Origin of the sequence: Nostoc sp., assembly GCF_036918245.1 — a bacterium.
Lineage (GTDB): Bacteria > Cyanobacteriota > Cyanobacteriia > Cyanobacteriales > Nostocaceae > Nostoc.
In genome coordinates this window covers 1-217013 of the sequence record NZ_JBALEF010000101.1, presented here as the reverse complement: position 1 = coordinate 217013, position 217013 = coordinate 1, and the positions used below count along the sequence as shown (strand labels likewise).

Annotated in this window: 170 protein-coding genes, 1 tRNA gene and 5 pseudogenes; 83 read left to right on the top strand and 93 right to left on the bottom strand. The window is 41.6% G+C overall.

The features are described from left to right. Positions 1-176 precede the first annotated feature (176 nt). From glyQ to V7L12_RS29790, 4 genes and pseudogenes are all read left to right on the top strand, one after another. The gene (gene glyQ, locus V7L12_RS29805; protein WP_442947928.1) at positions 177-1229 is read left to right on the top strand and encodes a glycine--tRNA ligase subunit alpha; all 1053 of its coding nucleotides are present in this window, start codon (positions 177-179) and stop codon (positions 1227-1229) included. Between the two features lie 518 nt (positions 1230-1747). After that, positions 1748-4102 (top strand): ComEC/Rec2 family competence protein, encoded by a 2355-nt coding sequence (locus V7L12_RS29800; protein WP_335089898.1) that lies wholly within the window; start codon positions 1748-1750, stop codon positions 4100-4102. A gap of 40 nt (positions 4103-4142) precedes the next feature. Continuing rightward, on the top strand, positions 4143-4613 hold the full coding sequence (locus tag V7L12_RS29795) for an NADAR family protein (protein WP_335089897.1): 471 nt from the start codon (positions 4143-4145) through the stop codon (positions 4611-4613). Positions 4614-4885: 272 nt separating this feature from the next. Further along, positions 4886-5987 (top strand): annotated as a pseudogene (locus tag V7L12_RS29790) (tetratricopeptide repeat protein). A 45-nt stretch (positions 5988-6032) separates the two neighbouring features. Here the strand turns inward: V7L12_RS29790 and V7L12_RS29785 are convergent. Continuing rightward, positions 6033-6713, bottom strand: a complete 681-nt coding sequence (locus V7L12_RS29785) for a phosphoribosyltransferase (protein ID WP_335089893.1) — start codon at positions 6711-6713, stop codon at positions 6033-6035. Between the two features lie 191 nt (positions 6714-6904). Here V7L12_RS29785 and V7L12_RS29780 point away from each other — a divergent pair, with 191 nt between their 5' ends. Further along, positions 6905-7585 carry a uracil-DNA glycosylase gene (locus tag V7L12_RS29780; protein ID WP_335089891.1) on the top strand — a complete coding sequence of 227 codons (681 nt, stop codon included), beginning with the start codon at positions 6905-6907 and terminating at the stop codon, positions 7583-7585. Positions 7586-7941: 356 nt separating this feature from the next. On the opposite strand, the gene V7L12_RS29775 is transcribed toward V7L12_RS29780, so the two are convergent. The 5 genes from V7L12_RS29775 to rpsT all read right to left on the bottom strand — a co-directional run bounded on the left by V7L12_RS29775 (position 7942) and on the right by rpsT (position 19554). Continuing rightward, positions 7942-11988, bottom strand: a complete 4047-nt coding sequence (locus V7L12_RS29775) for a DNA-directed RNA polymerase subunit beta'' (protein WP_335089889.1) — start codon at positions 11986-11988, stop codon at positions 7942-7944. A 169-nt stretch (positions 11989-12157) separates the two neighbouring features. Further along, a complete protein-coding gene (locus V7L12_RS29770) occupies positions 12158-14035 on the bottom strand; it encodes a DNA-directed RNA polymerase subunit gamma (RefSeq protein WP_334817026.1) in 1878 nt (625 codons plus the stop codon). A 137-nt stretch (positions 14036-14172) separates the two neighbouring features. Continuing rightward, the gene (rpoB, locus tag V7L12_RS29765) at positions 14173-17472 is read right to left on the bottom strand and encodes a DNA-directed RNA polymerase subunit beta (protein WP_292775694.1); all 3300 of its coding nucleotides are present in this window, start codon (positions 17470-17472) and stop codon (positions 14173-14175) included. Between the two features lie 903 nt (positions 17473-18375). Next, entirely contained in the window at positions 18376-19173 is a 798-nt protein-coding gene (locus V7L12_RS29760; protein ID WP_335089887.1) for a TatD family hydrolase, read from the bottom strand. Positions 19174-19257: 84 nt separating this feature from the next. Next, complete coding sequence (rpsT, locus tag V7L12_RS29755) at positions 19258-19554, bottom strand: 30S ribosomal protein S20 (protein WP_335089885.1); 297 nt, start codon at positions 19552-19554, stop codon at positions 19258-19260. A gap of 743 nt (positions 19555-20297) precedes the next feature. On the opposite strand from rpsT, the gene hisD reads away from it, so the two are divergent. The 3 genes from hisD (at position 20298) to V7L12_RS29740 (ending at position 22537) form a co-directional block, all read left to right on the top strand. After that, positions 20298-21596, top strand: coding sequence for a histidinol dehydrogenase (gene hisD / locus V7L12_RS29750; protein ID WP_334817032.1), 1299 nt, complete (start codon positions 20298-20300; stop codon positions 21594-21596). Between the two features lie 364 nt (positions 21597-21960). Beyond that, entirely contained in the window at positions 21961-22386 is a 426-nt protein-coding gene (locus tag V7L12_RS29745) for a universal stress protein (protein WP_334926377.1), read from the top strand. Positions 22387-22405: 19 nt separating this feature from the next. Continuing rightward, entirely contained in the window at positions 22406-22537 is a 132-nt protein-coding gene (locus tag V7L12_RS29740; protein ID WP_335089883.1) for a hypothetical protein, read from the top strand. Positions 22538-22761: 224 nt separating this feature from the next. Here the strand turns inward: V7L12_RS29740 and V7L12_RS29735 are convergent, their stop codons facing one another. Continuing rightward, positions 22762-23148: a hypothetical protein gene (locus V7L12_RS29735; RefSeq protein WP_335089881.1), complete on the bottom strand. Its 387-nt coding sequence runs from the start codon at positions 23146-23148 to the stop codon at positions 22762-22764. 140 nt (positions 23149-23288) lie between these two features. Between V7L12_RS29735 and hslO the strand changes: the two genes are divergently transcribed. Both hslO and V7L12_RS29725 read left to right on the top strand, forming a co-directional pair. Next, positions 23289-24188, top strand: coding sequence for an Hsp33 family molecular chaperone HslO (hslO, locus tag V7L12_RS29730; RefSeq protein WP_335089879.1), 900 nt, complete (start codon positions 23289-23291; stop codon positions 24186-24188). A gap of 160 nt (positions 24189-24348) precedes the next feature. Continuing rightward, a complete protein-coding gene (locus tag V7L12_RS29725; RefSeq protein WP_335089877.1) occupies positions 24349-26424 on the top strand; it encodes a chromosome segregation ATPase in 2076 nt (691 codons plus the stop codon). 362 nt (positions 26425-26786) lie between these two features. Here the strand turns inward: V7L12_RS29725 and V7L12_RS29720 are convergent, their stop codons facing one another. The 9 genes from V7L12_RS29720 to V7L12_RS29680 form a co-directional block, all read right to left on the bottom strand. Then, positions 26787-28298 carry a hypothetical protein gene (locus V7L12_RS29720; protein ID WP_335089875.1) on the bottom strand — a complete coding sequence of 504 codons (1512 nt, stop codon included), beginning with the start codon at positions 28296-28298 and terminating at the stop codon, positions 26787-26789. 509 nt (positions 28299-28807) lie between these two features. Next, positions 28808-29686: an NAD(P)-dependent oxidoreductase gene (locus tag V7L12_RS29715; RefSeq protein ID WP_335089873.1), complete on the bottom strand. Its 879-nt coding sequence runs from the start codon at positions 29684-29686 to the stop codon at positions 28808-28810. A 371-nt stretch (positions 29687-30057) separates the two neighbouring features. Next, positions 30058-31236: a class I SAM-dependent methyltransferase gene (locus V7L12_RS29710; RefSeq protein WP_335089871.1), complete on the bottom strand. Its 1179-nt coding sequence runs from the start codon at positions 31234-31236 to the stop codon at positions 30058-30060. A 218-nt stretch (positions 31237-31454) separates the two neighbouring features. After that, positions 31455-33197: a Dyp-type peroxidase gene (locus tag V7L12_RS29705; RefSeq protein ID WP_335089869.1), complete on the bottom strand. Its 1743-nt coding sequence runs from the start codon at positions 33195-33197 to the stop codon at positions 31455-31457. 657 nt (positions 33198-33854) lie between these two features. Beyond that, a complete protein-coding gene (locus V7L12_RS29700) occupies positions 33855-34244 on the bottom strand; it encodes a VOC family protein (RefSeq protein ID WP_335089867.1) in 390 nt (129 codons plus the stop codon). An 82-nt stretch (positions 34245-34326) separates the two neighbouring features. After that, complete coding sequence (locus V7L12_RS29695; RefSeq protein WP_335089865.1) at positions 34327-34863, bottom strand: GAF domain-containing protein; 537 nt, start codon at positions 34861-34863, stop codon at positions 34327-34329. Between the two features lie 373 nt (positions 34864-35236). Next, a complete protein-coding gene (locus V7L12_RS29690) occupies positions 35237-37294 on the bottom strand; it encodes an Eco57I restriction-modification methylase domain-containing protein (protein WP_442947930.1) in 2058 nt (685 codons plus the stop codon). Positions 37295-38052: 758 nt separating this feature from the next. Beyond that, positions 38053-41484 carry a helicase-related protein gene (locus tag V7L12_RS29685; RefSeq protein ID WP_335089861.1) on the bottom strand — a complete coding sequence of 1144 codons (3432 nt, stop codon included), beginning with the start codon at positions 41482-41484 and terminating at the stop codon, positions 38053-38055. Between the two features lie 530 nt (positions 41485-42014). Beyond that, positions 42015-43199, bottom strand: coding sequence for an NAD(P)H-quinone oxidoreductase subunit H (locus V7L12_RS29680; protein ID WP_334817067.1), 1185 nt, complete (start codon positions 43197-43199; stop codon positions 42015-42017). Positions 43200-43453: 254 nt separating this feature from the next. Here V7L12_RS29680 and rsmH point away from each other — a divergent pair, with 254 nt between their 5' ends. Then, positions 43454-44341 (top strand): 16S rRNA (cytosine(1402)-N(4))-methyltransferase RsmH, encoded by an 888-nt coding sequence (rsmH, locus tag V7L12_RS29675; protein WP_335089859.1) that lies wholly within the window; start codon positions 43454-43456, stop codon positions 44339-44341. A gap of 13 nt (positions 44342-44354) precedes the next feature. Here the strand turns inward: rsmH and V7L12_RS29670 are convergent, their stop codons facing one another. Next, on the bottom strand, positions 44355-44579 hold the full coding sequence (locus tag V7L12_RS29670; RefSeq protein WP_335089857.1) for a DUF6887 family protein: 225 nt from the start codon (positions 44577-44579) through the stop codon (positions 44355-44357). Then, entirely contained in the window at positions 44576-44728 is a 153-nt protein-coding gene (locus V7L12_RS33405; RefSeq protein ID WP_442947929.1) for a DUF6888 family protein, read from the bottom strand. The genes V7L12_RS29670 and V7L12_RS33405 overlap by 4 nt, the downstream gene beginning before the upstream one ends. 163 nt (positions 44729-44891) lie before the next feature. Between V7L12_RS33405 and V7L12_RS29665 the strand changes: the two genes are divergently transcribed. Next, positions 44892-45098: a glycogen debranching protein gene (locus tag V7L12_RS29665; protein WP_335089855.1), complete on the top strand. Its 207-nt coding sequence runs from the start codon at positions 44892-44894 to the stop codon at positions 45096-45098. Here the strand turns inward: V7L12_RS29665 and V7L12_RS29660 are convergent. Beyond that, complete coding sequence (locus V7L12_RS29660) at positions 45091-45402, bottom strand: hypothetical protein (protein WP_335089853.1); 312 nt, start codon at positions 45400-45402, stop codon at positions 45091-45093. The genes V7L12_RS29665 and V7L12_RS29660 overlap by 8 nt on opposite strands. 170 nt (positions 45403-45572) lie before the next feature. Between V7L12_RS29660 and V7L12_RS29655 the strand changes: the two genes are divergently transcribed. Next, complete coding sequence (locus V7L12_RS29655; RefSeq protein WP_335089851.1) at positions 45573-46130, top strand: methylmalonic aciduria and homocystinuria type D protein; 558 nt, start codon at positions 45573-45575, stop codon at positions 46128-46130. Positions 46131-46628: 498 nt separating this feature from the next. Here V7L12_RS29655 and V7L12_RS29650 read toward each other — a convergent pair whose 3' ends face one another. Both V7L12_RS29650 and V7L12_RS29645 read right to left on the bottom strand, forming a co-directional pair. Next, entirely contained in the window at positions 46629-46901 is a 273-nt protein-coding gene (locus tag V7L12_RS29650; protein ID WP_292775752.1) for a DUF3143 domain-containing protein, read from the bottom strand. Between the two features lie 31 nt (positions 46902-46932). Next, complete coding sequence (locus tag V7L12_RS29645; protein WP_335089912.1) at positions 46933-47457, bottom strand: J domain-containing protein; 525 nt, start codon at positions 47455-47457, stop codon at positions 46933-46935. A gap of 139 nt (positions 47458-47596) precedes the next feature. On the opposite strand from V7L12_RS29645, the gene V7L12_RS29640 reads away from it, so the two are divergent. Genes V7L12_RS29640 through V7L12_RS29630 form a run of 3 tightly spaced genes read left to right on the top strand, consistent with a single transcriptional unit; the run spans position 47597 to position 48254 of the window. Next, positions 47597-47956, top strand: a complete 360-nt coding sequence (locus tag V7L12_RS29640) for a type II toxin-antitoxin system Phd/YefM family antitoxin (RefSeq protein ID WP_335089849.1) — start codon at positions 47597-47599, stop codon at positions 47954-47956. Then, a complete protein-coding gene (locus tag V7L12_RS29635) occupies positions 47953-48147 on the top strand; it encodes a type II toxin-antitoxin system RelE/ParE family toxin (protein WP_335089847.1) in 195 nt (64 codons plus the stop codon). The genes V7L12_RS29640 and V7L12_RS29635 overlap by 4 nt, the downstream gene beginning before the upstream one ends. Then, a complete protein-coding gene (locus V7L12_RS29630) occupies positions 48144-48254 on the top strand; it encodes a type II toxin-antitoxin system RelE/ParE family toxin (protein WP_335089845.1) in 111 nt (36 codons plus the stop codon). The genes V7L12_RS29635 and V7L12_RS29630 overlap by 4 nt, the downstream gene beginning before the upstream one ends. A 55-nt stretch (positions 48255-48309) precedes the next feature. Here V7L12_RS29630 and V7L12_RS29625 read toward each other — a convergent pair whose 3' ends face one another. Then, entirely contained in the window at positions 48310-49305 is a 996-nt protein-coding gene (locus V7L12_RS29625; protein ID WP_335089843.1) for a J domain-containing protein, read from the bottom strand. Between the two features lie 125 nt (positions 49306-49430). Continuing rightward, positions 49431-51512, bottom strand: coding sequence for a molecular chaperone DnaK (gene dnaK / locus V7L12_RS29620; protein ID WP_335089841.1), 2082 nt, complete (start codon positions 51510-51512; stop codon positions 49431-49433). A 326-nt stretch (positions 51513-51838) separates the two neighbouring features. Between dnaK and V7L12_RS29615 the strand changes: the two genes are divergently transcribed. From V7L12_RS29615 to V7L12_RS29605, 3 genes are all read left to right on the top strand, one after another. Further along, the gene (locus V7L12_RS29615; protein WP_335089839.1) at positions 51839-52687 is read left to right on the top strand and encodes a M28 family peptidase; all 849 of its coding nucleotides are present in this window, start codon (positions 51839-51841) and stop codon (positions 52685-52687) included. Between the two features lie 390 nt (positions 52688-53077). Then, complete coding sequence (locus tag V7L12_RS29610; RefSeq protein WP_335089838.1) at positions 53078-54259, top strand: site-specific DNA-methyltransferase; 1182 nt, start codon at positions 53078-53080, stop codon at positions 54257-54259. Beyond that, on the top strand, positions 54256-55308 hold the full coding sequence (locus tag V7L12_RS29605) for an XcyI family restriction endonuclease (protein WP_335089836.1): 1053 nt from the start codon (positions 54256-54258) through the stop codon (positions 55306-55308). Before V7L12_RS29610 ends, V7L12_RS29605 begins: the two co-directional genes overlap by 4 nt. A gap of 19 nt (positions 55309-55327) precedes the next feature. Here V7L12_RS29605 and V7L12_RS29600 read toward each other — a convergent pair whose 3' ends face one another. Both V7L12_RS29600 and V7L12_RS29595 read right to left on the bottom strand, forming a co-directional pair. Then, positions 55328-56233, bottom strand: a complete 906-nt coding sequence (locus V7L12_RS29600) for a bestrophin family protein (protein WP_335089834.1) — start codon at positions 56231-56233, stop codon at positions 55328-55330. 467 nt (positions 56234-56700) lie between these two features. Next, complete coding sequence (locus V7L12_RS29595) at positions 56701-57108, bottom strand: VOC family protein (RefSeq protein WP_335089832.1); 408 nt, start codon at positions 57106-57108, stop codon at positions 56701-56703. 586 nt (positions 57109-57694) lie between these two features. Between V7L12_RS29595 and V7L12_RS29590 the strand changes: the two genes are divergently transcribed. After that, positions 57695-57913, top strand: a complete 219-nt coding sequence (locus tag V7L12_RS29590) for a hypothetical protein (protein WP_335089830.1) — start codon at positions 57695-57697, stop codon at positions 57911-57913. Between the two features lie 84 nt (positions 57914-57997). On the opposite strand, the gene V7L12_RS29585 is transcribed toward V7L12_RS29590, so the two are convergent. From V7L12_RS29585 to V7L12_RS29570, 4 genes are all read right to left on the bottom strand, one after another. Continuing rightward, positions 57998-58519 (bottom strand): lecithin retinol acyltransferase family protein, encoded by a 522-nt coding sequence (locus V7L12_RS29585; protein ID WP_335089828.1) that lies wholly within the window; start codon positions 58517-58519, stop codon positions 57998-58000. Between the two features lie 333 nt (positions 58520-58852). Next, positions 58853-59653, bottom strand: a complete 801-nt coding sequence (locus V7L12_RS29580) for an SIMPL domain-containing protein (RefSeq protein WP_335089827.1) — start codon at positions 59651-59653, stop codon at positions 58853-58855. 197 nt (positions 59654-59850) lie between these two features. Then, complete coding sequence (locus V7L12_RS29575) at positions 59851-60228, bottom strand: hypothetical protein (protein WP_335089825.1); 378 nt, start codon at positions 60226-60228, stop codon at positions 59851-59853. 507 nt (positions 60229-60735) lie between these two features. After that, positions 60736-61851, bottom strand: a complete 1116-nt coding sequence (locus V7L12_RS29570; RefSeq protein WP_335089823.1) for an NAD(P)/FAD-dependent oxidoreductase — start codon at positions 61849-61851, stop codon at positions 60736-60738. 134 nt (positions 61852-61985) lie between these two features. Between V7L12_RS29570 and V7L12_RS29565 the strand changes: the two genes are divergently transcribed. The 7 genes from V7L12_RS29565 to V7L12_RS29535 all read left to right on the top strand — a co-directional run bounded on the left by V7L12_RS29565 (position 61986) and on the right by V7L12_RS29535 (position 71183). Beyond that, positions 61986-62828, top strand: a complete 843-nt coding sequence (locus tag V7L12_RS29565; RefSeq protein WP_335089822.1) for a YaaW family protein — start codon at positions 61986-61988, stop codon at positions 62826-62828. After that, a complete protein-coding gene (locus V7L12_RS29560; RefSeq protein WP_335089821.1) occupies positions 62810-64198 on the top strand; it encodes an O-antigen ligase family protein in 1389 nt (462 codons plus the stop codon). Before V7L12_RS29565 ends, V7L12_RS29560 begins: the two co-directional genes overlap by 19 nt. 628 nt (positions 64199-64826) lie before the next feature. Continuing rightward, entirely contained in the window at positions 64827-65348 is a 522-nt protein-coding gene (locus tag V7L12_RS29555; protein ID WP_335089819.1) for a Ycf51 family protein, read from the top strand. Positions 65349-65654: 306 nt separating this feature from the next. Then, entirely contained in the window at positions 65655-67226 is a 1572-nt protein-coding gene (locus V7L12_RS29550; RefSeq protein ID WP_335089818.1) for a GMC family oxidoreductase, read from the top strand. 1008 nt (positions 67227-68234) lie between these two features. Beyond that, positions 68235-69425 carry an iron-containing alcohol dehydrogenase family protein gene (locus V7L12_RS29545; RefSeq protein WP_335089911.1) on the top strand — a complete coding sequence of 397 codons (1191 nt, stop codon included), beginning with the start codon at positions 68235-68237 and terminating at the stop codon, positions 69423-69425. Then, positions 69422-70654, top strand: a complete 1233-nt coding sequence (locus V7L12_RS29540) for an aspartate aminotransferase (protein WP_334817114.1) — start codon at positions 69422-69424, stop codon at positions 70652-70654. The genes V7L12_RS29545 and V7L12_RS29540 overlap by 4 nt, the downstream gene beginning before the upstream one ends. Positions 70655-71045: 391 nt before the next feature. Further along, on the top strand, positions 71046-71183 hold the full coding sequence (locus V7L12_RS29535) for a hypothetical protein (protein WP_335089816.1): 138 nt from the start codon (positions 71046-71048) through the stop codon (positions 71181-71183). A 223-nt stretch (positions 71184-71406) separates the two neighbouring features. Here the strand turns inward: V7L12_RS29535 and V7L12_RS29530 are convergent, their stop codons facing one another. Beyond that, a complete protein-coding gene (locus V7L12_RS29530; protein ID WP_335089814.1) occupies positions 71407-71811 on the bottom strand; it encodes a hypothetical protein in 405 nt (134 codons plus the stop codon). A gap of 192 nt (positions 71812-72003) precedes the next feature. On the opposite strand from V7L12_RS29530, the gene ppsA reads away from it, so the two are divergent. The 9 genes and pseudogenes from ppsA (at position 72004) to V7L12_RS29485 (ending at position 84159) form a co-directional block, all read left to right on the top strand. Next, the gene (gene ppsA, locus V7L12_RS29525) at positions 72004-74505 is read left to right on the top strand and encodes a phosphoenolpyruvate synthase (RefSeq protein WP_335089812.1); all 2502 of its coding nucleotides are present in this window, start codon (positions 72004-72006) and stop codon (positions 74503-74505) included. Positions 74506-74610: 105 nt separating this feature from the next. Then, on the top strand, positions 74611-74925 hold the full coding sequence (locus V7L12_RS29520; protein WP_335089810.1) for a XisH family protein: 315 nt from the start codon (positions 74611-74613) through the stop codon (positions 74923-74925). 90 nt (positions 74926-75015) lie between these two features. Further along, the gene (locus V7L12_RS29515; protein ID WP_335089808.1) at positions 75016-75375 is read left to right on the top strand and encodes a XisI protein; all 360 of its coding nucleotides are present in this window, start codon (positions 75016-75018) and stop codon (positions 75373-75375) included. A 192-nt stretch (positions 75376-75567) separates the two neighbouring features. Further along, the gene (locus V7L12_RS29510) at positions 75568-77148 is read left to right on the top strand and encodes a dolichyl-phosphate-mannose--protein mannosyltransferase (protein ID WP_335089806.1); all 1581 of its coding nucleotides are present in this window, start codon (positions 75568-75570) and stop codon (positions 77146-77148) included. Between the two features lie 81 nt (positions 77149-77229). Continuing rightward, positions 77230-77337: pseudogene (locus V7L12_RS29505) on the top strand (ATP-binding protein); the annotation flags it as partial. A gap of 450 nt (positions 77338-77787) precedes the next feature. Continuing rightward, positions 77788-78513 carry a helix-turn-helix domain-containing protein gene (locus V7L12_RS29500; protein WP_335089804.1) on the top strand — a complete coding sequence of 242 codons (726 nt, stop codon included), beginning with the start codon at positions 77788-77790 and terminating at the stop codon, positions 78511-78513. Then, entirely contained in the window at positions 78407-81136 is a 2730-nt protein-coding gene (locus tag V7L12_RS29495) for a peptidase domain-containing ABC transporter (RefSeq protein ID WP_335089802.1), read from the top strand. The genes V7L12_RS29500 and V7L12_RS29495 overlap by 107 nt, the downstream gene beginning before the upstream one ends. Positions 81137-81769: 633 nt before the next feature. After that, positions 81770-83293 (top strand): HlyD family efflux transporter periplasmic adaptor subunit, encoded by a 1524-nt coding sequence (locus V7L12_RS29490; protein ID WP_335089800.1) that lies wholly within the window; start codon positions 81770-81772, stop codon positions 83291-83293. Between the two features lie 119 nt (positions 83294-83412). Continuing rightward, positions 83413-84159 (top strand): peptidylprolyl isomerase, encoded by a 747-nt coding sequence (locus tag V7L12_RS29485; RefSeq protein WP_335089797.1) that lies wholly within the window; start codon positions 83413-83415, stop codon positions 84157-84159. Between the two features lie 120 nt (positions 84160-84279). On the opposite strand, the gene V7L12_RS29480 is transcribed toward V7L12_RS29485, so the two are convergent. The 8 genes from V7L12_RS29480 to trmB all read right to left on the bottom strand — a co-directional run bounded on the left by V7L12_RS29480 (position 84280) and on the right by trmB (position 90865). Further along, complete coding sequence (locus V7L12_RS29480) at positions 84280-84459, bottom strand: hypothetical protein (protein WP_335089795.1); 180 nt, start codon at positions 84457-84459, stop codon at positions 84280-84282. A 565-nt stretch (positions 84460-85024) separates the two neighbouring features. Beyond that, positions 85025-86281, bottom strand: coding sequence for a ScyD/ScyE family protein (locus tag V7L12_RS29475; protein WP_335089793.1), 1257 nt, complete (start codon positions 86279-86281; stop codon positions 85025-85027). Positions 86282-86309: 28 nt separating this feature from the next. Further along, positions 86310-87425: a T3SS effector HopA1 family protein gene (locus tag V7L12_RS29470; RefSeq protein ID WP_335089792.1), complete on the bottom strand. Its 1116-nt coding sequence runs from the start codon at positions 87423-87425 to the stop codon at positions 86310-86312. A gap of 26 nt (positions 87426-87451) precedes the next feature. Beyond that, positions 87452-88609: a phosphotransferase family protein gene (locus V7L12_RS29465; RefSeq protein ID WP_335089790.1), complete on the bottom strand. Its 1158-nt coding sequence runs from the start codon at positions 88607-88609 to the stop codon at positions 87452-87454. A gap of 94 nt (positions 88610-88703) precedes the next feature. Further along, positions 88704-88916, bottom strand: a complete 213-nt coding sequence (locus V7L12_RS29460) for a hypothetical protein (RefSeq protein WP_335089788.1) — start codon at positions 88914-88916, stop codon at positions 88704-88706. Positions 88917-88958: 42 nt separating this feature from the next. Then, entirely contained in the window at positions 88959-89396 is a 438-nt protein-coding gene (locus V7L12_RS29455; RefSeq protein WP_335089786.1) for a nitrogen fixation protein, read from the bottom strand. 132 nt (positions 89397-89528) lie between these two features. Then, on the bottom strand, positions 89529-89780 hold the full coding sequence (locus V7L12_RS29450; protein ID WP_335089785.1) for a hypothetical protein: 252 nt from the start codon (positions 89778-89780) through the stop codon (positions 89529-89531). 437 nt (positions 89781-90217) lie between these two features. Further along, positions 90218-90865 (bottom strand): tRNA (guanosine(46)-N7)-methyltransferase TrmB, encoded by a 648-nt coding sequence (gene trmB, locus V7L12_RS29445; protein WP_335089783.1) that lies wholly within the window; start codon positions 90863-90865, stop codon positions 90218-90220. Positions 90866-91261: 396 nt separating this feature from the next. Here trmB and V7L12_RS29440 point away from each other — a divergent pair, with 396 nt between their 5' ends. The 3 genes from V7L12_RS29440 (at position 91262) to V7L12_RS29430 (ending at position 93430) form a co-directional block, all read left to right on the top strand. After that, positions 91262-91990 (top strand): MotA/TolQ/ExbB proton channel family protein, encoded by a 729-nt coding sequence (locus tag V7L12_RS29440; RefSeq protein WP_335089781.1) that lies wholly within the window; start codon positions 91262-91264, stop codon positions 91988-91990. A 42-nt stretch (positions 91991-92032) separates the two neighbouring features. Beyond that, positions 92033-92725 (top strand): ExbD/TolR family protein, encoded by a 693-nt coding sequence (locus V7L12_RS29435; protein ID WP_335089779.1) that lies wholly within the window; start codon positions 92033-92035, stop codon positions 92723-92725. Between the two features lie 342 nt (positions 92726-93067). Beyond that, positions 93068-93430, top strand: coding sequence for a phage holin family protein (locus tag V7L12_RS29430; RefSeq protein WP_335089777.1), 363 nt, complete (start codon positions 93068-93070; stop codon positions 93428-93430). A 125-nt stretch (positions 93431-93555) separates the two neighbouring features. Here the strand turns inward: V7L12_RS29430 and psb29 are convergent, their stop codons facing one another. Continuing rightward, a complete protein-coding gene (psb29, locus tag V7L12_RS29425; protein ID WP_335089774.1) occupies positions 93556-94263 on the bottom strand; it encodes a photosystem II biogenesis protein Psp29 in 708 nt (235 codons plus the stop codon). Between the two features lie 209 nt (positions 94264-94472). Here psb29 and V7L12_RS29420 point away from each other — a divergent pair, with 209 nt between their 5' ends. Continuing rightward, positions 94473-95078, top strand: a complete 606-nt coding sequence (locus V7L12_RS29420; RefSeq protein WP_335089772.1) for a chromophore lyase CpcT/CpeT — start codon at positions 94473-94475, stop codon at positions 95076-95078. 63 nt (positions 95079-95141) lie between these two features. Here the strand turns inward: V7L12_RS29420 and V7L12_RS29415 are convergent, their stop codons facing one another. Next, a complete protein-coding gene (locus V7L12_RS29415) occupies positions 95142-95510 on the bottom strand; it encodes an STAS domain-containing protein (protein ID WP_094351701.1) in 369 nt (122 codons plus the stop codon). 274 nt (positions 95511-95784) lie between these two features. Further along, positions 95785-96825 carry an oxygen-dependent coproporphyrinogen oxidase gene (hemF, locus tag V7L12_RS29410; RefSeq protein WP_335089770.1) on the bottom strand — a complete coding sequence of 347 codons (1041 nt, stop codon included), beginning with the start codon at positions 96823-96825 and terminating at the stop codon, positions 95785-95787. 449 nt (positions 96826-97274) lie between these two features. Here hemF and V7L12_RS29405 point away from each other — a divergent pair, with 449 nt between their 5' ends. The 8 genes from V7L12_RS29405 to V7L12_RS29370 all read left to right on the top strand — a co-directional run bounded on the left by V7L12_RS29405 (position 97275) and on the right by V7L12_RS29370 (position 106956). Continuing rightward, positions 97275-97799, top strand: a complete 525-nt coding sequence (locus V7L12_RS29405) for an SRPBCC family protein (RefSeq protein WP_322673260.1) — start codon at positions 97275-97277, stop codon at positions 97797-97799. 276 nt (positions 97800-98075) lie between these two features. Further along, the gene (locus V7L12_RS29400; protein WP_335089768.1) at positions 98076-99146 is read left to right on the top strand and encodes an Mrp/NBP35 family ATP-binding protein; all 1071 of its coding nucleotides are present in this window, start codon (positions 98076-98078) and stop codon (positions 99144-99146) included. A 160-nt stretch (positions 99147-99306) separates the two neighbouring features. Continuing rightward, positions 99307-100620, top strand: coding sequence for a rod shape-determining protein RodA (gene rodA, locus V7L12_RS29395; protein WP_335089766.1), 1314 nt, complete (start codon positions 99307-99309; stop codon positions 100618-100620). Between the two features lie 102 nt (positions 100621-100722). Further along, the gene (locus V7L12_RS29390) at positions 100723-100920 is read left to right on the top strand and encodes an NAD(P)H dehydrogenase subunit NdhS (RefSeq protein ID WP_100898602.1); all 198 of its coding nucleotides are present in this window, start codon (positions 100723-100725) and stop codon (positions 100918-100920) included. Positions 100921-101054: 134 nt separating this feature from the next. Then, positions 101055-101711: an HAS-barrel domain-containing protein gene (locus V7L12_RS29385; RefSeq protein WP_335089764.1), complete on the top strand. Its 657-nt coding sequence runs from the start codon at positions 101055-101057 to the stop codon at positions 101709-101711. Positions 101712-101856: 145 nt separating this feature from the next. Continuing rightward, a complete protein-coding gene (locus tag V7L12_RS29380) occupies positions 101857-103995 on the top strand; it encodes a cation:proton antiporter domain-containing protein (protein ID WP_335089762.1) in 2139 nt (712 codons plus the stop codon). 469 nt (positions 103996-104464) lie between these two features. Further along, positions 104465-105415 carry a UDP-glucuronic acid decarboxylase family protein gene (locus tag V7L12_RS29375; protein WP_334923219.1) on the top strand — a complete coding sequence of 317 codons (951 nt, stop codon included), beginning with the start codon at positions 104465-104467 and terminating at the stop codon, positions 105413-105415. Between the two features lie 149 nt (positions 105416-105564). Further along, the gene (locus V7L12_RS29370; protein ID WP_335089760.1) at positions 105565-106956 is read left to right on the top strand and encodes a UDP-glucose dehydrogenase family protein; all 1392 of its coding nucleotides are present in this window, start codon (positions 105565-105567) and stop codon (positions 106954-106956) included. Between the two features lie 142 nt (positions 106957-107098). On the opposite strand, the gene V7L12_RS29365 is transcribed toward V7L12_RS29370, so the two are convergent. Further along, positions 107099-107893: an LmeA family phospholipid-binding protein gene (locus V7L12_RS29365; protein ID WP_335089758.1), complete on the bottom strand. Its 795-nt coding sequence runs from the start codon at positions 107891-107893 to the stop codon at positions 107099-107101. A gap of 444 nt (positions 107894-108337) precedes the next feature. Here V7L12_RS29365 and V7L12_RS29355 point away from each other — a divergent pair. From V7L12_RS29355 to V7L12_RS29340, 4 genes and pseudogenes are all read left to right on the top strand, one after another. After that, positions 108338-109402, top strand: a pseudogene (locus V7L12_RS29355) (DUF262 domain-containing protein). Between the two features lie 75 nt (positions 109403-109477). After that, the gene (locus V7L12_RS29350) at positions 109478-110023 is read left to right on the top strand and encodes an HNH endonuclease family protein (protein ID WP_335089753.1); all 546 of its coding nucleotides are present in this window, start codon (positions 109478-109480) and stop codon (positions 110021-110023) included. Positions 110024-110131: 108 nt separating this feature from the next. Continuing rightward, a complete protein-coding gene (locus V7L12_RS29345) occupies positions 110132-110542 on the top strand; it encodes a DUF6883 domain-containing protein (protein ID WP_335089751.1) in 411 nt (136 codons plus the stop codon). After that, the gene (locus V7L12_RS29340) at positions 110532-110786 is read left to right on the top strand and encodes a hypothetical protein (protein ID WP_335089748.1); all 255 of its coding nucleotides are present in this window, start codon (positions 110532-110534) and stop codon (positions 110784-110786) included. The genes V7L12_RS29345 and V7L12_RS29340 overlap by 11 nt, the downstream gene beginning before the upstream one ends. A gap of 64 nt (positions 110787-110850) precedes the next feature. On the opposite strand, the gene V7L12_RS29335 is transcribed toward V7L12_RS29340, so the two are convergent. From V7L12_RS29335 to V7L12_RS29310, 6 genes are all read right to left on the bottom strand, one after another. Continuing rightward, a complete protein-coding gene (locus V7L12_RS29335; protein ID WP_335089746.1) occupies positions 110851-112101 on the bottom strand; it encodes a competence/damage-inducible protein A in 1251 nt (416 codons plus the stop codon). A 171-nt stretch (positions 112102-112272) separates the two neighbouring features. Continuing rightward, positions 112273-113556 (bottom strand): serine hydroxymethyltransferase, encoded by a 1284-nt coding sequence (gene glyA / locus V7L12_RS29330; RefSeq protein WP_335089744.1) that lies wholly within the window; start codon positions 113554-113556, stop codon positions 112273-112275. 380 nt (positions 113557-113936) lie between these two features. After that, positions 113937-114188 (bottom strand): hypothetical protein, encoded by a 252-nt coding sequence (locus V7L12_RS29325; RefSeq protein WP_335089742.1) that lies wholly within the window; start codon positions 114186-114188, stop codon positions 113937-113939. Positions 114189-114190: 2 nt separating this feature from the next. Continuing rightward, positions 114191-115066 (bottom strand): hypothetical protein, encoded by an 876-nt coding sequence (locus tag V7L12_RS29320; RefSeq protein WP_335089740.1) that lies wholly within the window; start codon positions 115064-115066, stop codon positions 114191-114193. A gap of 166 nt (positions 115067-115232) precedes the next feature. After that, a complete protein-coding gene (locus tag V7L12_RS29315; protein WP_335089738.1) occupies positions 115233-116009 on the bottom strand; it encodes an RNA polymerase sigma factor SigF in 777 nt (258 codons plus the stop codon). Positions 116010-116760: 751 nt separating this feature from the next. Further along, on the bottom strand, positions 116761-117594 hold the full coding sequence (locus V7L12_RS29310; protein ID WP_104905653.1) for a photosystem II manganese-stabilizing polypeptide: 834 nt from the start codon (positions 117592-117594) through the stop codon (positions 116761-116763). A gap of 786 nt (positions 117595-118380) precedes the next feature. On the opposite strand from V7L12_RS29310, the gene V7L12_RS29305 reads away from it, so the two are divergent. Further along, positions 118381-118728 carry a hypothetical protein gene (locus V7L12_RS29305; protein ID WP_335089736.1) on the top strand — a complete coding sequence of 116 codons (348 nt, stop codon included), beginning with the start codon at positions 118381-118383 and terminating at the stop codon, positions 118726-118728. Between the two features lie 103 nt (positions 118729-118831). On the opposite strand, the gene V7L12_RS29300 is transcribed toward V7L12_RS29305, so the two are convergent. Together V7L12_RS29300 and V7L12_RS29295 are read right to left on the bottom strand one after the other, a co-directional pair. Then, positions 118832-123880 carry an nSTAND1 domain-containing NTPase gene (locus V7L12_RS29300; RefSeq protein ID WP_335089734.1) on the bottom strand — a complete coding sequence of 1683 codons (5049 nt, stop codon included), beginning with the start codon at positions 123878-123880 and terminating at the stop codon, positions 118832-118834. Between the two features lie 103 nt (positions 123881-123983). After that, the gene (locus tag V7L12_RS29295; RefSeq protein WP_335089732.1) at positions 123984-125315 is read right to left on the bottom strand and encodes a P-loop NTPase fold protein; all 1332 of its coding nucleotides are present in this window, start codon (positions 125313-125315) and stop codon (positions 123984-123986) included. Positions 125316-126197: 882 nt separating this feature from the next. Between V7L12_RS29295 and V7L12_RS29290 the strand changes: the two genes are divergently transcribed. The 3 genes from V7L12_RS29290 (at position 126198) to ftsZ (ending at position 129425) form a co-directional block, all read left to right on the top strand. Continuing rightward, positions 126198-127031, top strand: a complete 834-nt coding sequence (locus V7L12_RS29290; protein WP_335089731.1) for a cell division protein FtsQ/DivIB — start codon at positions 126198-126200, stop codon at positions 127029-127031. 729 nt (positions 127032-127760) lie between these two features. Continuing rightward, the gene (locus V7L12_RS29285) at positions 127761-128048 is read left to right on the top strand and encodes a hypothetical protein (protein ID WP_335089729.1); all 288 of its coding nucleotides are present in this window, start codon (positions 127761-127763) and stop codon (positions 128046-128048) included. 60 nt (positions 128049-128108) lie between these two features. Next, positions 128109-129425, top strand: a complete 1317-nt coding sequence (gene ftsZ, locus V7L12_RS29280; protein ID WP_292862675.1) for a cell division protein FtsZ — start codon at positions 128109-128111, stop codon at positions 129423-129425. Positions 129426-129938: 513 nt separating this feature from the next. On the opposite strand, the gene gshB is transcribed toward ftsZ, so the two are convergent. From gshB to V7L12_RS29265, 3 genes and pseudogenes are all read right to left on the bottom strand, one after another. After that, complete coding sequence (gene gshB / locus V7L12_RS29275; protein ID WP_335089727.1) at positions 129939-130913, bottom strand: glutathione synthase; 975 nt, start codon at positions 130911-130913, stop codon at positions 129939-129941. 240 nt (positions 130914-131153) lie between these two features. After that, on the bottom strand, positions 131154-131426 hold the full coding sequence (grxC, locus tag V7L12_RS29270) for a glutaredoxin 3 (RefSeq protein WP_335089726.1): 273 nt from the start codon (positions 131424-131426) through the stop codon (positions 131154-131156). Between the two features lie 519 nt (positions 131427-131945). Further along, positions 131946-132011 (bottom strand): annotated as a pseudogene (locus tag V7L12_RS29265) (hypothetical protein); the annotation flags it as partial. A 2-nt stretch (positions 132012-132013) separates the two neighbouring features. Here V7L12_RS29265 and V7L12_RS29260 point away from each other — a divergent pair. Together V7L12_RS29260 and V7L12_RS29255 are read left to right on the top strand one after the other, a co-directional pair. Next, positions 132014-132499 carry a hypothetical protein gene (locus V7L12_RS29260; RefSeq protein ID WP_335089914.1) on the top strand — a complete coding sequence of 162 codons (486 nt, stop codon included), beginning with the start codon at positions 132014-132016 and terminating at the stop codon, positions 132497-132499. A 395-nt stretch (positions 132500-132894) separates the two neighbouring features. Then, positions 132895-133065 (top strand): hypothetical protein, encoded by a 171-nt coding sequence (locus tag V7L12_RS29255; RefSeq protein WP_334817275.1) that lies wholly within the window; start codon positions 132895-132897, stop codon positions 133063-133065. A gap of 488 nt (positions 133066-133553) precedes the next feature. Here V7L12_RS29255 and V7L12_RS29250 read toward each other — a convergent pair whose 3' ends face one another. The 18 genes and pseudogenes from V7L12_RS29250 to V7L12_RS29165 form a co-directional block, all read right to left on the bottom strand. Continuing rightward, entirely contained in the window at positions 133554-134435 is an 882-nt protein-coding gene (locus tag V7L12_RS29250; protein WP_334817212.1) for a 2OG-Fe(II) oxygenase, read from the bottom strand. 440 nt (positions 134436-134875) lie between these two features. After that, positions 134876-136621, bottom strand: coding sequence for a GTPase HflX (gene hflX, locus V7L12_RS29245; protein ID WP_335089909.1), 1746 nt, complete (start codon positions 136619-136621; stop codon positions 134876-134878). Between the two features lie 218 nt (positions 136622-136839). After that, complete coding sequence (locus V7L12_RS29240) at positions 136840-137094, bottom strand: UPF0175 family protein (RefSeq protein WP_335089907.1); 255 nt, start codon at positions 137092-137094, stop codon at positions 136840-136842. Positions 137095-137121: 27 nt separating this feature from the next. Beyond that, the gene (locus V7L12_RS29235; protein WP_335089724.1) at positions 137122-137400 is read right to left on the bottom strand and encodes a hypothetical protein; all 279 of its coding nucleotides are present in this window, start codon (positions 137398-137400) and stop codon (positions 137122-137124) included. 77 nt (positions 137401-137477) lie between these two features. Further along, entirely contained in the window at positions 137478-139052 is a 1575-nt protein-coding gene (locus V7L12_RS29230; protein ID WP_335089905.1) for a tetratricopeptide repeat protein, read from the bottom strand. Between the two features lie 179 nt (positions 139053-139231). Next, positions 139232-139999, bottom strand: a pseudogene (locus V7L12_RS29225) (ATP-binding protein); the annotation flags it as partial. 505 nt (positions 140000-140504) lie between these two features. Beyond that, entirely contained in the window at positions 140505-141485 is a 981-nt protein-coding gene (gene cofG, locus V7L12_RS29220) for a 7,8-didemethyl-8-hydroxy-5-deazariboflavin synthase subunit CofG (protein WP_335089722.1), read from the bottom strand. A gap of 113 nt (positions 141486-141598) precedes the next feature. After that, the gene (gene crtW / locus V7L12_RS29215; protein WP_335089720.1) at positions 141599-142360 is read right to left on the bottom strand and encodes a beta-carotene ketolase CrtW; all 762 of its coding nucleotides are present in this window, start codon (positions 142358-142360) and stop codon (positions 141599-141601) included. 635 nt (positions 142361-142995) lie between these two features. After that, the gene (locus V7L12_RS29210) at positions 142996-143439 is read right to left on the bottom strand and encodes an SRPBCC family protein (RefSeq protein ID WP_335089718.1); all 444 of its coding nucleotides are present in this window, start codon (positions 143437-143439) and stop codon (positions 142996-142998) included. A 19-nt stretch (positions 143440-143458) separates the two neighbouring features. Continuing rightward, a complete protein-coding gene (locus V7L12_RS29205; RefSeq protein WP_012411100.1) occupies positions 143459-143647 on the bottom strand; it encodes a CPXCG motif-containing cysteine-rich protein in 189 nt (62 codons plus the stop codon). Between the two features lie 11 nt (positions 143648-143658). Continuing rightward, positions 143659-145305 (bottom strand): B12-binding domain-containing radical SAM protein, encoded by a 1647-nt coding sequence (locus V7L12_RS29200; RefSeq protein ID WP_335089716.1) that lies wholly within the window; start codon positions 145303-145305, stop codon positions 143659-143661. A 21-nt stretch (positions 145306-145326) separates the two neighbouring features. After that, complete coding sequence (locus tag V7L12_RS29195; RefSeq protein WP_335089714.1) at positions 145327-145581, bottom strand: SemiSWEET transporter; 255 nt, start codon at positions 145579-145581, stop codon at positions 145327-145329. A 94-nt stretch (positions 145582-145675) separates the two neighbouring features. Further along, a complete protein-coding gene (locus V7L12_RS29190; protein WP_335089712.1) occupies positions 145676-147538 on the bottom strand; it encodes a hypothetical protein in 1863 nt (620 codons plus the stop codon). Positions 147539-147666: 128 nt separating this feature from the next. Next, positions 147667-148755: a chorismate synthase gene (aroC, locus tag V7L12_RS29185; protein WP_335089710.1), complete on the bottom strand. Its 1089-nt coding sequence runs from the start codon at positions 148753-148755 to the stop codon at positions 147667-147669. Positions 148756-148926: 171 nt separating this feature from the next. Next, complete coding sequence (gene psbA, locus V7L12_RS29180) at positions 148927-150009, bottom strand: photosystem II q(b) protein (protein WP_104905973.1); 1083 nt, start codon at positions 150007-150009, stop codon at positions 148927-148929. A gap of 245 nt (positions 150010-150254) precedes the next feature. Next, positions 150255-150929: a DUF2834 domain-containing protein gene (locus V7L12_RS29175; protein ID WP_335089708.1), complete on the bottom strand. Its 675-nt coding sequence runs from the start codon at positions 150927-150929 to the stop codon at positions 150255-150257. A gap of 122 nt (positions 150930-151051) precedes the next feature. Continuing rightward, positions 151052-152224, bottom strand: a complete 1173-nt coding sequence (locus tag V7L12_RS29170) for an HrcA family transcriptional regulator (protein ID WP_335089706.1) — start codon at positions 152222-152224, stop codon at positions 151052-151054. A gap of 472 nt (positions 152225-152696) precedes the next feature. Next, entirely contained in the window at positions 152697-153029 is a 333-nt protein-coding gene (locus V7L12_RS29165) for a rhodanese-like domain-containing protein (protein WP_335089704.1), read from the bottom strand. A 158-nt stretch (positions 153030-153187) separates the two neighbouring features. Here V7L12_RS29165 and V7L12_RS29160 point away from each other — a divergent pair, with 158 nt between their 5' ends. The 3 genes from V7L12_RS29160 to cysE all read left to right on the top strand — a co-directional run bounded on the left by V7L12_RS29160 (position 153188) and on the right by cysE (position 156596). Beyond that, the gene (locus tag V7L12_RS29160) at positions 153188-154849 is read left to right on the top strand and encodes a DUF3352 domain-containing protein (RefSeq protein WP_335089702.1); all 1662 of its coding nucleotides are present in this window, start codon (positions 153188-153190) and stop codon (positions 154847-154849) included. 328 nt (positions 154850-155177) lie between these two features. Further along, the gene (locus V7L12_RS29155) at positions 155178-155669 is read left to right on the top strand and encodes a hypothetical protein (protein ID WP_335089700.1); all 492 of its coding nucleotides are present in this window, start codon (positions 155178-155180) and stop codon (positions 155667-155669) included. Positions 155670-155831: 162 nt separating this feature from the next. Next, the gene (cysE, locus tag V7L12_RS29150; RefSeq protein ID WP_335089698.1) at positions 155832-156596 is read left to right on the top strand and encodes a serine O-acetyltransferase; all 765 of its coding nucleotides are present in this window, start codon (positions 155832-155834) and stop codon (positions 156594-156596) included. A gap of 44 nt (positions 156597-156640) precedes the next feature. Here the strand turns inward: cysE and V7L12_RS29145 are convergent, their stop codons facing one another. Then, positions 156641-157225 carry an Npun_F5749 family FMN-dependent PPOX-type flavoprotein gene (locus tag V7L12_RS29145; RefSeq protein ID WP_335089696.1) on the bottom strand — a complete coding sequence of 195 codons (585 nt, stop codon included), beginning with the start codon at positions 157223-157225 and terminating at the stop codon, positions 156641-156643. Positions 157226-157433: 208 nt separating this feature from the next. Here V7L12_RS29145 and V7L12_RS29140 point away from each other — a divergent pair, with 208 nt between their 5' ends. Beyond that, the gene (locus V7L12_RS29140) at positions 157434-157760 is read left to right on the top strand and encodes a hypothetical protein (protein ID WP_335089903.1); all 327 of its coding nucleotides are present in this window, start codon (positions 157434-157436) and stop codon (positions 157758-157760) included. Position 157761: 1 nt separating this feature from the next. Further along, positions 157762-161469, top strand: a complete 3708-nt coding sequence (locus V7L12_RS29135; protein ID WP_335089695.1) for a tetratricopeptide repeat protein — start codon at positions 157762-157764, stop codon at positions 161467-161469. A 525-nt stretch (positions 161470-161994) separates the two neighbouring features. On the opposite strand, the gene V7L12_RS29130 is transcribed toward V7L12_RS29135, so the two are convergent. The 6 genes from V7L12_RS29130 to V7L12_RS29105 all read right to left on the bottom strand — a co-directional run bounded on the left by V7L12_RS29130 (position 161995) and on the right by V7L12_RS29105 (position 167883). Then, positions 161995-162801, bottom strand: a complete 807-nt coding sequence (locus V7L12_RS29130) for a Uma2 family endonuclease (RefSeq protein ID WP_335089693.1) — start codon at positions 162799-162801, stop codon at positions 161995-161997. A 150-nt stretch (positions 162802-162951) separates the two neighbouring features. Further along, positions 162952-163260 (bottom strand): KGK domain-containing protein, encoded by a 309-nt coding sequence (locus V7L12_RS29125; RefSeq protein ID WP_335089692.1) that lies wholly within the window; start codon positions 163258-163260, stop codon positions 162952-162954. 222 nt (positions 163261-163482) lie between these two features. Beyond that, complete coding sequence (gene ccsB, locus V7L12_RS29120; RefSeq protein ID WP_335089690.1) at positions 163483-164544, bottom strand: c-type cytochrome biogenesis protein CcsB; 1062 nt, start codon at positions 164542-164544, stop codon at positions 163483-163485. Between the two features lie 173 nt (positions 164545-164717). Next, positions 164718-166487 carry a DUF3352 domain-containing protein gene (locus tag V7L12_RS29115; RefSeq protein WP_335089688.1) on the bottom strand — a complete coding sequence of 590 codons (1770 nt, stop codon included), beginning with the start codon at positions 166485-166487 and terminating at the stop codon, positions 164718-164720. 488 nt (positions 166488-166975) lie between these two features. Next, the gene (locus V7L12_RS29110; RefSeq protein WP_335089686.1) at positions 166976-167605 is read right to left on the bottom strand and encodes a chorismate lyase; all 630 of its coding nucleotides are present in this window, start codon (positions 167603-167605) and stop codon (positions 166976-166978) included. Positions 167606-167802: 197 nt separating this feature from the next. Next, a tRNA-Leu gene (locus V7L12_RS29105) sits at positions 167803-167883 on the bottom strand. A gap of 677 nt (positions 167884-168560) precedes the next feature. Here V7L12_RS29105 and accC point away from each other — a divergent pair. Beyond that, positions 168561-169904, top strand: a complete 1344-nt coding sequence (gene accC, locus V7L12_RS29100) for an acetyl-CoA carboxylase biotin carboxylase subunit (protein WP_335089684.1) — start codon at positions 168561-168563, stop codon at positions 169902-169904. Between the two features lie 129 nt (positions 169905-170033). Here the strand turns inward: accC and V7L12_RS29095 are convergent, their stop codons facing one another. After that, the gene (locus tag V7L12_RS29095) at positions 170034-170327 is read right to left on the bottom strand and encodes a YggT family protein (protein WP_094350101.1); all 294 of its coding nucleotides are present in this window, start codon (positions 170325-170327) and stop codon (positions 170034-170036) included. A 305-nt stretch (positions 170328-170632) separates the two neighbouring features. Here V7L12_RS29095 and psbX point away from each other — a divergent pair, with 305 nt between their 5' ends. The 4 genes from psbX to V7L12_RS29075 all read left to right on the top strand — a co-directional run bounded on the left by psbX (position 170633) and on the right by V7L12_RS29075 (position 173111). Beyond that, positions 170633-170752: a photosystem II reaction center X protein gene (gene psbX, locus V7L12_RS29090; RefSeq protein WP_099100805.1), complete on the top strand. Its 120-nt coding sequence runs from the start codon at positions 170633-170635 to the stop codon at positions 170750-170752. A 247-nt stretch (positions 170753-170999) separates the two neighbouring features. Beyond that, positions 171000-171917, top strand: a complete 918-nt coding sequence (locus V7L12_RS29085) for a Ycf66 family protein (RefSeq protein WP_335089682.1) — start codon at positions 171000-171002, stop codon at positions 171915-171917. Between the two features lie 47 nt (positions 171918-171964). Further along, the gene (locus V7L12_RS29080; RefSeq protein WP_292862294.1) at positions 171965-172525 is read left to right on the top strand and encodes a TolB family protein; all 561 of its coding nucleotides are present in this window, start codon (positions 171965-171967) and stop codon (positions 172523-172525) included. 61 nt (positions 172526-172586) lie between these two features. Further along, complete coding sequence (locus V7L12_RS29075) at positions 172587-173111, top strand: TolB family protein (RefSeq protein WP_335089680.1); 525 nt, start codon at positions 172587-172589, stop codon at positions 173109-173111. A gap of 65 nt (positions 173112-173176) precedes the next feature. Here the strand turns inward: V7L12_RS29075 and V7L12_RS29070 are convergent, their stop codons facing one another. Next, a complete protein-coding gene (locus tag V7L12_RS29070; protein WP_335089901.1) occupies positions 173177-174181 on the bottom strand; it encodes a succinate dehydrogenase/fumarate reductase iron-sulfur subunit in 1005 nt (334 codons plus the stop codon). Between the two features lie 1471 nt (positions 174182-175652). Here V7L12_RS29070 and V7L12_RS29065 point away from each other — a divergent pair. Together V7L12_RS29065 and V7L12_RS29060 are read left to right on the top strand one after the other, a co-directional pair. Next, entirely contained in the window at positions 175653-176090 is a 438-nt protein-coding gene (locus tag V7L12_RS29065; protein ID WP_094350106.1) for an AbrB family transcriptional regulator, read from the top strand. A 164-nt stretch (positions 176091-176254) separates the two neighbouring features. Then, positions 176255-177115, top strand: coding sequence for a CPBP family intramembrane glutamic endopeptidase (locus tag V7L12_RS29060; RefSeq protein WP_335089678.1), 861 nt, complete (start codon positions 176255-176257; stop codon positions 177113-177115). A 130-nt stretch (positions 177116-177245) separates the two neighbouring features. Here the strand turns inward: V7L12_RS29060 and V7L12_RS29055 are convergent, their stop codons facing one another. Beyond that, positions 177246-178208, bottom strand: coding sequence for a M48 family metallopeptidase (locus V7L12_RS29055; protein ID WP_335089677.1), 963 nt, complete (start codon positions 178206-178208; stop codon positions 177246-177248). A gap of 138 nt (positions 178209-178346) precedes the next feature. Between V7L12_RS29055 and V7L12_RS29050 the strand changes: the two genes are divergently transcribed. The 3 genes from V7L12_RS29050 (at position 178347) to V7L12_RS29040 (ending at position 181722) form a co-directional block, all read left to right on the top strand. Continuing rightward, the gene (locus V7L12_RS29050; protein ID WP_335089675.1) at positions 178347-179912 is read left to right on the top strand and encodes an ATP-dependent DNA helicase; all 1566 of its coding nucleotides are present in this window, start codon (positions 178347-178349) and stop codon (positions 179910-179912) included. Between the two features lie 218 nt (positions 179913-180130). Continuing rightward, positions 180131-180346, top strand: coding sequence for a DUF2839 domain-containing protein (locus tag V7L12_RS29045; RefSeq protein WP_099101660.1), 216 nt, complete (start codon positions 180131-180133; stop codon positions 180344-180346). A gap of 1031 nt (positions 180347-181377) precedes the next feature. Next, the gene (locus V7L12_RS29040; protein WP_335089673.1) at positions 181378-181722 is read left to right on the top strand and encodes a DUF1815 family protein; all 345 of its coding nucleotides are present in this window, start codon (positions 181378-181380) and stop codon (positions 181720-181722) included. A 68-nt stretch (positions 181723-181790) separates the two neighbouring features. On the opposite strand, the gene V7L12_RS29035 is transcribed toward V7L12_RS29040, so the two are convergent. Beyond that, positions 181791-181967, bottom strand: a complete 177-nt coding sequence (locus V7L12_RS29035) for a hypothetical protein (RefSeq protein WP_335089671.1) — start codon at positions 181965-181967, stop codon at positions 181791-181793. Positions 181968-182189: 222 nt separating this feature from the next. Continuing rightward, complete coding sequence (locus V7L12_RS29030) at positions 182190-184259, bottom strand: CHAT domain-containing protein (RefSeq protein WP_335089669.1); 2070 nt, start codon at positions 184257-184259, stop codon at positions 182190-182192. Positions 184260-184375: 116 nt separating this feature from the next. Here V7L12_RS29030 and V7L12_RS29025 point away from each other — a divergent pair, with 116 nt between their 5' ends. Then, entirely contained in the window at positions 184376-184876 is a 501-nt protein-coding gene (locus V7L12_RS29025; RefSeq protein ID WP_334823602.1) for an acyl-CoA thioesterase, read from the top strand. Positions 184877-185093: 217 nt separating this feature from the next. On the opposite strand, the gene V7L12_RS29020 is transcribed toward V7L12_RS29025, so the two are convergent. Next, positions 185094-185291, bottom strand: coding sequence for a hypothetical protein (locus V7L12_RS29020; RefSeq protein ID WP_335089668.1), 198 nt, complete (start codon positions 185289-185291; stop codon positions 185094-185096). A 501-nt stretch (positions 185292-185792) separates the two neighbouring features. On the opposite strand from V7L12_RS29020, the gene V7L12_RS29015 reads away from it, so the two are divergent. Then, positions 185793-187347 (top strand): ISKra4 family transposase gene (locus V7L12_RS29015; protein ID WP_335089666.1). Its coding sequence is split into 2 segments (ribosomal slippage): positions 185793-187280 and positions 187282-187347, totalling 1554 coding nucleotides; the frame shifts between segments, so codons are not numbered across the junction. 130 nt (positions 187348-187477) lie between these two features. Here V7L12_RS29015 and dxr read toward each other — a convergent pair. Further along, positions 187478-188674: a 1-deoxy-D-xylulose-5-phosphate reductoisomerase gene (dxr, locus tag V7L12_RS29010; protein ID WP_335089664.1), complete on the bottom strand. Its 1197-nt coding sequence runs from the start codon at positions 188672-188674 to the stop codon at positions 187478-187480. 577 nt (positions 188675-189251) lie between these two features. After that, positions 189252-190160, bottom strand: coding sequence for a beta-1,6-N-acetylglucosaminyltransferase (locus tag V7L12_RS29005; protein ID WP_335089662.1), 909 nt, complete (start codon positions 190158-190160; stop codon positions 189252-189254). Between the two features lie 542 nt (positions 190161-190702). Here V7L12_RS29005 and V7L12_RS29000 point away from each other — a divergent pair. The 4 genes from V7L12_RS29000 (at position 190703) to V7L12_RS28985 (ending at position 196816) form a co-directional block, all read left to right on the top strand. After that, positions 190703-191527: a hypothetical protein gene (locus V7L12_RS29000; RefSeq protein WP_335089660.1), complete on the top strand. Its 825-nt coding sequence runs from the start codon at positions 190703-190705 to the stop codon at positions 191525-191527. A gap of 564 nt (positions 191528-192091) precedes the next feature. Continuing rightward, positions 192092-193399 carry a mannosyltransferase family protein gene (locus tag V7L12_RS28995; protein ID WP_335089658.1) on the top strand — a complete coding sequence of 436 codons (1308 nt, stop codon included), beginning with the start codon at positions 192092-192094 and terminating at the stop codon, positions 193397-193399. A 45-nt stretch (positions 193400-193444) separates the two neighbouring features. Continuing rightward, positions 193445-195427: a DMT family transporter gene (locus V7L12_RS28990; RefSeq protein ID WP_335089657.1), complete on the top strand. Its 1983-nt coding sequence runs from the start codon at positions 193445-193447 to the stop codon at positions 195425-195427. A gap of 189 nt (positions 195428-195616) precedes the next feature. Next, positions 195617-196816 carry a hypothetical protein gene (locus tag V7L12_RS28985; RefSeq protein ID WP_335089655.1) on the top strand — a complete coding sequence of 400 codons (1200 nt, stop codon included), beginning with the start codon at positions 195617-195619 and terminating at the stop codon, positions 196814-196816. 42 nt (positions 196817-196858) lie between these two features. Here V7L12_RS28985 and V7L12_RS28980 read toward each other — a convergent pair whose 3' ends face one another. Beyond that, positions 196859-198400, bottom strand: coding sequence for an ArnT family glycosyltransferase (locus V7L12_RS28980; RefSeq protein ID WP_335089900.1), 1542 nt, complete (start codon positions 198398-198400; stop codon positions 196859-196861). Positions 198401-198583: 183 nt separating this feature from the next. On the opposite strand from V7L12_RS28980, the gene V7L12_RS28975 reads away from it, so the two are divergent. Next, positions 198584-199792 (top strand): hypothetical protein, encoded by a 1209-nt coding sequence (locus V7L12_RS28975; protein WP_335089653.1) that lies wholly within the window; start codon positions 198584-198586, stop codon positions 199790-199792. A gap of 41 nt (positions 199793-199833) precedes the next feature. Beyond that, positions 199834-201216, top strand: a complete 1383-nt coding sequence (locus V7L12_RS28970) for a DUF2079 domain-containing protein (RefSeq protein ID WP_335089651.1) — start codon at positions 199834-199836, stop codon at positions 201214-201216. A gap of 11 nt (positions 201217-201227) precedes the next feature. On the opposite strand, the gene V7L12_RS28965 is transcribed toward V7L12_RS28970, so the two are convergent. The 6 genes from V7L12_RS28965 to V7L12_RS28940 all read right to left on the bottom strand — a co-directional run bounded on the left by V7L12_RS28965 (position 201228) and on the right by V7L12_RS28940 (position 212722). Next, positions 201228-201866 (bottom strand): Uma2 family endonuclease, encoded by a 639-nt coding sequence (locus V7L12_RS28965; protein ID WP_335089649.1) that lies wholly within the window; start codon positions 201864-201866, stop codon positions 201228-201230. Between the two features lie 489 nt (positions 201867-202355). After that, positions 202356-206132 (bottom strand): CHAT domain-containing protein, encoded by a 3777-nt coding sequence (locus V7L12_RS28960; RefSeq protein WP_335089648.1) that lies wholly within the window; start codon positions 206130-206132, stop codon positions 202356-202358. Between the two features lie 970 nt (positions 206133-207102). Further along, positions 207103-207576 (bottom strand): hypothetical protein, encoded by a 474-nt coding sequence (locus tag V7L12_RS28955; RefSeq protein ID WP_334823578.1) that lies wholly within the window; start codon positions 207574-207576, stop codon positions 207103-207105. A 180-nt stretch (positions 207577-207756) separates the two neighbouring features. Further along, positions 207757-210045 (bottom strand): PhoD-like phosphatase, encoded by a 2289-nt coding sequence (locus tag V7L12_RS28950; protein ID WP_335089647.1) that lies wholly within the window; start codon positions 210043-210045, stop codon positions 207757-207759. 304 nt (positions 210046-210349) lie between these two features. Further along, complete coding sequence (locus V7L12_RS28945) at positions 210350-211741, bottom strand: malic enzyme-like NAD(P)-binding protein (protein WP_334823574.1); 1392 nt, start codon at positions 211739-211741, stop codon at positions 210350-210352. 297 nt (positions 211742-212038) lie between these two features. Then, positions 212039-212722, bottom strand: coding sequence for a Uma2 family endonuclease (locus V7L12_RS28940; RefSeq protein WP_335089646.1), 684 nt, complete (start codon positions 212720-212722; stop codon positions 212039-212041). A 100-nt stretch (positions 212723-212822) separates the two neighbouring features. Between V7L12_RS28940 and V7L12_RS28935 the strand changes: the two genes are divergently transcribed. Next, positions 212823-213869 (top strand): helix-turn-helix transcriptional regulator, encoded by a 1047-nt coding sequence (locus tag V7L12_RS28935; RefSeq protein ID WP_335089644.1) that lies wholly within the window; start codon positions 212823-212825, stop codon positions 213867-213869. Positions 213870-214150: 281 nt separating this feature from the next. Then, entirely contained in the window at positions 214151-216721 is a 2571-nt protein-coding gene (locus V7L12_RS28930; RefSeq protein WP_335089642.1) for a TonB-dependent siderophore receptor, read from the top strand. Positions 216722-217013 lie beyond the last annotated feature (292 nt).

The following is a 217013-nucleotide window of genomic DNA, read 5'->3' as shown; positions in this document are numbered from 1 at the left end:
TCGCTTTTTCGCGCTCCGCTTCCAGCACTTATTCAATATAGCGAACCCAACTACTCATGTCAACTATTTTCTCCAAAATAATTTGGGAGGGTTTCTGATTCTTCTGAAACTGCCCACAGTGCCGGGTTCTAGGCAACAATGGTTTATGCACTGTGTTGACTAAGGATGGAACGAGCGTGAATTTTCAGTCGGTAATAAGTTTATTGCATCATTTCTGGCGCGATCGCGGTTGTCTTATTGCCCAGCCCTACGATATTGAAAAGGGGGCTGGTACTAAGAATCCCCAGACTTTTTTAAGAGCATTGGGTCCGGAACCTTGGGCTGTTGCTTATGTTGAACCTTGTCGTCGCCCTACTGATGGACGCTACGGCGAGAATCCCAACCGCTTCCAACACTATTATCAGTACCAAGTTTTGATCAAGCCTTCACCAGATAATATCCAGGAGATTTATCTTGATTCATTGAGGGCTTTAGGCATTCGTCCTGAAGACCACGATATTCGGTTTGTAGAGGATAACTGGGAAGATGCAACGGTGGGAGCTTGGGGTACTGGGTGGGAAGTATGGTTAGATGGGATGGAAGTTACTCAATTTACCTACTTCCAACAGTGTGGAGGAATTGATTGCCGTCCGGTGTCGATTGAAATTACATACGGGTTAGAGCGGCTGACAATGTATCTCCAGCAAGTAGAAGCATTTACAAAGATACTGTGGACAGACAACATTACTTATGGAGATGTTTTCCTGCAAAGTGAGATTGAGCAGTGTACATACAACTTTGAAGCATCAAATCCTGAGTTGCTACTGACATTATTTAATTTGTATGAGCAGGAAGCTACCCAATTGACGGAACGAGGATTGGTATTGCCTAGCTTAGATTATGTAATGAAGTGTTCGCACACATTCAATCTGCTGGATGCTAGAGGTGTGATTTCGGTGACGGAGAGAACTCGCTATATTGCCAGGATTCGGCATTTGGCTAGGAAAGTAGCTCATTTATATGTTGAGCAAAGGGAGAAGTTGGGTTTTCCGTTGCTCAAAGATTTAAAACCAGTCATACAGCCACCTGTTTTACAGCCAGTTGTGCAGCAACTTGTTTCACAGTCAGTCTTATCACAAGCTGTTTCAGAGTCTACAGTTAAATCTCGTTACCAATATATTATTGATTGGCTGTTTTTGATTCCAATTATCTCTTATGTCTTTTGGCTAATACTTTCATTGTTTCGGTAGAAGAGTTTATGTATCAAACAATATAGACCATCCAAATACTTTTTACCTAGCTTCAGTAAGAGGATGTTTATAAAGTCTAATTTATAACTTACCTACGCGAGTACAAGTCGCGGCTACACAAACAAAACCTGCCTCCGCAGGTTAGCAAACCCTTGATTTTGCATTCTCTAAGCTAGGTATATCTTGATGATGTGGCTATTGTTAAAGGTTAGAAATACCGTTAAATCTTGAGTCTAGAACATTAAAGCTACAACGATAAGGCCCGCCTGTGCGGGCTTTGTTTGTATAAACTTGATGGACTATATTTCACTACAAGGATAAAAATTTTTCGCTGTTGCTGATTATAGAGATAAAAAACTCACGCATAGGCACTCCAAGCGCAGATAATAAGAGTTTGGAATATTTTATTTTTGAATTTCATAGCCAAATTCAGCAATGCCGATTTTTCTTTATTGCTGCCCTAGTTATTTTTAAGTCAGCTGCAAATTCGGATTGTCAGGTGCTTTTACAAAAATCTTATGATTCAAACCAGTGGTGTAATTATTTGTCTTGGCTACATTTTTGGGTTGTTGTTTACAGCAGTTCCTTGGGGTGGTGTGGGAATTTTGGTTCTGGGGATAGTGGGAGCAATTATTTTTAGAAGACGCACCACACTACAGCAATTTGCTCAGAAACCAGAAAATACTGGAAGCAAAAATAAGGCAGTGCCTAATATTTGGCAAACTATTCCCCATCCTCGAATATGGCTAGCTGCTGGCTTGGTGGGATTATTGGCAACTCTATATTTTCAATGGCGAATGCCACAACCGGGTGCAAAAGATATTAGTCAGTTTGTCCCGCCTGGAAATAGCAGCAATCAAGAACAACTTGTGATTGTACGCGGCGAAGTGGCGAGTAATCCCCGCTTAACTCGCAGTCAGCGAGGACAATTTTGGCTGGAAACGACTCAGTTAGATGAAGTTAAAAATAATAAAGGTTCAGCAGGTGTCCCACAAGGGGTTACAGGCAAATTGTATGTGACAGTCCCTATACTTCAGGCTACTGGGTTATACCCTAGTCAACAAATTGCTGTGACTGGGATTTTGTACAAACCAAAGGCGGCTTCCAATCCTGGTGGTTTCGATTTTCAGAAGTTTCTCAAGCAGGAAGGAACGTTTGCTGGTTTGATTGGGCGACAAATAAATGTTTTGGAGCCGGAACGTAAATGGGGATGGTGGCAAATTCGGGAGCGAATTGTGCGATCGCAAGTTCGTTGGTTGGGTATTCCTGAAGGGCCTCTTGTCAGTGCAATGGTTTTAGGCAGCAAAGCTGTTGATTTACCCTACGATATCCGCGACTTATTTGTACAAGCTGGATTAGCTCATGCTTTAGCGGCTTCTGGGTTCCAAACTTCTTTGATTTTGAGTGTAATTTTACAGTTAACGAGGCGGGCAAGAAAAGGAACGCAATTTACCCTTGGCTTTTTGGCTTTAATTATTTTTCTGAGTTTAACAGGGTTTCAACCTGCGGTTCTCAGAGCCGTGATTATGGGTTTTGCGGCATTAGTTGGTCTGCTATTAAAAAGGAAGGTAAAACAGTTCGGCTCGTTACTATTAGCAGCAACTCTGCTATTAGTGTTTAATCCTCTATGGATTTGGGATTTAGGTTTTCAATTGAGTTTTTTAGCAACACTAGGATTAGTTGTAACAGTACCCGCATTAGTCAGTCGCCTAGCATGGCTACCACCTGCGATCGCTGCTTTGATTGCCGTTCCCCTAGCTGCCACTATTTGGACTTTACCTGTGCAGCTTTTTGTCTTTGGAGTTGTACCATCTTATAGTCTGTTGTTGAATGTGGTTAGTACTCCATTAATTTCGATCATTAGTATAGGTGGAATCATCAGTGCGTTAGTAGGTTTAGTTTGGACTGAAGCAGGAAGCTTCCTAGCCGGGGTGTTACATTATCCTACTAATTGGCTAATTAAACTAGTGGAATTTTTTAGCAAGTTGCCCGGAAATTCTGTTGCGGTGGGCAGCATATCTACTTGGCAGCTTTTGGCGATTTATATACTAATTCTATTGGTCTGGCTAGTGCATTGGTGGCAAAGGCGATGGTGGTTTGCTAATATGATTGCGATTGGTTTAGTATTCATCCCCCTTTGGCATTATAAAAATACATTGTTTAGGATAACAGTCTTAGAATCTGGTACGGAACCAATTGTAGTTGTTCAAGATCGAGGTACTGTAACTGTAATTAATAGTGGTCATGAAGGTACAGGACGTTTTACAATTCTACCGTTTTTACAACAACAGGGTATAAATCAAATAAATTGGGCGATCGCAACTGATTTCCAAGGTAATCAAAGTAATGCTTGGTTTGAATTAATGCAACGTTTACCAATCAATAATTTTTATGAATATTCACCCCAAACAGATAATTCCATTACAAATCGGGCAATTCAACAGGAACTACAAAAACATCAAGGAATATATCAACCTTTGGCAGTTGGTCAAGCTGTGAAAGCTGGTTCGATAGTTGCGCAATTAATCAATGACCAATTACCGATTTTACAATTACAAATTTTAGACCAGAATTGGTTATTAGTAGGTAATGTTAAGTCTAAAGAGGTACAACAATTAGTTAAAAATGGAAGTTTGACTCGCCCGCAAGTGCTTTGGTGTGCCCCGGAATCATTGAAAGATTTAGTTATTGCTTTGCAACCACAAGTAGCGATCGCTTCTTCTGCCAACTTTGATCCAAAAACTTTATCTGAACTGAATCAAAGCCAAACTAAACTGTTCTTTACGGGACGAGATGGGGCTATTCAATGGACTCCTAATGGTCAGTTTGAGGCGTTTATTGAATCAACAGAAAATAAATCATCTGTTTTATAAAAAACTTAAAAAGTCGGTGAATTCAAATTGTATTAAATTTATGACAATCTACTTTTATAGCACTCGTGAAGAATATGGCTGTTTCTCTAACTTTTCACCCCACGGTTTTGAATTAGATGGATTATACTGGTCAACTAGCGAACACTACTTTCAAGCACAAAAGTTTGTAGGTACACCTCATATAGAACAAATACGCCTAGTTAAAACACCTAAAGATGCGGCAAGAATGGGGCGTGACAGAAGCCGTCCCCTACGTCAAGATTGGGAACAAGTTAAAGACGACATCATGCGGCAAGCTGTGCTATGTAAATTTCAAACTCATACAGATATTAGAGATATCTTACTTTCCACAGGAAATGCAGAAATTGTTGAGAACTCGCTTATCGATTTTTACTGGGGTTGCGGAGCCGATGGCAGTGGGAAAAATATGCTAGGAAAAATTTTAATGGAGGTGCGGGATATCCTGCACCATACATACAAAGCAGATATTAATAATAAAAGTGTAAAATAATCTTGTAGAAAATAGTTTTTTAATCGAACTACTCTAGACGTAGAGAACACGAGGAGATAAGAAATAAAGACGATCGCAAACGCTCTAAAACTTCTATAGAGTTATTATTCTTCATGAGTGGTAATCTAAAAATCTCGATTAAAATTCAATAGCGATCGCTGTATAAACTCTCACCTCTTCTAAACTTATGCTGTGGTAAACCAGACTGCTGAAAGATGCATCCTGGTTTTGGGAACACTAGATTTAGCACCAGACTTCACAGGAAGGAGTTGATATCTAAAGGCGAATGGAATAACCAGATCGAAAAATACAGCTCCCTTGCAATTACCCATAACATACCTAAAACCAGTGAAGCGTAATACCATTACCCATGAATTTGATTCTAGTTCGCAAGCAGAAATAATACCTCCAAAAGAAAGTGATGACCATTTGTCAGAAGCGTCCAACCTACTGCAGCAAGGAATTCAACAGCAGCAAGCTGGTGAATTAATAACGGCTATGAAGTCTTTACAGCAATCCTTGGAGCTATTTCAGGCAGTTGGCGATTTGCAAAAACAAGCACAGGCACTTTCTTTTTTAGGATTGGTAACTTACAGTTCTGGAGACTACAAAGGTGCTATCTCTTACTCCCAACAGTGTTTGTCTTTGCTCAATAACACCTCAGATTTAGCATTGCAGATGCAAGCTCTTTCCCATTTAGGCAATGCATACCGCCACCTAAATGACCATAATAAGGCTATTGAGTTTCTAGAAAAATGTTTGAAAATAACCCAACAAGTGCAAGACAAGCGCAGTCAAGTGGCAGCACTGAATAATTTGGGATTGGTATATAAAGCTTTAGGAAATTTTACACAAGCCATTGAATATCAGCAGCAAAGTCTAGAGATTGTGCGGGAACTCAAAGATAATTGGGGCGAAGAACAGGTACTCAAGAATTTGGGTAATGCTTGGTATGCTTTGAACAATTATCCAAAAGCGATCGCCTATTATGAGCAGTGCGTAGTACTATCACGCTCCTTAAAAAATGTTCGCAGTGCTTCTCAGGTGCTAAAGAATCTGGGCAATGCTTGTTATGCTTTAAATGATTATACTAAAGCCATTAAGTATTATGAAGATCGGTTGCAATTAGCCAAAGAAATTCAAGACAAGCGTAGTGAGGAACAGTCTTTAAATAGTTTAGGAGTTGCTTGTGAAGCTTTGGGTGACTATAACAAAGCAATTACATATTATGAAGAACGTTTGTTGTTAGCTATAAATATCAAAGATCGTCGCAGTGAAGAACAAGCTCTTGCCAGTCTGAAAGTCGCTTGCTACGCCTTGGGTGATTATGCCAAAGCTATGCAATATCAGCAGGGAACATCTTCAAATAGTTAAAAAGTAAGATTGGAAAACAATTCAAAATTACTCGCACAGATCAATTCATCCCATTGTCTTTTGTTGTTGGAGATATACAAGAACTTCTAATGTATCTACTTGGGGAAATTCTGCGTAAAAATTACTCACACTCCAGAAGGGTTCGGGTGTTTCCAAGACTATTGTGCGATCGCCCCATTGTTCTAACCAAGGTAGCAATTTTCGTGGCGCTACTGGAGTACATAACCAAACTGCTGCTGGAGAAAGCGCTCTCATGGCAGTTGCTGCTACCGCTATTGTCATACCTGTAGCAATGCCATCATCAACTAAGATCAGCGTAGCATTTTCTGCATTAAACTGCGGACAAGGAGGAATTAATTGAGCTTCAAGAGACTTAGCTTGCTTGATCGCTTTATTTAAAGCCGCTTCTCGCCACCGCGCATCATGTTTAGGGCGAAATAGCTTTTGATCAGTCCAAAGAACATTTCCCGAAGTAGTCACTGCACCAATTGCTAACTCTGGGTTTTCTGGATGGCTAATCTTTTTTGCCACAATAATTGTCAACGGACAATCTAAAAGACGTGCTATTGGTGCTGCTACTGGTACACCCCCTCTTGGCAAAGCATAAATAATTGGTACAGGCTTTATCCCAGAATCAATAGTTTGCTGAAGCAAAACATGATGAATTACTCGCGCCAATAACTCACCTGCATGGGTACGATCGCCGAAAAGTGGGGTATGTGACATGGTTTCCCCCAGCATCTTAGGACGGCACTGCTTTTATCATGACTGAATTTTGTCTCAAATTAACTGATACAATAAGATTTGTATAAATAATTAAGTATTCAGCAAAAGTTTATTGTTCTGACCAATATCCAGCCACAGGGCTATTTAACTCAGATATAACAGCTGGCGCTGATGCCAAAATCCTGATTTTCATGAGCAGCGAAACCCAACTCAGCCTCTTCGACGACTCAACTTTTAACCAACGAGAACTGATTCCTACAGACGCGAAAATTCCGATCGCTCCCGGAACTTATTCTGACATAACCGAGTTGACACAGCATTGCGATCGCTGTCACCGTTGTGCGTTGGGAGACACTCGTACTCATGCTGTTGTCGGACGTGGCAATCTCAAAGCACCAATTATGGTTGTGGGAGAAGCGCCAGGTCAAAATGAAGATGAAACGGGTTTACCATTTGTAGGCAGATCGGGGCAATTGCTGGAGAAAATTTTGGCATCAGTGAATCTAACTACTGATCGTGATGTATATATTGCCAATATCAATAAATGTCGCCCACCAGATAATAGAGTTCCCACTCCTGTAGAAGTGGCAGCTTGTCTACCCTACCTACTAGAACAAATTCGCTTAGTTGATCCCAAAATAATTCTGTTAACGGGTGCGACTGCTGTCAAAGGTATCACTGGCGATAAGCGGGGAATTACGAAAATTCGCGGACAGTGGCTAGAGTGGGAAAGGCGTTTATGTATGCCAATTTTTCATCCTTCCTACTTGCTGCGTAACCCTTCTAAGGAAAGAGGTGCGCCGAAATGGTTGATGTGGCAGGATATCCAGGCAGTGCGTGCCAAGTTAGACGAAATCCAAAATAACAGCTAATGCTTAATTCCGTCTTTTTTAAAGCTTGTCACTACCAACATTTTTTCAATTACTCATTTCATTGCTCTCCCGGTTGGGAATAAATTCTAAAGCTAATAGCTAAAATCTTCTCAAAAGGACTAAATATAAGATTTTAAGCGATTTAGATGACTAGACTCTGTGAAAGAGAAAATTTCACTTTACTGATTGCGATCGCTTATTTTAATTGAATATGACCACTTCCTCGCTAGGGGTAAAACGGAAGCTAGCGTGCTCCTTGGCAAAGGGCACGCTAGCACAGGTAAGGTACTTTGGTTATTGGTAATTGAGCAGACTCGATATTACCTTTTACCTTTTAGACGCGAAATTTCAAGTCTCTATTCGTCGTCAAAATCATCTTCGTCGTCTTCCTCTTCTTCCTCGTAATCGTCGTCGTCTACTACTTCGTCAGCAATTAATTCATCTTCTTCATCTAGAATTGACCTTTCTGCACGTCTGCTGCCAAAGCCAGATTCCCCAAGAGTAGGAGAATCTAAATTATAGGTGCGAGCTGTGCGATCGTCTAAGACCATATCTAGGGGATCATCAACTTCATCTAACACACTACTGGTAATTTCAGCAGCATAGTCATCGATCGCTCCTGGTTCTTCATAGGTATTGTATCCAGTACCAGCCGGAATCAATCGCCCGATAATTACGTTTTCCTTTAATCCGCGCAGCCAGTCAGATTTGCCTTCGATAGCGGCTTCGGTGAGTACCCGTGTTGTCTCTTGGAAGGAGGCGGCGGAAATAAAGCTATCGGTGTTCAACGATGCTTTGGTGATCCCTAACAATACCGGGGTATACTGTGCCCTCGCACCGCCTGTAATTGCCATAGCTTCGTTTACCTGCTCAACTTGGCGCAGTTCCACCAATTCGCCGGGAAGCATTGTGGTATCACCACCATCATCAATCCTGACTTTGTTGGTCATTTGGCGAACAATCACTTCAATGTGCTTATCGGAAATATCAATCCCTTGAGACTGATACACCATTTGCACTTCATTCACCAAGAATGTCTGTACCTTCTGTAAAGCAAGGCTAGCACAAGCATAGATTCCATCTTCGGAACCCAGGCTAAAGAAGATTTCCAAAATTTCGTGGGGATTAGATGGGCCATCAGTTAACGGTTGTCCCGCTAATACCATTGAGCCATCTGGCACAATCAAGTTTTGTCCTGGTCCCAAAGGATAATCTGTCACCACGCCATTTGATTCTACGACCTTAATAGCGATCGCTTCATCACCATCACCGTAAACTACCTTAACTTCTCCACCCCGCCGACATAAGATGCACGCTTCTTTGGGTTTACGAGCTTCAAGTAGTTCCTCAATGCGGGGCAAACCTTGAATGATATCTCCGGTTTTGGCGCGTTCAAACACCAGCAACACCAAGTTATCACCCCGTTGCACCAAATCGCCGTCTTCTATCTGCAAAACAGCACCAGGGCTGACTCGATAAGGGCGACCGATACGGGTAGTAATAACGAAGTTTTTAGTACTCAAAGCTGATTCCCCACCAGATGCAGCAGTGGCACTTTTAACATCCACTACCTGTCCTGATTCTGGGGCAAAAACTCCAGGAGCAACTTCTGTACCTTCTACTAGTAAGTCACCCACTTTTACCTTGGGTTGGGTACTAGTATTAATGGTGAGCCTGTCAACCTCACGCAACACCAAACAGCGACGCACGTTTTCGGTTCCTTTTTGGACACCCCGCACTTCCCCCCCTTCTTTACACAAGATTTGGGTACGTGCGACTACAGAACCTGGGGCGATGGTTAGCCCATCGTGTACCTCAAGTGTCGTCTGGGTGCTACCTTGGGTGGCATCGGCGGTAATGTCTCGACGAATTACCAAGGATTCCAAAATTACCAGTTGTAAACGTTGAACTTCTGGGTCTTCAGTATCCTCTACTAATTCAATATCTGCTGCAAGGGGTGAAGCATTATGGTCTTGTTCCCCTTCTTGCTCAATTTCCAGCACTAGCTGGGTTCGCAGCAGTTCCACACCTTCAACAGATTTGACGCGTTCTGAATCTTTATAAGGTAGTCGCTGTACCGCTCTTAATTGAATCGATCGCCCGGTTTGTTGACTTACCGATGTCGTTGATGGCACATCTGGATTATCTGGTACGGCAAACTCAACTACTGGACGACTCAACAGGGCTGGCCCTTCTGGTGTCTCGACATACTGGATATAACGCAATTCCGTGGCGGCGTTGCCTTGGAATTCCTCACCTGGTTGGATGAAGGTGTTATCTCGCCCGATAACTGATTCGGGATCGTCCACCATCAGCAGTTCCCCTGGCTTCACGACCACTTCCCGTAGGATGTCGTTTTTCTGCGTCACTTCTACCACACCACTGTTTTGGCAGAAGATATCTTTCACGACTTCGGTGCCAGCTTCGACAAACTGACCGTCTTCCACCAACAGTAAGGAGATATCTTTATTAACTTCGTGGCTTTCTTCAGGAATCCACAATAAGGTACCGCCCTGCACGACTTCATAACCCAGCTTGGCTTTACCTTTTTTCTGAACTTCGACACCCGCAAATTTCAGGAATCCACCAGTGGTTGTGCGATAGCGGTCATCAATTAACTCAGCTACTACTTGACCATTTTGCACTTTTGTGCCTGGTGTAGCCCGAAGGTTAAATACCTGGTTGTTGCCCGTGGAAACTAAGTAGTTATTACGACCTTGGGAACTTTGAACTGTCACCGTTGCCTGGTCTAAGACCACAGAAGCGGTGATAATCTCAATTTCCCTGGTACTCTTACCTGGGGTAGCTTCTGGCAAGCGCACCACACCGCCGTGCAAACTGGCTAACTTGGTTTCTGCTAAAACTCCATTAGAAGCGATCGCATCACCATTTTTCACCACCAATTCTGCACCGGGCGGTAAGTTGTAAACTTCCCCAGACAAAATCCAAATCAAGCCACCGCGTGCGGCTGTGGTTGTGGTATTACCCTGACGGTCGGTTTTTTGTTCTGGAACTACTTCGGCAAATTGCACTTCCCCTGCCAAGTCAGAAGCAACATCTTTAACGGCTTTTTCTGTATTAGTCCGAGTTGTGCGTCCACCGAGGGCAACCTCTGCCAACAACTGACCTTGTTTTACCTTATTTCCATCAAATACATATAGTGTTGAACCTTGGGTAAGATGAACCTCTTGGTTCTCTGGAGTAACATCACCTACTTTTGTTGGCTCCAAAAGCATGATGCCATTAGCCTCAACATAGAGGGCATCTTCCCCATGGCGGGTACGATATGTTCTGGTTTTCAGTTTCCGGGGAAGTTTGACAGTCCCATCAATTTTAGAACGAACTTGTTGCGCCACTTCCCCAGTAAACACCCCACCCGTGTGGAATGTCCGCATGGTTAACTGAGTACCAGGTTCGCCGATACTTTGAGCAGCAATAATCCCCACAGCTTCGCCCAAATCTACCATCTTGGCGTGGGCCAAACTCCAGCCGTAGCAGTGTTGACAGACAGAACGTGCAGCTTCACAAGTTAATGGCGATCGCACCACAACTTGTCCCACCCCAGATTTTTCAATTTTCTTCGCCAAATCCTCAGAAATTGGGGAATTGCGTGCTGCAATCACTTCTTTTGTCACCGGATGCACCACATCTTCACCAATTACCCGTCCCATCAAGCGGGTTGCTAGAGGAATCAAGGTTTTGGCCCCTTCTGTCATTGGTTGAATGTTAAGACCCCTAGTGGTGCCGCAGTCAAATTCCCGAATAATTACATCCTGGGATACGTCCACCAAACGGCGGGTGAGATAACCAGAGTCAGCCGTTCGCAACGCAGTATCCACCAATCCTTTTCTGGCACCGTAAGACGAAATAATGTATTCCGTCACTGTCAGTCCTTCACGGAAGTTGGTTTTGATGGGCAAATCGATAATTTCCCCTTGAGGATCTGCCATCAGTCCCCGCATCCCCACCAATTGCCGCACTTGAGAGATGTTACCCCGTGCACCGGAGAATGCCATCATATATACGGAGTTTAGGGGATTAGTCTTCTTGAAGTGAACGACTACTTCATCTTTCAAAGCTTCACTGGTACCGTTCCAGGTATCGATTACCTTTTGAAAGCGTTCTACTTCCGTGATTTCTCCCCGTTGATAACGGGTTTCAGTGGCGCGAATTTCTTCTTCGGCTGCTTCTAAGAGCAATCGCTTAGTTGGTGGCACCATCAAGTCATCTACACTGATGGAAACCCCTGCTTTGGTAGCGTAGCGAAATCCTAAATCTTTCAGTTTGTCCGCCATTACTGCGGTTCGCGCCGTACCATAATATGTAAAGGCCCAAGAGATTAAATTTCTCAGCTGACCTTTATCAACCACCCGATTGCGAAAAATCATTTTTTCGTTAGTCATTAGTCATTAGTCCTGAGTCATCAATAATTAATAATTCGTAATTCGTAATTCGTAATTAATTCTTCAATTACGAATTACGTTAGCGCAGCGTTAGCGAGTCCGTGTACTCTTTCAGAGAAGCAAGCTACGCTTTTAGCGTCTCGTCGAGAGCGTCATTAGAAATTACGAATTAACTTGCTAGTGCTTCCTGAATAGCATTATTGTAAATAACGCGACCGGGAGTGGTATATATATACTGAGAAAGTACATTGCCTTTAGCGTCTTGTCTGACTCGACGGAACTTATAAAGTAGTGTGCGGGTACCATCCTCGTTTTCTGTCACTTTCACGGGTTCTGTATCCGGTTGGTCTGATTCTATTTCACCGTCAAACCGCACATAGATATAGGCGTGCAAGTCAATTTGCTCTTGCTGGAAAGCCATAATTACGTCCTCTAGCGAAGAAAAGTACTTTCCTGCGCCTTTTGTTGCACCGGGATTTTCTGCTGTTAAGTAATACGCCCCCAACACCATGTCTTGGCTAGGCGTAATAATGGGTTTACCTGTGGCTGGTGACAAAATATTGTTAGAAGCCAACATCAATAACCGCGCTTCAGCCTGACTTTCTAACGACAGCGGGACGTGTACCGCCATTTGGTCGCCGTCAAAGTCGGCGTTAAACGCTGGACACACGAGAGGATGAAGTTGAATCGCTCGACCTTCTACTAAAATTGGTTCAAAAGACTGAATCCCCAAGCGGTGCAATGTTGGCGCCCTGTTTAGCATCACTGGGTGTCCTTCAATCACCTCTTCCAGCACATCCCAAACACTGGGATCATTACGTGATATCAGCTTTTTCGCAGCTTTGATATTATTTACCATGCCGCTACGAATCAGGCGGTTAATCACAAATGGTTGAAATAGCTCAATTGCCATTTCTCTAGGCAAACCGCACTGGTGAATTTTCAGCTTTGGCCCGACAACAATTACCGAACGTCCAGAGTAGTCAACCCGTTTACCTAACAAGTTTTGTCGGAAACGTCCTTGCTTACCCTCAATAATGTCGGACAAAGATTTCAGTGGTCGGTTATTTGCCCCTACCACAGTGCGTCCCCGACGACCATTGTCAATCAAAGCATCCACTGCTTCTTGCAGCATCCGCTTTTCGTTCCGCACAATAATCTCTGGTGCCAAAATTTCTTGCAAGCGTGCCAAACGATTGTTGCGGTTAATTACCCGCCGATACAAATCATTTAAATCACTGGTGGCAAACCGTCCGCCATCTAGCTGAACCATTGGGCGCAAGTCGGGGGGAATCACAGGAATAACTGCCATTACCATCCACTCTGGTTTGGAACCAGTGGCGATAAAGTTGTCAATCACCCGCAGTCGCTTAATTAGCTTGGCCCGCTTTTGCCCCTTGGCGTTGCCAATTTCTTCCCGTAGGCTTTCCGCTTCTTGTTCTAAATTAATATCGGCAAGCAAGCGCAACAGTGCTTCGGCACCAATACCTACCTCTACACCTTGCAGCTGAGAATCTTCGCTATAAATTTGGTCTTCTATTTCCAACCACTGGTCTTCACTCAGTAGCTGTTTGTAAGTTAAAGTTTCGGCATTACCTGGACTCAGGACAACATAAGAGTTGAAATAAACAATCTGCTCGACATCCCGCAAGGGCATATCCAACAGAATGGAAATATAGCTAGGAATGCCTTTGAGATACCAAACGTGAGCTACTGGTGCGGCGAGTTTGATATAGCCCATACGGTGGCGACGCACCCGTGACTCAGTGACTTCTACCCCACAGCGCTCACAGACAATACCTCTATGACGGACTCTTTTATACTTGCCACAATGGCATTCCCAATCTTTTGCAGGACCAAAGATCCGCTCACAAAATAAGCCATCCATCTCTGGCTTGAGAGTTCGGTAGTTAATCGTCTCTGGCTTGGTAACTTCACCGACTACCTGACCATTGGGCAATGTTCTCTCGCCCCACTGACGAATGCGTTCAGGGGAAGCCAAGCCGATTTTTACGTAGTCAAACTGATTAGTTTGGGCAGGTCTCATACTTAAGTGCTGAGTTCCGAGTTTTGAGTTTTGAGTATATTTAGTTTTAAAGTTTGAATTAAGAGATATCTAAATGCTAAATGCAAATTTCTGGTTTTTTCAAGACTCAGTATTTAGCATTTAGCACTCAGCACTCCTTACTCGTCATCTTCCAGCGATTCGCGAGAAAGAGATTCGTATGTAGGTCGAGGAGGTGTGCGACGGGCTGATTGGTCTGCCATCAAATCGACTTCCACATCTAGGGAACTGCCGTCTGCTTGGGTTTCTACCTTGTGTACGGCAATATCTAACCCCAATGATTGCAACTCGCGCATTAGGACTTTAAAGGATTCTGGCGTTCCAGGTCGAGGAATTGCCTTACCTTTAACGATCGCATTTAACGCTTCATTCCGTCCTTGCATATCGTCAGATTTAACTGTGAGCAATTCCTGTAAGGTGTAAGCGGCACCAAAGGCTTCCAATGCCCACACTTCCATTTCCCCAAACCGCTGACCACCTTGTTGTGCTTTACCACCCAAGGGTTGCTGAGTCACTAGGGAGTATGGGCCTGTAGAACGGGCGTGGATCTTATCATCCACCAAATGCACCAGTTTCAGCATGTAAGCCACACCGATAGTAATTGCTCGGTCAAAGGGTTCACCTGTACGACCGTCATACACCATGATTTTGCCTGGATTATCTGGGTTATATACCCAGTCTTTCCCTGTTTCGTCCCGTGCTTCTTGCAATTTGCCATGCACGATTCGGCGAGATGACTCTTCACCGTACATTTCATCAAAGGGAGTAATCTTAAATCGTACTCCCAAGGTTTGACCAGCCCAACCCAAGAGACATTCAAATACTTGTCCGACGTTCATCCGACTGGGTACACCCAAGGGGTTAAGTACAATGTCCACTGGTGAACCATCGGGCAAATAAGGCATATCTTCTGCTGGTAATATCCGAGAAATAATCCCTTTATTACCGTGGCGTCCTGCCATTTTGTCACCAACTTGGATTTTGCGTTTTTGAGCAACATATACACGGACTACCATATTGGCTCCTGGCGGTAGTTCATCGCCTTGTTCACGAGTAAACAAGCGCACATCAACTACCCGACCTTTTTCACCATTTGGTACTCGCAGGGAATTATCCCGCACATCCCGCGCTTTCTCACCAAATATGGCCCGCAACAGTTTTTCTTCTGGCGGTTGGTCCGATTCACCTTTTGGTGTGACTTTTCCTACCAAGATATCACCAGCTTCTACCCACGCCCCAATGCGAATGATTCCTTGTTCATCCAACTGACGCAATGCATCTTCCCCGACGTTGGGAATTTCTCTGGTGATTTCTTCTGGCCCCAGTTTGGTTTGTCTGGCTTCAATTTCATATTTTTCAATGTGAATTGAGGTGTAGACATCATCCTGCACCAGTCTTTCAGAGATTAAAATCGCGTCTTCGTAGTTGTAGCCTTCCCAAGGCATATAGGCAACAACGATATTTTGTCCTAGCGCCAATTCACCGCCTTCGGTGGATGAGCCATCAGCCAATACCTGACCAGCAACAACCCGTTCACCAATGCGGACGAGAGGTTTCTGATTTAAACAGGTGTCTTGGTTTGAGCGTTGGTACTTGGAAAGGGTGTACTTAATTTCTGGGGTGTTAGGTTTAGGACGAACACGAATTTCTGTGGCATCCACATAGGTGACATCACCATCGGTGCGCGATACAACCACCATCCCGGAGTCTCTTGCTCCTTGTGCTTCCAAACCAGTACCCACCAGAGGACGCTCTGGCTTGAGCAAGGGTACTGCTTGGCGTTGCATGTTCGACCCCATCAGCGCTCGGTTAGCGTCATCATGCTCCAAGAAGGGAATCATGCTGGTTGCTACCGACACAATCTGTACGGGAGATACTGCTACGTAGTCAACCTGTTCTGGTGTTGTGGTAGAAAATTCTTGGCGATAGCGGACTGGCACTTGTGGTCCAATAATGTGCCCTGTTTCATCTACAGGAATATCTCCAGGGGCAACCCGCAGGTCATCTTCTTCATCGGCTGTCATATAGGCTGGAGGCAGATCAAATCTTACTCGCCCATTTTCCACAGGTCTAAATGGTGTTTCTAAGAACCCATACAGGTTTACCCGTGCATGGGTTGCTAAGGAGCCAATCAATCCGGCGTTGGGGCCTTCTGGTGTCTCTATCGGGCAAATGCGTCCATAGTGACTAGGATGAATATCCCGCACAGCAAATCCAGCGCGTTCACGGGTTAAACCACCAGGACCAAGGGCACTCAGACGGCGTTTGTGGGTTAGTTCTGCTAGGGGATTGGTTTGATCCATGAACTGACTTAACTGGCTGGAACCAAAGAATTCTTTAATTGCTGCTACCAATGGTTTGGGGTTCACCAAGGAAGCAGGAGTCAATACTTCAGCATCAGATACAGTCATCCGTTCCCGAATGATTCTCTCTAGGCGGTTTAAGCCCACCCGCACTTGGTTTTGCAGCAATTCACCGACGCTTCTCACCCGTCGATTACCCAAATGGTCGATGTCATCGATGTTACCGATGTCATATTCTAGGTTGATCAGGTAATCCACGGCTGCCAAGATATCCCCAGCAGTCAACACGCGCATTGTGTCTGGGACAGAAAGGCGCAATTTCTTGTTGAGTTTGTACCGTCCGACGCGACCAAGGTCATAACGTTTCGGGTCAAAGAATCGGGAGTCTAAGAGCTGTTGTCCACCTAAGACTGTAGGAGGTTCACCAGGACGCAGTTTCCGATATAACTCCATTAGGGCTTCTTCTTCAGAAAACTGCCCTTCTTTTTCGATGGTTTTTTGGAAATATTCTGGATGGCGTAAGGCGTCAAAGATTTCGTTGTCTGATAACCCTAAAGCCTTTAGTAGTACCTGCGCTGATAGTTTGCGGGTTTTGTCGATACGTACCCACACCAAATCGTTACGGTCTGTTTCAAATTTCAGCCATGCTCCCCGGTTGGGAATTAAGCTAGCCGAATAAGTACGTCGCCCGTTTTTGTCGATTTCTGATTTGTAATAGACCCCTGGCGATCGCACTATTTGGTTGACAATTACCCGCTCGGCTCCGTTAATAATAAACGTGCCGCGATCGGTCATCAAAGGCAAATCCCCAATGAATACCTCTTGCTCTTTGATTTCCCCGGTTTCTTTATTAATTAGACGTGTGGGAACATACATTTGGACAGCATAAGTACTATCCCGCCGTTTGGCTTCTTCGACGCTGTACTTTGGCTCCTTGAGTTTGTAGTTATGACCCAAAAAGTGCAGTTCTAATTTACCCGTATAATCTGTAATAGGACTAAAGGAGTTCAGTTCTTCTATCAGCCCTTCTTCTAAAAACCAGCGAAAGCTTGACCGCTGGATTTCAATCAAGTCGGGTAACAGAAAGGCGGGTTCCATATATGTTTCTTTAGTCATGGCTTTACCTTTGTCAACCTGGTTAAATTTTCCCTTGGACACTGCTGTTTGACGCTTCCCACTGCTAGCCAGTGCCCTTGGCTGTTTGGGAACTTTTTCTTACAAACTTGTTGTGATTTACATCTGTAGGCAAACGCAGCGATTAAATCTGGCTGGAATGAGCAATTTTCATAAGGAAAATTGCCCTTAATAGGGACTAAGGAATGGGTACTGGGTACTGGGCACTAGGGCAGCATGGGAAAAGTTGCTGAAAGTCTTTCCCCTCACTCTGCATCTCATGCCCAATGGAGCCATTGGCTTTTCCTGTCAAACACGCTATGCGTAGCTTGCTTAAGAGTAAGGGTAAAAGTCGGCAAAGCCGCCTAACACACTGGCTCCCCAATGCCCATTTCAAATAGAATATCCAGTTAAAATATTCCTGAATTTGATTTACTTTTTTCACTTCCCCTCCAAAAAGCGCGTTAATTCGCTGACGCAGCTCCACACAGTGTGTTTTAAATCTACCCCGCTGTTGATACTCTCAGTGATATTTTAGATATTCTAAGACTGAGGGAATGATCCGCACCTTGTCGATTTTGAATCAGAATCACTTCATTTTGCTGGATTGTACTCACAAGGCAATTTTTGTTTAACGATTTTGAATAGGTTCAATACACACTAAGCCGATGTTGTGCAAAAGTCTAGCTCAATTTAGGTTGGCACAATTAGTCATGTGTGGAGAGCATCCGCTTGTAGAGATTTTGAGGATGGTTGAAGCCATAACAGCATGGAAAATCAGGATGAGAAGTTTTATGTTCCTTCCATTATCATTATGGCGCAAGCAAAATGTTTTTGAGGGAATAATATTAGCATATTTTTGTCCCCCTATAGGTTTATTTTTTTTACACAACTTAACAAAAGATACTAGAATACACTTGATATTGACAAACCGAATAATTCACAGGCATTTTGGGTGGTTTGATGGGCGATCGCCTCTACCGTTTCATGACGCAGTTTAGCTACTTGCTCGGCTACATAAAGTACGTAGGCAGGCTCGTTGCGCCTCTCACCCCGTTTTGGTACTGGAGCGAGAAATGGGCAGTCTGTTTCAATCAGTAGGCGATCGCGACTTACCATTGCAGCTGAGGATTGGATTGCTTTGGCATTTTTGAACGTTACCGTACCGCTAAAGCTTATATAAAAGCCTAAATCGAGAAACCATTGAGTTTCTTCAGGTGTTCCTCCCCAGCAATGCATCACACCCCGTACTCTTTCTCCTTTGAGTTGCCGCCATTTTTGCAACACTTCTCTGGTTGCCACGGCAGCATCACGGCAGTGGATAATCACTGGTAAGTTTAGTTCAGATGCGAGCGCCAACTGGGACTCGAACACCATATACTGTTGCTCATAGTTCTCAGCTTTGTAAAAATCCAGCCCCATTTCCCCAATTGCTACCACATTTGAGTCAGAACTCGCTAAAGTTTTGATTTTATCAACTGTCTCGCTATTCCATTTATCAGCATCTAAAGGATGTAATCCTACAGCAAAACTAATTTCGGGAAACTCTTGGGCTATGGATTGAATACTGGAAAACTCCTCCGGGTGAACACAGGAATGCACTAAACGCACTACACCTGCTTCTTGCCACCGCGATCGCACTATTGCTAAATCCGGCTGGAAACTATCAAAGTTAAGATGTACATGCGTGTCTATCAGTTGCATCTTTTGCCCTTTGTTGTTTGTCCTTCATCATTTGTCGTTTGTTTTGTTCCCAATAACTAATGACTAAGGACAAATGACCAATGACTACTCAGCTATTTGTGTGAGGGGTTTTAGTCTGTGAGCCAATCTTGATTTTTTCCTTGCCCCATTGTTTGGGTGAAGAACACCTCGTTTGATCGCCTTATCAATTTTGCCGTAAGCCTCGGATAACCTAGCCTGCGCTTCTTGTTTTAATTCTGGGGTAGGATTACCTGTATAAGCAGCTACAGCATTTAGGTATTTTTTCATCAGCGTCTTGACTGCTGATTTGTAAGATTTATTACGCAGTCGGTTACGTTCTGCGATTTGGGCACGCTTGAGAGCAGACTTTGTATTCGCCACAGTCAATTCCAAAAATACGATGATTAATTATGTACACACACTACTAGACTTACTAATATAGCATCCAAATTGCCAATGTTATAATTTCCTAAAAAAATTATGGGATTAGGTATTGGGCATGAATGAATATCAATCAATATTAGTTAGTATTAGTTCCATAGTGTCTACTCGCCAATTGAGTATTTCGTCAATTGAGGAAATGCGTTAAAATAAAATGCATCTAAAATAACTGTCACCCTAACTCATCACAACCTGATTAAGCAATGTGATTGTCAATAAATATAATTTGTCCGTAAAGCAAATGTATTATTTAGAGGCAGAAACTGTAAAGAGCTAAATCTCAGGAGTTCTCAAGTATAGAACCGATATATCGTGTCTGTACACACATTAACTAGTAAAAGTTAGGGAAATAAGTAAAAATTATACTCAGACCCTACCCCCTGTAAATTCAGGGGATTGGATGTGTAAACATACCATCTGCACCCCACAAGGATTGAGGGAAAGGGTGTAAGGATAGCGGGAAATGGCACACCTGCTTCCTGCGGCTAGCCAGTCAAGGCTTGTCGGATTGAGCAATTAAGTCGCCTTCTCAAGCAAACTATACGCTGGTAGCCTTGAGAGTATCAAAAAAATCCGGGTTAAGCTAGAGAAGAGAATTAGAGTCAGCTTGCACACCCCAGTGGGTCAAGAGCAATACTAAATCTCAGGTGGCAATATTATAATTTTGGCATTGTCCTTACTCCATGCTGCGAATTATTACTCAGCAGGCAGACGTTAGAGCAGAACTACAACGGATCTGCGATCGCACCCATGACGAACAGGTACTTCACAAAGAAGCAACGGTGCGGGAAATTTTGCAAGCAGTGAAGCGCCAAGGCGACAAAGCTGTATTGCATTACACGGCCGAATTTGACAAACAAACCCTGAAAGCAGAAGAACTCCGAGTTACAGGCTCGGAACTGGATGCAGCCTATCAGCAGGTATCAAAGGAGTTATTGGGTGCGGTTCGGCTAGCTTGCCGCCAAATTGAAGCGTTTCATCGTCAGCGAGTACCAAAAAGCTGGGTACACTTTGGTGACGATGAAGTAGTACTGGGCAAACGCTACACCCCTGTAGACCGAGCCGGGTTATATGTACCTGGTGGCCGTGCCGCCTATCCCAGTACGGTGCTAATGAATGCAATCCCGGCTCATGTTGCTGCTGTACCCCACGTGTTGATGGTAACACCACCAGGCCCAGGGGGTGCTATTAACCCAGCAGTCTTGGTAGCTGCCCAAGAAGCAGGGGTGCAAGAAATTTATCGCATTGGGGGTGCACAAGCGATCGCTGCTTTAGCTTATGGTACAGAGACAATTCCGAAAGTGAATGTGATTACTGGACCTGGTAACATTTATGTCACCCTAGCAAAAAAACTTGTCTACGGCACTGTTGGTATTGATTCTTTGGCAGGACCCAGCGAAGTGCTGGTGATTGCTGATGAAACCGCAAATCCAGTGCATGTAGCTGCTGACTTGCTAGCCCAAGCCGAACACGATCCAATGGCGGCAGCGATTTTGCTGACCACAGATGCTGCTTTGGCGAAAAACGTACAATTAGCCTTGGAAAGACAGCTAGTGGATCACCCACGGCGAATAGACACAGAAAAAGCGATCGCTCACTACGGCTTGATTATCGTTGTGGAATCGCTCCAAGCCGCAGCAGAACTCTCAAATGAATTTGCCCCCGAACACCTGGAATTAGAAGTCAAAGACCCTTGGGCACTACTACCACAGATTCGCCACGCTGGGGCAATCTTTTTGGGTTACTCAACACCAGAAGCTGTAGGAGACTATTTGGCAGGCCCTAATCATACCTTGCCAACTTCTGGTGCTGCCCGCTATGCTTCGGCATTGGGTGTTGAAACTTTCCTTAAACACTCCAGTATTATTCAATACTCCCAAACCGCACTGCAAAATGTGGCAGGTGCCATAGATGTGCTAGCAACAGCAGAAGGTTTACCTTCCCATGCTGATTCAGTCCGACGCCGAATTCAGCAAGAATAGTGATTTGGAATGCTTAATTTTTTCTGATAACTCAAAGTTTGGATAGCGATACCTACGGTAAGCTACGTTAAAGTATGCCATTTGCTATCCTACTTCAGTCACCTTTTAAGCGTCCACGAGTCGGGCATTGCTGACAGTAGTTTCAGGGAGAGGAAAACCCTCTCCCTGAAACTCGTGAAAAGCTTCTCCAGAAAAGTTGCTACAACCCGTTCGCATGAAAGTGGCGTAAAACTAGCTGACCTATGGCGTAGCCTCAAATATATAAACTAAGTTGTCAGATAAAAAATTAGTTTAGTGTCACTGCCGACTAATTTTGCTAGATACTTATGTATGTAAGAGGTCTACTCTTTAGGAGACGAGAGCAGTGCTAAATAGTGTTTTGGTAGCTCTGGACGGTTCGGATATTTCAGAACGAGTAATTCAAGCTTTAGATAATTTGGTGTTTTCAAAAGACGCCAAGGTTATTCTGTGTCATGTGTTTCTCACACCAGAGTCAGAAATGGAACTACCTGCTGATCGCCCTCAGCCAGAGTCCCCAACGTTTTCTTATTTTCATATTGAAAAGCAACTGCAATTATATCAGGAAAAGTTATCAGTCAGAAGTGAGTTAGAGTTAGTAACTGGCGATCCCGCTGAAGAGATTATTCGTCTTGCCAATATTTATAAAACTGACTTGATCGTAATTGGCAGTAGGGGCTTGATGGGGATGAAACGAATTGTTCAGGGTTCTGTTAGCAGTCAAGTTGTAGAAGAGGCTAATTGTTCAGTGTTGGTCGTAAAACCAAGGTAAAGATTTACAAGGGGAAGCAATGGCTATAACCACCCCAAAACTAGCCTTTGAAGAATACCTGAAATATGATGATGGCACTGATACCCGCTATAAATTGGTCAAGGGAAAACTAATTCCCATGAGTCTAGAAAGTGGACAACATGGTGCATAAAAGTTTAAGAATTTTAACCTATGCAATTCTGTGTTCTCTGGGTCTAGAGTCGTTAGATAAATTACTTTTAAACCGCAGAGCCACAGAGGAGGACACTTGCATGAGCGGGTTTCCCTACTTGAGCAAAGTGTCCGTGGCGCAGAGACAAAAAAGAGATTTTTCGAGTTACCTTGCAAGGGCTAGCCATAGAGACAAGGAAAATCCCTTTTCTACGTTCAGTCAATTCAACGTTCTTGAGTTGCTAAAAACTGACGCAAGCTCAACAAGCTGAGTGTTTGACCCAAATTCAAAGGCAAAATTGAAACTCCTTCCAAGCGGGACTGTACCCAACCTTCTCCCCAGTACCATTCGTGGAACCCGTCAATGCCTCCGCTGAGTACTAAACGAAGGCAGTTGGATTTGACAACATTTACTTGATGATGAATGGCGACTGGCCCAGTCCAGGTTGTAAACTGGAATCCGGGAAACAGTTCTTCTGGCATTCCTGGGGCAAAACGTTGCCCTAAAAGCCATTTTTTTAATTGCACGGGATGCAGCATACTGTCACGAATTGCATCTGTTGATGCTTCGATTTCAATCCGCAGTTGGCTTTGTTGAAAATTACCCAGCATTTTTCTCGGATTACCTAAAGATAAGACATCGCTATTTCTAATATTGCAAATACAATCACTGATTATGACTAGGTGACTTTTCTCGCAGCAGAGAACTTAGAATAGAAAAAGTGAACTTGTTAAGAAATGTAAGGTTATTCATGGCGGATCAGTTAATTCGTGCAACAGCAGCCGAAGGTGGAATTCGTGCCGTAGGTGCGATCACCACACGTTTAACAGAAGAAGCACGGGGGCGCCACAAGCTTTCTTATGTGGCAACGGCAGCACTGGGTCGGACTATGGCGGCGGGCTTGTTAATGGCTTCTAGTATGAAGCGAACTGGATCGAGGGTGAATGTCCGCGTTAAGGGCGATGGTCCTTTGGGTGGCATATTAGTAGATGCAGGCTTAGATGGTACGGTACGCGGATATGTTGGGAATTCATCTGTAGAATTGCCTCCCAACCCCAAAGGTAAATTAGATGTTGGTGGTGCTGTGGGTGGCGGCTACCTCTACGTTGTGCGAGATATCGGTCATGGTTATCCTTACTCTAGTACTGTAGAACTAGTTTCTGGCGAAATTGGTGATGATGTAGCTCATTATCTGGTGAATTCCGAACAAACACCTTCGGCTTTAGTTTTAGGTGTGTTCGTGGGAGCAGGAGGAGTAACTGCTGCTGGAGGGTTACTGGTACAAGTATTGCCCAAAGCCGCCAGAGACGAAGCCTTAGTAGAAACGTTGGAATCACGGGTTGCTGGTCTAGCAGGATTTACGCCATTGTTGCAAGCTGGGAAGACGTTACCTGAAATCTTTGGTGACTTATTGGGAGACATGGGGTTGGAAATCTTTTCCGAACGCCAAATGTTGCGCTTCCATTGTGGTTGCTCTTTTGATCGCGTTTTGGGGGCACTGAAGATTTTGGGAGAAGCTGAACTGCAAGATATGATTATTAAGGATGATGGTGCTGAAGCGACTTGCGACTTTTGCGGCAACGTCTACCAGGCAAGTAGCGATCAGTTAGCTCAACTAATTTCCGATTTGCAAGCCGAATCTGCTGTTTGAGGATAAAGTATAAAATATTACTGATTTTTGAGATTGATAATGGTACTCTGTGGAGAGAGATAATCAAAAAAGTAGCTTTTTAATGACGAGAAAGTTACTATGTCAACAATGGAATTATCAACCTAAAACAGAGCGCTATTCAATTATTTTGGTGTGAGAGATGACAGAGCGGGATATTCCAGACAGTTGGTCTTCAGCCAGTGGAAGAAAGCCAGATCAAAGCAAAAGATTATCCCGAACAGAACAATTCGGTGAAACTCAGCCATTTGATGTCCCAGCTACTGGTTCTACCTCCAAGTCAGTGAAGCGGCGAAAAAAAAACCATAGGGAAGGATTAACTATAAATAGTCATTCAGAAGAAACTGCCCAACTCAGTAGTACTTCTGGGAAATGGCCACGCTGGATGAAAAGCTGGACATTGTGGCTAGTACTACTAATGTTGATTCCCGGCAGTGTAGGATTCTTGGCAATGGCAATGCTGCTAAAGTTGCCAACTGCCCCTAATTGCCCATCGATTTTCTGGCCGCTAGCTAGTGCTTCTGTACGGCTACACTGTGCCCAGTTGGCGGCTTCTAAGCAAACAGTGAACGACCTATTACAAGCGATCGCTCTGGTGAAGCAACTACCACAAAATCACCCGTTGCATGGAGAAATTGATCGTTTCATCGAAGAATGGTCGCGGGATATTTTGAAGCTAGCCGATCAAAGTTTCCAAACTGGGAATTTAGAGGAAGCGATCGCTACTGCTCAGAAAATACCCGAAGATGTAGCAGCTTATAAATTAGTAAATGAGCAAATTGGCAAATGGCAGTCGATTTGGTCAAAGGCTGAAGCCACATACAACGGTGCGATCGCCGAAGTAAAAGAACGGCGCTGGCAATCGGCGTTCATGTTATCCGCTAAAATGCTACGTGTAGACAATCAATACTGGGCGGGTACTAAATACGACCAATTGAATCGTCTAATTGCCACAGCGCGAGAAGATGGCGATAAGTTAGGAAAAGCCGAAAGTTTAGCAAACAGCAAAGTAGTCGATAATTTATTAGAAGCGATCAAGTTAGCCGAGTCGATTGGGCAGGAAAGTTACATTTACCAAAAAGCTCAGGAAGCGATTCCGGCATTTGGACGCAAAATGCTGAAATTGGCACAGGCGAAACTAGACAAGCAGGATGCGGATGAAGCCCTGAATATTGCTAGGCAAATACCGGAAAGTACGAAACTACAGGGCGAAACTGATGACTTTATTGCCATAGCTGACGCGAAAAGGAGTGCTTGGATCGGTAATGTTTCTGGTTTAGAGGCAGCGATCGCTCAAGCACAACAAATCGATCCCTCCAGACCAGTGTATAACGAAGCACAGCAACTAATAGCTCGTTGGCAGTTGGAAATTGAAGATGTTGCCCATCTGGAAAAAGCAAGAATATTGGCTAGCCAGGGAACAGTCCCTAATTTAACAGCAGCGATCGCTCAAGTACAGCTTATTCCTGCTAGTAACCCTAGAGGCACAGAAGCTAGACAAGAGATAGGTCGCTGGAATTCCCAAGTGGAGACAATTGAAGACCAACCTTACTTAGACCGTGCCGAACAGATAGCAATATTCGACGATATTAACTCCTTGCAAGCTGCGATCGCCCAGGCCAGCGAAATTCGTAGAGGTCGTGCATTATATCCAGAAGCACGGAAAAAAATTCGTACTTGGGTAGGAAAGATTGAGCGAATTCAAGACCAACCTTACTTAGATCAAGCACAAGAACTGGCCCAGAGTGGAAATCTCACCGCCGCCATTAGCACAGCTCAACAAATTGCTTCATCGGGAAGGGCGCTTTCACAAGAAGCACAAGCTGCGATCAATGACTGGGAAGGGCAAATCCGCACTAGAGAAAACTGGAAAAAAGCCCAGGAAGTGGGGGCAGCTGGCACTCCAGAAGCCTTGGTTGAGGCAATACGACTGGCGGATCGAGTTTCAAACAATAGCATCTTACGTATGGATGCGAATCAGGCTATTGACCAATGGAGTCAGCAATTGTTAGAAATAGCACGCACTCAAGGTCAGTCTGATATTGCTAGAGGCATTGACATTGCCAAATCGGTTCCACGCGGTAGTGCTGCTTACAGTGCAGCACAAGAGCAAATTAAGACTTGGCAGGAATTTCTCAATCCTCAACCTGAACCTCAGCCTTCGTCTGTGCCGGAATCTCTACCATTTCCCCGATCAACTACTATTAATGGTCAGTGATCGTCTATTAGAGCAATTTTCAAGTACAATAGACCACAGTGTGGCTACTCACTAAGCATCTCAATATCGCCGATAGTGAGCAGTATTACTAATCTTTATCTTCAGTAAGAGGTTGTTTGAAAAGTTGTAAAGTATATATACTCAAAATCTCTCTCCCAGCCTCTCCCCGAAAGGTCGAGAGGGTTTCAAACTCCATTTCCTACAATAGAATTGGGGCGAGGAAGGGTTAGGTTTTCGAGGCTTAGATGTTACAAAAATACTTTTCAAACATTCTTTTAAGACGTTAACTTTTCTTACTGAAATAAGCACGAAGCTATGACCAGAGACAATCTAGGATTAAGCTCCTTAGCTTAACCAAGTCTTCAATTCTTAGTTGGGTTTCTGGCAAGCGGATTTCTGCCAAATAGCTTGATGATGGTTTCAGCAAATTCTTTATTATCGTAAAACTCATGCATCAAAGTAATAGGTTGGGAATAAAGTTGATCGCTGGAAAAGATCGACTTCCAATCTAGTTGAGTGTTATTAACAACTCCAACATCTTTCATCTTTTTCAGGAATTCATAAGCAATCAACCCTTGACCAATGGCAGATGGATGAATCCCATCTAAACTAAATAGTCCACCTTGTCGTAGTCGTCCAGTTGTGTCTGCGTGGTAGTATTTTGTATTGACCTGGGGATAGGCAAACTTGAATTCTTCTGGGAATTCATACTGCACTTGTCCAGCATTTCGCTTGAAGGCGATTTGTTGTAAAGCATTGGCAAGATCGACAATATGATAGCGTGGTTGCGGATACTGACTGTTCTTACTCTTGACCAGTTCTTTGATTACTTTGTTGTATGTGCGAATACAGTCATCTATGTAGAGGGCATCTTGTAGCGTCAGGTATAAGGTTCCGGTCTTTCTAACCGTATCCTCTTCAAAGGGGAAATAAGTGTAGTATTTGTAGTAAAGTGAAGGTTTATCCTCTCCTGGCACATCAATTTCAGTAGTTGAACCTACACCTTTTGCCAATGGCGCAATAGTTATAAGCGGTACTGTCCCAATGAAGACATTCCAATTAGGGTTGGTGTTATTTTGCATGATTCTATCAACCCGATTGAGCAATTCTCGATATTCAGCCTCGAAATCATTGGGATGCCACAGGTTCCATTGTTCTCTTACCTCACGGAATGATTTGGGATCTTGGCTTGGGTTGTTAAGAGTCTGATTTTGGTCATTGGGAGTTTGCTTAATTTCTAAACCAATCACAGTTCCAAGCGCATTGTTTGCTCCTAACCAGAGAATTAAATTCTCAACTCCCCCTGGAGCGGTTGCATGATGGTTCAACCAATCAAGTTGGCTATAGTCGTTAAAAAGGGGATTTAAAGACGGGTTGAGAACTTTAAGTGCAGTTCGATAGAAGGCAGCATTGGGCAGAGTCAAGAAACCAGGCTTGCCATCTCCTTTGTCGTTGCTAAGTTTAATTTGATACTTGCAAACATTGGGTGTTATCATCCAAGAATCAGCAATATCAAAGCCCTGAATTGCTACATTGTGAAAGAATTCAATTCCTCCTGGATAAGGGTGTTCAGCACTACCTGCTCCCCGTTCAAAGAAATCTTCAGTTTCATCAAGTACACCTTCAAGAGTTGGCAATATGGTCAGCCAATCTAGGGCGTTGATATCTGAGCCATATCTTTTCTCCAAACGTCGTAGAATCTTCTCAATATTGGCTGGTAGTCCGCCCACTAACCATTCAGGATAGAGATATTGAGTACCAACTGCTTGCCCCATTGACCTAGCAATCAAAGTTGAAAAACAAAGGTCTGTCCGGGCTGCTGCCAAAGACATAAAGCCTTGAGAAACACTGTCACCAATTGTAAAAAGCCTCATTTAATACCTTATAATTTTTTTTTTGCGTGTAAATACTAGAAAAAAAGTCTCAATCCCAAAAGTATATTCGGAATTTGACTATATTTTAATTTTAAAAAGTTTTAATTTACAGCGTTTTTCAGGTAAATGAGGTACACACGTAGGGGTACAACAATGTTGTGCCCTTACAATAATCTGTACCTCACCTTGGCGTAGCCTCTCGTAGAGAAGTTGCAATCTGCTGTATCTTTTTCGAGCATCGTATAAGGCGATGCGCTTAGGTTAAGAAAAATTGCACTTACTGTCTTGAGTGTTAGCGAAGCCCAACATCACCCTATACGCTTGGGTTAAAAAGAATACTAGGTTGGATTGAGCGTAAGCGTTACTCAACAAAGCCTTAATAATGTTGGGTTTCACTCCTCAACCCAACCTGCGCCAGTTTTAGTTTTTAGCCTTTAACTGAACCGTATTGCAACATGACCAAGGTATTTGTTGAGTTTTCTTCAGGCGTGAGATGAAGCTTAAACTCTTTATTCCCCGATCGCTTCTCCCCATTCCTTAATGACTGAAAATAGTGATGAGTAATCATCATCAGCAAATGACATTTTCACAGCTGTTTGCAAGATTTGCCGCACTCCTTTAATACTGCTAAGATCCAAACTCCGAGATTTCGCTTCCGAGATAAATAATTCCGTATCTTTAAGCAAGTGTTTTGTGGGGAAATTGGGATCGGCATAATTGCCATTTAACATTCGTTGTAGCTTTTTGTCAAAGGTAGGTGCGTAGAGTGGACTGTCGCGCAAGATTTGCATAAACACATCCACATCGACACCTTGACGCTGGACAAAAGCTAGACTCAGCGCAAAGCTAGTCGTTAGAGAAGCTATTAGTTGATTTAGTGCCAATTTAAGCGCCGCCGCAGATCCCACTGGCCCGATAAGTAAAGGTTCTGTCCCAAAATTTTGGAGTAACTTCAAGTGGCGTTCGTATTGTTCTGGCTCGGCCCCTACCATAACACTCAACTTGCCAGCTTTTGCTTCTGGGATACTCCCTAATACGGGCGCTTCTAAGTACTCACCACCACCCCCAACAACTGCATCTCTAATTTCCTGGCTTTCTGTGGGCGTAATTGTTCCCATTTGGATGATCGTGCGTCCTTCCAAAGTTTGCCAAGCAGTATCTGAAAGCAACACATTATAAATGGCTGGGGCATTAGTCAGCATGAGAATTACGCACTCAGCAGCACGAATGGCGTGGCGGGGATGTGTAGCAATTTCAGCCCCAGCTGCTTGTAGTGGTGCTAATTTTTCTGGGGTACGATTGTAGGCAACTAGCTGTATATCTGCGGCTAATAACCTTTGAGCCATTGGTAGTCCCATCAGTCCAGTTCCCAGAAATGCCACCTTCATTTTTCACGTTCCTTTAATACAGCATCACCGATCGCGAGTCTTTGAGGATCGCAGCTCATCGGACATCGCGTTTGCATTGTTTGATTCAAATGAGCTGGGAAGTAGTTATTTGAGATTTAAGATACAATTCTAAATCCCAGTTTTCCTACTCCCTAACTCTGGCAATCAACCACCGGCAGCAAAAGTTAACATAATTATCACTGAAAGTAATATACCAGGGGTAAGTAGTGTTGCTAGCATTAACAGGTCATGAGTGGACATAATTATTACTTTGGTAGTGTGTTTAACTTTACAGTAATCACTGTTATGCTAATTCAAATAAGACTGATACTGCATTCTTAAATAGAGTTTTAACTTTTCTTTCTTTACGCTTACTCTGGCAGGGTCAATCCTTTTAATGGTTGAGAGATTTCTGTATTGTCCAGACCTTTGCTCTGAATTAAGACTCCAAAGCCGCCGAGTCCTGTGGGATCTAGAAGTTGATGTAATGCGTCCCGATGCTGTAGTAACTGCGAGAGAGGTTGCTTTTGATAAGAAAGGGCTGCAATACGATCGCCTAACCCCAACGCCATCAAAAATAATCCCTGCTGGATAAAACCAACATTCTTTAAGTTACACTTCTCACCCCAACGTTCCAAAGCTGTAAAGTCAACATGGGCAGTGATATCTTGTCGCCCAATATTAATATAGGGGTTGTCATGGAAACGATGATGGTAATAACACTGTAGTGTTCCCTGCGATCGCCTGGGATTATAGTAACGATTGGCGGGGTAGCCATAATCAATTGTTAACACATAGCCGCGCTGCAAGCGGTCTGCTACTATACTCAACCAGTCTAGAGCAGCTAAATTAATTTCACTACGGTAGCCATCAGGATATGCACTTTGGGTGAAGTCGATTCCCAGTGAATCCAAATGTTCAGCTAGTTGGGGCGTTGAAGGTTCCCCTGTGACTTCCACAAATGATAAGCAGGTTTCTTTCTCATTCTTATCTGTGGTTACAAAAATTTCTCGCAATTGTCCCGTTTCTAGGATGAATTGATGCACGGGGAACGCATCTACTAACTCGTTAGAAAAAAAGCAGCCTGCGATCGCATTTGATGGTATATCCTCAAATTTGCACCAACGCACGGGGAAATCTTGCAAGCGTTGCTGCTGTTCTTGTCTTAAAGTTGGAGACTTTTCAATAATGATGTACTCCAGCGCGGTAAAAAAATCTGGGTAATGTAGCTGATGATATTTAAGGATATGCAAAGCTAGCAATCCTTGGCCTGCTCCCATTTCTACCAGAGAAAAGGGTACAGGTTTCCCTAGAATCTCCCACATTTGCAAAAATTGTTCTGCTAGTAACTCGCCAAAGTCAGAGCAGAGGTTGGGAGAAGTGAAAAAATCACCACCTTTAAAGCCAATTTTGAGTGCATCCCTGGAATAGTAGCCGTATTCAGGGTGGTATAATACCATATCCATGAATTCGGCGAAAGTAATTCGTTGCTGGGGAGTAGTGGTAATGTGATTGGCGATCGCAGCACACAATGCTGGATTTGAATCCATAAAATTTGAGGTTTGAGATTGGGGAATAGAGAAAAATAAATGAATTATGCATGATGCAAAACAAAATTCATAATTCATTATTTCCCTAATGGTCTACAAACCCCATGATATCGACCACTGTGGCATAAGCGCTGGCATTTATTGACAGACAAAACTGGGGAAGTTTGCAGTTCGGTGCGATCGCCACTAAATGGTTCTACCCTATTTACCTAAAATCCTTATTTTGTCAATACTTCCTTCAAAGCAGAAATCGAGGGTGCAAAGAAGTAGCCGCCACCAGTAGGGATTACCCAGTCTTCAGGTGCAGTCAACTCCTTAGTTTGAGGTTGATTTTGGTCATCCTCAAGGTGGATAAAGAACTTGCGTGTGCGATCGCCACCTGGTTTGTTATTTTCACTTTGACCAATAATTGGATCGTGACCAAGAGTTAATTTACCTTCAAACTCGTGACCTTTAGCCGCCTCCTCACTAAAGTTTGGCTCGTTAGCCCAGAACCTAGTGACAAACTCAAACTGGTCTACAATCGAAGTCTGATAAGCCAAAAAGTGGAGACCGCGATCGACAAAGTTAGGGTCTTGTAGCGGATTGTTTGGCGTGGAAGGAGACACCGGGCCATAAGGAATGCCGCGACGGAGCAAGCGATGTGTTTGAGTGGTCACTTCACTGCGATCAATATCAATCTCGTCAGAATTAGAGACTCTTCCTCCTGGTGTTTTATCATTGCGTGGATAAGTCTTGCGGGTATGGGCAATAAACGGGCAGCGCAGACCCGTTGCATCTTTGGAAGGTGGAACTACGTCATTTTTAAAGAATTTTCCATCTGGTGCATCATCACCGTTGAATTCAAAATCATTGTTGGCATTGTCATCATTACCCAAACTTGGGGCATCTTCTTCCGGCGTGCGGACAGTGGGAGCGCCACTAGGCCAGCGACCAATCAGCTTTGCACTCACCTTTCGAGCGTCGGTGTCTAGGTCAGCAGCAATATCGTTTAAGAACTTGTGGAACTTATACACATCTTGACGCAATCGCCGGAATACAAGGTAAGAGCCATCATTCGCCCAGTGTAGTCCTGCCGACACAACCTCACCTTTGCTATGTTCCAACTTTTCAGCATCATCCTTCTGACCCTCATAGCCAAAAACAAACTCTCCTGGCCAGAGAAGATCCTGTCCTGGTTTGCCCTGATTTTTATTCTCTGGATTCTGCCGAGGAGTGAGAAGGTCTTTAGAATTATCAGCAACCCGGCCACGAATACCAGGTTGTGATATTCCATCTAGGTTGCCGAAATGCTCATGTCCAGTCAGGGGTGCAGGTAAATTTGCTCCCTCTTCCAAGAAGGTAATTCTGGCTCCGCTACTCTTAGCGTTGCCTTTGCCATCTGTAAATGTCACAATACTTTCTAAAATCCGCGAGACTTCTACTAACAAGTCTGCGCGTTCGTCGCTGGCAATGATGAAAACCACATCAACTTTGCCATTATCTGGCCCACCTACAACCCAGCCAATAGGTTTGCCATCCTTGTCTACGGGGTCGTTCAGTTTAGCAGCGCGTGCTGCTAGCCCAGCTTTAAAGGCTTCATCCGTAAATGAGTCGGCATCATTGGTTAGTTTCTTTAGCCCCTCAAAGGAGAAAGCTACATTCACCCAGGTTGCCTTAACAGTACCTTCGCGGCCTCGTCGTTGTCTGGCAGATTTAAATAAGCGGTTGAAGGCAATCACTTCTGAGGCGGTGGCAATGAAATTGATCTGTGACTTCAGCCAATTCTTGAAAGCATTTGGATTTTCAATTTCAAGGAATAAGAGGGCTTGGTAGTCTTTATTGAATCCACCTAAAATGTTGCCTTGAATATTGTTGACATTGAGAATAGGCTCATTAGGTGCGGGGACATAAAATGCGTTTGCCTGTTGACCTTCTAACGGTTCAGGAGCAGGCGCTTCACGAATTATTTGTTGTGTCATGATCAAAGTCCTGTTGATTGTAAAGTCTATTGACTATTCCAGAATGGAAATATCAAATCAGGTATCTCTAATGGGAACCTGTGTTAACTTATCGGACTTAGGTAAGAAATTTATGCAGCAATTTTACCCATATTTCATCGTTTGGGAGATTGCGTTGTGTAAATAAACTATACATATTTTAAATAGGATTGTAAATTCTAGTAGGAGCAAGATATAGCAATAGTTTTGTATTTTTGCCTCAACTCTGTTCAACGCAAAATTAAAGAAAAATAATTTTAATTCTAATAGTAAGTTCAATAATATAACGATTATTAATTGCCAGTAATCGGCTTCCACTTGTGAATTTAGTGATTTTTTATTACGTGATTTTACTTTTGTATAAAATAAATGTGCTGTTTTTCTGGCTATCTTGACTCTCAATAATTTCAAATAAACCAGACTCCTTCAAAGCACCTTTTATATTTCGTCCTATTTTTTTATGTCACGAAAAACATAATTAAAGTGCCTAATACACCGCTATAAAAAACGGTGCGTTAGGCTCAAGCCGTAACACACCCTACTGAAGATTTATTTTATAAATAGTATTTTAGGTGTTGATTTTTTCTCTTATGATCGCAATCCACAGCCCAATTAATCGCGTCCAAGGCAATTTGCTACCTAGCCACTCACCAACGACACCAGCACACCATTGGGATCGCGGACACAAGCAATTGTTTGTCCCCCAGGCTGGCTTTTAGGGGCATGTAGTGTTTTTGCGCCTGCTCCCATCGCTCTCATGTAAGCGCTGCCAACATCAGGAGTAATAAATGATATCTGAATTAATGGCGGTGGTTGTGTGGGATCGTTGGCATGGAAGCCACCAGGAAATAACTTTTGTGCTTCGCTACTAGAAGAGAAAGCCAATGTGGTGTTTCCGGTTTCGATTTCGGCCCAGATAGATTGTCCTTTATCCTGGAGAGTGCGACGAACTAGACCAAAAGCTTTTTCGTAAAACTCAACTGTTTTAACTACATCGTCTACCCAAATGACCGTGTAACCAAATTTCACAGTTTTTTCTCCTTATCTAGAAAAATCAGTGCTGGCGAGGATTTCTGCTACTTAACTGTATGCCATTTGAATACACTGTGACTTAACTCTCCAGAATGTTACGATCTGTTGCTAGAGTTTGTGCCCCTGTTTGCATCATTTTTATATCTGATGGCGACCAATTATGAGGCCCTTGACAGTGGTGTGCTACTAGTAATCCCCATAATCCTCTAGGTATGACAATTGGTGCAACCAAGTTGGCACGAACCTGTATATTGCGGAGAAAATCTCGGTGACAAGGCTGGATTGGCTCTAATTCAATATCAGCGATCGCCTTTACCCGTCCTGCTAAGTATAAAGCAGCATACTCATTGTTAAAACAATCATCTGGACCGGTGGAACCAAGTATTGAGAATTCTTTAGAACTCAAAGATTCAAAAGTCACCTGTCCTTCCCACTGCCCGTAAAAATAATACAACACCACCCGATCAACCTGAAGCGATTCTCTGAGTTGATTGGTTGTTTGCCGGACTAACTCATCGCGCTGCATTGTTCTGACAAGGCGATCGAGTAATTTTTGCAAACCCTGTTTACTGCGATCGCGGCTCTGGTTAAATTCGGAGTGAGGATGAATTTGCACGGTTATAAAATTACGACTAAGTAAATGCTGCCGGATTTATATAGTAATTTATTAGACCTTATTTAAATACATTCTTGTATTTATAGCAGCAATTCAATTTTAACGGAACGTCATACTAGTCAACCTCTTCGGTGAATTTAAAAAAATTATTAAGAAATTAATTTTTCTACTTTGTACCAGAGAAAATTCAACATTATAAATTTAAAGTTAAGAATTTTGGAAATTTACAAATAATATGTTCAGCTTTTCTATAACTTGAGGCAATAAATATACTTTAAACTGTAATGTAATAAGTCAGTTTGTATTCATCGTTACAGATATTTATCATATTGTTAGTATTCCTTGTTTCCATGTTACGTATGGGAACGAGAGACTAAGGAAAGACTAATTCTGAGTTTCTAAACATTGGGACAAAGGTACGGTAAGCTTCTAATGCTGCTTCTTTTACGGCTGCATTCACAATCGGAAAGGTAGTGAGGATGTAGCTAAATTCATCTTCGGTTAAGCCGTAAAGGTGTGCTACTATTCCATCGAGTTCGGCGCGGAGTTTGGCGCGTTCTGCTTCATCGGTAACGCCTTGTTGATGGGAACCTAGACCGACTTCTTGCGCGAGTTCATCAAATTCTGGTGTGGTGCAGATGAGTTTGGCGGCGCGTTGTACAATATCGTTGAAGTTGCGATCGTTTTTTGTTAAACGTGGGACGGGTAGTTGGTTGATGTAAAAAATATTTATGTTCGTCGTTACCTTTTGTCTAAGTAACCAGTCTACGACAAAAGAGCTTAGTAAAGTAACGCAAAATAATTGAGACTTACTAGCTAAAGATTCAGAGATATTTATAGAATTGCCCGTGAAGCAAGGTGGAATAATAGTACATATTAAACTTCTTTCATTTGTATTAGAAGCAACAGCACGATAAGCCAATCGATATTTTTGATAACCTAATACCTGCCCAATATCTTTTTGTTTTTTTAATACTGCTTTTCTCCCTGCATTTTCTTCTACCCAATAACGCGGTTCTGATAAAGTATGACTAAAATGATGAATCATTTTTCCTTCATACAATGGTAATCGACCTTGAAAATTTGATTTAAATAAGTCTTTATCATCAGTCATGTGAAATTCACGGCTTAAAGATAGATTCCACTTATCTTTTATTTTCTCACCCAGCAATGGGAACTTGATCATCTTTTCAGAAATACGGAAGTCTATTTCATTTTTAAACTCCACTACTGAAAGTGAATCAGGTGATAAGCGACGTATAAGATCAAGACTTATTGATATACTGTCTTTACTTGGAAATCTTTGTAATTCTAAAACATTGTGACGCATAAAAGCGGCAGGAAATTTTTCAGTTTTACCGCCTTTTTCAAAAGTAAGAACAACAAATTTAAAACTACGATGAACTCCTTCAAAAATTGTTTTGCGGTTTTCAAAACAGAATAGTCCAGTAATTTTACTTTGGCTAAACAACATTTCACGTAATTGTTTAGCTCCTAAGTCATTATAAAAACTGCTAGGAATAACAATGCCACATTCACTACCAGCTTTTAATAAGTTAAAACATTGCTCTAAAAAAAGTTTGTACAAGTTAATATCTGTTGTCTTTGACTTCTTACCATTAACAACAGAAATTTGGTTTTGATATTGCCTAGAAGAACGATAATAAAGATTTACATAAGGAAACTTACTTTTGTATTCCAACCATGCTGTTACAATTTCTTTGTCTTGCAACAGTTTGTCCTTAGCATCCTCAAAAGTATGTATATCCATTTTTTTCTTCGTCACCAAATCATTATATTGAGTGAAGAACTCTTTTTCATCTGGTTTAAAAGCTTCCCAAGGTGGATTAGTGATAATTACATCAAAACCGCCGCGTTCTAAAACCTTATCAAAATGATAACCCCAGTGAAACGGCTTCAAGGCTGCAATATCCTCAACCTTTAAAACACGCTTCTGTGATTTTCCAGTTAACTGAACTTCCTCATATTTAATACCCAGCTTTTGACTAAATTCATCCAACAATAAAAGATTTAACTTTTTTTGTGATTCTTTATTAAGGTTGTCAATAGATTTACGTAAATTCAATAACCTTGCATCTTGATGCGTTCCCAGTTCTCCACCAGGAAGTTTTTCATCACCAGGAATAAAAGCGTGTTTTTTGTAAAGTTCAATAGATTTATTCTTTTCTTCTAAAATAGCCTTGTAATTATCTGCTGTGAGACGCTGTAATAGATTACCTTGTTTAGTATTTCCTACTGTATCAAAAGCGGTGTCATCTACCTTAATCAATCCAATCAAGGAATTACCCGCCATAATATTAAAGTCAATATTAGGCAATGGCTCTAGTTCTTCAACATCGTGAGCAGAAGAAACCAACGCTAAGAAAAGACGCAGTTTCGCAATTTCTGTTGCTTCCTCCATGATGTCTATACCATAGAGGTTATCCCTAAGAATGCGCTTCCTAATAAAATATTCTATGGAAAGATGCTCAGTTTTTTCAATTTTTTTATACGGAAAAGTTATTAATTTTTCTAAGCGTTGGGTTTATTTGTGCAGCCGTCATTTTTAATTGTCAAGTATATTTGCTGATTACTTTATCAAAATAGCTAATTGCTTTATAAAAATGCCCGTTTGCTTTCTCAAAATACTGAAATACTTTCTCAAAATGAGCTTTGACTTACTCAAAAGAAGCTTTTGCTTTCTCATTTTGGTGTTTTCCGCAAGTCAAATCAGCTTTTACTTATTCAAACCCCAGTTTGCTTTCTCATTTTGGTGTTTTCCGCAAGTCAAATCAGCTTTTGCTTTCTCAAACCCCAGTTTGCTTTCTCATTTTGGTGTTTTCCGCAAGTCAAATCAGCTTTTACTTATTCAAACCCCAGTTTGCTTTCTTATTTCAGTATTTTACGTAAGGCGTAGGTTGGATTGAGAAACGAAACCCAATCTACTATAGGGCTTCTGAGTTGAGTGCAATACAGACCTAACCTCGGGCCCCTTCCCTAGTAGGGCTACGGTGTATATACAAGTCAAATTACCCCCCTTAATCCCCCCTTAGAAAGGGGGGAAACAGGAATCTAGTTCCCTCCCCTTTCCAAGGGGAGGGTTAGGGTGGGGTAAAACTGACGCGTCTCTACAAAAGACTGATTATTGTGAAGACGGCGATTTCTTGCCTCTCTTGCCTTAATTACAAATTACGAATTAGAAAATAATCCTAAAGAACAAATAATCTGAGGTTCTCGCTTCTCCAGTTCTTCTGTCACAATACACAAACGGTCATCCATGCGTAACGCCACTACTAACTCAGCCAACTGCTGATTATTAATACCACTTCTCAGTTGACGATTAAGACTATCAATAGCTGACTGTCGCAAAGGATAACGGTAAATCTCATCAATTGCTTTTAAAAGTTCTTCACTAACAAATAGTGTGCCTTTCATTTCTTGAACATAACTTTTCAGTCGTTCATAACTGCGAAACCTTGCACCTGATGGTCGCCCTAATTGACCACCTGCATTTTTCTCTTCTTCAGCAATCAGTTCAGCACCCTTTTGTACTAACTCGTGATGCTGTTTATCTCTCGGTATCGCTGGGGTAGATTCTTGACACGCCGCTACCCGAAGCACCGCTAATTGTGATTGAGTAACGCTATTTCCATTCCGGTCAACATAAATTAAAGAATCATTTCCCTCGGTGGTTTTCATATAAAGCAATATTCCCTCTGGTTGCACTGGTTGCGGAGTATGGGCGCGGGTAGAATAAACCACATTTTGCATTTCCTCAATGGTTTTTTTCAAGCCCGGATTACCATCTGTGGCTTTTTTCCAAATTTGAAACGCTTCTGAGGTCAAGTCAACTTCCGTATCTTCTTCGCCATCTAAAATTCCAGATTTCTCGTTGTATAGGTCAAGAATTACTCGTGCATCATCATCTTCAAAAAATGCTTCATCGGTTCCCACCACTTCTGCATTTTCTTGCAGTCGTTTGCGGAGTCGTCCCCGCAAATTAATAATGCGTTCTACTCCCTCGGCTGGTAAAAAAGAATAACAAAGAATTCTATCAGCATTTTGTCCAATGCGGTCTACCCTTCCTGCACGTTGAATTAAACGAATAATCGCCCAAGGTAAATCCCAATTGACGATAATTGCACAGTCTTGCAAATTATGACCTTCACTTAAAACATCGGTGGCGATTAAAATACGCAACTCATCTGATGATGAAATTTGCTCCCGTTTTCCATTACTCACAGGGCTAAATCTTCCCGTCATTACTGTCGGGTCTTTAGATTGACCTGTCACTCCAGCAACATTAGTAATATGACTCGACTGCAAGTTGTCTGTAAGATAGCGGACTGTATCAGCAAATTGGGTGAAAATTAGTACTTTATCTTTTGGGTGAGTTTTTGTTAGCAGTTTGATTAAAGCAGCAAGTTTTTCATCTTTTTGAGGATTCCACTCGCCACACTGTTGCAGTACATTAATCAGTGCTTTGGCATCTTCTAATAAATCCCGTTTCAGTTTTTTAATATCAAAAAGTGTAGAACGCAACCACTTAAATCGCCGTTGATATCGAGTTGTATATTCTTGATAAATTGATTCTGCCCTTTGACGAAAAACCTTTTCTGTTTTAAATGCTTTCTCATCCTCGTTAAAAAAAGCAGTTACTTCTCCTTCTGTTTCTACTTGCAGCGAAGTAATAGAATCATCTTCTTCTGTTTCTGTATCAAACAAAGTTGCTACCACAGAATCGGCATCTTCATCATTATTACTTGTATCCAATAACTCAGCTTCCTGAGTTCCAATTGGAATATCAAGCCCCTGCTCTAGTGCATATAAATAAATGAAGTTCCGTAAAATATGGCGTTCAATTGATTGAATAAAAGCAACACCACTACTTTCTAAACGCTTAAATAAATTAGTGCGAGAAAAACCCATTAACCTCCTACCGCCACGGAATAAGCTATTAATAAAGCGTTGCTCTGTGTCTGTAGGCGGCTGTTTGTGTTTAGCAACAACGTAATTTCCTAGCCCATAACGAGGTAAATTAAGTTGATTAATTACTTCTACTACTAACTCAGAGTAAAGGCGAGAATAAAAGTCAGTGTTAGAACCTTCTAGAGGAAACTTAAGACTACGAGGTAGACGCTGGGGAAAATAAGAACGTCTCCCATCAGCAAATTCTAAATATTTCCGCCCTGTTTCATCTGTGTGGGCATAATTATCTTTAATAAACGAGCGAGTGCGTCGTACCATGTAACGCTTCATCAATTCTCGCCAGTCATCAGGGTGTTCACTTTTCTCAAAGGCAGCTAAAGAACGCACAAAACACTGATGCTTTCTATTAAACTCTAATTCTCCTACAGAACTACCACCCAGTTCATTAATTAAAGCTTCTGGTCTTAATCCCAAATCTTCGTCTTCTGGTACAAATAGCCGAAGTTGAGCGGAAAGGTCAAGATAACTTTTATTGTAAGGAGTAGCAGATAATAAAATACATTTACTTTCGTTAGCAGCAATATATTCTGTAATTGCTCGATAACGTTTGCCTTCACGGTTCCGTAAATTATGACTTTCATCAATTAACACAACTCGATAACGGCGGAGTTTTGGTAACTTATTTTGTACTTGACTAATTGGCATAACTTCGGCAAGTAACCGATAGTTGTTTACATATTCTTGCCACATTGGCACTAAGTTTTTTGGGCAAATAATCAGTGTTTCTAAAAAACAATCTTCTTGTAATATCTTGGCTAAGGCGGTTCCAACTAAAGTTTTGCCCAAACCGACCACATCGCCCACTAACACGCCACCACGCCTAGTTACATGACGGGCTGCTAGCTGTACGGCGGCTTTTTGAAAATCAAATAAATTGTTAAATTCGCGGGGGATGCGGAATTCAGAAAGTCCGGCGATCGCTTCATGGGATAAGTGGTAAGCTATCTTCAAGTAGATGTAGTACGGTGAGACTAACTCATCTCTAGCCCAACTCTGATCGATAATTTCAGCCAATTCTGGGGAAATATCTACACAACCGTAATCTTGCCAGCGATCGCTAAACCACTTTTGCAGTTTATTACAAGCATCGTGGTCTAAAATATCAACATTCAACTCCCCTTGTTTCGCCAGTCCGGGAAGGGTTAAATTACTGCTACCCAAGAATCCTACTGTGGGAGTGTTAGCGTCATGGCGATGCACAAGATATAACTTGGCGTGGAGAGAATGACGGAGAAACAGTTTAATAATTACTTTCTCAGTTTTTAGCTGATGACTTAACCGCCGCAACCCCGCTTCATCCTGATTAGTCGGCGCACCGATAGTCAACTGCTGGCGAAATTCTGCCGCCATGCGTTTTTTAAACCGCACAATGCTACTATTGTCAATCCGCCCATCACTACTACTAAGAGAAAATGCCGCATGAACTTCATCACTAGGCAAGCTTTGCATCCCAATTAGCAAACGGCAACAAGCATTTTCACTACCAACATACTGTTCAATTAAATCATCAATTCTTCGCCAACCTCTAAGGTTGAAATAGCCAACGCAAAAATCTGCCCGATAAGAGATTTTGAGGGTTTCTCGTAAAATCGGTAGCAATTGTAAATCAATGTTGTCAAAAATGCGGGGCATTATTTAAAACGTTTAAAAAGAGATCATTTATGTTATATGAGGAAAAAATTTTTCCAGCCAGAAAACCGTGGTTCATTAGTGAAAGATGCGATCGCCACGTACTAGACTTGATATATAGTGCTTCTGGGTTGAGTTCAATATAGACCTAACCCCTCAGCCCCTTCCCTTGCAGGGAAAGGGAGTAAGATTCAAAGCCTTTCTTCTTTTAAAAGCGTGTACACACAAGTCGAATTACCCCCCTTAATCCCCCCTTGGAAAGGGGGGAAAAAAGAAATCTTGTCCCCTCCCCTTTACAAGGGGAGGGCTAGGGTGGGGTAAAACTTATGTTTTTCAACTATTTTCAGACTTGTGTGTACACGTAGCCTTTTAAGAGAAAGGTTTGGAAGTGAGGTAATAGTATATTGTATACAAACGAGCGTAGACGCAAAGCGGCTTGTCCTAAGACATCGCTATAATCGGCAATTTTAAAAAAATAGAGCAGTTGCACTGTAATACAACTGCTCTAAAAAATACCTAGATAGATATTTACTCTACCTATCCACAGACCCCATAATTACATCAACACTGCCGAGAATGACCACAATATCTGCAACCTTCATTCCGCGCAGTAAATGTGGAACAATTTGGAGGTTGTTGAAATCTGCTGCGCGAATCTTCCAACGTGCAGGAAAGACGTTATCATCGCCAACCAAATAAATTCCCAATTCACCTTTGCCACTTTCTACACGAGCGTAGATTTCACCCTTAGGCATCTTGAAAGTGGGAGAAACTTTTTTACCGATGAATTGGTAATCAAATGCATCCCACTCAGATTTTTTACCTGCGGCTAAACGTTTTGCTTCCAGATTTTCGTAAGGGCCGCCAGGAAGTCCTTTAATTGCTTGGCGAAGAATTTTCACAGATTCGCGCATTTCCCGCATCCGCACCACATAACGGGCAAAGCAATCACCGGCAGTTTCCCACTGCACATCCCAGTCGAAATCGTCGTAGCATTCGTAATGGTCAACTTTCCGCAAATCCCATTGCACGCCAGATGCGCGTAACATTGGGCCAGAAAGTCCCCAGTTAATTGCTTCTTCACGGGTGATAGTACCAAGACCCTCAACACGTCGCCGGAAGATGGGGTTATCGGTTACTAAGCGTTCGTACTCATCAACTTTGGGTATTAAGTGGTCGCAGAATTCCAGACACTTATCTACCCAACCGTAAGGCAAATCGGCTGCTACTCCACCAACGCGGAAGTAGTTGTTATTCACCATCCGATAACCTGTGGCAGCTTCCCACAAATCATAAATCATCTCCCGTTCCCGGAACTGGTAGAAGAAGGGAGTTTGAGCGCCTACGTCAGCAAGGAAGGGGCCAAACCATAGCAAGTGGTTAGCGATGCGGTTCAACTCCAGCATGATGACGCGGATGTAGCTAGCACGTTTGGGGACAGCGACACCTGCAAGCTTTTCTGGGGCGTTAACAGTGACGGCTTCGTTGAACATTCCCGCAGCGTAGTCCCACCGACTAACGTAAGGGACGTACATGACATTAGTGCGGTTCTCGGCAATTTTTTCCATTCCTCGGTGCAGGTAGCCGATGACCGGTTCACAGTCAACGACATCCTCACCATCCAGAGTCATGATTAACCGCAGAACCCCGTGCATTGAGGGGTGGTGTGGCCCCATATTTAGCACCATCGGTTCAGTGCGGGTTTCTAGTCTGGTCATAGATTTCGTGTTCTCCTGTTGTGTTGCTGTAGCGTGCCGAAGGCAAAATTTTGAATTGAACCGCCAAGATGCCAACCAGACCCGATTTATCTAGTCTGCCAAGCCAAAGTTAAGCTTGCAGGAGCAATACTTTTAGGAAAACTGCCCTTAAGGCGTTTATAATGTATTGCCCATACAGGGGTATGTTGCAGAGGAAGTGACAGAGGAGGGATTTTACTTGATGTTTTATTTTGTTGCACTTCTTCAACTATTATATGGAAGCTCGATATCAGGGACTTGAGGTGCAAGATTTTTCTCACATTCCCGTTTTGGGTCGGGAAGTAATTGAGGGTTTGGCAGTGCGTCCCGGCGGACGTTATTTAGATGTGACGGTAGGCGGCGGTGGTCACAGTAGCCTGATCTTAGAAGCTGCTGCGGATGTACGAGTAACTGCTGTTGACCAAGATGAAGATGCTTTAGCAGCAGCGCAGAAGAATTTAGCTGAATATGGCGATCGCATACAATTTATTCATCGCAATTTTGCTGACTACGAATTTCCCCCTAATACTTTCGATGGTATTTTAGCCGATTTGGGGGTGAGTTCTTACCATTTAGACCAAGCAGAACGGGGTTTTAGCTTTCGCCAAGCTGCGAATTTGGATATGCGAATGGATCGAGGGCGATCGCTAACTGCTGCTGATGTGATTAATAATTGGGATGAAGCAGAATTAGCAGATATTTTCTTTAAGTACGGTGAGGAGAGATTATCGCGGCGCATTGCTAGACGTATTGTCGAACGCCGGCCATTGCACACGACTACAGAATTGGCTGATGCGATCGCTTCTTCTGTTCCCCCTAAATACCGTTATGGGAGAATTCATCCCGCTACCCGTGTTTTTCAAGCTCTGCGAATTGTCGTCAACGATGAGTTAAAATCCCTAGAAACCTTTTTGGATAAAGCACCAAATGCGCTTGTCCCTGGTGGCAGAATTGCGATTATCAGTTTTCACAGTTTGGAAGACCGTCCGGTGAAGCATGGTTTAAGAAATTCACCTTTGTTAAAAGTCTTGACAAAAAAGCCGATTATTGCACAAGAAGAGGAAATTGCTAAGAATCCGCGATCGCGATCGGCCAAACTGAGGATAGCCCAAAAGTTGCTGTAACTACAATGCAGCCTTAAACTGCTTCATCTCGTGGCTCAGAACTGCTGCGAATACGCTCAATGAAATGAGGATAATTTTCTAAATCCTGTTCTGACTGTAACGGTGGCATTTCAATCCAATTACCTTCGAGATGCAGCTTATCCACATAAGCATAGAAGGCTTCCCGATCTTCCCGATGAGCAAGAACGTAATCATGTAACTCTTTCTGACTCATTGCATGAAAATTAGGCTTGCTCATCCTATGTATCTCCATTTGCCGTTAGAGTATATCTCTATAATATTTTCCTCACCTGCCAAGAAGAATAGATTTTTTGTCCGTTCATCTATACGAACGATATTAATAGGCAAGTAAAGCTTAGTAAACCGACGAAAAAGGAGATAAATCATATCTGCCGAATAAGTGAAGCGGAACTGGGTAATTGTCAATTAGTAATCGGTAGTTAGGATTAGTTCATTATTTGTTACCGATTTTGCTCTAAAACTTTTGACTCTAATAGTATTCTAAAATGACGAATAGCTTTGTTCGCTACAGTTATTGAGGAAATATTCCATGACTATTTGGGTAAATGAGCAAATTGATCCGTCTGGGATGATTCATGCCTGTATTGCCACTTGTAATGAATCTCAAGCCAAAGATTGTCATGATTCCTTTCAGAATAATTTGACCGAAAAGCAAAAGGCAGCAGGTTGGGTAGCGCAATTGCGGACAGTCGATTCTTGGGATGAAGTGCCGGTGAATTCTTTAAAACTCAATTAATTGGGTGCATGGAAAGTATGCTGCATAGCTTCAGCATCTCCAAAGAAACACGATTACCTTTGTTTTTTCTGCTTGCCTTTGGTGAAACTCCAATGTGCTTTGCTTCACCAGACGGCTGTTTAATCCAGCTTTGCTGACAGTTAGAGATTTTGGTTTTGACTGCAAATCGTCTGAGATAGAGGTCATTTTTGGGGATTTTGAGCGAACAGATTTCAGGAGCGTAGGCATAGCCCGCCATAGGCATCGCTTGTCTACCACACGCTGCACTTATGCTAATGCCTACAGCGATCGCAGCAAATTCCATGAGAACAGGTTAATAAAGGATAAAATTCGGATTAAATTTTTCAAATTATTATTAACTGCTTCCAAAAAAAGTAACATTTTATAGAAAAATGATGATTTTTATTAACTTTTAAGAGCTATCATCTATACCGTAGATTAAATTAAAAAATTTGTATAAGCCGAATCAATTTAGTGAACTATCCCAAAGTTTACACTTCGGAGCAAGCCTGTCCCATTAATTTAGTTGGCGAAACAGGACAAGCGGTTCAAATTTCAATTCATGCTCCCAGTCAATATATCTGTGCCAACTGCGAACGGATATTACCAGATTGGAAACGGCAGCCATTTTTACGAGTAGTGATTGTATTACAGCAATCGCGTTATCAATTAGTCGAAAAGACAGCAGAAGTAGAGTCAGAGAAAGAACGCTTACGAGAAAAGTTTATGAGATTTGGCTGTGATTTAGCATTTAATTTGCGCGATCGTGGCTATTTAACTGACCTGATTGACCCTCGTACAGGTTATCCCTTACTGTCCCATCCCGGAGCAATTCCTCACGACGACACAGCAGTTGTTAAAGCTTTGCTCAAGTATCCAGTGATTAAAAATCAATGCCGTGTGTTAGTTCATCCCGATTGGGGTGCAGCAGTTTATCCTAGTATTTTGATATCAGAAGCTCCCCCAATTGTGATCGAATGGGTTACAAAAGGCATAGCATTCATGCATGGGTGGAAAGAAATTAATTATTAGTCATTGGTCATTGGTCATTAGTCATTGGTCATTGGCTATATAAAGACGTATATCAGCACTTGTGTCTCCAAACAAATTCTTCCAAGAAGCTAGGATAGTCGAAGCGATAGTGCGGCTTGTTACTTCTCTCATGAGTAGACGCTACGAAGTCAAACCGGGGTTTTCAGTCCAGCCAATACGTTGCAGAAAAGTTTTCAGCTGCGCGTGCTGTGGCTCGACTGCTGGAAATTTGTAGTCAACTTACTCCTAAAGCATTGGTAACAAAATCTGATACATAATTCTTGTTATAGGGCAGCAACCTGTAACGGAGTTATTGGAAGCTCTACCAGCTAAAATCCCTGCTTTTAGGTTTAATCTAATATTAAGACTTACGCACACTCTACGATTCTTCTCTACGAGACGCTACGCGTTGGCGAAAGCATATTGCAGATTAGGCGGTTCGATAAATTAAGCTTTTTGGGGATTGTTGCGTAAGTCCCATAATACATTAGCACTTCCTTATGGCCCAGAAAAGACAGCTTGTTCTACATCATCCCGACTAAGAGAATACTTGAATGAGCGTTGGATATCTTGTCCATTTTCCCCAGATTGAACATATCGCACTACAATTTGCTCAACATCGAGCCATAATTCAGCTTGCCAATTAGGTCGTTGTACACGCCAGCAATGCCTTTGTGTTTCGTCTTGTTGACAGCCTTGGTCTTTTAGCCACTGCTCAATTTGTGGCAGGGGATGATTATATAGGGGAGTATCAGAGGGAAGAAGAGGCATAGGAATTTTATATTTTGGATTAGGGAATTGTTTAATTCTTAATTATCGGATGGGCAATTAGTTGCGACAGATAGGTAATCTGCTGTTGTACAGATGCAGCTGATTGCAGCTTATGGGAATGGATCGCAGCCTCGCCATGAGTTAAGCCAATGGCAACTGCCAATAACAGACAACCTACAAATGTTAGCACCAGCATAAATAAAGCAAATATTTCGCCAGATGATAAGGGGCGATCGCTCGCATCAAGGTAAGCTGATTTTGACCAGTCATGAGAATGCGAGACGGGATGATTCAAATCAGGGGGTGGTTGAATCACTCCAAACCGGGAATAGCCAATTTTTAAATCGTAGCCGAAGCGCCGTTCTGGATGGCTAAGGGTGGCGTAGGCTTCGTTGATTTGCTGAAATTTGGGAATGGCGATCGCAGTCGGCAAGTCTGTAGTATCAGGATGATAAAGCTTGCTCAGTTGCCGATAAGCGCGACGAATGTCAATTACCGATGCCCAGGGATGCAGTCCTAGCAGGGAGTAATAAGTTGGTTCGCTGCTTTGTGGCATTGCCCCGTTTTGATTCACATCTGTTTGAGTCACTTTGCTCAAAGATATTTTTTATATTTTAAATCCTTTATCAATTGGAGAAGACACAGCAGGCCTAGCATCTGATAAGATATTTTAATAAAGCATTTAATTAGATGCGATGCAGATCAAAATTAATCTCGAAAATATTCAAACTCTTACCGATTTCAAGCGCAATGCCAAAGATTATGTAGAGCGGATCAAGGCAACAAAGTCCCCGCTTGTACTAACGGTGAATGGGAAAGCTGAAGTTGTAGTGCATGAAGCACAAGCGTTTCAACAGATGATAGATGAACTCCAGCGCCTTGAAGAAGAACTGCAAAAACTCAAGTTAGAGGCGTTACGCAGTCAGATTGACATTGGTATTAAGCAACTTGATAGTGGACAATATACTGAATATAACGACGAGTCACTTCTAGCTTTTTTTGCAAATATTCAAGCACGAGGACAGCAAAATTTGGCTAACAGCGATTCTCTATGAGTCGATTTCGGATTTCGACTCAAGCAGCGCGAGATATTGAGGATATATGGAAATATCTTGCCTCAAATAACTTAAAAGCTGCTGACACACTTTTTGATACTCTGCGAGAAAGCTTTCCAAAACTGGCCAAATTCCCCAAAATGGGCAGACTACGAGATGAATTGGCTCTTTTTTGCGAAGTTTCCCGGTGAAAAATTATTTAATTTTTTATCGTCCGATAGACGAAGGCATAGAAATTGTACGTATCTTGCACGGCTCACAAGATATAGAAACTATTTTTCAAGATGACGAAGACTAATTACAAATTAGTCATTGTTCTGGTCAATAGCTTCATTAAGATTGATATCTTATCCCTAACGGATTAAATCAGCACGGGGTTTAAAGGTTTCAATTTGCCGTAACTTTTCGTAAAGTTCCTGTTCTTCTTGACTAATATTTTTCGGTGTAACTATTTGAATTTCTACTAGTTGATCGCCACGTTTGCCGTCATCACTGGGATAGCCTTTATTTCCTAGTCGAAATTTTTGACCAGACCTAACTCCAGGAGGGGTAGTCATTTTTACAGGACCATCAAGAGTAGGTGCTTCTACCTGTCCTCCTAAAACTGCCTCGCTGGGAGTAACAGGTACTTGGCAGACGATATTTAAACCTTCTAGCTTAAATAATCGATGAGGTTCAACGGTAATTTTTAAGTATAGATCGCCACCACCAACGCCTTGGTTCCGCAAACGGATGGTTTGACCTGTTACCATCCCTGGAGGCATACTAACTTCTAGCGATCGCCCATCTTCCAAACGAATTCGTTCATTACCACCTTGATAAGCTTTTTCTAGTGGAAGCGTTAATCTGGCTTCTATATCTCGACGGGTTGTGCGAGGTGGAGTGTTAACGGTGTAGGCAACTTTTGTTCTGGGGGTACGAAACGGATCGCTAGTATTGCCATTACTGGAGTTATTTGCCGCACTCTTATTTTTAACGCCGATAACTTGATTAATAAAGCTTTCAAAGTCGGAGAATTGGCTGGGATCTACGTCCTGATTCCCGTTGCGATCGCTAGCACTACTCTGCCAAGTTTTAGCCTTTGGTGTTTGTTTGTTACCTGCAAAGCCTTTTTGCTTCCAGTAACGGCTAAACTGGTCGTACTGCGATCGCTTGGCTGGATCGGAAAGAACTTCATAAGCCTCGCCAATATCCTTAAATTTTTCCTCAGATTCTTTGTTACCCGGATTAAGATCGGGGTGATATTGCCTTGCTAACCGCCGATAAACCTTTTTAATTTCCTCACCAGAGGCATCTTTAGATACTCCTAAAATCTCGTAGTAATCGCGAAAGTTCGGCAAATTTTGCATAGTTCAGTTATTTAAATTTTAGATTTTAGATTTTGGATTAATTATGAGTTAGGAGTTAGGAGTTATGAGTTGAAAGATTTAATTTTTAACTCCTCACTTCTCACTCCTAACTTTTTTTAAAAGTACTACAACCAATCATTGTCTTCTTCATCATCCCAGTTATCTTGGTAGCTGGGGCGGGATTTGCGTGGAGGACGGCTTTCATAAGAGGAAGAACGATTATCGCGGCTATAATCTCTGCCATAGTCTTTACCGTAATCTTTGCCATAGTCTTTACTGTATGAGTCGCGTTCTCGATATGTATCTCTGGGAGATTCGCGTTCTCGTTCTTTATCACCGCCAGTAAAGATGTCACGGATAGTCCCAAACAAATCGTCATCTTCATCTTCAGCATAAGTCTGGCGGACTTCCCGATTTAGCTCATAGAGAGCATCTTGCAAGTCGGCGTAGGCTTGATCGATACCGCGATCGCTATTTTCCTGAAGACTTTCCTTTAGTTGTCGGCAAATATTATCAATTCTTTGGCGGCGGCTGCGGGCAAACTGCATACCAAATTCCAGCGCAACTTCCCTCAGTTGTCGTTCTGCTTGGAAAATCAACGCCTCAGAACGAGTCCGCTTTTCTATCCTCTCTTTACGTTCGCGATCGACATCAGCGTATTTTTGAGCGTCTTGAATCATCCGATTCACTTCCGACTCGTTCAAGGTGGAAGCGCCTTGAATGGTGATACTCTGCTCTCGCCCAGTGGTTCTATCTAGAGCTGTTACCTGTAAAATACCATTAGCATCAATATCAAATGACACTTGAACTTGAGGAATTCCTCGTGGCGCTGGTGGGATGCCATAGAGCTTGAACCGTCCTAAAGACTTGTTGTTTGCTGCCATTTCCCGTTCGCCCTGGACTACGTGAATTTCCACAGTGTTTTGGTTATTTTCAGACGTGGAAAAAATATCAGAACGGCGTACTGGAATCGTCGTGTTGCGAGGAATAAGTTTTTTCATCACGCCGCCGATGGTTTCCAATCCCATAGAAAGGGGTGTGACATCCAAAAGCAGCACATCTTTGAGTTCGCCTGCAAGAATTCCTGCTTGAATTGCTGCACCCACTCCCACGACTTCATCAGGGTTAACGTTTTCGTTAGGTTCTGTGCCAATCAAGTCCCGCACAAGCTGCTTCACCATTGGCATTCGTGTAGAACCGCCAACTAACACAACTTCTTCAATGTCTCTAGGTGAAAGTCCGGCATCTTTGAGGGCGCGTTTTACTGGTGTCCGCAATCTTCCCACCAAATCACTACACAAGCCTTCAAATTGGGAACGTGTTAAACGAGTTTCGAGATGTTTGGGGCCATCTTCAGTGGCGGTGATGAAGGGTAAATTAATATCGGTGACGCTGACAGCAGAAAGCTCAATTTTGGCTTTTTCCGCCGCTTCCATAAGACGTTGCAAAGCTTGGCGATCGCGTCTTAAATCTACTTCTTCTGTTTCCAGAAATTGCTCTGCTAACCAATCTACTATTATTTTGTCAAAGTCGTTACCACCAAGTTGCGTATCGCCACTGGTAGCCTTGACTTCAAATATCCCATCGCCTACTTCTAAAATAGACACGTCAAAAGTGCCACCACCCAAGTCAAAGACTAAGATAGTTTCCGTGTCACCCCGATCCAGTCCATAAGCCAAAGATGCCGCAGTCGGTTCATTGAGAATCCGCAGCACCTCTAAACCAGCAATTCTGCCAGCATCACGGGTTGCCTGCCGTTGAGAATCATTAAAATAGGCGGGTACTGTAATCACTGCCCCTGTAACTGGTTCACCCAAATAGCGACTAGCATCGTCTGCCAATTTCTTCAGCACCATTGCCGAAATTTCTTCTGGGGCAAAATCTTTATTCAGACGAGGACAGGCAATTTTAATATTACCTACTTCGTCCTTGCGGATGGTGTAGGGCACACGCTTAGAATCTGCATTAAGTTCACCATACTTCCGCCCAATGAAGCGTTTAACTGCAAAAAAGGTATTTTGGGGATTGAGAACGGTTTGTCGCCGTGCCATTTGCCCAACCACCCTTTCACCTTCTTTGCTGAAGCCAACTACGGAGGGGGTTGTTCGCATTCCTTCTGCATTGGCAATCACCACCGGCTTGCCACCCTCCATAACGGCGACTACTGAGTTGGTTGTACCCAAGTCGATGCCGACTACCTTGCCCATGCGTTACTCTTCTCCTAAAGTGTCTTATATATTTATTATGATTGGGCGGAACTACCTCTAGCTTTGTGCTACAAGATAAAAACACCTCAATGTATAATACTCAAATACTCATCATTAAGGCAGTAAGCTAAAAAGTGCAGCTAGAGGAGATAGTTGCAAGACTAGGATAGCATTGAGATGGTTGGTGTGCCCAAGCAGCCTCAATTCTTGATATCCGCCTACTTCTGTTTAAGGTATCTGCAAATTGGTAAGTTCACCTTAATGATGGTTGCTCTGCTTTTTTGAGTACCTGAAAATTCTAATATTATTGCTACTACTTTAAAGATTTGAATTTAACAGAGCGATTACAGACTTCCCTGAGTGAGATAGCGCGAGAACGCGATCCTTACATGGCAACGGCTGGACATTTTTTTGTCCAAGAATACATCCGCCAGGAATTTTCCCAATGGGGGAGTGTGGAAATCCACACCTTTGATGTCAGAGGTAAAGCCTGTAATAACTTGATCTTAAATTTACCATCCCAAGCTAAAGGGCAAAAAAAGGATTTACTGCCAATTTTAATTGGCGCTCATTATGATGGCGTTCCAGGAACAGTTGCAGCTGATGATAATGCTACAGGTGTGGCGGTGTTACTGGAATTGGCGAGAAAGTTTGCTGCCGAACCTGTCAGATATCCCTTAAGACTGGTTGCTTTCGATATGGAAGAATACGGCTTACTGGGTAGTGCTGATTATGCAGCCCTATTGCATCAACAAAAGCAACAGCTACGCTTAATGATCTCCTTAGAAATGCTCGGTTATAAGGATTCTACACCTGGCTCCCAAAATTACCCCCCTCCTCTGGAACGCTTCTACCCAGATACAGGTGATTTTATCGCTTTAATTGGCAACTTGCGGACATTACCTGACCTAATTGGGATGAGTAGTAATATTCGCAAAGCTGGCGTATCTAGTCAATGGCTACCCGTGCCGAATCGAGGTTTAATAGTTCCCCAAACCAGACTTAGCGATCATGCACCATTCTGGGATTTAGGTTATCCGGCAATGATGGTGACAGATACGGCATTCTTGCGAAATCCACATTATCACAAAGCTAGTGATGCGATCGCTACTTTGGATTTAGATTTTCTTACTCGTGTATGTGAAGGGTTAGAGATGGCAATTCGGAGTCTATAAAAAAGTTAATAGAATGATGAACTGAGAAATAATAATTATATTTCTTGAGGATAAATAAAAACTATAAAACAGCTAACAAATATTAATATATTTATCAATAAAAGTTTAATATCTAAGTAATTTGATGCAACTTATATCCTCTTCAAATCAAAGAAACGAGCTTTACGAAAAATTTAAATTAAAGATTATTCATAATTCTTGTTTAGATAGAACCTTAGTGAGTTACCAGGGTAATAAACAAACTCCATTTTCTTCCTGGTTCAAATATAGAGAAGGATTTTCAGAACGTCTAGTTACCTATCTTCTTCAAGAATTTAAACCAGAACCAGGTGTACTGATAGATCCATTTTCAGGAGTTGGCTCATCTTTGTTTGCTGCAAGTGCGTTAGGGTGCAAACTACGGGAATTGAACTGTTACCTGTTGGGCTTTTTGCTACACAAGCTCGAATTATCGCTCAGAAAATAGATGTAGAGTTATTAAATTTAGAAATTACAAAGTTCAAACAAATCAATTTTCAGGACTATTATGATCAATTTTTCATATTTAATCATTTAGCAATAACCCGTGGAGCATTTTCTTCGATAAATGAAGAACAACTAATTGCTTACATATCTTATTGTAATAATATTATTCCAAATAAAGATATCAGTACTATATTTATATATGCTGCATTTTGTATTTTGGAGGATATTAGCTACACTAGAAAAGATGGACAATATCTGCGCTGGGATAGTCGTTCAGGTCGCTCAAAGGGAAATAGTAAATTTAATAAAGGAGAAATTTTATCTTTTGAAAATGCAATTAATCGAAAACTAAAGCAAATTATATCAGATTTAAATATTAGTCTTGTCCAACTAAATTTATTTAATGAGAATTTACTATTAGAATTGGCAACGACTAAATCTAGTATTGTCGAAAAGACAGAACCTAAACTTTATGAAGGTTCTTGTTTAGAAATTCTTCCAACTATCCAAGAGAATAGTATTGATTTTGTCATTACATCTCCACCCTATGTTAATAGATATGATTACACTCACACGTATGCTCTTGAACTTGCATTTTTGGGATGTAGTGAAGAAAAAGTAAAGTATTTACGTCAGCAAATGCTATCATGCACTGTAGAAAACCGTGGCAAATGTAATTATTTAGAAAAATTTTATACTGCTAAAAACAGACATCAGGATTTCTTAAAAATAGATTCTACCTTTAAAAATCAGGCTGCTTTACAAGAAGTACTAATAATACTAGAAAATTATAAAAAACAAGATAAATTAAATAATGATAATATTGTCAGAATGGTAGGTAACTACTTTTACGAAATGTGCTTTGTAATTTATGAATTAGCTCGTATTCTTAAACCTGGTGGTATAGTCGCAATGGTAAATGATAACGTCAGGTATGCTGGAGAAGAAGTTCCTGTAGACCTAATTTTATCAGATATAGCAGAGTCTTTTGGACTGAAAACGCGATATATTTGGACATTAGGAAGAGGTAAAGGAAATAGTAGCCAGCAAATGGGAAATCATGGGCGCACAGAACTACGTAAATGTGTTTATATTTGGGAAAAGTGAGTACTGTACCATTAGATGAAACAAATCTCTTAACTGAGGCGCATCGTATAAACTATCGCTTGCGTTCAACCTTCTTTTATCGCAAGCTTAAAGAATACAAAACGCTCTCTTTGCCAACTAAAATTAATGCATTGTTACCAGTTAATGATTTATATAGTTGGGATAATTGGGCAGAATGGGGTATTGGAGAAGAAGCATTTACCTACATCGATCAACATCCTAACTTGCAACTAATTCAGGTATTTTGCCATCCCAGGTTAATTAGAGAACACTCTTCAGTGTTAGCTTACTATCGTAATATTGCAGCACTTTCTCAGAAAGCCGTTAAGTATTTAGCAGCAATTGATGTAAAGAGAATTGAACTTGATCAAGAAAATAAATATCCTCTAGGAGAAGATAAAGCCTTAACGCTTTCTCGACTTTTTAATGAACATATATCGCTGATAATTGATAGTTCTATAGAAAGTTTGACTGAGGAAGAACTATATGGAATACTACTAGCCTCAACAGGAACACAAATAGACGGTTCTTGGCGTAATGCTATTGGGGAAGAAGCAGAAAAAGTTGTACAGCGACTTCTTATCAAAGAGGTTAAGGAACGCAATCTTCTTGCTGCTTTTATTCCCCGTCAGGGTACAGGAGTTGAAGTATATAATCCTAGCAGACTTGAAGAACAACTAGGAAATATTGAGGGCTATCGGGGCGTAATGTTGGCTAATCAAACCTCTATACTTTTTTCTAGTGAACCAGATATTTCACTTTTAAACAATCAGGGTACAACAGTCGGTGTAATTGAGATAAAAGGAGGAACTGATCCTCCGGGAGCACTAGAACGTTATGGTGCTGCTAAAAAATCCTTTGAAGAAGTTTTTCGTAGGAACCCAAAGGTAAAATCTATTTTAATTGCCAGTTGTATCACCACTGAGGTACATACTCGTATTCAGAATTATCCAATAATATCTACCTATTTCAACTTGACAGAAGTATTGAGTGAAGACTCAAGACTATATGACCAGTTTGTTAAAGAAGTATTTTCAATACTACAATAATTTGTAATGTCTATTTTAATCAGATATTTTCTGTGTGCGATCGCGTATTGGGAGTCAAAGTAATTAAATCATCGATATTGCGCTTCATTGTCTCGCAAATTGCATCTAATGGTAAATCATTAGCGTCATAACCAAAGGGGTTTTCTATCTCTAAGCCAATGGCTTCAATGCCAAACACAGTGAACCCAACCAAAGCAGAAATTAAACCTGTCCACCAACCGAGTTGTTCTACTATTTGAAATGGTAGCAGAAAGCAATATAGTATCAGCAATTGCTTTAAATGAATAGCATAAGCAAGCGGCATAGGTGTTTTTAAAATACGTTCGCAAGCACCTAAATTATCCACAAGATTATTCAATAATTCTTGCATAGATGTTAGTTGGTAGCTATTAAGGCAATTACGATTATACTGTTCCTGTAAATAATCTCCTATCCAAAAGGCAACTTCTATGGGAGGATTATTCATAATCTTCAGTTTTATATACTTAGTAGATGGCATTAAGTCTTCTAACTCGCTATTGACAGTTTCTCCTCGTAAATGTAATTTAGTTGTTACAGCAAAAGCTGCTAATAAGTTTAATGCTGTAATTTTCTTGTTTTTATCTTCTGGTGAAATTTCATCAACTGATACCCAAATTTGCCGCGCTAGATTTCGGACGTTATTTACTATAGATCCCCAGCATTTTCTCCCTTCCCAAAATCGCTCATAAGCAGTATTTGTACGAAAGACAAGTAACAAACCTAAAACAATACTAGGAATAACACTTCCTAAAATAGGTTGGGATACAGGTTTGTCAAAATAATAAAGCAGAGAAATCAAAAATCCGAAAGCTCCACACCATAAAATATGTTTGAAAATTGCTTTCGTCACTGAACCTTTAAATTGTAGTGCTGTGCGTAACAATTTTATTTTTTCGGCTATCATGTAGTCACCCTAATAAAATATTTATTGAACCGATACATTCAGCATTTGTTAGCTTAAAAATAATCATTATAAAAGTAGCACAATTAGCAAAGAGATACTTACAAAACTATTCTTGCTAAGAACATGATATCCTGACGGTTATGTATTGTATTCTAGTTTCTGTTATACAATTTAAAGCCCGCTTAAATACTTATTATTAGTACTGACACAAAGAGTTTTTTGATCGTCAATTAGGTAAATATTATATAAAAGTCAAAAGCGATACCTGCATAGCAATTGTAAATAAATGTAAAGATTTTTTCGTGGCTGCATAAACTCCACATTTCATCCCGATAAATCTATAGAAGAAAAGGTATATTCCTATCGATAATGTTCATACAGCATTAATCGGTATCATGTACCCCAGTAAATCAAAAAGTTCTAGCCTGTAAAAATCCTGCCCTGTAAATTAAACGTCTAGACATAACTTATTTGGTTATGTCTTTTTTCTTGTCGTTAGTCTCAAAACGTTGAATTTCAATCAAATAACCATCAGGATCGCGGAAAAAGCAATGGTAAATGTTGTACTTTTCATTTAGTGTCGGTGGCTTTTCAAATTCGATGCCACGTTCTTTGAGATATTCAAACCATTCATCCACCTGCTGTGTTACCAGGGTAAAAATGACACTTGATTGCTTGTCGGTTGGAGGACTTGATTTTTCGCTTGCTTGACACAATCCTAAGTATCCAGAGCCCCTAACAGTATAAATTCGACAGGTTCCTTGGTCAAGCCATAGCTCCAAACCTAGTTTTTGTTCGTAGAATTCTACAGATGCATTGAGGTTATAGGTAGAAAAGAAGGTAATTTGCTGGTCTATTTGCGGACGAGTAGACATAAAACACATTTGAGTATATACCCTAACGACATTGGGTGATCGCAGATGTAAAAATTGATTGATGTTAGAAACCTGTTACTGCTCCAGAATGCCTTAAGTGCATCTGGAGTTTCTTTTTGGAAAAAGCCATAAAAATTTTCCCAATCATCCTGATATGCCAAAACATGGCTGAATAAGGATGCATACTGAATTATCTATATTTAACACGGGCATCACTTATTGATGTACCCTTCCTGCCAAACAACTCTCGCAAAACAGCCTCAGCTTATCTGGGGCTGTTTTGCGTTAATTCCAACAGAGAAGGAATGTAAACGAGAATCCTCAAACACTTTTATCTACATTTGAGTGTATACCCTGATGACGTAGGATTTTCTCAGGGTGAAAATTTGGTATAGGTAAATGCGTATCTTTCCTGGCTCCAGATTTGTCACAAACATTTCTGGAGTTTTTTCATTATTGGAGCTTTAAATCAGCAATCTAGTCTATATTCAAGTGAATATTTGATTTTTATTATGAACACGCATGTTATAGCTGTGCAGTAAAATAAATATAAATTAGGAATTGTTATAAAAATTACTGAGAAAGTATGGAAATCTCAAATTCTACTCCTCAGAGAGACATGCCACAGCCACAAGCTTCGGAAACACTTGTACAAGCTAAGAGTATCAGCCGTCGGGAGTTTATGAAATTGTCATTAGAAGAACGGCGATGCATATTAGCGGCACAGGCTGAGTTAATGTTATTACATTACGAGCAAGATAGAGAATGGCAGGAGTTACAGACAGGAAACTTGATTGATTATTAGCTATTTTAGTTATAAAGACGGTTATCTTACTTGCTGATTTTGATCCGACAGTGTGATCATAAATAACAAAAATCTGCCCTGTTTTTAAAGTAAGTTTAAAAAACTATTATCATTGTCATCATCATCTTTCTTTCTCCAAAAATTTAATGTATCCTCTATACTTTTATGTATATAGTTTTTACTTGATTCAACCGAATTAATCACATTTATTAGATTCTTAGACAAACCATCAGCGACAGCAATACCATTATCTCCTATGATTTCTTTAGCCTTATCCACTTGAAGACTAATTGGTTTACCTGTCTTACAATAATGTGCAAAATGCTCACAGTTATTATAAAAAACATTGTAATTTTTCTCTCCTAATCTTCGTTTTGCTCTCATGAAGACAACTATTGGAGGATCGCATTTATCATATTTCTTAATATAAATTTTCCTGTGTTTAGCAAACTCAGTCATGGGAACCCAGAGGATTATTCCATCCTTTCCGTGTTTATAATTATTTTGATAATGAATAATAGTGTCATTACCACAATCAATACCATGATGATAGGGAAATTTACTATTATTATAAATACTACAGTATATGTGATCTCCTTGTGCCATTATTGATACCCAGATATAACTATATATTTTTAAATATTTAGGTACATTTTATTAAACGTATTATTTATTTGTCAGTAGTAAAAACCGTAAAAATTTTCGATAAAGTTAGAACCAAATATTTAAGTAGAAAGTTTTAAATACTAGAATTTTCTCTAAGTAAATACTGAGTGATATCAAGAGATAAACATGAGAATTTATATAAATAGCTTTAGAAAATATGAAGTAAATAATAAGTGCACCTATCCTTATTGATTCGACTCAGCAGAAAATAGTTAAGCGATCGCACTCTCAATTTTGACTAAATCAAAGTGCAATCGCACTAAATATAAATGTTTATTTCGTTGTGTATGTCACAAAAATATCCTTTTTCATTTCAACTTCCGCCGGTGCATCTGGATTATAAACTGGTGATAATAAAAAACTAGCAAACGACGGTAAAGGAACTCCAGTTTTAGAACTACATGAGGGATAAAATAATGTGTAAAATGGCTCGGCTACAGAAGGAGTACTAAGTTTAACTTCCATCGCAGTTGCTAAAGCCTGAGCGCGGCTTTGAGCATCTTTCATAGCTGATTGATAAACTGAACTCTGCAAAGCTTGACAGTCATTAACTGCATACTCAACGCCCACACTTTTGACAGAAAGGTTTTCAATTTGGCTCGTGGATTTGTTTGCTGTAGCAACAATTTCCTGAACGCGATCGCGTGTTGGTTTTTCTAGTCTCACCAATATCTTGGCGTTATTTTCACTGGAATTAGGGTTAATTTGCACTTGAATTTTATCAGCCCTAATGCCTTTAGCAATTAAGCTATCCACTACAGGCTGAAGAGTTGCTTTAGTTGGGGATTTTTTGTTTGGTAAAGGTTCTGCTGCTGTTTTGTAATTTAAAAGTAGAGTTGGTGAGGATATGCGGCGGGTTTCGGGTAGAGATGACGGTTGCGTTTGTAACTCATCATTGCTACCTCCACTACTGAATACCAACTCAATATCCGCTGTATCCGCTGGCACTCTCACTATCCCTTGACCGATTACCATTAATGAATGGCGATCGCTTGCTGGTGGGTAAAACAATTGGGCATTAGTGACTTTGGGTGTTAATGCTTCCACCCCGATACTCACGGAAATACTTAGCATTAGAGCAGTTATTTTTCTCATGTCCTGGGAATATCCTTTGAACTTAGTAATTGTCAAAGTTTACACCTCAAGAGGAATCTACTTAAAAAAATATTGAGCTAATCCCACAGCCTTTAGTCGTGGGATTAGCTCAAAAATTCAAAATTCACTGCGGAGGTTATGATATCTTAGCAGAGAGCCAAATCTTGTTAGAACTATTAACCAAACCAGTGAGAGGGTTCACAAGCTGGTTGAACTGTTTCACAAACACGATGGCTAATCCAATCTGACTTTTCTTGAACGATTAAACAAATACCTTGGTGAATCAAATTCTGTAAATGTAGCTGCTGCTCTAAGGGTTTACGAGGCAATTTGTAATAAGCCAAGCTTCCTTGTTCAGCCTCCGCTAGCGGAATCTGTTCGTCAGACATGACGCTGTAAAAGGAGGGAATGCGATTAAGGACGAAAGTAATTAGCTCTTGGCGTAAATCAGGAATCGCAAAAGCTTGCTGATATGGATGGGCTGGGTATGTATTCAAAACACTTTCAATTTCTCCCACTATTGATTGTTGTGTTAAATTAACTACCGTTTTCATGATTTTTAAACTCCTTTTTTAATCAAGTCAATGCTTGGTGAAGAGAATAACTTTTTTAGATGGCAACGTCGTGATGACAATCAGTTAAAATTAATTCAAATTACAGATGCAATCAACCCCGAAACTAGCCTCTTATCTTGGTACAATCTCAGACATTTGGCTTTGCTTATTTTAGTTAAAGTTTATACTGTCTCACAGCATGACTTATTAAAACAGCGTCCAATAAGCTGGTAAATTACTGACATTTTATATTTATAATCCTAATTATTTCAAATTTCTGCCAAGAAAGCCGAAATCTACATAAAACGCAGCATTAAGGCTAGGGGATCAAGATTAACAGCAATCAAACAACTTGAATTAGGAACAAGTTTTTCATGAAGTTAAGCTTTTTGGGTAATTGACATCACTTTTTGGTTTGCGACAAAATTTGCTATTTTATCTAAAAAACTTATTTGTTGCACTTTGATTTAGTAAGTTATAAAAATACCGACTCACTATTGTGCAAAATCAGTCTAGCGACAGATGAAATGATTTTGTAAAAACGTTTAAAAAGTTCACATTATCGAAAGGGAGATGACGCAACTGATTATTAATTTCATCAGCCGCAGCTAATCCAGAAAGCATCGCACCTTCTACAAGATTGCCCCCACACCAATCACCACAACAAACTAAAGGTAAGGGAGTTCCGGCAGACAAAAAAGCTTCGTGCCAAGGACGGCTAGGAAAGGCATAACGCCAACGATGTACTTGCATCCATTCGGGAGTATTCAGCCAAGGAAGGGACAGAGATTCAGCTGCTCGTTGCAACATATATTGTCCGGCAGGTTGTAAATCCTGTGATTCTAGATAACGTTGGGCAAAATCAGCGCTACTTTGCACCACAAAATGTGGTTGTTGAGGGTTAGGACGCTTGCTACTGTCTAAACCAATCCATGCTAAATCAGCATCATCCACAAAAGTTAGGGCTTTCCATTGAGGGAGGGGTTGAGATGTAGAAGGATATCCAGCGATCGCACTAATCGAAGGATAAAATTCTACAGAACGCAAGTTATCAAGAAAGACTGCATCTAATACACTCTCACCCAAAGGTGACAACAGCATCACAGCTTGGGGTGCAGGAATGGCGACGACTATAGCTTTTGCAGTTAATTCTTCGTTACTAGATTCGAGAGTCAAACGCCAGCTATTTTCAGGAGTTGGGGTAATAGCAATGACACGCTGATTCAGTAATATTTCTAGACCTGAAGCGAGGGATTTAGCGATCGCACTCATTCCCCCAGGTGCAACATAACGCGGACTGCGGTTATTGGGTTCAGATAAAGGAACACCTGTTGTGAGTTCGTAAACCTCATCTGTCCAAACTTCGAGGATATGGCGCGTAGACGCGGAGCGGCTTGTCGTCAGACATCGCAATATCTCCACAAAACGTCTAAATAATTCACCCTTTGGCTTCAGGTAACAAGCCCCATGATCCGCCAAAGTTCCATGTAAGCGGCGTGTAGCTAGTCTTCCTCCCAAACCACGCGACTTTTCCACCACTACCACCGAATATCCAGCTTGACTTAACTGCTGGGCACAGACTAAACCGGCAATTCCGGCACCAATCACTGCAATATCAGTCATGAGTCAATAGTCCTTAGTTAGTTATTGGTCATTAGTTATTGGTTATTATCAAAGGACAAAATTACTACTAATGACTGCTGAAAGCTAGTAGTAGAATAAGGTACAGAAAGCTGCACGGAAGGGAGGAAGGGAAATTGGATGAAATGAGGGTGGCGCTAGAGTTAGCGACCGAAGAAGAATTGCAAGACTTAACGGCAATTCTATTTAGTCGTAAGTTCAATCCCTTAGACTATGTACACACACCCGAACCCATCGAAGTGCAAAGCCAAGACCGCAAAGCTTGGTTAGACGCACTAGAGGGCCGCTTTCGTTTTTTGGCGGCAGATGGAATGACAGTATTACGGGGACGCACAGGGCAGGTAACTTACCGACAAGCGCTAGTTCAAGTATGTAAGTATTTAAAAATTCCCTTTTCTCATCATCTGGCAACTATTGATTTAGAAGCAGAAGTATTTTTGCATCTGCTAGGACAAGTGTGGAAAAAATTGCCGGAACAGGAAAAGCAAAAATTGACTGTACAGGTGCAGCGTCAGCTGCTCAAATCAGAACTAAAACAACCCCTACCACTTTTATTACAACGTGACCCCTTGGGGTTGCTTTTCAAAGGCGGTAGTGCGCTAGCGGTTACTTCTCTTCTCCAACCACTTGTACTTAAGCAAATTGCTCGTCAATTTGCCATCCACTTTGCTACTTATGAAGTAGCCAAACAAGCCGCAATTACAGGCTCAGAAGCAGCTGCAACCCAATTTCAAAGTTATGTAACGATGCAAATGGCGCAACGGGGTATGACAGTGAGTGCAGCTCGTTATGGGGCAGCCCGGACGATGTTTGCCGTGATTGGGCCGATGATGTGGACTTGGTTTATTGCGGATTTAGGCTGGAGAGCGATCGCTACTAACTATGGTCGAATCATCCCCACCATCTTCGCCTTAGCTCAAATTCGCCTCACTCGTGAGGAATGTTGGGAGCCAGCTTGAACAAGGTTTTTGACTATTTCAAATCTCGTTGGCAATCTTCTTGGAACTACTCTCTATGGGCACTATTAATCTTCCCATTGAGTCCTTTAGTGGGGGCTGTGACTGTAGGTTTTGTCTCATTAATAACTTGGCTGAAACAATCCCGCAAAATTAATCGCCGCCCCCTCAACTGGGGATTTGCCCTATTGAGTTTTTTGCTGATCGTGAGTGCTGGCTTTGCCCAAGACAAAACAGCAGCTTTCCTCGGCTTATTTAATTTATTACCATTCTTTTTACTTTTCGCTGCCCATAGCGCTCTGATTCAAACATTTACCCAATTGCGGCAAATGGCTTGGGTTTTGGTGATTGGTTCCATGCCAGTAGCAATTATGGGCTTGGGACAATTATTTTTAGGCTGGAGTTTCAAGTTCCAGTTTGTGTGGGTTGTGTTTAGTTGGACAATCAGACCAGGCGGAAACCCACCAGGTCGTATCGCCTCACTTTTCTTGCACGCTAACACCTTCGCAGCTTATCTAGTAATAGTTTTCATCCTTGGTCTAGGGTTGTGGATTGAACAATGGCGATTGGCGATTGGGTATTGGGGATTGAACATAAAAGGCAGAGGGGCAGACAGGCAGAGGGACAGAGGGGAAAGACTTACTGCGCCCCACTCCCCAGTTCCCTTTCTCTTCCTAACAGTGGCGGTGATTACAAATTTCATTGCCTTAATTTTCACCAACTCGCGTAATGGGTGGGCGATCACTATTTTTGCCTGTTTAGCTTATGCACTCTACCAAGGTTGGCGCATTCTTGTAGGTAGCGTTGCTGCGATCGTCTCTAGTATTCTTTTAGCGGCTTTTGCTCCCTCACCAGTCGCTCACATTTTTCGCTTGGTAGTTCCTGCCTTCTTTTGGGCAAGGTTAAATGACGATATGTATCCAGATAGACCAGTCGCTTTAATGCGAAAAACTCAGTGGGAGTTCGCCTGGTCTTTAGCTCAACAACATCCTTGGAGTGGTTGGGGATTACGCAGTTTTAGTACACTTTACAAAGCAAAGATGCAGATTCCCTTGGGTCATCCTCATAACTTATTTTTGATGTTATCTGCTGAAACTGGTTTTCCCAGTGCTTTTTTATTTTGTGGCTTACTAGCTTGGATTTTGATTATAAGTGTCCAATTACTGCAAAAGTCAAAATATATAAATACAGGAGACAAATTGATATTTTTCAGTTATCTTCTGTCCTTTGTTGGGTGGATTTTATTGAATACAGTAGATGTAACTCTCTTCGATTTTCGTTTGAATGCGCTTTCATGGCTAATTTTGGCTGCCATTGCTGGAGTAGTACATCGTTATCACGAAAAAGACAGGCTTGCATCTCATCAAAATTAGCTATTAGTTTTTTCAGTGTATGCACTGGGGACATTGAGAGTTTTAAGTTAATAAGATTGTTATATTCACGTCTGTGAGTGTGACTAATACCTAATTAGTCACTGTTGCTGATTGTTGGGAAGGTGTAGGGACATCCCTTTGGGGTTTTCCTGCATAACGGGCATCTCTTGTAGATGCCCTTTTGTATATTTATTATTTCTCTTTAGTTAAACACTATCTTAAAAAGATTTAATTTGACGCAATCTCTGAAAAATTTTTATCTTTCATAAAGGAACATAAAACATGATTGCTGAAATTAAACTAGGTCTTTGTAACCCACCAGAACCTATTTATTTGCATGTGAAAAGTGGAGAATTAAACGGGGAATCCTACTTGTGGTACAACTACGATATCAATAACGATCAAACTATTCCTGTTCACAAAACAATACATTCGCGTTAGCCAAGTCAAGACTCTGTATAACTGTTTCAATTGTTCTGAGGTTGGCTCCATTCACCGCTAAACTTAGGCTAAACACAAGCTGAAACTTTATTATGACCGATAACCCTTACAGATAATCGGTGTAAGCTCTCGGTAAAATGGGTGTGTCGGTAACGAAAAAAAGACGCCTCCATAACCAACCAACCTTATGCTCACAACAGCTAACTTTCTTCAGTACACCCAATGGGCAGGTATAGCTACATTGATATTTGCTGCCTTGACATTTTTGGCTTTTATTCTCAAATGGGGCATCCGCTTTCGGCTGGTGGGTACGACTGGCTTTATGCTGGTGCTGACTGGTGGTTTATTTGCACTCTCAATAGTCCCCTTGAGTCGGACTGTGATTCCAGGAGCAGCCCGGTACACTCTAGTTTATGACAATGGCTCAACACAAGCGGTGATTGCTACATCACCCCAAATTACACCCACACAATTAGAAGCAACTTTACGTCAAGCAGCTAGTAATCTCTTTTCTTATGGTCGCTCAGGTACACAGGAAGACGAAAATTTGACAGTTCGCGCCCGTACCATTATCCACCAGGAAACAGGGATTTCTGTCCCAGTTTACTTGGGTGAGGTCAAGCGATCGCTCGTTTCTCATCAAAATTCCCCGGTAACAGTCAAAATTTACACAGACAATTTCGCCCAATTGCCAAAACCCACCGCTTAAGAGGCAGGGAGCAGGGAGCAGGGAGCAGGGAGAGCGGAGGAGAAGAATAATTAATGCCCCATGCCCGAATGGCACTAAGAAAAGCTATAAGGTTTACGGAATAAGGACTACAGCTTTAATTCCCTCTCCCGTAGTAATGACATGATTGAGGCGATCACACCAGTGCTGGCGATTGCCGTGACTTTTAATTGGTTATTACATCAGAGGTTGAGCAATACACGCTCTCAAAGCTGCTCTTGAAAGTCGGGAGTAATTGTGGTATTGGGTAAATGATATTACACAGCAAAACGTTCTTGGTTCAGGGGAATGGTAATTAAAAACCAATATGACTATATTGTGATTGGTGCAGGTTCGGCAGGCTGCGTTGTCGCTAACCGTCTGACAGAAGAACCTGAAACCACTGTGTTGTTACTCGAAGCAGGCAAAGAGGATACAAAACCGGAGATTCAAATCCCGTCGGAATGTACAAACCTACCAGGCTCCGAGGTGGACTGGGGCTATTTCTCTGAACCAGAACCCTACCTCAATAACCGTAAAATCTTTTGTCCCCGTGGCAAAGTCTTGGGCGGCAGCAGTTCGATTAATTTCATGACTTATATTCGAGGCAATTATCACGATTATAACCACTGGAGGGAATTGGGGAATCCCGGTTGGAGTTACCAGGATATATTGCCCTATTTCAAAAAATCTGAGAACCAACAACGAGGTATTTCCGAATACCACGGTGTAGATGGCGAGTTGAGCGTGACTGATGTCATTTCCCCATCTGCAATATCCCAACGATTTGTAGATGCATGTGTGACAATGGGTTATGACGAAAATCCTGATTTCAACGCCATGCAGCAGTCAGGTGCGGGACCTTTTCAGGTGACTATCAAGGATGGTAAACGACACAGTACTGCTGCTGCATTCCTTCTGCCAATTCTCAAGCGTCCCAATTTGACAACAATGACTGGAGCGTTAGTGACTCGGTTGCTTTTTGAGGGAACTTGCACTGTTGGGGTGGAATATCTGCACGAGAGTATACTGCACCAGGTCAGGGTCAACAAAGAGGTGATTTTAAGTGCTGGCGCGTTCGATTCGCCCAAACTGCTGATGCTTTCCGGCATTGGTGATGCAGAGTACCTGCAAGCAATGGGAATTCCGGTCGTTGTTGATTTACCAGGTGTCGGACAAAACCTCCAAGACCACGTTTGCGTGACTGTGCCATACGAGGCAACTCAGGATTTACACAGTAATGGCATCAGTGAAACTGGATTATTTTTGCATAGCGAGGGTCATCTAGACGCTGCGCCAGATTTAGAGTTGATCTTCGCTTCCACTTTGAGGGTACCTCCTGAGTATCCGAACTCTGGCTTAGGTTTCACGGGTATAATCGTTTTGAATCATCCCCAAAACATTGGCAGTATCAGTTTGCGTTCATCTGATCCCAAAGATACACCAATGATTCGGCTGAACTATCTGCAAAGTCAATCCGATGTGCAAAAGCTAGTTGACGGAATTAAATTAATACGCAAATTGTTTCATACTAGTGCCTTTGATGAGTTTCGAGGCAGAGAGGTTGCGCCTGGTGCCGATGTGACTAGCGATGAAGCACTCGTTGGATACATCCGAGAAGTTTGCAGTACTGTGTATCATCCTATCGGCACCTGCAAAATGGGAACTGACCCAATGGCGGTTGTAGATCCCGAACTACGGGTACATGGGGTTAAGTGGTTGCGTGTCGTCGATGCCTCAATTATGCCAACTTTAATCACGGGACATACGAACGCGCCAACAATTATGATCGGCGAAAAAGCAGCCGATTTAATTAAAGCCGCTCTTCGCGTTTCACAGCAAGTAACTTTCAAGAAACACATTGCGTGGGGTGAGAAATAGGAATCTGACTTTTCACGGGATATGGAAAAGACAAAGTGGTTCGCGAATATTGGGACTTTGTTGGCGAATTCTTTGAACCCAGAGATGAATTAAATTTATTTTTGAGAATTTGTACTCGTAGTGTCACAGTAGTAATTATCCTATTCGCTTGCACGTCTCAAAAAAAGTAAAGTATGGAATGAACGAGAAAAGTATGGAATGAACGAGTAAGCTTTTTCTACCTTCAACAATTTTTTAGATAACTGTACATTATTCCTCCATCGGCGTTCGTCGTTCGCGTTAGCGTCTCCGAAGGAGAAGGCATCGTCTGACTTATGCCATTATTACTGCGAGAGTGGGCATTAAAGCTGTAACCCATACTCCACATAGCTTAGAGCTTTTCTTAGTGCCATTCCCCCATGCCCCATGCCCCATGCTCAGAGAAAAAAAGTAATTTACCAGTTATCAGGATGACAAAAATTATTTTGTATTTACTGATACAGAAATGATTATTTTTAGATTAAGATATTCACACTTTAGTGGTTATACTGTGGGAAAAAGTTAATCAGCGTGGGGTAATGGGTACTAAGAGTTGTAATTTGTCAGTTGTTGTCCTAATTGCCCCTGTTGCTATTTTCAAAAATATTTGCAGCAAATCAAGGAGTTGTAAAGGCATATATTTCTATACTTTACATATATATCTGTAGCTAAATAGCACGATCCCCTATACATTATCAATTCTCGATTGCTTTTCTTGAGAATCTGACAATGGTAATGTTAATTAATTATACGGTTATTCAAAACTTTGATAGTTCGGAATTTCAGGTCAATGGGTATTTATAGATTCAAGCAATGTCGTCAAACTACTCAATCAGTCGGCAACAGGACTTGTCTATTTAATTGCTTGGCTAAAATGCAGATAAGCCGGGTGTCAGGTTGGAGCCATCCAAAAACCAGCTTGGCAACAAGTATCCTCGATCGCCAGTCTATTTGATTAAGAAATATCAAGGTTTTGACAAACGAGATTATATGCCCAATAATTTTTCTACTCAACTTTCTTTGTCTACTCAAACCTCTAGTTCATTATTTACGCTCACAGTTTCCCCCACAAAAGTAATCCGTGGTTCTGGGGTGTTGCAAACAGCCGCAGCAGAGATTGCCTGTTTGGGAAGTCGTCCCTTAATTGTGGCAGGTAAGTCTACTCTGGCCATTAGCCAACAAAATTTACAACTAGTTTTAGAAGCGCAGCAGTTACATACTGTCCAAGCTTCTTATGGTGCAGATTGCTGCGAAGCTAGTCTGAAATCTTTACAGAAAAAGGCAAAAGAACATAAAGCTGATGTAATTATCGGTGTTGGTGGTGGCAAAGCCCTGGATACAGCGAAATTAGTCGCGCAGCAGTTACATCTACCAGTGGTGACAATTCCTACTTCCGGGGCTACTTGTGCAGCTTGGAGTGCCTTATCGAATGTTTATTCGGAAGATGGGGCTTTTGTCTACGATGTGGGGCTATCTCGTTGTCCCGATTTATTGATACTCGATTATGACTTGATTAAAACTGCACCACAAGGTACCTTAGTAGCTGGAATTGGTGATGCGATCGCTAAGTGGTACGAAGCCTCAGTTAGCAGTGGACACTTGCAAGACACTTTAATTATTGCTGCGGTGCAACAAGCACGAGTTTTGCGAGATATCCTGTTGCAAAAGTCAGCCGCCGCCCTCGAAGAACCAGGTAGTCAGGTTTGGCGAGAAGTCGTAGATGCCACTGTTTTATTAGCTGGGGTAGTTGGGGGACTTGGAGGGGCACAGTGTCGCACTGTTGCCGCCCATGCCGTGCATAACGGTTTAACTCATATTTCAGGACATGGCAGTATTCATGGGGAAAAGGTTGCTTTTGGGATTTTAGTGCAACTGCGTTTAGAAGAAATGCTACAAGGCAATCAACTAGCAGCATCGGCACGGCAACAGTTGTTAAAGTTCTACACAGAAATTGGACTACCCCAAAAATTAAGTGATTTGGGATTGGGGAATATTAGATTAGGCGAATTGCAAATAGCCGCCGAAATGGCTCTAGTTCCTAATTCTGACATCCATCGACTACCGTTTAAAGTCGCCCCAGAACAGTTGATGGCAGCAATGGTTTCTACCACTGCACCTATAGATAGTAGAGATACTACAAATCGAGTTTCGCCCAAGGGAATGAGTGACGAGGTTTTATGAGTTTAAATTGGATTGTCCCAGCAGAACGCATACAAAAACTACCACCTTATGTATTTGCTCGTTTAGATGAACTGAAAGCTAAAGCACGAGAACAAGGGTTAGATTTAATTGACTTGGGTATGGGAAACCCCGATGGTGCAACGCCAGCACCAGTTGTTGAAGCGGCGATCGCCGCTTTAAAAGATCCTGCCAATCACGGTTATCCACCCTTTGAGGGCACAGCTAGTTTTCGCCGTGCCATCACTAACTGGTATCATCGCCGTTATGGTGTGGTTCTCGATCCTGATAGCGAAGCCTTGCCATTGCTGGGTTCTAAAGAAGGATTAACCCATTTAGCACTCGCCTACGTTAACCCTGGTGATTTAGTTCTGGTTCCTTCCCCGGCTTATCCGGCACATTTTCGCGGCCCGGCGATCGCAGGCGGCAAAATTCACAGTTTGATTCTCAAACCCGAAAATGACTGGTTAATTGATTTAGCTGCTATTCCTGACGAGGTTGCCAAACAAGCTAAAATTCTCTATTTTAACTATCCTAGCAATCCTACTGCCGCCACCGCCCCCCGCGAATTTTTTGAAGAAATTGTCGCCTTCGCCCGCAAATATGAAATTTTGCTGGTACATGATTTGTGTTACGCCGAGTTAGCTTTTGATGGTTATCAACCCACTAGCTTGTTAGAAATTCCCGGTGCGAAAGATATTGGTGTGGAATTTCACACCTTATCTAAAACCTACAATATGGCTGGTTGGCGCGTCGGGTTTGTCGTGGGGAACCGCCATGTAATTCAAGGTTTGCGGACGCTGAAAACTAACTTGGATTACGGCATTTTTGCAGCATTGCAAACAGCAGCTGAAACAGCTTTGCAACTGCCAGATGTGTATTTGCACGAGGTACAACAACGTTACCGTACCCGCCGCGATTTCCTCATTCACGGGTTAGGAGAGTTGGGTTGGGATATCCCCAAAAGCAAGGCGACGATGTATCTTTGGGTAAAGTGTCCCGTTGGTGTTGGTTCCACAGATTTTGCCCTGAACGTGTTGCAACAAACAGGCGTTGTGGTTACTCCAGGTAATGCCTTTGGGGTTGCAGGTGAGGGTTATGTCAGGATCAGTTTGATTGCAGACTGCGATCGCTTGGGTGAAGTTTTACATCGCTTCAAGCAAGCTGGCATCCGCTATCAGCCTGAAGCTGTAGTCCCTGCTTCAGAGGCGATCGCCGATCTCGTTAGTTGATTAAAGAAAAGAAAACCAACATTACATGACTAAAATTTTTGCTGATGATCTTTGAGATCATGTAAAAAAGTAGAAAGAGTTAACAATGATTGGTACTAATATTTACATCAGTCAAGAAACTCAAGAATCTTGAATTACAGCTGCTGCTTTAAAAGAAGTATCTGTTGAAGAACTAGCTTCTTCTCTTTTAAGGGAAAGTATTCAAAAAAATTTTGGGCAAATTCGCTATTTTAGTTGCAAAAGATACTACAACTAGAGGATTTACTGAAAGAAAAGGCTAGGTAGTATTAGTTGAAAAGTAAGAGGTCAAGAGCCAATAACTTTGACTTGCCGAATTACCAGCTTACACAAGGTGGGGAAACACTACAGACGATCTGACGAAGTACACCAGATGCGAATATACGAAGCGACAGATATTGCAAGTGAACTCTCTAACGTGGACTTCCAGGTTGAGACAACCCGTAGCTATGTTCAATATCTGCTGTCAAAAGGTAATGTAGCATTCATTGCCCGCAAACCAGAATATTGAATGAAGACGGAAGGCAGTTCGAGCTTACGGAAGACTGCCTTCTGCTTTCTGTCTTTTTTAATAAATACCTAATCTTAAATCCAATATCTAATTTTTTTGCTATGGTAATTCTAAAGGAATTGTTAAGTGCTTACGAGATGTAAATTAAGTGATTAATTACTTGTTGAGTATATTATAATACAAATATATGTAAATAATTTATCTATAAAATACATTTTTATTGTTACTTAGTGGGTTGAGTAATACGCTTTTCAATATCTTCCAATGTTTGTAACAATAAACGATTTGCCTGCAATTTCCAACCCCATTTCTGAATTCTGTAAGCTAATACAGTTCCAACTACAGATGCTAACAAGCCTATGGGTTGATTTAAAGAAATTCCTAGTAACAAACCCAATCCAGCAATTCCCCAAAATGGTAAGGCTACTGCTTGTCTTTGTTCTTCCAGAACTTGGGTAATTATATTAGATTTCATCGTAGCAAGTAATGCCTCTTTGACTTGCTGCTGTTCTGTTAGCGATACTGTTAAACCTATTTTACGGCGTAGTTTTTCTATTTTGCGGGCATCAGTGCTGTATTCAGTTAGTTCATCTTCTGCCATTTTCAGGAGTCGTTCTAGCTGCGCCATAATTTATTACATCTGGTATTTTGAGCAAGTTATTAAACTGAATAATTGTTAATTTTTATTGATGATAATTTTGCATTTGATCGCCAAATAGCAAACTACGCGACAGAACCAAAAATCTAAAGTTGAATATGGAAAAAATATAGTAGCAGTTATGCACTTACAAGTTGAATATAAACTTAAAAGGTAATATTTATGACTACAGTATCTAAAAGCACTTTGTCTCTATCTGCCCAAGAGCGATCGCTCATTTTCTGGTTTGATGAAATTGGTATTGCTGATATAGCAGTAGTTGGTGGTAAAAATGCTTCACTAGGGGAAATGATTCAACAGCTAACACCCAAAGGCATTAACGTTCCCACCGGGTTCGCCACTACTGCTTACGCTTATCGTCATTTCATTCAATCAGCGGGGTTAGAAGCAAAGCTACGCAAACTTTTTGCTGACTTGGATGTTGAAGATGTCAAAAATTTACGAGAACGCGGCAAAAAAGCGCGAGCGCTATTAATCCACACCCCATTTCCTGTAGAATTGCGCGAGGCGATCGCCACAGCATACCATAGTCTCTGTGAACGATACCATACAGACACAGATGTGGCAGTCCGTTCCAGTGCCACTGCTGAAGACCTTCCTGATGCTAGTTTTGCTGGACAGCAGGAAACTTACCTCAACGTTGTCGGTGTCGAAGGAGTTTTAGCAGCTTGTCACAAATGCTTTGCGTCTCTATTTACAGACCGCGCCATTTCTTATCGCCACACCAAGGGATTTGACCACTTTAGCATTGCTCTAGCTGTGGGTGTGCAAAAAATGGTGCGCTCTGACTTAGCAACCTCTGGGGTGATGTTCTCCATTGATACAGAAACGGGCTTTAAGGATGCAGCACTAATTACAGCCGCCTACGGTTTAGGGGAAAATGTTGTCCAAGGGTCTGTAAATCCCGATGAATATTATGTTTTTAAACCAACTTTAAAAGCTGGTTTTCGCCCAATTATCGATAAAAAATTGGGCAGCAAAGAACTGAAAATGATTTATGATGACGGCTCCAAATTTACGAAAAATGTTTCGGTTTCGGCTAGCGAAAGAGGTCAATTTGCTCTGAATGATCAAGAGATTTTACAACTAGCAAGTTGGGCATGTTTAATTGAAGACCATTATTCCCAAGTCCACGGCATTTTCACTCCAATGGATATCGAGTGGGCAAAAGATGGGATTACTAACCAACTTTTTATTGTGCAAGCGCGTCCTGAAACCGTCCAGTCGCAGAAGAAGGAAAATGTGTTGCGGAGTTATCGGTTGGTATTGGGGAATAAAGAATGGGGAATAGGGAATGGGGAAAAATCTTCCCACTCTTCACTCCCTGATTCTCAATCCCCAATCCCTCTGATTAGGGGAAGTGCGATTGGGGAAGCGATTAGTCAAGGAAAAGTACGCCTAATTTTAGATGTTCAGAAACTCGACCAGTTCCAAGTTGGGGAAGTTTTGGTGACAGAGAGAACCGATCCCGATTGGGAACCAATTATGAAACGCGCCAGTGCAATTGTCAGCAATTCTGGAGGCCGCACGTGTCATGCAGCAATTATCGCGCGAGAATTAGGTGTACCTGCGATCGTGGGATGCGGCAATGCTACAGAAATATTGAAACCTGGTCAAGAGGTAACAATTTCTTGCGCTGAAGGGGAAGAGGGAAAAGTTTATGCAGGCTTATTACCTTTTGAAGTTGAAGAAGTTCCTTTAGAAAACTTACCGCGCACCCGCACTCAAATTTTAATGAATGTTGGTAATCCCCAAGAAGCATTGAGTTTATCCGCAATTCCCAACGATGGCGTAGGTTTAGCGCGGACAGAATTTATCATCGCTAACCAAATCCAAATTCATCCAATGGCGTTGATTCACTATAAATTATTAAAAGATGAATTTGTCAAAGCTAAAATTGCTAACATTACCTCACTTTACGACGATAAACCACAGTATTTTGTAGATAAATTAGCCCAAGGTATAGGGAGAATTGCGGCGGCATTTTATCCCAAACCCGTGATAGTCCGAATGTCAGATTTCAAAAGTAATGAATATGCCAATTTATTAGGTGGGCGACAGTTTGAACCTAATGAAGAAAACCCCATGTTAGGTTGGCGAGGAGCGGCGCGTTACTATGATGAAGGCTACAGAGAAGCTTTTGCCCTAGAATGTCATGCCATCAAGCGGGTACGGGAAGAAATGGGTTTGACGAATGTTATCCCGATGATTCCTTTTTGTCGTACTCCCGATGAGGGACGTTTAGTTTTGGCAGAGATGGCAAAAAATGGTTTAAAGCAGGGTGTTAACGACTTGCAGATTTATGTGATGTGTGAGTTGCCCAGTAATGTTATTCTGGCTGAGGACTTTGCTGAGGTCTTTGATGGCTTCTCGATTGGTTCTAATGATTTAACTCAGCTAACACTGGGGATAGACAGGGATTCGGCGTTGGTAGCGAGATTGTTTGATGAACGCAGTCCAGCTGTTAAGCAGATGGTGAAAATGGCTATAAAGGCTGCAAAAAAATATAATCGCAAAATCGGCATTTGTGGGCAAGCACCCAGCGATTATCCAGAATTTGCTCAGTTTTTGGTGGAACAGGGAATTGACTCGATTAGTTTGAATCCAGACTCGGTTTTAAAGACGATGCTGGAAGTGGCAAAAGTCGAGGGTAATAATTCGTAATGACGCTCGTTCGCCCTTGGCGTCTCCCCTTGGGAGAAGACTCGCTAACGTAATTCGTAATTAAGACCCAAATAGAAGTTTTACTGGAAGTAGATTGAGTAATTTATGCCAGTTAGAGACCGTTACCACGAGAACGTCAAAAATGCCCTAATCAAAGATGGCTGGACGATTACCGACGATCCCTTTCATTTGAAGTGGGGAAAAAGGGATATGTATGTTGATTTGGGTGCAGAGAAATTGATTGCTGCTGAAAAGGAAGGACAGCAGATAGCCGTTGAGATTAAAACGTTTCGCAGCGTATCGGACATGACCGCTCTCGAACACGCATTGGGACAGTACCTTGCATACCGCTCTGTGATGACTAGAACCAATCCCGATCGCGTCCTCTATCTCGCGGTTCGGGACGTAAGTATACGCTGATATCTTTGATGAGCCAATTGCTAAACTTTTGCTGGAAGATTACAAAGTTCATATTGTTCTATTTCACCTAGAGCAAGAGGTTATTTTTAAATGGATACCTTGGAGCAATACAGGCAGTTGATTCGGAATATTCTGATTGAACATACAAAAATCCCCTTTAGCGCTGGCGATATTCAATTTGAGACGGTTTTCGACAGCGAACAAGACCGCTACCTATTGATGATTTTGGGAAGAGAACCAGCTTATGATTTATCTCCTATTGTGACTCGTCGCGTTCACGGTTGTATGATTCATATTGATATCATTGATGGCAAAATTTGGATTCAACGTGATGGCACTGAAGAGGGGGTAGCAACGGAATTAGTGAGGGCAGGTGTACCAAAAAATCGGATTGTGTTAGGATTCCGGTCTGAGGAACTGAGGAAAGATTCAGAATTTGCGATCGCATAACCAACAGTAGTTGAACTTCTGGATCACTGCCTGTAATATTGCGATCACAATATTTTGTTTGTGTAATTGTCTACAAAACTTTTGACTGCTCAACCATAAGTATCATAGAGGAGGAGTAAAGAGTAGGGAATAACCAATGCCCAATGCCCAATGCCCAATGCCCAATGCCCAATGACTAATGACTAATGACTAATGACTAAAAAATGGTTCCGAATTGGGATGGTGAGTGTATTTATTCTCTCAGTTGCCTTACGGTTTTGGGGACTGGAGCGATTCAACACTCTGGTATTTGATGAAGTTTACTTTGCCAAATTTGGTAATGATTATCTCACCCGTACACCATTTTTTAATGCTCATCCGCCCCTAAGTCAATATATGATTGGCATTGGTATTTGGATTGGCAGTCACATTCCTTTTTGGCACGATACGGTAAATGGGTTGACAGGTTCATTGCGATCGCCTTGGACTTATCGTTGGTTCAATGCCCTTACTGGCTCATTTATTCCTGTAGTTGTGGCTGCGATCGCTTATCAGTTAAGTTATCGTCGTACCTTTGCAATACTTGCAGGATTATTCACAGCTTGTGATGGTATTTTTCTAGTTGAGTCCAGGTATGCTTTAAGTAATATTTATATTGTCATTTTTGGTTTGTTAGGGCACTGGTTTTTATTATTGGCATTAGATAATCAAAATCGGCGACGTTCTTTTTGGTTAGTCTTTGCTAGCATTGGTTTTGGTGCCTCAGTCGGTACTAAGTGGAATGGTTTATGGTTTCTATCAGGTGCTTATCTCATTTGGGTAGCAGCTTGGGTAATTCATTTGATACATTCTTTTCCTAACTCCAAATTCTTTTTTAGATCCCCCTCATTAGAGCAGGAGGCAGGAGGCAGGAGGCAGGATAGCGCAGTAGTAGCGAGTCTGCGAGCGTCGGCAGGAGGCGGAAGTCAGGAGTCAGGGGTTAGTACTTATTCTCCCTCATCTTCCTTATCCCCCTCATCTCAGACACCACTACAAAATTTGACTCAGCTAAATATTTTTCAGATGCTGTTTTATCTAGGAATTATCCCAGCTTTTATCTACAGTATCATTTGGATTCCCCACCTTCAACTAGATAAAACTTATGGATTTATTGCAGTACATCAGCAAATTTTGAAGTTTCACTTACATTTAGGGGGAAATAGTCCTAACGTACATCCTTACTGTGCTGCCTGGTATAAATGGCCATTGATGACTAGGCCAATGGCATATTATTATCAAACGGCTGAAAGTATCACCGAACCGTTACCTGTGATGGGTCCGCCTTTACCTGCCGGTGCTGGACAAGTTATTTATGATGTCCATGCAATGGGCAATCCATTTTTATGGTGGTTTGGTGTCGCCGCCATGTTGTTTTTAGTAGGGATGCTGGTGTTAAAAGTGGTAATTCCTTGGGTGAAAGAAAAGCGTTTTTCTATGCCTGCAACCCTGAGTGTTGATACTTGGATTGCCTTATATTTAGTTATAAATTATGCTGCAAACTTATTACCTTGGGTGAAAGTGACAAGGTGCGTTTTTATCTACCACTATATGTGTGCAGTGGTGTTTGTATTTTTAGCGATCGCTTGGTTTGTCGATCGGTGTCTTTGCAGTTATTATCAACAACTCCGGGCGCTAGGTGTCACCATTACTTTTATTATTCTGGCTGCTTTTATTTTCTGGATGCCCATTTATTTGGGTTTACCCCTCTCTCCTGATGGTTATAAGCTGCGAATGTGGTTCAACTCTTGGATTTGATTAAAGAAGAATTCAAGAGTCAGAATTCAGGAGCAAAGCCGGAGACTCGGAAAGCTCCAGTCAGAATTAAGATGCTCTAGTGCAATCGCCAAAAAATGTGTCGATGCACACGGGGGCGAAATTGTAGTTAATAGTCAAGTTGGAGTCGGTACAACCTTTACCGTCACCCTCCCTTTACTCGAAGTTTAGGCATATATTTCTCAATGCTTGCAATAGATCCTTGATCCCCCTTAGCTAGCCTAAAAAAGGGGGAACTTAATCCTGGGCTTTAAGCTCCTCTTTTAACGGAGATTTAAAGGATCTCTGTATGTGCAGCATTTTCATTTGAGATTGATATTAGCTATATATATCCTTTTGAGTTACAAAAATATTTTTACTTGTAAATAAAATGTACAGTGATAATACTACATTGTCGTATTTAGCCTAACCTTTTATAAAACTTTAACGATTAATTTACGGAATTTACATATATGATTTGTAGCTTGATATATACCTGACATACAATACATGTAATACATAAAACAATGTGCGCTATTAGGGGAATCAATAGCCCTTAAATAGATTTGTTTGTAAGTGCTTGATAAATTCTACGTCAAGCACAGGTATTTATGCGTCTATAAAATTCGCAATTCTACGTTTATGTCCGACTGCCAAGCAAAACCGGAAACTAACTACTCAAGTGGATCTACTGGTAAGTATTTAACAGCGTTTCAGCGGAAATTGCTACTACAAAATTTGCACAAAAGTTTACTTGAATCCTACCGCCAACGAATTGAAATCATGTTGTTGGCAGATGAGGGGAAAACTCAAACGGAGATTTGTCAAAGCTTAGGATGTTGTGCAGCAACAGCACGACATTGGACACATATAGCCAGGACGGGGATGGCGCATCAATGGCAAGATTGCCCCATTGGTCGCCCGAAGGCAGTAAATGATCAGTATTTAGAGCGTTTGAAGGAATTAATTAACAGTAGTCCCCGCGATCATGGCTATGCTTTTCGCCGTTGGACAGCTAACTGGCTTGGGAAACATCTAGCAAAAGAATTTGAGATTGAGGTGAGCGATCGCCACATCAAGCGACTGCTCAAACAGATGGGATTATCCACACTACCAAAACCTAACAATGCTGAACAAAACAGCACTGAACAGGCTCAAGGTTCCAAAATTTTGATTGCTGACCTCAAATCGGCAGCTATTCCAGATAATACCGAATTTTTACCTATTAACTTTCCAAAATTAGGAAAAGATTTAGACATTCATGGCGCAAGATATATCCGCTCAGTTAGTAACTCTGCAACAGTTCAACAATACTCTGGGTTATTCTCTTTCGACAGAGGAATTTCAACACTGTCTTCAACAAGTTAAATTTATCAACCCGAAAGTCGGCAAATTCTGGCAAGGAACTGATGTTGAATCGGGTATATATATTGCGATCGCTGGTAAGGTCAGGTTGCTCTCTAGCGCTGATGAGTTCATCACCACTTTAGAGGCGGGAGACTCATTTGGAGAATTTACCTTGTTTAAGGAGGGTGACTTTAAACCTTACGCTGCAAGGGCTTCAGTAAACTTGCAACTGTGCTTTATTCCGGGTGAGGTTTTGTGGCCATTGATGGCTAAATATCCCCAAATTCGTGAGCATTTGTGGGCTAAGGCGCTATCTCGTAATCCCCAACAAGTGGACTCAGATAACCCGCCAGTACTGCCATCTGACTCAAAACGGTTCCATGAAACTAAGATTTTGTCAACGCCAGCAGTAGAGCCACGCCAGAAAAAGATTAGCAAAGCCTATTTTCCCAACTCCACGCAGCGAGTGGGGCATTTATTACAGCGAGTGATTCGGCGCTATCCGTTTTTTGCCCAACAGAGTGGATCGGATTGTGGTGCAGCTTGTTTAGTGATGGTGTCTCGCTATTGGGGGAAAAACTTTAGTGTAAATCGCCTGCGGGATATCGCCAATGTTGACCGCAATGGCTCGTCGCTGCGGGGGTTATCGGTGGCGGCGGAAAGTATTGGGTTTGCCACGCGACCTGTAAAAGCGAGTCTTGACCAATTAGCGAAGCAAAAATTACCTGCGATCGCCCACTGGGAGGGAAAGCACTACATAGTTGTCTACGAAATTATCCCCAAACATGTAATTGTCGCCGACCCCGCTATTGGGCAACGCACCCTCAGCCACGCCGAATTTAAAGCCAACTGGACTGGTTACACATTGCTGCTGCAACCGACAGCAATGCTCAAAGATACTAAAGAGACTTCTACCCCCTTTTGGCAATTCTTTGAATTAATGAAGCCTCACTCTTTAGTGATGCTGGAAGTCTTTGTCGCTTCCTTATTTATCCAGATATTTGGGCTTGTTACTCCCTTATTTACCCAGTTAATTTTAGACCGCGTAGTGGTGCAGCGTTCTGAACTAACCTTAACAGCAGTGGGGTTAGGGTTACTTATTTTTAGTTTATTCCGTGTAGCGATGACAGGGTTGCGGCAATATCTGTTAGATCACACAGCGAATAAGCTCGATTTAGCACTAATTGTCGGATTTATTCGCCATACCCTGCGGCTACCCTTGAGTTACTTTGAGTCCCGTTATGTCGGGGATATTATCTCTCGTGTACAGGAAAACCGCAAAATTCAACGCTTCCTCTCCGGTGAGGCGTTGTCCATCCTGCTGGATTTAGTCACTGTCTTTATCTATTTAGGATTGATGTTTTGGTACAGCTGGAAAATGGCGTTACTGGTGTTGGTGATTATACCGCCTTTTTTCCTGCTAGCATTGATTGCCACACCTTTTTTACAAAAGATTTCGAGGGAAATCTTTAATGCTGTTGCTAATGAAAGTAGCTATCTGATTGAAGCCCTTTCTGGTGTGCGAACGGTTAAATCCACAGCAGTGGAACAGACGGTGCGTTGGCATTGGGAAGAGTTATTAAGTAAGGAAATAAAAACCAACTTTTCCGGACAAATTATCAGCAATCGCCTGCAAATATTCAGCAACACAATTGAAGCAGTGGTAACTACCGTCTTGCTGTGGTTTGGGGCGTACCAAGTGATTCACAACCAGCTAACCATTGGGCAATTGGTAGCATTTAATATGTTGCTGGGAAATATTATTAGACCCTTCCAACGATTAACAGTTTTGTGGAATCAATTGCAAGAAGTGGTGATTGCCGTGGAACGCATCAATGATGTGTTGGATGCGGAACCAGAAGAGGATTTGCAGCACCAAGCACGGCAATCTTTACCACCTATTCAAGGTAACATTCGCTTTGACAACGTGACGTTTCGCTATCACCCTGAAAGCGATATCAATGTTTTAGAAAATCTCAGTTTTGAAGTACAAAGTGGGCAAATGGTTGCCTTGGTGGGACGGAGTGGTTCGGGGAAAACCACGATTTCTAAGCTGGTTTTGGGGTTATATCCCCCCACAGATGGCAAAGTGTTGATTGATGGACAGGATATTACCAGTGTTTCGTTGCGTTCTCTACGCGAACAGGTTGGGGTAGTTGACCAAGATACCTTTTTGTTTGGCGGAACGATTCGGGAAAATATTAGCTTGGCACATCCAGGGGCAACTTTGGCAGATATTATTGAGGCGGCGCGATTGGCGGGTGCTGATGAGTTTATTAAAAAGTTGCCTATGGGTTATGAAAGCCAGATTGGTGAAGGAGGGGGGATGTTGTCTGGAGGACAGCGACAAAGAATTGCGATCGCTAAGGCGTTGTTAGGCAATCCCAAGCTGTTGATTTTGGATGAGGCAACTTCCCATCTGGATGCAGAGTCAGAAAGGATTATTCAGACGAATTTAAACACAATTCTTAAAGACAGAACCACCTTAGTAATCGCCCATCGCCTTTCAACTGTGCGTCATGCAGATTTGATTTTGGTGCTGGATCGCGGCGTGTTGATTGAGAGTGGCACTCACCAAGAGTTGATGGCAAAGCGGGGACATTATTTTTATCTCAATCATCAGCAGATGGATGTTGCGGGGTGAAACAAGAGGATAAGCAGGAAGCTTTTTTTGTCTCCCCACTCCTAATACGGTTCGGATAAGACTTGATCCCCCCCGAAGTTCTGATGCCTGCGGCGGGCTGCGCCAACGGCGGAAGCCGCCGCTCAGACTTCTCTCCGCCTGTGGCGACCCCTTTAAAAAACAGGTAAATAGGAGACTAAGCCCCCCTTTTTTAAGGCTACGGTGTATACACAAGTCTGAAGTTGTTCAAGAATCTGGGTTTTACCCCACCCTAACCACTGCTTGAATTCAATGAACGATACCTCCAATTCAATAAACGACCACCCGAATTCAATAAATGACCACCCGAATTCAATAAATGACCACCCGAATTTAATAAACGACCATCCGAAATCAATATATTTATTGCATAAATTCTCAAAACCTCACCCCAAACCTGATTTACTAAGGTTTTAGCTTTAGTTTTACCCCACCCTAACCATCACTGCGATTAAGTAGGTAATCTTTGGGATTTAAGAAGAAATTCGACTTGTGTGTACACGGTAGCTTTTTTAAGGGGGGTTGGGGGGGATCTCCGAGAGCCAAACATATTAACCGAACTGTATTGTCCCCACTCCCAAAATCCAAAATCCAAAATTGATATCAGGAAAAATCATGCCAAACACATTAAATGGAAGGGTTGAAACCCAAATCTATCAGGTAGAACAGCACAAGGAAATTTTAAGAGAGCAAACACCAGTTAGATCAACTGATGATTGGGCTGACGCGACCAAGGATTTACTTGATAGCTTGCCCCAGGTTTGGACAAGGGGATTGCTGTATTTTTTGGTGGTGTTTGTGTCGATCATTTTACCTTGGGCGATGCTGTCTAAGGTGGATGAAACGGGTACAGCAACAGGGCGACTGGAGCCAAAGGGAAAGACAGTTAGGCTAGATGCTGCTGTGGCAGGTACTGTTGCCGAAATTCGGGTAAAGGAAGGTGATTCAGTTAAAGTTGGGCAGACTTTGTTGGTGTTGGAATCGGAATTAGTTAAAGCGGAATTGCGGCAGGTACAGGATAAATTGGAGGGACAATTAAATAGATTTTCTCAGTTAAATTCATCTAAAAGTCAGTTAGTTGTATCTTTGACAACTCAACAGCAACAGAATCAATCTCAACAGTTAGAAAAGCAAGCTCAAATTGATCAAGCGCGACAGAATATGAATGCTCTGAGGAATTCTTATGATTTACAAAAAGACGAAAAATTAGCTCAAGTCAATCAGGCACGGCAAACTCTTGAGCATAGTCAAACAGCTAATAAGTTAGTAAATAGTAGTTTAGCGAGTACCGAGCGGGAAGTTGAACGCTATCGTAGTCTTTGGCAGTCAGGGGTTGTTCCAGAAATTAATGTTGTGGACAAGCAAGATATAGCTAAAGACAAGCAACAGTTATACGAACAAAATAAGTCAGATATTCAGCAGGCTAAACTACGTTTGGTAGAACAACAGAGTAGTTATGAGCGGACTATTCGGCAAGCAAATGCAGATATTGAGCAGGCACAATTGCGACTGAAAGAACAGGAAAGAAGTTATCAGACCTTAACTCGTTCCAGTAAGTTAGCTTTGCTAAAAATCGACGAACAACAGAAGGATTTGGAGACAGAAATTACTACGCTTCAGGCAGAAATTGCTCAAAGTAAGAGTCAGATTGTCTCGTTAAAATTTCAGTTAGGACAACGAGAGTTAAGAGCCACCGTGAATGGTAGAGTGTTTCAGTTACCGATACAACGGGCTGGGTCTGTGGTGCAACCTGGAGCAATGATTGCGGAGATTGCACCCCAAGGTTCACCTTTAATAATTCGGGCGCAAATGGCGACAACTGAGAGTGGTTCTTTGCGAAAAGGATTGCCAGTCAAGTTAAAGTTTGATGCTTATCCGTTTCAGGATTATGGCGTGCTGGAAGGAGAATTGTTAGAGATTTCTCCTACTACCATAGAGGTGGATACACCTAATGGGAAGGTAGCAGCTTATGACTTAGAAATTGCCCTAAAAGAAAATTGTATTCCCTCGGCTAATAAGTGTATTACCTTGCATCCTGGGGATACGGCGACAGCTGAGGTAATTGTGCGCCAGCGTCGGATTATTGATTTTCTACTAGATCCGTTTAATAAATTGCAGCAGGGTGGGGTGAAATTGTAAAAGTTTCACTATACCTATGTATTTCTAGACTTCAGCTACTAACCCATTTACTTTGAAGGCAAAGCGCAAAGGTTAGTATGTCACTTTTAAGTCCACTTAACTAATTTAAGAGCAACATCATGTCACAATCTATTAGCATTACCAATGAAGATATTCTTCAGCAAGTCAAGCTATCCTGCAAAATTCCTGAGATAATTGAGCAGATTGTTAACCGCAAAGTGATTACATCTGCTGCTGAAGAAGCTGGCATAAAAGTAGAGACAGAAGAATTACAAAAAGCAGCAGACTTATTCCGCTTAATGAATAAACTTACCAGTGCTGAAGAGACATGGACTTGGCTGGAAAAACATAGTTTGTCTTTAGATGATTTTGAAGAAATTGTTTACAGTGGTGTCGTTTTCGGAAAGTTAAGTCAACATTTGTTTACAGATAAAATCGAACTATACTTCTTAGAACATCAGCTAGACTACGCTGGTGTGGTGATGTATGAGATTGTATTGGATGATGAAGACTTGGCAATAGAACTTTTCTATGCTGTTAAGGAAGGTGAGATGAGTTTCTATGATGTTGCTCATAAATATATCCAGGATACTGGGCTACGCCGAAAAGGGGGATATTTGGGGATAGTACGCCGCCAAGATTTAAAGCCGGAGATTTCTGCTGCTGTCTTTGCTGTTACACCGCCTCAAGTTCTCAAACCAATAGTGACTTCTAAGGGATTACATCTAATTTTTGTGGAGGAGATTATCCAGCCAGAATTGGATAACAAACTGCATCAGCAAATTATCGCTGATTTGTTTGATGAGTGGATTAAACAACAAATTGAGACAGTTAAATTTGTGAAAGATTTTGAGTTATGTAGTTAGACAGATTGATTTACAAGTTGATGTCAAAGGTCAGCTTGACTGCTTGAATTCCCTCTTTTAGTGTCATTAAAAACCCCTCAGCCTAGTTGAGGGGTTTGCTAGCCTAGTTTGTATCTTCCTTTAACCTATTAAAGCTGGAGTTGCAAGTATAATCAGAATAGTAGGAGTAGGCAATGTCCCGCCTTTAATGCTGAGAGCATCGTTTTCTGACAATTCTGTCAACTGATCCAAATAGCTTTCGGAATCAGAAAAAAATTGGCTTCCAGTGACGGATAGATTATCAATTTTGATTGTAGCCATTGGTTTATCTCCTTTGAGATATTCTATTATTGTGTTCAAGCAAGTATTAGGTTATGTTTACCCAATTCCTGTAATTATATGTTTGCATTTAAAAGTTGTTATAACAACTAGATATAGTTGCTTTTTGAGGACACAATTGTTTCAGTATTGCTCTAATAATAGAAATACAAAAAAATCATTGAATAAAGTTCAGGGTTCACTGCGAATTTCAGCTACTTTACAATAGGAAAACTAAACTTATTATTCTAATTATATTTTTGGTGTTAATTTTAGATTTAATATTTTTATTGGTATTGTTAGATTGGGTTTTGGTAAGGATTAGTTTATATATCTGCTAATCCCTAAATTGCATATTTTCATTTAAAAAAGTTTTATAGCAATTAGAGCAAATTATTTTGGAAGGACATAATTATTTCATTTTTGACCTTATTAAACAATACAAAAAATCCCTCAACTTGATTGGGGGATTTGCTGTTAGCCTAAACTGATGCTTCCAAACAATAAGCAATTTGGCACTTCTGTCAAAATAACTAAATTTGTTTGTGTCAAAGGATGTTTATAACAATCACTCAATACAGCTTTTGAGATTACTGCTTGATTTTTGTTTACGTAACAAGCGCGAACCTGTAATGAAAATACCAAAAGCTAACATACTTGCTGTATAACTAGGTTCAGGGACGGAAATACGAATAACCTCACCTTGTCCTGAAAGATAACCTTTGTTTGAAACATAGATGTCTCCGTCAGAACCAAGTGCTAAAGCAGTAGGGAACAATAACCCATCACTGGCGATAGTTTTACGAGTACCATCAGGAGCTACATAGATCAAAGCACCAGAAGGAATAGCATCTGGAGAGTTTAATGAAATAGAGGCAAATTCTAAGACATATAGCCCACCCTGATTATCGAAAGCAAGATCAGCTATTTGTGTGAAACCATCAGCGTAAACTACTGGCTGATTATTGGGGCCAATTTTAAAGATCCGCGCTGCATTATCTGGATTAGGATACCCCGTGTATTCTCCTACATATAAAGCATCATCAGGGCCAGTTGCGATCGCAGTAGGTACTGATTGCATTCCAATAGTTTCACCTGTAGCTGGGTCGGTCACAGCCCGCTCAGGAAACACAGACACCGCCGCCAAATTACTCCCATCAGTTTTAACTTTGAAAAGGTCGTTTGCGGCTGCATCAACTATATAAGCAGTGTCTCCTTTAATCAGGAAAGAATAGGGGTTGCTATCAATGCTATTTTGATCGGGATTATATAAATTTGAACCTGTATTGTCAGGATTGTATAAGCCCTCATAAGCTGCTAGGTCAGCCAGCCTTGTCCACGAAGACCCACCGTTAAGCTGATCAATTTTAATGAGTTGTCCAAAGTCAGGAATTTTCAGAACATTATCGCGTTGCTCTGGAGTTGAACCTAAACCAACAACCACATAAGCCTTGCCAGCTGAATCAAATTGTATATCATGAGGGCCAGTGGCATCAAAACTAACAGGTAATTGTGGAATAGATATTGCTAGAGATGGTAGACCTGTAACCACACGCTCTTGTGTGCCATTCTGAATCCGTGTCACAGCACCAGTCGTGCCATAACACATTGTTAATCCGCTGCCTCCAGGTGCTGGAATGCAGGCTCCTGTACCTCCTGTACCCGCCTCCGTAACGTAGAGAGATCCGTCAGGAGCAAAGGTCAGCCCCCGTGGGCCATCAAGACCACTGGCTATGACACTTAAGCTTGCTGCATATGAAGCTTCTCCAACTCCAAGAGTAATAAATGCTGCTCCTGTAGCAGCTATCAACAACTTTTTCAGCATTTTTTGAGTCTCCTTTGGAATGAAAATTTTAGAAATCTAGCATTGTATAAATATCTTCAGAGTTGGCATTAAGATACGAACGCTGCAATTCGATTCCCAAAGAAGAAAATTGTTCACGGATAGCCTGTATTCGCCCTTCAGTTGAGTTATCTTCTTGATACCAAGCTGTTAACAACCCATTTGCTACAATCTGACAGCGATTCATACCAAAACTTTCTTGAACAGCAAATTTTTGGTCTGGTTCTTCTGCCAACCCCAACCCTAATGCTAGTTGTTTGGTAAATAAAGGAATTTCTGACTTAAAATGCAATTGGTGTTCTTGATAAACAGTTTTTAAAACTTGCTTAACAACTTCATAGTCTCTCTTGTCAAAGTAAAGCACCCCTGAATCGTAGCGTTTGTATTCCTTGGGGTTATACAAAACCTTGAAACTGAAAGGAATTGCTAACTCATTCAGTGCTTGTGTTAAACTCCCCATCACCGCCACAGAACCTTCAGGAGTTACATTGATATAAATTCGTACAGTTACAGGCTGAATTTTCACATCTTCAATACGACTGAAGCCTGCATTGCCAATGGCCATGTAAAAGCCATTTTGTACTCGATTCTTAGGCATCCGAATAGCCACAGAATCACCTACTACAGCCGCTTGTTCAACAGCTTGAAGATGCTTATTCCGTTCAATATGCAGTCTCAAACCGCCTTTAGTCACGGCTAAACTGCCATCACGTTCTTCTCTTAAAACAGACCAACCATCGTCAAAATAGCCCTCTCCAAAATTACTTTCATGCAATCGCTTATAAAACCCCACATCTACCCCTAAAAGAGTATTATTCTCCAAATCTAGGGGCAAACCATTTCCCTCCCCATCTAGTGCCAACGTACTTTGCATAGAACCGTTGTAATAGATACCGTAAAGAAAACTCCGCAATTGCAGACTGAGATATTTCTGTTGCATCTGGGTTGGCATCTTCTGAAAACGTTCAACTGCCTCAGATGGTAATTCCAAAGGTTTGTAATCTGGATGATGGATGGAGAAATCAGATTTTATCTCAATTTTCCGAACAATATCTTGCAGAACATCCAGTAATTGCCCAGTTAAACCAGTCTCTAGCTGAGTTTGAGGAGAACTTAATAATTGCATAACTACTTTAGTAATAACAAAATGATTTAAACAGCAGAACTACTCAGGTGAGTTAATTCAACAGCAGCACCAAAAATTGTTGGCATCGATTGTACAGGACGACTTAATAACGTCTTAGCAACCTGAAGCATAGCAATCCCCATATTGCCAAAAGATTTTTGATATTGAATCATCGCCTGAATCTGTTGAATCAAAGCAAAACCGGTAAATTGCACCACCCGCTGCAAGAAATCAGGGCGGTGTTCTAGAATTTCTGGAAAAGTGTTTAAATAAGCTTGGGTTAATGTAGCAATTGAAGGCTGAAGTAGTTCTAAAGGTGTTATTGCCAAGCGTAGAGACTCTTCAATACTCAAAGAATTACTGATAACCAAGCTACCGAGCCAGATTTGTACATAGCTGCCAAGAAGTGTTCCCAAATCAAAAGCTGGATCTCCCCAAGTCGAGCGTTCCCAATCAATTAGCCGGACAATATTATTACTGGAATCCTGCCAATCTTTGTACAGGAGAATATTATTTAGTTTCAAATCATTGTGTGTGAGACAAGAGGGGGTTACAGCATTACCCAATTGGGCGATCGCCTGCCCCAAGCTATCATAACGTTGATATAGAGCAAAAAACTTTAACCCATCCCCAGGAACTAGACCAAAAATTTCTGGTTCAACCCGTTCCAATCTCCGAACTAAATGTGATACTTGATCAGCCATTAAATTATCTGAATTTTTAGAAAAGAATTCCTGATATTCTTGGCGGTTGTAAGTATCACGATGGATAGTCCCTAAAATATTACCAATTGCCCTAGCGATTTCTGTAGGAAAGCTATTTTCCTTGGTGTAGAAATCCATTAAATCCCGATAATCATCCAAATATCTAAAGACAATAATCGAATTATCGGCATCAAAATGCAGTACCTCTGGTAAAAATGAGCGGTAGTTGTCAAGGTTTGGAAATCTTTGTAAAAACTCTTGAATTCGCCACTCACTTAAAAATTCACCAGCCGCTTTCCCTTCTTGATTGTGTCGTTCTTGTTTAACAAGAAGCTTGCGATCGCCTGGTAAAGTAACTAATAAATTAAAGTTTTTAGCTACAACGGGTTCTACCTTAATTGGTGGTTGTTCTGACTGATTACATAACCCCTGTTCAACTAAATAATCGACAACATTATGAGAGTTTAAGAGAAATGTCATAAGTTTTAAATGTATCAACAAATTTTGATATAGAGAAAACTGTGGTAGTTTAATTAGTACCACAAGCTGTTTATCTTGGATTCTGCAAGGCTAATCAAAACTCGATCACTAAGTCCAAACCCAAGCCGCCGATCACAATTCTTTGCCCACCCATAATGCCTTTCTCGTCATCTTCAGACAATTCTGACAGCGAGTCTTGCTCTAAAGCTTGGTTTCGTCTCGCAGATGCATTCACAACAGCTTCTTCAATCAAGTTCCTAATTTCAATTTGACTTGTAAAATGTTTCTGATGAATGTTTATTGACATGATATACTCCTTGAATTGCTTAAATAAACTTTGTAGCTTCGTTTAACCAACAGTTGGTGTCGCCACTTTAACTAATAATTCAGTGGGATTGTAGTTATCTGTAATAACTTGTGGACAACGCATACAAGCTGCCTTGCCTTCTTGCTCCCACCATCGGCAATCTCGGCGTATGGAACAAGGTGGTAGATCCTCTACTACCGTTGGCAAATTTTCTACAACTCGCATTGCCAGACGACAATCTTTGCCATCAAAATGTTGACAACCCTTAGTTGCACAGGGTGCAGCCGTCCGAAAAATTTCAGTGGGTGTTACTGGACTAGCTTTTGCTATCAGTTCATCTGTGACAGCTTGTGGCTGCTTGAGATAAGCAACGCGGGGTTCTGTGACTGTGCCACCAACGACGCCGAAAACAACACTGTCCTGCCATTCTGGTCTTGCACTAGGGCAAAGTGTAGTCTTTTCAGTAGCGATGTCTTCCATAAATTGAACCTATAGTGAATTGTATTTTTAAGCTGATGGAGATTTACAGCTAGTTTTAGGTCGGACTGCTCTCCATCAACCTAAATAGGCAAATTAAATGTCCAAGAGTTTAATACTGACTATTAACTTAAATCAGATCAACTCTGGTAGGGGAATTGGAGTCAATCCTCCACAAATAATCGGTTCTCTGATAGGAAAAGCACCTGCAACTGCAATGTTTGTTAAACCACCTGTAACCATTGCCATTTCTTCATCAGACAGAGTTAGCAAAGCATCTTCTGAATCCTCAATTGGGTTCCGTCGTGCTATTGCATTGTTAATAGCATTATCAATTAGATTGCTAATGTCCAATTGAATATCTGAATTCTTTTTATTCCTTTCCATCTTGCTTTTCCTCAGAATCTATAACTAGATATAGGCTTAATCAGTAAGTACTATAATTACCTCATCTATCTACATTCTAGATATGAGTAAAATAATTAACTATGTTTTACAAATTTTTACTAGACATAAAGAAAACTTTTATGTCACAAAATAATAAATAGAACCTTTCAATTAAAACTATTTATTTATCAAGTTTATATATCTATCAATCCCTCTAGGTAGGAACAAATTTTTGCACCAATTCTCTAGATAGTATTTCACTAAAATTTTAACCTTTAATAAAACATTTATGTCCCAAAAACTTTTCCAAATGATGGGCAATATCTAACGACAAGATAACAAGTAAGACTTAAGTCTAGATTACTAAATAGTCTTAAGGCTAATCAATAAAACTTGCAATTCGGAATTGTGAGACAGAATTAATATTACTAACATCTCTAGTCAGTACTTTTCACCCTTTTAAACAAAGCTCGATAAACAGCTTCACCTTTTTTTTGTGTGCCTATTTCCCGTTCTGTGGCGACTGGTAGGGGGTTTTCAGCCAACCATTCTTCTGTACCAACTTTCTGAAAAGCTGAATTAGCTGCAAAGCGATCGCGCATTTCTACAGCAACAAATTCCATATCTGATTGCAGAAATACCAATCCTCCAATCGCGACATAATTAGCTAAGTCTGCTACTAGTTCTGGTTGGACTACACGACGTTTAGCGTGGCGGGTTTTAAACCAAGGATCGGGAAATTGAATAGTAACGCGTTGTAAACTTCCTGGAGGCAGGGAAGATAAAAGCGAGTGCAGTGAGTTATTCACATTGCAAAATAAATAGTGCAGGTTTGTTAAACCTAATTCAGAACGTAACTTATTCGCCTCCACCACCAGCAGTTCCCGAATTTCCAAGCCGAGAAAATTCCAGTTAGGTTCTATCTTGGACATATTCAACAAAAACAGCCCCTTAGCACAGCCAATATCTAAATGTAGTGGTTGATTTGGCTTTGCATAAATTTTTTCCAAGTCTTGGGGACTTGCTGGTGTTTGATACTTTTTACCAAGTGGATTAACATGCTGGCGGACTCGGACTGCTGCCAAAATTTGTTCTCCTTTACGTGAAAATATCCTGTGGTGAAACTTTAGGTTATATCAATTCAAAAAATTTTTGCAGACACCCCACCCTCACTGACGCGCACCTTCCCTGAAGCCTTGGGGAGGGTTGGGTGGGGTCTTATCTATGTATTGCATTCTTATTTTCAAATTGGTATTACAAGGAAGTTTAGCAAAAGTATGCCAAAAATTATCGGTTTATCATTCAATTGCTTACCCAGCAGCAAGTTTGTACAGCAGTCTCAGTCAAATACGTCATCCTTGCACTGTTTTTTTAGGTTTTCGAGAAATTTATATTTTGGAAGTCCCTCATTTTGCATTAATCTCTAGAATTAAAATGCCTTAACACATTTGCTTTAGTCGTGGAGGGAGGAAACTTAAACAGTGGATATTTTAGATTTGTTTTATAAGGGTGGGCCAGCGATGTGGCCTTTGCTAATTCTGTCGATTCTGGCTTTGAGTGTGATTTTCGAGCGTTTGTGGTTCTGGCTGCGAATTTTGACTCAAGAAAAGCAAATAGTCGATCGCATCCTGGATGCTGCCCAGGATAATTGGGAAGTAGCTGCGGACATCGCAAGACAAGCAAGCCATCAGCCTGTCGGGCGTTTTCTCTACGCCCCTCTACGTTTTGCCAAAAGTGATGCGGAAACCTTTCGACTAGCACTGGAGGCTACGGCAGAAGACGAATTAGCTGGGATGCGAAGGGGTGAAAAACTTTTAGAAGCCGTAATTGCCCTAGCGCCGTTGCTAGGATTGTTGGGCACGGTTTTGGGTTTAATACACTCTCTGCGCTCAATTCGGCTTGGCGATTTAGGAACTGAATCTACTGCTGGGGTGACTACTGGTATTGGTGAATCCTTAATTAGTACAGCAAGTGGGCTAATAGTTGCCATTATTAGTTTGGTATTTTACCGCCTATTTCAAAGTTTTGTAGTCAATCAAGTCAAAGTTTTTCGGAAGGCAGGGAATGAGATGGAATTGCTCTATCGCCAGTCTCCTCCTGACTTTAGCAATAGGACATCAGCAATTGTGCCAGAAAACTTCACTCCACCCCGCAAGCCAGGAAAGATTAGAGTTTCTGAACCTCCCGAACCCCCAAATACACCTAATTAATAATCAATAATTCAACCCCTGAACCAGGCTTGAGAATGAGACATGAAAGTTAATCTACATACTCCAATTGAAGAAGTCCAAATTCAAATCATCCCTTTAATTGATGTCGTTTTTTGTATCCTGACATTTTTTTTATTAGCAGCTTTACAATTTACACGGCAACAGGCAATAAATGTTGATTTGCCTAAAGCCAGCCCCAGTACAGTCTCTGGAATCAGATCACAGGGTGGAAGTCTGATTGTAACTATCGATGCCGTTGGCAACACTTACATAGAAAAACAGCCTGTAAAACAGGAAGATTTGAAACAGAGTTTAAAACAGTATCTGCAAGCAAACCCCAGTGCCGTTGTCGTGCTGAATGCTTCGCGCACCGCAACTTACAATGATGTGATTGAGACATTAGACTTGCTACGACAAGTCGGGGGCGATCGCGTTTCTTTGGGAATTATTCCTGGCCCATCTCAACCATCCATAAACTCACCTAACCTGCCTACTGTCCCCTCTTTCCCAATCAATCCTGGTGCTGCACCAGTTCCAGGCATCAATCCCGAAGGGAATATTACCCCAAAATTCCCCTTAGTACCTAATTCTGTACCCTTTCCTAGCATCACTCAGCCTCCAACTGGGCAACGCATCAGTCCTATTAATCCTGGTATTTCTCCCGTGGTTCCTAACTCACCAGCGCCTCAAGCACCTGTAGCACCCAAACAAACCCAACCTCCTCTTAAAAGATGAGATAGGGGAATGAGGAATTGGGGATGGGCATTGGGCATGGGTTATTCTCCTTGTCTCCCACTGATTACTCCCCATTCCCCCTTCAAGCCTTTTCCGAAACCTAAAGATATCTATAACAAATCTTGGCTAGATAAAAAAAAACTGCTAATTTACAAATAATTGGTTGAGCTTTAAAGATTTTTCCACCTATAGACTGAGCAATTCATAACCAATTACCATCCACATTTCATACCAAATTGGGGAAGGATGTCCAAATAGGTTAACAGACTGAAAAGCGCTTATATCAAGCGTCTTTCAGTGTGTCCTAATTACAAATTACTAATTAGTATCAGGGGTTGTGGCATGAATATCGTGACGCTTTTAATTGTTTGGATCGTAACAGCTATCAGCTTGTTGCTAATTAGTAAGTTGCCTTTGGGAGTTGAAATTGATACTCCTGGTAAAGCGTTTCTTTCTGCCGCAGTGCTTGGTATCGTGACGGCAATAGTCAGACCGATTTTAAGTCTCATTTTTGCAGTACCAAATCTACTCACATTGGACTTATTATCCGGAATTTTCACATTTATGATTGCCGTGGTTTGTTTTAGTATTGCTGCTTGGTTAGTAGAGGGCTTTCGCTTGCGTTATGGGATTTGGAGTGCTGTTATTGGGGCATTTACGCTAACTATAATTAACAGCTTAATCTACAAAATATTGGGCGTCTAAAGCTAAGAGTTAGGAGTGATGAGTTATTAGTGACTCTGAACTCTGGCAATTTTAGATTTATAATTTTGGATTGAAGTAAAAATCTAAAATCTAAAATTGAATAACTCCCATCTCCTAACTCTTAACTATTCGTTGGAACTTGGGGGAGCAACTGGGGTAGTTGATTGTTGTTTACGTTGCTCGCGTTTTTTGCGATCGGCTGAGAGTATATCTGCCATCACCACTAGCGCTTGCGCCATTTTGTCTAGGTTAGAACGGTATAACTCCAAATCTTTATTGAGTTTGTCATTGGAGAGGTGCAAGCCAGCAGCGATCGCTTTCAGCGCCTCAGTGAGTTGCTTTTCGTCTTTGACTAATTCGGGATCTGACTGTTCTAATAACGAAAATACACCAATTGCGAACAGACGGTTGTATTTAAAGTTAGGATTGTTGGCGATCGCTTGTAGGTTTGCTTGCAAGTCAGCATCTCTATCTAAGTAACTAGTTTGGCCTAGCCATGCAATTAAATCTTTAACTGGCAAACCTTTAGCTACAGCTTGCAATCTCTGGGCATCCTGTCGATAGCGTTGCGGATCTTGTTCTATAGCCTGACATAAGGCGTTAAAAATTGATTCTTGATCTCGTTCTGGTTGATAGCCTTCCATAAAGCGATCAAAAGTAGTGACGACACCCAAGGCATAAATTGAATTGTAGCTAAAATCGATATTTACTGACAGCAGATGCATTTCCACCATCAATTCTTCTACTACCCGACGATAAATAGTGTTTATCGGACGGGTGTGAAGATTGTAGAAAGTTCGCTTTGTATCAGAGACTGTACGGACGTTATTCACAAAGAAAAAAGAAATGTTAAGGGCGACGTATCTTTATTTTCTCGCTTAAAGGCTACTTTGCCAAGTTGAGCTTTTAGCAGGTTACGGTTTCATTTACAATATATACACATTAGAAGTATTTTATAAGCTGGTAACTACAGCAAATAAGACCTTTTCTACTCAAAAACTAGCCAAAAATTATTATCCTTAATGATTTATTTATTGTAATTATGAACTTGTCGCCACAGTTAATTGCTTTAGGTGAGTACCTAGCTGGTGAATTTGATAATCGGGAACAAGCCATAGCAGAACCAGTTTGGTATGTCCACCTGTGCCTGTGGCAAAGACCAGTTAATCTGTTCACAGAAGATAGCATCACCTTATTTGCCGAACAGGCTAACGTTATTACCCTAGATCAACCTTACCGCCAGCGAATTATCCGGTTGCGTCAAAGCAGCGACTCTGACGCAACTGTGGAAGTACAATATTATATGCCTCAAGATCCAGGTGCATTAAAAGGTGCAGGTGATAACCCTGCTCTACTAAACACACTGAGATATGAACAGTTAGATTTAATACCAGGTTGTATCCTAACAGTTACTCAGGAGAAACTAGCTGGCGATCGCTATAAGTTTACCGCTACCCCACTACCAGAGACTCGTTGTAGCTTTACTTATCTTGGCAATAGCATCTATGTTTCTTTAGGTTTTGCAGCTACAGCGACAGAATTTCACAGCTACGACAAAGGAATTGATCCCGCAACTGGAAAAGCAACCTGGGGGGCGATTATGGGGCCTTATCGCTACACCAAGCGAAATCAGTATTCAATAAGATAAAGTTATGAGTTATGAGCTATTGAGTTATGAATTAACTCTTCACTCTTAACTTCTAACTCTTTTTTAGCTAGCAATGCTACGAGGTACACCTTCTAAAGCTTCCTCTTCTGTTTCAAAGATTTCAAAAACAGTATCCATCATCGTCACTTCAAACACGAGTTTGGCTTCTGGATGTACATTACAGATGCGGAAACTGCCCTTGACTTTATCAGCATCACGCATTCCAGCTACCAAAGATGTAAGACCAGAACTATCAATAAAATTTACCTGAGCCAGATTTACAACTACATGGCGACTGAGTTTGGAAATACACTCTTGTAACTTCAGGCGAAATTGCCAAGCAGTGGTGATATCCAGACGGCCTGATGGTGTCAAGACGATAACAGTGTTTCCGTCTTGGGTTGTATAGGTTTTTTGGTCTATATGAATCACTAAAGCCCTCCCCGTGGCATTCCTTTTAAGATTAATCAGTGACAGAATTTTCTAATGCTGTCACTTGAGATTAACAAGCTATAGCTAAATTTGTCACCTTTTTCGGCTAAGTGCTTAACTTTAGTAGTTTAACTCACCAAAATAGTAAGGAGTGGGGAGATGAGGTAAATGAGGGAGTAAGGAAAGATCGCTTTCTTATAACTCCTGACTCCTAACTCAGCACGGGCTGAACGCCCCGCTACCGCTAACACCACTCCTAACTCAGCACTCACCACTATTTTGGTGTCCAGTTGATCCAATCTTGAGGTTTAAGGAAGGTTTCATACAACTCGGCTTCGGGGGAATTGGGTTCCGGTTGATAGCCGTATTCCCAGCGTACTAAAGGTGGTAGGGACATGAGAATTGATTCTGTGCGTCCGTTGGTTTGCAAGCCAAAAATGGTGCCTCGGTCATAAACCAAGTTAAATTCTACATACCGTCCCCGGCGGTAGAGTTGAAAATTCCGTTGGCGATCGCCATACTCGATCCCATGTCGCCGTTCTACAATCGGTACGTAAGCTGGTAAAAATGCTCTGCCACAGCCTTGTACAAAGCCAAACAAATCTTCCCAATTGCGGGTTGCTGGTGTTCCCACCTGATTGCTATAAATAGCCGCCTCCCCATTCGGATTTGGCCCGCGATATAAAGCACCCTGACCATCTTGGTAATCAAAAAATAGACCACCTACACCCCTTGTCTCATCACGATGCTTGAGGTAGAAATATTCATCACACCACTGCTTAAACACTGGATAATACTCTGGGTGGTGTTGGTCGCAAGCCTGTTTTAATGTTTTGTGTAAATGTGCCGCATCTTCAGCAAAGGGGTAATAAGGTGTCAAGTCAATACCACCACCAAACCACCACACTGGCCCCGCTTCAAAGTAGCGATAATTGAGATGAACCGTGGGCACATAAGGATTGCGAGGGTGTAATACCATTGAAGTGCCTGTGGCATAAAAGCCATGCCCTGCTGCTTCTGGGCGTTGGGTTAAAATTGAGGGTGGCAAATGGGAACCCTGAACTTCAGAAAAGTTTACACCTGCTTGTTCAAATATTGCACCATCTCGCAGCACGCGCGATCGCCCTCCACCTCCTTCTGGGCGTTCCCAACTATCTTCATTAAACTTAGCCACACCATCTAGTTTTGCCAATGATTCGGTAATTTCGTCTTGCAGTTGTTTCATAAACTGACTGACCCTAGTCTGAGCGTCAGCTGCTGGCAAAGACTTGGATGATTCTGCTGCTAGAGTTGGTATTTGCGAGTTGGTCAACATAGATTCCCGAACCTAAATTACAATTTCCAGAAAGCCACAAATTTTTCATTTTAAAATTTGGGGAAACATGCGCCAACAATCTAGCTCTATTTGCCCAACCCGCTTTTTTCTTACTGGGTTAAGCATTTATACGATTGATGGGCATCACTAGAGTTATTTTCCCTCAAATGCGTATAGGCTTGTATATTGAATTAGTTTTTTTTGAAATTCTTAATTGGAATATTCTGGTATAAAGACTAAATTTTAGTCTTAAGCTTGAGGTATTAAGGATTTGACTGGTCTACTCAGAACTTTTTTGCCATATTGCTGATGTTGGCTGTTAGGGTCTGTACCGAATCGAGGCTTGCTATGTTTAGGTCCTTTTTGAGAAAGTTTTAATTTAGCAGTTGATTGTAGTTGCATACCATACCAGAGTTACCAGAAAATATCTAGGGAGGAGGATTAGGAAAATGCAAGGTTGGTTATCCAAATTCATCCACCGTAAACGTCGTCGGTTTTGCGCTTCTCTGGTGTGGACATATCGAGAGATTAGTTCTGCTTCTGTAGATGAACTGTGGCAAAAAGTGGTTGACTTAACAGATGTTTCCTGGCATCCACAACTTAAGAGTACTAATGTCCCCCACGGATTAGTACCCAAACCAGGATTAATTTTTCAAGCTGTAACACGCTTTTCGCCGATTCCCATCAGAATTTTTGTGGAACGCGTCAATCCCAGAGAGATGCTGAGTATCCGAGTGATGGCGATTCCTGGAATAGAGGAACGGGTAACTTACCAAGTAGAGTCAACAGTTTGTGGTACTTGTTTATCTTATTCTGTAACCCTACGGGGTTGGTTATCGCCCCTGATTTGGTCTTTATCCCGTCCTTATGCAGACCGCGTTGCACGATCTTTAGTCGAGGCAGTAGAAAAGACGGCATTACCAGCGGTATCTGGTAATAAAAAATCCCTTAATGACAGTTGTTTTGATTTTTAGATACTGAGGATTGGGGAAGAAGCAAGGGAGTAGGAAGCAGGGAGCAAGGGAGAAGAGTTTTCCCTCAGCAAGAGCAGCACCCTGCCCCTCTGCTTCTTTTCAATGCCCAATCCTCAAAGAAAGTTAAGATTCTATTAGGTAATAATGCAATTTGCTAAGTTTTATCACGGCAGTGACAGTGATAACACTAAGCTGACCGTTAGTTAAGAAGGCATCCAGTTAATAGCTAAGATGTTCCCCACAAGTGTATTTATTCATTTTGAATTTTGAATTTTTATGTACGATGTCCTCGATTCCCGCTCTGTCTTAGAAGTTTTGCGACCAGTAGAAGACCCAGAACTCCGTAAAAGTCTGGTAGAACTGAATATGATTCGCAAGGTAAAAATTGACGGTGGTAAGGTTAGTTTCACTTTAGTGTTAACCACTCCTGCCTGTCCTTTACGTGAATTTATTGTCGAAGACTGTCAGAAAGCTGTCAAAAAACTCCCAGGCGTTACAGATGTCAGCATAGAAGTGACGGCAGAAACTCCGCAACAAAAAAGTTTACCCGACCGCACTGGCATTTCTGGAGTCAAAAATATCATTGCTGTTTCCAGCGGCAAAGGTGGCGTTGGTAAAAGTACGGTGGCAGTGAATGTAGCAGTGGCTCTAGCCCAAACTGGGGCGAAAGTCGGCTTGCTAGATGCTGATATTTATGGCCCCAATGACCCCACCATGCTGGGTTTGTCTGATGCTCAAATTACTGTGCGTTCTACTGAAACAGGTGACATCCTGGAACCGGCTTTTAATCACGGCGTCAAATTAGTTTCAATGGGCTTTTTGATTGACCGAGATCAACCAGTAATTTGGCGGGGGCCTATGCTCAATGGTGTAATTCGCCAGTTTCTCTATCAAGTTGAATGGGGAGAACTGGATTATCTGATTGTAGATATGCCACCGGGAACCGGAGATGCTCAGTTAACTTTAACCCAAGCAGTGCCGATGGCAGGGGCAGTAATTGTCACCACGCCGCAAAACGTAGCTCTGTTAGATTCTCGCAAGGGATTGCGGATGTTCCAGCAGATGAATGTTCCGGTATTGGGGATCGTGGAAAATATGAGCTATTTTATCCCCCCCGATCAACCAGATAAGCAATATGACATCTTTGGTTCCGGTGGTGGCTCCAAAACAGCTGCTGAATTGGGAGTGCCACTGTTGGGGTGTGTACCGCTAGAGATTTCCACGCGAGTTGGTGGTGACAGCGGTGTGCCAATAGTCGTTGGCGATCCAGATTCAGCTTCAGCAAAAGCATTAACAGCGATAGCTCTTACCATTGCTGGTAAAGTATCAGTTGCTGCCCTGACATAATTATAAATTTTAATTTCTATCTACTTCCTGGCCTATAGCTTGGGAATACTAGGGACTGGGTGTTAGGGATTAGGGAAGTTGGGGAAGAATAACTATTGATTATTGACTAATTCCCAATTCCCAATTCCCAACAATTAAAGCTAAAGTCTAAACTGGCACAATGTTGTTAAAACGATCGCTCCCCAAAATTCGCTGGAAGTCTTGGGTTAAGCCCTGGCAGCATGTAGATTGGCTACTTTTTTGTTTGCCGATTGCTGTCAGTATCTTTGGCGGCCTGATGATTCTCAGTACGGAACTGAAGCAGCCAGTGACTGACTGGTGGTGGCACTGGATGGTAGCGGGTATCGGCGTGCTTATAGCCCTGTTTTTATCTCGCATCCGTTACGAACTGTTGATGCAGTGGCACTGGGTAACATACACGCTAACGAACTTCAGTTTAATCGCCGTGATGATTGCTGGTACTAGTGCCAAAGGGGCACAGCGGTGGATTAGTATCGCCGGCTTTAACGTGCAACCCTCAGAATTTGCCAAAATCGGCATGATCGTCACCTTAGCAGCTTTGCTACACAGGCGCACTGCTTCTAGCCTCGAAGGTATTTTCCGCGTTCTAGCAATCACCGCTATACCTTGGGGATTGGTATTTTTACAGCCAGATTTAGCAACATCACTAGTATTTGGTGCGATCGTCTTAGGAATGCTTTACTGGGCAAATGCTAACCCAGGCTGGTTAATTCTGATGATTTCTCCGGTGGTTGCCGCCATTTTGTTTAGTATATCTTGGCCTTTAACAGAGCCGATAGTTTTATTTAAAGAACTATCTTTTGGTCCATTAGGACTAATTTGGTCAGTTGCAATGGCTATTGTGGGCTGGCAAACTCTTCCCTGGCGTCGATTTGGTTTAGGTGCTATCGGTGCGTGGACTCTTAATATACTGGGTGGTGAATTAGGAGTCTTCGCCTGGAACCATGTTTTGAAAGAGTATCAAAAAGACCGACTAACTGTATTCATGAATCCCGATCACGATCCACTCGGTGCTGGATATCACTTAATCCAATCTCGCATTGCTATTGGTGCTGGTGAAATTTGGGGATGGGGTCTGTTCAAGGGGCCAATGACGCAACTGAATTTCGTACCGGAACAGCATACAGACTTTATTTTCTCCGCAGTGGGGGAAGAATTTGGTTTTGTCGGTTGTTTGGTAGTGCTGTTTGTCTTCTGCTTAATTTGCTTCCGTCTATTGCATATTGCCCAAACCGCCAAAGATAACTTTGGTTCCTTGTTGGCTATTGGCGTTTTGTCGATGATTGTGTTTCAGGTGATTGTGAACGTTGGCATGACTGTAGGTTTAGCGCCTGTGGCAGGAATTCCCCTACCTTGGATGAGTTATGGGCGTTCTGCGATGCTGACCAACTTCATTTCCTTGGGAATAGTAGAATCGGTAGCAAATTTCCGGCAAAGACAGAAGTATTATTGATTCGTCATTTGTCATTGGTCATTAGTCATTTGCACTTCTCTAAAGACAAATGACTAATGACAAGTATTAAGCTATTAAAAGGAAACAAGCGAGGCTAAAAACATGATTCTGCCTGGAGCAACTGTTCGCGTCAAAAATCCCGCAGATACCTATTATCGCTACGAAGGACTCGTGCAACGACTTACTGATGGCAAAGTAGCCGTGTTATTTGAAGGTGGTAACTGGGATAAATTAGTTACCTTTCGCCTGAGCGAATTGGAACTCGTAGAGACCACTGCCGGACGTAAAAAAGCCAAATAATATTAGTCATTAGTCATTTGTTCTTTGTCATTTGGCAAAAACTAATGACTAATGACCCTTCGGGTTCGCCAGTTGCTCATGGGGGAAACCCCCAAGACCGCACTGGCTCACCAATGATTAATGACTAAATTACTATGCGCCTCCCCCTACCACAGTTTGCCACTGGCGATCGCCATCCGAACCACATTGCGGAGGTGATTGAAACTACCAGTACTGAGTTTTTAGCTCAGTGTTTAGAGCCGGAAGATTTAAGCTTTCCCTCGATGCCACCCTTTGGTAGCTGGGTCTGTTCTATAGATGAAGAATCTGGCAATAAAATTTATGCTGTAGTGTATTATGCCACAACTATGCCCATAGATTCCGTACACAGGGCGAGAGCGCTAGGGTTGTCCTTGCAAGACTTACGGGAAGAACAACCCCAAATATTTGCCATGCTCCGCACAGAATTCCGGGCTGCGATCGTGGGATTTGAACTATCTTCGCAAAATCAAAGTTATAACCAAAGAGTATATCAGTATCTTCCACCTCGTCCCCCGCAAATTCATCAAGCTGTTTATCGATGTGAACCAGAAGCTATCATTAAATTTACTGAAGAACTAGATTTTTTACGGACACTGCTGTGTATAAATGGTGCGCCAATAGAGTCTTTAACCGCAGCTGCCATTCGAGATGTATACCAGTTACGCAAAGCTGACCGAGAATGGCTAATTAAAGCTGGACGTAGCTTAAGTGTACTACTGAAAGACGACTACGATCGCTTACGGTTCATTTTGAGTCAAATCCACCCGTAGGTAGTTAATTCTTAAATAATTGCCTAGTTAGTGTAAATTAAGATTTTTGATTTTTCGTCAGGTGGCTTCTCTATTTATTCATATTGATCGGGCGATCGCCCCCAAGGTAATCGCTGTTTTACCATAGCCCCTTCAATTCCTATATATGGAACTAATATCACAAGTTCTTGTTCTGGAACCAACTTCCCAAGTTCTTGGCAAAGAACCAATTGTTCCCTTTGCTATTTTGCTGGTGGTCATCTTAGTTATACCCATCATGTTTGAGCGGCTCAGATTACCAGGATTAGTGGGTTTGGTTTTCTCAGGGCTAGTACTTGGACCTTCAGGTTGGAATCTTTTTCAGTCTGACTCACAGATGATTAACCTACTATCAAACATTGGGTTAATTTATTTACTGTTTGTCGCCGGGCTAGAAGTTGATATAGAACAGTTCCGCCGGAGAAAAAGTCGTGCCTTTGGGTTCGCTAGCTTGACTTTCAGTGTACCGCTAGTCATGGGAACCTTATTAGGGCTGATTTTAGGCTATGGTTGGAATACTTCAATCTTAATTGGCTCTTTATTCACTTCCTATACCCTTTTGGCATATCCCATAATCAGCTGTTTGGGAGTAGTAAACAACGAAGCTGTTACTGTCACCATTGGAGCTACGATTTTTACAAACATTGGCGCAGTACTGATATTAGCCGTTTGTGTAGCTGTAGCTCATGCTGGAGTATTCAGCTTTGCTAAACTACTCACCTTGTCGGGTTGGTTAATTATTTACTCTGTGGCCGTTGTAACAGGCTTTGATTGGGCAGGCAAAGAATTTTTCAAACGGTCTGGAGACGATGAAGGAAACAAGTTTTTGTTTGTGTTGCTTTCTGTGTTTCTGGCAGCTGTGGGCGCTCAATTGATTGGGGTAGAAAAAATTGTTGGTGCCTTTTTAGCGGGTTTGGCGGTGAATGAAGCTGTGGGTGAAGGCCCAGTCAAAGAAAAGGTGGTATTTATTGGTAGTGTGCTGTTCATTCCTATTTTCTTTGTTGACCTTGGCTTACTGATCGATCTACCCGCCTTTGTGAACAATCTGAACACGCTCAAGTTAACGCTGTTGATCGTAGTTGGTTTGATTATCAGTAAATTGATCGCAGCTTTGTTGACAAAACTGGTTTACCGCTATAAATGGCAAGAAATGCTAACGATGTGGTCGCTGTCACTTCCCCAGGTTGGTACAACGTTAGCAGCAACGTTAGTGGGATATCAGGCTGGGTTGCTACCACTAGAAGTATTACACAGTGTGATTGTCTTAATGCTCGCCACATCAACCTTGGGGCCGTTGATAACCAGTCGAATAGCTGTTGGTTTGAATTCCCCACCAGATGAAGATCCAGCACCACCCCTAGCTGAGGAGAATGCATCAGAAACACATAGTGCTTTTACTATAGTCGTGCCTATATATAATCCTCAGACCCAGCAGTATTTGATTGAAATGGCGGCGTTATTAGCGCGTCAGTCTCAGGGCAAAATTATACCCTTGGCGATCGCTACTGCTGCTGCTCACATGGATGCGCCCCAGTTAGAAGCGTCTCTACAAGGGAGTGAGTGGTTATTGAATAAAGCCACGACACAAAGTCGAGCCTTGGGCGTAGCCGCAGAACCAGTGCTGCGAATTGATGATGCGTTTGCTCAAGGAATTAGCAGAGCGGCTCGCGAACAAAAGGCTAATTTAGTTGTTATGGGTTGGGGTAAACGCACTGGGTTACGAGCGCGTTTATTTGGAAATGTGATTGATGGTGTGCTTTGGGCATCCCATTGTCCAGTAGCGGTGACACGTTTAGTAGAATCACCGAAAAAAATTCAGCGGATCTTAGTACCAATAGAAAACTTAACAGCACCGACATTACAACCTGTACAATTTGCCCAGATGCTAGCCGAGGCAAATCAGAGCCACATTACTGTGCTGAATGTGTGCGATCGCCGCACTAGTTCTAGTAAAATTGCTTGGAGGCGATCGTATCTCTCCCTATTGGTATCTAAATTGGCTTTGGCCAATGCCCCAGAAATTCAAATTATCGCTCACGAAAATGTTGCTCAAGCAATTTTGCAGGCAGCAAGATTATATGATTTAGTAGTTTTACCTTTTATACGTAATCGTACCAGTCCTGGAGGGTTAGCCATTAGCGATGTCACAACCCAGTTAGCCAGACAACTCACCTGCTCAATTATCATGCTTGGAGAACCGCAACGCACTCAAACCACAAATTTAATTATGTCTACCACGGTTAGCAGCATTACATCTGCTGTATGATGTAAGGCAGAATACAGTTGAAGTAAGTAGACTTGGGCTGCGTTAGCGTAGTCCGCTGGAGGCATCAAATTTCCAAAAATCTTGGCAATAAATGAATCGCCTGTAGGAATGTACATCTATATTATTGGCATGTATTTATAGCACGAGTGTCACCCTGATCTCGACTAATTTGTTGTATCCTAATAAAACCTTAATAACCGTAAAAATACTTTATATTTTTGAAGATTTGATAAAGTTCGGCTAAACAATAAACAATTTTTAAACAATTTTTGTTACTTTGCTAATTGAATTCTTAAAAAAACAGGTAAAAATGTAACAAAACTACAACTGTGAAAAAATAGGTAAGTTCAATAACATTTTTTGATTGAGCCTTGTTCTTTTTTTTTGTTTTGTATTTTTGGACCCCAGGTGGGTAATCTAAAAGTAAGTGCAATAGCTACTGAAAATATTTGTAAGTAACTGGGAAACTATGAGAATTTTGGTTACGGGCGGTGCTGGGTTTATTGGTTCCCATCTCATCGACCGACTAATGACTGCTGGGCATGAATTAATATGCTTGGATAATTTTTACACTGGTCATAAACGCAACATTCTGAAATGGTTAGGCCATCCGTACTTTGAATTGATCCGCCACGATATTACCGAACCAATTCGGTTAGAAGTCGATCAAATTTATCATTTAGCTTGTCCTGCTTCACCAGTACATTACCAGTACAACCCAGTTAAAACCGTTAAAACTAACGTGATGGGAACACTGAATATGTTGGGGCTAGCTAAACGTGTGAAAGCGAGGTTTTTCTTAGCTTCCACTAGTGAAGTATACGGAGATCCAGAAGTTCATCCTCAAACTGAAGAGTATAGAGGTAGCGTCAATCCCATTGGCATACGTTCATGCTATGACGAAGGTAAAAGAATTGCTGAGACTCTAGCATTTGATTACTACAGGCAAAATAAAGTTGATATTCGAGTTGTTCGGATATTCAACACCTACGGGCCGAGAATGTTAGAAAACGATGGTCGGGTGGTGAGCAACTTTATAGTTCAAGCCTTGCGGGGTAATCCTTTAACCGTGTACGGTGATGGTTCGCAAACTCGTAGTTTCTGCTACGTTTCTGATTTGGTAGAAGGATTCATCCGACTGATGAATAGCGACTACATTGGTCCAGTCAACCTGGGCAATCCTGGTGAATATACGATTTTACAATTGGCACAAACTGTGCAAAATATGATCAACCCAGACGCGCAGATTAAGTTCGAGGCACTACCTTCGGACGATCCCCGACGTCGCCAGCCTGATATCACAAAGGCAAAAACTTGGTTAAATTGGGAACCTACCATTCCTTTGCAAGACGGTTTAAAACTGACAATAGAAGATTTTCGCGATCGCATTCAAAGCGATGTCAATAATTCAACCACCTGAGTGACGTCTAGCGTTGCTCTAAATTTTCATGCAGGCTAACCCGATTGGTAGCTAGTTTATATTAGTTGCTGAGTTTTCTTAAGTGTGTAAGTGTAAAATTGAGAACTTCTTTTTGAAAATTAAGCCCAGAAAAGTGAGGAGTTAAATAAATGCGTGTTTGCGTTATTGGTACTGGTTACGTTGGTTTAGTTACAGGTGCTTGCTTGGCTCATATTGGGCATGATGTGATTTGCGTAGACAACAACGAAGAAAAAGTTAAGTTAATGAAGTCTGGGCAGTCTCCAATTTTTGAGCCGGGACTCTCAGAAATTATGCAGTCTGCCATTCAAACAGAGAAGATTCATTTTACTAGCGATCTTGCTGCTGGAGTTTCTCACGGAGAAATTCTGTTTATTGCTGTGGGAACGCCACCTTTACCCACTGGTGAAAGTGATACTCGTTACGTCGAAGCTGTAGCCCGTGGGATTGGGGAAAATCTCAACGGTGGTTATAAAGTCATAGTGAATAAATCTACAGTACCCATTGGCTCAGGTGACTGGGTGCGGATGCTTATTCTGGATGGTGTTGCAGAGCGCCAGAAAACACTGATACCCGCAGGTGGAGTGCCGAGTGATGATAAATTATCTGAGTTTGCAGCCGAGTTTGATGTAGTCAGCAATCCAGAGTTTTTGCGCGAAGGTTCGGCAGTTCACGACACCTTCAACCCCGATCGCATTGTACTAGGAGGCAATAGTCAAAGGGCAGTAGCCTTGATGCAACAACTGTATGCCCCAATTGTGGAACGCAAGTACGCAGAAGATCAATCTTTACCCCCGGTGCCAATTTTGGCAACAGACCTGAGTTCGGCGGAGATGATTAAATACGCCGCTAATGCCTTCTTAGCTACTAAGATTAGTTTTATTAACGAAGTTGCTAATATTTGCGATCGCGTCGGTGCTGATGTCACCCAAGTAGCCAAAGGTATTGGTCTAGATTCCCGCATTGGTAACAAGTTTTTACAAGCTGGTATTGGTTGGGGTGGTTCTTGTTTTCCCAAAGATGTCTCCGCTCTGATTCACACTGCTGATGACTATGGTTATGAAGCCCAGCTACTGAAATCGGCTGTCAGTGTCAACGAACGTCAGCGGTTGATTGCTTTAGAGAAACTCCAACAAGTTCTAAAAATTCTCAAAGGCAAAACAGTCGGACTACTCGGACTGACCTTCAAGCCCGATACCGACGATTTGCGAGATGCCCCAGCACTCATCCTAATTGAGCAGCTAAACCGACTGGGAGCCAAAGTCAAAGCCTACGACCCCATTATTTCTCAAACAGGTATGCGTCATGGTCTTTCTGGGGTATTAGTAGAAACCGATGCCGAAAGACTAGCTGATGGCTGCGATGCTTTGGTACTTGTCACAGAATGGCAGCAGTTCAGCACTCTTGACTATGTGAAGATGGCAAAATTGATGGCCCACCCCGTTATCATCGATGGTCGTAACTTCCTTGACCCCGAAGCAATGATACGGGCTGGATTCCAATATGTAGGCGTGGGACGATAGAGAGTTAGGAGTTAGAAGTGAGAAATAAAAATTAATTACAACCTATAATTAATAACTTTTAACTCCTTTCAAAACCTAAAGATTTAAACTACCGCCTAGAATTATCTAGGCGGTATTGAATTTGTTTGCGTGTAATCTTGCATCAGGCACTATGTGGAATACGTTCAATTTCAGCATATCCACTGAAAATAATTTTTTGCCCTTCAGTTTCTAATCGGTTGAGGCGCATTTTGACTCCATCAAGGTCAAAACGATCCAAATCGACCATATTATCTAAAATTTCTACCAGCGCTACGCTCAAGGTTTGCGAGATTTCCCGTTGTGCTTCTGGCACTTGGTCAAGTTGAATTTTCGGATCTTTGAAAGAAACTCGCCGCCGTCTTTCAATACCTACAGTTAAAATCATGCTCAGGGGTACGAGTTCACCATTATTTAAATCAGCTTTTGCTACAAGCTGTAAGCGATTTTCTGGCAATAGCTGTACCTGAACATCTGTAAAGGAGACTGGTTCACCGCCAGATAATTCTGTCAGTGATGGTACGGTGAGGTTAAGCAGGCGCTTTTTCACCAGTTCCGCATTAAAGGCTTGGTTTATGCCTGCTTCTGATAATATGACTTGAGCGATCGCTTGAGTGGGTTGCTTAAGGCTGAGTTTGCCACTTAAAACCGAGCCGAAGTCAATGGCAACCGCATCGGTTTCAAAAGACATCTCCTCCACCGCAAAATCTCTCCGAATCATCAAGCCACGACCGCTCATTTTGAAGCTATCAATGCTGCCTTGCAAGAGCTTGCTGGAGGGGTAGCAGCGCACAAAGACTTCTACTGACTCGCTTTGGGTAAACAGGTGGCGAATCGTTTGGCTGGCGACCGTGTTGAGTATCCGCTCTCCCCAATCTGTGCCTTTAGGATCTTTTAAACCAGTAAGTCCGCCGAACATGTGGTTTTGGGTCTCTAGAAGTTCTTTGTCCTTTTGTAACAAATCGTGAAGAATACAGCAAGCGATCCTGTGATTAATTGTGCTGATGGGTAGGCATAGAATGGCTGATGGTTACAAGGTCACTGTATCATATGTTACTACTTACAACGGGAGTGGAGGACGTAAATGCAGGTCAAACACGTTTTGTTGAGGAATTTAAACGGTAAATGCAGCAGAAGTATGGCATTTATAGTGAGGAAAACTGAGTCAGATGTTGACATTAATATAGAATTTCTGCAAGGAAAGTTATGAATAACTTATTGGTGGGAATACTTTAACTAGGACATCAGACAGCTTATCACCACTGCTAATTATGACACGGCTAAATCTAACCTAGCTGATTACGTGAGAGCGGTTTGTGCTGAAGCTTTGATACCTACAGTTTCCTAATAACGTACTAAAACCATGAAAGCTACTCAAACCAACTTTCTCAACTTTTTAGAAGGCAACAAGCAATTAATCATCCCTATCTATCAGCGTCCTTATAGTTGGAAAATTATCCAATGCCAGCAGCTATGGAATGATATTCTACGTGCTGCTAATGACAATGAAATTTCAGGGCATTTCATTGGTTGATTAGTTTACATGGTAGATACTGTGTATCTAACAGCAGTAATACCTAAATTATTAGTTATTGATGGTCAGCAACGTTTGACAACCCTTTCATTACTACTTTCTGTTTTAAGTAAAGCTATTAGAGCAAGCAATGAAGATATTGATATTAGTTCGGAAGCGCTAGAGGATTTTTATCTTTTCAATAGACATGCAAAGGGAAGTGAACGATATAAGTTACTTTTAAATCATAAGGATAGAGAAACTCTAATTCGACTACTACAAGATACAGAAATACCTAACGATAATTCTCAGCAACTTGTTGAGAACTACCGATATTTTGACACTCAAATTCATAAACTAGATATTGACCTCAATAGCCTGTACCGAGGTATATGCAAGTTAATGATTGTAGAAATTTCTCTAGAGCGCGATCGTGACGATCCACAATTAATATTTGAAAGTCTAAATTCCACAGGACTTGAGCTTTCGGAAGCAGACAAGATTCGGAACTATGTACTGATGAAACGTCAACCGGAGGAACAGAACGAAATTTATAATCTGTATTGGCATCCAATGGAGAAAAGCTTTGACAAAACCGGAAATACTGAGCTATTTGACCGCTTCATTCGTGACTATCTGACCATCAAATCTAAATCAGGAACTATCCCTAATATTAGAGATGTCTACAGGAGCTTTAAGATTTATGTACAAAGTAAAAAAGATACTTTAATCAAAGAGATAGTAGCGGCTGTTTACCATGACTCTAAATATTTTGTAAAGTTAGTTTTTGCTCAGGAAATTGACCAAGAAATTAAGCAATTAATTACGGATATTAACACTCTTAGAGTAGATGTTGCCTATCCATTTTTAATAGAAATTTATGATGATTACGATACAAATAAAATAGCACGGTAAGAATTTATCAGCATTCTCAGACTTGTGGAAAGCTATGTATTTCGGCGGAGTATCTGTGGCATTTCTACTAGCTCTATGAACAAGATTTTTGCAACTTTAAGCCGAGAAGTTGACCGAGAAAACTACTTAGAAAGTTTACAGATTGCTTTGAGTAGTAAAAAGAGTTATAAAAGATTTCCAGATGATGAAGAGTTTCGTCGAGAGTTGCTAGTTAAGGATATTTATAACTTTCGCGGTCGCAACTATCTACTTCGTAAACTAGAAAATTATGAGCGAAAAGAGTTAGTTAATGTTGAAGAATATACTATTGAGCATATCATGCCACAAAATCCCAATCTTTGTTTAGAATGGCAGGCAGATTTAGGAGAACAATGGAAAGAAGTTCGAGCAAAGTATCTACACACTATTGGCAATCTAACTCTAACTGGGTATAACCCTGAGTTGAGCGATCGCCCGTTTATAGAGAAGCGGGATAAAAAGGATGGTGGATTCGCAGATAGCCCTCTACGTCTGAATCGGGGGTTGCAACATCTGAAACAGTGGAACGAAACAGAAATCAATAAAAGAGCAGAATTATTAGCAGATATAGCTGTTAAAGTTTGGTCTTCTCCATGTATGTGAAGTGAGGCGATCGCAACCTCTACACAAAGTGCGATCGCCCTGATTTAACTCACCTTTGAAACAAGCGCGATCGCTTTTAAAATATTTGATACGCATCTGGTGTAGTACATGAGTCAGGATTGGAAACCAGGCGATCCGTTGCCAAAAGCAAAGGATGCGGAGATCGACCCTCACAAATTTGAAGAATACTCCATGAATCCAAATAACCTTAGCAACCAAGGAAAGTGGATGGCATTCGCAGCAATTGGCTACAATGTACAAAATGCCGAGGCTCGTAAAGCTGCGACTGTTGATGTAATCAGACAACTGCGTGAAGGTCTTGGCAATGCACCAGCCGTAAAAGGTCAGACAAGTATTTATAGTTTTCGATTTCAGGTAAAAGTGAGGATTCAGGGATTAAATAAAAGAGAGGTAACTCTTGTAACTAACTGGCAGATTGATAATGGAAAAGAGATTCCCCGACTAATCACAAACTGGCTGGAAGTAAAGCAACCAGAGGAAGATAACAATGAAAGCTAAACTTTACGATCAAATAAAAACATTGGTAGAAGTACAACCAGACTTTGCCGACCAGATGATTCCTAAAAATACACTGGGAACAATTGTAGAATGCTACGAAAATCCCGAAGGTTATGCAGTAGATATTGCCATCCCCAATCAAAAGTTAGTTGGAGGCTATGAATACGTAAATGTTATTCTTACTGCTGACCAATTTGTGCTTGTGAATACTGTCTCGCAACCACTGAATGTTGTTACTCAGTAATGGCAAAACCCGATCGTGTCATCTGTAGGAGGATAGAGACGCGGATACCACGCTCTTAAGTTACCTACCTTGTCAACAACTTCCTTCGCAGATTATCCAACGCTGCATTCGCGCTCACATGACGAATTAAAGCGCGTCCTCGCACTGTACCAAACTGATACTCAAAACTTGCCACTTCATCCTTTGGCCCAGCTAAACCAATGTAAACTAAACCCACCGGCTTAGTATCTGTCCCTCCACTTGGGCCAGCAATACCAGTGATACTCAATCCCCAAGTAGTTGCAAGGCGGGTTTTGACTCCAACAGCCATTTGCTTTGCAACGATCGCGCTTACCGCCCCAAATTTATCTAAATCTTCTGGGTTAACCTCCAGCAGCCCAACCTTCACCGAATTGTCATAAGAAATTACGCCACCCCAAAAGTAATCAGAACTCCCAGAAATCTCAGTCAACATTTGCCCTAAACCGCCACCAGTGCAAGATTCTGCCACCGAAAGCGTTTCTTTTGATGCCCGCAACAACTGACCAACCACGGAAGCAAGAGTATCATTATTAACGCCGTAAAAATCTAGTCCGGCAATTTCTTTAAGTTGTTTTTCAATGGGCGCAATTAACGTTTCTGCGGCTGCTTCTGAAGTGGCTTTAGCTGAGACTCGCAATCTTACTTCCCCTTTACCTGCATAAGGGGCTACTGTGGGATTTGGCAACAACAAAAAGGAAGCAACTTTTTCCGCCAAAGCAGATTCACCAATACCCCAAAACTTTAAACTCCGGCTGTAAATAATTTCTTTACCCCAACCTTGACTTTTGAGAAATGGCACGGCTGTTTCTTCCCACATCAGGTGCATTTCACTGGGAACACCGGGAAAGGTAAAAATTGTGATTTCAGGACGGGGTTGCCAAATGATACCGGGTGCTGTTCCAGTGGGGTTGGGGAGAATTTCTGCACCTTGGGGAATCAAAGCCTGCTTGCGGTTACTTGGTGACATAACCCGACCACGTTGCGCGAATTTCTGGGTTATGTCTTCAATGATGTCAGAACGTTCTACCAACGGGACTTTAAAAAAATCGGCAATCGTTTCGCAGGTGAGATCATCTGGTGTTGGACCGAGTCCACCAGTGAAAATGAGAATTTGCGCTCTGGAAATAGCAATTTCTATAACTTGCTTCAACCGTTCTGGATTATCCCCAACCACTGTTTGATAGTAGTGGGGAATACCTAGCTGCGCTAATTGTTGCGCTAAAAATTGAGCATTGCCGTTGAGGATATCTCCTAGCAATAGTTCAGTACCAACACAAATAATTTCTGCACTCATTGGATTGGGGAAGGGAAGTAGGGAGTGGGGAAGGTGGGGCCCCTCTGGGGATAAGGGGTAATGGGGAATGGGGAGTGGGGAAGGTGGGGCCCCCTCTGGGGATAAGGGGTAATGGGGAATGGGGTAGAAGAACTATTGACCAATGCCCCATACCCAATGCCCCATGCCCAATTATGCTAATGCTGGTACAGGAATTTCCAGGTGAGGATATAAGGGGAAGCGATCGCACAATGCCGCTACCCGTTGCCGACAATCTTGGGTTACTACGTCGGAATCTGGAGAAAGTAAGCGATCGCTAATAATATTTGCAATTTCGGTAAATTCTGCTACTCCTAAGCCCCGTGTGGTCATTGCTGGCGAACCTAACCTCAGACCGCTGGTAACAAATGGCGACTGCGGATCAAAGGGAATAGTATTCTTGTTAGCAGTAATATTCACAGTACTGACTAACTTATCTGCCTGCTTACCAGTTAGACTTACAGAGCGTAAATCTACCAGTATTAAATGATTGTCAGTGCCGTTAGATACTAACTTTAGACCGCGATTTTGCACTTGTTTGGCCAAAGCACGAGCATTTTCAATCACTTGGGCAGAATAAGTTTTAAACTCAGGCTTGAGGGCTTCTCCAAAAGCTACTGCCTTAGCAGCAATAACGTGTTCCAATGGCCCGCCTTGGCTGCCAGGAAAAACAGATTTATCTAGCTTTTTACCTAGTTCTGCGTCGCTAGTCAAGATTAAACCACCTCTTGGCCCGCGTAGAGTCTTATGTGTAGTTGTTGTTACTACGTGACAGTGAGGAATGGGATCGGGATGAAGACCACTAGCAACTAAACCAGCAATGTGAGCAATATCGGCAAGTAAGTAAGCGCCGATTTCATCAGCAATACTACGGAACTTTTCAAAGTCAATTACACGGGGATAAGCCGAATAACCACAAATCAAGAGCTTAGGACGCTCCCTCAGCGCCAGCTCCCGAATTTGATCATAGTCAAGTTGTTCTGTTTGTTGACTAACACCGTAGTGGCTAACTTGGAACCACTTACCTGAGAAATTTACAGGGGAACCGTGGGTGAGATGTCCCCCATGAGACAAATCCATCCCCATAATTTTGTCCCCTGGTTCTAGGAGTGACAGGAACACAGCAAAATTGGCTTGTGCGCCAGAATGGGGTTGGACATTCGCATGAGCAGCACCAAATATCTGTTTAGCACGGTCGATCGCTAGTTGCTCAATTTTGTCGATAAACTCACAACCGCCATAGTAGCGTTTACCAGGTAATCCCTCAGCATATTTATTTGTCAGTACCGAACCTTGAGCCGCCAGTACAGCGGCGGAGGTAAAGTTTTCACTAGCAATCAACTCCAAATGGTCTTGCTGACGCTGTAGTTCGTCGTTGATTAACCCTGCGATCGCCGGATCGCTGGAGGAAAGAAAGTCTGAATTAGTCCTAGTCACTTCAATTATCCTTATTGTACAACGGCTGATTTTGGTTGGACGCAGCACCTAAATATACAGTCAAAAACCATTGCTCTTGACTGCTGTATAGAGGCGATTAATCGTCTCTGTACTCTGGAGGTTTATTTGTACCAACTTATTTATTATTAGACCCAAGCTCGATTAATGCATTAATTATCATAACGTTGCTTTTTGAAATCCTCACCTTGCTGTATGTTGTAAGGTCGTTAGACAGTATTCTTTATGAACCTATGTTAAATAATGCTTACTGCGATCACTGCTCTGTGGAATGAACTTCAGAATGATTCGTGAACAACAAGAACCCCGACTTATTAAAGAAGTCGGGGTTCTGCGGGTTGCAATTCTCACAAATCAAAAAATCAAATAGGATTCATATAGCGATTTTGATAGTAAGCCAAAATCTGGCTAACTCGTTGCCGATTTTCTAAGCTAGAGTTTGCTGTCCACCAAAGGCTCAAGCCAGCAATTTGACTTTGATTATAATCAAACTGTTGGGATGACTGGAGAATTAAATCCACTTCCACCCCTTCAACTTGACGTAAATGAGCTGCTATTTCTCTATAAACAGCTAAAGGCAAACCAGCAAATTCAACTTTTTCCTTAGTCTCCATCTTTATGAAGCTCGCACTTTAAAGGTATTTTGGGGGGGCGTTGTCACTGAGATAGCATTGTCGGTAGCAGATGCAGCTGACGACGTTGATTTGACAGCCCCTTCCCCTACCATTTTGGCAACTTCAATACCATATTGTTCCAAAATCACGATGGGGTTGTAGCCCTGATTCATTTCAATACGTTTAATCAGTACGCCATTTGCTAATCGTTGTCCCGCCTGTACATACCGACTTGTCGGTTCATCGGGTACTTTAATAATTGCCTGTGGTTCCTTACTAATTAGAACTACACCAGTCACAACCACTGCCCTTGCTAACTCAGGCTGTGCTGGCGGTGGCAATACAGAGACTAAAGTGGGGTTGGGAACAACTTGAGGCAAAACTTTAGGCAACACTGAAGTCAAGGTAGGATTGACTTTTTTAGTCAAGATCGGATTGACTTTTTTTGGTAGAGAAGAAACGTTGTTTTTCTTTGGATTTAAAGCAATGCTGCGTGTTGGAAGTTTTAGTTTTACTATGGTTGCAGTAGGTAGCTTAGGCAACACGGGAACTGGTCTTCCAGATGTTTTAGCCATTCCAGGAAAAGTCTGCCCGAAAAGTTGTGTAAAAGGATCGCTTCGATCTTTTGATACCACAAGTTCTCGTGCCCGCTCTGTAGCATTAGTGGATTGAATCAAGTTAACAGATGCAAGATTAACTTGTGAGACCTGTTTGGCAGGTATCACTGGATTCTTAAAGGATTGAGCCGCTGGTGGCGACTTTTTTGCTATTTTGGGAATTGGCGCAGGATTGATAGCTTGTTGTGTATCTTCAGAAGCACATCCAGCGATCGCCAAAGTTAGAATAGCTACAATTGTAATTTTTGAAGTTCTGCCCATGAGCCTTTCTCAAAAGCCATTGGAAAATTGAAAAGTGGAAATCAACATGCCTAAAATTTGGATCAAAGGCAAAGTATGTTCCCTTTATAACCTAATTTTTTACATTTCAAGGGTTATTTTTAGCACTGCCTACCCAGTATAACTGCGGCTTGGTGTTTGCTAGCAGTCAATCTTCTGCCACATCCATAAGCTCTTTCATCAAATCCAGTCCTTTCTTGACTCTACGGGAAACCGTTACTACACTGATGCCTAGATGTTCTGCAACTTGTTTTTGTGTCAAATCTTGCAAAAACACACATTCCAACACGTCGCGGGTGCGTTTTTCTAGCTGAACCAACGCTTGTTGTAAGCGAAGTTGGTCTTCTTGTGCCAGTTGAAAGCTGCGATAGTGAGGATCTGGAACCAATTCTCCCAAGCAGGTAGAACCTTCTTCTCCATCTTGGATTGGCACATCAAGACTCAAGGGAGCGCGATTAACCCATGCTAATTTAATTTCTTGCCATTCGTTTGGAGAAATTTCCAGTGCAGCTGCTAATTCCGAGTCGGTTGGTTGACGATTGTGTTTTTCACGCCAAGAACGTGATACTCCTATTGCTTGCTGTTGGAGTGCTAACCATCTCCGGGGAATTCGCACGGTGACACCTTTATCTCGGAGATAGTGTTGAATTTCACCCCGAATATAGGGAAGAGCGTAGGAACTGAAGGCATGTCCCTTGGAAAGTTCAAATCTTTCAATAGCTCTGATTAAACCCAAACATCCAACCTGGAGCAAATCATCGTAGGTTTCATGACATTGATTTGTCCAGTAGTGAGCTTCTTTTCTCACCAGTCCAAAATTGAGTTTTACCAGTTGATTGCGGATATTTTCTGACGGAGATTGCTGATATTCTCGCAACAACTGCCAAATTTCGTGCTTTAGTTCAGTGGTGACTGTGGTAGGCATAGCACCGGGTTTATTGAGCAAATAAAGAATCAATTATTCGCTTTTAAATTCAGCTGCGATTGCACGATCTCAAAGGAAATATTGCGCTATACTTCCTAGTAAATACTATGGAAAATAATAAAGACTTTCTCTCAAAATTCCATAGTTTACTTGACAATCGAGCAAAATTTAAACGGGCGAAATCGCTATTTAGTTTGTTATTTATCTTTGGTATGACCTGTAGCTGTTTTAGAACTACATAGGAATAAAATATAAAATTAATCACTAAATATCAAACCGAGATTGTACTTAACTTGAATTAATTAATGATGAAGTTAATATAGAGAAACAAAACAACAGTAGTTGAGCTTTTGTTTGATAAGCAAAAGTTGGATTTACAGTGAAATTACGTGCTTTTTTAACTAAAATTTATCCAATAGTTAAAAATCACTAATAATTTAAAAATATCCTATGTATATTTACGCAAGCCCATAAAAAAAGGGCATCCCACCCTTTTTTGTACTGAAGTCTATATTCTTTTAATGAAAGGGAAAAGGTTAAAGGAATGAATCAAGTGACCCATAAGACTGAGGGATAAAAATTTTCCCAATTGCCAGAGCTATTTTGCTCAGATTTAACTTTTCCCGATTTTTGTAAAAAATCTATCTACCCTCTTGAAAAAAGAGGGTAGATAGGTTAACTTTTGCGATCAAGTCTGATACTTACAGAATTATCGTTCTGAGTGCCAGTCAGTTTCCTTACTTTCGAGGATTTAGCCACGAGTCGGTTCAACCCGTCCATAAAATAGACCGCGAATCTTGACTTCTTTAGGTTCGCCAGCACCTAAATCTGTATCAGATGGCTGTTCGCTCTCGAAAGTACCAGCAATTTCACCACTAGAGCCATCTATTTTAGCGATTTGCAAAGAAATCTTGCCATTAAGATTTTCAGCACGCTTGACGTTAGTGCGGGTAAGCTCTTCATCATCTGCTTGGGCGGGGAGAGCCACGGCATTATCGTAGCCACTGACGACACCACGACCTTTGGGATCTAGGAAGGCAGCACCACGATAGGAAGGAACTTTGAAAGTGCCTTCAAAGTCCGTAGAGGTGTTAATACTGGTCAAACTGGGTTGGGTTTGAGCAACCAAGTTTTTGATAGTGAAGAGGAAAGGTACTCGCTCACCACCAGGAAGTTGCACAGTGATGGCTTGGAAGTCAAGACCATCAGTTTCCACAAAGGTCAGGCTATTATCTGAGTTGATTTTTAGATTACCTTGCACCTGGTCAATGGTGGAAGTGTATCTGGTCAACAATTTGCCAGCAACAAATTCTGCTTCTTGGCGTTTATTAGCAGGTTCTTCTTTGATGAAGAAGCTAGTTGGTTCCAAGCAAAGTTCTTTGATGGCATAGGACTGGCTAGAATCAATGGGAATAGAGCCACGGCGTGTTTCTGTTAGTTGGGGGCATTTGTTAGCCAAGCCAGTCCCGCGAATTTGATCGTAAGTGAGTACATCTCTACTGCTAGTAGCAGGAGCATCACTACAAGCAGTTATTAGCCCCAGGCACAAAGCCAAGAATGCAACAATTAAAGCGCGATACCTCATGGTCAACCTCAATCTCAAAAATTAATATCTAAGTTGTAAAACTGCATCGAAGCTTTGATCTCTGACGAGAAGCCGCTACTGTGCGAGAAGCTACCTTTGGTCGGACACGCCTTTGCTCTGATTGCCAGAGTTAAAACAAGTGTCCGGGCGTCTAGGTTGTCAGCCGCCGCTCAAACTTTTCTGTTGCTAAACGTACTTAAACGTGTCGCTCTCTGGATCTTCGGGTGTAAGCCTCAGACTAGGTAGCACACTGTATCCATTTTGGATGTGTGTAACTAGGGGAGCAAAAAACCAGCAGTTTCACTGTTGGTGGCATTTGTTAGATTTGGGCGCGTGGATGAGTAAGCCCCACACAGAGCGGCATAAGTGCTTACCTCGAAGAGTGCGAACAGGGGTGTCTGCTTCGCACTTTGCTTTTGCTGATGGCAAAAGCGGCGTCGCCCAAGTCTTTTTGTATCATGTATGTGACGCTACTACATACAGCCCATTTTTTGATGGGTAAATCAGCCAGATCATACGATTTTTTTTAACTCAAAATCAAAGTTCTCAAAATCCAAGAAAGTCTTATCCCGATCGCATCTAGCTTCTGTAGGCCCTATGCTAAAGGTTACTACGCTCTTTTTGGAGCGATCGCAATTGCTTTTGATAAAGATACAAATCTAGTTATATTCACCCCTAACTAGGGCAAGTGAGGAGATGCAGTGACAGGGAAACAACTAACAAACTAGGGAAAATTAAAAATCTCCGGTAAATTTGAGTTGACCTCATTTATACGCAAAGGATGGCATGAACGATCACAAAAATATTGAATCAGAGAAGTTATCTGGTAAACTGCAAGCGATCGCCACTGTGGTGTATGATGCTGCTACAGCTTGTGAAGGCGATACTGTAGCTCTTTTGGCTTTGCTGCGGCAATTAGAGCAGTTACATCGAGAGATCCGGGATGGGATTTTTCAAGAGAGTTTACCTGTTAACCGTCGCCAACTTTACTCACTGCTGAAAGATATTGAGTCTGAGGGAGGCTGGCCCTATATTGAGCGCATGAGGCTACAAGCCTTTTTAGCGAATTTGCCACAAGAGGCTCCTGAAGAAAATAGCCATGAAGTTTTGGAGAGCGATCGCTCCTTTGGCTGATTAGCTCGAAATTTATTTCTAGCTCTGAATTAATAACTCTGATCGCCTCATCAACCGCTAAACCAAGAGCGGTTGCTCATTGAGGCTTCAACCTAATTCGTAATTAAAAAGGGTTTGTACGAATTATCCCATCACAAAGAAGGCGATCGCGCTCTTCAAGATTGTGGTTGTGCTTGAGATAATCGCGTACCCAGTCGCAACCACGAACAAGCAGATTATCAAGATCTAAATTCCACAGAATTATCGTGTTGTCAGTACTTGCTGATGCTAGTGTTTGACCATCTGGGCTAAAACTGACACTTAATACTCCAGCGCGATGTCCATTAAGACTTTTAATTAACTTGCCTTCAGGACTCCAGAGTTTCACTGTACTGTCCCAACTGGCGGCGGCAAGTAATTCACCATTGGGGCTGAAAGTCACGGCATTGACGCTATCGCTGTACCCTTTTAATAACGTTTTTAACAACGTCCCATCTCGTCGCCACAGTTTTACGGTGTTATCCCAGCTGGCAGAAGCCAGTAACTCATCAGTTGGACTAAAGCTGACACCTGTCACCCTGCTGTCATGGGGTGAGAAAGTTTTTAACAATGTACCATCCTGTTGCCAAAGTTTAACAGTTTGGTCATCACTGGCAGAGGCTAAAACTTGACTATTATGGCTGAAGTTTACGCTATTTACCGAATCCTGATGCCCCACTAAGGTTTTGAGCAACTTGCCCTCACGGTTCCAAAGTTTCACTGTTTTATCTTTGCTAGCTGATGCCAAAAACTGACCATCAGGACTGAAATTCACGCTCATCACACTATTGCTATGCCCGTGGAGAGTCATGATTAAAGTACCGTCCAACCGCCAAAGTTTCACTGTTTTGTCAAAACTTCCTGAAGCCAGCATTTCACCTTTGGGGTCAAAACTGACACTAGTAACTTCATTTGTATGCCCCACTAAAGTTTTGTAAAGTCGGGTTTTAACCTCGCCACTACTGGTGTATCGTTGCCAAAGTTTTACAGTGCGATCGCGACTACCAGAAGCTAGCATCCGGCCATCGGGACTCCAGGCAACGCTCAAAACTCGCTTTCGATGCCCTTGAAGAATAGACGGTGTTGGCGCATCTAAACTCCATAGTTTCACGCTTTTGTCGTAACTTCCTGAGGCTAGCAATTTGTTATTTGGACTGAAAGCTAAACTGACAACATAATCGCTGTGTCCTTTGAAGGTTTTGAGTAAAGTACCAGTAATACTCCAGAGGTTTATGGTTTTGTCTTCACCTGCAGAAGCTAACTTTTTACTATCGGAACTAAAGCTCAAACTCCACACTGTTTTGCTATGCTGCCGTAAAGTTTTGTAAGGATGAAAGTCAAAACCGTCTTTAGTGGTGTTACTTTCCCTTTGCCAAAGTTTCACTGTCTTATCTTGACCTGTTGACGCCAACAATTTACCGTCTGGGCTGAAAACAGCGACATTTACACCTTTTTGATGTCCTTGCAAAGTTGTAACAAGGCTACCGTCCCGCCGCCAGATTTTCACTGTCTTGTCGTCGCTGGCCGAGGCAATGAATTGACCATCAGGACTGAAGTTTACCCAGTTAACTGACCCTTGATGTCCTCTCAGTATTTTTACTAAGCTACCGTCTTTGCGCCAGAGTTTTACAGTTTTATCTTTACTGCCAGTAGCTAACAATTCGCCATCAGGACTGAAATTAACGCTATAAACCCAATCACCGTAACCTTTCAGGGTTTGATATGGCTTGGGGTCAAATTCACCTGTAACCGAGTTTTTGTGCCAGATTTGCACTGTTTTATCGAGGCTGGCCGACGCTAGGGTTTGACCATCAGAGCTAAAACTTACACAATTAACAGCATCAGTGTGACCTTTGAGGGTTTGGAGTAAGGTTCCATCAGGACGCCAAAGTTTCACCGTCTGATCTAGGCTACCTGATGCTAGCAACTGACCATCCGGGCTGAAAGTTACTCCCCAGACAACATCAGTGTGCCCTTCAAAGCGGTTAACCTCCGTTACCCCATAAACTGCTTGTTGCAAGGCTGTCACTACCCGCATTCGGGTATCTGGCTGCACGATCTCTGCTTGTTTAAGTCCTCTCCAAGCCCGCAAACCTTCTAATAGGGCATCAAATTCTTTATTAGAGGCAAACAAAGCTTCGCTAGCAGCAGCGATTCCACTAATTTTCAAGTTGGTTTCACTACTTTCAGCTCGTAGAGTTTGACGGACTGCTGCTCTTTTTTGTAAGTCGGCTTGCCACCATAACGCTGCTATTGTTCCCCCCATAATTGCTAGGATTGCACCTGCTATCCGTGCTTCCCGCAGTCGTCGTTGCAATACCAAATTTAGTTGCTTTTTACTAAGTTGTTGGGCTGCTTCCGCTCTAGTTTTTTCAAGTTTGATTTTTTCTAATTCGGCGAGCATACCATAGTTGTTCTTTTGGCGAATTGGTTCAACTAAATAATCGTGAACCAACTGGTAGCGATCGCCTAACTCTTCTCTGACTCGCAATACCAAGCCTGAACCCACCAATATTTCTAAAATCAGTTCTCCAACTTTGTCAAAGCTTGATATTGTATCAATATCATAATTATTCACTAATGCAACCGCTAAATCAGCTTTGGTTTTTAAAGGTCGCGTCCCCTTTTCATCTGTTAACTCAAATAATAATTTCCAACTTAACTCTTCGTTCTCCTGGCCGCAGTCTTTGATAACTTCTCCAAGCCAGCGTTCTACCAATTTTGTCGAGCCACCACAAAGTTTATATTCTGCAAGTGTGGTAATGTCTTCTATTTGTAGTTGAGCACCGACTATTTGTAATTCAATTGGATGTACTTCGTCTAGTTCTCCTGTCAAATCCTGGACTAATCGGTTAATTAATTCCTCACTTAGTTCATAATGTGAACGTTGAGTCAGACTGTGAATTATGGCTTTGGCATCTTGGCTAGAGAATTTTCCTAAATAGTAGCGAATATCCTTATCAAGAATATTTTTATTAATTACTCCTAAATCATATACTCCAGTACTATTTTTCTGACTCAAACGTTCAAACTCTAATAAATGATGTAAGTAATCTTCTCGCAATGAAAGAATAATTTTTACATAAGAAATATTTAAACATTCACTAAAAAATTTATAAAATTCTATTCTTTGTGTAGGAGGATTACTAACAAAGAAAAATTCTTCAAACTGGTCTAATATGATAACTATCGTATAATTGCGCTCACATGCTAACCGAATTCTTTCTAGTATTATGGTGGGTGTAGAGTCAATATTAACCGATATTCCTGTGTATGCTAGTGCTTGGTTGATACTGCTGCTCAAGATTGTTATCCAATCAGTATAAACAGACAAAACAATCGGTATAGGAATGCGTTCACCAATAACTTTTCCCTTGAGTGCTGGGACTAAACCAGCTTTGAGAATTGAACTTTTACCTACACCTGATGGCCCATAAATAACTGTGAGTTTGTAGTCAGCGCGGGCAATTCTTTCAATTAAGCGATTGACATCTTGTTGCCGTCCAGAAGCAGATATTTCTTGAGCAATTTCTTCAGGAATAAACGGTATTTTGTGAGTTTCTAGTACTGGGTTAATTCTGGGGCGTTGTGGCTGTAATTGACTTGCTCCGATAAAGGCACGAAAGCCATACTGATGTTCTATTTTAATTTTTTCTTGCTTCAGCTTAAAGGCTTCTGTATAGTTATGACACTCAAAAAAATAAAGCGATCGCAGTTCCTCTAAAATCTCTAAGTAAAGTAATGGCTGATGTTGTAGCTCACAAACTACCCTCGCCCATTCCAAGTTATTGATAGCTTCCTCGCACTCACCCAAATGCCGTTGTGTGCGTGCTAGCAAGAGAAGATACCAACTTTCTTGTTGTCGTCTTCGCAAAGCGTCTCGCAGAGAAACTTGTGTTACTTCTTCGGAGATAGAAAGCGCTGTATTTGCTAATTCATGAGCCAGTACCCAATTCGATTCTGAAGCCGCCACATTTGCCAAAAAACCATAATTTTGAGCAACTTGTGCGGGAGTTCCATAAGTTTTATGTAGGTGTAATGACTTTTGAGCTAATTCTTTTAAGTCATCCCAGGCTTGTAAACGTTGCAGCATTTCACAAGCAGGCAAAATGAATTTAGCAACTAAGTCTTCTCTTTGTACCTCCTCCAATAGCTCCAAGCATTGTTTAAACCACGACAGAGCATGTTCGCAATAGCTACTAGTATTCTGGTATAAGTCTGCCATTCGGTGATAACAAAGCCCCAGGTGGAATAGTACTATTGCTTGCTTGAGTAAAGATGAGGGGGGCATAGGGTGAGGGGATGAGCGGGGCAAAGAAGAATTACTCTCCCACTCTGCTACTCTCCTCACTTCCTGCTGCCACAACGCTAAGCTTCTTTGATAATTGGCTAAAGCACCATTAATTTGATCGTTGGCGTATTTATCTCGCCCCAACACAAATTCTAAACTAGCTTCTAATCCTGGTGTTAATTTAACGCTATACAGGCGGAGCAAATCATTACGGGCTGATTCTATTTCGTGGCGATGTTGGGATTTGGGATCTAAATCTAGGAAGGCATTAGATAAAAACGTTTCAGCACCTGCTTCTAAAACTTTGGCAAATAGAGATTCTTCCTCTTGAGAGATCAAAGCAATTAAATCTGCTTTGGCCATTTCAAATTTAATAGTGGTTGCAGCCCAGCTTTTGAAATCAGGCGCTAATCTTGAAAGCAATGATGCTACTTCATCTTGTAGCCACAACACAACTGGAAATGGAAAAGTAGCAGCATAGATATCTCGTGCTTGGTTGATGCCTGTAAGTAAGTTTTCTAGATCGGTAGTTGACTCAATACCGAAAACCATCACAGCAGATGGCAAAGTGTCTGTAAGGACGGCAGGATTATCTAAAGATAGTTCTGAGATTATTGTGCTATGTAAAGAAGTAGTTGATGGATTGAGAACGATTTCTCTGATATTAATTTCTTTAGTGTTCGAGCGAATATTCTCTAACATTTGCTCACGTAATCGTCCATAGTTGCATCGAACTAAAATCAGAGCAAATTGACCTTCAGAAAGTGCGATCGCTCTAATCAATCTTTGTAAAGTATGCTGATTTTCTTTGGTGTAGACGCGTAGCTGTTTGTCATTATTCATTGGATATGAAGCTGGGCATTGGATATGGGGCATTAGGCATTGGATATGGGGCATTGGTCACTAGTTCACTAACAAATGACCAATGACAAATGACAATTGACTGTTACTTATTTTGTTGCCAAGCCAAAACTTTTTCTGTTTCTGCCAAGGCTGGACTGATGCCAAACCAGCGCCCCACAGGATCGCGATATTCAAACAAATACATACTTCTTAGTAAGCTCTGATAGTCAGACTCACCTTTAACTCTCTGCTGCTGTACTACTTCAAACAGTAATTCCCACTGGGATTCATCAATAGCTAATAGCAGATCGTCGCGGTAATCCTTAATCACGGCTTCTAAGCAGTCTCTAGAAAAAGGCGGATCTTGTCGTTGCAGGCAGCTATAAAGTAAGCCCAATAAGTTACGAATGTGACCACCGCTAACACGACATAAACGATCTAAGGTTTGGGAGTGATCGAATAATTCTGTAATTAATAACAGTCTGCTATTCAAAGGAACTTCTGGAAAAGCTCTAGCTAGAACTAACTGGCGCACTAGTGACATTCCTGGTTCGTAGTCACTGCCATCTCTTTGCCGCACTAATACCATCGGTAGTACTTTTGGTGCAATCCCTCCCCCCAGACGATTTTTTAGTGTCTCATACTCATTGGAGAAAATTAACGTTAGGGGAATTGTGTAAACTAGGTGGCATTTAAGTCGGCGTAACTGTTCGCCTCGGTCAATGAAGAGATATTCTGGTTGCGATCGCCCGGATGCTAAGGGACGCATATCCACTCGATCCAAATTATCTACAATCACTACCAGTCCTTTTTGACCCCTTAGCTTTAGCTGTTCAACAGCCTTTTCTAAAATCTCTTCGTTAATCGCTTGCAAAATACTATTGGTACGTGGTTCCAGATATTGCCTCAGTTGATTCCGCATCTGGGTGCTATCTTTAGTTTTGGCGGTAATTTTGGCAATACCCAAGGACAACTCTGCTTGTCCAGAAAGCTCTATGGGGCTTTGCAAAAAATCGCCTACTTCTTTAAACAAATTGGTAAAATAACCAGGTTTGAGTTTGATACTAATCCCTTCTAAACTGGCACTGACTTGACGGGCTACACTCAGCAAAATATCGCTGATATCAATATCTGCCATGTCTAAGTCTTGGCTGGACTCAAAATAAACCACATGAAATCCTGCCGATTCTAGTTCTGTCTTGAGGCGCTGCAATTCCGTTGACTTACCGCAGCCAATATGACCCGTAAATAACTGACAGGTTGGCTCGTCAGGAGAAATCCGAATGATAGTTCGTTGCAATTCTTCGACAATCTTACAACCACGTACATCAGCAAAATCTATGTAATACTGCCGATCTAGTACGTTACTTATATTTAGCGTGTAGCTAGGGTTACATGCTTTATAAAAACGTGACAAATTTAATGTCGTTTTCATGTATGTAGAGGTTTATGTAGATGCAGTTTAGTTTGAATTTTTTATACAATTAATCCCTATCTAGGATGTAGATACAGGATTAACTCGCAAGATGGTAGTGTCTTGCAAAAGACAGCACTTGTTGCCAGATTACCGTCAGTAGTATGGTAGAGATTTAATTGATCCTAATAGCGAATGGCACTAATATAATGCAAACCCATTATCTACAAAGCTTTTGGGTGTGGGGTGTAGGGTGTGGGGTATAGTGACGAATAACTTTATTTATATTCGCACTTATTTTTACTTTTCTTGATTTTTTCCGAACCTACACCCTACCCCCTATACGCATACCTGGCAAGGATTTCATCTTTTATTCGTGCCCTTCAACCCATCATGTCTTAAGCATATCTGTCCTTTTTACACCTGCTATTGAGGTTTTGACAATCTCTCCCTTCTGTTTGACCTGCCACAAAATTATATGGCTGAGGAAGTAAGTAAAAAAAGCTACAATTTTTCATTGTTCTCAGTTTAGATAGCTGATGAGTCTGCCTGGTATTAATTATAGCAGGCTATACAGAGATCCAGGAATACTTATATATCATTTCACATTCTATTTGTCAAGAAAGCAAAATCCCACACATCTCAATTAATATTTTGTAATCTTTAAGAAAAAATCTTCAAAAATAACTTGTTAAAAAGACTACAGTCAGTTAAAAATGGACACCGGAAACTTTAATCGGAATAATGACTAGCGCCATAATCCTTGTGTAGTTACTGTAAAGTATTACTAAAAATAAAAAAAGTTTTGAGGAGAGCGGCTCAAAGATGCCAACAGTGTTTACTGAAATTAATAATGATACGAGCTTGTCAAGGAATTTAGATGGCAATCAAAAAGGGGTGTGAATGGCTGGCATAATATCAGTTTCCCGCACGCATCTAGCCCAGCGTCGTCAGAAGTTGCGTCGGCAGCGGCGGATGAGAATTATTCAAGCTATTTGGCGAACCTTTGCCATTACTGGTTTGGCGAGTGGATTGTTGTGGGTGGCAGTTCAACCGGTGTGGATGCTAAAGGCTCCCAAACAAATAGTGATGAAATCAGGCAATAAATTGCTGTCGGATCAAACAACTCAGTCATTGTTGGTGCTGTCTTATCCTCAGTCTTTGTGGCGGATTGAACCGTCAGCGATCGCTAACTCTTTGAAGAAACAACCAACTATTGCCCAAGCGATCGTCAGACGTCGCCTATTTCCTCCTGGATTAATCATTGAAATCCAAGAACGAGTACCTGTAGCGGTAACTCAAACACGTGGCAACAAAAAAGTAACAATCGGCTTACTAGATGCAAGTGGGGCCTGGATGCCTTTAGAAAAATATACATCACTGAATCCCACTAGAAAATTACCCAACCTCAGAGTAATTGGTTCGCCAAATCAATACTGCCTCTACTGGACTCAACTACATGAAGCTGTGAGCCAAAGTCCCGTGAAAGTTATGGAAATTGATTGCCAAAATCCAACAAATTTAATTTTGAAAACAGAACTAGGAAATGTGCATCTCGGTGTGCCAGGCCCCCAGTTATCTGAACAAATTAAGGTACTCGCCCAAATGCGCCATTTAACAACAAAATTTAATTCCAGTCAAATAGAGTATATTGATCTAAAAAATCCCGATTTTCCATTAGTACAAATGAACCAAAAAGACCAAAAATTAACTTCCAAAACCCCTAAAAACATTTAGCATGTTTATTATTTTGATAGCTCCTAGTAAATTGAGAAGCTTTATGCTGATAAATATATTTATTATTTTCAGTTTTCCAGCAAATCGTACGAAAATCGGCATTGACTTCTAATTAAAATGAGAAGATCAATCATAAAATCTCAATTGGGAGTAACAGGCCCTCAATTGTTACCCTAACATCTAATAGTAGGGTGCAAGATGTCAGACAATCTAATGATGGTCTATGGCGTGCAAAACGCCTTGTGCCCATACATTCTTTGACTAAATCCAGTGCAAAAAAGAGAAAGTTGCTTGAGCTTTTCATTCAGATTCAGACTCGTGAGCAGAGGGCACTAATGAGAACGGTTTACGCCGCCATTCAAGTGCAGAGGCAAAAAGGCTCTGACTTTGGTCTGTTGAGGACACTTCCAAAGACAGTTTACTGAAGTTTCAATCTGTAACTAAAAATGCCCCCAAAGTTGCGTAAGCATTACTTTTGGCCAATAAATTTGGACTGCTCTGTGCTGTAATTCGGATTAGGTGACGAAATCTCTTAGGAAATCTTGATTTGTTAGCCGCACTAGTCAGGGTTCTTGTAGGAGAGACTATTGCTCCAACAAAGTGTCCATTGAGACCACCCAAACAACAAATTAATCAGGTATAGTCTGACAAGTAAATTCTTGCTTAATTTAACCTTAAGAATAAGTAAGTAGAAGGTAAATTTTGTGTCTAAAGTTCCAATCATCCCCAATGGTGAAACCTATTAACAATATTATTATTGAGGCAGAGAAGATACGCTGTAGTGTGTCTTTACAAGTTATGCCCTCTGCTGAGAATAATGAAGAGATGAATGTCTGGTTGAAGTTATACAGGTCAGTTTTAGATAAATATAGGTATACTTCTCTAGAATTGGCTGTGCGATCAGCTCTGTTAAAAGCTTATCCCATAGCAAATTTTCGCACTGCCAATTCTGTTAGGCTTGGCAGTAGTGAAAACAATAAAGAACAACGCCATAGTATTGTGGCATTGTCAAACTAAAGTTGACTCTTAGGTGAATAACACCTGAAAAAGTCGTTTATCTACCCTTTCACAAATCCAATGACACTTGATAATAACCAAGGACTTAACTATAAAAATTCCCAATCTACGGGACAGCCTGGGTTCTCTCTGGCAGTTAACTCGACCAATCCCTTTAATAACTCTGGGCTGAATTTCGGGCAAAATCACGATAATAAGAAAATTTCTCCAGAAAACAGCCGAATTGGCGAGATTGTTCCTGGTCGGGTCGCCAACATCAAAGTGATTGGTGTCGGTGGTGGTGGCGGCAATGCTGTTAACCGCATGATCGAGTCTGATGTCTCTGGGGTAGAGTTTTGGTCAATTAACACTGATGCCCAAGCTCTTACCTTAGCTGGCGCTCCAAGTCGATTGCAAATCGGACAGAAGCTAACACGAGGTTTAGGAGCAGGTGGTAATCCTGCCATCGGTCAAAAGGCAGCTGAGGAATCACGGGACGAAATTGCTACGGCTTTAGAGGGTGCAGATTTAGTATTTATCACTGCTGGTATGGGGGGTGGTACTGGGACGGGTGCAGCACCAATCGTGGCAGAAGTGGCCAAAGAAATGGGCGCTCTTACTGTTGGTGTAGTCACACGTCCATTTGTTTTTGAGGGACGCCGCCGCACCAGCCAAGCGGAACAAGGTATTGAAGGATTAAAAAGTAGAGTAGATACACTGATCATTATCCCCAACAACAAACTGCTGGAAGTGATCCCCGAACAAACGCCTGTGCAAGAAGCTTTTCGCTATGCAGATGATGTGCTGCGTCAAGGGGTGCAAGGTATTTCTGATATCATCACGATCCCCGGTTTGGTAAACGTTGACTTTGCTGATGTTCGAGCTGTGATGGCAGATGCGGGATCGGCATTGATGGGAATTGGCGTTAGTTCTGGAAAATCTAGAGCTAGAGAAGCTGCGATCGCAGCTATTTCTTCACCATTACTAGAGTGTTCTATTGAAGGCGCTAGAGGAGTTGTATTTAATATCACGGGTGGTACTGACCTGACTTTGCATGAAGTGAATGCAGCTGCAGAAGCAATCTATGAGGTAGTTGATCCCAACGCCAATATTATTTTTGGGGCTGTAATTGATGACAGGCTCCAAGGTGAGGTAAGAATTACTGTAATTGCCACCGGATTTACAGGTGAAGTGCAAGCTGCGGTACAACAAAGCGTGGCTAACGTTCGAGTAGCACCTAATACCTCGAAGCGTCCAACAACACAGCAACCGACAGTTAATCCCCCAACTTCAACTCCAACTCCAAGTTCAACTCCAACTCCAATTCCAGAACCAAAAGAAAAACCTGGATTAGATATACCTGATTTTCTGAGAAACCGACGTACACCAAGGAATTAAAAGATTTTGGATTTGAGATTTTAGATTAACTTAGCAGTCTCAGGTCAGGCTGAACGCTGTATAAAATCTGCTACTTCCACTAGGGTTTTACCAAGAGCAGGGATAAGCAATCTTTTGCCATCCCCAATTTTGCCAATTGGTAAAAAACTTGTCAACGTTACTTTATAGAATGAATTTAGGCAGGAGTCTACTGGCTTGCATGTCCAGCTATGCTTTCAGAACAAAACAATAGAAATACCTGCCCAACTATGGATGCATCACCGATAGCGCAGTGTTAGCGAGTCTCCCAGAGGGAGACGCCAAGGGCGATAGCGAGTCATCGAGCGTCACGAGCGTCACAGCCGATCATAGACATCAATACATCTACCCCTCGCGATCCACTAAACTCATATTCCGTACAAGTAAATATATTTACTTAAAACAAGTAGCGTAGGCAACCAGCCCACGCAAGTGTCCGAAAGAAGTCTGTTTACTGAGAAATAGAACATCAAACAAAAAATAAATAAATGTAAATTATTTTTGGATTTCTAGTGTCTGTTCAATCCATTGGATAACCTGATGACCAAGACGAGTACCATCTAGGCGGTCAATCTCACGAATGCCGGTAGGACTAGTGACGTTAACTTCAGTTAGGTAGCCACCGATAACGTCAATACCCACAAAAATTAAGCCGTCTTGGCGTAAGCGTTCGGCGACTTGAGTACAAATTTCATACTCTCTTGGGGTAATTTCGGTTTGAGCGACTGTACCACCAGTTGCCATATTATTGCGAAAATCAGTTCCGCTAGAGAGACGATTGAGCGCACCAATTGGTTCGCCATTGAGCAGGATAATTCGCTTATCTCCTTCTTTTGCCTCCGGTAAATAAGTTTGTACCATTACTGGGACTTTACCTTGGAGGGTACTGAGTTCAACAATGGAGTTAAAATTGCGATCGCCTGATTGCAAAAACAAAATTCCTTCGCCAGCTTTGTTACCCAGCGGTTTGAGAACCCCTGCTCCCTTTGCTTCCACAAATTGCCGGATAAACTGCTTATCAGCACTGACAATCGTTTCTGGAATCGCTTTGGTAAACTGGAGGGCGTACATTTTTTCATTTGCCCCTCGGATGCCACTGGGACTGTTAATCAACAGAGTTTTATTTTGGTCAATGTAATCGAGAATATAGGTGGCATATAGGTAAGAATCATTGACAGGTGGATCTGTCCGCATAAATACGGCGTCCATTGTCTCTAAAGAAGTTAAGGAGGAACCGCTCAACTTATACCAAGGATTCGCCGCTACCCAGCGTCCCTCGACTAACTGTACTGGTACAAGTTCGACTCGCTGTAGGACAGCCCAAGCTTTGCCCTCCACCACACTCAGCAGATTTGCCTGAGTCACCCAAACTTCATGTCCCAGGATTTGGGCTGCTTCAATTAGGGCAACACTGCTATCATGACACGGATCAAGTAGATGGATGGGATCAATGATAAAAGCCAGTTTCACCCTTTATACCTCAATCACCAAGAAATTAAATGGTTATTCAATTATTATCTCTTGATGCTCTCACCAATTGACGTACATGTGTACTGCTGAGTAGAACCTGGAGGGTAAAGTCTTGTGGACAGATATCAGTTTTGTGAGGAAAAGCCCGTAGACAAGGCAGGGCGTTGTTTTTCTAGAGTTAGTTGTAACGACTGCCGTGTAATTTGCAGCGGCTTGTCGCTAGCGCAATACCTTCTGAACCTATACGCTATTGCTAGAAGTTAGTAGATCATCCAGCTTGCCTTGACTATCTAAAGCGTGGATATCATCACAACCACCAATATGATCGTCATTGATGAAAATTTGCGGTACAGAGCGTCTACCATTTGCTCTTTGAGCCATTTTATTTCTGGCTGCTTCATCTCCATCAATACTGTATTCGATAAATTCAACACCCTTATTTTTCAGCAAACTTTTGGCACGAATGCAAAACGGGCAAGTCCTCCAAGTGTAAATTTCTACTTTTGCAGCCATGATGTCCTCAACTTGATTTAATACTTTTTAATTTTAGAGCTTTGCCACTGACTGTGGCTGCTTTATCCCTTCATAACCTAATCTACAGAAGCCGTTGATGTAAGTAGGCAAAAATAAATAAAAGTCGTGTTAAGTAATGTAAAAAATCTTGAGATTAGTTTGTGGCGTGCCCCTTTGGCAAGCAAGCTACGCATAGCGCCTCTACAAACCTTTAATTATTTACGCAGCTTTATTTAGGCTCCAAAGTTAAGCTAGCCCAATATGTAGACTATTTTTATTTTGTATCCGACCTAACAAGCTAATAATATTTCAGTTTAAATCCTAACAATAGCAGTAATTATATTTAGATTGTTTCTGTCGCTCAAATTTTTTCGCTACTAAGCGCCAGTTAAAAAGCAGGAATTATTGGGGTGAGTTCTAGTTTAGCGTTTCTTACCCTAACAAAAATGGGTTTAGAAGAGCATAAGCATTTCTAAACCCATATTTAAGCTCCCTCTTACTAAAACTCAGCAGTGTGGTTTAATTTTGAGAAATATTTTTTTTGTTTTTCTTCTTGAGTCCGAAAATACCCAAGGCAAATAATCCTAATGCTGCGGTTGTACTGGGTTCAGGTACTTTTCTCGGTTGAGGTGCAGGTGCAGGAGGTTGATAGTAAGGCGGTACTGACGGTGCAGGTGCAGGTGCAGGCGCTGGAGCAGGTGCTGGAGCAGGTGCTGGAGCAGGTGCTGGAGCAGGTGCTGGAGCAGGCGCTGGAGCAGGTGCTGGAGCAGGCGCTGGAGCAGGCGCTGGAGCAGGTGCTGGTGCTGGAGCAGGCGCTGGTGCTGGAGCAGGTGCGGGAGCTGGAGCAGGTGCGGGAGCAGGCGCTGGAGCAGGTGCTGGAGCAGGTGCTGGAGCAGGTGCTGGCGTTGGAGCTGGCGCTGGTGCGGGAGCTGGCGCTGGCGCTGGTGCGGGCGCTGGTGCGGGAGCTGGCGCTGGTGCGGGAGCTGGCGCTGGTGCGGGAGCTGGCGCTGGTGCGGGAGCTGGCGCTGGTGTTGGTGATATGCCTGCAAGTTTGCTACTTCCCGAACGGCTAGAACCTGGAAGTCCTACACTCATTACACGCAAGCCAAAGTCTTGATTGAAGAACTGATCAAGATTTAAGGCTGCTGTACTGTGAGACAGGACAAAGGTTGCTGTTTGAAAGTCATCTTTCCCGCCCTTTAAACCTTGCTCACCAATTTCTACACCGTATTCAAATTTGTGGGTATTTCCATCACCGTTCAGATTAGCTTGACCGACACTTTGAAGCTGTCCGGCGGTGTTATATGCAGTCTCCGTTATGGGTACGCCCAAACCTGTGACTTTGAGGCCAGATAGAAGCGAGTTATCTTTAATGTTGAAGAAGACTCCGCGTATATCGCCGATATTTTTGTAGGTTGAGTCAGTCAAAAATTCCACTTTAAACTGAACCTTTCCAGCACCCGCTACTGTGTCATCTAAAGTGTATTTAACTTGCAGCGGATCGCCTGTAAAGTTAGTGGCAGTGAAACTCATAGAGGCGGCATTAGCAGGGTTGAACGAAGAGGTAGATACAGCTATACCCGCAGCCGCTATCAAAGAAGATCCTAGCCGAATAGAAAATACTCTTGCCATGATGTGATGTACTAAATAATAGTCGTTCTATGCAGAAATTTTTGTTAACTTCAACTTCAATTGTCTCCTTATATTTTTTAAGTGTCTGCTGTTTTTCACAGCTTTATTGATATCTTTATTAATGGGTTTATTTCTATAAATAATTATTGAATAGATAGTATTAACACTTAGATGAACAAGTTTGTTTATCACTAAAAATATTAAATTTGTTTTTTGCCATATACTGCATGTGCAACAAATACTATAAGAATAAATACCGTTTAATATTGGCTTTATAAATTGAAAAAATTTTGCACTGCAAACTAAGCCTCTTCAATGCCTATTGCATAAGAGCTTTTAAAGATTATGTGTGGACGAGACAATAAAAATGCTTTCCACAAAAAGTAGAACTAATTTAAGCAACCATAGATTTTACCAGAGGGTTGAGTCAGGTGTATTTACCTAACTCAACCCTCTGGTAATTGCCGAAGGTATTGTCTAACTGCTTAAATTCGCTTATCGACGTATCCAGCCGTTGATTGTAAAACGGCTATCAGCAAAAGCTTTAGACGGACAAATCACAGGCTTCACTTCGTGCATATATCGGCTGATGAAAAATACAATACTATTGTTGCGCGGTTCAATAGTCTTAAAAGACTCTGCATTGACATAAAAGTTATTTTCAATTTTGCTGTCATAAATTAGTAATTCACCGCCAGAAAACTGCTTTGGCTCTCGATTAAAGTAATAAACGTATGTAATTTCTCTTGTAGCAGTTTCTGGGCTGCCATTGTCATTATGGATTTTGTAATAATTACCATGATTATGTGCAGTTAGTTGGCTTTCAATTTGTGATACAGAAAATAATGGTAAGTTTAATTTGCTGATGATATCAGGAATCATTGCTTGAATTCTCTTTAAGATCAGTTCAGAAAATTCAGGAAATGAGTAGATAACCATTGATTGGCGATAGTTAATATCCTTTGTAGAAGTATTGCTTGGCAAGAAGTCCGACTCTTTTGCCAGGACATATTTGAGTAAGCGTTTGTGTTCTTCTGGTTTAAGAAAATTATTTATTTGTATATAATCAGAAGCTAAAATATAATCATTTTGAAGTTGTATTTCCTCTGATTGCTGTACAAAGATTGGGGGTTCTGTAACCACACCTATAAGATGTTCGCTAGGAAAAGACAAAACCGAGCGGCCTTCATTGATGGGAATTTGGAATAAATTCTGTAACTCTGATTCTTGTTTGTAGGCACGAGCTACAATTGTTGTTAAAAGACTATTCAGTACAGGTGCATCTGATTTTAAATAAACGGTGTATTGATGTCCTCCAGTTAAAAGAAGCTGTACTTTGACATCTTTCGACTCAAATTGCTGTGAAGCTAATTGCATATACCTTTATTTCTATAATGTTGATAAATGAGATAACTATAAAAGTCATTCTGAAAGCTTAATACAGTACTTACAGCAAATTTCAATTTGTGAGGTACACAAGCTTAAGTCTGTTACCCAGATATAAAGCGTGTTTTACTCCTAAATTCTGTATTCTTCTGCTGTATAAAATTAATTAATAACAAGTTAAATGTTTAAGTCTTTATACGTCATTAGAATTTATTTTGTGAATAAATTCAATTGCTGTATCAGCTATAAACAGAAAAATACCATTAATCAATTGTTCTAGCACGTCTTTTATAAAATTGTCATTCAGCAAATTCCACATAACCCGATAAAGCTTTAGTAAAGTAGAAATATCTATTATTTTCAATAGAAAATGCCATAGTTACTATAAACTACGGCATTTTCAACTAGAAGTTAAAAATTTATTTCAGTATTTACTGAGAATCAACGGCGTATTCAATCAGCTTGGCAAGGCGCTGACGTAGGGTTTCTAATCCTAAGCGCTGACTGGCTGAAATAAATACCGCTAGGGGAAATTCTTCTCTAGCTAAAGCTAGTGTCTCACTATTGGCTTGATCAATCTTGTTAAAAACAACTAGCGCGGGGCCAGGAGTTATTGGCATTTGTGCCAAAATTTCTCTGACTGAGCGAATATGACGCAACCAAGCAGGATGAGACAAATCCACCAAGTGTAGTAGGGCATCGGCTTCTGTGACTTCCTCCAAAGTGGCGCGGAAGGCATCCATTAACGATGCAGGCAGTTCGTGTATAAATCCTACTGTGTCTGTAATCAGAATTTCCTGATGTTCATTTGTTTCGCCATAAGGAATCGCCAGGCGGCGGGTGGTAGGATCGAGAGTAGCAAATAACTGGTCGGCTGTATAAACTTCTGCATTAGTGAGAGCATTCAGCAAAGTGGACTTGCCAGCGTTGGTATATCCAACTAAAGCCACTGAAGGAACTTCTCGATGCTGTCTTCGTTGCCGTAACCGCGAACGATGGGCTTGCAACTGGGTTACTTCTTTTTGCAGTCGGGAAATCCGCTGCCCAATGGCACGTCGTTCAGTTTCAAGTTTGGTTTCACCAGGGCCACGAGTCCCAATACCACCACCCAATCGGGACATGGTGCGACCTCTACCAGCCAGTCGCGGTTGCATGTATTCTAGCTGTGCTAGTTCTACTTGCAATTTACCGGCACGGGACTGGGCGCGTTGGGCAAAGATATCCAAAATTACTTCGGTACGGTCAACCACCCGGATACCAATTTGCATTTCTAAGTTGCGGACTTGAGAGGGTGAGAGGTCGCGGTCGAAGACAACGAGGTTGACTCCTAGTGTTTGGGCAGTTAGGGCAATTTCTTGCACCTTACCTTCGCCAACTACGGTTTGGGGATGAACGCGCGATCGCTTTTGTTGTATTGTCTGTAATACATCTCCGCCAGCAGTATCAACTAAACGGGCCAATTCCAATAGGTTGTCCTGGAATTGTAGGGGAGTCATCTCACTGGTCATCAGCCCCACAATTAGCACGCGATCGTGGTCAGCATCTACTTCCTGGGCGATAAATTCCCGCTGGAATTCCGCTTCCAGATTTTCTACCAAGTCTACTAAATCCTGGTCTGCCAGATCGTCCAAGTCCAGAGGTGGCGATATATTCCAACTTGGGGATTGGATTTGGCTTTCCCCTACCTTGAGAGCAGCAGGACTAGTAATCAGGGTGCGAGACTCTTGGGGTGTCAGATGAGCTAGATAAGCTTCTTTGACATACCCAGTTGCACCGCCTCCCCGCCGTGTAAATCCGGTTCCGGTAATGTTTAGGACAACTAGGGTATCTAAGCGTTGTAGTGCCATCGCCGTGAGCGCCGCTTCGTTGGGCGGTTCTGGCTTGAGATGGGTGGCGATGCAACGAATACCACTGAGTCGTTCTGCACCGTAACGGGGCAATTCCATCGGTGGTATTTGTGTTTGACGCGGTGTGCCTACCCCGACGCGAATCACTTGTCCGCGACGGTTGATGTAGGCGCACACAGGCTGATTGACTTCTGTGCTAATTGCTGCCAGACGCTGGGAAAACTCGGACGTGGTGATGCGATCGCCTGGTATGCGCTGGTGATACAGCCGCTGTAGTTGCTTCAGCTGGCTGGACTTCAGACCTTGGAGATTTCCAAAAATAGTCTCTATAGGCGTTTATGACCAGTTAAATGGCCCCCCCAATCCTTATATGTCTATTTTACAACAGGGTTTCGGCTCCTATCTCTCTCCTTTGAGGGATGCGTTATGAATTAGTTCACGGGGTTATTGATTTGAGCCTATGGCGGTTCTGAGTTGAGTTCAATAGAGACCTAACCCCCAACCCCTTCCCTACTAGCGTTGGGGAGTAAGATTCAAATATATTAGTTTCAAGCATTCGCTAAATCAGATATAAGTTCTTCTTCTATTAAATCAATCATCGCTACACCATAACGGTGTAAATTAAGTAAAAAACTTACCCTATCTATACCTGCTAACTGTGCAGCTAAACCAGAAGAAATGCGTTTCATTTCAAATAATTTAACTGCCATCGCCATTTTTGCTTCTTGTTCAAATTGTTCTCGTGTTTGCTGTAAGGCATCTGGTAAAGTTTCTGGATAGTCAATTTTAAGTTGTGACATGATTTTTATCAGGATGATCGCATTGAATTTTCAGTCGTCATAAAGTCCTTCGTCTTCTGGTGCGTAGCCATTCAAAAAAGCGTCATGACTGCGAGTGCTTTCGGGTTCTTCCACATAAATTATGTTATCATTCTCAGTTTCCCAATCTTCACCATCTAAAACCGAGAATTCTGTTAATTCAGGGTCATTCAAAAAATCTTCGGCTGTGGCGGTGATAAAAGGTTTTAGTATTTTGTGACGTTCTGCCAAAGATAGGCTAGTAATTTCTTTGAGAGATAGCTGTTTTTGCTCTTGGGCGTTTTCTGACATTTGATTTGTGTTCATGAAGATGGGTTAATTTTATATTTAGTAATGTATTAGTATCGCTTTTAATCTAAGTTAGTATTTTAAGTGGAAGTGTAAAGGCGATCGCTATTTTGTTGAATTAAAACTTGAAAGCGCTCATCTTCCCGAATGCTATCAAAATCTGAGTCACTTTTTGCCATCTCACGATATTCGTCAGGATTTATGTTGATAGCCTGCTGTAGATTTTCAAGTGCTAATTCGACATTTTTCTGTGAAGCATAACAGCAAGCCTTGTTGTACCAAGCAGTATGATTATCAGGGTTAATTTCTATAACTCTATCAAAGCTGGCAATAACTTCTTCATAGCGCTCTAACTTCATTAGTGCAAAGCCTTTATTAGACCAGACAACGTAGTCCTCATATTTAAATTCAAGGGCTTTTTTGCAACTTTTTATAGCCTCTTCATATCGGACTAAGTAATAAAGTGCAAAACTTCTGTTTGTCCAGGCTAATTCAAAATTTGGTTTAATTGTAATAGCTTTATCAAAATTTATAATAGCTTCTTCGTCTAGTCCTAAATTATATATTTTAGATACTTTTTTATTATTATATTTATCAAGTAATAATCCAATATCTAGCGCTTTTTCATAAATATAAACTCTTCCTTCGCAAGAGTATTCTTTAAGCAATAAATAGCCTCTGTTGTTCAATGATTGGTAGTGCTCGGGTTGTATTTCTAGTACTTTGTCAAAACTGGCGATCGCTTCAGCATAACGAACTAAACTATATAAAGCGTAACCTCGATTCTCCCAGGCATAGTGGTAGTCTGGTTTAATTTTTAATGCCTTATCGAAGGATGCAATCGCTTCTTCATAGCGTCCTAAATTTCTTAGCGCAATGCCCCGACTGTTCCAAGCTTGGTGATAATCAGGTTGAGATTTCAGTGCTTGGTCGTAGGATGCGATCGCTTCTTCATAGCGTCCTAATTTGCCTAGCGCATTGCCCCGATTGTTCCAAGCTTCGTGTAAATCAGGTTGAGATTTCAGTGCTTGGTCGTAGGATGCGATCGCTTCTTCATTGCGCCCTAAATTAAATAGCCTAATGCCCTGATAATACCAAGCTTCGTGTAAATCAGGTTTCAATTTCAGTGCTTGGTCGTAGGATGTGATCGCTTGTTCATTGCGTCCTAATTTGCCTAGCGCATTGCCCCGATTGTTCCAAGCTTGCTGGCTATCTGGTTTAATTTCCAGTACTTTATCGAAGGATGCGATCGCTTCTTCATTGCGTCCTAAACTGCATAGTGTAATCCCCCTGTTGCCCCAAGCTTGATGGCTATTTTGTTTAATTTTCAGTGCTTGGTCGTAGGATGTGATCGCTTCTTCATTGCGTCCTAATTTGCGTAGCACATTGCCCCGATTGTTCCAAGCTTGGTAGTAATCAGGTTTCAATTTCAGTGCCTGGTCGTAGGATGTGATCGCTGTTTCATATTCCTTAGCGCTAATTAATAAGTTTCCTAGTTCAAGTAATAAACTGACCTTACGATTATCTGTCTGATGTTTTTCTGTCAGCAAGTCTTGAATTCCCAAGACTTTCTCAATTTTTTGTTCTGGACTAAGTTTAAAATATTCTTCATAGTTTCCTTCGAACAGCAGACGATTTGATTCTTGCTCTACCACTTCTGGCGTTGTCGGTAATTCAAATACCCCAGAACGCCAATCAAAAAAATCTGGGGCGCGATGAATAAAATAGTTGATTGAAAATGAACGTAAAAGAAAAACAAAGCTAATGCAAAAATCATCTCTAAAGCGTTCTCGCTGTTGGTTTAAGTGATTTAAAATATGCGGTACACTGGTTAAATTGCTAAATTGACCGTGTAAATCAAATGGCAATCCAAAGCTTGGAGTTGTTCGCTGCGGTCTAAAAAGACTTCCTCATAGTTGGTGCGATCGCCATCTTTAACTAACACCATTCGGTCTAAGTTATCGACAATTACCGCCAGTTTATTGTAGCCATGAGGTAAGTGCTGTTTTGCATCGACCAGAAACTCATTTAACACCTGAATTAAAGTGACGGTGTGAGGATCGATTTTTTGGCGAATCTTCTGGCGTAATTCAGGAACAGCTCTTAAATTTGCGGTCAACTTGGCGAATTGAGCAAGTTGGACTTCTACTGCCATACCCTTAAACTCTATAGGAGTCAGTGCCAAATCTTTTAAATCTTCCCAACGGCTTTCCAACCAGTCGAGTATCGGACGAGGACTGGCAATTTCTTTTAAATCTTTAAGCAAACGGCGGGTACAGGCGAGGAGTATATCTGTATATTGGGCATCTTCAGAATCGATATCCTCTTCATCAGCCGCAAAATAGACAACACAAAACTGCCGATTTTCTAAATACTTCTTTAACCTGAGTAATTCTGTAGACTTCCCCGCACCCTTATGACCAGAATACAATTGGCAAGTATTTGTATTTGATCGTTGCATCCGATTTCCCAACTCTTGCAGAATATCCGCATCTCCCCGCACATCCTGACAATCTACATATTTTGGATCACCTGCGGGTAAGGGTTCAAACGGGTTAAAGGCGTTGTAGAGGTTTTCGAGTAAGTCAGTACTATTAGGCATAGGTAAAAAATATAGCAATGATGCTCATAATAATCGAGATTATAGAGAATTGAGGTGCGTTCATCCACCTAAAAGACTCGTCAACGGAGTTCAAAGGTGGATGAATCCAGTTCAAAGACTCATTAACGGAGTTCAGAGGTGGATTAATCCAGTTCAAAGACTCGTTAACGCAGTTCAAAGGTGGATGAATCCAGTTCAAAGACTCGTTAACGCAGTTCAAAGGTGGATGAATTCAGTTCAAAGACTCGTTAACGCAGTTCAAAGGTGGATGAATCCAGTTCAAATACTCGTTAATGGAGTTCAGAGGTGGATGAATCCAGTTCAAAGACTCGTCAACTAATAGAGCATTGATTCAGTTATCAAAAACCTAACCCCCCAGCCCCCTTCACTACTAGGGAAGGGGGAGCTAAACTCCCCTCTCGGCTTCCGAGAGGGGTTGGGGGAGAGGTTCTTTCAGGATTACTGAATTGGTGTTCTAGATGGGAAAATCTCTACTTCCCTGTTCTTAGAAAAGAGAAACTGGGGTTAGAGTCTTTCGCCAGCGTTTCACCACTGTTTGTAATTCTTTCGACAACCAGCTATCAAATTGCGGATAAACTGGCAAACGGGGCACCAATTCCCACCCCGCAGGCTGTAAAATTTCTCTTAATGCCTGTTCCTGAACATGAGGATAATCGGGATTCACCTCATCTTTTGGCCCAATTCCGCCCAAATCTCGCGCACCAGCTTCAATACAAGCAAGTAACCATCGGTCATCTTTAACTAAATTCGGCGGAATTTGAATCGTAATATCTGGCGGTAAAATCTGACGCGCCCTGAAAATGACTTCTGGTAACTGATGGGGGTCAAAAGGTGGTGCATCAAAGGTTTGCTGATGTCCTGGACTATGAGGTTGCAGGATAACTTCTTGAATGTGGTGATCACGTTGATGCAATTTAGATATAGCTGTTAATGTTTCCCACCAATCATCTACAGTTTCTCCAATTCCCAACAGTAACCCAGTTGTAAAGGGAATCTGCAACTCTCCCGCCCATTGCAATTGTTGTAAACGGACTTCAGGTAATTTACTCGGTGCGTGCCGATGTACACTATTTAACAATGTTGGCGTTAACTGTTCCAACATCAGCCCCATCGAAACATTCACACACTTGAGCTTTTGCATTTCTTCAAAACTCAGTGGCCCCGCATTTGTATGAGGTAAAAACCCCATTGAAAGCGCTAATTCACACAAATCATAAATTCGCCTAAACCACGCCTGACGCTTTGGCGAATGAGGATGTACTTCACCGCTAAGTATGAGAATTTCACAGACTTTTTCGCTTTGAAGTGGTTTTAAAATACTGTCTGCATCTGAAAGACTCATCCAGGGACTTTTACCTGGTTCGCTGCGAAAGTTGCAGTAACTACACCGATTAAAGCACTCGTAAGTGGGAATGATTGTATAAGCAGGGCTATAAGTGACAAGACGAGAATTATTAATTGGCATAAGCAGAATAAATTTGCTCTTAGTAAGCAGCCCCAGATTTATTTTAAGGTCTGGAGACGCTGACTACAAACCTTTAATTATTCACGCCCACTTATTTATTAGATAAACAAGAACTATTTTGATTGGTAAATTTCTGGTAACTGCCACCAAGGAACATGAGGATACTCGTGGTGTTCTTCGTGATAGCCGAAATGATAGCACGTGATAAATGACCACAAAATTGGACGGCTAATCGTTTGGGCACAATGAGGCTGAACATAGCCCCCAATTGGTTCACTATGTGGGAGGAAAGTACCAAAATAAAATAATTGCAATGAACTTAAAAGCGAAGGAAATACCCAAAAGTAATTTAGATTATCACTGGGTATATGGAGTATATATTTAGCAAAGTTATAAATAATGGTTAGGGCAATTATTTGTCCCCAACTCCAGTAACCTTTCATAAAATGGAAATACCAAGCAAATAAATTTTTGTGTTTACCATTATGAAAGTCTGGGTCTATTTGAGTTGACGGATTGTGGTGGTGTAACCAATGCTTTTTCAATAAATTTTTATATGGTAAAAGACCATAAAGAGATAGGGTTAATGTCCCAATAAAATGATTAATTTTGCTGTCTTGGGGAAACACTACCCCATGCATAGCATCATGAGATGTAATAAATAATCCCGTATATAAAAATGTTTGCCAAGCTATGCTAGGCAATAGCATCCAAAGTTTTAACTTGGAGATGTCAAGGGGAAGTAATAAACTCAAGCTAATAACCCATGCACTAACAATGACAATAGCAATGAAAAGTCCTTTAAACTGAGATTTACTTTTCACTACTGGAGTCAGTTTTGTTTGATGACTGGGTGGTTGTTCTAATTGAATCACGCTTTTACTCCGCCTAGTATTCAGGTGAAAATTTCTAAAATATAGTCACCACGAAAAGCACTAACCACCAGCCAGAAAACTCTATTAGTGGTAAGTGCTTTGCATCGGATAGTGCCAACACTTTAAGATGTTTAGAAATATTAAGATACTTTAACTATTATTACACATCCAACCGCAATACCAACAACTGTTTTTGGTATAGTGGTTGGATTATATAGGTTATAGTACTGATAGCTTTAGTAATTATAAAAACTAGTGTTTTTAATATGGGGCTTTTTAAACAGCCAAAGTCTGGGAAAAAGGCGGTAACATAACTAGCGGCAAGAGTAGGGAATGAAGTGGAGTAATTCGTGTATGATGCTGTAGCTGTTCAGATCCCAAACTAATGTAGGCTAGAAAGCGATCGCTCCAAAGTTCAGATTGAGGATTTAACCTCAACTCTAAGGATGAGATTTTCAAGCTTTTCAGCAAACACTTTGAAATTAGCGAAATAGTATTTATATTGTCAAAAAAATCTAATGTAAATTAGAAATTTTATTGGTTTTTCTTATCCTAACTAATAAAGATAAAATAATAAATATGGCTCCTAGTAAGCTAAAAATCTGGAGCCACTTACTACAAGAGAATGCTCATAATTACTCGCATTCTCGTTTAGTCACATAGTGGCGGTAGCGAAACATTGCTTCTAATTGCGCTTGCACTAGCCAACCACTGACAAATTCAACTCCTCCTCCACCAGGCATAGAGAAGGAAATAGCGTCAGTTAATCTGGTTTTGCCATTTTCCGGTTCAAATTCATGTCGATGTACCCAAGATTCAAAGGGGCCAGATATCTGTTCGTCGGTAAACAAGCAATATTTTTCACATTCAGTATGACGGGCTAACCAAGTTAAGGGTAATGGGCCGAGAAACAAACGAAATTCGGTGATAGCGCCCACGTTCAGCCCTCCTTCACGACGAACCACTTGGACTGGCTGCCAAGGTGGATTCAACAGTTGCAAAATATCTGGACTTTCGTGAAATTTCCAAACTACTTCTGGTAAGGCATTAATTACTGAGGAATGTTTAAAGTGCAGCATGGAAAGAAAAACCTAAAATTCAGCTTTCAGATTCGGTATCAATTTCGATATCTAAGGTATCTTCATCAACCCGCACATACAAAATATTTGGGTTACAACAAACTTGACAATCTTCAACGTAAGATTGCTGTCCTCCAGCACTCAAATCAATAAAAGTTAAGTTCGGTTCGCCGCAATAAGCGCAGTAATACTCAGCTGTGTTTTGCATCAAGTTTTCAGCTATGAATTCAATGGCTGTAATTCTTTTGGGGATGGATTGATATAACTCTGAGCATCAGCCAAATGCTTTAGTAGTGTAGACTGTGGCAGAGGCCCTTGCAAGTGGCTCCAGGGTAATACTTGTTCTGTTGACCATTCGGCGTGGACGTAGAAATCTAAGTCGGGGATTTGCCCTTTGAGTTGCTTGAAAGCACGTTTGTAGCTACCCAAGGAATCGCCAAAGTCACGAGTAAGTTCGAGAAGCTGGGAGAGTCTGCGATCGCCTCTCGATAACAAAGCCTGTATAATCGACCAATTATAGCTTTCTGGGCGAAATTCTATCCCCTGCGGTTTTAGCTGTTTTTGCAAAAACTGCAACCGCTTTTCGGCTTGGCGATTCACCCCAAACCATTGAAACGGTGTGTGTGCTTTGGGTACAAAAGTGCTGCATCCGTATGTTAAGCGTAATCCTGGTGCAGCTTTTTTGATATTACGCATCATCGCCACGGTTTGTTCTAAATCTTCTGCTTCTTCACCAGGAATTCCTGCCATTCCGTAGAGTTTCAAGCTTTTTAAGCCGCCAGCTTTGGCATTTATCGCTGCTTGGATGATTTCATCGTTATGCAGCTTTTTGTTGACGATTTGGCGGATTTTCTCGGAACCACTTTCTACAGCAATAGTAAGCGATCGCGTGTCTCGTTTCGTCAAAGTTTCTGCTAACTGGACTGTTACAGTATTAGTTCTCACTGAGGCAATACTCAGACGAACATCATCGTACTTTGGCTGACTAATATAATCTAGCAAAGCCTCAAATTCTGGATGTTGAGTTATTGAAGCCCCTAATAATCCTAGCCGATTTGTGACTTCTAAACCTTTGGCGATCGCTGGAATTAATGAATCTTCCAGACTGGCTGTTCTAAAAGGCAGTGTGAGATAACTCGCCAAACAAAAGCGGCACATTTCTGGACAACTTCTTACCACTTCTACCATGTAAATATTTTCCCATGCCGCTTTTTCGGTGACTACACTAGAAGCCGATAGGGTATTTCCTCTGTAAGTTTGCTTTTGCACCACTGCGGGAATTTCGGGAGAAATTGGTTTAATTGACTTTACTTCACCATCTTTCGTGTGATACTCCACCTCATACAAACTGGGTACATAAATTCCTGGTATTTGTGCAAGTCTTTTTAGTTGAGTTTGTCTTGAGGCATTTCTTACTTCTTTGTAAGCCTCAATAAAATTTCCTAACAGGGTTTCACCATCCCCCAGCAAAATTACATCAAAAAAATCTGCAAAAGGTTCGGGGTTAGCAGTGAGAACGGGGCCACCACCAAAAATTATCGGATGAGAATCATCACGAGAGGTTCCTCGAATAGGAATTTCTAAAGATTCCAGCAAATTTAAAATATTCACATAATCCAGTTCCCACGAAATAGAAAATCCCACAATTTCCGGCGTTCTAGGGAGTTGTTCGTGAGTATCGGTAAACAGGCGACTTACCTGCACATCATCGCGCATTGCAAAAGTTGCCCACACTACCTGATAGCCAAGGCTAGTGATACCTACGCTGTACTCATTGGGAAAGGCGAAGATTATGGGGATAGCGTTGGTGTCTGGGGTAGTAGGTGTAAATAGAAGGCGTTCAGAGTCAAATACAGATGATGTCACAGGTGTTTGTTAGAGGCAAGTTTATCTATATTTAATTTTAAGCCATAGAATAATTAAGTTAAAAATCAATGTTATGGCGTTAGCAAGAATAATTGGCAAGGATTGTAAATAAATTCCATAGATTAGCCACAAAAAAACACCACTTATGAATGTAATCAGCGTAACCAAAGAAACATCTTTTGCTGATTTTATTTGCCAAGTTTTAAACATCTGTGGCAAAAAAGAGATTGTGGTTATTGTGGCGGCAGCTAATCCTAAAATTGTTATAAAATCCATGCAATGTAACCAGATAAATTCATTTGTAGTCTAACGTTAGAGTAACACTTGCATTACATTAAAAGTTACTTAATTTCTCTTTTGCTTCTCTGATTCAGATTTTATTATTTGAGTTTTTAATATAAGACTTCGCCCAAGCATATCGCTGTGGATCTTTATTTAGTAAATAGTTTATCACTTGCCGACGCTTACTTTCATCCTTAGCATTCTTCACTACTCGCTTGATTTCAGAATCCATATCTCTAGGATTAGCACCACGTTTGATTGCTTCTTGAAACCAATATTCACCATCTGAATATTGATGTCGTTCAAAACAAATGGCTCCCATCAAAGTATAAGGGTGATGGCTTTTTGGTTGATACTCAATAGCTTTACGGGCGCAATTTTCTGCTTCATCTAATTTTCCAATATCTCGAAAAGCTCCACCTCTGCTAGTTAGCAAAGCTGACTTGAGTTTATTTTCTTTAATTTTGTCTAATTCCAAATTATTTGTCAGTTGCAATGCCTGTTCTGCTTCATCTGCTTTGCGCCAATGGCTGCTCGCATTTGCTAAGTTCCATTTGTTCTCAGTGCGTTGAAACTCCTGCTCATAGAAATTTGCTTCAATTGTGTGATAAGCAATCAAAATTTTACCATATAATAATTTAGTCCCTTGATACTGAGACTCTTTTTGCCACCTATAATAACTATATATTGGTTGAGAGTCTTCAATTTTAGTCTCTTGAAGCCAAGCAACATCTGTTGGTTCAAGTCGCTCTTTTAACTCAAGCTTTTGCAAAATTGTGTATAAAAGACTGGTGTGTAATTTATCTTGATAGCCTAAAACATCATATTTTGATTTCAAAGCTGCAAAGTGCTTTTGTTTAGCAAAAATAATGATATCTTCATATCTATTATTTTTTAACCACTCAATTTCTGGCTCATTAAGTAGTTCTCCTGAATCTATTTTAGATTTTAGGATAGAGGCATATTTTTCATTTGCAATTTTTATAATCTCAGTCAGCTTGCGTTTTTTGAGGAAGTTAATGTCCTGTTCACCTAACTGATTCGACAACTCAAGTCTTTTAAGAATTTTATACAGGTGACTCTTGGGCGATGAATCCTGATACTCAGTTGCTTTATACTTAAGTCTCAAGGCGGCAAATTCTCGTGTTTGTTCCAACTCTTGAGCAATGGCAATTGTTTCACTAAGTTCTTTCTGTTCCAACCAGTTAATTTCAGAATCACTCAAATTATTTTTCGCATCAATATTTTGCAGTATTGGATATAGTGGACTTGATAATGATAAATCTAGGTGTTTATTTGCCTGGTATTTATCTCGTAATTGAACAAATTGAGCTTCTTTTTCTGACTCCTGCTGCTTAAAAATTTCTGCTGTTTCCAAAAGTTGGTTATTGAGCAGCCAATTATATTCAGAATTACTTAAACACTCTGTAACATCTAACTTTTTCAGTATTTGATACAGTTTACTCTCAGGATATGAGTCTTGATATTGAGTAGCTTTGTACTTAGATTTAAGTTTAGTAAATCGATTTACCTCTTGAGCAATTTTATTCGTCTCATCTAAACCGTTTGTTCTAAGCCATTTAACATCTGAATCAGTGACTAAATTTTCTGACTCAAGTTTCAAAAGTATGAAATACAGATGACTAGATTGCCAAGAAACGTCATGCTTTGTAGCTTTGTACTTAGATTGTAATTTGGAGAATTCAAATTCTAAATTTCCAAATTCTTGGAATCTATGTTCTTGTTCTTGCTTGATAGCTTTTAAAGTCTCAATAAGCTCATACTCTTTCAACCAATTAAATTCTAAGTGACTGAGTTCAATTCCTAAGTCAACTTTTCGCAATATGAAATACAACAGACTAGCGGGTGATAAATCTTGATATTGAGTTGCTTGGTACTTGGACTTTAAAGCAGCAAAGTGTTTTAACCGATTTTGAGACTCTTTACTCATATTGATAGTAGATGCGATCGCACGCAGTTAAATGTGTTATCCGCTACTATAGCAATATCAGTAAAAAAGGGCGAGTCAGAAACCCACCCTTGAAGCATAAATATTTTCTGAAAGTCAAAGTGTAATCCTTACAACACCTTACACTGTCCATGATGTCGTAATAAATGGTCACACAATACCAGCGCCACCATCGCCTCCACCATTGGAACTGCACGCGGTAATACACAAGGATCGTGTCGTCCTTTAGCAGCTAATAGTGTTTCTTCACCTTCACGAGTTACTGTTTTTTGCTCTTTTCTAATTGTCGCCGTCGGCTTAAATGCAACTCGTAAAATGATATTTTCCCCGTTGGAAATTCCCCCCTGAATACCACCAGAACGGTTAGTTACAGTGCGAATTTCACCATTTTCATCAATATAATATTCGTCGTTATGCTCAATTCCGGTTAATAGCGTCCCCCCAAAACCGGAACCAATTTCAAAGCCTTTGCTAGCAGGGAGAGACATCACACCCTTAGCGATATCAGCTTCCAATTTATCAAATACTGGTTCGCCTAAACCTTTCGGCACATTACGCGCTACACATTCTACGACACCGCCGATAGAATCACCTTGTCTACCAACTTGCTCAATTAATTCAATCATGCGATCGCTACATTCGGCATCAGGACAGCGAACGATGTTGCTTTCCACTTGTTCTAAGGTGACAGTATTTGGATCGACTACACCTTCCAAGTCCTTGATGCGCTTGACGTAAGCGATAACTTCAATATTGGCAACTTGACGGAGAATTTTTTTAGCGATCGCACCTGCTGCTACTCTGCCAATTGTCTCACGCGCTGACGACCTACCCCCGCCTTGCCAATTACGAATGCCATATTTTGCATCATAAGTTGCATCCGCATGAGAAGGGCGATACTTCTCGGCCATTTCGTCGTAGTCTTGCGACCGAGTGTCTTTGTTCCGTACTAAAATCCCTATAGGCGTTCCTAGTGTTTTGCCTTCAAAGACACCTGATAAAATTTCGCAGGTATCGGCTTCTTTGCGAGGTGTCGTAATTTTACTTTGTCCCGGACGCCTTCTATCTAATTCTACTTGAATTTCTTCCGCCGAAATTTCAAGTTGTGGAGGACAACCATCAATCACAACCCCCACACCACCGCCGTGAGATTCACCAAAAGTAGTTATACGAAATAGATGACCAAAAGTGTTGCCCATGATCTTAAAGAAAAAGGATGAGGCTTATGTATTTTACCTAGAGTTTGTGCAAAAGTTAATTTTATGCTTTGGCACTCGGAATGTTTGACGTATACCCTATCTTTACCTAGACAAATAAGAAAGCGCCCTCCGTTACCAGAGGGCGCTCTCTTATTTAGCTAAACTTCAGAATTAACCGTTGATAGCAGGAGCGGTTAGAGCCACAGGAGCAAAATCACCAGCAGCCAAATCTAGAGGGAAGTTGTGAGCGTTGCGCTCGTGCATTACTTCCATACCCAAGTTAGCGCGGTTGATTACATCTGCCCAAGTTGCAATCACACGACCTTCAGAATCAATGATTGATTGGTTGAAGTTGAAACCGTTCAAGTTGAACGCCATTGTGCTTACACCCAAGGCGGTGAACCAGATACCGATTACAGGCCATGCTGCTAAGAAGAAGTGCAGTGAACGGCTGTTGTTGAAGGAAGCGTATTGGAAGATTAGACGACCGAAGTAGCCGTGGGCTGCAACGATGTTGTAGGTTTCTTCTTCTTGACCGAATTTGTAACCGTAGTTAAGGGATTCGGTTTCGGTGGTTTCACGAACTAAGGAAGAAGTTACAAGAGAACCGTGCATTGCACTGAACAAGCTGCCGCCGAATACACCTGCTACACCTAACTGGTGGAAGGGGTGCATCAAGATGTTGTGTTCTGCTTGGAACACAATCATGAAGTTGAATGTTCCGCTTATTCCCAAGGGCATACCATCGCTAAATGATCCTTGTCCGATCGGGTATACCAAGAATACTGCACTTGCTGCTGCTACTGGAGCAGAATAGGCAATAGCAATCCAAGGACGCATACCTAAGCGGTAGGATAGTTCCCATTCACGACCCATGTAGCAGAATATGCCAATCAGGAAGTGGAAGATTACCAATTGGTAAGGACCGCCGTTGTACAACCACTCATCAAGAGATGCTGCTTCCCAAATTGGGTAGAAGTGCAAACCGATGGCGTTGGAGGAAGGTACTACTGCACCAGAGATGATGTTGTTTCCGTAGATTAAGGAACCTGCAACAGGTTCGCGGATACCATCAATGTCTACTGGAGGAGCAGCGATGAAGGCAATTACGAAGCAAGCGGTAGCCGCTAGCAAGGTTGGAATCATTACTACGCCGAACCAACCGATGTAGATCCGGTTGTTGGTGCTGGTGATCCATTCGCAGAATCGATCCCATACGTTGGCGCTTTCGCGACGTTGTAAGGTTGTTGTCATTGTTTTATAAATGCGATTATTTGCAGATGAATTAGGTAGGTTTGACTACCTGTTACACATCTTAAATAATTTATTGCGTTTTGTAAAGTACTTTCAGAAAAAACTTTATCTTGGGATTTACGCACCCACAGAAAATCCCCAAACCTTTGAAAAAAGGGGGGACTTTGGGTGATATCACTTTGGATTTTAGATTTCGGCTACGCTCAGTCGAACGATTTTGGATTGTGAAAAATGCACTTTATTCTTCAATTCGTTGCTGGCTGCTTGGATATGGACTCTATACCCACTTCTTGTAAAGATGGACGCACAGATAAATAAACCAATGGGCCGAATAGCGGTATCAACGCTATTAACCAGAAAAACTGGGGATTTTTCCAACCGCGACGCACCATATCATCCCCCAGCAATGTGGGAAATAATAGGGAGAGTAGACAGAAATCTATGCTCATTACATTGATGAAGCGGTTAGTTTGCCACTCTTGCACAAAGCTGCCCCAATCTCCTCCTCTTATACCGTAGGCAACTAGAATAACTGTGCCTACCGTTAACACAAAACCAGTCACACGAGAATCTAGCAACTTGAGCAAGATATTCTTTTTACCGAAAAACTGATTATTTGGTTCTCTAAGAGCTAAGTACGGCAACAAGGCAAAAGCACCAACTGCGAAAGAAGCAGTAGAAAACAGCCAAGCAGGTATTTTTTGTCCTCTACCATCAATAAAAACTACTGCGCTATAAATAAGAGGCCAGATGCCCATGAGGTTGAATAGTGCTATAACTAACGGGTTAACGCCTTGCCACTGGCCAATAGAAAGGTTTTTAATTAACTCGAATGTACCGGGTTGATCGGGAGGCGCGAGGAAAAAAGCATAGACAACAAATCCCAGCCACAGTAGACCAAAGGCAATTTTTCTAACCATGAAAGATTTTGGTAGTATTAATTATTGATTTTGCCGCTATAAATTGGGCTATCTGCCTGCTATTATATTGTCCATTCGCTTACACCCGTAGTAGTTTATCCCTAAATACCACCTGATACGATTTAAGGATTGAAATAACTGAAAGCTTCTGAGAGATAATCAGCAGCGGATGCTACTACTGCGATCGCACTTTCATAATCTAGGCGCGTTGGCCCCAAAACTCCCACACTTCCTACAGGTATCGAACCTCGGCGATAGTTAGAAGAAATTAAGGTGCAGGTACGTATCGGTTCTAATGGATTTTCTGCGCCAATACGAACCGTTACCTTTGGTTTACCACCGTCCTCTGGTTCTGGTTCTTCAAATATTAATCGCCACAGTTGGTCTTGTTCTTCTTCCAACAGGTGGATAATCGTTTGTACCTGCTGTAACTGGGAAAATTCTGGCTGGCGCAAAACTTCTGACACACCCCGAACCATGATTTGGGTTGTAGTCGGTGCAAGAGTGCGACGAGTCAATTCAGCAACTGAGTTTTTCAAGAATTCCCCGTAGCGTTGGAACTCTTGATCTAGTTCGCTCCAGTTAAGGTAGCCTAATTCCAACAGACTTCGCCCCCGTAGGTGACTATTCAAAAAGTTAGAAACAATCTGCAACTCGCGATCGATTACCTCTGAATCCCGTTGGGTTTCTTCTGCTGTTGGCGACAAATCCATCAATTTGGAATGTGTCTCATAACCATCAGTCACCACAATCAGCATGATTCGCCCAGCTTCAATTTGCACTAATTGCAGATGTCGCAATAGCGCTGTGGTCGTTTGCGGCATCGTGATCAAGCTAATGCAACCATTTAAGGTTGCTAGAATCTGTGCAGCTCCTTGAAGCAGGGTTTCTAAACTGCGATCTTCCCAATGGAGATGCTTTTGCAGTGCTACCTCTACTTCTCGCCCTAAAGTTTCTGTACCACTTCCCTGCGGGACGCTGCGCGAACGTGGAAGCAAGCTACGCGTAGCGTCTGTCTGCGACACGCTGCGCGAACGCAGAGAAGGTGTAATTAGCTGGTCAACATAAATGCGATAGCCTGAATCTGAAGGTACACGTCCAGCAGAGGCATGTGGTTGGTAGAGCAATCCAGACTTTTCTAAAACGCCCATCACATTGCGAATTGTCGCCGAGCTTACACCGAGGTCGTACTCCTCAACTAAAGCCTTTGAACCAACAGGCTCTGCCGTAGCAATGTAGTGACGTACCGTTGCCCAAAGTATATGCTGTTGTCGATTTGTTAACTGAACTTCCATTATGGTATGTTTTGCTGAAGGCAAATTTTAATCAAACTCTGAAAAAGTTTGTGGATTTAATCGAAAACAGAGAATATTAATAATTCATTAAGATAGCAAATTATATAACTATATTTTGATAAGTATTTTTAAAGTTTATATACATACAGCATTTTTTAAGAGTAGGGTTGAAATAGTAGCTCAACTTTTTTTTGCAAAAGCTGCTGATTATAATGTACCCTTATGATGCTTCTTTATAACCGTACTTTTGCACAAATTTGCGCTTGCAACAGTATTATTAGATACGTATTTGTTTGCAATGGCTAGTGCTGAAGTGTGATTTGGGTCAGTTGAAAAGTTTCGTGCAGATGTACTTGATGCCCAAATTACAAGCTTTCCGGCAAGCCTTTAAAGTAATGTACTTCTGCCTTTAGCATAGCAAAAGTCAGATGGAAGAGTTAAGTCCCATCTGAATGATGTATTCGAGCAGAAGCTAATACTGGGGAATTGAAGGGTCTACTAGTTGGGAATAGGCATCAATACCACCCGAAATATTTTGCACATTTGTAAAACCTTGAGCAATCAACCACTGGCACATTTGGGCAGAGCGGATGCCGTGATGGCATAACACCAAGGTTTCGGCTTCGGGATTGAAGAGGGTAGGTACTTGATCTCCCCATTCGGCAAATTCACTTAAAGGTAGGTTGACAAAGCCTTCAATGCTAGCGATCGCCAATTCTTGTGGTTCACGCACATCTACTAGCTGAATACTTGCATCACTAGAAGAAAGACGTTGCGCCAGTTCTTCTACACTAATTTGGTTCATGGGTTGACTAAAAGAATTCCCTATAAACAGTCCTAATCCTATTTATGGTGACAGAAAATCTCTGCCTTTGCATGAGTATCCATTCTCAAGAGGGTTGATTAATTCTGCTAGGCTTTCTGCTTAAATGGCTGTAAACCGTCTTTTTTAATAGGTTTAATGTGAATAGGCAACGTTCATTTATTGGTTTTATCGTAGCTGGGGCGATCGCACTGGTAGTAATTGCGATCGCAGGCTTTTACTGGTTTTTCGCTAAAAGTCCGGCTAACCTCATTGCTTCTAGCTCTGGGCCTAGTGCTGCCATATTCGTGTCGAAACTTTCTCCTGCAATGGTTTCATTATTGACCAATCCTGACCGTTTGCAGGCATTGGAGCGGGAAGAGGAACTATCTAAACTCAAAACCAGTTTATTCGCCAAGAGTGGCATAGATTACAAACAAGACATTCAACCCTGGTTAGGAAATGAAATTACATTAGCTATCACCACCTTAGATATTGATCGCGACCCAGAAAACGGACAACAGCCAGGGTATTTGTTGGCATTAGCAACCAAGCAACCGCAGAAAAGCCGCGAGTTTGTCGAATTGTTGTTTTCTAAAAGAGCGTTATCTGGTGCAAACTTAACTGTTGAACAATATAAAGGTGTAAAACTGATTTCTGACAATTCTCAACCAGAACAAGACTTGCTTGCTGGTGCTGTTGTCGGTGAAAGCTTCGTCTTATTTGCCAACGATCCGAAAGTACTACGAGATGCTATCAATAACGTCCAAGCGCCCGATCTGAATTTGACTAGCTCTCCCGAATACCAAAAAGCTATCAAAGAACGGCTCAAAGGGGGATTAGCTGTAGCTTTCTTGAATCTTCCCATCGTAGCAAAATGGCAAGGGTTAGAGTTACCAGAACAACTTTATAACAGTCAAATTATATCCTTGGTGTTAAACTCCAAAGGATTGCTGGCAGAAACCACCATTTTGACTTCATCGGAAATTGTCCCTCCATCTACACCGCTATCTAAACCTGTAGGAGCATTGCAGTATGTTCCAGCATCCGCAGGTTTAGCAATTTCCGGCTCGAATTTGAGTAATTTGGGTGACAGCGATTTAGCCAAGCTCTGGAGACAAGCAACAGCAACTATATATGGTTCTGGGGAAGATGTGGTTTCTCGGTTAGCAAAACCTTTGGCGGATGTTCAAAAACGCTGGGGTATAAATTTACCAAAGGATATTTTCAGTTGGGTACAAGGAGAATATGCCATAGCATTGTTACCTGAAAAAGAGCAAACAACCCCACATTGGATTTTTGTGGTGGAAAAATCCGAAGGTGTAGAACAAGGCGTTGCTCGATTAGATGCGATCGCCTCATCCAACGGACTCAGTATTAATCCCCTGACTATAGACAAGCAAAAAATCTCCGCTTGGACAGAGTTAACCACAGCGACAAAAAAAAGTGATGTTAAAGAAGGAGCATCTTTCAGCATTGAAACAAAAGTGCAGGGATTGCATACAACTTTAGGAAATTACGAAATTTTCACGTCTGACTTAGAGACTATGGATGAAATTCTCACAATCAAGAATAATTCCATAATTGACAATCCTAATTTCAAAGATAGTATCGCTGCAATTCCCCTACCAAACCAAGGCTATATATATCTTGACTGGACAAAGAGCCAGAAATTGTTAGAGCGTCAAGTACCGATTCTCAAATTAATGGAAGTCTTGGGTAAACCATTTTTTAACAACCTGCGATCGCTCACAGTTAGTAATTATGGAACTGACACGCGATCGCTTAAAGGTGGCGTCTTCTTCAAACTCCATAATTCGTGAGATTTTCATAAAAGCTCAAGTACAGAAGGTAAAGGTAAAAGAATTTTTTACCTTTACCTTCTATACTTTTTTGCCCAATTATATTTACGTAGATTTGATGTAGCATTTGCTAATTAATGGCTTGATTGCCAAAATGCTCCACTATCAACGGGCGTGATTTAACGTTGCTGTCTAGATCGAGAAACAACCTAGTAATTCGCTGTCCACTTTCCAAAACATTAACTGTGGCACATTTGAATGTGGCACACCCAACTGAAATTTCACTAGATTTTTTTAACTAGAATATGTATATATCATTACTAATTTAAAAGCCTGTTGGAGGGCTACTATGAAATACTGTTGCCCCCGACTTCAGTTTCGCGGTGGTTGGCTGTTGGCTATACTTACCACCATCACAGCTACCCCTGCAATAGCACAGACAGCAAACTTTGGCACTTTCAATTTATCAACAAACTTTGATTCAGCACAAGGAACAGTGCAGGGGTTTACAGGTGGTTCTTACTCATTGTCTGCCATAAGTAACCGCGATCGCGATCAAAAAGCCTGCATTGGCTTTGCCGATCCCAAACCAGATCACATTATGGTTTTGGAAAAGGACTTTCCTCAGCTAACAATCCAAGTTGATAGCAACAACAATGACACCACTTTAATCATTCAAGGCCCCGATCAAACTACGATTCGTTGCGGCGATGACACTGGTAAAAGTAAAGATGCTAGCGTTAGCGATCGCAACTGGAAAAAGGGCACTTATCGGATTTGGGTAGGTACATTTAATCCTGGAGTCAAGCGTGATTATACTCTGAAGGTCGAGCAGCAGTGAACTGGGGAGCAGGGGAGCAGGGAGGAAGTTGCAGTAAGTCTTTCCCCTTTGCCTATCCGTACTGCCTCTTGTGCCCAATGCCCTATTCCCAATTTTTAGGTGTAACACCTGAGAGGATAATATGGGAGAGTAGCTTGTTGTGCTTTCCGAGGGTGCTATCTCGTGCTATCTATACTACGTGCTGACTTTCGTATCATATTTGAACGTGACCCAGCTGCCCGTAACTGGTTGGAAGTTTTATTTTGTTACCCTGGTTTGCAAGCCCTGTTATTCCATAGGCTGGCTCACTGGCTGTATAGTGTTGGTCTTCCCTTTATTCCGCGCCTGATTTCTCACTTGGCTCGGTTTTTGACTGGAATTGAAATCCACCCTGGTGCAACAATTGGGCAAAGTGTGTTTATTGACCACGGGATGGGTGTAGTAATTGGTGAAACTGCGATCGTGGGAGACTATGCTCTAATTTATCAAGGCGTCACCCTTGGGGGTACTGGTAAAGAATGTGGCAAGCGCCATCCTACTGTGGGTGAAAACGTTGTAGTCGGAGCTGGAGCGAAGGTACTGGGCAATATCCAAATTGGCAATAATGTCCGAATTGGTGCTGGTTCTGTTGTTTTAAGAGATGTGCCTTCAGACTGTACTGTGGTAGGTGTGCCTGGGCGCATTATGTATCGTTCTGGAGTTCGGGTTTCACCTCTTGAACACAATAACTTACCAGATTCAGAAGCTCAAGTAATTCGTGCTTTAGTAGACCGCATTGAGGCGTTGGAAGAACAAATACAAACTCTTCAGCGCACCAATTCTTCAGAAAAAACTCCTGTTTTAGTGGGTTGTTTAGTAACGAAACAGGATGAGCTAACCCGTGATACTCGCTGGTGCAACCTCAAGGATAAGACTATCCAGGAATTTCTAGATGGTGCTGGCATTTAGTTTAACTTAAAGGTTAAGGGTCAATCTTTTGACTCTTGACTAAATCACGGATTAATCGCTTCGCTAGACCACTCTTGCTGATCGTTACGGCAGTAAAGCCATCGATTTTGTGGTTCGCCGCGTAATTCTAAATGGTCTACTTGCACCGGATCTAGTAGCAGTAGACAAAAATTAGCCACTGGCTCAACAGGATCGGGTGCTGGTGGCTCAAAGGCTCCTGCTTCTTGGATTCTGGGTTTACCAGGATAGGGCCAAGCAAACTGTAAACGCGCCGCATCACTCAGTTCTTGCCAAATGGAAATTCGGGCTGGCTGTAAGTCCTGGTGAGAATCATCACTGCTGACTAGAGTCAAATCGCCAGTGATACGGAATTGTTCTCGTGTATTGGGGAAGTACCAGCAAACTTCTGCCCAAGGTTGTTGCTGTATCTGGTCGGCTTTAGCGCTACGGCTATCAATAATAAATTTTAGCTGGTTTGTATCTTCCAGAAAGCCGCGAAAGACTAGGGTACGATTAGCGGGGCGACCATTCGCTTGCACCGTTGCTAGTTGCAGGTAACGGGCATAAACAAGGCTGCGGTTGCGATGGAGTGCATGAGCGATCGCACTTCGCCAAGGAGCAAGAGACATACTAATTCGTAATTCGTAATTCGTAATTCGTAATTTTTGAAAGTCAGATTTAATCTGGGTTTCCAGGTTTGCGTCTGTTGCCTTATTTTAGACAATTGGTACAAGACAAAGTAAATAATTTTGCAACCCTCTCTGTGTCTGTGCGTGAAGCTTATCCCCAATTCAACGCAGAATATACAGTATGTTGTATAAATTCGTAGGTGATTTAATGGCAGAAATTCAAGTTGGTATTGAAGGTGAAGACGCACCAGCCGCAGCTGCGGCTTTACTAGAAATTCCTGGAATATCGGGAAGCTACGAAGTTCCGACACAAAGAGAAGGGACTCTAGCAGCTGTTGCTACCATTATCGGTATTGTGGGTGGTGCTGCTGCTTTAGCTGAACAAATCCGCAAATGGTATCAAGAATGGCATAAATCCAATCCAGGGAAGCAATTTGATGTGGTAATTCTTGACCCTGATACGGGAAACAGGATTTTACTCGAAGAAGCTACCATAGAGGAAATCACGGAAATCCTCAAATCTATCAGCAAGTAAAGTGCAAACTATCCGCATTCAACTTCGGGAAAGTACGCAGGAAACAGTTGAACTCAGGTATTGGCTACCTCAAAATAATCACTATGAATCACGTCGCCTGAAACTCGCAGAAATCGCTGATTTCCTCAAGCAAGGAGAACGAGATTACTATAAACTGCTGCCCAATTTACCAGGAATCGGGCAGCAGTTATTTTTTTGGTTGGATGGGGATGGACGGTGGTTGAGTCGGGGAATTGCTAACTGTCGCGGTGAGGGGTTGGTAATTGCCATTGATACTGATAAAAAATTGGCACATCTACCTTGGGAAGTGCTGCATGATGGTGAGGATTTTTTGGTGAAGCGGGTTAATCCAGTGGTGTTACCTCTGCGCTGGATTGAGAAAGAAAGGGAAGGGTTTTCTGTGGAAGCACGACAATTGCGAGTATTGTTTATGGCAACCGATCCGGAAGATGTGCAACCAAAGTTAGAGTTTGAACAGGAAGAAGCGAAGATTCTGGCTGATACGCGAGATTTTGCTGTAGATTTGCGGGTGGAAGAAAGCGGTTGCGTTAGCGAGTTGGGTAAGGTGTGGAGTCGCTATTTTAATGACTTTGATGTGTTTCACCTCACAGGACACGCCTCAATTAAAGATGAAGCACCTTACACGCCTTACTTTATTACTGAGACGGAAATTGGAGAACGCCACGAAACCACAGCCGCAGAACTTGCCGATGTCTTTCGGTTTCGCTTTCCCAAGTTGGTGTTTTTATCTGGGTGTCGGACTGGACAAGCACCAGATAAAGGGGCTGTCCCTTCAATGGCTGAGGCACTAATTGCCCAAGGGGCGAGGGCGGTTTTAAGTTGGGGGCGGCCTGTGGAAGATCGGACAGCCACAGCCGCCGCCGCGCACCTCTACGGCAAATTGGCAGCCGGGTATCAATTAGCAGAAGCACTCGCTAGCACTTACCAGCAGTTATTTAAACAGAAAGTGCGTGACTGGCATTTGTTGCGGTTATATGTCCAGGGAGAATGTCCCGGTGCGTTGGTGGAAGTGTTTGGATTGCCGCCCTCAGTGCCGGAACCTGCTTATGAACAGTTTTTAGATCCCGATACCCAACAGGTGCGGGTGGCGAAACCCTCTGAGTTTGTTGGGAGACGGCGGACTTTGCAACGTTGTCTCAAAGCAATTCGCACTTCATTAGGGGTACTAATTCACGGACTGGGGGGTGTGGGTAAGAGTACTGTAACTGCGCGACTTCTGGAAAGGTTGGTTGGCTATCACAGGCTGGTGAACTTTCGGCAACTGGATGAGGACAAACTGCTCAAAACCCTTGCTGAACAATGTACCTTGGAACTTGGGCATGAAATTCTCAATGGCAAGTTACCGTTGATGCAGCGCCTCACCAAGTTTTTCAAGGATGGACTGAATTCCACAGAACAGCGCTTTGCCTTTGTGCTGGATGACTTTGAGGCAAATTTGGAATTACAAAATGGGGTTTATGTCTTGCAACCACAAGTTGTGGATGTACTGCTGGCGTTGCTGAAGGCGATTCAAAATTCCCAACTTCCCCACAAGGTAATTATTACCTGTCGCTACAATTTCCCATTGTCGGAACTGAATCATCGTCTGTACCGCGAACCTCTGGGTGCTTTGGGTGGGGCAGATTTAATTAAAAAGTATAATCGTCTGGATTCCTTTAATGGCAGTTGGCAATTTCAGCCAGAATTGCCCGAACGTGCCAAAAAAGCAGCAGATGGAAATCCTCGGCTGTTGGAATGGTTAGATAAGATTTTGCAAAATTCCCCGAAGTCGCCGTCAGCCGAGAGGGGAGTTGAGATGATTCTGCAAAAGATGGCAGATAAGGAAAAGGAATTTCGTGAGGATATTTTGGCACAGGTATTGCTGAAGCAGCAAACTCCAGCTTTGCGTCAAATGCTGGGGAAGTTGTTGGTGTATGAGTTACCTGTTCCTCAAGCTGCTATTTCACCGATTTTTGAGGATATCTCAAGTTGGGAAAGTCATATTCAACGCGCTGAAATTTTGGGTTTGTTGGAAGTTACCCTCACCAACAACACAGAGAGGTTGTATCGTGTTCCCCGGATTTTGTCACCGTTGCTAGAGTTTCCAGAAAACCCCAAGGGTGAAGAGTTGTATAAACAAGCTGCACAAATTTTGTATCGTCTGTGGTGGGAAGAGGCGGAAACTGCTACGGAAGCACAAAAGTTAGAAATTCATCGGTTGGCGTTGCTGGGGAAAGATGAAGACATTGCGGTGAACATTGCCAGTTATTTAGCAGATAACTGGAAAAATCAAAGCCGTTTTCGGGAAGCGGTGCAACTTTGCAAATTTACCCTAGAACTGACTCAAGACTACCGCGTTTTACATCAAATAGCTCGCTCTCAGGCAGAACTTGGTGAAGTTGAACAAGCACAGCAGTATTATCAGCAAGCGCTTGAATCTTGTTTGGAAACAGACGAAACAGAAAAAGCAGACATTATTCATAACCTGGGACGTATCTACGCCAACAAAGGGGAAGTGGAGCAAGCGATCGCACTCTACAATCAGTCTTTGGAAATAACTGAACGTATTGGTAATGTCCAAACCAAAGCGGCGACGTTGCACCAACTGGGAATTATCTACGCCAACAAAGGGGAAGTGGAGCAAGCGATCGCACTCTACAATCAGTCTTTGGAAATAACTGAACGTATTGGTAATGTCAAAATGAAAGGGGTGACGTTGCACCAACTGGGAATGATCCACGCTAACAAAGGGGAAGTGGATGAGGCGATCGCACTTTTTAACCAAGTCCTTGAAATTGATGAACGCATTGGTTATGTTCAAGGCAAAGCGGCAACGTTGTCCTGGCTTGGAAAAATCTACGCCAACAAAGGGGAAGTGGAGCAAGCGATCGCACTCTTCAATCAGTCTTTGGAAATAACAGAACGCATTGGTAATGTCAAAACCAAAGCGGCGATGTTGAACAATCTGGGATATATCTACGCCGACAAAGGGGAAGTGGATCAAGCGATCAAACTTTTCAATCAGTCTTTGGAAATCACTGAACGCATTGAAAATATCCAAGGTAAAGCGGCGATATTGAACAATCTAGCAGATATCTACGCCAACAAAGGGGAAGTGGAGAAAGCGATCAAACTTTTCAATCAGTCTTTGGAAATAACTCAACGCATTGGAGATGTCCAAACCAAAGCAGTAACATTGCACCAACTGGGACGTATCTACGCCAACAAAGGGGAAGTGGAGAAAGCGATTGCACTTTTCAATCAGTCTTTGGAAATAACTCAACGCATTGGAGATGTCCAAACCAAAGCGGCGACATTGCAACAACTGGGAATAATCCACGCCGACAAAGGGGAAGTGGATCAAGCGATCGCACTCTACAATCAAGTTCTTGAAATTGATGAACGCACTGGGAATGTCCATACCAAAGCGGCGACGTTGCACAATCTAGCAGGTATCTACGCCAACAAAGGGGATGTGGATGAAGCGATCGCACTTTTCAATCAGTCTTTGGAAATAAAAGAACGCATTGGTAATGTCAAAGGCCAAGCAATGACTCTGTGGTGGTTAGGAGGTTTGGCAGAACAGCAGGGTGAATACACTAAAGCGATATCTTATTTGCAACCAGCTTTAGAGATTTTGCAGCGATTAAAGTCACCGGATGCTGAAAGTCTGAGTGCAAGTCTTGATAGGGTAATGCGTAATTCCTAATTACTGAAAGATTTTTGTCTCACGCAAAGGTGCAAAGGCGCAAAGAAGAAGGCAAGAGTGTAATTTAAGTAAATGAAAACTGCTGTAATAAGGCTTTGATACTCGTGGACGAGCCTTTAATACTCGCGGATGAGTCTTTAATACTCGTGAATGAGTCTTTTATACTCGCGGACGAGTCTTTAATACTCGTGAATGAGTCTTTGATACTCGCGGACGAGTCTTTGATACTCGTGAATGAGTCTTTGATACTCGCGGACGAGTCTTTTATACTCGTGAATGAGTCTTTGATACTCGCGGACGAGTCTTTTATACTCGTGAATGAGTCTTTGAACTCCATTAATGAACCTCGGAGCTTCGTTGATGAACCTTTGAGCTTCGTTCGTGAACCTCAGAGCTTCGTTAATGAACCTTTGAGCTTCATTCGTGAACCTCGGAGCTTCATTCGTGAACCTCAGAGTTTTGTTAATGAACCTTGGAGCTTCATTCGTGAACCTCGGAGCTTCGTTGATGAACTTTGACAGCAATTCAGGTGAGAGAATCAGGATCTATGCCGAGCGATCGCAACTGTTCTGCTAATAGTTGGGTACGTTGCTGTGCTTGCTGTGCTTCTTGTTTAGCTTGCTGTGCTTCTTGTTTAGCTTGCTGCGCTTCTTGTTTAGCTTGCTGCGCTTCTTGTTTAGCTTCCTGGGTTTCTTGTTTAGCTTCTTGGGTTTCTTGTTGAGCGAGTTTTGCGTTTTCTTCGGGTGTTAAAAGCTTTTCCCCTTGCTGGTTATACCAATACAACCATTGGCGAGGAATGCCTAGATAAGTTCCCCGTTCCATGCCAATCCCTAAACCAATCTCTGGTAGCCAAACGGGATTACCATCTTCTAATGCAGTGTAAGCACCATTAATTAATTTGTATACTTCCAACCGTGGCTTTCGACGACGATTCGGATTGTAGACTACATAATATAAAATCCCTAATTTCGCATACTCTGCTTTTTTAGTAGAGTACTCACCACGATATTTTTGAGATACTACTTCTAGCGCTAATACTGGTACTCTCCTCTCTTCCCAAAGCACATAACTGGGGCGGAGGTTTTCATCATAAAATCGCTCTACGCCCAGACTCAAAAACCCATCTGGTACTATTGCCGGTAAGTCTGGGTCATAATAAATACCCATATCTACGCCAAAATACCAATCCATGCGTTCTGGCCAAGCAATTGCCAGAAGCGCTTTGAGTAAACCGGGAATTAAATCTTGTAATTCATTATCCACTGGCGTATCGTCAGAGTCTGGCAGTTCCTCAGATGAGGGCCAACAAGCTAATGGATCGTAATTTAGCATGATAGGTTTACCGTTTCTCAGTTATTAGTGCATCTTTATTTTATTAATTAATTTTGATAGCAATTAAGTGCATCCTATTTTATTTGCAAACATCCAGAGACTCAAAACCCCGCTTATTTAAAGAGTCGGGGTTCTTTTGCTCATTGGATATTAATTTTCCACTTGTTTGAGTTTTTGAAAAATTTCATCAAGTGGTGACTCAGATTCATCAGAACAAAATTCTAAAGCAAGTCTAACTTTTCCTTTTTTCCATCCCTGAGTACTAAATTGCAAAACTTCGCAATTTAATCCTTGGGTATACAAATTTACTTCCTCTGTATCTTCTGCTCCAATATATTCCTTGATTGCTGCAATCAAATCACGGACTTTAAAAGTTTTAGCAATATTTAACTTATTAAAAGCGTCTGGTTCTATAGACACAACTTCATCATGGTTTAGTATCTCGAATCCATCTTCCATAAAAATCTCCTGTCAATAAATCTATATTTTCCAGAGATATAACAGTTCATCCGAAATAAAATAATGATTTTATAGATTTAGTGCTGGTCAAATAAAAATTTAGTAATAATATGATGTCCGGTAAATTAGCCTATAATTCTCGCGTTACCCCTGCCCAACCCTCCCCTTACCAAGGGGAGGGTGCACGGTAGCGCGGGTGGGGTAGTTTTATTTAAACGGTTCTTAGAAAAACCAACCGTAAGAATGCAAACCTTTACCCAAAAGATTCACACCGAGATAGCAAACCCAAACAACAAGCAAGCCGGCGGAGGCTAAAATTGCCGGGCGACGCCCTTGCCAACCGCGAGTAATTCTGGCGTGAAGGTAGGCGGCGAACACTAACCAGGTAATTAATGCCCAAGTTTCTTTCGGGTCCCAACTCCAGTAGGAACCCCAGGCTTCGTTAGCCCAAACGCCACCGGCAATAATGCCAATTGTCAGCAGGGGAAATCCTAGTCCGATGATGCGATAGCTGATGTTGTCGAGGGTTTCGGCAAGACTAAGGCGCTGGGGTGAAAGAGGTTCAGCAGATGCTACGGCTTGAGATTCAGGGGTAGTTACTAAATTCAAAACAGCAGTGTTACCGTTACCGTTGCCGTTGCTACTAGTTTCAAAACGGGCAAAGCCGTTATTTTCAACAGCAGGGGTTGGTGGTTGAGAAATTAGTTCAGTGGCTTTGTGCAAGCGGTAGCCGTTGCTGCGATAGCCACCAGTACCAACAGAACTGCCTTGTAGTTGGATGTTTTGACCGCGAGTGACAATTAAGAAAGCGATCGCTAATAACGAACCCACCATCAAAGCAGAATAACTTAACATCATGACGCTGACATGCATCATCAGCCAATTTGACTTCAAGGCAGGTACTAAGGGTTCTGACGCTTGCATCTGGGATGGTAGTGTCATAGTAGCAAAAGCTGCGATCGCCATTGCCACCGGAGCTGTCGCAACTCCTACTAAGCGGCTACGGCTACTATTTTCAGCAATCAGATGGACGGCGGTAATTCCCCAAGTTAAGAAAAACAGAGATTCATAGAGATTACTTAAGGGAAAGTAACCAGCTTCGATCCATCGTGCCCCTAGTAGAGTAGCAATGCACAAATTTGCGATCGCCATCCCAGCTGTCCCCAAAGCGGCTAGATAAGGCAGATTCGGAAAAGCCGCTCCTCCCCAATACACCAGCATTGTTAGGAATAATATGGCAAAGGACGCATTGTCCAGCCAGTTCTGGAGTACAACCAAATTCATAAAGTGTTCTCTCCGTGGATGATTTAAAATATCGATTCTGACTGTTTTGATCCTATATGTTTACAGGGGAATCAGGAATGGGGCATTGGGGATTGGGCATGGGGCATGGGGCATTGGTTATTAATTCTTCTCCCCCATCTCCCTCATTCTCCCCACTCCCCATTCCCCACTCTCTATCTAACAGAGTTACTCTTACTCCCTTCTGGACTAGGCAATGTAGTCGCGTTAGTAACTTTTTTAAGTTCGATAAAAATATCGTAACGGTTACTGCGATTATCGCTGACAGCAGATGTCATCCCAATTGAGCGCGTTGCATCTAGCAAAGTTTGTTGATTGGGAATTAGAGTTGGTAAAGGGAAATTTTTCACAGTTCGTTCTACATCCAGGAAAAATTGACCATTTGTCGGATTGGGTTCTGTAGGAACTGTTTGTTGGAAGGGAAGAGTGCCACCTAGTGTGTAGTTAGGTTTGGGAACAATTTTATCCGCGATCGGAGCACCCACTACCAGAAAGGCGACATCTCCATCTAACCAACCGTGGGTTGCAGTTAACGTACCATAAGGTGATATCCAGTTAACAACGGGTTGACCTGCGACTTTCCCCGGTTGTACTTGGAACTGGTATTGATTTTTCATCACTTCATCCAGTTGACTGATGGATGCTTCAGCTGATTTGCGTAGGCTTTGCCCACTATAGGCATCGCTTGTCTGTACCATGAACAGCAAACCCGCACGAAAATCATTTGGTGAACCTTCTTTTGGAGTAGCAGGGATTACTGATAACGAAAACTCCCCTTTCATCCAACTAAGCAAATCCTTATCTAAATCGAGATCGGTAAGAGATTTTATACCACCTCTAATCTGTTCTGGTGCGATCGGTGATAAAGGATTTCCCTGAGATGTTAAAACATAGTCTCTCCACAATCTCTGTAAGTTACCACCAGTAAGCATCATTAAGGTTTCCGCTGGTATGCGGTTTTGCATTTTCCCAGCTTTGTTTTCCACCACCAGCACACGTTGACTATTAGGATTTAACCAAGAAACGCCCTTGAAGCGGATTCCTTCTGACTCTAAGGTTATTGTCCCTGCTAAACCTTGGTTATTTTGCAGTTGAGCCAAAACTTGAGCAGGTAAAGGGCGGTTTGGAGAAGCTGCGGCTATTTTCGCAGCTGTTGGCACATTGACATAAAACTGGGCAAAGGGTTGGTAGTTGGCAATTTTCGGGAAATTCTCAGTAAAGCCGCCTGTTGTGACTAAAGATGTTTTATTTTTGTAGGCGTCGATCGCTCGTTCTGTGGCTTTAGGACTATCAGTTATGACTAAAAAACGCCCATCTAGTAATGCAGCCGAGAAGTTTTGCCCTGCTTGTGCCTCACTTTGTTTGATGGCGATCCCTTGATAAATACGGTCAACCCATTTGCCTTGTTTAAGGGTTTTGGGTTGTGCCAAAATGCTTTTAGCGATTTCTGAATTTTTTACTGGCAATACCATTACCATCGACTGCTGATCGCTGACAACATTTTCATTGGTGGTAACTGGTTTGGGTGCAGGTTTATTCCCTGTTGCTGGAGCAAGAATTGCGATCGTCACGTCATCGCCTACCCAAGGAGCGATATCTTTCTGAAAGTCGTAACCATTATTAGTCAGAAAGCGATCGCGTAACTGGACTAAATTTTTGTCCAGTTCTGTTTGGGTTTCTTTTGTCCCAAACTGCCGCAATTTCTGCCACTGCTGGGGATCTGTTGTTAAGGAAACCGCAAACAGGGCATCACCAGGAATAATATTTGCACCTACTAGCAAATCGCTAGAAGATATTTGTCTCTGGGCTAACAACCAGTATGCTACACTCCCCGCACCAATCAATAACCCAGCAGCCGAGAGCGTCAGCACCAGAGACGGTTTCTTATTTTTCTTCATCTGAACAGACACAAGAGGCGGTGCCATTGAAACCTGTACCTCATATTTGCAAACTCATTACTTGCTCAATTGGTTAAGTCAACCAAAAAGTTTCTTGCGATCTAAGGCAGTTAATTTCATAAATTTCTCCACCATAGACATTGATGATATTTTCGTAATCAACCTTCTCTACTGTTTCAAAGCGGTGTTTTAATGGTTAGTTACCTTTTTTAACATGCTTTGTTGAATTTCGCAGGACATTCCTTTTAACGGCTGTCTGTTTCGGAAAGTCTCCGAAAGTTAACATCCTTCATTTCAAGCACTTTGAGGATATAACTAACTTGAAAAAGCTGCAAGTAATCTGTAATCCAAACTACCTTCTATTTACATAGCTTCCATCTGTAGTATTGACTTGATCTAGGCAAGGTTAATTCAGTATCAGGTATTTTACATAGATTACCTGTCTTCAAAGTCATTAGTGTAAAATTCCCATACTCTGGGGCGCACTGTAAAAAATAAAAAACTTTTAAATAATACTATGCCTCAGCATTAACAGCACTCAACTGCATAGGTCCCAAATATTTGGTTAAATAAGGTGAAAAAACTTCATAAATTAATGTCAGTGGCTGCCCATGATGCCAAAACAAGTAGTGGCGACCCCAAAAAGGCCCAGCTACACGAAAACCGGACTCTAGTGCCAATGAGTCACCGTAGTAAATTCCTCGAACATCCCGATACAATTCTGTGCGAAGACGAGCTAAACTTGCCCAAATTGGTAATGAACGGTTTTGTAAATACTCATCGACATGACTGGCTTCCCACCACGAAGTAGCATAAGCTAATCTTTGACCAGAAGCGGTACGCAGCCATACTTGTCGCCGTAATCGTGGTTCTGGGACAGCTTGGATTAACTCAGGAGCAGCATCCAAGTCGATGCCAATCAATGACATATCAATAACATCTACTTCTACAGGCTCACCTGTGAGCAATTCTAAGTGACGTGTTGGAGAGCCGTCACCCAAGAGCATTAGCTGCCATGCAGGTGCTAGCTGAGTGTGAGGTAAACTTTGTTGAATTATTTCCTCCCCTCCTTGCCAAATCGGAGTGAGGCGATGCCAAGCTGGTGGCAGTGTTAGGTTGTTTGTCGGCGTAAAAGAAATAGTCAATGCTTTTTTACAAAACTTCACCTATTTCTATAAAAGCATAAAAAACTAGTACTTTGACAAGGCAATGCTTAATATGTAGTAAGCACTGAGGGTTCCGAAAAGGACTAAAGTCTTTACTACAAACTTAATATTTAAGGGTCAATAGTCTAAGGTTTTTTGACCTTAGACTATTGACCCTATGCTTAAACAAGCAAAAATGCGGATGGCGAGACTCGAACTCGCAAGGCAAAGCCACACGCACCTCAAGCGTGCGCGTATACCAATTCCGCCACATCCGCATGGTTTGTCTAAATATAGACTATAGCATAAGAAAATAATTATAGTAAGGTGATATCTAAATTCAGTTGCTCAAAAATATAAATTTTCTCAAGGCGGTATCAGACTGACAGAAATTTAGCAGATGTACAAGTGATATTGAAAAGGGTAGAGCTACTGTGTTTGGCGGGGTGCAATGGCCTATCCGTCTGCGGTAGGCGATGTCTACGACGGGCTATGACAATCCGTGACGCTCGATGACTCGCTCTAAGCGTTGGCGCAGCCTCTCTAAGAGTTGCCATGCCGTTGGTGTTCGCGTAGCCGCAGACAAGCCTCTCGCGTTAGCGTCTCCGACAGGAGAAGGAGAAGAGAAGGCTTTACGCTGCGCTATGCGCTAAAGCGTCTCCCTCTGGGAGAAGACTCGCTACCGCTTCTCTACGAGACGCTACGCGTAGCTTGCTTCCCCGTAGGGGTACGCTATCGGCGTCGCAAAAGCCCAGCTTGGTAGTCTAGCCAAGACTTACAGCAGCAATGTTGTTAGTGTAGTAAGACCCGTAGAGGCAGCAAGCCTGCAATATGCAAGTTTGCTTAGAATCAGGGTGGCGAATCTCCTGCGATAATTTGAAATAATGTGGAAGCATTGTTTCAAGTTGGATCAGAGAAAATGTCAATCTACTGGTAATGATATCGAAACTAAAAAATGAAGTTTGACAAAATATTAATTGCCAATCGGGGAGAAATCGCCCTTCGCATTCTCCGCGCCTGTGAAGAAATGGGAATTGCCACAGTTGCGGTTCACTCCACCGTTGACCGAAATGCTCTGCACGTCCAACTTGCTGATGAAGCGGTTTGCATTGGCGAACCTGCTAGCGGTAAAAGTTATTTGAATATTCCCAATATTATTGCTGCTGCACTGACACGAAATGCTACTGCCATTCATCCAGGCTATGGTTTTTTGGCAGAAAATGCCCGGTTTGCGGAAATTTGTGCCGACCATCATATTGCTTTTATCGGCCCAACTCCAGAAGCTATCAGGCAGATGGGGGATAAATCCACTGCCAAAGAAACCATGCAAAAAGCTGGAGTACCGACGGTACCAGGTAGTGAGGGATTGGTAGAATCCGAGCAAGAAGGATTAGGATTCGCCAAGGATATGGGCTATCCAGTGATGATCAAAGCTACAGCAGGTGGCGGTGGAAGGGGTATGCGCCTAGTTCGTTCTGAAGACGAATTTGTTAAACTTTTTCTCGCGGCCCAAGGCGAAGCAGGAGCAGCTTTTGGGAACTCTGGCGTTTACATAGAAAAATTTATTGAACGTCCCCGCCACATCGAATTTCAAATTTTGGCGGATAACTACGGTAATGTCATCCACTTGGGTGAAAGGGATTGCTCAATTCAGCGCCGGAATCAAAAGCTGTTAGAAGAAGCTCCTAGTCCGGCTCTCGACCAAGACCTACGTGAGAAAATGGGACAAGCTGCTGTCAAAGCTGCCCAATTCATTAACTACAGTGGGGCGGGTACTATTGAGTTTCTCTTGGATAGATCCGGTAAATTCTACTTTATGGAAATGAACACCCGGATTCAAGTAGAACATCCTGTAACAGAGATGATTACTGGGATAGACTTAGTTGCCGAACAAATCCGCATTGCTCAAGGTGAAAGACTCAAGCTTACCCAAGAGCAAGTAGTATTACGAGGTCATGCGATCGAATGCCGAATCAATGCTGAAGATCCCGACCATGACTTTCGCCCTTCTCCTGGACGGATTAGTAGCTATCTGCCCCCCGGAGGACCTGGTGTGCGGATTGATTCGCACGTTTACACAGATTACCAAATCCCACCCTACTACGATTCCTTAATCGGCAAGTTAATTGTTTGGGCGCCAGACCGACCCACTGCTATTAACCGTATGAAACGCGCACTGCGGGAATGTGCAATAACTGGACTACCTACTACAATAGGGTTTCATCAAAAAATTATGGAAACTCCACAGTTTTTGCAGGGTAATGTCTATACAAATTTTGTGCAGGAAATGAACGGTTAGGGGAGTGGGGAGCAAGGGAGCAGGGGAGACAAGGTGACAAGGGGACTTTAGTGAGAACTTCCAACAAGTTTTCCCCTTGTCCTCTTCCCAATGCCCAATGCCCAATTCCCAATGCCCAATGCCCCATCCCTAATTCACACGAGATAGCATAGTCAGTAATCCTTGTTGACCTAGTAGGATTTCTCGCAGGAGACTAAAGATACCAACCCAAATAATAGGTGTAATGTCTACCCCACCTATAGGTTGCACCAGCTTTCTCAACGGGATTAAAAATGGCTCAGTGGGCCAAGCTATTAAATTAAACGGCAAACGATTCAGATCCACTTGCGGATACCAAGTGAGAATGATACGAAATATAAATAAGAATGTCATCACCCCTAACACAGGGCCAAGAATCCAAGCAGTCAGGTTAACACCAGTCATCGATTTCAGGTACTATCTATCTGTAAAGAAAGAAAAAACTTAGGCGTCGGCAAGCTTCGCTTTGCATAGGCGTAGCCCGTCGTAGACATCGCCAGAAAATTTTAAGCTTTGTAAAGCACTCCGATCATTATTTTAACCAAATGCTGTCACTTCTTTCTGAAATAGAAAAGCGAACTCGCCCACGCGGTTAACTCAATAACTGGTGAAAGCAGTTACCAAGTTTGGCAGTTCAGAGTTAGAGGCTTCTCAAGAAAGTAATACACTATTAAAATTAGGATGAAGTGTGTAAAAAAAGGTTGAGAAGTATGACGCCTTCTTTAGCAAATTTTCTTTGGAGTCTGCTATGGGGTACAGCAATTGTTGTAATACCCGTTACAGTTGGTCTAGTTTTCATTAGCCAAAAAGATAAAATACAGCGTTCATAATGCTTATGAGAGTTAATTTAACTCTCATAATCGATTGTCTGTCAGCTATCTACTTAATTGCACTAAAAGCAGCAGTTTCTGTGGCTGGTGGCAGTTGTAGATGACAAACATAGGTGTTTTTACTTTTCGGTGAATAGCTTCAGAGCTTCTTTGCCAGAGGCTTTGAAGCTTCAATATATTGTGACTAATTAGAGTAGTGATTTTAATTGTGACTCGCTAACATAGATTTGATATTGGGAAAACAGCAATGATAAATTTTGGGCTGAACTCAGCCAGTTTTCTGGCTCAGGTAAATTTTGGGGCAAATTCAGCCAGTATTCTAGGAATTTTCCTGGCTGTGGCTGGGGCAGCACTGTATTTTCTCCGCACTGTGCGCCCAGAATTGTCACGAGATCAAGATATCTTTTTTGCAGCAGTCGGCTTGCTTTGCGGCTTCATTCTTGTCTTTCAAGGATGGCGGCTTGACCCAATTTTACAATTTGGTCAACTGCTTTTAGTTGGCACAACTGTGTTTTTTGCAGTTGAAAGTATTCGTCTGCGGAGTATAGCTACCCAGCAAGCAAAGCGCAACACTCCGATTGTGGACGAAGATCGACCGGTTAGCGATCGCTATTCGTACAATAATCGCAGCAAATATCAGGCTGAGATGGAGGCAGACTTAGATCCATTGCCTTATGAAGACGAGGAAGAACGCCCAGTGCGTGCCCGGATTCGCGGTAGCAGGGATGAGATTTCAACTCGTGATGACTACTACGAGGAACAACCCCCCCGTCGTACAGAACGCCGCAACAGCAGCAGTAGTGAAAAACAGGCTCCATCTGATAGAACGCGTCGGCGGACTTCTGGGCGTCCTGTGAATCGCCCTTCTGAAAGCTCTGAAGATGAAAATTGGGGTTCTTCATCTAGGCAAGTTGATGATTGGGAAAATTCGGGTGGGGAAGTTAGAAAACCTTCTCGCCGTAGTAATAATGGGTCACAGCGTCCCGAAAGTCGTGAAGATGATGTTTCTCCCAGACCGAGAAGGCGTCGTCCGCCCACTGACTCAACTTCTCGAAGACCGCGCGAAGATGATGATGCGATCCCAACTGATTATGTGCCATACAACCCAATTGAAAAACCAAATGAGGGGCCAGATAATTTGACCGATTTTGATGACGATGTTTAAAACAGTTGGCGTGCAAGTAGGTTTAAAGGCGACGGAAAACAGTTGAGGTGGAAAAATTTACGCCTGCATTTTGGCTCCAAAGACCAATTCATTGGAGCCTGGTTTTTGGTTTAACAAGTTTGCTTGTATCTTGTGGTTCTAACGATATTCCCATAGGGCCTACTTCTCTTAATAGTCGCTACACTGAGGAGCAACCTGCTTTGAGTGGAAATGGGCGCTTTTTAGCGTTTGTATCTAATCGCAATGGTAATCAGCAGCTACTAGTATATGATTTGGAGAGGCAAGTGTTTATTGGCACACCAGGCATAAACCGACAAGAGACAATTGCCGAAAGTCCTAGTTTGAGCTACACCGGGCGTTATATTTCTTATCTTACTAGCGATCAAGGTAGACCAGTGGTGGCGCTTTACGATCGCGCTACGCAACAGTCGCAAATCGTCACACCAATTTATCGCGGCTGGGTTAGAAAACCAAATATTAGCCCAGATGGACGTTATGTTGTCTTTGAAACCGCCACTCGTGGTCAGTGGGATATTGAAGTCCTAGACCGGGGGCCAAATATTGAGTTAGATATTCCCAATGGTGCAACCGTCGGTTCACCTCCGTAGGAGTTAGGAGTTAGGAGTTAGGAGTTGTGAGACTATTGACTAATGACTAATGACTAATTATATGAAACGTATTTTTTTTATACCAGTATTTTTCTGTTTAAGTTTATTGACTGGGTGTTTTGGCTACCCTCGCCTTTTGAGTTATCCCTTTGATCCGGGGGGTCGTAGTCTCAATAGTTTAGCGTCGGAATTAAACCCCCAAATTTCTGGGAGATACATTGTTTTTATTACTGACCGACGGGGTAGCCAAGATGTTTATATGTTTGATACGGTAACTCGTGATTTGGTTGATTTGCCAGGTTTAAATTCCTTTGATGCGATCGCAAATCATCCTAGTGTTTCACAAGATGGTCGTTATATTGTGTTTGCAGCTAGCCGTCAGGGGCGATCGGCTATTTTTCTCTACGACAGAGAAACACGCCAATCGCGGAATTTGACTAATAACCTGCAAGCGGAAGTCCGTAACCCTACAATTAGCGCTGATGGTAGCAGGATTGCTTTTGAATCTAGTAACAATGGTCAGTGGGATGTTTTAGTATATGACCGTTATGGACAACCGTTGAATATACCTCAAGAACCGCGTTGAACTACAGTTAAAAGTTAGAAGTTAAGAGTGAAGAGTTAAAATTCCTAACTCCTAACTCCTCACTTTTAACTTTTGTTTTCTACTTGTTGCACAGATTCAATGAGCGATCGCACTTGTTCCGTACCCTCAGAAGCTTCAAATGATAGGGGAAACTTACCCCGGAGGATCATCCGCAAACCGAGGGGTGCAAGACTGAGTAATCCTTTTAAATCCTGAAAATAATTACCGACTACTTGTAAACCAAATTGACGTTCATCAATCCAACCACCTTCTTTAACTAAATCCACCAATACTTTCCGGTGACGAATTGAGCGACTATCGCTGGTTTGTTTCTGGGTGAGAATTTCTTGTTTAACTTTGGTGATTTGTTCTAATGGTGCAACTTCCATTGGACAAACAGAATCGCAGTACAAACAACGGGTGCAACCCCATACGCCTTTAGTACCTTCGTTGTAGCTTGCTAAACGATTTTCGGTATCGCTATCGCGGGAGTCTGCTACCATTCGGTAAGCTTTGGCAAGGGCATGGGGGCCTACAAAGTCTGGATTAACTTCACGAGCGTTGCATTCAGAGTAACAAGCACCGCACATAATACAGTTACCAGTTTGATCGAGGCGCGATCGCTCTTGTGGTGTTTGCAAAAACTCTCTTTCTGGTACTTGTCGTGCTGCCGTACTCACATAAGGGGCAACTGCCTCTAGATTATTCCAAAAGCTGCTCATATCTACAACCAAATCTTTAATCACGGGCATATTGCCAAGAGGTGCGATCGTGATTTCACCAATAGCATTTACTTTACTTTGAGATGATGGTATTTGTTGTAATCTGGCAAGTTCACTCCCAACATTTTCTTTACAAGCTAAAGCCGAACGCCCATTAATTCGCATAGCACAGCTACCACAAATAGTATTGCGGCAATTTTTGCGAAACGCTAAAGTTCCATCTTGCTCCCACTTAATATGATTGAGGCAATCCAAGATTGTATAACCTGGTTCGGCCTCCACAAGGTAGGTTTGCACAACAGGGGAGGAATTTTGTTGCTGTCGAATGACCTTAAAAATAACTTCCATAACTACTAACCAAAATTTTAAAATTACTTCACCAGCTTCAACAATCATGAGTCAAAGCAGGTTGTTGCGAAAAGTGAGTTATACTTTTTCGCCCCTAATTCAAACCCTGGTGTTAATAGGCTGACGATTAAAGGGCGACTGATTCTAGTTTAAGGATAACCATTAAAATTTTACTTGTAGTAGCGCTGTAGGCAAGATTTTTGTCAAATTCTGAGTTAAAACGCCAAAAATGTAATCGCAGCTTTGCATTGAATTTACCTGTTTGGGAATGTAAAGGAAAGAGGGTTTGCTTAAAAAGTAACTTAAGTCGATCTTTGACCTAGCGATCGTATACAAATGAAATGCATGTGAGATTAGCAGCACGTCTTGATGTCAACTTGAGTCAAGCAGTCCTGACAGTAAAATTCCGCCTTCACTACCACTTGACGGAATTTTTTGATTATATAGAAGTGTGAAAGCCCATGTTTAATATATAGTAGTAGCAATCAAGCACTAGACAGATGTTAAGAGATTTGTTCTTCCCATAGATAGACGTGCAAAATCTTCTGACCGCTTTTGACCTGAAGATAATAAACCAAGGAAAAATCCTCACCACTTTCAAAGAAAAGTTAGAGCACCGCGAAACCCGGAGGTGCGAGACTTTTCGCTTTTTGGCTTGCTCTCAATCAAGTAAATATTGGATTGAACTCATTGGTCAAAACTGCTCGTCTCAATTATATAAATTTTTATAAAAACCAGATAGCAATGCTCACGCTTGCAATAAAGGGTTAAGAAAATCGTCACTGCTTTTTTCTTCTTTAAGTCCAGGAATTTAAATAAAAATTTACTAGCAACTTTAATTCAAAATTAAACAACTATTTTGCTATTATTAGTCCATGCTAGTATTTAATATAAAATTACGAAGTAGCAAAACCAGAATCAATAGCCGTATCAGCGCGGTTAATACTGCTTTGTTGATTCGTAATGTAGAGACAAGAAAATTCGCGTCTCTACTGGTAGGACAAAAGGGTGTATGCCCGTAGGACTCTATTGAAATACTATGTTGTCCTAAGCTTGAGAGGACGAGTGGAGAAAACTCTACTTGCTCATTGGCAAGAAAGGCAAGCACTGGAAGTGAAAAACCTGCAATTCTTTGGGTCTACAACTTATTTGCAGTAGAACCTAACCCCATTTGTAAAGGTGGCTGAAAGTTACACCGCTACAGTAGCGCCAAAGGAGAAAATAGTTTTTTTTCTGATGGCGAATAATGGTTAAAAGTGCCGTAACATCGCCAAAATTAATGTCTGTGGCAACTATGGCCTCTAGTTGGTTGTGGACAACTATATATAGAAGTGCTTTTGGCTCCTATCGGCAGCAATTCACCCGTTACACTAGGGTCTTCAGTAGCTCTATGCAAATGCTAAAAAATTAAATGCTGGCATGAGACTACATCGTTTATCAGTTTGGAGAGAGTAAGGAAAATTTGAGCATAATGACTGAAACTGCAACCGCGCCATTAACTGGAAAAGCACTACTTGCTAAAGTAAAAGAACTTTCCACATTACCACGCCGAGAAAGAGCTAAACAGTGCGGCTATTACACTGTTACAAAGAATAACCAAGTTCGTGTCAATCTCACCGATTTTTATGACGCTTTGCTATCTGCTAGGGGAATTCCTCTAAGTCCAGAAGCACCTAAAGATGGTCGTGGTCGTGAACCGACATATCGGGTTAGTGTCCATCAAAATGGTCAGATTGTAATTGGTGCTACATACACCAAAGCAATGGGCTTGAAGGCTGGAGATGAGTTTGAAATTAGGCTGGGATACAAACATATTCACCTGATTCAACTAGGTGAAAGCGATAAAAAACTAACTTCACAAGATATCGATTCTGACGAATCAGACGAAGATTTGGAAGACGAAGAGTAAATTTGCTGATGGTAGGGATAAGTTTCAGGTGATGATCACTTGTCCTTACCCCGACAGCAAACTGGTAGCCAGGTAAAAAATGCGATTAGACCCCTTGCAGAAGTCACCAAATTTAGTAGAGTCTTGATTAATCAGCAAGAAATCTATAATGCAAGAAGTCTATCGTGTTTTTTTTGTTTATTTTGATAACTTTCTTTGAGTCTTCGGTCAACGTCTTACTGGCGTTTATAGAAAATGCACCGCCACTAGTTATAGTGACGGCATTTTTTGTTTGCTGGATAGTTTGCTGGTTGCCAGTAGCAACAGTATCAGCAATATTGCTTAATTGGCAACCTCCTAAACCTTTACAGCCAAAGCAAAAAATGCCTTTATTGGTGTCACTTTACCTATTAGCTCCCCTGATTCTCTGGGGAGTTGTTTGGTTGACTAATAAATCTTTTTCAGATTACGGCTTTGTTGGCAATCTTTCAACTCTTGGTTTTTTAGCACTAGGTTTTAGTTTGGGAGTGGTGAGTCTAGCTATTGTATTTGGTGGACAATTCGGATTAGGTTGGTGTTCTTTTGAAAAGTCCAATTTCAAGTTACTACTACCCATATTGCTACCGATTTTCTTGATAGCCTTATTAGTCGGTGGTATAGAAGAGTTAGTTTTTCGTGGTTTCTTGTTCACTGAATTAGCGCAGGATTACCCAGTTTGGGTAGCAGCAGCCATTTCTAGCTTGATTTTTGCCTTGTTACACCTGGTTTGGGAGCAAAGCGAAACCGTACCCCAACTCCCTGGATTGTGGCTGATGGGAATGGTGCTGGTGTTAGCACGCTTTGCCTCTAGCGGTAATTTGGGTTTAGCTTGGGGATTGCACGCGGGATGGGTATGGGCGATCGCTACCATAGATACAGCAGAACTAATTACTTACACAGGTAAAGTCTCTGACTGGTTTACAGGTAAAAATAAAAAACCCCTAGCTGGCTTGGCGGGAATTATCTGTGTACTGGGAACTGGAGTAATTATCTGGTTCAACTCTTAAGTATTTTAATTTCCCATAGAAGAAGATGTATATTAACGCAGATCCCCGGCTTCTCCAAGAAGTCGGGGATCTAAATCCAACTTTAAGTGAGCACCATTCCACCCTACTAATTTTTATTTAGTAGTAAAAACTACTCAGACCTTCTGATTCTGTCGATTTCTCGTTGTAATTCTTCAATTTGACGGCGCAAACTTTCTGTTTGATTTTCGGAAGATTCTGCTGCAACATTTACCGATCCGGAAGTAGGCGATCGCTGATAATTTCCTCGGCGAATTTGCTGATATTCTTCGGATACTGCCCACGACCGTAAGTAATGTAAGCGTTCAACAGGAAAAGGATGACTCAACATCATACCCTGAGCGCCATTGTAGATCAAGAATTTATATATCTGATTCAGTCCATCCTCATCCAATGCCTGATAATTTTCTGACTGCTTGATAAACTCTTGTAAACTACATTCATTGGCATATTTGTTACTACCGCCAGCGAGTTTCATCATCGTTGACATCACAGGATTCAAGTCATCCATTACTAGTAGTGCAGCGCGATCTGACGATAACTCAGCTTTGCGCCGCCACTCAAAAAAGGCGTAAATCAAGCCTTGTGTGACAATATTACCGATGCCAAAGGTCAATTCTCCCAAGGCAGAAGCAGCACTCATCGCCCACATCGCCATTTGAATTAAAATAGTATGACCACATTTTATATGCCCCAGTTCATGGGCTAGCACCGTCCTAATCTCGGCTTCGTCTAGTAAGTCTAGTATCCCTGTATTTATGACTACATAAGGATTCTCTTGCCCCAGCGCATAACTATTTGCTTGGGGATTTTGCGAGACAAAGAGTGTTGGTTCTGGGTAAATGTCCAAATCTCGGACGCATTCCCGAAACATCTGGTAAATAGTGGAATATTGACGCGGCCCGACTTGGATGGTGTTACCCATTAGATAGACTAATTGAGGGCGTTCGTAGATAAATTCCACAAATTTACGAGCGATTAAATCAAATCCTGGTAAATTTCGTAAAGCTTGCTCGGCTTGGCGATCTAGTGGATGCCTAAAGGCTTCGCTGGAAATTCCTGTGTAAGTTGGCATAATTTAGGGTATTGGGTGATTGGTCATTAGTCATTAGTTTTGGATCAAGGCAAAGGACAAGGGACAAATGACAAATGACAAGATAATAGAAATGGGGCAATTGGAAGTAAAAGTCACTTTGTATGGAATTGAAAGCGTGTGATTGAGGCAGAAGTTCATTTGTCACTACATAACTTTTTGCGATCGCAAGCGGGGTTCCCTTCCTGGCCCCATCATTTGACGATGGCACGGTTGGTAGCACGCGCCTTGCGCCTGGGACGTAGCGCCCTAATTCAAGTCGGGGCAGTTTGTGGCTATCAAGGGCGGTATCGTACTAGTTTCATAGCATCAGCCCTGATGTGGCATGGCCCTGTAATTATTGTTGCTCAAGAAGCAGTTCAGCAACTTCTGCTGCGGGTGGAAATTCCCCGCCTACAGCAGTGGCTACCAGCCAATAAATCAATTAGAACAGGTGACGCTTGGCCTGATGCTGAGTTCCAAGGGCTACTGTTGACCTCCCCAGAAACTTGGTTAAGAGGACAATTGGCTGGTGGCTCACGCTTTCCCCAAGGCATTCCCACAATTATTGATGGGGTAGACGATCTTGAAGATTGGGTGCGTCATCAACTTACCCAAGATATTCAACCCGATGATTGGGAGCAACTGATGCTGGCTTGTCCAAACCAAGCTGAGGCAATTCGCGAAGCACGGATACAACTAACACACGAACTTTTTCAACATCCTGCTAATCCATATCAGTGCTATCTAATTTCCCAGCCAGAAATAGAAATTTTGAGTCGTCTGTATTTGGCTTTAGATCGAGCCAACCTCCCAGATAATTGGAAAAAATTCTGGCAACAATTTCAAACCCTTGATGAAAATCTTGCCGCCCCTGCTTCCCCTGCCCCCCCTCCTCTCTTCTGGGCGACTATTGCCCATCGACAAGGTTTATTTTCTTTGCACTACGCCCCAATGGAATTAGGGGAAATACTCTCGCCTATTTGGCAGCGACAACCAGTAGTTTTAATTGGTAGCGCTATCGAACCGGAAACTGAGGCTCCCCTTTTTCGCCAGCGCCTGGGTTTGGACGATTTAACTTGCCTGAAGTTCTCCTCGGAGAGTCAAGCGGAAGCAATTCAACTGTATGTACCCTATAAGTTACCTCTACCCAACACACCAGAATTTCAAGCGGCATTTATTCACAAAGTCCGCACACTGGTTTGTCTAAGTGCAACAGCACCAGGGTTGACAGTTGTCTTGGTGGGGGATGTACCACTTAAGTCTCAAGTTGCGACGATTCTGGCCTCAGAGTTTGGTTCGCGGGTGCAAGTAGAAAAAACTTGTTTAGATGAAAATGGTATTTTGATTAGCGGTTGGGAATTTTGGCGAGAACATCAACGAGTCTTGCCAGCACCCCATCTGTTAATCATTGCTACTTTGCCCCTACCATCTTTGGAAAATCCCCTGGTAGCTGGTAGGGTAGCTCTTTATAAGCGATCGCATCAAGATTGGTTCCGTTTATACTTGTTGCCAGCAGCTTTAAATGAATTACAACGGGCGATCGCTCCAGTACGAGAAAGTCAAGGGATTGTGGCTTTGCTTGATAGTCGTGTAGTTAACCGCAGCTACGGCGCTCAAATTCTCGCAGCTTTAAGCCCTCTGGCACGCATTAACTATCTCGATCCCAGCTTATTTTCCAATACCGATGAGGAAAATTCTGCTTAAAATTCAGTTACCAGTGACGCCACTTGCTCCACTTGGGGAGACCCCAAGACCGCAGTGGCTCCCCAATGCCCAATTTAAATTTTGTCAACCAAAGCGCGATCGTCTAAAAGCAAGCACTATTATCAGCTTATAGAAGGTGATGCGATTCATCGCCTCTCTGTAGGTATGATTACTGGCAAAATAAATTTAGAACCTAAGTAGAATTTGAGTTGCTGATTATGGGTGAAGCAAAACGTCGTAAAACCACACTAGGGGAAACATACGGTCAAGAGACTCGGATCTTGTCTTGGGTTCCGATCACAAAAACTCAAGGCGAACAATTTGTCACTTGGACTACTCGTGGTGCTTGGATAGGCATTGGTCTTATGGTTGTAGGATGGGCAACAATCCGTTTTATCGGCCCAGCTTTCGGTTGGTGGCAAGTAGTCTATTAATTTCTAATTGATAATTGAATTAGTTGGATATCTAGACTCCAACTAATTCAAGACCACTAAAAAAGACAATGACGCGCAAGTGTCTTGCCAATAATTACGAATTACGTTAGCGCAATGGTAGCGAGTTTGCGTACCCTATGGGAAAGCAAGTTAGGCGCAGCCTCTTGTCGAAAGCGTTATGACGAATTACGAATAAGTTAACTCAGTTATTAATAAAAAATAATTACTAACTTTGAATAGATAATTGAAATATATTATATATGCATTAAATTTGGCAAAACCAAACTAAGATAATAACCCTTCTAATTTACCGTGCTTTGGTTAGTACAACTTTTTGAAAATAATCCCAAAATATCGGAAAATATTGCCTAAGTGGCAACATTGTTTTGCTGAGTTTCGGTATTATCAGTGTTAAGTTTTCCCATTGTGGGTTTTACACTCACATTTGTCTCCTAGCTAAGTGAGGTTTGTATAAACTATTGTTTTTATTCTCTGGTAACTACTTAATCTATAATTTGCACTGTCATCAGCTTAACTTTATATACATGGGAGGAACGAATTTGGTATAACTAATCATTTGTCTATACCAAAATCTACGTTAGAAAGAAAACAGATTAAACATCTAAGTAAGAGACAGCATAATGATGCAAAACTACATTATGGACTCTACTAACAGTGTATTAGGCTGCACATAGCCAATAAGAACCAAATATGTAGCTTTTCTGGAGTTGACTAGTGCTAGATTTAAGTTACTCTTAAAGCGGATCGCTTACTGTAAGAATCTACCCTGACAGAAGTGTATAAAGATATAGTTAAATTTAGCAATTCTGTCCGAAATTTTGAATTTGCAAACTGAATAGTTTGATACGGCCTTCAAAACCCCGATCCACTACCCTAAACAAGGTAGTCAATTAACGACTCAATATCATTTGTCTGGTAATTGTAGTGAATAGTTTACAATACCAATGGGTGAGAAAATCTAAAGAAAATATAAAAGAAACTCAAATTACTGTGGTGTCTGGAGGACAAAAGTGTTTCTGAGACTAGCACATCAACATCGACAATTCGTCCAAGACTTGGTAATGAACCTGCAAGCCTTGGCGATTGTATTAGAACGGCGTGGGTATCCTGCATCCTGCTATACCTGTGGCGACCAAATGAATAGTGCATCGTTTATGGTTAGCTTAGGTGATAACCACCTGATTCGGTTTTTAGTATCCGATTACGGCATTACTTGGACGGAAATGCGGGATGACCGTGAATTAATGAAGCTAGAGGGTGCGGAGGCAATTAGCCAATTAGACGAACTGGCCGATCTTGTCAAGCAATCTATGCAAAGTGATACAGGCTCTAAAACTCTTGCCAAGAAGTGTTAAGGTTTCAGAGGTCGATGGCAAATTAGAAATTGATTATCGGTAACTGATAATCGGTAATAGTGGCTTAGTTAGCGATCGCTCTTAGCTATTTCTCCATTACCATTAAGTGATTGGCTATGGTTGGCCCATCGCATATTTTTTGTATCTACCAAAACCTCATGAGCCGGATTTTCAGTCTTTAGCTGGAAGGTGTTAATACACACTAAAGTCAGAGGTTGGGTAGTTGAGCGCTCCTCTTTTCCCACAATTTCATCAAAACGCGAAAACTTCTCTACGAGATGCTGCGCGTAGCTTGCTTCCCCGTAGGGGTACGTTAAGCTCCGCTAACGCAGTTTTCGTTAGGCTATGTAAAAGGATTTAGTAAGGGAATACCGCAGGATCAAAATCACCATTGTTGGGCGTTACTCAGGTCAGATGGTAAATCTGGGCAGTAGCAGCAATTATTATGTCAGATGCAATCGATACACCTAAAGTCCATTGCCAATTAAAATAAAGGGTGCCCAATAGTACGGATGACTAAAGTCATTAACTGCTGCTACGGGTGTATTGTGACTTAGGGACTTCCAATATCCAGTAATTAATGAGACTTGAGCTTGGCGTAAAGCTTCAGTTTTAGTCAATTTTTCAGTAGAGAGGATACCGTAAAAAGCACTCATGAGTGCTTGCGTACCACCATCATCTACAGACCACAAAGAGGCGATCGCGGCTCTAGCGCCGGTTTGTTGCATCTGATAGCCGAAGCCCAAAATTTCCTCACCGTTACCTAATTTGCCTCCCAAGCCGGTTTCACAGGCGCTCAACACTACCAAATCTACATTCGGGAGTGACCAAGTGGCGACATTTCTAAAATTAACGCGATCGCCATTCCCAAATAAAATAAACGAATCTTCTGGTTTACCCACTACAAAGGCTGCATGAGTCGCTAAATGGACAATTGTATAATCATCCATCTGGGGTACAGCGACTTTAGGGGTAAAGGCATCGTCTAAAAGCTTCGTAGTTTCAGGAACCGCAGCTGCTAGACTTTCCACTTCCCGCGTTGCAAAGGGTAAGCCGGCGAAAGCAACCTGTCGATTACCAACTTTGATTTGATAATTACCTTTAGTAAAAGCAGCGGCTAAAACCCGCAAAGTCGATTGTTTTGGGGTGTTTAAGTTAGTCAGACTAGCAGATGTAATGTGATTCACATTGAAGCGCTGCACTAGCCATTGTTTGCCATCATATAAAGCAGTTAAAGGAATGTAGCGTAACCGATCGTCTGGAGCGTAAATCAGAGTTTGCGTACCTGATAGCTTCAAATCTTTCTCTATCGGTTTAATTAGCCAGTCATACAATTGGCGTGCAGGTGCTTTGATATTTCGACTGGGATTGATTAAAGCTTGGCGGAAAGTATCAATTGTTTGATAAAGGTTTTCACGTTTTACAGCAACGGTGCGATGGATTGGTGGGGATTCAGGAGTTACCAAGACCAATTCCAAACTATCTTTTAAAATCAGTGGGTAGAGTAGTGCCGATTTTTGCGGTAATCGCGCCAAGTTATCCCGAAGTTCATTGAGACTCTCCAAATGCAAATTTTGCCGCCTAGCTATACGGCTAATTTCCTCTACCTGTGCTTTCACTAAAGGACTATTGATAAATTCGTTAAATCCATCTAGAAGTTGCTGTTGATTTAAGACTAATTGTTCGATGCGTTGTTTCTGTTGGAGCGATCGCTGTTCGGAGGAAATTTTCCGTAGTGTTGTCAGTTCTTTACCCAGCACAACAGCATTATCCACACTTTGATCCAACTTTTGTTTAATTGGTTTTTCTGTTGCCGCTATATTAATACCTTTGACAGTACGTTGATTACCTGACACATTCTGGAGATATTCTTCTAGTTCTTCAACTTTGAGTAAATCCATTGTCCTTTGTGCTTCAGCAACACGTTCCTGTTTCAGCAATCGTTCACCCAAAATGCGATATGTCTGGCTAACAGTTATGTTGTAAGCATCTGGTTGTGGCGCACTCAGTGCTGATGGATTCAAACGAGCTTTCTCACGATTAATCAAACAATGCTTGTAGAAAAAAATTGCTAACTCTGGCTTGTTTTGGATATCAAATAAGTAACCGATGTTACTGTAGGTTTTGCCAAGTCGAACCAGATCCCCAAGTTCTTTGTTAATCAATAAGGCTTGCTGATAAGATTGAAGTGCTTCAGAATACTTTTTTTGACTTTGGTAGATTCTGCCAATATTGTTGAATGTTACCGCTTCCCAAGAGCGCTCTCCAAGGTCTCTGCTGATGCCTAATGCTTTCTGTAATTTCTGCAACGCTTCTTTCGATTGAGCTTGCCGAGATTCTTCGATAGCTTCTTTGTTAAGTCTTGCAATTTCTGAGAGTTGATTATTCTTGGGTAAAGCTTGAGCTTTTTCTCCAGAGTCGTACCTCAACCTTGCATTTGTGTTTACCTGGTTATTGTCTGGATACACCATCCCAAAACCTAGTAAGCTAAGTAGAGATAAAGTAACAACACTCACATGCCGGAGATTAGCCTGCATAACAAAACACTCCCTATGCTCGGAAGGTAAATATTAAATCAATAAGTCCGGCAACGCAATTAATTTTTATGCTATTCAATAATTTGGAAAATTTATAGTTACTTAGAAAATTGAAGATGTCAGAAGAAAAACCTAGCCAACCAAAACTACCACCAACCAGCGCCCTTGACAATCCATCCAGTCACGAGTTTGGGAATTGGTTTGAATATCCTGTCAGAGTGCAACCCCACCACACTGACTATGCCGGTCTTGTCTGGCACGGTTCCTATCTAGCTTGGATGGAAGAAGCGCGGATTGAATGCTTACGATCTATAGGGATTGAATTTGCTGATTTAGTTGCTATAGGCTGCGATTTACCAGTTGTAGAACTGTCTGTGCGCTATCACCGTTCAATTCAATTGGGTATGGCAGTGGTGGTAAAAACGCGCATGGCTGAAGTGACTGGTGTCCGAATCAATTGGGATTACGCCATTGTCTCAACTGATGGACAACAATTGTACGTCACTGCCAAGGTGACTTTAGTCGCTTTAGATCGTGAAAGAGGCAAGATTATGCGTCAGTTGCCGGCTAGTGTTAAGGATGCATTAGCTAAAATTTCAGTATTTAATAATAATTGAACAACAAAGGTTGTAAACACCACATAAACTTTGATGCAACTGGCGTCAAAGTTAAAAATTTTGTCATTTCATATTTATCATAAAAGAATGCAGGAGCCAGGAGTCAGAATTCAGAATCGGAGTCCGACTTTCAGTTTCTTTTTCTGACTCTTGAATTTAGGTTTCTGAATTCTTCTTCAAGCTTCACCTTTTAGTAGCAAAATTGAAGTATATATTGTTACTTAGCACTTTGAATCTGCGACAGACTTTGAGCAAACTGCGTTACGTAATGCCAAATATCTTGGGGAGTAATGCCAAAACTAATATTTAATAAAATAAGGATTGCCGCAAGAGTTAATGCAGTGCTCACGGTTGCTTTCAGCAATTTCCATAATATTATGAAGACTATCCAAGCTACAATCAACGTAATAATCATATATATTAATTCCTTAATAATTGCCCTTGTCTGAAAGTGGGTTGACTCAGAAAGAGTAAGTTTTTTTTGTAATAATCACTGGTATAAAAGATGCTAAACCCAGTTTTTAATATATACTAAAATGGGGCTTTTTGTGATAATTGGTCTGGAGATATTTTACCTAAAAATGAGAGAATTATTTATGTGATATGCTGGTTTACTTTGCAAAGTTTCTGTAAAGCTTTTTATTTTTTTGTAAATATATAGATATACATAAAACTGACGACTGATCCGGAAGTCAAAAGTTATCTTCAATAGAGTTTCATTTGTTAAGTTCTTTGTAGTTTGGTGAGTACATCTTTGCCATCAAGTGAAATGATTTGGGTGCGGCTCTTTTAAAAAGACGGTATACTGAACGGGAGTAATTTTAGGAGATGCTTGTAGGAAAAAGGTATTGAACAAATTACCCAGTCAAAAGAGAAGCAGCAGAATATAACCAGAGTCAGGGTATAGCCAAGAGAGATGCAAGTATCTACCGTAAATGAAGACGTATTTTTCCTAGAAGCACGCGAACTATTTGAAGAAATGGTAGACTGGCTAAGTTCAGAAAGCGTTTGTGGTCTGGAGCATGGAGAATTAGAAAACAAGCTCTTTGTCAACGGCAACGAACTATTAAGACGACTCCTACAAGGTTATTTAGACAGGCGCAGCGACGATGAGATAGAAAGTGATTGTTCTGGTAGTGACGGAGCCAAAAGAACCCATAAGCGGAAAGTGTCCCGGAAACTAACAACAATACTTGGTACAGTCACAGTCAGAAGAATGGGCTACGGTGGCAGAAAAATAAGCAGCCTCAGTCCATTAGATGCAGAATTAAACCTACCAACAGAACAATACTCACACGGAGTCAGGCAAAGAGTCGCCACAGAAGTAGCCTTAAACGGGTTTAACTCTACAGTAGAAATCATCAAGAAAACAACAGCTGCGCTTGTACCCAAGCGGCAAGTCGAAGAATTAGCGCAAACCAGTTCCAGAGACTTTAATGAGTTCTATGACTACCTTCAAGCACAATCAAAGCAATTAGAACAGACAGGAGAAATTATCGTAATTAGTGCTGATGGAAAGGGTGTCGTTATGCGTAGAGAAGATTTACGCCCTAGCACCCAAAAACGAGCAATGTCTGGACAAAGAAAACTAGAAAAACGATTGAGCAAGGGAGAAAAGCGCAACTCAAAGCGGATGGCAACAGTAGCGGCTGTTTATAGTATCAAACCGTTTATTCGTACAGCCCAACAAATCATCAACCCAAAGCAATTTCCAAACACCTTGCGTCCTCGCCCTGAAGGAAAGCGCGTTTGGACTTCTTTAGTTAAAGAACCAGAAACAGTGATTTCTGAAGCGTTTGATGAGGCATTGCACCGTGACCCAAATCAACAAAAAACGCTCGTTGCATTAGTTGATGGAAATAAGACACAATTACGTCTTCTCCAACAATTGGCTGGAAAACACAACATCAAACTCACCATTGTTCTTGATATTATCCATGTGATTGAGTATTTGTGGAAAGCTGCTTTTGTCTTCCATTCTCCCAGTAATCAACAAGCCCAAGATTGGGTGAGTGAACGATTGCTCCGCATCTTGTCAGGTCAATCCAGCTTGGTGGCTGCTGGTATGCGTCGCACTGCTACCTTACGTGAACTGAAGCCTGAACAGCGTTTGAGTGTTGATAAATGCGCTAACTATCTGCTCAATAATGGTGCTTTTCTCAAATACGATGATTACTTGGCTGCGGGTTTTCCCATTGCGACTGGCGTGATTGAGGCGGCTTGTCGTTACCTCATCAAAGACCGAATGGACATTACTGGCGCTCGATGGAGTCTTGAAGGTGCTGAGGCTGTTTTACGTCTTCGTTCTCTCTATGTTAGTGGTGATTGGAATGACTATTGGCGCTTTCATCTACAGCTTGAGCGTCAATGCCATCATCAGGCTGTATATCTTGGTGGCATTCCTTTTGCTCAAGGGTGTCACTCAAGCCCTTTGTTCCACTACTCCACCACCAACAGCAATGCTTGTTTGATTTCCTCTTTGTCTTCCTAAAAGAGCCGCACCCAATTCATTTCCATATTAATTAGATTAGAGGCTGGGGATTAGAGATTGGGGACTAGGCATCAATTTCTAATCCTCAGTCCAAACTGAACTGAAGGTTTTTATCGCAGAGAAATTATCCGCGAGTGAGTTTCTAACTTTTCAGTCGCTGTTAAAACTTCTTGTCTTGCCCATTTATCTGCTGCCAAAATGTCATCTAAAGAGGGATTTGCACGGTTATCATTTTGATGGCGATCGCACACCCATTCGATACACCGGGGAATATCTAAAAACCGAATTTTTTCATCTAAAAATAAAGCTACAGCCTGCTCATTGGCGGCATTTAACACAGCTGGCATCGAACCACCAGCTTTACCCACAGCGTAAGCCAACTGCATACAAGGATATTTCTGGTGATCTGGTTCACTGAAAGTTAAATTTCCAGCTTTGACTAAATCTAGTCGTTCCCAGTCGGTGTAGATGCGATCGGGCCAAGATAGAGCATACAGCAAGGGTAAGCGCATATCTGGCCAACCGAGTTGGGCTAAAACTGAAGTATCTTGCAGTTCAATCAGCGAGTGAATAATGCTTTGGGGATGAATAACAATTTCGATATTGTCATAATCTAAGCCAAACAGAAAGTGAGCCTCAATTACTTCCAGTCCTTTATTCATCAAAGTAGCAGAGTCTACTGTGATTTTCCGCCCCATCGACCAATTAGGATGTTTGAGGGCATCAGCAACGGTTACATCTGCTAACTTTTCTATATCCCAGTCGCGGAAAGCTCCACCAGATGCAGTGAGTAAAATTTTCCGCAAGCCATCCTTGGGAACACCTTGGAGGCATTGAAAGATTGCGGAATGTTCGGAATCGGCAGGGAGTAATTTTACACCATGTTTTTTGACTAGGGGTAGAACCACAGGGGCCCCAGCAATCAGCGTTTCTTTGTTCGCTAAGGCAATATCTTTACCAGCTTCAATCGCTGCGATCGTCGGTAGCAAACCAGCACAACCAACGATACCAGTGACAACGGTTTGGGAATCACCATAACGGGCTACTTCTATCACTCCGGCGTCACCTGCCAGTAGAATCGGTTGAGGATCGAGGTCAATGATAGCTTCTTTGAGCGCTGGTAATTTATCTTCTGAGCAAATGGCTGCTATTTCTGGTCGAAACTGCCGAATTTGGGCAGCCAACATTTCGACATTGTTACCAGCTGCCAATCCTACAATCCGAAACTGATCTGGGTTCTGAGTGACAATATCTAAAGTCTGAGTACCAATAGAACCAGTGGAACCAACGAGAGTAATCGCTTTCACAATTGCTTAAGGATTTACAGACAACTCTCACTATAAATTGCTGGGGACTCTTTAATCACAGCAATCACTATAATCGATACACTGACGCAAAGGAGAAACGCAAAGAGGGGGAGACGTGGAGACGCAAAGAAATAAAATATCCCCCTGTCCTCTATCCTCCTCCAAAGTGGCGATTATCATTTTTCTTATCAATGTTTTGAGTATTTAAACTGATTGACAAAAGGCACTTTATCATCTTAATCTCTCACGGATACTGGTGGACTGTCCGCTGGCCGAACAATGGCGGCTGGATCAACGTCAACGTTGAGCAATCATCTGAGTGTTCTTGAACCTATCCCACTATTTTAAAAATCCCTACTTGTCTTCGTAAAATATGCTTGAAAACCTTGATTTTTTGTTTTCATTCTTTAACAAACTTAAGCTTTATAGCACAAAAATGATTAGTGGGATAGGTTCTTTAAATTACGTTTGGTTTACGGATATTTTACGCAAACCGCTCTTTTTTGTCCAAAGTTCAATAGTCGAGAACATTTATTATTTCTTCTCTACGACCAAAATTAAAAATTTATTTGCTTTTTTAAGATTGACTCAATATCATTTCATCAATCATATCTAATATATCCGGGTCTATAGTCATATCAAACTTCCTGGCAAATAATTTTTCTGAGTCTTTAATTTTATCAAAATCATTTTTTTCTAAAATTTTGGGGTGAAGGGAATTAACGTTAGACCACTCTAGATATGTCAAGCGAGTGTTAATAATTTTATCCTTAAAAGGTGAATTTACAATTAGGATCTGGTAAAACAATTCATCTGGACAATAAGTGTAATTAAAACGATTAACAAACTTAGGGTTTTGCTTAACAAAATCATTTATCCATTTTATGGATTCTCCTGTTAAGCACCAAAACGCTGAACCTCCATAAAGAGCAAAGCCTTCAGGAAGTTTATGTCTTTTCGGTAAAAGCAAAATCAACAATGAATATAAAAAAGAGTTAATGCGAGATTTAAACTCACGCTTTTCTGGGATAAAAAAATCCTTATCTTTCCAACGAATATACCAAGATTCTAATCTTGTTAAACCTCCACGATACCATTTATCACAAGGTAGTGGGAAATACTCTAAAAATTCTCTACCTTTATTTTCTTGGAGGAACTTCTTAATCTGTTCATTTGACTTGATCAAATAGTCTTGACCAGATAAGTATATAACATAATCGAAGTAAATACCTGTTTCAACTATTGATTTTATTCCTTTAAGACTAGCTCTGACAATATCAAAACTTCCCCATGCTAAATCGTATCTCTTTATGAAAGAGACATTTGGAAAATCCTTGAGTTGAGTCAGTACGTGATGATAAATTTTATAATCCGCTTTTTTATCTATATGTATAAAAAATGAAACATCATCTGTGTTTAGTTTATAAATAAGACGTACTAATTGTTCCGGATATTTATGTGCCAAAATTACATATGCTATTTTCATAAAAACTGCCTTATTAGATAAATCAAGGTTCTTTGTCTACAAGCTGTTTTTGTGTCACCTCTAATTTAGCCAGGTTCAAAGCACTGCCTGGTCAATTACTCGCCAATTTAATTCCACAAACTCAAAGCCTTAGCTAAACTGTCGTCGGTAGATATTTTCCGAGATTTGACTATAGCGACTTAGATTTGTGAAGTTCACTTTTCCCAACATAATCATAACCGTAGTAAATAAAATTACTAATTATTAATGATGAGGTTTGCTAAATTACCCATTTGGGCGAGTATCGTTTATACCCTATTCAGAGCTGAACTAGCACTATGCTTTTTTGGAATTATTTGCAGTTTACAACAATAAGTGGCTTTTTTATTCATTAGGGCGAAAACTGTTTGGAGTATTGTGAAATTAAGCGAAAAGGCTGACGGAGGTGTCACAATTATTTTACAGATTGGTAGTAAAATTGAATTTAGGAAAAGATTATGTTGATGGTATATGCTCTAAGTTTTGCTCTAAATACAGTATGAAAGGATAAAGAAATGCAGAATATGCAAAATTTCAGCAATGATTTGTGGAAAAAAACATCATTTTCTACATGCTCATATATTAAGTCGTTACGCGATTACCGTGCATTCATTGTTTGTCGTGCTATACAAAGCTGGGCTAAAGTACTAGAGCTTCCTTTTGCTGAAAAAATATTTTTAGATGATAGTAGCCCTGATTTAAATGGGATGAAGCTACTTCAATCATCCAATCAAATCAATCATTTTGATTGTGTAAGATATAATACTATCAGCCATCCCCCTCATAGTAATTTTGGAATTCTTATTAGTCTGAATCTTTGTAAATCTGATTATATTTTACATCTGGATGACGATATTCAAATAGTGGGAACACATCAAGAGTGTATTAATATCTTGCAACATGGTCTTACTATTCTTAATGAAAATAAAAATATTCTGGGAATAAATTTAATGCATGTAGATAAAAGTGCTGGGGGAGAGTGGGGTCCAGGTAAAGATTATTTTGCCAGTGATGTCTTTTCTCATCCCATTCAATATTTTGGAAATTCAGCATGTTTAATGAGAAGGGAACTTTTAGAAGTCGTGAGTTTAAAAGAAATTTTTAATTGGGGCAAAGAACAGCCTACTAATTGGGAAGAGTTAGTCTCAACTTCAGATAATACTTCTTCGTTTCTTGTAGCTAAGGTTGGAACTCCCTTTACAGTTGATAATGATGCATGGTTATTCAAAAGTACATTTCGTGTGTCTACCTGGGAAACATATAATTATTTATTACTTAAGAAATTAGGTTTAGGCACGCTAGCATCCCAATTTTCCAAGAAGATAAAAGAAAGGGAATATAATTCGTGATTGAAGCTTACAAATTAAAGAAGATGAGCTTAGGGAATACATGCAAAAAGAGCTAGAAGCCCTTTCTATAGTTTAGGCGATACGGTTCAGTTAAGAATATTTGTCGGTTGGGTTGAAGGTGGTGAAACCCGATAAACCCAACATATTGTGGGGTTTCGTTCCTCAACCCAACTTACACATTTTCATTTTTTGGGTTCAACCGAACCGTGTTGATAGTTGAGGAGTAATAAGTGTATTCAGTGCCAAGTGTGATCGTATACATAAATTGTGTATAGTGCGTAAATCATAAACTATTTCATCAGCTTTTAGAATACGTCTTAAAGCAGTCCAATTTTCATACAGCTAGACAAAAATTGTATTTATAAATAGTATATTTTAAAGATAAATTTTGAGACAATTGTCAAAAGTAACCAAATAGGAAATAATTTCAATTAATTGCTAATTTATCCAGTTGGTTAATTATATTGGTGGAGGATTTAATATGCAAAATATTACTCAAAAATTGCTGTGTTACAGCCATAGGTAAAAGGATGCACAAAGGAGTTTGTTGAAGCACTCAACCTTATGGCCAAAGTTCAGATAGTTATAAAAAAAGTTTTATGGAAAAATGATTTCCTGTTTCCAGCAGCAATATGGCTTGCCAGTCGAATATTCATCTGGACAGCTATGTTGCTGGTTGCGCCAAAGCTACCGTTAGCAGCAGAAGAATTTTTGCCTCATTTTGGCTGGGGGGTTTTTGATGCCTGGGATAGTATCCATTATCGAGCGATCGCAACTTCTGGTTATGAATTTGTGAATGACGGCAAGCAACATAATCTGGCCTTCTTTCCCCTGTTTCCCTTAAGCATCTGGGTTTTGATGAAGTTGGGCTTACCGTTTGAATTGGCAGGCACATTAATCAACAACTTGGCATTTTTTGCAGCACTTTACTCTTTGTACTTTTGGATCAAGGAGCATCATGGCATCAATGCAGCGCACTGGGTGACTGCTGTGCTTTCTTTGTATCCAGCTTCGATGTTTACGGGGGTAATTTACACAGAAGGACTGTATTTGTTTTTGAGTACGGCAACTTTGCGGGCGTTCGATCAAAAGCAGTATGGCTGGACTGCCCTTTGGGGCGCGATGGCGACAGCAACACGTCCTACAGGTATGGCACTAATTCCAGCATTGGCGATCGCAGCCTGGAAAGAACGCCGACCACCCATTGCCTATATAGCTAGTTTCACTACTGCTATTGGCATACTTCTATTCAGTTTGTATTGTGCGATTTATTTTGGCGACCCTTTAGCTTTTATCGAAGCACAGCGAGGATGGCGACCAACTCTAGGGTTTGATTGGCAGGGTTGGTTAAATATGTTCATGCAAATTGCCGTTGGCAGTAAAAATTGGCAATTTGGCTGGGTTCAAAACTCCTCTGGCGGGATTCAAGACCCCTGGTATCTCTTGTTATTTGGTGCGATTGTTGTCAGTGGCTATCTTTTATGGCATTTCCGTCAACGTTTTAGTTCTGTAAAATTATTTTATGGCTTTTATGGTTTAGTCTTATTTTTGTTGATTCTGGCAAGCGAACAGTGGATCGATAACTTCCTTAACTTGTTCATGGTCTTAGGTGGTGGCTGTGTGTTGTGGCGCTTACACAGGCAACTGACCCCAGTTACAGTTATTTATGGCTTTTGTGGTATTGGTTTGCTGCTAGCTTCTGGAGGCACTATCTCATTAAGCCGTCTCGCCTACGGTATTGTGCCTTTGAACATAGCAATTGGAGTGCTGCTATCTCGCCATCCTCGTCAGGGATATTTAATATTGGGAGCTTTTGTGATACTACTAGCCAAAATAGCTGTAGGATTTGCCCAAGAGCGTTGGGTTGGGTAGAAGGTTCGATCCATTATTGCTAAGAAATTGAATTTAAATTTCCTGATGAATGTATTCAATCAAACGAAAATAGCGATCACTTCATTATTTCTAGGTGTAGGTGCCATATCTTTTGGCTCTATTTTTATGAAATTGAGCGAAATTGAACTCACCCCCAGTGCCACTGTATTTAATCGCTTTTGGCTTGCTAGTGTGGTCTTCTTGCTCTGGCATGGATACAAGGCAATACGGCAGCGATTTTCCTTAGACAAACCTATAGAACAGCAACCCTACACCAGTCAGGATCTTTTGCTATTGCTAGGTGCTGGTATTCTTTGGGCTGCCACTTTAGTTTTGTTGGCTTGGTCGCTGACTCAAACTAGCCTTGCAATTTCTAGTGTGTTGCATAATCTCGCTCCCATATTTACTAGCTTAGGGGTGTGGCTGTTATTTCGTCAGGGTTTTGAGAACCAATTCCTGATTGGGATGATCATCGCCCTTGGCGGAGCGATCGCTATTGAATTTGAGGAGTTGCAAATTGCCACAGACGAGGTTCAAGGAAGCTTGGCTGCGATTGTTTCGGCGGTTTTCTTAAGTGCATACCTGCTGATCGTAGAAAAATTACGAACCAAATTTTCTCCGGCCACAACTGAATTGTGGATCTGTGCGATCGCGGCTTTAGCGATCTTCCCTATACTTTTGTTTACTCAAGATCAGCTTTTTCCTTCTACAGTCAGTGGGTGGCTTTGGGTAATTTTCTTGGCGCTGATTTGCCAAGTTTTAGGTCATGGGCTTTTGACCTATAGCCTTGCCAAGTTTTCCTCTGTGGTTGTCTCCTTGGTACATCTGTTAGAGCCAGTATTTAGCGGCATTTTCGCTCTTGTAATTTTTTCGGAAACATTAACTTTCTCAAATTGGGTAGGTTTCGCTGTAGTTTTAATAGGTTTATACTTAGCCGTATCTAGCCAAGAGGCTGTTAATTTGCCGTTCCAAGAATCAGTCAAAAATATAATTAACACTTTCGTTCAAAGTATGACGATCAAACTGTCATTACTAAAGCAACAATTCTCCAAAACACCAGCTTTATTAGGAACTGTCTCATTATTGTTTGCTCTAATTCCCATATCTTTAGCACCATCGCTGACCAAATTGTGTCAACAAGAAATTGGTGCAAATGCTGTAGTATTTCATCGCAGTTGGATTGCGACAGTTGTCTTTGGTTTTTGGAATGGACTTGAGGCTTTCCGTTACCAACAGTCTATTGAAGGAGGCAGGAGGCAGGAGACAGAAGGCAATATTACTCCTGCCTTGCTTGATAACCAATTTATAGAACAGAAGCCTTTTACAAGTCAAGAAGTGTGGCTATTGTTGGCAATGGGAACCTCTGCTGGAACTTACCTCCTCTTGTGGGCTTGGTCGCTGAGTCAAACTAGTGTTGCTAATGTAGCTTTACTATCTAATTTGAACTCCTTATTTGTTGCTTTGGCTGGGTATTTGTTATTTGGTCGGCGTTTCGACAACAGATTCGTGATTGGTCTGGTCATCGCTTTGGGAGGAGCGATCGCCTTTGAACTCAATAAGGTGCAATTTGCAACCGATCAAATATTAGGTGATGCATTAGCATTGCTAACTGCGGTTTTCATGGCTACATGTATGCTGCTGATAGAAAGACTCCGAACCAGATTTAGCACTGCAACTATCATGCTGTGGCGCTGTGGAGTGACAACAATGTTTCTACTACCCGTCCTGCCATTCCTCGAAGATAGACTATTGCCCTACTCCTGGACGGGTTGGTTTTTCATCATTTTCCAAGCTCTCTTCTGTCAAGTGCTGGGTCAGGGACTTTTAGCTTATAGTCTCAGTAGAATCTCTTCAGGCGTTGTCGCCGTCACGCTTCTTTTAGAACCAGTCCTAGCTTCCATTTTTGCTTGGTTCATTTTTTCAGAGCAAGTAGGTTTGTTTGATTGGGCCACTTTTGCCGTTGTTTTAGCGGGTATCTATCTAGCCCAATCTAGTCAATCGATTGTTCAAGTAACAAACGAAGGATAGTAGCAGTATGACAGCTAGTTAACAAAGATCAGCTGTTCCACATTTAACTTGTATAAGTAGTGTGGGCATATTGCCCAAACTATAAAACTTTAATGAAATTTATATTGGTGCGGGTGGGGTACTTTTGTACGTCACCAACTTAAAATCTGCTGTAGTATTTAGACACTGCCAACGAGACTGATACAATTTATGACGAAGGCTTCCGAAAAAACATTATTAAGATTAGTGAAATTTCCGTTTAATAAGTTCTTAAACTCTTTGCCATTCCCGGTTCCTGGATACTTGTTTATTGGGATTATATTAGCAGTGGTGATTCGATTGCTTTGTGTTCCAAATAAATCGGTGGATTACAAGTTTTTTTTAGCGCGTTGGTATGATTTCATTGCATCTCATGGTGGGTTAAACGCTCTTAAATATAGTTTTGCTGACTATACACCGCCCTACCTATATTGGATTTTAATTGCTGCCACCCTGCTTTCTGGATTGCCAAAAATTTTCACAATCAAGCTTTTTGCGATGACTGTTGATTTTCTTTGTGGCTTTTTAACTTATAAAATTGTAAAACTAAAATACCCAGATGGTAATAAACCCATCTTTGCTTTTCTGGTAGTTATTTTGAGTCCGACTGTGATATATAATAGTGCCCTCTGGGGTCAATGTGACAGCATTTATACAACTGGATTGATTGCCTGTATTTACTTTTTATCTATTCAAAAAGAAATTCCTGCCTTACTCAGTTTTGGTGTAGGGCTTTCTTTTAAGTTGCAAGCGATGTTTTTAGCACCTCTATTATTAACTCTTTTATTAAAAAAAAGAATTCATTGGTATTATTTACCATTAATTCCAGCGGTATATATAATTTTAGTTTTGCCATCGTGGTTGATGGGAAGACCAATACAAGAATTGTTATTAATCTACTTTAGCCAAGCTAATAAATACAAAGAATTGGCGAAAGGTGCACCTAATCTTTATCAATGGATTCCTAACAATTTTTATAGTATTGTTGTGCCTATCGGTTTAACGTTAACTGTATCTGCAATATTTTTCTTGGCATACATTGTTTATAAAAGTCAGCTCAAAATTACTCAAGATAGACTGATACACTTAGCCACCATCTCAGTTCTATTTATGCCATATATCCTGCCCAAAATGCATGAAAGATATTTTTATCCTGCGGATATACTTTCGATTATCTTTGCCTTTTACTTTCCGCGATATTTTTGGGTAGCTATAGTTGTGCAAATGGCATCATTTTTCAGCTATTTGGGAACTCCCATATTGATCAAATTATTTTCAGTACCTTTAGGTTTTGCTCTCTGGTTTGTTGTGCGAAAGTGCGATCTAATTTATCCAAAGCTAAATTTTAGAGAGTATGTACCTAAAGGATAAATTAATTAAGATGAAAAAAGTAAAATATCCTACATGTTTAACTTATGGTGAAACAAGTGTGAATTCTTTAGTCGAGCCGATAATTTTACTACCAGTTATATTAATTTGCTGTAAAGCCCCATTGTCTAATAGCAAATAAGATTTATTAAATAACATTTTTTGTAAAATTGGGACAGTTGTAGGAGTTACCTTACAATCGCAGTAAAAGTCTAAACTGGGACGCTCATAAGCAAAAGAAGTATAAATTTTTGTTCCTGGTGAAACATTTGCCCGAATTAATTCTGCTACTGGTTTAACTGGAAAAGCTTCCTTTAATTCCCAAATCCATGATTGCGAACTCATCAACAGTGCTAAAACTAAGTACATTCCAGAAAATAACACTGGAATAAAGTTGCGATCGCGTTGGCTAATTAACCAGACTACTGCACTCATACTTATTGCCAAAACAATGCTCATGACTATTAAAATAGGCTCTTTTTTTGCAAGAATAAAGTAAACACAACCTCCTAAACCAGCAATCGCAATAATAGCCATAAATCTTGTCCAAGTTCGCACCTTAAAATGACCGTACTGCCAAATTTCGCTAAGTATAGCACCAATTGCCAAAGCTAAAAATGGATATAGAGGCATAACATACCACGGAAGTTTAGTTCTCATTAAAGAGATACTTCCTAAATAAAAAATTGTGCCGATTATAATTAGATGACCCCAGGAAGTATGACGTTTTTTCCAAGCTAGATAAAAACCTGACGGTAAAAATAATAGCCACGGAAAACTATACTTAATTAACTCAATTAAATAGTACCAAGGTGGCCCACTATGACCTTCAACAGATTGTGTAAGGCGATCAAAAGTTTGTGTTTGAAAGTTCACTTGGAAGAAAGTTTCGCCATAATGTTGCCATTGAGCAGCAAACCAAGCGATCGCTGGTGCATTTCCTAAAAACATTCCCACCCATAAATAGGGGCTTGTTAACAAAGCAAACTGCCGATCTGCAATCAGCAATAAACAAGCGATCGCCCCTAGCGGCAAAACTATCATCCCTTTCGTGAGAGTGATTAACCCTAGACAAAATCCCACACCGAGAGCATACCGACGATTCTGACGTGCTTTTAGCAAACAAAACAACAGCAGCAAGAAAAAGGTAATAGTTGTACCATCTAGCATTGCTAGCCTTCCGTGACGCACCACAGGCAACATCGTCAGGTAAACTAAAGCGCTAAACAGAGCTGGTAAACTTTGGTTAAAAAGCAAACATCCCACCAAGTAAAGCAAAGGCACTCCTAAAGCAGTTAACACTGCACCTGGTAGACGCGTTGTCCACTCATTCACGCCGCCGATTGAATAAGTCCAAGCAATTAACAAGTGCATCAGGGGTGGCTTATTATGATAAGGTTCTCCTCCCAAAGTGGGGTAAAGCCAATGCATTGAACCAAGTGGAGCACGCCAAATTTCACGAGCAACCTGTGCCACAGTACCTTCATCCCAATCTCTTAAAGGGGAGTTTCCCAAAAATATCAGCCATAGAAATAGAGATATTACCAGTAGGCTAAATAACCATTTCTTTTCTCGGAATAGACGCATATCTAAAATCGGGATAATCATCTCTCTCAAACCTCCAGGATATCCCCACTAAAGCTTGCTTTATATGGCATCATAGCAGTTTCGTAAACCAGTCTTATATTACAGCAAAGGCGGTTCAACACTTTGCCAAAAGAATAGATACTTTGAGATGATTTCATCATTTTTGAATAACAGATACAATTTATGACAAAAACTTCAGACAAGAGATTATTAAAATTAGTGAAATCTCCGTTTAATAGGTTCTTAAATTTTTTTCCATCTCCAGTTTCTGGATACTTAACTATTGGAATTATCTTAGCAGTACTGATCCGATTGGTTTGTGTTCCTAATCAATCATCGGATTATAAATCTTTCTTAGCGCCTTGGTATGATTTCATTGCATCTCATGGTGGGTTTAACGCTCTCAAATATAGTTTTGCCGACTATACGCCGCCCTACCTATATTGGATTTTAATTGCTGCCACCCTGCTTTCTGGATTGCCAAAAATTTTCGCAATCAAGCTTTTTGCGATGGCTGTTGATTTTATTTGTGGCTTTTTAACTTACAAAATTGTCAGACTGAAATACCCAGATGGTAGTAAACCAATCTTTGCTTTTTTGGCAGTTATCTTGAGTCCAACTGTGATATATAATAGTGCCCTCTGGGGTCAATGTGACAGCATCTATACAACAGGGATGATTGCTTGCATTTACTTTTTATGTATTCAAAAAGAAATTTCTGCCTTACTCAGTTTTGGTGTAGGGCTTTCTTTTAAGTTGCAAGCAATGTTTTTAGCACCTTTATTATTAGCTCTTTTGTTCAAAAAAAGAATTCATTGGTATTATTTACCATTAATTCCAGCAGTATATATAATTGCAGTTTTACCGCCTTGGTTGATGGGAAGACCGATACAAGAATTGCTATTAATCTACTTTAGCCAAGCTAATAAATACAAAGAGTTGGCTAAAGGGGTGCCTAATCTTTATCAATGGATTCCTAACAATTTTTATAATATTGTTGTCCCTATAGGTTTAACATTAACTATATCTGCAATATTTTTATTAGCATACATTGTTTATAAAAGTAGATTAGAAATTACTCAAGATAGACTGATACACTTAGCCACCATCTCAGTTTTGTTTATGCCATATATCTTGCCCAAAATGCACCAAAGATATTTTTATCCTGCCGATATTCTTTCGATTATCTTTGCCTTTTACTTCCCTCGATATTTTTGGGTAGCTATAGTCGTGCAAATGGCATCATTATTTAGTTACTTAGGAACTCCCATATTTATCCAGTTATTTTCAGTACCTTTAGGTTTTGCTCTCTGGTTTGTTGTACGAAAGTGCGATCTGATTTATCCAAACTTACAAACTGGATTTAACTCTAATCTAAATCAAAAGTTTTAATAATGGTGAGTAGGATTGAAATAACAAAAAAACTGCCAAAAATGAATAATATCAAAGTAATTATTGGCATTAGTACCTTAATTTTATTTATCTCCAGCAGCTTCCGACACGAATTATTTAATTCATCTGGGGATTTAGCATTTTTTGACCAATGTATTTACTTAATTAGTCAAGGAAAACCGCCAGTTTCTTCTGTACTTGGTTTTCATGTTTTAGCCGATCATGCTGCTTGGATTTTATATCCTTTGGCTTTATTGTACAAAATTTATCCTAGTGTTTATTGGCTGTTTGCAGTACAGTCTATTGCTTTAGCATTAGGTGCTTTACCTACATATTTTCTGGCGCTGCAAGCAGGTTTAAAAGAAAATTTAGCAGTCGCAATAGTGGCTGTATATCTAATGTATCCGGTGGTTTACAATAGCAATCTCTGTGATTTTCACCCAGATACGATCGCAGTCCCTGCACTTTTGTTCACAGTTTTGACTGCTAGATCGAGAAAAATAGCTTGGTTTTGCCTCAGTATTCTTGTGGTATTGGGTTGTAAAGCTGTATTATCGCTGACTGTAGTGGCTATGGGGATTTGGTTACTCTTGTTTGAAAAGCGACGTTTATATGGTGCGATCGCAATTATTAGTGGGACAATATGGTTTTTGATTGCTAACTGGATTATTATCCCTTATTTTGGTACTGAAGCTGCGTTACTTAACCGTCATCTTTATCGCTATAGCTATTTGGGAAACTCATTTTCCGAAATGCTACAAATATTACTTTTTCAACCAAAAATTATTTTTAACAATCTGTTTTCAATTATAAATTTAGAATATTTATGTTTTTTATTCTTACCTGTTATTTGGGGTTTAAGATCACAATACCTCATACCTTTGATAAGTATAATTCCTTGCATAGCACTAAATTTACTTGCTGATCATCCTTCACAAAAAAATCTAGTTTTACATTATTCTTTACCAGCAATTCCATTTCTTATTTTAGTTTTAATTGCCAGCCTAGCAGCAGGTAAAGCATGGTTAAAACAAAGACGAGCAATTATTTTGTGGTCTTTAGTTTGGTTTTTGGTTTTTGGTAAATATGGTTTCTTTAGCTCAAAATATCTCCACAATATAGATAATTGGGCAGCTACAAAAGAGGCGATCGCTTTAGTGAAGACTAAAGATAGCGTTTTAACTACAGATATAATTAGTCCACATTTAACCCACAGACAGTTAATTAGTTTTAAATATAATCCTTCTCAAAATATTGCTGAATTGAACAAGTTTTATTATGTCTTGCTCAATGTTCGCCACCCAGGCTGGGCTGCAACTTCAGAATCTCTTTCTAACTTACTAAATATATTGAAAAATCAGTCAATTTTTCACTTAGAATATCAACAAGATGATGTATATCTTTTTGAAAAAACTATTAGTTAACAATACTCTTTTTACTGAAACTGGCTCAATAACCAAGCTCCAACTTCAGATTGATTAATCTCACGGCTACGGCGTAAGGCTTCCTCTAAAATTGCAATCGCCAGCCCAGGTAATACCTGTGATTCCTGGATACGTTTACTACCTTGCTCTGCCATAGCATAGGCAATGATTTGGGCATTTTGCACATCCACTACCCAGTATTCAGCAATACCCAACTCTTCATAGAGCGATCGCTTTGTACCTAAGTCATCCAGCAGCGATGTTTTAGCAATCTCAATCACCAAATCCGGTGCAGGATACCGATCAAGGTTGACAATCCCTGTACCTGCTGGGATAGCTTGGGCGCGTTCTCTGAGGTAATACGCCACATCGGGCTGACAATCCTGAACACCAGTTTTACGAAAGGTGGTTGTGTCTAAACCTGTGGCTGCAATGCTTTTAAGTGCTGCAAATAGAGTCACTGCAAAAATAATTACAACATGGTCTTTACCATGATCAAAACTAACTGGTGCTATCTCCAGCCTCATGTGTCCCTTATAGTAGTAACTCTTTGCCTTCTCGTTGAGCAAGTTGGTGACTATCTGCTCATACTCCTCCCAAGAAGTGTAAATCCATGTATCTGTCGGTAGCTGGGTTTGTAAATCACTCATTGTCTAACCCTCCCGCCAAAAGGAAAACTTTTATTTCTCGGCAAAGTCAAAATTCGCTTGGGTTTCTTGACTTCCAGAATAGTATATGACGTAAATATATGCTGTATTGGGATAATTCTATTGAATTGACTCCATACATTCTCAGCTTTTACTGATTAGAACACTAAAATTGAGTCTCTGAACTCGGAAGTTCGACCTTTTTGCTCGACCGTTGAGCCTCTGAACTCGGAAGTTGAACTTTTTTGCTCGAACGTTGAGCCTTTGAACTCGGAAGTTCGACCTTTTTGCTCGAACGTTGAGCTTCTGAACTCGGAAGTTGCACCTTTTTGCTCGAACGTTGAGCCTCTGAACTCGGAAGTTGCACCTTTTTGCTCGAACGTTGAGCCTCTGAAGTCCAAGTTTCGGGTTCTGAGGTTAAAACTTGAAGGTATAAGGTTGGATGATAGTGATTGAAGAGGCGGTTTTCTGATTACCAAAAAGGTGATTGAGCTATTTTTTCTTCAATTTTGGAGTTAAATGCTCTGGAATGTTCTCTAATTGAATTGCATTACATCCAAATTTATAAGCTATTTCAATTGACTTCCCCGCTCCAAGAGCATCATAGAACCCTGTGGCAAACTTGATCGCAGCAGTATCTCCTACTGAATCGCTCATACCAATTACATAGTTAATATGCTGGACAATTGCGTTTGCTTGCACCTCAGAAAGGCAAGCATTGAGAAGAACACATTCTACATGTTCAGCAAACAGTTCAAATAAACTTGCGAGAGCCTCTGTACTCACTAGTTTTGATTTACCTTCTTCGTCTTCTACCACTAGTCCTTTATCTCCAGCTCCATGCCCGCAGAAATGGACAATCTGTGGTTGAGTATCTAATAAAGCTCGACGTAAATCATCAGTCCTAACAGCCCCTCTCTTCTCTAATCTGAATTGGTCACGTTTCTGAGATCGACGTAATCCCTCATCAACTTCACGCGCCTCTTTATCCAGGCGTAATCTTGCCTCATCAACTGGGCTTGATGCCAAGATTAGAATTGTTTTCATAGTCTGTGATTCCTTTTTGCTAACAATCTGGAGAATCTGCTCTGGTTGAAGTGGTTGCCAAGTTTGGCGACGAGTTAAAGCTTTAGCCTCTAGCAATCTCCATTGCAATTTATCTTTCATCTCTGGAAGCTCACGGATAATTTTGCGAAGTGCTTCACAGCCTTGAGGAGTACCACGTTCTTGTAGACGCTGTGGAATATAGTCTTTCCAAGTTTTGATGTTGTGTTCTTGTACGCTTTCGACGTATGCTGATATACCTGTAAGTTTTTCATCTTCAGAAATGTTTTGTTTGTTGCCATCTGAGTCAGGATATTGCTTGGTAAGAAAGATATATAAATCTGCTATATGTTGTTCAGGTACACGCTGTTCTATACTCCCGCTATATTCAACTGAGGCTGTTATCTTTTCAATAACTTCTCGACCAAATTCGGTATCTTGCTGAATAGCAGGCCAAACAACTGACCAGCCTGCATCTTCTGCATAGAGCATAAGCGCACAAGCTGCTGCAATTGCTTTTGCTCTTTCCTCGCTACTGCTCGGAAGAGGTGAAGTAATTAGAGATTCTGCAAACACTTTAGCTTCAATAAATCCATATCTCAGTAAATTCTCAAGTAAATCACCTAGACTTTTATCAGTTAATTCTTTTTCTTGAACTTTATCGAATATTGCCTCGCCTAAGTTTTCATCCCAGCAATTTTTGATGAAGCGGTTGATTTCAACAAAACCATGTTCTCGATTCTGTTTTTCAATTAATATGATTAAGACTTTAATAAATTCGCTAGGAGCATTTTCATAGGCTTTGTTAATCAATATCTGTCGATGCTCTTGGTCTTCAGTTCTTCCTTCGTTGGGATATGCAAGAATTATTGCTGTCCACTTTTGCCATTCCTCGGCCGATAGAGTGAAAATAAAGCTTGGTGCTTTTTGTAGCAACAGACTTAATGCTTGATAACCTAATAGTGCAGAGCAGCGAAAATTATTTGTACCCAGCCAAGCTTGATTTTCTGAATCACCATCACTCAGATACAGCCTTGCAGCATTAAGAATTTTTTCTTTGGTTGAATCTTCTGCCTCAATCCAACCAGGAAGATTTGTCAAACTAGATCCAAATGGATCACCATAATGAGTATAATGAGTACTATCAGTTTCAAGAGTTAATTCAAAGCATAAAGAACACCAAAGATTAGACTGACCAGGCTCAATTTTACTCAAAGTCTCAAGCACTCGCTCCCTTGGCGGAGGTTCTAAAAGAGGTTGCTTCTCGCCTTCGTCTAGCCCTTCTTGTTGTTCTATATATCTTGCTTGTTCCTGCTGCGCTCTTAGTGAGCCTAACTCAATTGCTTCGATCACAGATTCAAACTCTTTTCTTAGTATTAAGTTGGTCTGGCTTACTGTAAGCACAGCATCTAGATTCTCAAATTCCAATTGAGTCAGTCTAAAATTCAACCGGATCAACTTTGCCCAAATTATTTGATGTTGTTCAAAATTCCACCGGATCAATTTTGCCCAAATCCTTTGATGATGTTCAGTTTCTGTTTTTTGGAGACATTCAATTAACCATGTAAAATCTTGCTTAAAAACAATTCCTGTTCTGTGGCTAATTAACCACCGAGGCTCTTTGTCTGATTCTGGAATGATAGAGATAATTGATTCTACAAGTTGACGGCGTTTGTGAACATCATCCTTTAAAACCTGGCTAAAGGATATTGTTTTATATGAATTATCATATACAATTACATCACGGTTATTAAGCCGCAAAAAAGCAACTCTAGCAAATGCCTGCATTACTTCTGGTTCATTCAAATTATCCCAGGCTTTCAACATAATTGCATCTGACAACTGCCCAAAAGGATAATGTAAATCGCGTCTTTTAACTTGTTTTTCTAGCCATCTTAAAGCTACTGGTAAATCAGATATTTGAAGATGTTCTCCAAGCTCTTTTGCTACAAAATACTGATATCTCCCACCAATGGATTTAGATACTGGCTGTATTAAGGTAGTAAAAACCTCTTCTGCTGTTATATTGCTTGGCCAAACTGCTCGTAGTCCACAACCTTTTAGCTGTTCTTCTACATCATTTTGGATTTTAGCAACTGCTAAAGGTTTTAATCTTGCTTTGGTTTTCTCATCACCAAGATTGCATATAGCCACTGCTGCATTGATGCGAACCGAAGAATGTTGCTGAGGATCAAGAGCAATATCGGCAAGATATTCTTGTACGGCTTTTACATTACAGGCTTCTGCAATATCAATAGCTATGTTTTTTGCATTTATACTCTTTGTTGAATCACAAATATAAGGTTGAAGCTGATCGAGTAATTTAGGGTGATTTAGATTTTGGTATAGCCAAGTATGATATTGGTGCGTTAATTTTTCCTCATTGTGTAATCTTAGAAGAGATTCAACCAGAGATGCTTTATCAGCATCGCTGACAGTGGCAACATCGCTTTGAAGTAGTACATCGGGATCTGTTTTCATTACTTCCCTAAAAATTTCAGGAAGCATACCAGCTAGCCAAGCAGCAGTTTCATGAAGCTGGGGAATAATCTTGCTGTCAGAATCATCAGGATGAACTATAAGTTTTAGTATTTGAGATAGTTCTATTTGACGTTGTGTTAGATACCATGCAGCCAGAAACTCAGCATAGGTTTGGTGTGCCCATCCCATACGACTTAATTCACCACGAGATGAGAATAAACCAGTATCTAAAACTTCTTCAACAGCTTCTTCATTAATTTCAAACTCTCTACCGTCAACGCTTTCGATTCCTTGGCATATCTTTTCAATAAGCACGTAATCGTCATCATCTGGAACATCGCTCTGAATACCAGTCCGGATAACAGATTTATTGCCAAAAATCATGATCGCTGCAATCCTAGCGGCAACCATTAAACGTTGTTGCCGCTTAAGATTACCTTTTAATTTCGATGAAATCCGGCTCTTATTCCGTTCTTCACAAAGCCAGAGACATCCTTCAAGATAAAGTTTATGCAACCTTTGATTAGGAGGAAATTTACCATCGTAGCTACGATAAGTTTTAATCAGAAATTCTAATGTAATTGGTTTAATAGCCAAAGGTACAACATTTCTCCTGTTAATTTCTTCTAGAAATGCTTCAGGATTATCGATGCCTTCAATCTTTGCGGCTTTACTCACATCTACACGCCGAAGTGGAGCTAGTTCATAAATTCCTACACTATCTTTACCCCAAAGTTGTTTCAATCCTTCTTCTAGGACTGGTTGCCAAACAGCCGTTCGGCAGGCAATACGAAGATGTAAACGCTGGATATGATTCTGATAAAGTTTGAACTCGTCAACTAGGAGCGTTGCTAATGTATCTATTCGTAGCAAGCATTCATCAAGACTATCTAAAAAAATATGTAACTGGTAAGTGCCTTTTAGCCATTGAGTAAATTCTGGGCTGTCAAATAATCTGCGAACCAGTCTGTCTTCACTTCCATAGGAACGGATATCTAACGAAAGTACCTGACCACCTTGTTTTTGAATTTCGCTAATAATTTCATTTTGCTCTGCCTCTATGGTATGGCTTTTGCCAATTCCTGGTTCACCCAAGAGTGCTAAACATGGTAAGTCGGATATAGCCTTAAAAGTTACAAGGTCTGGATTATAGATGTGTCCCCCCTCTGCTTCTGGGTCGCACAGATAACCACCACAAACCAGATTAATGCTACCTGAGCGACTACACCAGAAGCGTTTCCAACCGTAATCTTGACTGGACATTTTCACTGAGAAAAGACAGAAAACTTTTTTACTATGTTAGCTTAGTCAAACTCTTAATGATGCCACATCAGAGATAAGCTTTCAGGATAAAATGCTTCTGCGATCGCTCTCAAAATCTCAACTTTCAACCTCTGAACTCGGAAGTTCCACCTTTTTACTCGAACGTTGAGCCTCTGAACTCGGAAGTTGCACCTTTTTACTCGAACGTTGAGCCTTTGAACTCGGAAGTTGCACCTTTTTACTCGAACGTTGAGCCTTTGAACTCGGAAGTTGCACCTTTTTACTCGAACGTTGAGCCTCTGAACTCGAAAGTCCGACCTTTTTACTCGAACGTTGAGCCTTTGAACTAAAAAAATGAAGCTCAGAACTCGAAATGTCGTGTTTTTAACTCCAACATTCAAATTTTGAGCTTTAACCTTGCATTTTTTAAGTGCAACTACTGAGCTATTTTCTACAACGCTGCTTTTTGAGACTTGGATTTTCCAGGTTTCCGAGCAAATCGTTGTCCCATTTCCACAACCACTGCATCTAAACCCGCGCCTTGTCCACTGGCTTTAGCGTAGTTATACACCTGCAACGCGGCTGCATAAGCTTCACTACCGACTGCAAGAGATGTATCATCCACCAATTCTTGTAACTGCGTCAACGACAACAGCACCGGATACAACGCTTCAAATAATTGCACATCCTTCCGCATCTCTTCCAAGTCGAACGATCGCGGTAAAAACTCTGGGTTCTGCGCCGCCACCTCTAATGCTTTGCTTACAAACGCCCGACTCTTATCTCCCATCTTGGGTAAAGTCTTGCGATCGTCGGAACTCAAATCAACTAAAAATGGTAGCTTTTCTTTAATGGTGGTAATGGCTTGCAACACAGCATCTCTGTCTGTTTGTACCAAGGTTGCACTAATTGGGGTCGTAGACATAGAAATCACTCTCCAGTATGTTTATTAAATCTAGAGTTCCCACATATACAACCAAAATCAATACGCTTCCTTTGCTTAAGACTTGATCCTCCCTAACCCTCCGATAAATTGGAGGGAATTAGAGCAAGCCTTTATATTAAGCCCCCCAATTTATCGGGGGGTTGGGGGGATCTTCCGGGATCATCGTAACAATGACTTATTCGGCGTTAACTGGCTCTCAAAACGGCTGTAAACAACTTCGGTTGGATACCAAGAAGAAAACCAGTACAAATCTTGAATAACTTTGCAATAACTACTCCCATCTACTAACTCAAAGTGAACCAGACCTAAATTATTAAATCCAACTACTTCTCGCCCCTCCTGAACCCAACGAAATTTCCAAAACATTAGGGGTTGTAACCATTTCCATTTGGCATTTTCGGCTCGTTTCCAGGGAGCTATCAACGATAATATATCTGCTGTGCAGGCATAAGCCTGAACGCTGTTTCGAGGTATCCACTCCAACACACAATGCCACTCAGAGTTAGTCAGCAACTGGCGATTATGGTGTAATTGTTTCTCTGAAATTTCTACCATATTGGGTGGATTGATCCAACCTATCCAATGTCGTACCTTTTCTGGTAGTAGCCAATCTTTCAATCGTGTATGAATCAGCCGCGTCAAAATCTCTTCATTCTTCAATGCACTAGCGGTTAATTGCACTAAAACAGACTGTAATTTGGAATGATTGCGTGCATAAGACAAGTGAGCAACAGAACTGTAGTGAATATCTCCTGATAGAATAACGACTTGTTGACGTTCCTCAAACAAAGTAGTTAAAAATCCCGCCAGTGCTTCAACATTAATGTTCCAAGCATCTCCAACATCGGTTGAAAAAACTTTCTCCTGTTGTAAATTCCAATGGTGAATCCAATCAATTACTTGTAATCCAAATACATTGGTGGGCGCAATCACAAATGTAGTTTGAATCTGAGTTTGTTCAACTATTTCTTGCAAAGGTAAAACTAGTTGTTGCTTAAAGGCTTTTGGACACAGCAGCATCGGCGGCGCTATTGGTTTTTGATCGGCTGGATAACCCCGCCAAGTGCGTGTATCCAGCACAATTACTTCATGGCGATCGCTCCTGACTATGTAGTTCCAAGTGATTGCTTCAGGATGTCGATCCAGAATGAATACTGCACCGTCTCGGACTAAAATAGGTAAGTCTGTGTGGGGATCGTAGGCTGGCATACCTACATAGTGAGCGATCGCCTGATCAGCCTTTGCATCTCTCCCTTGAGAAGCTGACCAAGCTTGTGCAGCCGCCAACAGCTTTTCACCGGATTTACCTTCTGCAAATTGCTCAGGCGTATTGCCCCAACCTTGAAATACTGTGTAAGCTAACAATGCATTTTGGACTATTCTTCGCCCCAAGGGACGCCCTAATACTCGCAAACACCAAGCTTGGTTCAAATTCCAGTCATCAGTAACATCATGATCATCAAAGATGGTGTACATGGGAATATTGGCAAGGGCGCGGCGCACTTTCCCAAGGGTATAAATGAATTGTCGCAAATGCCGCACTGCCCGATTCCAGTGCTTGATAGCTTTGCTCTTGCGCGTTACTTCGTGTCCTTTGGGAAATGCGACCGGCCAGCACACTGGCGACCAAGCTAGTAAATAAGTAGCGTAATATTCACCCAGGCTGAAAAGATGACTGTTAACTTTCTCAGCTTTATTATGTAATCCTGCGGTCAAGCCGGCTTGATTTGTTGCAACTTCAGCCCTCTGTCCAGGGGGTAGTTGCTGGGGAGTCCAGTGCACTCCATTCACAGGAAGTTGTTCTTCCCAACCCAAGAGGGCATCACCAAGAGTACTGGCAACCCACAGGGAGGGATCTGCTACATCGTCGCCATAAATTTGATCTCCGGTGAGGAATAGCTGGTGCGGACGGTGTTGGGGTTGATTTGCTTTTGCCTCAATCAAACTGTCGAGAATCGGCAGTGCGTCAAATCCATGACCATGAGGTTTACGGCAGGAAGCATGGATAATTTGCAAATCTTGCAGACGGTTTGGCGGCAGAACAAAGGTTGGTTTTTGATGTTCAAAGTAGCTGATGCTGACTGTAGGAGAGGAGTTTGAGCATAATGCTTGCTGTAGCGTTTGCTGCGTTTGGTCAGCGAGAGTAAATTGAAGGTCGTATGCATAGATGCGGTTATTAGTTAAACGATGCCCCTCCATAGACCGAGCCGTTATAGCAACAATGTGAAGGTACTTGCCCAAACCGACGGTAGAGTGTTGCCCTTCTAATAAGCAATTTCCTAATGCTTCACTATCATTTGTTGTGCTATAAACTTTGAGTTCTACTTGACAAGACTGTTTCAGTGCCACCCATACCGTCACTGAGTCGAGTTCAGTATGTTTTAGAATGGGCCCCGCCAAAATCAACGGCATTTCTTGTAGAAACTCGCCTCCAGCTTGGTACTTCATTAAATTCAGACATCAATTCCTATCTGTTTAACTTTATCAGTCGATAGAGCAGTTGATTGTAGTCTAAATAATAAAGAATAGGCCAGATAATTCAAAGTTCTGAGCGCTGACTTCCAGCGCTCAGACTTTTGTGCATCTTACAAGAATTATTCTTTTTACGACTTACACAAAAACCCTCCCAAACTCTCATTCCTCCGTGACCTCTGCGTCCTCTGTGGTAGCCTGCGGCAAGCCACAACTCTTGGAGACGCACTCGCGTTCGTGTCTACGTTTTCCGTTCCCTTTGCGTAAGTCCTAATTTTAATTAATTCCGAGCGATACCTTCTTGACGCGCTGCTTGTTGTACAGCAGCAGCAACAGCAGTGACGACGCGCTCATCAAAGACGGAAGGGATAATATGTTCCCGATCCAAGTCTGAAGGCTTAACTAAAGAAGCGATCGCACTTGCAGCTTCTAGGTACATTGTGGTGGTAATTGCCTGTGCCCGACAATCTAAAGCACCACGGAATACCCCAGGAAAAGCTAAAACGTTATTGATTTGATTCGGGTAATCACTGCGACCGGTAGCGATCACAGCTACATCTTTGCTGATTAATTCTGGCTGAATCTCTGGAATGGGATTTGCCATTGCAAACACAATTGCATCTTTCGCCATCGATTGCACCATTTCTGGTGTCAAAACTCCCGGTGCGCTGACTCCAATAAATACATCTGCCCCTTGCATTGCACCCGCTAATGTACCCTGCGCTTTCACGGCAAATTCGAGTTTTTCTTCTGTCAAATCGCTACGACTAGTAGAGATAATCCCTTTAGAATCGCACATCCAGATTTTTTCTGCCCCAGCTTTACGGAGTAACCGAGCGATCGCTACTCCCGCCGCCCCAGCACCGTTAATCACGATCTTGATTTCTGCTAAGGACTTATGTACCAGTTTCAGGGAGTTAAACAACGCTGCCAAGGTGACAATTGCTGTACCATGTTGGTCATCGTGAAAAACGGGGATATCTAACTCTTCGCGCAATCTTCTTTCAATCTCAAAGCAGCGAGGTGCAGCGATATCCTCTAAATTCACACCCCCAAAAACTGGTGCGATATTCTTGACTGTCTGGATAATTTCTTCTGTATCTTGGGTGGCGAGACAAATGGGAAAAGCATCCAGCCCCGCAAATTCCTTAAACAGCATTGCTTTACCTTCCATGACTGGTAAGGCTGCTGCTGGGCCGAGATTTCCCAATCCCAAAACGGCACTACCATCGGTAACAATGGCAACAGTATTTTGTTTGATGGTTAATTTGTAAACTTCTTCTGGATCTTGAGCGATCGCTGTACAAATTCGACCAACTCCGGGTGTGTAAGCCATTGCTAAATCAGACACACTTTTTAAGGGAATTCTGCTAGTAATGCTGATTTTGCCACCGCGATGCAAATTAAAGGTGCGATCGTAAACGCTGAGTAACTTGATGTCTGGCAATGCTTTTACTGCTTGCACAATGGTTTCAGCATGTTCGGTACTAGCAGCATCCACAGTCAGATCGCGGGTGGATTCTTTGCGGGTTTGCTCGATTAAATCAATTTGACCAAGATTACCGCCAGTGGTTGCGATCGCCTGGGTTATCGATGCTAACATCCCTATACGATTGGGAATCTGCAAGCGCAGTGTCAAACTAAAACTAGAATTAGGAGTTAGGTCTGCCATGTTTATTTTGGATTTTAAGTTTTAGATTTTATATTGAATTGAGACGAAAATTAAAATCTGAGATTTATAGTCAGTGGAAATACAATAAATCTTAATTCTGGAGATAACCGTCAGTAGTTAGTTTACTCACTACTCACAGTCAGTTTTGATAATTATTTTTATTTATACCAATGCATTTACTAATATAAATGAGTAACAATTTAGTAATTGTACCCAAATACACCAGATATTTTCTTAGAATTTTATCTCTGTAAATATTTGTATATTTAATATTATTCGTATGAATTTTTACCCAGATCACCGCTCAACAAACTCCGTGTGTTCTTTTGAATTTAACCCTTGTTGCAGCACTGCTAAAACTGTCGTCATATCCCCTGTAAGGAGTGAGGTGACAGCTAACCACAAACCTGGAAATACTATACTTTTAATCACACCATCTGCATCCGCCACGAGTGGTAAATATTCACCATTTTGCAAACAGAACCAGTCAAGTTTATTTTCCAAAGTCTGCCATACGATGTATTCCTGCACTCCGTTGCGACGGTAAGCGCGTTTTTTGTCGTATAAATCAATAGATGCACTACTGGCTGCTACTTCTGCTACTAATTCCGGTGCGCCTTCTACGTAATCATCTTCACTTATTTGTGCCTGTCCCCTGTTTGGTTTATCAATCAACAGCAAAACATTAGGCTGTGGTTCATTGTCTAAATCCAAGCGCACGGTAGCATTGTCACCTAGCGCTAAACCTGGAGTGCAAACTTGATAAACTCCCAACCAGGTAATTAACTGTCCATGAGGTTGGCCATGACTTCTAAAACGCAGGGGTGATGCCACATAAACGACTCCTTCGATTAATTCTGCTTTTTTATCGGGCATTGCTGTATAACGACGCTCGAATTCGTAGCGGGTTAAGCGATCGCCACTTTCTAAGGGAGGAATAAAAGCGCTATTATTTAAGCCATGTTCCACAGAAGCAGCCATTACCTGATTCTTCATCCGCAGGAGTTGTAGCTTGAATCTAACATAGTGGAGCGTGATATTTTCCACAAGCCGCCGAGAGGACGTCTACGTAGATGAGAAAATGAGAGCAAGCAATAAAAATCTTTCTCATTTAACCATGACAATCATCTTTACAGAAGCTGACTTTGATGAACTATGGCAAGAGGGTTTAGAAACGGGTAAAATTGCCTGCCAATCCAGCGATTCTGAATATATTGAAACGTGGCAACATCCACTTAAAAAAGGGTTGATTCAAGTCATGAATCTACATCCTGGACTTTACTTACAGATTGGTAATTATGAAACTCCAATAACTTGGGGAGACGAGGGTCAACATTGTGAGTCTTTTCCCTTGACTTTAGCTTTTATAATGGCAGGTGGTTGTAGAGAACAAATTTATGGAATTAAAGAGGATAATTGCGAACAGGCGGGAGAAAGCTATTTATTTTTTCTGCCTGGAACTCGTGAAATTGAGGTACATCCTACCGGACTTTTACAAAATATCCGAATTCGAGTGGAATCTCATTTATTGCGAACTTTGTCTGTTGGACAGGAAGAATCTCTCCCTGAATTACTCCAGTCCTTCTTAGAAGGTGATTCAGCGCCTCTATTTCATCAAGATGTTGGCAAGATGACGCCAGCTATGCAACTAGCAGTGCGACAAATTATTCATTGTCCTTACCAAGGGATGATGAGGCGTGTTTATCTAGAAGCAAAGACACTAGAATTAATTGCCTTACAGTTTAGCCAAATAGTTGAAAGTAATAAGCCTAAACATCAATCCATTAATCTAAAACGGGATGAGTGCGATCGCATTTATCAAGCCAGGGAGATTTTAATCAATAATCTCTGCAACCCACCATCTTTAATAGAGTTAGCACGGCAAGTAAGACTGAATGAACGCAAACTCAAGCAAGGATTTCGTCATGTATTTGGTAATACCGTTTTTGGATACTTGCGTGATTATCAAATGCAGCAAGCACAAGACCTATTATTAGATAGCAATATGACTGTTGCAGGAGTTGCAGCAACATTGGGCTATGCCAGTCCTACAGCTTTTTGTGCAGCTTTTCGACGTAAGTTTGGCATCAATCCCAAAGCTTACCAGATCGCGGGTAGAATCTTTTAGAGTTAAGTTTCCATCACTTTAGCTATATTTCCATTTTCTGCGATATAGCGATCGCAGACGCTTTTTACTAGGCGTTTTCTGGTTAATTAGCAAAGTTATTCATCATAAACAGTCCGGCTGGAAGAGAAAAAAGTCCGGCTGAAAGAGAAAATTATCACCTAAATCCCATATATTATTTGCAAATCTTTTTTAATTAGCTTTAAAAAAGTCAGGCATTATTGCCAGTCAGTGGAATAAATGTGGTGTGTGTGACGACTATGTGCAAACGACAACTTTTCATAGTGAGTGTACTTTCTGTGCTGCTAACTCAGCCAGCTTTTGCAGATGCAATTAAGCAAATTCCTCAAGCAAAGAAGAGAGAGTCAGTAGTGGCTAAAATCCCGCGATTGAGTGAAATTGATAAACCCGCGACCAGTATTCAAGAGTGGTTATCTCAATCTTCAACTCCTAATGCTCAATCTTCAGTGCAGGTAACAGGAGTACGCGTTAACAGTACCAACACTGGCATAGAAGTGATTCTTGAAACCAAGGAAGGTGAAAAACTCCAGCCAACAAGTCGCAATCAGGGAAACACATTAATTACAGATATTTCTAATAGCCAATTAGCTTTGCCAAATGCGAAGGAGTTTCGCTCAGATAATCCAGTAACGGGAATTACTGCTGTTACTGTTACCCAGGTGGATGCCAATATTATTCGGGTGACAGTGACGGGTGAGGCGGGAGTGCCAAAAATTGAGTTGTTTGATAGTGATGAAGGTTTGATTTTTGGTTTAACCCCAACTATGTCTGCTGCACAGCAACCCTCAACGCCACAACCGCCAACCGAAGAGAAGCCTACAGAAGAAAATCAGCCGGAAGAACCAGCAGCTTTTACTGACGAACCGATCGAACTGGTGGTTACAGGTGAGCAAGACGGATACACTGTGCCAGAAGCATCAACTGCAACTAGGACTGATACACCTTTACGTGATATTCCCCAGTCGATTCAAGTGATTCCTCAACAAGTGATCAAAGATCAGGGTATTACGCGAATTACTGATGCGACTCGCAACGTTTCAGGCACAACGCTCGCATCTGGCTACGGCAACCTGATCGGAGATGTCCGTGTTCGTGGCTTCTACAGTGGTTTCTTAAGGGATGGATTTGCCACTCAGCCTTTCTTCGTCGATGGTGGCAATATTGAACAAGTAGAGGTATTAAAGGGGCCTGCTTCGGTGCTATACGGGGCATTAGAGCCAGGTGGAATTGTGAATTATGTCACCAAGAAACCCTTGAGTACTCCTTACTATGCAGTCGATTTAACTGCCGGAAGCTACGACTTCTACAAAAGTACGATCGATTTGACTGGGCCCCTTAGCAATGACAAACGATTGCTGTACCGCTTGAATGTTTCCTATGAAAACTCCGGTAGCTACCGAGATTTCATTGACAATGATATCGTTTTTATCGCTCCCGTTGTCACCTATCAGGTTAGCGACTCAACCGACATCACCTTAGCCTATGAATATCTAAACGCGAAACTAGGGTTCGATCGCGGCTTGCGACCTGTCTCTGCCTTTTTAAAAGTGCCCATAAATCTGAATATCGGCGAACCTGATGATTTTCAAGACAACGAGGAGCACCGCCTCAATTTAACGCTGAATCATCGGTTTAATCAGAATCTACGCCTCAGAAGCGGCTTTCTCTACCTCTCTGAGAAGTACAACAGTCTTGTAACTCAACCTGGAGAACTGGCCGCAGACGGTCGCACGTTAACAGAGCGATCGTACTTTGGCGGTCCGAGTGACGTTGATAACTATGCGTTGCAAACGGATTTGATTGGTGATTTCAAAACTGGTTCGATCGCCCATCAACTGCTGTTGGGGTTGGAATGGCGCAAAAGGGATCAGGCTGATCAGGGTATCGGCGGGGTTTATGAGGGGTCATTCGATATTTTAAATCCAGCCTATGGCTTACCACGCATAGCAAATCCCAATAGTTTCTTCGAGCAAACTACCACCACCACCGGCATTTACCTGCAAGATCAGGTGACATTGCTCCCAAATCTCAAATTACTAGCTGGCGGCAGATATGATTTTGTGGAATACAGTAGTGGGGACGGTCAATCCGCGCCGACTGAATTTTATGATAGTGCTTTTTCACCCCGCGTTGGCATTGTCTATCAACCGATTGAACCGATTTCGCTCTATGCCAGCTACAGTAGTTCCTTTGTTCCCAATAATAATTCTAGAACTGTCAGTGGACAACCGCTAGAGCCTTCGCGCGGGACTCAGTATGAAGTAGGCATTAAAGCTGAACTTTTTGATAAACGATTGTCAGCCACGCTTGCAGTGTATGACATCAGCAAAACCAACATTCCGACTACAGACCTTGAGAATACCACTGGTAATGACGAATACTTTATCGCAGTTGGAGAAGTGAAAAGCCGAGGGATTGAACTGGATATTGGGGGGGAAATTTCACCGGGCTGGAGAGTTATTGCTTCCGGTTACTTGAATGATGCATTTGTGAGCAAAGATAACCGTCTTCCCGAAGGTCGCCGCTTGACAAATGCACCAACTCAGGGGGCGAGTTTGTGGACAACATATCAATTTCAAAAGGGTGACTTGAGAGGGCTGGGAATTGGGGCAGGGATGTTTTTTGTGGGCGATCGCACTGCCAACATCGACGATCCATTAACCCTTCCCTCTTATGTCAGAACCGACGCTTCTATCTCTTATAAACGCGATAATTGGCGGGCTGCACTCAACTTTAAGAACATCTTCAATGTCAAATATTACGAATCAAACGACTACCTCACCTTTCCCCAAGCACCATTTACTTTACAGGGGACAATTTCTGTGGAGTTTTGACCCTACCCTTGTTTGCTCCCCTTATAAAGAAGTTACCACACCCTAACCCTCCCCTTATAAAGGCTACGGTGTACACACAAATCTTTTCGTTCACAACACAAGTCTTTTCGTTTACAACACAAGTCTTTTCGTTTACAACACAAGTACTTTCATTTACAACACAAGTACTTTCGTTCACAACCCAAGTACTTTCGTTCACAACACAAGTCTTTTCGTTTACAACACAAGTACTTTCATTTACAACACAAGTACTTTCGTTCACAACCCAAGTACTTTCGTTCACAACACAAGT

Coding starts and splice junctions, on each gene's coding strand:
- V7L12_RS28935 (WP_335089644.1), top strand. CDS start 212,823: ATGAGAGCAAGCAATAAAAATCTTTCTCATTTAACCATGACAATCATC.
- V7L12_RS28980 (WP_335089900.1), bottom strand. CDS start 198,400: ATGCGTCTATTCCGAGAAAAGAAATGGTTATTTAGCCTACTGGTAATA.
- V7L12_RS28950 (WP_335089647.1), bottom strand. CDS start 210,045: ATGAAGTACCAAGCTGGAGGCGAGTTTCTACAAGAAATGCCGTTGATT.
- V7L12_RS29325 (WP_335089742.1), bottom strand. CDS start 114,188: ATGGAGACTAAGGAAAAAGTTGAATTTGCTGGTTTGCCTTTAGCTGTT.
- V7L12_RS29075 (WP_335089680.1), top strand. CDS start 172,587: ATGAAACGTATTTTTTTTATACCAGTATTTTTCTGTTTAAGTTTATTG.
- aroC (WP_335089710.1), bottom strand. CDS start 148,755: ATGGGCAACACTTTTGGTCATCTATTTCGTATAACTACTTTTGGTGAA.
- V7L12_RS29170 (WP_335089706.1), bottom strand. CDS start 152,224: ATGGAAGTTCAGTTAACAAATCGACAACAGCATATACTTTGGGCAACG.
- V7L12_RS29450 (WP_335089785.1), bottom strand. CDS start 89,780: ATGGAAAGGAATAAAAAGAATTCAGATATTCAATTGGACATTAGCAAT.
- V7L12_RS29165 (WP_335089704.1), bottom strand. CDS start 153,029: ATGAACCAAATTAGTGTAGAAGAACTGGCGCAACGTCTTTCTTCTAGT.
- V7L12_RS28975 (WP_335089653.1), top strand. CDS start 198,584: ATGACAAAAACTTCAGACAAGAGATTATTAAAATTAGTGAAATCTCCG.
- V7L12_RS29320 (WP_335089740.1), bottom strand. CDS start 115,066: ATGGGCAGAACTTCAAAAATTACAATTGTAGCTATTCTAACTTTGGCG.
- V7L12_RS29025 (WP_334823602.1), top strand. CDS start 184,376: ATGTCAGAAGAAAAACCTAGCCAACCAAAACTACCACCAACCAGCGCC.
- V7L12_RS29575 (WP_335089825.1), bottom strand. CDS start 60,228: ATGAAAACGGTAGTTAATTTAACACAACAATCAATAGTGGGAGAAATT.
- rpoB (WP_292775694.1), bottom strand. CDS start 17,472: ATGACTAAAGAAACATATATGGAACCCGCCTTTCTGTTACCCGACTTG.
- V7L12_RS29455 (WP_335089786.1), bottom strand. CDS start 89,396: ATGGAAGACATCGCTACTGAAAAGACTACACTTTGCCCTAGTGCAAGA.
- V7L12_RS29020 (WP_335089668.1), bottom strand. CDS start 185,291: ATGATTATTACGTTGATTGTAGCTTGGATAGTCTTCATAATATTATGG.
- V7L12_RS29635 (WP_335089847.1), top strand. CDS start 47,953: ATGAGTCGATTTCGGATTTCGACTCAAGCAGCGCGAGATATTGAGGAT.
- V7L12_RS29310 (WP_104905653.1), bottom strand. CDS start 117,594: ATGAGGTATCGCGCTTTAATTGTTGCATTCTTGGCTTTGTGCCTGGGG.
- V7L12_RS29375 (WP_334923219.1), top strand. CDS start 104,465: ATGAGAATTTTGGTTACGGGCGGTGCTGGGTTTATTGGTTCCCATCTC.
- V7L12_RS29555 (WP_335089819.1), top strand. CDS start 64,827: ATGCTCACAACAGCTAACTTTCTTCAGTACACCCAATGGGCAGGTATA.
- V7L12_RS28990 (WP_335089657.1), top strand. CDS start 193,445: ATGAATGTATTCAATCAAACGAAAATAGCGATCACTTCATTATTTCTA.
- V7L12_RS29550 (WP_335089818.1), top strand. CDS start 65,655: ATGGTAATTAAAAACCAATATGACTATATTGTGATTGGTGCAGGTTCG.
- V7L12_RS29535 (WP_335089816.1), top strand. CDS start 71,046: ATGCGAATATACGAAGCGACAGATATTGCAAGTGAACTCTCTAACGTG.
- V7L12_RS29045 (WP_099101660.1), top strand. CDS start 180,131: ATGGGTGAAGCAAAACGTCGTAAAACCACACTAGGGGAAACATACGGT.
- V7L12_RS29500 (WP_335089804.1), top strand. CDS start 77,788: ATGTCCGACTGCCAAGCAAAACCGGAAACTAACTACTCAAGTGGATCT.
- V7L12_RS29065 (WP_094350106.1), top strand. CDS start 175,653: ATGACTGAAACTGCAACCGCGCCATTAACTGGAAAAGCACTACTTGCT.
- V7L12_RS28945 (WP_334823574.1), bottom strand. CDS start 211,741: ATGGCAGACCTAACTCCTAATTCTAGTTTTAGTTTGACACTGCGCTTG.
- V7L12_RS29290 (WP_335089731.1), top strand. CDS start 126,198: ATGGCTGGCATAATATCAGTTTCCCGCACGCATCTAGCCCAGCGTCGT.
- V7L12_RS28995 (WP_335089658.1), top strand. CDS start 192,092: ATGGCCAAAGTTCAGATAGTTATAAAAAAAGTTTTATGGAAAAATGAT.
- V7L12_RS29485 (WP_335089797.1), top strand. CDS start 83,413: ATGTCACAATCTATTAGCATTACCAATGAAGATATTCTTCAGCAAGTC.
- V7L12_RS29705 (WP_335089869.1), bottom strand. CDS start 33,197: ATGACACAACAAATAATTCGTGAAGCGCCTGCTCCTGAACCGTTAGAA.
- V7L12_RS29195 (WP_335089714.1), bottom strand. CDS start 145,581: ATGGATTTTATAACAATTTTAGGATTAGCTGCCGCCACAATAACCACA.
- V7L12_RS29055 (WP_335089677.1), bottom strand. CDS start 178,208: ATGCCAACTTACACAGGAATTTCCAGCGAAGCCTTTAGGCATCCACTA.
- V7L12_RS29400 (WP_335089768.1), top strand. CDS start 98,076: ATGTACGATGTCCTCGATTCCCGCTCTGTCTTAGAAGTTTTGCGACCA.
- V7L12_RS29665 (WP_335089855.1), top strand. CDS start 44,892: ATGACTATTTGGGTAAATGAGCAAATTGATCCGTCTGGGATGATTCAT.
- psbA (WP_104905973.1), bottom strand. CDS start 150,009: ATGACAACAACCTTACAACGTCGCGAAAGCGCCAACGTATGGGATCGA.
- V7L12_RS29715 (WP_335089873.1), bottom strand. CDS start 29,686: ATGAAGGTGGCATTTCTGGGAACTGGACTGATGGGACTACCAATGGCT.
- V7L12_RS29770 (WP_334817026.1), bottom strand. CDS start 14,035: ATGAGACCTGCCCAAACTAATCAGTTTGACTACGTAAAAATCGGCTTG.
- V7L12_RS29475 (WP_335089793.1), bottom strand. CDS start 86,281: ATGCTGAAAAAGTTGTTGATAGCTGCTACAGGAGCAGCATTTATTACT.
- V7L12_RS29670 (WP_335089857.1), bottom strand. CDS start 44,579: ATGAGCAAGCCTAATTTTCATGCAATGAGTCAGAAAGAGTTACATGAT.
- hisD (WP_334817032.1), top strand. CDS start 20,298: ATGCTGCGAATTATTACTCAGCAGGCAGACGTTAGAGCAGAACTACAA.
- V7L12_RS29720 (WP_335089875.1), bottom strand. CDS start 28,298: ATGAGGCTTTTTACAATTGGTGACAGTGTTTCTCAAGGCTTTATGTCT.
- V7L12_RS29250 (WP_334817212.1), bottom strand. CDS start 134,435: ATGCAATTAGCTTCACAGCAATTTGAGTCGAAAGATGTCAAAGTACAG.
- dnaK (WP_335089841.1), bottom strand. CDS start 51,512: ATGGGCAAGGTAGTCGGCATCGACTTGGGTACAACCAACTCAGTAGTC.
- V7L12_RS29365 (WP_335089758.1), bottom strand. CDS start 107,893: ATGTTCGGCGGACTTACTGGTTTAAAAGATCCTAAAGGCACAGATTGG.
- V7L12_RS29235 (WP_335089724.1), bottom strand. CDS start 137,400: ATGTCAGAAAACGCCCAAGAGCAAAAACAGCTATCTCTCAAAGAAATT.
- V7L12_RS29435 (WP_335089779.1), top strand. CDS start 92,033: ATGAAAGTTAATCTACATACTCCAATTGAAGAAGTCCAAATTCAAATC.
- V7L12_RS29210 (WP_335089718.1), bottom strand. CDS start 143,439: ATGCTGCACTTTAAACATTCCTCAGTAATTAATGCCTTACCAGAAGTA.
- V7L12_RS28955 (WP_334823578.1), bottom strand. CDS start 207,576: ATGTCTACGACCCCAATTAGTGCAACCTTGGTACAAACAGACAGAGAT.
- V7L12_RS29585 (WP_335089828.1), bottom strand. CDS start 58,519: ATGGCACAAGGAGATCACATATACTGTAGTATTTATAATAATAGTAAA.
- V7L12_RS29095 (WP_094350101.1), bottom strand. CDS start 170,327: ATGACTGGTGTTAACCTGACTGCTTGGATTCTTGGCCCTGTGTTAGGG.
- V7L12_RS29645 (WP_335089912.1), bottom strand. CDS start 47,457: ATGCCACAAAGCAGCGAACCAACTTATTACTCCCTGCTAGGACTGCAT.
- V7L12_RS29800 (WP_335089898.1), top strand. CDS start 1,748: ATGATTCAAACCAGTGGTGTAATTATTTGTCTTGGCTACATTTTTGGG.
- ftsZ (WP_292862675.1), top strand. CDS start 128,109: ATGACACTTGATAATAACCAAGGACTTAACTATAAAAATTCCCAATCT.
- V7L12_RS29510 (WP_335089806.1), top strand. CDS start 75,568: ATGACTAAAAAATGGTTCCGAATTGGGATGGTGAGTGTATTTATTCTC.
- V7L12_RS29590 (WP_335089830.1), top strand. CDS start 57,695: ATGGAAATCTCAAATTCTACTCCTCAGAGAGACATGCCACAGCCACAA.
- V7L12_RS33405 (WP_442947929.1), bottom strand. CDS start 44,728: ATGATTTATCTCCTTTTTCGTCGGTTTACTAAGCTTTACTTGCCTATT.
- V7L12_RS29490 (WP_335089800.1), top strand. CDS start 81,770: ATGCCAAACACATTAAATGGAAGGGTTGAAACCCAAATCTATCAGGTA.
- V7L12_RS29775 (WP_335089889.1), bottom strand. CDS start 11,988: ATGACTAACGAAAAAATGATTTTTCGCAATCGGGTGGTTGATAAAGGT.
- V7L12_RS29515 (WP_335089808.1), top strand. CDS start 75,016: ATGGATACCTTGGAGCAATACAGGCAGTTGATTCGGAATATTCTGATT.
- V7L12_RS29295 (WP_335089732.1), bottom strand. CDS start 125,315: ATGAAAACGACATTAAATTTGTCACGTTTTTATAAAGCATGTAACCCT.
- V7L12_RS28970 (WP_335089651.1), top strand. CDS start 199,834: ATGAATAATATCAAAGTAATTATTGGCATTAGTACCTTAATTTTATTT.
- V7L12_RS29300 (WP_335089734.1), bottom strand. CDS start 123,880: ATGAATAATGACAAACAGCTACGCGTCTACACCAAAGAAAATCAGCAT.
- V7L12_RS29385 (WP_335089764.1), top strand. CDS start 101,055: ATGCGCCTCCCCCTACCACAGTTTGCCACTGGCGATCGCCATCCGAAC.
- V7L12_RS29115 (WP_335089688.1), bottom strand. CDS start 166,487: ATGGCACCGCCTCTTGTGTCTGTTCAGATGAAGAAAAATAAGAAACCG.
- V7L12_RS29465 (WP_335089790.1), bottom strand. CDS start 88,609: ATGACATTTCTCTTAAACTCTCATAATGTTGTCGATTATTTAGTTGAA.
- V7L12_RS29545 (WP_335089911.1), top strand. CDS start 68,235: ATGCCCAATAATTTTTCTACTCAACTTTCTTTGTCTACTCAAACCTCT.
- psbX (WP_099100805.1), top strand. CDS start 170,633: ATGACGCCTTCTTTAGCAAATTTTCTTTGGAGTCTGCTATGGGGTACA.
- V7L12_RS29190 (WP_335089712.1), bottom strand. CDS start 147,538: ATGAGTAAAGAGTCTCAAAATCGGTTAAAACACTTTGCTGCTTTAAAG.
- V7L12_RS29660 (WP_335089853.1), bottom strand. CDS start 45,402: ATGGAATTTGCTGCGATCGCTGTAGGCATTAGCATAAGTGCAGCGTGT.
- V7L12_RS29495 (WP_335089802.1), top strand. CDS start 78,407: ATGGCGCAAGATATATCCGCTCAGTTAGTAACTCTGCAACAGTTCAAC.
- V7L12_RS29285 (WP_335089729.1), top strand. CDS start 127,761: ATGGTGAAACCTATTAACAATATTATTATTGAGGCAGAGAAGATACGC.
- V7L12_RS29390 (WP_100898602.1), top strand. CDS start 100,723: ATGATTCTGCCTGGAGCAACTGTTCGCGTCAAAAATCCCGCAGATACC.
- V7L12_RS29625 (WP_335089843.1), bottom strand. CDS start 49,305: ATGCAAAATTTGCCGAACTTTCGCGATTACTACGAGATTTTAGGAGTA.
- V7L12_RS29685 (WP_335089861.1), bottom strand. CDS start 41,484: ATGCCCCGCATTTTTGACAACATTGATTTACAATTGCTACCGATTTTA.
- V7L12_RS29350 (WP_335089753.1), top strand. CDS start 109,478: ATGAACAAGATTTTTGCAACTTTAAGCCGAGAAGTTGACCGAGAAAAC.
- V7L12_RS29580 (WP_335089827.1), bottom strand. CDS start 59,653: ATGCTAAGTATTTCCGTGAGTATCGGGGTGGAAGCATTAACACCCAAA.
- V7L12_RS29155 (WP_335089700.1), top strand. CDS start 155,178: ATGAAATACTGTTGCCCCCGACTTCAGTTTCGCGGTGGTTGGCTGTTG.
- V7L12_RS29795 (WP_335089897.1), top strand. CDS start 4,143: ATGACAATCTACTTTTATAGCACTCGTGAAGAATATGGCTGTTTCTCT.
- ccsB (WP_335089690.1), bottom strand. CDS start 164,544: ATGAATTTGGTTGTACTCCAGAACTGGCTGGACAATGCGTCCTTTGCC.
- V7L12_RS29145 (WP_335089696.1), bottom strand. CDS start 157,225: ATGTCTCTTGCTCCTTGGCGAAGTGCGATCGCTCATGCACTCCATCGC.
- V7L12_RS29175 (WP_335089708.1), bottom strand. CDS start 150,929: ATGGTTAGAAAAATTGCCTTTGGTCTACTGTGGCTGGGATTTGTTGTC.
- V7L12_RS29380 (WP_335089762.1), top strand. CDS start 101,857: ATGGAACTAATATCACAAGTTCTTGTTCTGGAACCAACTTCCCAAGTT.
- V7L12_RS29125 (WP_335089692.1), bottom strand. CDS start 163,260: ATGGAAGATGGATTCGAGATACTAAACCATGATGAAGTTGTGTCTATA.
- V7L12_RS29725 (WP_335089877.1), top strand. CDS start 24,349: ATGACAGAGCGGGATATTCCAGACAGTTGGTCTTCAGCCAGTGGAAGA.
- V7L12_RS29030 (WP_335089669.1), bottom strand. CDS start 184,259: ATGCAGGCTAATCTCCGGCATGTGAGTGTTGTTACTTTATCTCTACTT.
- V7L12_RS29140 (WP_335089903.1), top strand. CDS start 157,434: ATGGCAGAAATTCAAGTTGGTATTGAAGGTGAAGACGCACCAGCCGCA.
- grxC (WP_335089726.1), bottom strand. CDS start 131,426: ATGGCTGCAAAAGTAGAAATTTACACTTGGAGGACTTGCCCGTTTTGC.
- V7L12_RS29640 (WP_335089849.1), top strand. CDS start 47,597: ATGCAGATCAAAATTAATCTCGAAAATATTCAAACTCTTACCGATTTC.
- rsmH (WP_335089859.1), top strand. CDS start 43,454: ATGGAAGCTCGATATCAGGGACTTGAGGTGCAAGATTTTTCTCACATT.
- V7L12_RS29530 (WP_335089814.1), bottom strand. CDS start 71,811: ATGGCGCAGCTAGAACGACTCCTGAAAATGGCAGAAGATGAACTAACT.
- V7L12_RS29785 (WP_335089893.1), bottom strand. CDS start 6,713: ATGTCACATACCCCACTTTTCGGCGATCGTACCCATGCAGGTGAGTTA.
- V7L12_RS29680 (WP_334817067.1), bottom strand. CDS start 43,199: ATGACCAGACTAGAAACCCGCACTGAACCGATGGTGCTAAATATGGGG.
- V7L12_RS29780 (WP_335089891.1), top strand. CDS start 6,905: ATGAGCAGCGAAACCCAACTCAGCCTCTTCGACGACTCAACTTTTAAC.
- V7L12_RS28965 (WP_335089649.1), bottom strand. CDS start 201,866: ATGAGTGATTTACAAACCCAGCTACCGACAGATACATGGATTTACACT.
- V7L12_RS29430 (WP_335089777.1), top strand. CDS start 93,068: ATGAATATCGTGACGCTTTTAATTGTTTGGATCGTAACAGCTATCAGC.
- V7L12_RS29570 (WP_335089823.1), bottom strand. CDS start 61,851: ATGACTGATATTGCAGTGATTGGTGCCGGAATTGCCGGTTTAGTCTGT.
- V7L12_RS29420 (WP_335089772.1), top strand. CDS start 94,473: ATGAACTTGTCGCCACAGTTAATTGCTTTAGGTGAGTACCTAGCTGGT.
- V7L12_RS29600 (WP_335089834.1), bottom strand. CDS start 56,233: ATGATAGCCGAAAAAATAAAATTGTTACGCACAGCACTACAATTTAAA.
- V7L12_RS29340 (WP_335089748.1), top strand. CDS start 110,532: ATGAAAGCTAAACTTTACGATCAAATAAAAACATTGGTAGAAGTACAA.
- accC (WP_335089684.1), top strand. CDS start 168,561: ATGAAGTTTGACAAAATATTAATTGCCAATCGGGGAGAAATCGCCCTT.
- hemF (WP_335089770.1), bottom strand. CDS start 96,825: ATGTTGACCAACTCGCAAATACCAACTCTAGCAGCAGAATCATCCAAG.
- V7L12_RS29595 (WP_335089832.1), bottom strand. CDS start 57,108: ATGTCTACTCGTCCGCAAATAGACCAGCAAATTACCTTCTTTTCTACC.
- V7L12_RS29085 (WP_335089682.1), top strand. CDS start 171,000: ATGATAAATTTTGGGCTGAACTCAGCCAGTTTTCTGGCTCAGGTAAAT.
- V7L12_RS29470 (WP_335089792.1), bottom strand. CDS start 87,425: ATGCAATTATTAAGTTCTCCTCAAACTCAGCTAGAGACTGGTTTAACT.
- V7L12_RS29005 (WP_335089662.1), bottom strand. CDS start 190,160: ATGAAAATAGCATATGTAATTTTGGCACATAAATATCCGGAACAATTA.
- V7L12_RS29735 (WP_335089881.1), bottom strand. CDS start 23,148: ATGCTGGGTAATTTTCAACAAAGCCAACTGCGGATTGAAATCGAAGCA.
- V7L12_RS29205 (WP_012411100.1), bottom strand. CDS start 143,647: ATGCAAAACACAGCTGAGTATTACTGCGCTTATTGCGGCGAACCGAAC.
- V7L12_RS29370 (WP_335089760.1), top strand. CDS start 105,565: ATGCGTGTTTGCGTTATTGGTACTGGTTACGTTGGTTTAGTTACAGGT.
- V7L12_RS29335 (WP_335089746.1), bottom strand. CDS start 112,101: ATGAGTGCAGAAATTATTTGTGTTGGTACTGAACTATTGCTAGGAGAT.
- ppsA (WP_335089812.1), top strand. CDS start 72,004: ATGACTACAGTATCTAAAAGCACTTTGTCTCTATCTGCCCAAGAGCGA.
- V7L12_RS29405 (WP_322673260.1), top strand. CDS start 97,275: ATGCAAGGTTGGTTATCCAAATTCATCCACCGTAAACGTCGTCGGTTT.
- V7L12_RS29000 (WP_335089660.1), top strand. CDS start 190,703: ATGCAAAATTTCAGCAATGATTTGTGGAAAAAAACATCATTTTCTACA.
- hslO (WP_335089879.1), top strand. CDS start 23,289: ATGGCGGATCAGTTAATTCGTGCAACAGCAGCCGAAGGTGGAATTCGT.
- V7L12_RS29760 (WP_335089887.1), bottom strand. CDS start 19,173: ATGCAACTGATAGACACGCATGTACATCTTAACTTTGATAGTTTCCAG.
- V7L12_RS28940 (WP_335089646.1), bottom strand. CDS start 212,722: ATGGCTGCTTCTGTGGAACATGGCTTAAATAATAGCGCTTTTATTCCT.
- V7L12_RS29520 (WP_335089810.1), top strand. CDS start 74,611: ATGCCAGTTAGAGACCGTTACCACGAGAACGTCAAAAATGCCCTAATC.
- V7L12_RS29130 (WP_335089693.1), bottom strand. CDS start 162,801: ATGCTAAATTACGATCCATTAGCTTGTTGGCCCTCATCTGAGGAACTG.
- V7L12_RS29070 (WP_335089901.1), bottom strand. CDS start 174,181: ATGGAAGTTATTTTTAAGGTCATTCGACAGCAACAAAATTCCTCCCCT.
- rodA (WP_335089766.1), top strand. CDS start 99,307: ATGTTGTTAAAACGATCGCTCCCCAAAATTCGCTGGAAGTCTTGGGTT.
- V7L12_RS29710 (WP_335089871.1), bottom strand. CDS start 31,236: ATGGATTCAAATCCAGCATTGTGTGCTGCGATCGCCAATCACATTACC.
- V7L12_RS29560 (WP_335089821.1), top strand. CDS start 62,810: ATGTTGGGAGCCAGCTTGAACAAGGTTTTTGACTATTTCAAATCTCGT.
- V7L12_RS29740 (WP_335089883.1), top strand. CDS start 22,406: ATGGCTATAACCACCCCAAAACTAGCCTTTGAAGAATACCTGAAATAT.
- V7L12_RS29305 (WP_335089736.1), top strand. CDS start 118,381: ATGAACGATCACAAAAATATTGAATCAGAGAAGTTATCTGGTAAACTG.
- V7L12_RS29345 (WP_335089751.1), top strand. CDS start 110,132: ATGAGTCAGGATTGGAAACCAGGCGATCCGTTGCCAAAAGCAAAGGAT.
- V7L12_RS29650 (WP_292775752.1), bottom strand. CDS start 46,901: ATGCCTCTTCTTCCCTCTGATACTCCCCTATATAATCATCCCCTGCCA.
- V7L12_RS29480 (WP_335089795.1), bottom strand. CDS start 84,459: ATGGCTACAATCAAAATTGATAATCTATCCGTCACTGGAAGCCAATTT.
- V7L12_RS29460 (WP_335089788.1), bottom strand. CDS start 88,916: ATGTCAATAAACATTCATCAGAAACATTTTACAAGTCAAATTGAAATT.
- V7L12_RS29260 (WP_335089914.1), top strand. CDS start 132,014: ATGCTGCGGTTGTACTGGGTTCAGGTACTTTTCTCGGTTGAGGTGCAG.
- cofG (WP_335089722.1), bottom strand. CDS start 141,485: ATGCCAATTAATAATTCTCGTCTTGTCACTTATAGCCCTGCTTATACA.
- V7L12_RS29315 (WP_335089738.1), bottom strand. CDS start 116,009: ATGCCTACCACAGTCACCACTGAACTAAAGCACGAAATTTGGCAGTTG.
- V7L12_RS28985 (WP_335089655.1), top strand. CDS start 195,617: ATGACGAAGGCTTCCGAAAAAACATTATTAAGATTAGTGAAATTTCCG.
- V7L12_RS29540 (WP_334817114.1), top strand. CDS start 69,422: ATGAGTTTAAATTGGATTGTCCCAGCAGAACGCATACAAAAACTACCA.